Origin of the sequence: Streptomyces sp. NBC_00358 (genome assembly GCF_036099295.1) — a bacterium.
In the GTDB taxonomy this organism is placed as follows: Bacteria; Actinomycetota; Actinomycetes; order Streptomycetales; family Streptomycetaceae; genus Streptomyces.
Genome location: NZ_CP107976.1, coordinates 5,511,609 through 5,742,294 on the forward strand (window position 1 = coordinate 5,511,609; position 230,686 = coordinate 5,742,294).

General features: G+C 71.2%; 174 protein-coding genes, 1 tRNA gene, 3 rRNA genes, 1 other RNA gene, 2 pseudogenes and 1 riboswitch (2 of these 182 only partly in view). Of the genes and pseudogenes, 108 read left to right on the forward strand and 73 right to left on the reverse strand.

Annotated elements, in window-relative coordinates:
• Positions 1-388, reverse strand: the 5' portion of a protein-coding gene (locus OHT01_RS23535) for a YwqJ-related putative deaminase (RefSeq protein ID WP_328555104.1). 125 nt of this gene lie to the left of the window's left edge; 388 of the gene's 513 nt are visible here — the first part of the coding sequence; it begins with the start codon at positions 386-388; the stop codon falls past the left edge of the window.
• 220 nt (positions 389-608) lie between these two features.
• Here OHT01_RS23535 and OHT01_RS23540 point away from each other — a divergent pair, with 220 nt between their 5' ends.
• From OHT01_RS23540 to OHT01_RS23550, 3 genes are all read left to right on the forward strand, one after another.
• Entirely contained in the window at positions 609-1,619 is a 1,011-nt protein-coding gene (locus OHT01_RS23540) for an SMI1/KNR4 family protein (protein WP_328555105.1), read from the forward strand.
• A 7-nt stretch (positions 1,620-1,626) separates the two neighbouring features.
• Positions 1,627-4,542 carry an SUKH-4 family immunity protein gene (locus OHT01_RS23545; RefSeq protein WP_328555106.1) on the forward strand — a complete coding sequence of 972 codons (2,916 nt, stop codon included), beginning with the start codon at positions 1,627-1,629 and terminating at the stop codon, positions 4,540-4,542.
• A 317-nt stretch (positions 4,543-4,859) separates the two neighbouring features.
• Complete coding sequence (locus OHT01_RS23550) at positions 4,860-5,747, forward strand: cellulose-binding protein (protein WP_328555107.1); 888 nt, start codon at positions 4,860-4,862, stop codon at positions 5,745-5,747.
• A 144-nt stretch (positions 5,748-5,891) separates the two neighbouring features.
• On the opposite strand, the gene OHT01_RS23555 is transcribed toward OHT01_RS23550, so the two are convergent.
• Both OHT01_RS23555 and OHT01_RS23560 read right to left on the reverse strand, forming a co-directional pair.
• The gene (locus OHT01_RS23555; protein WP_328555108.1) at positions 5,892-7,526 is read right to left on the reverse strand and encodes a sodium/solute symporter; all 1,635 of its coding nucleotides are present in this window, start codon (positions 7,524-7,526) and stop codon (positions 5,892-5,894) included.
• The gene (locus OHT01_RS23560; RefSeq protein ID WP_328558232.1) at positions 7,523-7,900 is read right to left on the reverse strand and encodes a DUF485 domain-containing protein; all 378 of its coding nucleotides are present in this window, start codon (positions 7,898-7,900) and stop codon (positions 7,523-7,525) included. Before OHT01_RS23560 ends, OHT01_RS23555 begins: the two co-directional genes overlap by 4 nt.
• 972 nt (positions 7,901-8,872) lie before the next feature.
• Between OHT01_RS23560 and OHT01_RS23565 the strand changes: the two genes are divergently transcribed.
• The 3 genes from OHT01_RS23565 to mfd all read left to right on the forward strand — a co-directional run bounded on the left by OHT01_RS23565 (position 8,873) and on the right by mfd (position 16,223).
• Positions 8,873-9,661 carry an ABC transporter ATP-binding protein gene (locus tag OHT01_RS23565; RefSeq protein WP_328555109.1) on the forward strand — a complete coding sequence of 263 codons (789 nt, stop codon included), beginning with the start codon at positions 8,873-8,875 and terminating at the stop codon, positions 9,659-9,661.
• A complete protein-coding gene (locus OHT01_RS23570) occupies positions 9,658-12,222 on the forward strand; it encodes an ABC transporter permease (protein WP_328555110.1) in 2,565 nt (854 codons plus the stop codon). The genes OHT01_RS23565 and OHT01_RS23570 overlap by 4 nt, the downstream gene beginning before the upstream one ends.
• A 449-nt stretch (positions 12,223-12,671) precedes the next feature.
• Positions 12,672-16,223: a transcription-repair coupling factor gene (gene mfd / locus OHT01_RS23575; protein WP_328555111.1), complete on the forward strand. Its 3,552-nt coding sequence runs from the start codon at positions 12,672-12,674 to the stop codon at positions 16,221-16,223.
• 33 nt (positions 16,224-16,256) lie between these two features.
• On the opposite strand, the gene OHT01_RS23580 is transcribed toward mfd, so the two are convergent.
• Complete coding sequence (locus tag OHT01_RS23580; RefSeq protein ID WP_328555112.1) at positions 16,257-16,847, reverse strand: TetR/AcrR family transcriptional regulator; 591 nt, start codon at positions 16,845-16,847, stop codon at positions 16,257-16,259.
• Between the two features lie 171 nt (positions 16,848-17,018).
• Between OHT01_RS23580 and OHT01_RS23585 the strand changes: the two genes are divergently transcribed.
• On the forward strand, positions 17,019-17,915 hold the full coding sequence (locus OHT01_RS23585) for an SCO6745 family protein (RefSeq protein WP_328555113.1): 897 nt from the start codon (positions 17,019-17,021) through the stop codon (positions 17,913-17,915).
• 146 nt (positions 17,916-18,061) lie between these two features.
• On the opposite strand, the gene OHT01_RS23590 is transcribed toward OHT01_RS23585, so the two are convergent.
• Positions 18,062-18,253: an antitoxin gene (locus OHT01_RS23590; RefSeq protein WP_328555114.1), complete on the reverse strand. Its 192-nt coding sequence runs from the start codon at positions 18,251-18,253 to the stop codon at positions 18,062-18,064.
• Positions 18,254-18,414: 161 nt separating this feature from the next.
• On the opposite strand from OHT01_RS23590, the gene OHT01_RS23595 reads away from it, so the two are divergent.
• Positions 18,415-19,146 (forward strand): HNH endonuclease family protein, encoded by a 732-nt coding sequence (locus tag OHT01_RS23595; RefSeq protein WP_328555115.1) that lies wholly within the window; start codon positions 18,415-18,417, stop codon positions 19,144-19,146.
• 168 nt (positions 19,147-19,314) lie between these two features.
• Here OHT01_RS23595 and OHT01_RS23600 read toward each other — a convergent pair whose 3' ends face one another.
• Positions 19,315-19,524: a DUF397 domain-containing protein gene (locus tag OHT01_RS23600; protein ID WP_328555116.1), complete on the reverse strand. Its 210-nt coding sequence runs from the start codon at positions 19,522-19,524 to the stop codon at positions 19,315-19,317.
• 11 nt (positions 19,525-19,535) lie between these two features.
• The gene (locus OHT01_RS23605; protein WP_328555117.1) at positions 19,536-20,390 is read right to left on the reverse strand and encodes a helix-turn-helix domain-containing protein; all 855 of its coding nucleotides are present in this window, start codon (positions 20,388-20,390) and stop codon (positions 19,536-19,538) included.
• A 267-nt stretch (positions 20,391-20,657) separates the two neighbouring features.
• On the opposite strand from OHT01_RS23605, the gene OHT01_RS23610 reads away from it, so the two are divergent.
• Positions 20,658-21,149, forward strand: a complete 492-nt coding sequence (locus OHT01_RS23610) for an ATP-binding protein (RefSeq protein ID WP_328555118.1) — start codon at positions 20,658-20,660, stop codon at positions 21,147-21,149.
• A gap of 55 nt (positions 21,150-21,204) precedes the next feature.
• On the opposite strand, the gene OHT01_RS23615 is transcribed toward OHT01_RS23610, so the two are convergent.
• From OHT01_RS23615 to OHT01_RS23625, 3 genes are all read right to left on the reverse strand, one after another.
• Complete coding sequence (locus OHT01_RS23615; RefSeq protein ID WP_328555119.1) at positions 21,205-21,567, reverse strand: hypothetical protein; 363 nt, start codon at positions 21,565-21,567, stop codon at positions 21,205-21,207.
• 86 nt (positions 21,568-21,653) lie between these two features.
• A complete protein-coding gene (locus tag OHT01_RS23620; protein ID WP_328555120.1) occupies positions 21,654-22,370 on the reverse strand; it encodes a hypothetical protein in 717 nt (238 codons plus the stop codon).
• 199 nt (positions 22,371-22,569) lie between these two features.
• Positions 22,570-22,773, reverse strand: a complete 204-nt coding sequence (locus OHT01_RS23625; protein ID WP_328555121.1) for a hypothetical protein — start codon at positions 22,771-22,773, stop codon at positions 22,570-22,572.
• A gap of 191 nt (positions 22,774-22,964) precedes the next feature.
• Here OHT01_RS23625 and OHT01_RS23630 point away from each other — a divergent pair, with 191 nt between their 5' ends.
• The 6 genes from OHT01_RS23630 (at position 22,965) to OHT01_RS23655 (ending at position 30,626) form a co-directional block, all read left to right on the forward strand.
• Positions 22,965-25,187: an N-6 DNA methylase gene (locus tag OHT01_RS23630; protein WP_328555122.1), complete on the forward strand. Its 2,223-nt coding sequence runs from the start codon at positions 22,965-22,967 to the stop codon at positions 25,185-25,187.
• A gap of 246 nt (positions 25,188-25,433) precedes the next feature.
• A complete protein-coding gene (locus tag OHT01_RS23635; RefSeq protein ID WP_328555123.1) occupies positions 25,434-25,973 on the forward strand; it encodes a hypothetical protein in 540 nt (179 codons plus the stop codon).
• Positions 25,974-26,035: 62 nt separating this feature from the next.
• Positions 26,036-27,493, forward strand: a complete 1,458-nt coding sequence (locus OHT01_RS23640) for a protein kinase domain-containing protein (protein WP_443043545.1) — start codon at positions 26,036-26,038, stop codon at positions 27,491-27,493.
• A 176-nt stretch (positions 27,494-27,669) separates the two neighbouring features.
• Positions 27,670-28,497 carry a glycoside hydrolase domain-containing protein gene (locus OHT01_RS23645; protein ID WP_328555124.1) on the forward strand — a complete coding sequence of 276 codons (828 nt, stop codon included), beginning with the start codon at positions 27,670-27,672 and terminating at the stop codon, positions 28,495-28,497.
• A gap of 234 nt (positions 28,498-28,731) precedes the next feature.
• A complete protein-coding gene (locus OHT01_RS23650; RefSeq protein WP_328555125.1) occupies positions 28,732-29,394 on the forward strand; it encodes a SurA N-terminal domain-containing protein in 663 nt (220 codons plus the stop codon).
• A gap of 164 nt (positions 29,395-29,558) precedes the next feature.
• The gene (locus tag OHT01_RS23655; protein WP_328558234.1) at positions 29,559-30,626 is read left to right on the forward strand and encodes a nucleoside triphosphate pyrophosphohydrolase; all 1,068 of its coding nucleotides are present in this window, start codon (positions 29,559-29,561) and stop codon (positions 30,624-30,626) included.
• A 162-nt stretch (positions 30,627-30,788) separates the two neighbouring features.
• Here the strand turns inward: OHT01_RS23655 and OHT01_RS23660 are convergent, their stop codons facing one another.
• Positions 30,789-32,000, reverse strand: a complete 1,212-nt coding sequence (locus OHT01_RS23660; RefSeq protein WP_328555126.1) for a globin domain-containing protein — start codon at positions 31,998-32,000, stop codon at positions 30,789-30,791.
• 212 nt (positions 32,001-32,212) lie between these two features.
• On the opposite strand from OHT01_RS23660, the gene OHT01_RS23665 reads away from it, so the two are divergent.
• The 9 genes from OHT01_RS23665 (at position 32,213) to OHT01_RS23705 (ending at position 43,116) form a co-directional block, all read left to right on the forward strand.
• Positions 32,213-33,484 (forward strand): cytochrome P450 family protein, encoded by a 1,272-nt coding sequence (locus tag OHT01_RS23665; protein ID WP_328555127.1) that lies wholly within the window; start codon positions 32,213-32,215, stop codon positions 33,482-33,484.
• A 314-nt stretch (positions 33,485-33,798) separates the two neighbouring features.
• A complete protein-coding gene (locus tag OHT01_RS23670; RefSeq protein ID WP_328555128.1) occupies positions 33,799-34,668 on the forward strand; it encodes a transglycosylase family protein in 870 nt (289 codons plus the stop codon).
• Between the two features lie 183 nt (positions 34,669-34,851).
• A riboswitch (cyclic di-AMP (ydaO/yuaA leader) is annotated at positions 34,852-35,044 on the forward strand.
• A gap of 4 nt (positions 35,045-35,048) precedes the next feature.
• Positions 35,049-35,747 (forward strand): transglycosylase family protein, encoded by a 699-nt coding sequence (locus tag OHT01_RS23675; RefSeq protein ID WP_328555129.1) that lies wholly within the window; start codon positions 35,049-35,051, stop codon positions 35,745-35,747.
• Between the two features lie 345 nt (positions 35,748-36,092).
• Complete coding sequence (gene eno / locus OHT01_RS23680; protein WP_328555130.1) at positions 36,093-37,379, forward strand: phosphopyruvate hydratase; 1,287 nt, start codon at positions 36,093-36,095, stop codon at positions 37,377-37,379.
• A 119-nt stretch (positions 37,380-37,498) separates the two neighbouring features.
• Entirely contained in the window at positions 37,499-37,975 is a 477-nt protein-coding gene (locus OHT01_RS23685) for an FtsB family cell division protein (protein ID WP_328555131.1), read from the forward strand.
• A gap of 39 nt (positions 37,976-38,014) precedes the next feature.
• Entirely contained in the window at positions 38,015-38,638 is a 624-nt protein-coding gene (locus tag OHT01_RS23690; RefSeq protein WP_328555132.1) for a DUF501 domain-containing protein, read from the forward strand.
• Positions 38,635-39,606 (forward strand): Ppx/GppA phosphatase family protein, encoded by a 972-nt coding sequence (locus OHT01_RS23695; protein ID WP_328555133.1) that lies wholly within the window; start codon positions 38,635-38,637, stop codon positions 39,604-39,606. Before OHT01_RS23690 ends, OHT01_RS23695 begins: the two co-directional genes overlap by 4 nt.
• Positions 39,607-40,195: 589 nt before the next feature.
• Positions 40,196-41,590 (forward strand): NAD(P)/FAD-dependent oxidoreductase, encoded by a 1,395-nt coding sequence (locus tag OHT01_RS23700; protein ID WP_328555134.1) that lies wholly within the window; start codon positions 40,196-40,198, stop codon positions 41,588-41,590.
• 236 nt (positions 41,591-41,826) lie between these two features.
• Entirely contained in the window at positions 41,827-43,116 is a 1,290-nt protein-coding gene (locus tag OHT01_RS23705; RefSeq protein WP_328555135.1) for a cyclopropane-fatty-acyl-phospholipid synthase family protein, read from the forward strand.
• A 109-nt stretch (positions 43,117-43,225) separates the two neighbouring features.
• Here OHT01_RS23705 and OHT01_RS23710 read toward each other — a convergent pair whose 3' ends face one another.
• Both OHT01_RS23710 and OHT01_RS23715 read right to left on the reverse strand, forming a co-directional pair.
• The gene (locus OHT01_RS23710; RefSeq protein WP_328555136.1) at positions 43,226-45,766 is read right to left on the reverse strand and encodes an ABC transporter permease; all 2,541 of its coding nucleotides are present in this window, start codon (positions 45,764-45,766) and stop codon (positions 43,226-43,228) included.
• Between the two features lie 323 nt (positions 45,767-46,089).
• A pseudogene (locus OHT01_RS23715) lies at positions 46,090-46,857 on the reverse strand (ABC transporter ATP-binding protein); the annotation flags it as partial.
• Positions 46,858-47,364: 507 nt separating this feature from the next.
• Between OHT01_RS23715 and OHT01_RS23720 the strand changes: the two are divergent.
• From OHT01_RS23720 to OHT01_RS23730, 3 genes are all read left to right on the forward strand, one after another.
• Positions 47,365-47,447: transfer RNA gene (locus OHT01_RS23720), tRNA-Leu, on the forward strand.
• A gap of 214 nt (positions 47,448-47,661) precedes the next feature.
• Positions 47,662-48,891, forward strand: a complete 1,230-nt coding sequence (locus OHT01_RS23725; protein ID WP_328555137.1) for a 4-hydroxybenzoate 3-monooxygenase — start codon at positions 47,662-47,664, stop codon at positions 48,889-48,891.
• Positions 48,892-49,069: 178 nt separating this feature from the next.
• On the forward strand, positions 49,070-49,966 hold the full coding sequence (locus OHT01_RS23730) for a Bax inhibitor-1/YccA family protein (protein WP_328555138.1): 897 nt from the start codon (positions 49,070-49,072) through the stop codon (positions 49,964-49,966).
• Positions 49,967-50,072: 106 nt separating this feature from the next.
• Here OHT01_RS23730 and OHT01_RS23735 read toward each other — a convergent pair whose 3' ends face one another.
• Positions 50,073-50,303: a DUF4287 domain-containing protein gene (locus OHT01_RS23735; RefSeq protein WP_103550712.1), complete on the reverse strand. Its 231-nt coding sequence runs from the start codon at positions 50,301-50,303 to the stop codon at positions 50,073-50,075.
• A gap of 104 nt (positions 50,304-50,407) precedes the next feature.
• Between OHT01_RS23735 and OHT01_RS23740 the strand changes: the two genes are divergently transcribed.
• Positions 50,408-50,719: a hypothetical protein gene (locus tag OHT01_RS23740; RefSeq protein ID WP_328555139.1), complete on the forward strand. Its 312-nt coding sequence runs from the start codon at positions 50,408-50,410 to the stop codon at positions 50,717-50,719.
• Between the two features lie 133 nt (positions 50,720-50,852).
• On the opposite strand, the gene OHT01_RS23745 is transcribed toward OHT01_RS23740, so the two are convergent.
• From OHT01_RS23745 to OHT01_RS23755, 3 genes are all read right to left on the reverse strand, one after another.
• Positions 50,853-51,650, reverse strand: coding sequence for a hypothetical protein (locus tag OHT01_RS23745; protein ID WP_328555140.1), 798 nt, complete (start codon positions 51,648-51,650; stop codon positions 50,853-50,855).
• A 292-nt stretch (positions 51,651-51,942) separates the two neighbouring features.
• On the reverse strand, positions 51,943-53,163 hold the full coding sequence (locus OHT01_RS23750; RefSeq protein ID WP_328555141.1) for an acetyl-CoA C-acetyltransferase: 1,221 nt from the start codon (positions 53,161-53,163) through the stop codon (positions 51,943-51,945).
• 819 nt (positions 53,164-53,982) lie between these two features.
• Complete coding sequence (locus OHT01_RS23755) at positions 53,983-55,011, reverse strand: SGNH/GDSL hydrolase family protein (protein WP_328555142.1); 1,029 nt, start codon at positions 55,009-55,011, stop codon at positions 53,983-53,985.
• Positions 55,012-55,155: 144 nt separating this feature from the next.
• Between OHT01_RS23755 and OHT01_RS23760 the strand changes: the two genes are divergently transcribed.
• Positions 55,156-56,550 (forward strand): cystathionine beta-synthase, encoded by a 1,395-nt coding sequence (locus tag OHT01_RS23760; protein ID WP_328555143.1) that lies wholly within the window; start codon positions 55,156-55,158, stop codon positions 56,548-56,550.
• Between the two features lie 510 nt (positions 56,551-57,060).
• Here OHT01_RS23760 and OHT01_RS23765 read toward each other — a convergent pair.
• Positions 57,061-57,498 carry a hypothetical protein gene (locus OHT01_RS23765; RefSeq protein ID WP_328555144.1) on the reverse strand — a complete coding sequence of 146 codons (438 nt, stop codon included), beginning with the start codon at positions 57,496-57,498 and terminating at the stop codon, positions 57,061-57,063.
• A gap of 242 nt (positions 57,499-57,740) precedes the next feature.
• On the opposite strand from OHT01_RS23765, the gene OHT01_RS23770 reads away from it, so the two are divergent.
• Together OHT01_RS23770 and OHT01_RS23775 are read left to right on the forward strand one after the other, a co-directional pair.
• Positions 57,741-58,667, forward strand: coding sequence for a MurR/RpiR family transcriptional regulator (locus OHT01_RS23770; RefSeq protein WP_328555145.1), 927 nt, complete (start codon positions 57,741-57,743; stop codon positions 58,665-58,667).
• A gap of 196 nt (positions 58,668-58,863) precedes the next feature.
• Positions 58,864-59,433 (forward strand): hypothetical protein, encoded by a 570-nt coding sequence (locus tag OHT01_RS23775; RefSeq protein WP_328555146.1) that lies wholly within the window; start codon positions 58,864-58,866, stop codon positions 59,431-59,433.
• 26 nt (positions 59,434-59,459) lie between these two features.
• Here OHT01_RS23775 and OHT01_RS23780 read toward each other — a convergent pair whose 3' ends face one another.
• From OHT01_RS23780 to OHT01_RS23800, 5 genes are all read right to left on the reverse strand, one after another.
• The gene (locus OHT01_RS23780; RefSeq protein ID WP_261704015.1) at positions 59,460-59,834 is read right to left on the reverse strand and encodes a hypothetical protein; all 375 of its coding nucleotides are present in this window, start codon (positions 59,832-59,834) and stop codon (positions 59,460-59,462) included.
• Positions 59,835-59,848: 14 nt separating this feature from the next.
• Complete coding sequence (locus tag OHT01_RS23785; RefSeq protein WP_328555147.1) at positions 59,849-60,367, reverse strand: roadblock/LC7 domain-containing protein; 519 nt, start codon at positions 60,365-60,367, stop codon at positions 59,849-59,851.
• Positions 60,368-60,431: 64 nt separating this feature from the next.
• Entirely contained in the window at positions 60,432-61,247 is an 816-nt protein-coding gene (locus OHT01_RS23790; RefSeq protein WP_405916907.1) for a hypothetical protein, read from the reverse strand.
• Positions 61,244-61,651, reverse strand: coding sequence for a hypothetical protein (locus OHT01_RS23795; RefSeq protein WP_261704018.1), 408 nt, complete (start codon positions 61,649-61,651; stop codon positions 61,244-61,246). The genes OHT01_RS23790 and OHT01_RS23795 overlap by 4 nt, the downstream gene beginning before the upstream one ends.
• A 389-nt stretch (positions 61,652-62,040) precedes the next feature.
• Positions 62,041-63,345 (reverse strand): diaminopimelate decarboxylase, encoded by a 1,305-nt coding sequence (locus OHT01_RS23800; protein ID WP_328558236.1) that lies wholly within the window; start codon positions 63,343-63,345, stop codon positions 62,041-62,043.
• A 581-nt stretch (positions 63,346-63,926) separates the two neighbouring features.
• Between OHT01_RS23800 and hutU the strand changes: the two genes are divergently transcribed.
• The 4 genes from hutU (at position 63,927) to hutI (ending at position 69,422) form a co-directional block, all read left to right on the forward strand.
• A complete protein-coding gene (gene hutU / locus OHT01_RS23805) occupies positions 63,927-65,600 on the forward strand; it encodes a urocanate hydratase (RefSeq protein ID WP_328555148.1) in 1,674 nt (557 codons plus the stop codon).
• Positions 65,597-66,820: an allantoate amidohydrolase gene (locus OHT01_RS23810; RefSeq protein WP_328555149.1), complete on the forward strand. Its 1,224-nt coding sequence runs from the start codon at positions 65,597-65,599 to the stop codon at positions 66,818-66,820. Before hutU ends, OHT01_RS23810 begins: the two co-directional genes overlap by 4 nt.
• Positions 66,817-68,175 (forward strand): formimidoylglutamate deiminase, encoded by a 1,359-nt coding sequence (locus OHT01_RS23815; protein WP_328555150.1) that lies wholly within the window; start codon positions 66,817-66,819, stop codon positions 68,173-68,175. The genes OHT01_RS23810 and OHT01_RS23815 overlap by 4 nt, the downstream gene beginning before the upstream one ends.
• Before the next feature lie 71 nt (positions 68,176-68,246).
• Positions 68,247-69,422 (forward strand): imidazolonepropionase, encoded by a 1,176-nt coding sequence (hutI, locus tag OHT01_RS23820; protein ID WP_328555151.1) that lies wholly within the window; start codon positions 68,247-68,249, stop codon positions 69,420-69,422.
• An 82-nt stretch (positions 69,423-69,504) separates the two neighbouring features.
• Here the strand turns inward: hutI and OHT01_RS23825 are convergent, their stop codons facing one another.
• Positions 69,505-71,082 (reverse strand): ricin-type beta-trefoil lectin domain protein, encoded by a 1,578-nt coding sequence (locus OHT01_RS23825; protein WP_328555152.1) that lies wholly within the window; start codon positions 71,080-71,082, stop codon positions 69,505-69,507.
• A gap of 323 nt (positions 71,083-71,405) precedes the next feature.
• A complete protein-coding gene (locus OHT01_RS23830) occupies positions 71,406-72,335 on the reverse strand; it encodes an RNA polymerase sigma factor SigF (RefSeq protein WP_328555153.1) in 930 nt (309 codons plus the stop codon).
• A gap of 238 nt (positions 72,336-72,573) precedes the next feature.
• Between OHT01_RS23830 and OHT01_RS23835 the strand changes: the two genes are divergently transcribed.
• The 6 genes from OHT01_RS23835 to OHT01_RS23860 all read left to right on the forward strand — a co-directional run bounded on the left by OHT01_RS23835 (position 72,574) and on the right by OHT01_RS23860 (position 78,828).
• Positions 72,574-72,942: an STAS domain-containing protein gene (locus OHT01_RS23835; RefSeq protein ID WP_326787354.1), complete on the forward strand. Its 369-nt coding sequence runs from the start codon at positions 72,574-72,576 to the stop codon at positions 72,940-72,942.
• Between the two features lie 276 nt (positions 72,943-73,218).
• Positions 73,219-73,779, forward strand: coding sequence for an ATP-binding protein (locus OHT01_RS23840; protein ID WP_328555154.1), 561 nt, complete (start codon positions 73,219-73,221; stop codon positions 73,777-73,779).
• 854 nt (positions 73,780-74,633) lie between these two features.
• Positions 74,634-75,371 carry an LPXTG cell wall anchor domain-containing protein gene (locus tag OHT01_RS23845; RefSeq protein ID WP_328555155.1) on the forward strand — a complete coding sequence of 246 codons (738 nt, stop codon included), beginning with the start codon at positions 74,634-74,636 and terminating at the stop codon, positions 75,369-75,371.
• A 30-nt stretch (positions 75,372-75,401) separates the two neighbouring features.
• Entirely contained in the window at positions 75,402-76,382 is a 981-nt protein-coding gene (locus OHT01_RS23850; RefSeq protein ID WP_328555156.1) for a COG1470 family protein, read from the forward strand.
• Positions 76,383-76,399: 17 nt separating this feature from the next.
• Positions 76,400-77,497, forward strand: a complete 1,098-nt coding sequence (locus tag OHT01_RS23855; protein ID WP_443043546.1) for a hypothetical protein — start codon at positions 76,400-76,402, stop codon at positions 77,495-77,497.
• A gap of 62 nt (positions 77,498-77,559) precedes the next feature.
• On the forward strand, positions 77,560-78,828 hold the full coding sequence (locus OHT01_RS23860; protein ID WP_328558238.1) for a hypothetical protein: 1,269 nt from the start codon (positions 77,560-77,562) through the stop codon (positions 78,826-78,828).
• 114 nt (positions 78,829-78,942) lie between these two features.
• On the opposite strand, the gene OHT01_RS23865 is transcribed toward OHT01_RS23860, so the two are convergent.
• Entirely contained in the window at positions 78,943-80,439 is a 1,497-nt protein-coding gene (locus OHT01_RS23865) for an oligopeptide:H+ symporter (protein ID WP_328555157.1), read from the reverse strand.
• A 525-nt stretch (positions 80,440-80,964) separates the two neighbouring features.
• On the opposite strand from OHT01_RS23865, the gene OHT01_RS23870 reads away from it, so the two are divergent.
• Both OHT01_RS23870 and OHT01_RS23875 read left to right on the forward strand, forming a co-directional pair.
• Positions 80,965-81,642 (forward strand): response regulator transcription factor, encoded by a 678-nt coding sequence (locus tag OHT01_RS23870; RefSeq protein ID WP_018566970.1) that lies wholly within the window; start codon positions 80,965-80,967, stop codon positions 81,640-81,642.
• A gap of 265 nt (positions 81,643-81,907) precedes the next feature.
• Positions 81,908-83,191, forward strand: coding sequence for an ATP-binding protein (locus OHT01_RS23875; protein WP_328555158.1), 1,284 nt, complete (start codon positions 81,908-81,910; stop codon positions 83,189-83,191).
• Between the two features lie 125 nt (positions 83,192-83,316).
• Here OHT01_RS23875 and OHT01_RS23880 read toward each other — a convergent pair whose 3' ends face one another.
• A complete protein-coding gene (locus OHT01_RS23880) occupies positions 83,317-83,862 on the reverse strand; it encodes a GtrA family protein (protein WP_328555159.1) in 546 nt (181 codons plus the stop codon).
• A gap of 197 nt (positions 83,863-84,059) precedes the next feature.
• On the opposite strand from OHT01_RS23880, the gene OHT01_RS23885 reads away from it, so the two are divergent.
• Genes OHT01_RS23885 through OHT01_RS23895 form a run of 3 tightly spaced genes read left to right on the forward strand, consistent with a single transcriptional unit; the run spans position 84,060 to position 86,940 of the window.
• A complete protein-coding gene (locus OHT01_RS23885) occupies positions 84,060-85,220 on the forward strand; it encodes a 5-(carboxyamino)imidazole ribonucleotide synthase (RefSeq protein ID WP_405916916.1) in 1,161 nt (386 codons plus the stop codon).
• The gene (gene purE / locus OHT01_RS23890) at positions 85,217-85,741 is read left to right on the forward strand and encodes a 5-(carboxyamino)imidazole ribonucleotide mutase (RefSeq protein WP_328555160.1); all 525 of its coding nucleotides are present in this window, start codon (positions 85,217-85,219) and stop codon (positions 85,739-85,741) included. Before OHT01_RS23885 ends, purE begins: the two co-directional genes overlap by 4 nt.
• Positions 85,742-85,746: 5 nt before the next feature.
• Positions 85,747-86,940, forward strand: coding sequence for a dipeptidase (locus OHT01_RS23895; RefSeq protein WP_328555161.1), 1,194 nt, complete (start codon positions 85,747-85,749; stop codon positions 86,938-86,940).
• Positions 86,941-86,967: 27 nt separating this feature from the next.
• Here OHT01_RS23895 and OHT01_RS23900 read toward each other — a convergent pair whose 3' ends face one another.
• Positions 86,968-87,327 carry a VOC family protein gene (locus tag OHT01_RS23900; protein ID WP_328555162.1) on the reverse strand — a complete coding sequence of 120 codons (360 nt, stop codon included), beginning with the start codon at positions 87,325-87,327 and terminating at the stop codon, positions 86,968-86,970.
• 96 nt (positions 87,328-87,423) lie between these two features.
• Here OHT01_RS23900 and OHT01_RS23905 point away from each other — a divergent pair, with 96 nt between their 5' ends.
• Positions 87,424-88,005 carry a CGNR zinc finger domain-containing protein gene (locus tag OHT01_RS23905; RefSeq protein WP_328555163.1) on the forward strand — a complete coding sequence of 194 codons (582 nt, stop codon included), beginning with the start codon at positions 87,424-87,426 and terminating at the stop codon, positions 88,003-88,005.
• A gap of 247 nt (positions 88,006-88,252) precedes the next feature.
• On the opposite strand, the gene OHT01_RS23910 is transcribed toward OHT01_RS23905, so the two are convergent.
• On the reverse strand, positions 88,253-89,596 hold the full coding sequence (locus tag OHT01_RS23910) for a UDP-glucose dehydrogenase family protein (protein WP_328555164.1): 1,344 nt from the start codon (positions 89,594-89,596) through the stop codon (positions 88,253-88,255).
• A 188-nt stretch (positions 89,597-89,784) separates the two neighbouring features.
• Here OHT01_RS23910 and OHT01_RS23915 point away from each other — a divergent pair, with 188 nt between their 5' ends.
• From OHT01_RS23915 to OHT01_RS23940, 6 genes are all read left to right on the forward strand, one after another.
• Positions 89,785-90,942, forward strand: coding sequence for an acyl-CoA dehydrogenase family protein (locus OHT01_RS23915; RefSeq protein WP_328555165.1), 1,158 nt, complete (start codon positions 89,785-89,787; stop codon positions 90,940-90,942).
• A 711-nt stretch (positions 90,943-91,653) separates the two neighbouring features.
• Positions 91,654-93,012 carry a methyl-accepting chemotaxis protein gene (locus OHT01_RS23920; protein WP_328555166.1) on the forward strand — a complete coding sequence of 453 codons (1,359 nt, stop codon included), beginning with the start codon at positions 91,654-91,656 and terminating at the stop codon, positions 93,010-93,012.
• On the forward strand, positions 93,009-93,476 hold the full coding sequence (locus OHT01_RS23925) for a hypothetical protein (protein ID WP_328555167.1): 468 nt from the start codon (positions 93,009-93,011) through the stop codon (positions 93,474-93,476). Before OHT01_RS23920 ends, OHT01_RS23925 begins: the two co-directional genes overlap by 4 nt.
• Positions 93,477-93,493: 17 nt before the next feature.
• On the forward strand, positions 93,494-94,159 hold the full coding sequence (locus OHT01_RS23930) for a vWA domain-containing protein (protein ID WP_328555168.1): 666 nt from the start codon (positions 93,494-93,496) through the stop codon (positions 94,157-94,159).
• Between the two features lie 10 nt (positions 94,160-94,169).
• Entirely contained in the window at positions 94,170-95,567 is a 1,398-nt protein-coding gene (locus OHT01_RS23935) for a protein phosphatase 2C domain-containing protein (RefSeq protein WP_328555169.1), read from the forward strand.
• Positions 95,564-96,511, forward strand: coding sequence for a hypothetical protein (locus OHT01_RS23940; RefSeq protein ID WP_328555170.1), 948 nt, complete (start codon positions 95,564-95,566; stop codon positions 96,509-96,511). Before OHT01_RS23935 ends, OHT01_RS23940 begins: the two co-directional genes overlap by 4 nt.
• A 159-nt stretch (positions 96,512-96,670) precedes the next feature.
• Here OHT01_RS23940 and OHT01_RS23945 read toward each other — a convergent pair whose 3' ends face one another.
• Complete coding sequence (locus OHT01_RS23945; RefSeq protein ID WP_328555171.1) at positions 96,671-97,966, reverse strand: LCP family protein; 1,296 nt, start codon at positions 97,964-97,966, stop codon at positions 96,671-96,673.
• A 119-nt stretch (positions 97,967-98,085) separates the two neighbouring features.
• Between OHT01_RS23945 and OHT01_RS23950 the strand changes: the two genes are divergently transcribed.
• Positions 98,086-98,634 (forward strand): acyl-CoA thioesterase, encoded by a 549-nt coding sequence (locus OHT01_RS23950; protein ID WP_328555172.1) that lies wholly within the window; start codon positions 98,086-98,088, stop codon positions 98,632-98,634.
• A 111-nt stretch (positions 98,635-98,745) separates the two neighbouring features.
• Here the strand turns inward: OHT01_RS23950 and OHT01_RS23955 are convergent, their stop codons facing one another.
• Positions 98,746-100,248, reverse strand: coding sequence for an LCP family protein (locus tag OHT01_RS23955; protein WP_443043429.1), 1,503 nt, complete (start codon positions 100,246-100,248; stop codon positions 98,746-98,748).
• A 176-nt stretch (positions 100,249-100,424) separates the two neighbouring features.
• Between OHT01_RS23955 and OHT01_RS23960 the strand changes: the two genes are divergently transcribed.
• Complete coding sequence (locus OHT01_RS23960) at positions 100,425-101,456, forward strand: glycosyltransferase family 2 protein (RefSeq protein WP_328555174.1); 1,032 nt, start codon at positions 100,425-100,427, stop codon at positions 101,454-101,456.
• A gap of 68 nt (positions 101,457-101,524) precedes the next feature.
• On the opposite strand, the gene OHT01_RS23965 is transcribed toward OHT01_RS23960, so the two are convergent.
• From OHT01_RS23965 to OHT01_RS23980, 4 genes are all read right to left on the reverse strand, one after another.
• The gene (locus OHT01_RS23965) at positions 101,525-103,267 is read right to left on the reverse strand and encodes an LCP family protein (RefSeq protein ID WP_328555175.1); all 1,743 of its coding nucleotides are present in this window, start codon (positions 103,265-103,267) and stop codon (positions 101,525-101,527) included.
• Between the two features lie 121 nt (positions 103,268-103,388).
• Complete coding sequence (locus OHT01_RS23970; protein WP_328555176.1) at positions 103,389-105,161, reverse strand: LCP family protein; 1,773 nt, start codon at positions 105,159-105,161, stop codon at positions 103,389-103,391.
• A gap of 248 nt (positions 105,162-105,409) precedes the next feature.
• Positions 105,410-106,684, reverse strand: a complete 1,275-nt coding sequence (locus tag OHT01_RS23975; protein ID WP_328555177.1) for an LCP family protein — start codon at positions 106,682-106,684, stop codon at positions 105,410-105,412.
• A 158-nt stretch (positions 106,685-106,842) separates the two neighbouring features.
• On the reverse strand, positions 106,843-107,598 hold the full coding sequence (locus OHT01_RS23980; protein ID WP_328555178.1) for a TIGR03089 family protein: 756 nt from the start codon (positions 107,596-107,598) through the stop codon (positions 106,843-106,845).
• Positions 107,599-107,727: 129 nt separating this feature from the next.
• Between OHT01_RS23980 and OHT01_RS23985 the strand changes: the two genes are divergently transcribed.
• Positions 107,728-109,131, forward strand: a complete 1,404-nt coding sequence (locus OHT01_RS23985) for a peptidoglycan recognition protein family protein (protein WP_328555179.1) — start codon at positions 107,728-107,730, stop codon at positions 109,129-109,131.
• Between the two features lie 185 nt (positions 109,132-109,316).
• A complete protein-coding gene (locus OHT01_RS23990; RefSeq protein ID WP_328555180.1) occupies positions 109,317-110,399 on the forward strand; it encodes an NDP-sugar synthase in 1,083 nt (360 codons plus the stop codon).
• 361 nt (positions 110,400-110,760) lie between these two features.
• Here OHT01_RS23990 and OHT01_RS23995 read toward each other — a convergent pair whose 3' ends face one another.
• The 4 genes from OHT01_RS23995 to OHT01_RS24010 all read right to left on the reverse strand — a co-directional run bounded on the left by OHT01_RS23995 (position 110,761) and on the right by OHT01_RS24010 (position 114,984).
• Complete coding sequence (locus tag OHT01_RS23995) at positions 110,761-111,786, reverse strand: DNA-3-methyladenine glycosylase family protein (protein ID WP_328555181.1); 1,026 nt, start codon at positions 111,784-111,786, stop codon at positions 110,761-110,763.
• A gap of 254 nt (positions 111,787-112,040) precedes the next feature.
• Positions 112,041-113,429, reverse strand: a complete 1,389-nt coding sequence (locus OHT01_RS24000) for a coenzyme F420-0:L-glutamate ligase (RefSeq protein WP_328555182.1) — start codon at positions 113,427-113,429, stop codon at positions 112,041-112,043.
• On the reverse strand, positions 113,426-114,409 hold the full coding sequence (gene cofD, locus OHT01_RS24005; protein ID WP_328555183.1) for a 2-phospho-L-lactate transferase: 984 nt from the start codon (positions 114,407-114,409) through the stop codon (positions 113,426-113,428). The genes OHT01_RS24000 and cofD overlap by 4 nt, the downstream gene beginning before the upstream one ends.
• A gap of 86 nt (positions 114,410-114,495) precedes the next feature.
• Positions 114,496-114,984, reverse strand: a complete 489-nt coding sequence (locus OHT01_RS24010) for a cysteine dioxygenase (protein WP_328555184.1) — start codon at positions 114,982-114,984, stop codon at positions 114,496-114,498.
• A 730-nt stretch (positions 114,985-115,714) separates the two neighbouring features.
• Between OHT01_RS24010 and OHT01_RS24015 the strand changes: the two genes are divergently transcribed.
• The 3 genes from OHT01_RS24015 (at position 115,715) to OHT01_RS24025 (ending at position 121,428) form a co-directional block, all read left to right on the forward strand.
• Entirely contained in the window at positions 115,715-115,978 is a 264-nt protein-coding gene (locus OHT01_RS24015; RefSeq protein ID WP_003975777.1) for a WhiB family transcriptional regulator, read from the forward strand.
• Between the two features lie 231 nt (positions 115,979-116,209).
• Positions 116,210-119,932 (forward strand): glycosyltransferase family 2 protein, encoded by a 3,723-nt coding sequence (locus OHT01_RS24020; RefSeq protein ID WP_328555185.1) that lies wholly within the window; start codon positions 116,210-116,212, stop codon positions 119,930-119,932.
• The gene (locus OHT01_RS24025; RefSeq protein ID WP_328555186.1) at positions 119,929-121,428 is read left to right on the forward strand and encodes a DUF5719 family protein; all 1,500 of its coding nucleotides are present in this window, start codon (positions 119,929-119,931) and stop codon (positions 121,426-121,428) included. Before OHT01_RS24020 ends, OHT01_RS24025 begins: the two co-directional genes overlap by 4 nt.
• Before the next feature lie 90 nt (positions 121,429-121,518).
• Here the strand turns inward: OHT01_RS24025 and OHT01_RS24030 are convergent, their stop codons facing one another.
• Positions 121,519-121,968, reverse strand: a complete 450-nt coding sequence (locus tag OHT01_RS24030) for a metallopeptidase family protein (protein ID WP_328558240.1) — start codon at positions 121,966-121,968, stop codon at positions 121,519-121,521.
• A gap of 260 nt (positions 121,969-122,228) precedes the next feature.
• Here OHT01_RS24030 and OHT01_RS24035 point away from each other — a divergent pair, with 260 nt between their 5' ends.
• The 9 genes and pseudogenes from OHT01_RS24035 (at position 122,229) to OHT01_RS24075 (ending at position 132,529) form a co-directional block, all read left to right on the forward strand.
• Positions 122,229-122,705: a DUF3499 domain-containing protein gene (locus tag OHT01_RS24035; RefSeq protein WP_328555187.1), complete on the forward strand. Its 477-nt coding sequence runs from the start codon at positions 122,229-122,231 to the stop codon at positions 122,703-122,705.
• 58 nt (positions 122,706-122,763) lie between these two features.
• Positions 122,764-123,884, forward strand: a pseudogene (locus tag OHT01_RS24040) (L-lactate permease).
• A gap of 275 nt (positions 123,885-124,159) precedes the next feature.
• Positions 124,160-125,521 (forward strand): phosphomannomutase/phosphoglucomutase, encoded by a 1,362-nt coding sequence (locus OHT01_RS24045; protein WP_328555188.1) that lies wholly within the window; start codon positions 124,160-124,162, stop codon positions 125,519-125,521.
• 295 nt (positions 125,522-125,816) lie between these two features.
• Complete coding sequence (locus OHT01_RS24050) at positions 125,817-125,987, forward strand: Trm112 family protein (RefSeq protein WP_078943765.1); 171 nt, start codon at positions 125,817-125,819, stop codon at positions 125,985-125,987.
• A gap of 313 nt (positions 125,988-126,300) precedes the next feature.
• Positions 126,301-127,428 carry an SIS domain-containing protein gene (locus OHT01_RS24055; protein ID WP_328555189.1) on the forward strand — a complete coding sequence of 376 codons (1,128 nt, stop codon included), beginning with the start codon at positions 126,301-126,303 and terminating at the stop codon, positions 127,426-127,428.
• A gap of 127 nt (positions 127,429-127,555) precedes the next feature.
• On the forward strand, positions 127,556-128,707 hold the full coding sequence (gene manA / locus OHT01_RS24060; protein WP_328558241.1) for a mannose-6-phosphate isomerase, class I: 1,152 nt from the start codon (positions 127,556-127,558) through the stop codon (positions 128,705-128,707).
• 144 nt (positions 128,708-128,851) lie between these two features.
• Entirely contained in the window at positions 128,852-129,832 is a 981-nt protein-coding gene (locus OHT01_RS24065) for a cation diffusion facilitator family transporter (RefSeq protein ID WP_328555190.1), read from the forward strand.
• Positions 129,833-130,314: 482 nt separating this feature from the next.
• A complete protein-coding gene (gene ahcY / locus OHT01_RS24070) occupies positions 130,315-131,772 on the forward strand; it encodes an adenosylhomocysteinase (protein ID WP_328555191.1) in 1,458 nt (485 codons plus the stop codon).
• A gap of 100 nt (positions 131,773-131,872) precedes the next feature.
• Positions 131,873-132,529, forward strand: a complete 657-nt coding sequence (locus OHT01_RS24075) for a hypothetical protein (RefSeq protein WP_328555192.1) — start codon at positions 131,873-131,875, stop codon at positions 132,527-132,529.
• Positions 132,530-132,585: 56 nt separating this feature from the next.
• On the opposite strand, the gene OHT01_RS24080 is transcribed toward OHT01_RS24075, so the two are convergent.
• The gene (locus tag OHT01_RS24080) at positions 132,586-133,524 is read right to left on the reverse strand and encodes an RDD family protein (RefSeq protein WP_328555193.1); all 939 of its coding nucleotides are present in this window, start codon (positions 133,522-133,524) and stop codon (positions 132,586-132,588) included.
• Between the two features lie 130 nt (positions 133,525-133,654).
• Here OHT01_RS24080 and OHT01_RS24085 point away from each other — a divergent pair, with 130 nt between their 5' ends.
• The 4 genes from OHT01_RS24085 (at position 133,655) to rrf (ending at position 140,497) form a co-directional block, all read left to right on the forward strand.
• A complete protein-coding gene (locus OHT01_RS24085; RefSeq protein ID WP_328555194.1) occupies positions 133,655-134,662 on the forward strand; it encodes a stage II sporulation protein M in 1,008 nt (335 codons plus the stop codon).
• Positions 134,663-135,335: 673 nt separating this feature from the next.
• Positions 135,336-136,861 (forward strand): 16S ribosomal RNA (locus OHT01_RS24090).
• A gap of 310 nt (positions 136,862-137,171) precedes the next feature.
• Positions 137,172-140,294, forward strand: a 23S ribosomal RNA gene (locus OHT01_RS24095).
• 86 nt (positions 140,295-140,380) lie between these two features.
• A 5S ribosomal RNA gene (rrf, locus tag OHT01_RS24100) occupies positions 140,381-140,497 on the forward strand.
• Together the 16S, 23S and 5S rRNA genes form the textbook arrangement of a ribosomal RNA operon.
• 154 nt (positions 140,498-140,651) lie before the next feature.
• On the opposite strand, the gene OHT01_RS24105 is transcribed toward rrf, so the two are convergent.
• From OHT01_RS24105 to OHT01_RS24125, 5 genes are read right to left on the reverse strand one after another with little or no spacing between them, the layout of a single operon-like run.
• Positions 140,652-141,962 (reverse strand): DUF58 domain-containing protein, encoded by a 1,311-nt coding sequence (locus OHT01_RS24105; RefSeq protein WP_328555195.1) that lies wholly within the window; start codon positions 141,960-141,962, stop codon positions 140,652-140,654.
• On the reverse strand, positions 141,962-142,960 hold the full coding sequence (locus OHT01_RS24110; RefSeq protein ID WP_328558242.1) for an AAA family ATPase: 999 nt from the start codon (positions 142,958-142,960) through the stop codon (positions 141,962-141,964). The genes OHT01_RS24105 and OHT01_RS24110 overlap by 1 nt, the downstream gene beginning before the upstream one ends.
• The gene (locus OHT01_RS24115; protein ID WP_328555196.1) at positions 142,960-144,162 is read right to left on the reverse strand and encodes a DUF4350 domain-containing protein; all 1,203 of its coding nucleotides are present in this window, start codon (positions 144,160-144,162) and stop codon (positions 142,960-142,962) included. Before OHT01_RS24115 ends, OHT01_RS24110 begins: the two co-directional genes overlap by 1 nt.
• The gene (locus tag OHT01_RS24120) at positions 144,159-144,917 is read right to left on the reverse strand and encodes a DUF4129 domain-containing protein (RefSeq protein ID WP_443043430.1); all 759 of its coding nucleotides are present in this window, start codon (positions 144,915-144,917) and stop codon (positions 144,159-144,161) included. The genes OHT01_RS24115 and OHT01_RS24120 overlap by 4 nt, the downstream gene beginning before the upstream one ends.
• Positions 144,918-144,921: 4 nt before the next feature.
• Positions 144,922-146,226: a glycerophosphoryl diester phosphodiesterase membrane domain-containing protein gene (locus tag OHT01_RS24125; RefSeq protein WP_328555198.1), complete on the reverse strand. Its 1,305-nt coding sequence runs from the start codon at positions 146,224-146,226 to the stop codon at positions 144,922-144,924.
• 141 nt (positions 146,227-146,367) lie between these two features.
• Between OHT01_RS24125 and mtnA the strand changes: the two genes are divergently transcribed.
• The 7 genes from mtnA (at position 146,368) to OHT01_RS24160 (ending at position 155,187) form a co-directional block, all read left to right on the forward strand.
• The gene (gene mtnA / locus OHT01_RS24130; RefSeq protein WP_328555199.1) at positions 146,368-147,513 is read left to right on the forward strand and encodes an S-methyl-5-thioribose-1-phosphate isomerase; all 1,146 of its coding nucleotides are present in this window, start codon (positions 146,368-146,370) and stop codon (positions 147,511-147,513) included.
• An 8-nt stretch (positions 147,514-147,521) separates the two neighbouring features.
• On the forward strand, positions 147,522-148,211 hold the full coding sequence (gene mtrA, locus OHT01_RS24135) for a two-component system response regulator MtrA (protein ID WP_192582811.1): 690 nt from the start codon (positions 147,522-147,524) through the stop codon (positions 148,209-148,211).
• A gap of 1 nt (position 148,212) precedes the next feature.
• Positions 148,213-150,297 (forward strand): MtrAB system histidine kinase MtrB, encoded by a 2,085-nt coding sequence (mtrB, locus tag OHT01_RS24140; RefSeq protein ID WP_328555200.1) that lies wholly within the window; start codon positions 148,213-148,215, stop codon positions 150,295-150,297.
• Complete coding sequence (locus OHT01_RS24145) at positions 150,287-152,131, forward strand: LpqB family beta-propeller domain-containing protein (RefSeq protein WP_405916935.1); 1,845 nt, start codon at positions 150,287-150,289, stop codon at positions 152,129-152,131. The genes mtrB and OHT01_RS24145 overlap by 11 nt, the downstream gene beginning before the upstream one ends.
• Positions 152,132-152,300: 169 nt before the next feature.
• Complete coding sequence (locus OHT01_RS24150) at positions 152,301-153,227, forward strand: ComF family protein (RefSeq protein WP_328555202.1); 927 nt, start codon at positions 152,301-152,303, stop codon at positions 153,225-153,227.
• Between the two features lie 315 nt (positions 153,228-153,542).
• Positions 153,543-154,235: a ribosome hibernation-promoting factor, HPF/YfiA family gene (gene hpf, locus OHT01_RS24155; protein WP_389068194.1), complete on the forward strand. Its 693-nt coding sequence runs from the start codon at positions 153,543-153,545 to the stop codon at positions 154,233-154,235.
• Between the two features lie 205 nt (positions 154,236-154,440).
• Positions 154,441-155,187: a response regulator transcription factor gene (locus tag OHT01_RS24160; RefSeq protein WP_328555204.1), complete on the forward strand. Its 747-nt coding sequence runs from the start codon at positions 154,441-154,443 to the stop codon at positions 155,185-155,187.
• A gap of 77 nt (positions 155,188-155,264) precedes the next feature.
• Here OHT01_RS24160 and OHT01_RS24165 read toward each other — a convergent pair whose 3' ends face one another.
• Together OHT01_RS24165 and OHT01_RS24170 are read right to left on the reverse strand one after the other, a co-directional pair.
• On the reverse strand, positions 155,265-156,518 hold the full coding sequence (locus tag OHT01_RS24165) for a winged helix-turn-helix domain-containing protein (protein WP_328555205.1): 1,254 nt from the start codon (positions 156,516-156,518) through the stop codon (positions 155,265-155,267).
• 136 nt (positions 156,519-156,654) lie between these two features.
• The gene (locus OHT01_RS24170; protein ID WP_328555206.1) at positions 156,655-157,221 is read right to left on the reverse strand and encodes a GNAT family N-acetyltransferase; all 567 of its coding nucleotides are present in this window, start codon (positions 157,219-157,221) and stop codon (positions 156,655-156,657) included.
• A 244-nt stretch (positions 157,222-157,465) separates the two neighbouring features.
• Between OHT01_RS24170 and secA the strand changes: the two genes are divergently transcribed.
• Positions 157,466-160,309 carry a preprotein translocase subunit SecA gene (gene secA, locus OHT01_RS24175; RefSeq protein ID WP_328555207.1) on the forward strand — a complete coding sequence of 948 codons (2,844 nt, stop codon included), beginning with the start codon at positions 157,466-157,468 and terminating at the stop codon, positions 160,307-160,309.
• Between the two features lie 139 nt (positions 160,310-160,448).
• Here the strand turns inward: secA and OHT01_RS24180 are convergent, their stop codons facing one another.
• Positions 160,449-161,123 carry an Rv3235 family protein gene (locus tag OHT01_RS24180; RefSeq protein WP_328555208.1) on the reverse strand — a complete coding sequence of 225 codons (675 nt, stop codon included), beginning with the start codon at positions 161,121-161,123 and terminating at the stop codon, positions 160,449-160,451.
• 346 nt (positions 161,124-161,469) lie between these two features.
• Here OHT01_RS24180 and OHT01_RS24185 point away from each other — a divergent pair, with 346 nt between their 5' ends.
• Positions 161,470-161,985: a DUF6912 family protein gene (locus OHT01_RS24185; protein ID WP_328555209.1), complete on the forward strand. Its 516-nt coding sequence runs from the start codon at positions 161,470-161,472 to the stop codon at positions 161,983-161,985.
• 74 nt (positions 161,986-162,059) lie between these two features.
• Complete coding sequence (locus OHT01_RS24190; RefSeq protein WP_328555210.1) at positions 162,060-162,725, forward strand: HAD family hydrolase; 666 nt, start codon at positions 162,060-162,062, stop codon at positions 162,723-162,725.
• 120 nt (positions 162,726-162,845) lie between these two features.
• Here the strand turns inward: OHT01_RS24190 and OHT01_RS24195 are convergent, their stop codons facing one another.
• Positions 162,846-163,412: a DJ-1/PfpI family protein gene (locus OHT01_RS24195; RefSeq protein WP_328555211.1), complete on the reverse strand. Its 567-nt coding sequence runs from the start codon at positions 163,410-163,412 to the stop codon at positions 162,846-162,848.
• Positions 163,413-164,045: 633 nt separating this feature from the next.
• Between OHT01_RS24195 and OHT01_RS24200 the strand changes: the two genes are divergently transcribed.
• From OHT01_RS24200 to OHT01_RS24215, 4 genes are all read left to right on the forward strand, one after another.
• Positions 164,046-168,983 carry an NAD-glutamate dehydrogenase gene (locus tag OHT01_RS24200; protein ID WP_328555212.1) on the forward strand — a complete coding sequence of 1,646 codons (4,938 nt, stop codon included), beginning with the start codon at positions 164,046-164,048 and terminating at the stop codon, positions 168,981-168,983.
• A gap of 272 nt (positions 168,984-169,255) precedes the next feature.
• Entirely contained in the window at positions 169,256-169,717 is a 462-nt protein-coding gene (locus tag OHT01_RS24205; protein WP_328555213.1) for a GtrA family protein, read from the forward strand.
• Positions 169,718-169,754: 37 nt separating this feature from the next.
• On the forward strand, positions 169,755-172,685 hold the full coding sequence (locus OHT01_RS24210; protein ID WP_328555214.1) for a bifunctional glycosyltransferase/CDP-glycerol:glycerophosphate glycerophosphotransferase: 2,931 nt from the start codon (positions 169,755-169,757) through the stop codon (positions 172,683-172,685).
• A complete protein-coding gene (locus tag OHT01_RS24215; protein ID WP_328555215.1) occupies positions 172,682-173,833 on the forward strand; it encodes a glycosyltransferase in 1,152 nt (383 codons plus the stop codon). The genes OHT01_RS24210 and OHT01_RS24215 overlap by 4 nt, the downstream gene beginning before the upstream one ends.
• 155 nt (positions 173,834-173,988) lie before the next feature.
• Here the strand turns inward: OHT01_RS24215 and OHT01_RS24220 are convergent, their stop codons facing one another.
• On the reverse strand, positions 173,989-174,807 hold the full coding sequence (locus OHT01_RS24220; RefSeq protein WP_405918507.1) for an ABC transporter ATP-binding protein: 819 nt from the start codon (positions 174,805-174,807) through the stop codon (positions 173,989-173,991).
• 16 nt (positions 174,808-174,823) lie between these two features.
• Complete coding sequence (locus OHT01_RS24225; RefSeq protein ID WP_328555216.1) at positions 174,824-175,744, reverse strand: ABC transporter permease; 921 nt, start codon at positions 175,742-175,744, stop codon at positions 174,824-174,826.
• A gap of 173 nt (positions 175,745-175,917) precedes the next feature.
• Here OHT01_RS24225 and OHT01_RS24230 point away from each other — a divergent pair, with 173 nt between their 5' ends.
• Positions 175,918-176,574 (forward strand): TetR/AcrR family transcriptional regulator, encoded by a 657-nt coding sequence (locus tag OHT01_RS24230; RefSeq protein ID WP_405916942.1) that lies wholly within the window; start codon positions 175,918-175,920, stop codon positions 176,572-176,574.
• Positions 176,575-176,595: 21 nt separating this feature from the next.
• Here OHT01_RS24230 and OHT01_RS24235 read toward each other — a convergent pair whose 3' ends face one another.
• From OHT01_RS24235 to OHT01_RS24250, 4 genes are all read right to left on the reverse strand, one after another.
• Complete coding sequence (locus tag OHT01_RS24235; RefSeq protein ID WP_328555218.1) at positions 176,596-177,555, reverse strand: ADP-ribosylglycohydrolase family protein; 960 nt, start codon at positions 177,553-177,555, stop codon at positions 176,596-176,598.
• Between the two features lie 133 nt (positions 177,556-177,688).
• Positions 177,689-178,669, reverse strand: coding sequence for a UDP-glucose 4-epimerase GalE (gene galE / locus OHT01_RS24240; protein WP_328555219.1), 981 nt, complete (start codon positions 178,667-178,669; stop codon positions 177,689-177,691).
• 171 nt (positions 178,670-178,840) lie between these two features.
• Positions 178,841-180,436 (reverse strand): glycosyltransferase family 2 protein, encoded by a 1,596-nt coding sequence (locus OHT01_RS24245; RefSeq protein ID WP_328555220.1) that lies wholly within the window; start codon positions 180,434-180,436, stop codon positions 178,841-178,843.
• A 55-nt stretch (positions 180,437-180,491) separates the two neighbouring features.
• A complete protein-coding gene (locus tag OHT01_RS24250) occupies positions 180,492-181,760 on the reverse strand; it encodes a glycosyltransferase 87 family protein (protein WP_328555221.1) in 1,269 nt (422 codons plus the stop codon).
• A 93-nt stretch (positions 181,761-181,853) separates the two neighbouring features.
• Between OHT01_RS24250 and OHT01_RS24255 the strand changes: the two genes are divergently transcribed.
• Positions 181,854-183,443 carry a glycosyltransferase family 39 protein gene (locus tag OHT01_RS24255; protein WP_328555222.1) on the forward strand — a complete coding sequence of 530 codons (1,590 nt, stop codon included), beginning with the start codon at positions 181,854-181,856 and terminating at the stop codon, positions 183,441-183,443.
• Here OHT01_RS24255 and OHT01_RS24260 read toward each other — a convergent pair.
• Positions 183,337-183,834, reverse strand: coding sequence for a MarR family winged helix-turn-helix transcriptional regulator (locus OHT01_RS24260; RefSeq protein WP_328555223.1), 498 nt, complete (start codon positions 183,832-183,834; stop codon positions 183,337-183,339). The two genes, OHT01_RS24255 and OHT01_RS24260, sit on opposite strands and share 107 nt — an antisense overlap.
• A gap of 125 nt (positions 183,835-183,959) precedes the next feature.
• Here OHT01_RS24260 and OHT01_RS24265 point away from each other — a divergent pair, with 125 nt between their 5' ends.
• Positions 183,960-184,373, forward strand: a complete 414-nt coding sequence (locus OHT01_RS24265) for an organic hydroperoxide resistance protein (RefSeq protein WP_328451845.1) — start codon at positions 183,960-183,962, stop codon at positions 184,371-184,373.
• Between the two features lie 13 nt (positions 184,374-184,386).
• Here OHT01_RS24265 and OHT01_RS24270 read toward each other — a convergent pair whose 3' ends face one another.
• The 9 genes from OHT01_RS24270 to OHT01_RS24310 all read right to left on the reverse strand — a co-directional run bounded on the left by OHT01_RS24270 (position 184,387) and on the right by OHT01_RS24310 (position 203,014).
• Complete coding sequence (locus tag OHT01_RS24270) at positions 184,387-186,102, reverse strand: hypothetical protein (RefSeq protein ID WP_328555224.1); 1,716 nt, start codon at positions 186,100-186,102, stop codon at positions 184,387-184,389.
• A gap of 84 nt (positions 186,103-186,186) precedes the next feature.
• Positions 186,187-187,701 (reverse strand): ArnT family glycosyltransferase, encoded by a 1,515-nt coding sequence (locus OHT01_RS24275; protein ID WP_328555225.1) that lies wholly within the window; start codon positions 187,699-187,701, stop codon positions 186,187-186,189.
• Between the two features lie 20 nt (positions 187,702-187,721).
• Entirely contained in the window at positions 187,722-189,932 is a 2,211-nt protein-coding gene (locus tag OHT01_RS24280; protein ID WP_328555226.1) for a bifunctional glycosyltransferase/CDP-glycerol:glycerophosphate glycerophosphotransferase, read from the reverse strand.
• A gap of 1 nt (position 189,933) precedes the next feature.
• A complete protein-coding gene (locus tag OHT01_RS24285; protein ID WP_328555227.1) occupies positions 189,934-192,093 on the reverse strand; it encodes a CDP-glycerol glycerophosphotransferase family protein in 2,160 nt (719 codons plus the stop codon).
• 123 nt (positions 192,094-192,216) lie between these two features.
• Complete coding sequence (locus OHT01_RS24290) at positions 192,217-194,523, reverse strand: bifunctional glycosyltransferase/CDP-glycerol:glycerophosphate glycerophosphotransferase (protein ID WP_328555228.1); 2,307 nt, start codon at positions 194,521-194,523, stop codon at positions 192,217-192,219.
• Between the two features lie 151 nt (positions 194,524-194,674).
• Positions 194,675-195,586 carry a carbohydrate ABC transporter permease gene (locus tag OHT01_RS24295; RefSeq protein ID WP_328555229.1) on the reverse strand — a complete coding sequence of 304 codons (912 nt, stop codon included), beginning with the start codon at positions 195,584-195,586 and terminating at the stop codon, positions 194,675-194,677.
• A gap of 180 nt (positions 195,587-195,766) precedes the next feature.
• The gene (locus OHT01_RS24300; protein WP_328555230.1) at positions 195,767-197,107 is read right to left on the reverse strand and encodes a carbohydrate ABC transporter permease; all 1,341 of its coding nucleotides are present in this window, start codon (positions 197,105-197,107) and stop codon (positions 195,767-195,769) included.
• A 7-nt stretch (positions 197,108-197,114) separates the two neighbouring features.
• Positions 197,115-198,524, reverse strand: a complete 1,410-nt coding sequence (locus OHT01_RS24305) for an ABC transporter substrate-binding protein (RefSeq protein WP_328555231.1) — start codon at positions 198,522-198,524, stop codon at positions 197,115-197,117.
• A 461-nt stretch (positions 198,525-198,985) separates the two neighbouring features.
• Positions 198,986-203,014 carry an FHA domain-containing protein gene (locus OHT01_RS24310; protein WP_328555232.1) on the reverse strand — a complete coding sequence of 1,343 codons (4,029 nt, stop codon included), beginning with the start codon at positions 203,012-203,014 and terminating at the stop codon, positions 198,986-198,988.
• 491 nt (positions 203,015-203,505) lie between these two features.
• Here OHT01_RS24310 and OHT01_RS24315 point away from each other — a divergent pair, with 491 nt between their 5' ends.
• The 4 genes from OHT01_RS24315 to OHT01_RS24330 all read left to right on the forward strand — a co-directional run bounded on the left by OHT01_RS24315 (position 203,506) and on the right by OHT01_RS24330 (position 208,640).
• Positions 203,506-205,191 (forward strand): serine/threonine-protein kinase, encoded by a 1,686-nt coding sequence (locus tag OHT01_RS24315; protein ID WP_328555233.1) that lies wholly within the window; start codon positions 203,506-203,508, stop codon positions 205,189-205,191.
• Positions 205,192-205,296: 105 nt separating this feature from the next.
• Positions 205,297-206,541 (forward strand): serine/threonine-protein kinase, encoded by a 1,245-nt coding sequence (locus OHT01_RS24320; protein WP_328555234.1) that lies wholly within the window; start codon positions 205,297-205,299, stop codon positions 206,539-206,541.
• Positions 206,542-206,620: 79 nt separating this feature from the next.
• Positions 206,621-207,727: a peptide chain release factor 2 gene (gene prfB, locus OHT01_RS24325; protein ID WP_328555235.1), complete on the forward strand. Its 1,107-nt coding sequence runs from the start codon at positions 206,621-206,623 to the stop codon at positions 207,725-207,727.
• 337 nt (positions 207,728-208,064) lie between these two features.
• Positions 208,065-208,640: a hypothetical protein gene (locus tag OHT01_RS24330; RefSeq protein WP_328555236.1), complete on the forward strand. Its 576-nt coding sequence runs from the start codon at positions 208,065-208,067 to the stop codon at positions 208,638-208,640.
• A 116-nt stretch (positions 208,641-208,756) separates the two neighbouring features.
• Here OHT01_RS24330 and OHT01_RS24335 read toward each other — a convergent pair whose 3' ends face one another.
• Entirely contained in the window at positions 208,757-208,948 is a 192-nt protein-coding gene (locus OHT01_RS24335; protein WP_328555237.1) for a hypothetical protein, read from the reverse strand.
• 301 nt (positions 208,949-209,249) lie between these two features.
• Between OHT01_RS24335 and ftsE the strand changes: the two genes are divergently transcribed.
• The 5 genes from ftsE (at position 209,250) to ssrA (ending at position 213,297) form a co-directional block, all read left to right on the forward strand.
• Positions 209,250-209,939, forward strand: coding sequence for a cell division ATP-binding protein FtsE (gene ftsE / locus OHT01_RS24340; RefSeq protein ID WP_328555238.1), 690 nt, complete (start codon positions 209,250-209,252; stop codon positions 209,937-209,939).
• Positions 209,940-209,972: 33 nt separating this feature from the next.
• Entirely contained in the window at positions 209,973-210,893 is a 921-nt protein-coding gene (ftsX, locus tag OHT01_RS24345; RefSeq protein WP_328555239.1) for a permease-like cell division protein FtsX, read from the forward strand.
• A gap of 67 nt (positions 210,894-210,960) precedes the next feature.
• Positions 210,961-212,127, forward strand: a complete 1,167-nt coding sequence (locus OHT01_RS24350; protein WP_328555240.1) for a S41 family peptidase — start codon at positions 210,961-210,963, stop codon at positions 212,125-212,127.
• A gap of 93 nt (positions 212,128-212,220) precedes the next feature.
• A complete protein-coding gene (gene smpB, locus OHT01_RS24355; protein WP_328558244.1) occupies positions 212,221-212,754 on the forward strand; it encodes an SsrA-binding protein SmpB in 534 nt (177 codons plus the stop codon).
• Between the two features lie 154 nt (positions 212,755-212,908).
• Positions 212,909-213,297: a transfer-messenger RNA gene (gene ssrA / locus OHT01_RS24360) on the forward strand.
• Between the two features lie 72 nt (positions 213,298-213,369).
• Here ssrA and OHT01_RS24365 read toward each other — a convergent pair.
• From OHT01_RS24365 to OHT01_RS24390, 6 genes are all read right to left on the reverse strand, one after another.
• Positions 213,370-214,383, reverse strand: coding sequence for a LacI family DNA-binding transcriptional regulator (locus OHT01_RS24365; RefSeq protein WP_328555241.1), 1,014 nt, complete (start codon positions 214,381-214,383; stop codon positions 213,370-213,372).
• Positions 214,383-216,638 carry an alpha-xylosidase gene (yicI, locus tag OHT01_RS24370; RefSeq protein WP_328555242.1) on the reverse strand — a complete coding sequence of 752 codons (2,256 nt, stop codon included), beginning with the start codon at positions 216,636-216,638 and terminating at the stop codon, positions 214,383-214,385. Before yicI ends, OHT01_RS24365 begins: the two co-directional genes overlap by 1 nt.
• A gap of 12 nt (positions 216,639-216,650) precedes the next feature.
• Positions 216,651-217,472 carry a carbohydrate ABC transporter permease gene (locus tag OHT01_RS24375; protein WP_328555243.1) on the reverse strand — a complete coding sequence of 274 codons (822 nt, stop codon included), beginning with the start codon at positions 217,470-217,472 and terminating at the stop codon, positions 216,651-216,653.
• Entirely contained in the window at positions 217,469-218,437 is a 969-nt protein-coding gene (locus OHT01_RS24380) for a carbohydrate ABC transporter permease (protein WP_328555244.1), read from the reverse strand. The genes OHT01_RS24375 and OHT01_RS24380 overlap by 4 nt, the downstream gene beginning before the upstream one ends.
• Entirely contained in the window at positions 218,434-219,729 is a 1,296-nt protein-coding gene (locus OHT01_RS24385; protein WP_328555245.1) for an extracellular solute-binding protein, read from the reverse strand. The genes OHT01_RS24380 and OHT01_RS24385 overlap by 4 nt, the downstream gene beginning before the upstream one ends.
• Positions 219,730-219,966: 237 nt before the next feature.
• Positions 219,967-221,244: an MFS transporter gene (locus OHT01_RS24390; RefSeq protein ID WP_328555246.1), complete on the reverse strand. Its 1,278-nt coding sequence runs from the start codon at positions 221,242-221,244 to the stop codon at positions 219,967-219,969.
• 83 nt (positions 221,245-221,327) lie between these two features.
• Here OHT01_RS24390 and OHT01_RS24395 point away from each other — a divergent pair, with 83 nt between their 5' ends.
• The 9 genes from OHT01_RS24395 to OHT01_RS24435 form a co-directional block, all read left to right on the forward strand.
• Positions 221,328-222,320 (forward strand): LysR family transcriptional regulator, encoded by a 993-nt coding sequence (locus tag OHT01_RS24395; protein ID WP_328555247.1) that lies wholly within the window; start codon positions 221,328-221,330, stop codon positions 222,318-222,320.
• Positions 222,321-222,631: 311 nt separating this feature from the next.
• Positions 222,632-223,627, forward strand: coding sequence for a hypothetical protein (locus tag OHT01_RS24400; RefSeq protein WP_328555248.1), 996 nt, complete (start codon positions 222,632-222,634; stop codon positions 223,625-223,627).
• Positions 223,628-223,739: 112 nt separating this feature from the next.
• Positions 223,740-225,971 carry a glycosyltransferase gene (locus tag OHT01_RS24405; protein WP_443043431.1) on the forward strand — a complete coding sequence of 744 codons (2,232 nt, stop codon included), beginning with the start codon at positions 223,740-223,742 and terminating at the stop codon, positions 225,969-225,971.
• Positions 225,968-227,398: an acyltransferase family protein gene (locus OHT01_RS24410; RefSeq protein WP_328555249.1), complete on the forward strand. Its 1,431-nt coding sequence runs from the start codon at positions 225,968-225,970 to the stop codon at positions 227,396-227,398. Before OHT01_RS24405 ends, OHT01_RS24410 begins: the two co-directional genes overlap by 4 nt.
• A 314-nt stretch (positions 227,399-227,712) precedes the next feature.
• Positions 227,713-228,054, forward strand: coding sequence for a hypothetical protein (locus tag OHT01_RS24415; protein WP_328555250.1), 342 nt, complete (start codon positions 227,713-227,715; stop codon positions 228,052-228,054).
• 44 nt (positions 228,055-228,098) lie between these two features.
• The gene (locus OHT01_RS24420; protein ID WP_328555251.1) at positions 228,099-228,416 is read left to right on the forward strand and encodes a hypothetical protein; all 318 of its coding nucleotides are present in this window, start codon (positions 228,099-228,101) and stop codon (positions 228,414-228,416) included.
• On the forward strand, positions 228,413-229,753 hold the full coding sequence (locus tag OHT01_RS24425) for a hypothetical protein (RefSeq protein WP_328555252.1): 1,341 nt from the start codon (positions 228,413-228,415) through the stop codon (positions 229,751-229,753). Before OHT01_RS24420 ends, OHT01_RS24425 begins: the two co-directional genes overlap by 4 nt.
• Before the next feature lie 93 nt (positions 229,754-229,846).
• Entirely contained in the window at positions 229,847-230,461 is a 615-nt protein-coding gene (locus OHT01_RS24430; RefSeq protein ID WP_328555253.1) for a hypothetical protein, read from the forward strand.
• A gap of 32 nt (positions 230,462-230,493) precedes the next feature.
• Positions 230,494-230,686 carry the 5' portion of a hypothetical protein gene (locus OHT01_RS24435; RefSeq protein WP_328555254.1) on the forward strand. Its footprint extends 494 nt past the window's final position, so 193 of the gene's 687 nt are visible here — the first part of the coding sequence; its start codon is at positions 230,494-230,496; its stop codon lies off the right edge, out of view.

The following is a 230,686-nucleotide window of genomic DNA, read 5'->3' on the forward strand; positions in this document are numbered from 1 at the left end:
CGGTGAGCTTGGCCCCCTTGAGGGCTTTGCGGGCCTCGCCGTTGGTCATCGGCTTGCGGATGGCGCGCCTGCTGCGCTCGGCGTCGGCCGCGGCGATGTGACGGGAGATCAGGATGGCCTCGGCGCAGCGGCCGGTGAAGCGGTCGCGTTGTGCGTGCGTGAGGGTGTCGAGGAAGTCCTGGACCAGTGGGTGAAGAGCGGGTGGCTGGTCGCCGCGGGCGGCGGTGCCGGTGAGGGTGGCGCCGCGGACGGAGAGGGCGGCGGCGACGGTGGGGAGTATGCCGTCGCGGCGGTGCAGCAGGATGGGGGCGTGGAGCGCCTCGGTGCTGCTCCAGCCGACCCGGGGGTCCCCGGACGTGCCCGTATGCGTCGCGTTCATGATCGTCATTCCCTCCCGTGCATCCCCCGGTGCGGAGACAGACTGCCAAATGCCGTGGCGAGAGCGGTAGCTGGGGCGGTGCGACACGCCAGGTCTTCGCCTCAGGGTCACGGCGGGGTGACGGCTGGTCACGGAACCGGAGGCCCGGTGACCGGTGTCGTACAACCGAATAGGCTGTCGACATCCGCGCTCCATCCAGCTACTGAGAACGCCGCAGGGGGCAACCGCCATGACGACAGGTCGGCTCGGGCAGCGAGCCGCTCCGCCGAACGCGGCCTACGCCGGGCAAGTTGTGCACTTCCCGGATCCGGTCCGGGCCGCACGCCACCCCAGAGGTGTGCGGATCGACGAGCGCGGCTATCCCGACTTCTCGATCTACGCGCGTGCCGCGGCGGAGATCGCCGAGCCCCCGGAGGGCTTCGGCGTCGACGAGTTGAGGCTGACGGACTACGTCTCCGCGAACGCCGCTCTCGCCGCGTCCGGGCACGATCTGTGGGACACGATTCCGCCGGTGGCGACGCCGCACGGCTGGACGTGGCATCACGTGGCGGGCACCCGGCGACTGGAGTTGGTCCCGGTCGAGGTGAAGGCCCTGCTGCGGCATCACGGCGGTGTCGCGACCACGGCTGTCGATCACTCCAAGCGGGGGACGCGGCCGTTGCAGGAGACGCGGCCCGCGCACTTCGGGCTGCCGAAGTCGTCGGTGGCGGTGACCGAGCAGCAGGTGCTGGGGGTCGAGGAGGATCTCGGCTACCGGCTGCCCGGTGCCTACCGGTCGTTCCTGAAGGCCGCGGGCGGATGCGCGCCGGTCGGCGCGGCGCTCGACGCCGAGCTCGGACTGCTGGTGGACCAGCCGTTCTTCACCGTGCGCGACGAGGCCGCGGTCAATGACCTGGTGTACGTCAACAAGTGTCTGCGCGACCATCTGACCAAGGACTACCTGGGCGTCGGGTTCGTGCAGGGCGGTCTGCTGGCGGTGAAGGTGAAGGGCGACCGGATCGGTTCGGTCTGGTTCTGCGCCTTCGACGATGCCCGTGACCAGGACGCCTGGCCGCCGGCCGAGCGGGTGGAGCGGCTGCTGCTGCCGTGCGGTGACGACTTCGACCAGTTCCTGTCCCGGCTGGCCGGCGATCCGCCGGAACTGGAGACGGTGGCGAATCTGATGGTGGACGGCGGTTTCGCGTACGCCGTGCCCGTTTCGGCGTCGTCGGCGTCCTCGGTTTCTTCGGTGGGGGAGTGAGGTTGCGATGGTGACCTTTGCGCAGGCGCAGGAGCGCGCCGAGGAGTGGATCAACGGGGATGTGCCCGGGTACCAGCACCGTGAGGTGCGGGTGCGCGAGTTCGAACTCGGTTTTGTCGTATGGGCCGAGGATCGTGCCGAGGGGCCGCGTTCCGACGGTGGCGCGCAGCGGCTCGTCATCGCGCGGGACAGCGGGGAGGCCACGCTGTGGCCCGCGCTGCCGGTGGGTGAGGTCATCCGGCGGTACGAGGAGGAGTACGGGGTGCCCGACGGGTCCCCGGAACCGGCGCCGGCGCCCGCGGCCCGGGTCGATCTGAATCAGACGTCGTTCCTGCTCAGCCCCCCGGAGTGGCTGCAGGAGGCGGCGGACAGGATGGGCATTCCGGACCGGCGCACGGGGGCGGGATCGTCCGCCTCCGACGGCGCGGGGTCGCGTGCGGTCGCGGCCTCCGGGTCGGACGGGTCCGTGAACGGGGCTCTCGGAGGCGGGAGTTCGCCTTCGGATGCACCGGGAGACTCCGGGGCGCACGGACTGCCGTCCGCGCCGGGCGGGCAGGCCGCTTTCCCGGCCGGGGCGCCGGGTTCGCCGTCCTCGGCCTATTCCGCTCCTCCCACCACGCCGGGTGTGCCGTCGGCTCCCGGTGGGGTCACGCAGTGGCCTGCCGCCGCGACCGACGACGAGGTTCCCGGTCCGCGGGACGCGAGGCCCGACGTTCCCGCCGACGCGACCCCGTGGGCGGGGACGGACACCAACGCCGATCCCGGGGACGACCGTTCCGTGCCGCTGCCGGCGACCGTGTTCGCGCCGCCGCTGGCCGATGTCGACGACTCCCGCACGCCGCCGCCCGCCGCTGCGGACGCCATGACCGCGATGATGTCCGGGGGCAGCCAACTCCCGCGTACGACCATGTCACCCGTGGCCGACGCCCCGAACCCCCCTGCGCCGGCCGGTTCTTCACCTGGCCAGGGGCTGCCCGGCGGTCCGCCGCCCTCGCAGGGACCCGGTGCTCGGCAGGGCACCCCGCCGCCCGGCGTTTCCGCGTACGGCTATCCGCAGGGTCCGGGAGCGGGTCCTGCCGCGCCCCCGCCCGGTGCGCCGGTCTCCGGCGGTCCGCAGGGGATGCCGCCGGGCGCGCCCGCGTACGGCTTCCCCCAGGGGCCGGGCACACCGCCGCCCGGCGCCCCGCCCGCTCCGGGTGCCGTCGGTTCGCCGCCGCCCGCCGCGCCGTCGCGGCCGTTGCCCCCGAACGCCGGTGACATCGCGGACGCCGCGACCAGCAAGGCGCAGGCGCCGCCCCGTGGGGCGCGCGGGGGCGGGGCGAGCGCTCCGCATCCGCCGAGCGCCCCCGGGGCGCCGGGCGCGCGCCCGGGCAGCGCGCCTCCGCCGCCCGGTCCGGGCGCGCCCGCGGGCGGGTATGTGCCGACGCAGCTTGTCTCCCAGCTCGGGCCGGACGGGCCCGAGGGAGCCCCGGGGGCGCCCCAGCCGCCCGGCGCCACGCCTCCGGGCGGTGGAGTCCATCACGCCGCGACGATGCTCGCGGGGCCCGCGGTGGGCGGCCCCGGCGCGCCGCAGCCGCCGGGTGCCCCCGGCACGCCCTGGCAGCAGGGCCCTCCCGGTGGGCCGAACCCGCCGGGCGCCACGCCTCCGGGCGGAGCGCACCATGCCGCGACGATGCTGGCCGGGCCTCCGGCGGGTGGACCGGGCGCGCCGCAGCCGCCGGGTGCCCCGGGTGTGCCGCAGCCTCCCGGGGGGACGCCCCCCGGCGAGGTGCACCACGCCGCGACCATGTTCGCGGGGGCTCCCGTCGGCGGTCCCGGCGCTCCGCAGCCTCCGCAGGCCCCCGGTATGCCGCCGGGTGCCCCTCAGCCGCTGCCCGGACAGCAGCCCATGCCCGGAGGGCCCGTGCCGGGGCAGCAGCCGCCGGCGTACGGGTATCCGCAGGCGGGGCAGCCGACCGTCGGGCCCGGCTATCAGGCCGTACTGCGGTACCGGGCGCACGACGGGTCGGAGCAGCAGCTGATCCGGCGGTCCGCGCCCGGTACCCCGCATCCGGAGTGGCAGATCCTGCACGAACTGCGCGCGATGAACGTGCCGCCGCAGCAAGTGCTCGAACTGCACACGGAGTTGGAGTCCTGTGAGCTGCCGGGCGCGTACTGCGCGCGGATGATCAGGGAGACCTTCCCGCAGGCGCGGATCACGAGCATCGCGCCGTACGGTACGGACCACGCGAGCCGGCAACAGGGGATGCACCAACTCCTGGCACATCAAGGTGAGTTGCATCAGGTCGCGGACGGGCCGGCGCGTCCGGCGCCGGTACGGGTTCCGATTCCGCCGGTGCAGCCCGCGCCGCCGATCCCGCCGGAGGCGATCGGGCAGGAGCTGGCGGCGGCGTTCGGGCCGGGGATGTTCCGGTTCGACCACGCGGCCGTGTCCCGGCAGGGTGTGCCGCCCATCGTGGCGCACACCCTGGTCGTGGCCGGGCTGCCGGTCGACATGGGGCCGTTCTTCTGGGCGCAGGCCCAGCCGGGCCGTCCGGTGCCGACGCTCGCCGAACTGGCTCAGGAGCGCGGGGTGGCGGCGTCCCAGGACGCGGGCTCGTACCTCGTCATGGGCAGCGACTTCGGCAAGGCGATCTGCGTCCAGTACGGCACGGCGAACATCGTCGCCGTGCCGGTGGAGGCCGGTCCCGGAGGTGCGCCGGTGCCGCCGCAGTTCGTGAACACCGGTCTGCCCGAGTTCGCGCGCTGCCTGGCCCTGCTCGGCCGGATGTGGCGGCTGCGGTTCGGTCTCAACCAGGAGCAGGCGGGCCGCTGGACCGTCGACTTCCAGGCGCAGCTCGCCTCGCTCGACCCGGCGGCACTCGCCTCCCCGGAGAGCTGGTGGTCGGTCCTGCTGGAGGAGATGTGGGACGGACTGCTCTAGCGGTGGGACGACTGCGGAACGGATGAGGCGCTCGACCCGTGTGACGGGTCGGGCGCCTCGTCCGTGCGGGTGGTCCGTGCGGGCCGCGCCCCGGGGGAGGGCGTCGGCGGTTGGGACCGTACGAAGGGTCGGAGCGTTCCTCTCCGGGCGCCGTTCCGGCGTCGCGCTCCGGGCCCCTGACCTCAAATGACTCGCGTGTGATCGGTCCGCGGCCGCTTGGACGGGCGGAGTGTCGCGTTATGAACACTTCCGTGCGATCCATCAAGATGTGCGCGAAATCGTCTTTTCGTGTGTGTCGGCCGGAGAGGGGTCCAAGGATGAGCAGCGCACCGATGTCGCCGCACGGCTTCGTGGCTGTACGGGGACGCGGCTACCGTCCCGAACAGGTCGACGGGTACGCCGCGGCGCTCTCCCGGGACCGGGACGCCGCGTGGGAGCGGGCCGCCCGCCTCACCGTGCTGGCGAAGGACATGGAGGCCGAGGCCGAGCGGTTGCGGGAGGCCGTGACACGGCTCGCCCCGCAGACGTACGAGGAGCTCGGCGAGCGGGCGCGGCGGATCTTCCAGCTCGGCGAGGAGGAGGCCGAGGCGCTGCGGGCGGACGCGCGGCGCGAAGGCCGGTCGGAGGTCGAGGAGGCCGAGGCGGCGGGACGCGAGGTGCGGGAGGCCGCGCAGGCGTACGCCGACGAGCTGCGCGGCGAGGCGGAGGAGTGGGCTCTGCAGCGGCTGCTCGGCGCGCGGGCCGAGGCCGACGAGGTACGTGTCTCCGCGCGGCGGGACGTCAAGGAGAACCGGGGGCAGGTACTGGCCGTGCTGCGTGAGGTGCGCGGGCGGACGGAGGTCCTGGCGAGCGAGCAGGAAGCCGAGCACACGGAACGGTGGGCCGAGTTCGAGCGGGTCGCCGCCGAGCGCCGAGCCGCGCTGGAGGCGCACCACCTCGAACGCGCGGCGCGCGCCGAGGAGTCGCTGGCCCTGGCCACGCGGGCCCTCGCCGAGGTGAAGGAGTCGGACCGGCACCGGCAGGAGGACGCGGCGGCGCGGGCCGCCGAACTGCTCGCCGAGGCCCGGCTCCTGGAGGAGCGGATCGCCCGGGAGACCGAGCGGGTGCTGCGTGAGCACGGGGAGCGCTGGGACGACGTACGGGCCCACATGGACCACGTACGGAGCAGCCTCACGTCCCTCACGGGGCATGCCCCGGCGGAGTAGCCCCGCTCCGCGGACCCGCAACCCCCCGCTCCGCGGACCCGCAACCCCCCGCTCCGCGGCCGGTTTCCCACCCGCCAGCCCGTCTCGCCCAGTCAAGAGGGCACCCCCTCGCACCCCCTCGCGCCCGTGCCCCCTCAAGCCCCTTCACCGCCCCCTCCGTATCGCCCCCGCCAGAATCCACCCCTCCACCGCCTCGTACTGACGCCGCTGCTCCTCCGCCTTGCGGCGGCCCGAGGCGACCGTTCCGAGCCACCCGTAGGCGAACCCCAGCGGGATCGACACGATGCCGGTCGTGGTGAACGGGAACCAGTTGAGGTCGGCGTCCGGGAACGCGGCGGTGGGGGAGCCGGAGACGAGGTTGGTGCCGGGCATCAGCGCGAGGACGGTGAGGGTGCCGCCGATGAGGGTGGCGAGGAGGCCGGTGCGCGTGTACCGGCGCCAGAAGAGGCTGTAGACCAGCGCGGGCGCGATGGCGGAGGCGCCGATGCAGAAGGACAGGGTGACCAGCGGCTGAAGGCTGCGGTGCTGGGCGAGGGTGGCGAGCAGGATGGCCGGTGCCCCCACCGTGAGTGCCGAGACACGGGCGAGCAGCATCTCGCGGCGCGGGGAGAGTTCGTCGTCGTGACGGCGGCCCCGGAAGAGCCGGCTGTGCGCGAACACGTCGTGGGCGAGGGAGTTGGCGCAGGCCAGGATCATCCCGGCGACGGACGCGAGCAGGGTCAGGAAGATCGCTGTCGTCACGGTGGTGAACAGGAGGGTCTCGGCGGTGGACACCGACGTGCCGAACACGGCCCTGGAGCCCAGCAGATAGGCGGTGTTGCCCTGCGGATCGGCCGCCGCGATCGAGGCGCGGCCGATCATGGCCGTGGCGCCGAAGCCGATGACGCTGACGATCAGCACGAACAGGGCCACGCACGGCACCGCCCAGGACAGCGACCGGCGCACCTGACGGGCGCTGTCGGCGGTGTACATGCGCATGGTGATGTGGGGAAGGCAGGCACCGCCGAGGACGACCGTCAGCTCCGAGGTGATCATGTCCACCCGGGGGCTGGCGCCGCCCGCGAACTGCAGGCCGGAGCGCAGGAAGGCGTCGCCCACGCCACTGTTCCCGGCGGCGGCGGCCAGCAGCGTGCCGGGGTCCCAGTCGAAGCGCCGCAGGACGAGTACGGCGACCACCGTGCCCGAGCCGAGCAGCATCACGATCTTCAGGATCTGGATGAGGGCGGTGCCCTTCATGCCGCCGATCGCCGCGTAGCTGATCATCAGGATGCCGAGGCCGACGACGCAGCCGGTCTTGAGGGAGTCGTTGGAGAAGCCGAGGATGAACGCCAGCAGGTCGCCCGCGCCCGCCAGTTGGACCAGCATCAGCGGCAGCAGCGCCACGATGGTCACCGCGCAGGCCGTGTTGCGGACGGCCCGGCCCGGCGTCCGGCGCGCGAGCGCGTCGCCCATGGTGAACCGGCCCGCGTTGCGCAGCGGTTCGGCCAGCAGGAACATCAGCAGCATCAGGGACAGGGCCGTGCTCAGGGCGAGGACGACTCCGTCGTAGCCGGCCAGCGCGATGACGCCACCGGTGCCGAGCACGGACGCCGCGGAGATGTAGTCCCCGGCGATGGCGAGGCCGTTGCGCATCGGCGAGAGCGATCCGTAGCCGGTGTAGAACTCGTCCAGGTCGTCGCGGTCCGGGCCGGTCATCACGCACAGCAGCAGGGTGACCGTGGCGACGGCCGTGAACGCCACCAGTGACATCGCCTGCGCGGAACTGGTGAACCCCGTCATCGTGCCGCCTCCCGCTTCGCGTCCAGTTCGCTCTGCTTGCGGAGCCGGTCCGCGATGGGGTCGACCCGCCGGCGCGCGGAGTGCTCGTACAGCCCGATGGCCAGGCAGGTGACGGGGACCTGGAGCAGGCCGAGCAGCAGGCCGGTCGACAGTCCGCCGGACACCGTGCTCGACATCAGGGACGGCGCGAAGGCCGACAGGATGAGGAAGAGGGTGAAGTAGCCGAGCGCGGTGAGGGTCGCGACGCGCCGCTGCCGGCGGTAGGCGCCGCGCAGCAGCCGGATGTCGCTGTGCTGCCCGAGCGGCTGGTGGCGCGGCCTCCGCGGCCGCGGGGGCTCGGCGGGCCGGGGCTGTGGTTGCCAGGGGTAGGTCAGCCGGGCGGGAGCCGGTTCGGGGCCGGGGCCGGGGTCCGGCGGTGGATACCCGGAGTACGGGGACCGCTGGGGGTACGGGGGCTGCTCGTCGTACGGCGGGTACTCCGGGTACCGCGGGTTCGGCGGGTACGGCTGATACAGCGGGTTCCGTGGTGGCTGGGGAGACGGGCGCTGCCGTTGGTGCGGGCGCTGCTGAGGTGGCCTTGGGTGCTCGGGGGACGAGAACGCGTCGGGCATCCCGGTTCTCCTTGCGTGGCTCGGGTCCGGTGCGGGACCGCAGGGAGCTGGGGGGTGGGCAGCGCACGCTACTCGTACGTACGAGGCGGGCGCGACCGTTTCACCGAACTGGGCGGTCGGTACGCGCTTACTTCAACTACCCCGGGTGTTACCCGCGTTCACCTGTGGATTTTCCCTGGAGGCGCCTTGGAGCTCCCCTGGAGTTCACGTGTGGGAAGCGAGTGCCCGGAGTGACCGGTGGGGCGGACGATCGTGCCGTGCCGGTCCGGCGGTCGCCTTCGGCGGGATCGCTTCCCCCTGCATCCGTCTGCCGGTCCCGGCTTCCCGCTTGAGCCTCACGCCGGGGGAGGGTGGAGGCTGAGTGCGCCCGGGGGTGGAGCCGACCCCGAGAGGGGGTCCTCCCGAGGGGGGAGGACCCCTAGGGGGATCTCCGTACCAGGGATCGGGGAGGGTTCGTCCCGCCGGAGGACGAGACGGGGCCGAGGTCGTCCTTAACCTGGCTTTACGCCGTCGGGAGCGCGTCCGGTCGTACGGACCGCACCCACGGGGGTGGGGTTTTCCCCAGCAGAAGACGGGGCCGTGCACCAGCGCGTCCGACCCCCTCCCGGCACCAGACTTGCGGACGTGGCCCAGCGCACCGTGTCCGAACGGCGCGTTCCTCGCGGCCCGCCGCACCCGCTCGCAGACTTTCGCAGCTCAGCAGTTTCCCCTGCTGGCCGACTTAGGAGACATACCGTGACATCGGCTGTAAGCATTCCCAGGCACGAGGGCACTGGAGGGCGTACGGCCGTCGCCGCGCGGGCACGGCAGGTCGTCAAGGCGTACGGGTCCGGGGAGACCCGCGTCGTCGCCCTCGACCAGGTCGACGTGGACATCGCGCGGGGCCGGTTCACCGCGATCATGGGCCCCTCGGGGTCCGGCAAATCCACCCTGATGCACTGCCTCGCCGGGCTCGACACCGTGACCTCCGGCCAGATCTTCCTCGACGAGACCGAGATCACCGGGCTCAAGGACAAGAAGCTGACGCAACTGCGCCGGGACCGGATCGGCTTCATCTTCCAGGCCTTCAACCTGCTGCCGACGCTGAACGCCCTGGAGAACATCACGCTCCCGATGGACATCGCGGGCCGCAAGCCCGACAAGCGCTGGCTGGACCAGGTCGTGGAGACCGTCGGGCTCGCCGACCGGCTCAAGCACCGCCCCAACCAGCTCTCCGGCGGCCAGCAGCAGCGGGTCGCGGTGGCACGGGCGCTGGCGGCCCGGCCCGAGATCATCTTCGGCGACGAGCCGACCGGGAACCTCGACTCCCGTGCCGGCGCCGAGGTGCTGGGCTTCCTGCGGCGCTCGGTGGACGACCTGGGCCAGACCATCGTGATGGTCACGCACGACCCGGTGGCGGCCTCGTACGCGGACCGCGTGCTGTATCTCGCCGACGGCCGGATCGTCGACGAGATGCACCAGCCGACGGCCGACCAGGTCCTGGACCGCATGAAGGACTTCGACTCCCGCGGGCGGACGTCATGACCGTCCTCAAGACCTCGATGCGCAACTTCTTCGCGCACAAGGGGCGCATGGCGCTGTCCGCCGTGGCGGTCCTGCTGTCGGTGGCCTTCGTCTGCGGCACGCTCGTGTTCACCGACACGATGAACACGACGTTCGACAAACTCTTCGCGGCCACCTCCTCGGACGTGACGGTGCTGCCGAAGGCCGCCAAGAACGACGACACCCCGCAGAACGGCAAGCCCGAGTCGGTGCCGGCCTCCGTGCTGGCGAGCACGAAGCGGGCGGACGGCGTCAAGTCCGCCGAGGGTGCGGTCAGTTCCCTGAACGTGACCGTCGTCGACAGCCACAACGACAACATGGGCTCCACCACCGGAGCCCCGACCATCGCCGGCAACTGGACGCGCAACGACCTCCGTTCCACGGAGATCACCTCCGGCCGCGCCCCGCGCGGACCCACCGAGGTGATGGTCGACGTCGACACCGCCCACAAGCACCACCTCACGATGGGCGACGAGCTGCGCACCATCGCGGTCACCGGTGACTTCAAGGCGCGGATCGTCGGGATCGCCACCTTCAAGGTCACCAACCCCGGTGCCGCCGTCGTCTGGTTCGACACCGCCACCGCCCAGCGCGAACTGCTCGGCTCCACCGGCCGGTTCACCCAGATCAACGTCACCGCCGCGCCGGGCGTCTCCGACGCGCACCTCAAGCGGAACGTCTCCGCCGCGCTCCACGGGTCGTACAAGATCCAGACGCAGAAGGAGAACTCCGACGAGAACCGCCAGGGCGTCGGCCAGTTCATGAACGTCATCAAGTACGCCATGCTCGGCTTCGCCGGGATCGCGTTCCTGGTCGGCATCTTCCTGATCATCAACACCTTCTCGATGCTGGTCGCCCAGCGGACCCGCGAGATCGGCCTGATGCGCGCCATCGGCTCCTCCCGCAAGCAGGTCAACCGCTCGGTGCTGGTCGAGGCGCTGCTCCTCGGCGTCGTCGGCTCGGTCCTCGGCGTCGCCTCGGGTGTCGGCCTCGCGGTCGGCCTGATGAAGCTCATGTCGTCCATGGGCATGGACCTCTCCACCCGTGACCTGACCGTCAAGGCGGCCACCCCGGTCATCGGCATGGTCCTCGGCGTCGTCGTCACCGTCCTGGCCGCCTATCTGCCGGCCCGGCGAGCCGGGAAGGTCTCCCCGATGGCCGCCCTGCGTGACGCCGGGACCCCGGCGGACGGCAAGGCGGGTCTCGTCCGCGGTCTGATCGGTCTGGCCCTGACGGGCGCCGGAGCGTTCGCGCTCTACTCGGCGGCCACCGCCGACAAGGCCAGTGACGGCTCGCTGGTCCTGGGCGCGGGGATCGTCCTCACCCTGATCGGCTTCGTGATCGTCGGCCCGCTGCTGGCGGGCGGTGTGGTCCGGGTGATCAGCGCCGTGCTGCTGCGGATGTTCGGACCCGTCGGCCGGCTCGCCGAACGCAACGCGCTGCGCAACCCGCGCCGCACCGGCGCCACCGGCGCGGCCCTGATGATCGGCCTGGCGCTGGTCGCCTGCCTGTCGGTGGTCGGCTCCTCCATGGTGGCCTCGGCGACCGACGAGCTCGACAAGTCGGTCGGCGCGGACTTCATCGTCCAGGGCCAGCAGCGGATCGTCCCGCAGGCCGAGCAGGCCATGGAGAAGACCCCGGGCCTGGCGCACGTCACCCGCTACAAGGACATCGAGGCGACGGTGACCTCGCCGGACGGCAAGGCCGACGACTCCGGGATCACCGCGGCCGACCCGTCCTACGCCCAGGACCTGCGGCGCAAGACGACCGCCGGTGACCTGTCGGCGGCCTACGGCAAGAACGCCATGTCGGTGGGCTCGAAGTACGCCGAGAAGCACGGTGTGCGGGTCGGCGACACCCTGAGCGTCGCCTTCAAGGGCGGTGCCACGGCGAAGCTCAAGGTCGCGGCCATCACGGACGACGACGTCGCCATCGACCACGAGGTCCGCTACACCTCCATCGAGACGATGGAGAGGTACCTGCCCGCGAGCAGGATCCCGCCGAACGAGATCATGTTCGCCAAGGCCGAGCCCGGCCACGAGAAGCAGGCGTACGCGGCCCTGAAGAAGTCCCTGCATCCGTACCCGCAGTACCAGGTCCGCGACCAGACGGACTACAAGCAGGAACTGAAGGACCAGGTCGGCCAGCTCCTGAACATGGTCTACGGCCTGCTGGGTCTGGCGATCGTGGTGGCCATCCTCGGTGTGGTGAACACCCTGGCCCTGTCGGTCGTCGAGCGCACCCGAGAGATCGGCCTGATGCGTGCCATCGGACTCTCCCGCCGCCAGTTGCGCCGCATGATCCGCCTGGAGTCGGTCGTCATCGCCCTCTTCGGCGCTCTGCTCGGCCTGGGGCTCGGGATGAGCTGGGGGGCCACCGCCCAGAAGCTCCTCGCCCTGGAGGGCCTGAAGGTTCTGGAGATCCCCTGGCCGACCATCATCGGGGTCTTCATCGGCTCGGCCTTCGTGGGCCTGTTCGCCGCCCTGATCCCGGCGTTCCGGGCGGGCCGGATGAACGTACTGAACGCGATCGCCACCGACTAGCCGTCGGCGGACGGTCGAACGGGCCACCGCGTACGGGGGTTGCGGTGGAAGGGACGGGCCCGGTCCGAGGAGAGCCACTCTCCTCGGACCGGGCCCGCGGTGTGCCCGATGGCCCGTTCGGGAGTGCGCACCTGGCCCCCCGTTCGGGGGAGGACAGTGCGTGGTGACAGCGCGTGGTTCCGGCTTCGGTGGTCGGCGGAGGGCGGGCGGCGGGGCGAGCCGGGTCCGGCCGGCGAGGGGCGTGGGTCGGGAGTCCTGGACCCGGGGTGCCGGGCCCGGGGCAGGGGGCCTGGGCCCGGCACCGGGTGCGCGGCCGGTCACGGGGCGGGGGCGCGGGCCCCGGTGGACGGTCACGCGCGAGCGGGCGCGGAGTCGTAGGCTGGATGCCCCCGGCCCGTCCCACGTGTCGGGCGTCTCGCGTTGCCCTCTCCCCGGGATGGAAGCCCTTCATGAGCCTGCACGGTCTGCTCGACGCCGTCGTCAAGGACGCCGCCCTCGCGGAGGCGGTGAAGGCCGCCGGCGACGGCAACCGGATGCACGTCGACCTGGTCGGCCCACCGGCGGCGCGCCCGTTCGCCGTCGCCGCGCTCGCCCGCGAGACCGGCCGAACCGTGCTTGCCGTGACGGCCACGGGCCGGGAGGCCGAGGACCTGGCCGCCGCCCTGCGCACCCTGCTCCCGCCGGACGGCGTGGCGGAGTACCCGTCGTGGGAGACGCTGCCGCACGAGCGGCTCTCGCCCAGGTCGGACACCGTCGGCCGGCGTCTCGCCGTCCTGCGGCGCCTTTCCCACCCGCGTCCCGACGACCCCGAGACCGGCCCGGTGTCCGTCGTCGTGGCTCCCATCCGCTCGGTCCTCCAGCCGCAGGTCAAGGGCCTGGGCGACCTGGAGCCGGTCGTCCTGCGCACCGGCAGCACCGCCGACCTGGGCGACACGGTCGCGGCGCTCGCGGCAGCCGCGTACTCCCGCGTCGAACTCGTCGAGAAGCGCGGCGAGTTCGCCGTCCGCGGCGGCATCCTGGACGTCTTCCCGCCCACCGAGGAGCACCCGCTGCGGGTGGAGTTCTGGGGCGACGACATCGAGGAGATCCGCTACTTCAAGATCGCGGACCAGCGTTCCCTGGAGGTCGCCGAACACGGCCTGTGGGCCCCGCCCTGCCGCGAACTGCTGCTCACCGAGGACGTGCGGGCGAGGGCCGCGGCCCTCGCCGAGGCTCACCCGGAGCTCGGAGAACTCCTCGGCAAGATCGCCGAGGGCATCGCCGTGGAGGGCATGGAATCGCTCGCCCCGGTCCTCGTCGACGACATGGAGCTGCTGCTCGACGTCCTGCCCGAGGGCGCGATGACCGTCGTGTGCGACCCGGAGCGGGTACGGACCAGGGCCTCCGACCTGGTCGCGACCTCGCAGGAGTTCCTCCAGGCGTCCTGGGCGGCGACGGCCGGGGGCGGCGAGGCGCCCATCGACGTCGGCGCGGCCTCCCTGTGGTCCATCGCGGACGTACGGGACCGGGCGCGCGAGCTGGACATGATGTGGTGGTCGGTGTCGCCGTTCGCCGCCGACGGGGAACTCACGGACGCCTTCGCCGGCGGGGTGGGGGACACCCTCAAGCTGGGCATGCACGCCCCGGAGAGCTACCGCGGCGACACCGCCCGCGCGCTCGCCGACACCAAGGGGTGGCTGGCCGAGGGCCGGCGCACGGTCTACGTCACGGAGGCGCACGGTCCGGCGGCACGCACCGTCGAGGTGCTGGGCGGAGAGGGCATCGCCGCCCGCCTGGACATCGACCTCACCGAGATCGGCCCCTCCGTCGTACACGTGGCGTGCGGCTCCATCGACTACGGCTTCGTCGACCCGGTGCTCGGACTCGCCGTCCTGACGGAGACCGACCTCTCCGGCCAGAAGGCGGCGGGCAAGGACGGCGCCCGGATGCCGGCCCGCCGCCGCAAGACGATCGACCCGCTGACCCTGGAGACCGGCGACTACATCGTGCACGAACAGCACGGTGTCGGCCGCTACATCGAGATGGTGCAGCGCACGGTCCAGACCGCGACCCGCGAGTACCTGGTCGTCGAGTACGCCCCCGCCAAGCGCGGCCAGCCCGGTGACCGTCTCTACATCCCCACCGACCAGCTGGAGCAGATCACCAAGTACGTCGGCGGTGAGGCCCCGACGATGCACCGCCTGGGCGGCGCCGACTGGACGAAGACCAAGGCACGCGCCAAGAAGGCGGTCAAGGAGATCGCCGCGGACCTGATCAAGCTGTACTCGGCGCGGATGGCGGCCCCGGGCCACGCCTTCGGCGCCGACACGCCCTGGCAGCGCGAGCTGGAGGACGCGTTCCCCTACGCGGAGACGCCCGACCAGCTCACGACGATCGCCGAGGTCAAGGAGGACATGGAGAAGACGGTCCCGATGGACCGTCTGATCTGCGGCGACGTCGGCTACGGCAAGACGGAGATCGCGGTCCGCGCCGCGTTCAAGGCGGTGCAGGACGGCAAGCAGGTGGCGGTCCTCGTCCCCACGACCCTGCTGGTGCAGCAGCACTTCGGCACGTTCTCCGAGCGCTACTCGCAGTTCCCGGTCAACGTCCGCGCCCTGTCCCGCTTCCAGACGGACACCGAGGCCAAGGCGGTCCTGGAGGGGCTGCGCGAGGGCTCGGTGGACCTCGTCATCGGCACCCACCGCCTGTTCTCCTCCGAGACCAAGTTCAAGGACCTGGGCCTGGTCATCGTCGACGAGGAGCAGCGCTTCGGCGTCGAGCACAAGGAGCAGCTCAAGAAGCTCCGCGCCAACGTCGACGTCCTCACGATGTCCGCCACCCCCATCCCCCGTACGCTCGAAATGGCGGTGACGGGCATCCGTGAGATGTCGACGATCACCACCCCGCCGGAGGAGCGGCACCCGGTGCTGACTTTCGTCGGCCCGTACGAGGAGAAGCAGATCGGCGCGGCGATCCGCCGTGAACTGCTGCGCGAGGGCCAGGTCTTCTACATCCACAACCGGGTCGAGTCCATCGACCGGGCGGCCGCCCGCCTCAGGGAGATCGTCCCGGAGGCGCGGATCGCCACGGCCCACGGCCAGATGGGGGAGCAGGCGCTGGAGCAGGTGGTCGTCGACTTCTGGGAGAAGAGGTTCGACGTGCTGGTCTCGACGACGATCGTCGAGTCGGGCATCGACATCTCGAACGCCAACACGCTGATCGTGGAGCGCGGCGACAACTTCGGCCTGTCGCAGCTCCACCAGCTCCGCGGCCGGGTCGGCCGCGGCCGGGAACGCGGCTACGCCTACTTCCTGTACCCGCCGGAGAAGCCCCTCACGGAGACGGCCCACGAGCGGCTCGCGACGATCGCCCAGCACACCGAGATGGGCGCGGGCATGTACGTGGCGATGAAGGACCTGGAGATCCGCGGCGCGGGCAACCTGCTCGGCGGCGAGCAGTCGGGCCACATCGCCGGCGTCGGCTTCGACCTGTACGTACGCATGGTGGGTGAGGCGGTCGCGGACTACCGCGCCTCCCTGGAGGGCGGCGTGGAGGAGGAGCCGCCGCTGGAGGTCAAGATCGAGCTTCCGGTCGACGCGCACGTCCCGCACGAGTACGCGCCGGGCGAGCGGCTGCGCCTCCAGGCGTACCGGTCCATCGCCTCCGCGAACACGGAGGAGGACGTCAAGGCCGTACGCGAGGAACTCGTCGACCGGTACGGCAAGTTGCCCGAGCCGGTCGAGAACCTGCTCCTGGTGGCGGGTCTGCGGATGCTGGCGCGGGCCTGCGGGGTCGGCGAGATCGTCCTCCAGGGCAACAACATCCGCTTCGCGCCGGTGGAGTTGAGGGAGTCCCAGGAGCTGCGCCTGAAGCGGCTCTACCCGGGAACCGTCATCAAGCCGACCGCCCACCAGGTCCTCGTCCCGCGCCCGAAGACCGCGAAGGTCGGCGGAAAGCCCCTGGTGGGGCGGGAGTTGCTCGGCTGGACCGGGGAGTTCCTGGCTTCGATCCTGGGGTCGTAGCGGTTCCTTCCCGTGTCGGGGGCCCGGTCCTGATCAAGGCCGCTGGGGGCGGAACAGCATGTCCGTCAGGGCGTGGAAGACCTCTTCGGGGTCCTCCTCGCCCACCTGGCCGTCCAGGTTGTGGCTGATCAGGAGTGTGGCGAAGCCGTGGGCCAGGGACCAGGCCGCGATACCGGCGAGCCGGGTGTCGGGGCCGCGGCCTTCCGAGGGGAGCGCGGAGACGGCGGCGCGCAGCCGTACGCCGGCGAGCGTCCGGGCCGTCGTGAGCTCCAGGTCGTTCTCGCGGAGCAGCTCCGGGGCGAACATGACCTGGAAGTGGGCGGGGTACTCCCGCGCGAAACGTACGTAGCGCACGCCCGCGTCGCGCAGGTCGGCCGCGTCGTCGAGCGCCGTCGCCAGGAGCCCGAAGCCCTCCGCCGCGATGGCCGTGAGCAGGCCGACGCGGTCCTTGAAGTGGTGGGCCGGGGCGGCGTGCGAGACGCCCGCGCGGCGGGCCAGATCACGCAGGCTCAGCGCGGAGGGTCCCTCGTCGGCGATGACGTCGAGAGCGGCGCCGAGGATGGCGCGGCGCAGGTCCCCGTGGTGGTAAGGCCGCTCGGAGCCGCTGGTCTTCGCGAGATGCATGACAGCAGCGTACGCCGAATCTAGTCGTTGACAAGTTCCGGCGGCTCGGGCAATCTTGGCAGTGTCAAGTTGTGAGCGTGTCGACACATGACGAGGGTGAGGGGTGGAGTCATGTCCGGGAGCGTGAGCGGGGCGAGTGGGACCGGCGGGGCGGGGACCGCGGAGGAAGGGATGCCCGGAGAGGCGGCGCCGACAGCAGGGGCGGACGTCGATCTCGGCCGGGTGCGCCAGCTCTGGCATCTGCTGGAGCCGCTGCATGCCGTGCTGTACTACGCGCCCGAGGCATTCGAGGAGGCGTCGGCGCTCGGATACGGGACCGAGGAGCGCTGGCCCAGCTACTTCCCCTACCGTGCGGCGCCGTTGGGGGCCGTCGGCAGTCGGCGAGTGGCCTCCGCCTTCTACAGCTTCAGCCCGCGCATGGTGCACGAGCACGTCGACTCGGCCTGGCGGACGGCGAGTCCGGAGCGGGTGCTCGCGGCGCGGGACCGGTCCGTCGACCGGGCGTACCGCGCGATATTCGCCGACCGTGTCACCGCTCCCGAACTCGCCGAGGCCGCCGCGCTGGCCCGCCTCGCCGCCGAGGCGGCGAACACCGAGGGGCGCCAGCTCGCCGCTGCCAACGCCGAGTTGGCCTGGCCGGAGGCCCCGCACCTCCAGCTCTGGCATGCGGCGACGATCCTGCGCGAACACCGGGGCGACGGCCACCTCGCGGCGCTGCTCGTCGCGGGCCTGGATCCGGCCGAGTCACTGGTTTCGTTCGCGGCGACAGGCGCGGCCTCGGTGGAGCGCTTCGAGAGCCGTGGCTGGAGCCCCGAGGAGTGGGCCGCGGCGCGGGACCGCCTGGCGGCACGGGGCCTGGTGGGCGAGGACGGCGTGGCCACGGACGCCGGCCGTGAGTTGCGCCGCCAGGTCGAGCGGCACACCGACCGCCTCGCCGCCGCCCCCTGGCAGTCACTCGGCGCGGACGCCGTCACCCGCCTCGCGGACCTGCTCGGCGAGTTCTGGGTCGCGGTGCTGAGCTCGGGGCTGCTGCCGTCGGAGACGACACTGGGCATCGGAAAGGTCTGACGCCCGAGCGGGTGGGGCGGGCCCGAGCGGGTGCGGCAGGCGCACCTCCACGGCCACTGCCCCACCCGGCGGTATGCCGCGATGGGGCTGGAGGGGGAAACGGTTCTCGGATCGCCGCGGCTACGACTGTGCCGGCACCGCTGCGGCTACGACTGCTCCGGCCGGTCGCGGTTGCGGTCCATCCCCATCGCGCCTTCGGCCTTCTGCTGTGCGTCGTCGACCTTGTCCGTGTATTTGTCGCCGGTCTTCTTGTTGGCCTGCTTCTCCGCGGCATCGGACATCTGTCCTGCCTTCTCCTGTGCCGCGTGACTGCTCTTGAACCTGTCGAAGATGCCCATCCAGAGCTCCTTCCGGAGGTGACTCACGACCGACGATACGCCCGGCGTGCGCCTATTGCCCATCGATGCCTGGTATGGCCGAGGAATGGCGGCCGTTACCTTGGGCAGACGGGAATCACGTCCGATCTGGGCGGACCCGGGGAGGCGAAGGGGAGGGCGCTGTGCTGCGTCTGAGGGGTGGGGCGGCGGCTGCCGCGTTGGCGGTGCTCGTCATGGGTGCCGGAGTCAGTGGCTGCAAGAAGGACGCCATGGGCTCGGCGGGACCGCAGGAGACGGCGGCGGGCGGCGGTGGCGCCGCCTACGCCGCGGTGGACTCGCTGGCCGTCAAGGGGCGCGCGCCCAAGACCGGTTACAGCAGGGAGCGGTTCGGTACGGCCTGGGCCGACACCGACGCGAACTCGTGTGACACCCGTGACGACATCCTCAAGCGGGACCTCAAAGAGGTGAGGTTCAGCGACGGCAAGTGCAAGGTGTCCCGCGGAGTCCTCGAACCCGATCCGTACGGCGGCAAGGACGTCACCTTCGTCCGCGGGCGCAGTCTGGTCGACATCGACCACCTGGTCGCGCTCTCGGACGCCTGGCAGACGGGCGCCAAGTACTGGGACGCCAGCAAGCGGATAGCGCTCGCCAACGACCCGCTCAACCTCCGTGCCGTCGGCGCGAGCGCCAACCGCAGCAAGGGCGACGGCGACACCGCGACCTGGCTCCCGCCCGACAAGACGTACCGCTGCACGTACGTCGCCGCGCAGGTGGCGGTGAAGAAGAAGTACGGACTGTGGGTCACCAGCGCCGAGAAGGCGGCCATGAAGAAGGTGCTGGCCGGCTGCTCCGGCCAGAAGCTGCCGACGGGCGGCAATCCGACGGAGGCACCGAAGCGGTTCCACGCGAACTGACCGCCGCCGGTCGCGCAGACGGCGGCTGAGCCGCGGCCGGAGCGGAAGTGGTCCCGGTCGAGAAGGGGGCGAGCCGCGGGCCCGCCCCCTTCGGCGTGGTCAGGCCGACGGGTTGACGGGCGCGAGGTGGCCCGGCGCGTCGCCGACGGGCGCGCAGGCCCAGGCCCCTCAACCGATCAAGCGCGCCCGACCGTGCCGATCACCTCTGACGGTCAGGGCGGCTATCAGGGTGGCGAGTTGGCGCGGTCCGGTGGTGAGGAGGGTCTCCGGGGAGTCGCTCTCCCGGAGAAGGATCGTTCCGGTGGGGGTGGCGGCGACGTAGACGCAGGAGGACGACTCCTGGCTGTACGTGGACTTCTGCCAGTTCAGTTCGGGCATCGAAGGCTCCTTCAGACGGCTTTGGCGAGCTGGGCGATGAAGTCGCGGGACTTCGTCTGGGGGAGCGCGGCTTGCCGCATGCGGTCCAGGACCAGGTGGTAGCGCTCCAACTTGGCTGGCGCATCGATGAGTTCGGCGGCGTGGTCGGTGTCCAACTGGACGGTGTCGAGCTGATGGACCGGGCCGTGGAAGTAGTCGATTCCCTGGCCGGACGTGTGGAACGGGCCGCTGGCGAAGGGGATGACGGCGATCGTGACGTGGTCGAGTTCGCTCATGGCGTTCAGATGGTGGAGCTGGGCTCGGACCGTGGTGCGATCGCCGAACCGCATGTGCAGGGCGGCTTCGTGGATGATCGCGGTGTACGGCTGGGGTTCCTCGCGGTGCAGCAGGGCCTGGCGCTTGATGCGGTGCGAGACGCGGTGCTCGATCTCGTGGGGCTTCAGCGGCGGAACGGTATGGCTGAACAGGACGCGAGCGTGGTCCGTGGTTTGAAGCAGGCCGGGGATGTTGATGACATTCGCCACGCGGAGTGCGACAGCGTGGTGCTCGACCTCGGTGAGGTCCAGCATGCGCGGCGAGAGGATCTCGCGGTACTCCTCCCACCAGTTGCGCCGTCGCTCACCTGTCATGGCCGCGAGTGCGTCGATCAGCGGTTCGTCGGTGCAGTCGTAGTGGCGGGCCAGGGCGCGCACGCGGTCGGCGCTGACCCCGTAGCGACCCGCCTCGATGTTGCTCACGCGTGACTGTGTGGCTCCGACCCGCACGGCGGCCTCCGTCGCGGACAGGTCCGCGCGCTCGCGCAGTCGTCGCAGTTCGGCACCCAGCCGTCGGCGTCGCGCGGTGGGCAGAGGGCTCGGCTGCGGCATGAGCGGCGACTTCCCGTTCGTACGTATGGCGCGTGGGTCACCCACACGAAGGCATTAGGGACTACATTCCATGCGATTCGTGGAATGTAGTCCATGAATCGCTCTACGGTGAGTCCCGAGTCGCTCAACTCGCCCCGCCCGTAAGCCGGAAGCGCACCGCGCCACCATGTACGCCCAGGTGCCCACGTGTACGTGCCCCCCGCGACATGCCACCGCCCGGCAGGGCCGGAAGAGCGAACCCAAGTACCCCCACCGCAGGAGGCGTTCATGGTCACCGTATCCCCGGAGAAGTCCGATGCGTCCCCGTCTTGGGCGTACGCCCTCCAGTTGCCGCACGATCCGCTCGCGCCGCGCGTCGCCCGGGTCACGCTCAGGGCCGTGCTGAACGGTCACGGGATGGCGCGCATCGCCGATACGGCGGAGTTGCTGGCCTCGGAGCTTGTCACGAATGCCTACCGGCACTCCGGCGGGCCCGCGATGCTGCGGCTCCGGGCTCTCGGGGGCGGCCGTCTGCAGGTCAGCGTCTGGGATGCCGACCCGCACATCCCGCCCCCGTTCGACAAGCCGCACGGCACGCTGCGTCCCGTGCCGGCCGAGGCGGACGGCGGGCGGGGGCTGTTCCTCGTATGCCATTTCGCCGACGCCTGGGGCGGATATGCGCTCGGCGACGATCTGTTCGGCAGGAGCGGGAAGTTGCTGTGGTGCGAGGTGGGGCCGCCGCCGTGGACGGTGGCGGCCCCGGAGGGTGTCGGCGCGTGACCGGCAGGGTCCCGGCGGACAGGAGGCCGCCGGCGCGTGTGCGAGGTACCGGGTGTCAGCGCATGTACGGGTTGCCGGGGGCCTGGGCGGGCCAGGGGGCAGGGACCGGGCCGGCCATGACGTTCCGCGGCGCGCGCTTGTCGAACAGCGGGCCTGCCAGCAGCCACACGGCGATGGCCAGGGTGGAGAGGGCGACCAGGGCCAAGGCCGCGTCTCCCTTGTCGTGCGGGACGTTCGCCAGCGACACCGACCCCACCTCGTACAGCGCGAACGAGACGAAGGCGCCCCAGTCGGACCCTCGCCCCCGGCGGATCGCCACGTACAGGAACGGCAGCCACACCAGCAGGCCGAACGAACCGACCGCCACGACCGACCACACCAGCCGCTGGAACCAGCCGGCTTCCAAGCGCTTGTCCATCACACCCCCGAAGACCCTGTGCCTCCCGGGAAGACTCCCGGGCTCCCGAGAAACCTCTCGGGGGCGTCATGCTCCCATCCGACGGGTCACGCGTGCGCGTGTTCCCCCTTCAGGGACGTCACGATCCGGTCGGCCAGCTTCTTCCCCGTGGCCGCGCCGTTGTCCTTCCCGTCCGTGGACATCACCGTGACGAGGTCCGTACCGGAGCGCACGGCGATGAGGGTCGAGCCGTTCTGCCAGGCGCTGTCGGTCAGGGTGATGGTGTAGGCGGCGTCGCCGAGGCCGGAGGTGTCCGCACCGGTGACCTTGACCTTGGTGTGCGTGTCCGAGTCGGGGTAGGTCGCGCACGAGGCGACGGCCTTCTTCAGGTTCGCCAGCACCGTCTCAGCGGTCGTGCCGCGGTAGGTGTCGATCTCCTGGGCGATGTCCTCGGACGTGTTCTTGCTGACGTAGTCGTTCTGGGCGAAGGAGACACCCGTGTCGCCGGTGATCGAGATCCAGCCGGTGCCGCCGAGGAGCACGCAGTCGGGCTTCGCCGCGGGCGAGGAGCTCGGCGCGATGTACGTGGTGCCGGAGTCCCGCGCGCCCTTCGGGTCCACCGCGAAACCGGCGGCGAAGAACGACGCGGGCGCCAGCGCCTTCTTGAGCTGCGCGCCGGTCAGCAGACCGGCGTTGGGGTCCTTGGGCTTGTCCGCCGTGGCGGACGAGGACGAGGTGCCGCTCGCGGAGGAACAGGCCGTCAGGGCCAGCGGGAGCACGGCGGCGGCGAGCAGCGCCTTGGCGGCACGGGAGGGATGACGCATCGGGATGTGTCCTTCGAGAGTGAGGTCGGAACGGGCCGAGCGCCCGTGGGCAGGGCTCTCGGTTGCGGGACTCTGAACGCGCACAGGCCGGACAGAGTCGAAGCGGTGCGGTGCGGTGCGGGGTGGTGTTGTGCGATGCGGTGCGTGCAAGCGGTGTTCGGTACGTATGGCGGGGCGGGGCGGGGTGTGCGGCGGCAGGTCAGTGAGTCTTTTCGTCCGCACCGGGCGAACCGGTGTGCTGCCGGGCGCCGGGCTGTGGAGTCGCGGACACCGAGCCCTTGTCGGCGCCGCCCGTGCGGCCGAGTCCGTGGCCGTGGCCGTGGCCGCCGGCGTGTGCCGAGACGACACCGATGACGACGAGGCCCACGGTGGCACTCAGCGCGGCCCTGCCCTTCATGCCCACGGCGGTTTCCTCCCCCGGCGGACGCCTTGGTGGCAGCCGCTCGTTCGCTGGGTCAATAAGACCAGAGCCTGTGAATCGAGTCAACACGGTTCACGAGATCTCTTGTGTGCACAGTGTGAACGGGTAGATCTTGCCTGCGTCGGTATGCTCGACACACAGAGGGACGAGTCGGGACGAGAGGAGCGGTGCGAGTGCAGGACAACGCGACCGAGGTGACCGCCGCCGGAATCGCACGGCTGGCCGGCGTCGGCCGCGCGGCCGTGAGCAACTGGCGCCGTCGCCACGCCGACTTTCCCAAGCCCGTCGGCGGTACGGAGGCCAGCCCGTCGTTCGCGCTCGCCGAGGTCGAGGCCTGGCTGCGCCATCAGGGCAAACTCGCCGAAGTGCCTTTGCGGGAACGGGTATGGCAGCAACTCGCCGGTCACCCCGAGGGCCCGGCCGCCGCACTCGCCCACGTCGGCTGCGTGCTGCTGCTCATCCATGACCGGCCGACGGTCTGGCTGGAGGTGGGCGCCGGTTCCGACGAGCGTCTCGCCGCACTGCTGCCGGCCGCGCTGGAGCAGGTGACCGTCCCGCGGTTCGGCCGGGTGCAAGCCGAACGTGGCGTTCACGCCGAGGTGAGTGCGGAGCCGTCGTCGGCTGTGAATCGACCGGTAACTGTGAACACTCCAGACGTGGTTTCAGGAGGATCGGCAGCCCCGCGCACCCTGAACACCCCGAACGAGCCGAACACCCCGAATGCCCCACGCACCCCACACCTCCCAAATGCCCCTTCCGTCCCCGCCGCTCTCGCGGTGCCCCTCCCCACCGGCCCCGAGCTGCTCCCCTCCGTCCCTCTCCTGCGCGGCGCGGCCGAGCTCGCCGCCGAACTGGGCGCCCGCCAGACCTTCGAGTTCCTGCTCGGGCGGCACCTCGACGCCAACTCGCGCCAGTTCACGCCCACCCCCACCGAGCTCGCCCGCCTCATGGCCGACCTCGCCGGCCCCACCCGCACCGTCCTCGACCCGGCCTGCGGCACCGGCGCCCTGCTGCGCGCCCTCGACACCCGCCCCGGCATGGAGTTCCACGCCCAGGACAGCGCCCCCGAACTCGCCGTGCTCACCGCGCTCCGGCTCGCCCTGCACGGGCGGGCCACCGTGCGGGCGGCCGTCGGCGACAGCCTGCGCGCCGACGCGTTCCCGCGGCTGCGCGCCGACACGGTCCTGTGCCACCCCCCGTTCAACGAGCGCAACTGGGGTCACGACGAACTGGCCTACGACCCGCGCTGGGAGTACGGCTTCCCGGCGCGCGCCGAGTCCGAGCTGGCCTGGGTGCAGCACGCGCTGGCCCGGCTGCGGGACGGCGGCACCGCCGTCCTGCTCATGCCGCCCGCCACCGCTTCCCGCCGTTCCGGGCGCCGTATCCGCGCCGACCTGCTGCGCCGCGGCGCGCTGCGGGCCGTCGTCGCCCTGCCGGTCGGCGCGGCACCTCCGTACAACATCCCCCTGCACCTGTGGGTGCTGCGCCGGCCCGAGAAGGCGCCCGGCCGGCCCGAGGTGCTGCTCGCCGACGCCGGGCAGTTCGCCGGCGAGGGGCGTGGCGGTCCCGACTGGCAGGCCGTCAGAGACGTCGTACTCGACACCTGGTGGGCCCACGACCGGGACGGCACGCTCCCGGAGCGGCCCGGTCTGGCGCGTTCCGTTCCCGTCATCGAACTCCTCGACGACGACGTCGACCTCGCCCCGGCCCGCCATCTCCCGCCCCCGGCGGCGGCCGACGGTGCCGAGCAGCTCGCGGCCGTGCGCGAGTGCCTCGACGAGACGCTGCGCCTGACCACGGGTCTCACCCCGTCCCCCGCGACGACGGAGCGGCCCGTCCGCTGGCCGCTCACCACCGTCGGCGAACTCGCCCGCGGGAGCGCCCTGGTGATGCGTGCGGGCGGAAACGGCGGTCACGCGCGCGTGCCCGTCCTCACCGACCACGACGTGCTCGCCGGCACCGGCCCCTCGGGGACGCTGCCCGAGACGGACGAGGAAGCCGTGTTGACGGAGGCGGGCGACGTGGTCGTGCCGGTGCTCGGCGGCGGATCGGTGGTACGCGTGGTCGACGGCGCGTCGGTGGGCGCCGTCCTCGGGCGCAACCTCGTGCTCCTGCGCCCCGATCCCGCGGCACTCGACCCGTGGTTCCTCGCCGGGTTCCTGCGGGGCACCGCCAACAACCGCCAGGCCAGCAGTTACGCGTCCACCGCCACCCGGCTCGACGTGCGCCGCCTGCAACTGCCCCGGCTCCCGCTGGACGAACAGCGGCGCTACGGCGCCCGGTTCCGTGCGCTCGACGAGTTCGAGCGGGCGCTCAGGCACGCGGGCCGGCTGGGGGACCAGCTCGTACGCGGCATGTACGACGGGCTGACGGACGGGACGGTACCCCCGGGCTGAGGCCCCGCGCGCTCCGCCCGCCGCCCCGGGCCGCGCGCTCCGGCTCCTCCAGGACCAGGCTGCCCGCCCCGACGCCACCTGCGGCGTCGTACGAGGTGATCAGTTCGACAACGTCTCGGTACAACCCTGGACCGGTCGTCCGTGTCGGCCTATACGCTCGAACTCCTATCGAACCCAGGCCCGGGAGCAGTCATGTACGGCCACGGCGGGACGCCACCCATCCGCGGCACGGTAACCGTCATCGCGTTGCGTGTTCTGTTCTCCGTCGCCGGGCTCCTGTCGTGCGGTCTGTTCGCCTGTCTTCCGCTGTTCCAAGTGGCGCTCCGGCGCGGGCGGTGGTTCGACTGGGCGGCGGCCTGGGTGACGCTGCCCGTGTCCATCGGCCTGCTCGGGATCGTCGGTACGCTGCCGGAGAGCGACCCCTGGGACGATGTCGCGCTGATCGGGTCAATGGTCCTCAGCGCCAGCTGTGTCGCGTACTACCTGGTCAGCGACATCCGCTTCCACCGTGCGTGGCGGCGGTCCACGCGCCACGCGCCGTTCCACGTGCAGACCGCCCACGGGCCGTACGGCTTTCCGCAGCCCGCGCCGCCCGCCCCGCCGTACCCGGGTGTCCTCAATCCGCAGCCGCAGCCGTACCTGCCGAACGCGCCGATGCCCCAGCCCCCGTCGCGGCGAGCCGCACCCGCCCGTATCGACCAGGTGCGCGCCGAGCTCGACGAACTCAGCGACTATCTGCGCAAGCACGAGGACCCGCGGTACGGCGGACACGAGGGCGGACGGTGACGGCGGCCGGACGCGTCGTCGCCGGCCGGTACGAACTGGCCACGCTCATCGGGCAGGGAGGCATGGGCCAGGTCTGGACGGCCTACGACCAACGGCTCGACCGGCGCGTCGCGGTGAAGCTGCTGCGCGCCGACAAGGTCGTCGGCCAGGAGGCCGACGAACTGCGCCGCCGCTTCGCGCGCGAGTGCCGGGTGACCGCCCAGGTCGACCACCCCGGCCTGGTCACCGTGCACGACGCGGGCAGCGAGGGCGAGGAGCTGTTCCTCGTCATGCAGTACGTCGACGGCGCCGACCTCTCCGATCACCTCGCCGAGCACGACCCCTACCCGTGGCAGTGGGCGGTCGCGGTCGCCGCGCAACTGTGCGCGGTGTTGAGCGCCGTGCACGCCGTGCCGATCGTCCACCGTGACCTCAAGCCGCGCAATGTGATGGTGAAGCAGGACGGCACGGTGACCGTCCTCGACCTCGGCGTCGCCTCCGTCATGGACACCGACACCACCCGCCTCACGCACACCGGCTCCCCCATCGGCTCGCCCGCCTACATGGCGCCCGAGCAGGCGATGGGCGGCGCGGTCGGCCCGTACACCGACCTGTACGCGCTCGGTGTGCTGATACACGAACTCCTCAGCGGCGACGTGCCGTTCACGGGCTCGACGGCGCTCGGGGTGCTGCACCGGCACCTGTACGAGCCGCCGCCGCCCGTGCGCGGGCTGCGCCCCGAGGTCCCGGAGGCGCTGGAGAACCTGGTTCTGCGCCTGCTCGCGAAGGACCCGCAGCACCGGCCCGCCTCCGCGCAGGAGGTGTACGAGCAACTGGCGCTGCTCCTGCCCGCGCGCGGAACCCCCACCGGGGCGCCGCTCGACCCGACGCGCCCCTTCCTGCGCCCGCACGCCCCCTGGCCGGACCGTGCGCGCACGCCCGCACCCCGGCCCGCACCCGTCGTGCGGGACGCCGACAAGCCCGATGTCGCCGGCGCCGTCGACGAGGTGAAGCGCCTTCTGGGCGAGGGCCGCATCACCCAGGCCGTCGACGTCCTCGGCGCGATCCTGCCCACCGCCGCACAGCAGCACGGCGAGCACTCCCCGGTCGTACGCACCCTGCGCAAGCAGTACGCGGCCACGCTCATGGACGACGGCCAGTACCGGCGCGCGCTGCCCGAACTGCGCCGCCTCGCCGACGAACGCGCCGCCGAGGCAGGCCGGGCCGATCCCCAGTCCCTGCGCTACCGCTACGAATCCGCCCAGTGCCTGGAGCAGTTGGGCGAACCGGCGGCGGCGCTCGCCGAGTACCGCGCGCTGCTGCCGTACTACGAGAACCAGTACGCGGTCGACGACCCGGAACTCGCCTTCGACGTCCGTCGCCGCATCGGGCACCTGCTGCTGGCGCTCGGCGACCGCGGCGCCGCCGGCGGCACACTGGCCCGGCTGCTGCACGACGTGGAGCGGCTGCACGGCCCCGGACACCCCCTCGCGGCCGAGATCCGGGGGGCACTGCAATGGCTGGGGCAGGTGCGCGGCTAGATTTTGCCGGGCCCTGAGAGGATCTTGAGACTTTCCAGGGGCTCTCTTTCCCGAACGGGCATGCGCGTCCGGTTAAGTTGCGCTCTCCTTCGTGCCGCGCGCGTCTCCTTGTGCGCCGCGTGCGCTGTCATCGCACAACCGGCCGGTACCACCGGCACAACCAGGGGTGGGTTCAGATGTCCGACCATCGTCAGTCGCGGAAGCGCCGGTACATCACGTGGGGGGCGGCCGGTGTCGCCGTCGTCGCCGGCGCCGGTATCGCCGCGCAGACCTCCATGGCGGCAACCACCTGGCCCGCCCAGAAGACCTTCACGGGCCGCGCCTTCGACACCTGCGCAGCGCCCTCGCTGACCGCGATGAAGGCCTGGCACACCGGCTTCTACGGAGCGGCGGCCGTGTACATCGGCGGCGAGAACCGCGGATGCGGCCAGCCCAACCTCACCGCGTCCTGGGTGAAGTCGGTCAGCACCCTGGGCTGGAAGCTCATCCCGCTGTACGTGGGCGCCCAGCCGTCCTGTCAGACCGGGAGCAGCCCCGAGAAGCTCACCGCCTCGACCGCCGCCTCCATGGGCGCGACCGACGGCGCTGACGCGGTCGCCAAGGCCACCGCCCTCGGGATGAAGGCCGGCAGCCCGGTCTACCTCGACATGGAGTCGTACGACATCACGAACAAGGCCTGCAACGACGCCGTGCTGACGTATGTGCGCGCCTTCGACAAGACCCTGCACGCCAAGACGTTCCGCACCGGGTACTACGGCTTCACCAGTTCGAGCGCCAAGGCCGTCGCGACCGCGACCGACAAGACGGATCTGCCGGGCAACCTCTGGTACGCGCTGTGGGACAAGACGAACACCACGACCACCGACTGGCCTTGGGGCGCGACCCAGTTCACCGACCACAGCCGCGCGCACCAGTACATGGTCAACAGCAAGGAGACCCACGGCGGCGTCACGTTCACCGTGGACCGCGACGCCTGGGACGCGCCGGTCGCCATCACCGGCTGACGTACGGACGGGTCCTGGAGAGGACGGCCGCGCTCCCGGTCGGCCGGTCGACCGGGAGCGCGTGGTCACCCGTAAGAGCGGACCGGGGGCGTTCCGCGAGGCGGGGATCGCACGACGGTGCCTGAAGTCGTGGTGAATCGTTGGTCGAATGGCTGGCCGAGAGGCGGGCCACTGCCTACCATCGATCACCGCAAGACTTTGTGCACCGTCGCACAATCTCCTCGGGAGGCTTCCTTGCACCGCCGCCGTCGCACCGCGCTCGTCCTCTCCGCAGCGATCGTCGCCGCGGCCCCACTGCTCACCGGCTGTGGCAGCGATGCCCATCCGGGCGCGGCGGCTGTCGTCGACGGGCAGCGGATCACCGTCGCGCAACTGGAGGGCCGGGTGAACGAGGTGCGCTCGGCGCAGCGGGCCGCCAGCAAGGACGACGCCCAGTACGAGCAGGTCATCGCCAACAGCGGCACCCTCACCCGCGACACCCTGCACGGCATGGTCCTGGACCGCGTGCTGGACCGTGCGGCGAAGAACGCCGGTGTGACCGTGACCCGCAAGGACTCCCAGCAGATGCGGGCGGCCCTCGAACAGCAGGCGGGCGGCTCGAAGGCCCTGGAGACGGCCTGGCTGTCCAACTACGGTGTGGCGCCCAAGCGTCTCGACGACAGCCTGCGCACCGAGATCGAGGCCCGGAAGCTCGCCGCCGCTCTCGGTGTCGACATGAACACCACCGACGGCAAGGCCACCTTCTGGAAGGCCATGTCCGTCGCCTCCAAGCAGCTCCATGTCGACCTGAACCCGCGCTACGGCGCCTGGGACGTCCAGAAGAGCAGCCGCGTCGACGCCAAGACGCCGTGGCTGCGGGAGGTCTCGTCGGCGGGGACCCAGCAGCAGCCCGCGTAACCGCCGCTCGACGGCGTCCCCCGGACCCTGTGGACAACTCGGGGGGTGTCGGCGGTGTGGGTTACGTTCGAGGGGTGAACGCAATCAGTGAACCGACGGGGGCCGCTCAGGCCGGTGAGCCGACCGCTGCCCTTGGGATCGTCGCCCATGGGACCGCAGCCGAGGTGACCGCCGCCGGCGCGGCCACCGTCGGGGCGACCGCCGCCGACCCCGGCCGTGTCGTCCTGCTCACCACCAGCCACCGGGTCGCGCCCGGTCTGCTGTCCTGGCCGGCCTGGCAGGCGCTGCACGGCGCCGACCGGGTGCTGTGCGCGGACGCCGGGCACCCGCAGCTGCCGTATCTGCGCGAGGCCGGCGTCACCGTGGACCTGGAGTCCCCGACCGCGGAGGACGTGGTCGACGCGTGTGCCGGCGGCCGCTCGCTGGTTGTCGTCGCCACCGGTGAGGGCGAGTCCCGGCTCACCGACGGTCTGGCCCGGCTGGCCGGCTCCGGCCGCATACGGATGCCGGACCTGGAACTGCTCCCCGCCTCGTACGACCTGCCGGGCGCCCGGCTGCTCGACCTCGTCCAGGTGATGGACCGCATCCGCGTCGAGTGCCCCTGGTCGTCGCAGCAGACACACAAGGGCCTGGCGAAGTACGGCATCGAGGAGGCGTACGAGCTCGTCGAGGCCATCGAGGAAGGCGACCGGGACGAACTGCGCGAAGAGCTCGGTGACGTCCTGCTCCAGGTCGTGTTCCACGCGCGGATGGCAGAGGACCACGAGGAGGCCCCCTTCTCGATCGACGACGTGGCCGGCGGCATCGTCGCCAAGCTGATCCACCGGCACCCCCATGTCTTCGGCGACGAGAAGGCCACGACGCCCGAGGAGGTCCGGGAGCACTGGCTGCGGACCAAGGCCGAGGAGAAGCGGCGCACCTCCGTCACCGAGGGCGTCCCGCTCGGCCAGCCGGGCCTGGCGCTGTCGGCCAAGTTGTCGTCCCGGGCGCGTACGGCGGGACTTGACGTTCCGCTGCCCGCGGGAGAGGGCGTGGGGTACGAGCTGCTGGCGATGGCCGTCCGCGCCGAGGCCGAGGGCGTGGACCCGGAGGCGGCGCTGCGCGCGGCGGCACGGACCTACCGGGACGCGATCCGCGGGGCGGAGGGCGTGGAGACGGACGGGGACGAGGACGCCGACGAGTACGGCGCCGGGGACGACGAGGACCACACCGGGGACGACGGAGGACGGTAGCGGGTCGGCGGCCGCGTCGGCGGCCAGAACGACAGCGAGGGCGGGAAAGAGGGCGGGAAAGAGGACGACAGCGAGGGGCGGGAAAGAGGGGGGAGGGAGAAGCAGGCGGAAAGGGCGAAGGGGAGAGGGGGAGAAGGGGCCGGGTAGGGGGTGGGGGCCGGTTCAGGGTCCCGGAGCGCGGCCTGCCGGGTTGTGCCAGGCCGGCGGGGGGCGGTCGAGCAGCCACTCCGCCGCGCCCACCGGGCGCGGACGGCTCTCTCCGGTCGGCGGCAGCGGGTCGTGGAAGACGCGGTCGGCCGGTGTCCCGAGGGCGGGGAGGGCCGCGCCGACCTCCTCGACGAGATCGGGCGGACCGGCGACATAGACGTCGTGCCGGGACCAGCCGGCCCGGTTGCCCAGCGCGGTGAGCAGCCGTTCGGTCGCCTGGGCCTTGGGGCGGCCCGGCGCGGGGGTGATGACGGTGACGGCGAGCTCGGGGAGCCGGGCCCGCAGGCGTTCGAGGGCGGGCCGGTCGTAGAGGTGCGCGATGTCGCGGGCGACGAGGAACAGCCGGGCCTCGTGGGCGGTGTCGAGCTGTTCCAGCAGGGCCTTCACCGGTGCCCAGCCGGTGCCGGCCGCGATGAGGGTGAGGGGCCGGCCGGGCGGCGTCCGCAGTGTGAGTCTGCCGCCGGGCGCGCCCAGCCGCAGGACATCGCCCACCCGGGTCCGCCGGACGAGGGCGGTGGAGAGCAGGCCGTCCTCGACGCGGCTGATGTGCAGGTCGAGGGTGCGGTCGGCGCGGGGCGCGTTGGCGAGGGAGTAGGGGCGCCAGACGCACGGCAGATGGGGCACGCTGACGCTGACGTACTGACCGGGGGAGTGGGTGAGCCGTTGCCGCGGCCGCAGGGTGAGGACGACGAGATCGTCGCCGTGCCGGGTGCGGGAGACGACCTCCGCGTCCCACCACGGGGGTTCGCCGTGATGCCGGGCCTCCCCGGCGCCCTGCATCATGAGCTGCGCGATCGAACCGTACGCCTCGGCCCAGGCCTTCTCGGCCTCGGTGCTCCAGGCCGAGCCCGCGACGACCGCGAACGCGGCGATCAGGCTCGCTCCGACGGCTGCGTAGTGCTCCGGCCGGGTCAGGTACTTGCGGTGGTCGCGGCCGAGATCCCGCAGATACCGCGGCAGGTCCGGATCCTCCAGCCCGTCCATGACGAAGGTGAGCGCCGCGAAGAGCCGGTCCCGCTGCCGTTCCATGTCCTGCGGGAGGTCCGCCGGGAACAGCGCGCGGAGCTCCGGGTGGTGGCGGAAGAGATGCGAGTAGAAGTACTTGACCGCGAACTCGGCCCGTCGTTCCACGACCGCGAAGCTGGATCTGAGTATTTCGGGGTCCACCGCGTGAATGTAGGGAGGTGCCGAGAGGCGGAGTCAAACAGCAAGCCATGTCGGGACAGCCCGGGGTGAAGCGGGCGTGGACGGCCCCCGTCCCCGTCTCCGTCTCCCCCGTCTTCGTCCCCGTCGCCGTCACGCGCCCCGGGTCGCCGCCGGTGTGCCGTCCGGTCGCCGGTCGGCCGGGCGTCGCCGCCCCCTGCGGATACGGTCGGGGAGTGACCGAGCACGAAACCCCTGCCAGCCCCGCCCCCGAACTCTTCACCTGGGAGTTCGCCACCGACCCCTACCCGGCCTACGCCTGGCTCAGGGAGCACGCGCCGGTGCACCGCACCCGGCTGCCCAGCGGGGTGGAGGCCTGGCTCGTCACGCGGTACGCCGACGCCAAGCAGACGCTCGCCGACCAGCGGCTGTCCAAGAATCCCGCGCATCACGACGAACCCGCGCACGCGAAGGGCAGGACCGGGATCCCCGGGGAGCGCAAGGCCGAGCTGATGACGCATCTGCTGAACATCGACCCGCCGGACCACACCCGGCTGCGGCGGCTCGTCAGCAAGGCCTTCACACCCCGGCGCGTCGCCGAGTTCGCCCCACGGGTGCAGGAGTTGACGGACCGGCTCATCGACGACTTCGCGGCCAGGGGATCGGCGGACCTCATCCACGAGTTCGCCTTCCCGCTCCCCATCTACGCCATCTGCGACCTGCTCGGCGTCCCGCGCGAGGACCAGGACGACTTCCGGGACTGGGCGGGAATGATGATCCGGCACGGAGGCGGGCCGAGGGGTGGGGTGGCCCGGTCCGTGAAGAAGATGCGCGGCTATCTCGCCGAACTCATCCACCGCAAGCGGGAGGCGCTGACGCCGGAGCCCGCACCGGGCGAGGACCTCATCTCCGCCCTCATCCGCGCCTCGGACCACGGCGAGCACCTCACCGAGAACGAGGCCGCCGCCATGGCCTTCATCCTGCTCTTCGCCGGGTTCGAGACCACCGTCAATCTCATCGGGAACGGGATGCACGCCCTCCTCACCCACCCCGGGGAGCGGGCTCGCCTCCAGGCCTCCCTCGCGGCCGGGGAGAGCGGGCTGCTGGAGACGGGCGTCGAGGAACTCCTGCGCTACGACGGGCCCGTGGAGCTGGCCACCTGGCGGTTCGCGACCGAGGACGTGCGGATCGGCGGGCAGGACATCGCGGCCGGCGACCCCGTGCTCGTGGTCCTCGCCGCCGCGGACCGTGACCCCGAGCGCTTCGAACAGCCGGACACGCTCGACCTCGCGCGACGTGACCTTCAGCACTTGGGTTACGGCCACGGCATCCACTACTGCCTGGGCGCGCCGCTCGCCCGGCTGGAGGGCCAGACCGCGCTCGGCACACTCCTCGGCCGCCTTCCCGACCTCCAACTCGCTGGAGAATCGGCCGATTTGCGCTGGCGTGGTGGGCTCATTATGCGTGGATTGCGCACGCTTCCTGTGGAGTTCACCCCGGTCAAATAGTCCTTGATCGGTTCATCGGCGACCCTTCGGAATCCCGTCGAGGGGGTTCTTCCGCATACCGGAAAGAGCGCCCTTCCGGCTACCGGAACGTGACGGTCCGTCAAATCTGTGATCTTCACGTGATCTGTACTGCATCGACTTGTAACCAGCGTTCGAGTGCGGCTACCTTCACCCATCAACGCGGCACCTGCGCTTCTTACTTCGCAGGAGCCGCGGTGCTCCCCCGCTGTCACGCGAAAGGCTTCCGCATGCTCTCCGGGAACGGCCGTCACCGTCGCCCTCGTCAGGCCCCAGCCCTCATCGTCGCCGCGGGCGTGACCGGATCGGCCATCGTCATCCCGTTGCTCGCCGCGGCGAGTGCGAACGCGGCCGACGGGACCGTCTGGGACCAGGTGGCGCAGTGCGAGAGCGGTGGCGCGTGGAGCGCCGACCAGGGCAACGGGTACTACGGCGGTCTTCAGCTCGACCAGGAGGACTGGGAGGCGCACGGCGGTCTCGCCTACGCGTCGAGGCCTGACCAGGCCAGTCGCTCGCAGCAGATAGCCGTCGCCGAGAAGCTGCTCGACGAGCAGGGCGTCGCGGCCTGGCCCAGCTGTGGACCGCTCTCCGGCCTCAGCAAGAACTCGGCCGGGGTCCAGGTCGACACGGGCGTGGCCGGCGACTCGGCGAGTGCCGGGAGTGATGCCGGTTCAACCGGCTCATCCGGTTTGTCCACTTCGTCCGACCTGCTTGGTTCGATCGACGGTGACTCCTCGGGCGCGACCGACGGTGCCGCGAAGTCCAGTGCCTCGCCGAGTCCCAGCGCCTCGGCCAAGACGGCCGACAAGAGTGACGAGTCGGGCAAGTCCGGACGGAAGGACGCTTCTTCGGGCGCCTCCGTCGCCGCGAGCACCGGCACCGGGCGGCACCGCGGCACGGATGCCTCGGAGGGTGCGACCGCCGGTCCCACCGACAGCGCGACCGGACGGCACGCCTCCGGCGTCTCCAGCGTTTCGAGCGACATCACCGACAACTCGTACGCCAGAAAGAACATCTGGAATGTTTCCGACGTCCTCGGCCTTGAGGACGGGTCGGGCTACCTGGCCGCCGCGGCCGCCGCGGCCACCGATGCCGCGGACACCGGTCCCGGCCTCGTCGTCCCAGGTCGGAGCATTGCCGTCACCGCCGAAACGGTGCAGAACTAGCGGGAGTTCGCGTCACGGTTCGCTGTGGAATGTCCGGTTTGGTGCGAGTGAGACATGAGTCTCAGAAGCCCTGATCGTCTTTGAATTTCCGCCGATCGACTGCTTACGGTCGTGACTGCTCGCCACAGCGGGCTCCGACGGTCGCAACGCCGAATCCTGCCAACGGCCGTACGGGAACAGTCGTCGCGTCATGCGCCGTAGGCAGGAGCGGGGGACCCAGGTAGGCGCCGGGCCCGGGAGTCGAGAGACACCTGGGAACGGCTTGGGGTTAAGTCGCGTGCCGGACGTCCTGGAGACAGGGCCGAAGGTGCGCGGCCGGGCAACTCAACCGGCCCGAACCCGACAGCTCACCTCGCAGGCGTCGGTGAGGGGATCACTCCATGCTGTTTTCCAGCAAGGGCAAGCACCGCCGTCCGAACAAGGCCACCCGCGTCGCCGCGCTCGCCGGTGTCACCGGTGTCGCCATCGCCGCCCCGCTGATGGCGGCAGGCAACGCATCCGCCGCCACCGCCTCCGAGTGGGACGCCGTCGCCCAGTGCGAGGCCGGCGGCAACTGGTCGATCAACACCGGCAACGGCTACTACGGCGGCCTGCAGTTCTCTTCCTCCACCTGGGCCGCGTACGGCGGCACCGCCTACGCCTCGACCGCCGACCAGGCCTCGAAGTCGCAGCAGATCGCCATCGGTGAGAAGGTCCTCGCCGCGCAGGGCAAGGGTGCCTGGCCGACCTGCGGCACCGGCCTGTCCAGCGCCGCCTACAGCGGTGGCGCCACGACCCCGTCGACCTCCTCCTCGTCCTCGTCGTCGAGCGGCGCGCAGAGCACCACCACCCGTACGACGGAGCAGCCCGCCTCGCGTTCCGCGGAGCGCCCCGCCGCCCAGAAGACCGTCACCACCCCGACCGGCAAGAAGGTCAAGAAGGGTGACGGCGAGTACAAGGTCGTCAAGGGCGACACCCTCAGCTCGATCGCCGAGAAGAAGCACGTCAAGGGCGGCTGGCAGAAGCTGTTCAAGCTGAACAAGGACATCGTCGCCGACGCCGACTTCATCTACCCGGGCCAGCAGCTGCACCTCGGCTGAGTCCGGCGGCGCGCCGGCTGACGTGGTCACCTTCGGCGGAGGGTGACCGTGATCCCCGGACGTGCGCGGCCCGGCCCCGCTGAAAGACAGCTCCCTCGTAGGCCGGGCCTCCGCTCCGGAGGCCCGCCGAGGTCCCCGTCCCCACGGGCTCCCCGCTCCGGTGCGTGTTCCCCCGCACGCGCCGGAGCGGGGTTTTTTCCTTCTTTTTTGTTCCGTTCAGGAACAATAGGTAGTCTCACTTCTGCTCAAGGGGTGGTCGATCGGCTGGCCGATCCCCTCGGGCCGGATAGGCTCATCCCGCGGGGCTGCCAAGCCCCGCATACCCGCGTCACATCCCAGAAGGAGATGCTCGTGCCGTCCATCGACGTCGTCGTAGCCCGGGAAATCCTGGACTCCCGAGGCAACCCCACGGTCGAGGTCGAGGTCGGCCTCGACGACGGCAGCACGGGTCGTGCCGCCGTTCCGTCCGGCGCCTCCACCGGAGCCTTCGAGGCCATCGAGCTCCGTGACGGTGACCCCAACCGCTACCAGGGCAAGGGTGTCGAGAAGGCCGTCCTGGCCGTCATCGAGCAGATCGGCCCGGAGCTCGTCGGCTACGACGCCACCGAGCAGCGCCTGATCGACCAGGCGATGTTCGACCTGGACGCCACCGACAACAAGGGCTCGCTCGGCGCCAACGCCATCCTCGGCGTCTCGCTCGCCGTCGCGCACGCCGCTTCCGAGGCGTCCGACCTGCCGCTCTTCCGCTACCTGGGCGGCCCGAACGCGCACCTGCTGCCCGTTCCGATGATGAACATCCTGAACGGCGGGTCGCACGCCGACTCGAACGTGGACATCCAGGAGTTCATGATCGCCCCGATCGGCGCGGAGTCCTTCTCCGAGGCCCTGCGCTGGGGCACCGAGGTCTACCACACCCTCAAGTCCGTCCTGAAGTCCAAGGGCCTGTCCACCGGCCTCGGCGACGAGGGCGGCTTCGCCCCGAACCTGGACTCCAACCGCGCCGCGCTCGACCTCATCATCGAGGCCATCAAGCAGGCCGGTTACGTCCCCGGCGAGCAGGTCGCGCTCGCTCTCGACGTCGCCGCGTCCGAGTTCTACAAGGACGGCAAGTACGAGTTCGAGGGCAAGTCCCGCTCGGCCGCCGAGATGACCGAGTACTACGAGGAGCTCGTGGCGGCCTACCCGCTCGTCTCCATCGAGGACCCGCTCTTCGAGGACGACTGGGCCGGCTGGAAGGTCCTCACCGACAAGCTGGGCGAGAAGGTCCAGATCGTCGGCGACGACCTGTTCGTCACCAACCCGGAGCGCCTGGCCCGCGGCATCGAGGAGGGCACCGCCAACGCGCTGCTCGTCAAGGTGAACCAGATCGGTTCGCTGACCGAGACCCTGGACGCCGTCGAGCTCGCCCAGCGCAGCGGTTACAAGTGCATGATGTCCCACCGCTCCGGCGAGACCGAGGACGTCACGATCGCCGACCTCGCCGTCGCCACCAACTGCGGCCAGATCAAGACCGGCGCCCCGGCCCGCTCCGAGCGCGTCGCCAAGTACAACCAGCTGCTGCGTATCGAGGAGATCCTCGACGACGCCGCGGTGTACGCCGGCCGCTCGGCGTTCCCCCGCTTCAAGGACTGACCCCGCAAGGCTCGGCAAGCGTCGTCCCTACGTCCCCGCACCCGGTCCCGTACCGTGTGCGGGGACGTACGCGCGTGAGGGGCCCGTACCGGCGGGCCAGTACTGGGGAGGCGGGACTCATGGCAGTGAAGGACCGGGACCGGTTCTCCACCTCGACCAGGCTGAAGCTGCTCGGCGAGCAGACGGCGGCCCGGGTCTACCGCTCCCAGACCAAGCGGCAGGCGCGCCGCTCCCGGCTGACCGGCCGGGCCGCGCTGCTCGCCCTGGTCCTGTGCTCCCTGATCGTCGCCCTCGCGTACCCGATGCGGCAGTACGTCTCCCAGCGCGCCCAGGTCGCCGACCTGGAGCGGCAGCAGGAGCAGGCCCGGCAGCGGGTCGAGCAGTTGCGCGACCTCAAGGCGCGCTGGCAGGACGACGCGTACGCGAAGCAGCAGATCCGGCAGCGGCTGCACTATGTGATGCCGGGTGAGACCGGCTACATCGTGATCGACCCGGACGCGGCGAAGCAGGCCCGGGCGAACCGGGGCACCGCCGACCGCCCCTGGTACACCAATGTCTGGGACGGCGTGGACAAGTCCGACGCCGCCGACCAGTGACGACCCATGAACTGACCAGAAAGACACGTGACGCACGGCATGGAAACGCCACCTCCCACCACCCCGCGCACCGAGCCCACCGACGCCGACGTCGAGGCCTTCAAGCAGCAGCTCGGCCGGCCGCCGCGCGGACTGCGCGCGATCGTGCACCGCTGCCCCTGCGGTCAGCCCGACGTGGTGGAGACGGCGCCCCGCCTCCCCGACGGGACGCCGTTCCCGACCACGTACTACCTGACGTGCCCGCGGGCCGCGTCCGCGATCGGGACGCTGGAGGCCAACGGGGTCATGAAGGAGATGACCGACCGGCTGGCCACCGATCCCGAGCTGGCCGCGGCCTACCGCGCCGCCCACGAGGACTACATCGCGCGACGGGACGCCATCGAGGTGCTGGCGGGCTTCCCGAGCGCGGGCGGCATGCCTGACCGGGTGAAGTGCCTGCACGTCCTGGTCGCCCACTCGCTGGCCGCCGGGCCGGGCGTCAACCCGCTCGGTGACGAGGCCATCGCGATGCTTCCGGAGTGGTGGCGCAAGGGGGCGTGCGTGACGCTCCCCGCGGAGGACGGACCGACGGGCCGGGCCAAGGGCTCCGGGGAGCCCGGGGAAGCCGGTGCCGCCGACGCTGGCGACTCCGTGCCGGACGGCGAGCGCGGAGAGAGCCGGTGACCCGCGTCGCCGCCGTCGACTGCGGTACGAACTCCATCCGGCTCCTGGTGGCCGACGCCGACCCGGCGACGGGCGAACTCGCCGACCTGGACCGGCGGATGACCATCGTCCGGCTGGGCCAGGGCGTCGACCGCACCGGCCGGCTCGCCCCCGAGGCGCTGGAGCGGACCTTCGCCGCCTGCCGCGCCTACGCGGCCGCCATCAAGGAGCACGGCGCCGAGCGGCTCCGCTTCGTCGCCACCTCCGCCTCCCGGGACGCCGAGAACCGGGACGAGTTCGTACGCGGGGTGCTGGACATCCTCGGCGTCGAGCCGGAGGTCATCACCGGGGACCAGGAGGCGGAGTTCTCCTTCACCGGCGCGACCAGGGAACTGGCCGGGCGCGACGACCTCGCCACGCCCTACCTGGTGGTGGACATCGGCGGCGGTTCGACCGAGTTCGTCGTCGGGGCCGACCGGGTGCGCGCGGCACGCTCCGTGGACATCGGCTGCGTACGCATGACGGAACGTCACCTCGTGCGCGACGGCGCGGTGACCGACCCGCCCACCGCGGAGCAGGTCGCGGCCATGCGCGCCGACATCGAGGCCGCCCTCGACCTCGCCGAGGAGACGGTCCCGCTGCGCGAGGCGCGCACCCTGGTGGGGCTGGCCGGTTCGGTCACCACGGTCGCCGCGATCGCGCTGGGACTCGACGAGTACGACTCCGCGAAGATCCACCACTCCCGGGTCTCCGTCGCCCGCGTCCGCGAGATCACCGAGTGGCTGCTGCGCTCCACCCACGCCGAGCGCGCGGCGATCGGCTCGATGCACCCGGGCCGGGTCGACGTGATCGGGGCGGGCGCCCTCGTGCTGCTCTCGATCATGGAGCGGACCGGGGCGGCGGAGGTCGTGGTGAGCGAGCACGACATCCTCGACGGCATCGCCTTCAAGGTGGCGGAGGACGCCGAAGCGGGCAGGCAGGGCGACTGACACGCGCTGACGCGTCGAGAACGGACGTGGGGCGGCCCCGGTACCTCTTTTCCCGAGGGACCGGGGCCGTCGGCCTTCCGGGACGCACAGGGGGTCGTGGGGAGCTCCGGACGCGGTGTCCGGCGGTGTTTCGGCAGCGTCGCGCAGGCGTGGTCCCGGTCTCGTTTACTACTGATCAGTAGCCTCGGCTGAGCGTGTCGGATAACGTATGAGCGGGTCTGGAGGGGTCCCGGAACCCCTCCGGCGAGACCCCGTCGAGAAAGTTCGTGAAGTTCTTCACAAGGAAAAAGACCTTGCTGAGCGAGGAAGGGGCCACTTGGGCCCTTCCATGGGGCTCAGTCGGTCCGGCAGGATGCTCGAAGGAGCGTTGCCGCCGTGTTTCCGGGTGGTGAAACGGGGGTGTGGTCCGCTCGGCCGAATGGGTTGGAGTGCAGCTCACGCGGTGTTGACAACGGTACGAACCGTACGGTGGTTCCCCTCGGCCGCCATGACCTCGATCACGTGGGCGGCGGAGTGTAGCAGAGCCCCTGCCCAAGCTTGTGAAGGGGCGCACGAGCGACCCCCCTGAAGCGGGTGGATACTCGATGGCATGAGCACCACGGAGCGTCCCAGGATCCTCGTAGTAGGCGGTGGGTACGTAGGCCTGTACGCAGCTCGGCGCATCCTCAAGCAGATGCGCTACGGAGAGGCGACCGTCACGGTCGTCGATCCCCGGTCGTACATGACCTACCAGCCCTTCCTCCCCGAAGCCGCCGCCGGCAGCATCTCCCCGCGGCATGTCGTCGTCCCGCTGCGACGCGTACTGCCCAAGGCGGAGGTCCTCACCGGCCGGGTCACCACCATCGACCAGGACCGCAAGGTCGCCACGATCGCCCCCCTCGTGGGCGAGGCGTACGAGCTGCCTTTCGACTACCTCGTCATCGCGATGGGCGCGGTCTCCCGCACCTTCCCGATCCCCGGCCTCGCCGAGCAGGGCATCGGCATGAAGGGCATCGAGGAGGCCATCGGCCTGCGCAACCACGTCCTTGAGCAGCTCGACAAGGCTGACTCCACCACGGACGAGGACGTCCGCCGCAAGGCGCTGACCTTCGTCTTCGTGGGCGGCGGTTTCGCCGGCGCCGAGACCATCGGCGAGGTCGAGGACATGGCCCGCGACGCGGCCAAGTACTACAGCAGCGTGTCCCGCGAGGACATGCGCTTCGTCCTCGTCGACGCCGCGGACAAGATCCTGCCCGAGGTCGGCCCCAAGCTCGGCCAGTACGGCAAGGAGCACCTGGAGAGCCGCGGTGTGGAGATCTACCTCTCCACCTCGATGGACTCCTGCGTCGACGGCCACGTGGTGCTGAAGAACGGCCTCGAGGTCGACTCCAACACGATCGTCTGGACGGCCGGCGTCAAGCCGAACCCCGTTCTCTCCCGCTTCGGTCTGCCGCTCGGCCCGCGTGGCCACGTGGACACCCAGACCACCCTCCAGGTGCAGGGCACGGACTACATCTGGGCCGCGGGCGACAACGCCCAGGTGCCGGACGTCGCCGCCCGCAAGGCCGGTGTCGAGAACGCCTGGTGCCCGCCGAACGCGCAGCACGCGCTTCGTCAGGCCAAGATCCTCGGCGACAACGTGATCTCCGGTATGCGCGGCTTCCCGCAGAAGGAGTACTCGCACTCCAACAAGGGCGCGGTGGCCGGTCTCGGTCTCCACAAGGGCGTCGCGATGATCGTCCTGGGCAAGACGAAGATCAAGCTCAAGGGCCGTCTCGCCTGGTACATGCACCGTGGCTACCACGGTCTGGCCATGCCGACCTGGAACCGCAAGATCCGCGTCTTCGCGGACTGGACGCTCGCGATGTTCCTCAAGCGCGAGGTCGTCTCCCTCGGCGCCATGGAGACTCCTCGCGAGGAGTTCTACGAGGCCGCCAAGCCGGCTCCGGCCGCGGCCGCCCCGGCGCCCGCCGCCAAGACCGAGGAGAAGGCCAAGGCCTCCTGACCTCCGGTCACCGAACGCCCCGAAGGGGCCGCCCGCCATCCGTGGTGCGGGCGGCCCCTTCGGCGTTCCCCGGAAGCCCGACGCGGCGCGTGGACGCGGGGCGGTGGCACCGCCCAAAGCGTGGTGCGTACACGCATTTTGCGAATCTGTAACGCGGAAGGGGGACTGCGCGCGGAGCGGGTAGGTGTTTACGTGGTGTCGGAGCGTTCGGGAGTGTTGTCTCGGAGGTGTACGCCATGCAGGACGCCGCGCCGCGGCTGAAGAGCCTTGTCGAACAATTGCTGGGAGCCCCGCTCCCGTTGCGCATCCGCGCCTGGGACGGTTCGGAAGCAGGTCCGCCCGGCGCTCCGGCGCTCGTGGTCCGCAACCGGCGGGCGGTGCGCCGCCTGCTCTGGAAACCGGGCGAGTTGGGTCTCGCCCGCGCCTGGGTCTCCGGCGACCTGGGCGTCGAGGGGGACCTGTACAGCGCCCTGAACCTGATCTCCGGGCTCGTCTGGGAGCGCGGCGAGGACGCGCGCGGGCTCGTGGAGGCGCTGCGCGACCCCGAGGTACGCGCGGCGGTGCGCGGGCTGGTGAAGCTGGCCGGGCCGCCGCTGCCGCCGGCCCCGCCGGTCGAGGAGGTGCGCAGGCGCCGCCACCTGCACACCAAGCGCAGCGACCGACGAGCCATCAGCCACCACTACGACGTCGGCAACGACTTCTACGAGATCGTCCTCGGCCCCTCCATGGTCTACTCGTGCGCCTACTGGGAAGAGGGCGGCACCCTGGAGGAGGCCCAGCGCGACAAGCTCGAACTCGTCGCCGGGAAACTGGACCTGAAGCCCGGTCGGCGGCTCCTCGACGTCGGCTGCGGCTGGGGTTCGATGGCCATCCACGCAGCCCGCGACCACGGTGCGACCGTGGTCGGGGTGACGCTGTCGCAGGAACAGGCCGCGTACGCCCGTAAGCGGGTCGCGGACGAGGGTCTGACCGACAGGGTGGAGATCCGGGTGCAGGACTACCGGGACGTCGCCGACGGGCCCTACGACGCGATCTCCTCCATCGGGATGGCCGAACACGTCGGCGCCGAGCGCTACCTGGAGTACGCCGAGGTGCTGAATCGTCTCCTCAGGCCCGGCGGACGGCTCCTCAACCACCAGATCGCCCGACGGCCGCAGCGCGACGAATCGACGTACTCCGTCGACGAGTTCATCGACGCCTACGTCTTCCCCGACGGTGAGCTCGCGCCCCTCGGGACGACCGTGGCACAGCTCGAACGGGCCGGGTTCGAGGTGCGCGACGTCGAGGTCATCCGCGAGCACTACGCGCTCACCCTGCGCCGCTGGGTCGCCAACCTGGAGGCCGGGTGGTCCCGCGCCGTCCGGCTCACCAGCCCCGGCCGGGCCCGCGTGTGGCGCCTGTACATGGCCGCCAGCGCGGTCGCCTTCGAACGCAACCAGATCGGCGTCAACCAGGTCCTGGCGGTGAAGACCCCGGACGCCACCGGCACGTCCGGGATGCCGCTACGGGCGAGAACCTGGAACTGACGCGTGGCGGATCGGGCCGAACGCGCGGGGAGGGGGTCCGTTCCGGCCGGAACGGACCCCCTCCCCGCGTGTCTCCCGGGCCTGCCGCCCCGGCCCACCGTCCGTCCCGCTACTCGGACTTGATCGCCGTCAGCATGTCCAGACGGGCCGCCCGGCGGGCCGGCCACAGTGCCGCGAGGACGCCGACCGTCCCCGCGAGGAGGAGGAAGACCGCCATCCGGCCCCAGGGCAGGACCAGTTCGTACGTCGACATCCTGCTGCCCAGCAACTGCCCGGCGGCCCAGCCGAAGAACACGCCGAGGCCGACGCCGAGGACGCCGCCGAAGAGCGAGATGACCAGGGACTCCAGACGGACCATCCGCTTGATGCCCTTGCGGTCCAGGCCGATCGCGCGGAGCATCCCGATCTCCTGCGAGCGCTCGAACACCGACATCGCGAGGGTGTTGATGACACCGAGGACGGCGACGATCACCGCCATCGCCAGCAGGCCGTAGAGCATGTTGAGCATCAGCGTGAACATCTTCGCGATGTCGTTGGAGATGTCCTGCCTGTCCTGGACCTTGACGGCGGGGTTGTCGCCGAGGGCCTTCTCCAGCCTGTCCTTGGTCGCGGCCGACGCCCCGCCCGCCGTCTTCACCATGACCTGCATGTCGGCGGCGTCGCGCTGGTGCGGGGAGAGGGTGGCGTTGTCGAGGATGATGCCCCGGATCACCTCGTTGGCCTCGTACACCCCGGCGACGGTCAGGCTCTCCTTCCTGCCGTCCTCGTAGGAGACCCGGAAGTCCGAACCTGCCTTCCAGCCATGGGCCTTGGCGATGTCCGAGTCGACCGTGACCCGGGTGCCGCCGACCCGGAACGAGCCGTCGGTGACGGCGAGGTCGGTGAGTTCGCCGATGGTCGCGCCGTTGACGCCGGTCAGGAACTCGGTCTGCCGGTCGATGCGGGAGGGCGCGTTGCGCAGCGAGCTGATGGCGGTGACCCCGTCGACCGCCGCGAGCTTCTTCTCGACGTCCGGGGAGAGGGAGTTGCCGTTCGCCATCGACACGACGTAGTCCGCCTTGATCGCCGAACTGGCCATCTTGTCGATCGACTTCTGCAGGCTGCCCGCCATCACCGTCATGCCGGTGATGAGGGTGAGGCCGATCATCAGCGCCGAGGCGGTGGCGGCCGTACGGCGCGGATTGCGCACCGAGTTCTGCCGGGCCAGCTTGCCGGAGATGCCGAAGACCCGCAGGACCGGAGCCGCCGCGGCGATCATCGGGCGGGACAGCAGCGGGGTGAGGACGAAGACGCCGATGATGAGGAGCACCGCGCCGAGACCCATCGGGGCCTGGCCGTCCGAGCCGTCCAGCGTCGTCGCGTAGAGGACCACGGCGACGCCCGCGGCCGAGAACAGGGCGCCGGTCGAGTTCCGCAGGACCAGGGACTTCGTCGTCGCCTTCGCGTGGACGCTGCTCATCGCGGCCACCGGCGGGATCTTCGCGGCGCGGCGGCCCGGCAGCCACGCCGCGAGCATGGTGATGAGGACGCCGACGAGCAGCGCCGTGGCGACCGTGCCGGGCGAGACGACCAGCGGGCCGTCCGGCACCGTGGCGCCGAGCGTGCCCATCAGGGAGCGCATCGAGGCGCCGATGCCGATGCCCGCGGCGAGCCCGCCGACGGCGGCGACCGCGCCGACCACGAACGCCTCGATCAGCACCGACCGGGTGACCTGGCGGCGGGAGGCGCCGACGGCGCGCAGCAGCGCGAGTTCCTTGGTGCGCTGGGCGACCAGCATGGTGAAGGTGTTGGCGATGATGAACGTGCCGACGAACAGCGCGATCCCGGCGAAGACCAGCAGGCCCGTCTTCATCCCGCTCATCGCCGAGGAGATCTGCTCCGCCTGGTCGGCGGCGAGCTTCCGTCCGGTCGTGGTGGAGGCGACGTCCTTCGGTACGACGGCGTCGAGCGCGTCGCGCAGCGCGGTCTGGCTGGTGCCCGGCGCGGCCTTCACGTCGATCTCGTCGTAGGAGCCGGCCGAGTGGAACAGCTTCTGCGCGGTCGCCGTGTCGAACAGGGCGAGGCTGCCGCCGGCGGCCACGTTGCCGTCGTCGGTGGTGAAGACGCCGGTCACGACGGGCTTGAGGACGGGGCCGTCGACCGACAGCCGTATGGTGTCGCCGACCTTGTAGCCGGCCCGCTTCGCGGTCTCCGCGTCGATCGCGACCTCGCCCGTGCCGTGCGGGGCGTGCCCGGCCGTCAGCGGGTAGCGGGGGTCCTTCCCGCCGTCCTTCCCGGTCCAGTAGTTGCCGCCCTGCGACTGGAATCCGCCGCCGATCAGCTTGCCGTCCTTGTCGGCGATGGCGGTGAAGCCGTTGACGACACCGATCACGGAGGCGGCTCCCGGCACCCCGGCCGCCTTGTCGAGAAGCGGCCGGGTCAGCTTGTGCGTCGTGCCGAGGGTGTCGCCGGTGTCGGCCGCGCTCTCCGGGTGGATGGCGACGTCGACCTGGTCGAACCCCTTGGCGGAGCTCTTCTGGTAGGCGTCGGAGATGGTGTTGGTGAAGACCAGGGTCCCCGACACGAACGCGACGCCGAGGAGGACGGCGAGCACGGTCATCAGGAGCCTGGCCTTGTGCGCGAACACGTTGCGCAAGGCTGTACGGAACATGGGTCTTCTCAGTCCAGGGGTCGCGGGAAGGAGCAGGAAGGAGCAGGAGAGCGCAGGAGGGCGCGCGGCAGGCGCGCGAACAGCGCGCGGTATCGCGGGTGGGCGCACGGGGTGTTCTGAGGAGTGTGCGGAAGGCACGGACGGCGTGGACCGCGCGGACGGCGTGCAGGTGGCGGGCGGCCACCCGGGGGCGCGGGGCGCGGGGTGAGCGGCCCGGCGGTGCGTCAGCTGATGCGGTCCTTGGCCTGGTCCTGCTCCTGGCCCTTGGCCTGGCTCTGGTCCTTGGCCTGGCCCTGGTCCTGGTCCTTGACCTCGGACTCGGGGGTCCGGGACTTTCCTCCGGGGAGATTGCGCATACGGTCCAGCACGGAGTCGGCGGTCGGCTCGTGCACCTCGTCCACGATCTGCCCGTCGACGAGGAAGACGACCCGGTCCGCGTAGGCGGCGGCCACCGGGTCGTGCGTCACCATCACCACGGTCTGGCCCAGCTCCCGTACGGAGTTGCGCAGGAAGCCGAGGACCTCCGCGCCCGCGCGGGAGTCGAGGTTCCCGGTCGGCTCGTCGCCGAAGATGATCTCGGGGCGGGAGGCGAGGGCACGGGCGACGGCGACGCGCTGCTGCTGGCCGCCGGAGAGCTGGGACGGGCGGTGGCCCAGACGGTCGGCGAGGCCGATCATCTTGATCACCGTGTCCAGCCACTCCTTGTCGGGCTTGCGGCCCGCGATGTCCATCGGGAGGGTGATGTTCTCCAGGGCCGTCAGCGTCGGCAGCAGGTTGAACGCCTGGAAGATGAAGCCGATCTTGTCCCGGCGCAGCTTGGTGAGCTGCTTGTCCTTCAGGGAGCCGAGTTCGGTGCCGCCGATGCGCACCGAGCCGGAGGAGAAGCTGTCCAGCCCCGCCACGCAGTGCATCAGCGTGGACTTGCCGGACCCCGAGGGGCCCATGATCGCGGTGAACTCGGCCTGCCGGAAGTCGACGCTGACCCGGTCGAGGGCGATCACCTGGGTCTCGCCCTGCCCGTAGACCTTCGACAGTTCCGTGGCGCGGGCAGCGACCGCGGTGCTTGTGCCGGCGAGGGGAGTGGTGGTCACGGGAGGGTGCTCCTGTCGGACGACGACGTTGATGGGGATGTGTCCATCGTCCGTGCGGATTCGCGGGAAGGAGTCACCCGCTGCTCCGGTTCCGGGGGCAGCCTGCGGTCGGACGGGGAGCGGTCGCGTCATACCTGGGGATGACGGAGCTTCCCTGAGGGCCCTCCGGGCCGGGTGTCGCGAAGACCTCCGGGGATTCCTCGGAGGGGGCGCCTCGGAGGGGGTGTCGCGGAGGTCCAAGGACCGCGCGTGGCGCGGCCGTTCTCCCGGGAGGCGGCCGGGGACCTCGGGAACGCCCGTCCCGACCTTGTTCGGACGGTGAAATTCCGTCAATTCGTGTACGCGGGCCCTGCGCGTCCGAAAGGCTGTTGGCAAGTGCTGACGGCCTGTACCGCGTGCTGATGCACCCTCAGGCGCCAATAAAATAAGACAACATCGGTCCGCACGCCCGCTGTTCGGGGGACGCGCCCCGATAGGCTCGGAACCTCGATGCGGAGCCCATGGTCTGCCCGGATGGTGGAATGCAGACACGGCGAGCTTAAACCTCGCTGCCCCTCGCGGGCGTACCGGTTCAAGTCCGGTTCCGGGCACTTCCCGCACTTGCGACGCAGGACGCGGGCCACAGTCGGATCCCTCCGAGCGTGGCCCGCCGGCTGCCGTTCCGGTCGCTTTCGCACCCCCGCCCCGGCGGCGACGGGGTGCCCCCGGTCGTTGACAGTCGTTCCCCGGCGGCGGAGACTCACGCCGGTGAGGTGGTGAAGGAAAGTTCACTTCGCGAACATCGAGGAAGGTGTGGGCATGTCGATGCGGACCACTGTGGGGATCGTCGGGGCCGGGCCGGCCGGGTTGTTGCTGGCGAGGCTGCTGCACCGGGCCGGGATCGAGTCGGTCGTCCTGGAGAGCCGCGACCGGGCGTACGTCGAGCAGCGGCAGCGGGCCGGGATCCTGGAGCAGGGGACCGTGGACGTGCTGCGGGCCGCCGGGGCCGGGGAGCGGATGGACCGGGAGGGGCTGCCGCACGACGGGATCGAGCTGCGGTACCGGGGGGAGCGGCACCGGATCGACTTCCCGGGGCTCACCGGCGGGCGCGCCGTGATGGTGTACGCGCAGACCGAGGTGTGCAAGGACCTCATCGCGCTGCAACTGGAGGACGGCGGGCCGCTGCTCTTCGAGGCCGAGGCGCTGGCCGTCGAGGGGGCCGAGGACGACCGGGCCCGCGTACGGTTCCGGCACGAGGGGCGCGAGGACGTACTGGAATGCGACTACGTCGTCGGCTGCGACGGCTTCTGGGGCGTCGCCCGCAAGGCCGTGCCCGACGCGCTCTCCCGCACCTTCGAGCGCTCGTACCCCTTCGGCTGGCTCGGCATCCTCGCCGACGTGCCGCCCTCGCACGACGAACTCGTCTACGCCCGCCACGAGCGCGGCTTCGCCCTGCTCAGCATGCGTTCGCCCACCGTCTCCCGCCTCTACCTCCAGGTGCCCGAGGGCACGGACGCCGGCGCGTGGAGCGACGAACGGATCTGGGACGAGCTGGACCGGCGTCTGGAGACCGCCGACGACTGGCGGCTGCGACGCGGTCCCATCACCTCCAAGTCCGTCACGCCCATGAGGAGTTACGTCCACGAGCCGATGCGGCACGGCCGGCTCTTCCTCGCCGGGGACGCCGCCCACATCGTGCCGCCGACCGGCGCCAAGGGCCTCAACCTCGCCGTCGGCGACGTCGTCACCTTCGCCCGCGCCCTGATCCACCTCAGGGACACCGGATCGGCCGAGCGGCTCGACGCCTACTCCGAGACCTGTCTGCGCCGCGTCTGGCAGGCCGAACGGTTCTCGTACGACATGACGTCCCTGCTGCACCGCGACCCCGCCGCGACCCCCTTCGAGGACCGCGTCCAGCTCGCCCGCCTGGAGCGGATCACGAGCTCACGCGCCGCCGCGGCGGACCTCGCGGAGGGTTACACGGGCTTCCCTCTCGGTGAACGGGAGCGGGCGGGAGCGGCGCCGCGGGAACAAGACGGGATCAAGGTCGCTTGAGAGGGCACCGGCGCTCCGCGAGGCCGGTGTCACGGCTTAGTACCAGTGCGGGCGTGGCGGGGGGCACACGCGTACGGTGGCACAACGAGGGAAAGATCCTCCCCAAGCACGAGGGTCATTCCTTTGCCTACCCATTACCCTTGAGCCAAGGCCACGAGGGTGGCCATGGAGGAGCGAAATGAGGAGCAGTAACCCGGTCTTCTCGCGACGGGGGTTCAGCCGCGACAACGGCTACGCGGGCTTCAACGCGGCGCCGCAGGCCGGGGGACCCGCTGTCGGCACGCAGGGGAACCCGTACGCCCAGCAGGGCGGCAACCCCTACGCGCAGAACCCGTACGCGCAGAACCCCTACGCACAGCAGGGCCTTCAGCAGGGCGCTCCGCCGCAGGCCCCGGTCACCACCGGCCGGATGACGATGGACGACGTCGTCATGCGTTCGGCCATGACGCTCGGCACCGTCGTCGTCGGCGCCGTCCTGGCCTGGGCGCTGCTGCCGGTCTCCGCCACGAGCTACGGCCTGGCCATCGGCTCCGCGCTGGTCGCCTTCGTGCTCGCGATGGTGCAGTCCTTCAAGCGCACCGCCTCGCCCGCGCTGATCATCGGGTACGCCGCCTTCGAAGGCGTCTTCCTCGGGGTCGTCAGCGAGATGTACAACTCGCAGTGGCACGGCGCCCCGTTCCAGGCGGTGCTCGGGACCATGGCGGTCACCGGCGCCACCCTGCTCGTCTACAAGGCGGGCTGGATCCGGGTGACCGCGCGGTACGCGCGCATCGGTATGACCATCGCCATCGCCTTCGTCGCCGTCATGGCGGTGAACCTGCTGCTGGTCGTCTTCGGGGTCGCCCCGGACGGCGGACTGCGCAGCAGCGGCCCGCTCGGCGCGATCGTCGGCATCCTGGCGATCCTGATCGGCGCGTTCTTCCTGACCCTCGACTTCAAGCAGATCGAGGACGGCATCACCTACGGCGCGCCGAAGGAAGAGGCATGGCTGGCCGCGTTCGGCCTGACCGTGACCCTCGTGTGGATCTACCTGGAGATGCTGCGACTGGTCGCCATCTTCAGCGGCCGCGACTAGCGGCACCGACGGCCTGACCGGCCGTCATGTGTGACCTGAAGGGCCCGCGAACCACCGGTTCGCGGGCCCTTCGTCGTCGGCTGTCTGTCGTGTCGGTGGTGCGCGCTCACAGCAGTTTGCGCGCGGCCCTCCTCAGGTCGTACTCATGGATGATCGCTTTGGCGTGGCCGTACGCGAGGTCGTGCTCGGCGCGGAGCCAGCTGACCTTCTCCTCGAAGCGGAAGAGGGCGGGGCCTTCGTCGACGGTGCGAAGCCAGTCGGAGATCTCACGACCGGTGCAATGAGGGATGCGGGCGAGCAGGTTGCGATGGGTCTCCTCGGAGAAGACTTGGGACATCGGCGCCTCCGAACGCAAAGGGGATGTAAGCCGGTCCTTCACGCCACCGTGCCTGAGGGTTGGGTTGTTGGCAACAGTCCCACCGCTGCGCGTAGTCTCGCGGCGTGCTGGATACGACGCCGTTGACCCGTGCCGTGGACCATTTCGCCGACCGGTTGCGGGCCGCGCCGCAGAGCCGCCTGCAACGAGGTGCGGCAGCCGAGGCACTGGGGCTGGCCAGGGAGTTCGCGCTGCGCACCCAGCGCGTCGAGGACCCGTCGGGGGAGCCCCGGGAGATGCCCGACGCCGGGATGTTCGCCGCCGCCGACCAAATCACGGTCGCCGCGCACGACTTCGCCCTCGTACTGAAGAACGAGGAGGAACTGGCGGAAGCGGTCACGCTCGTGGCGGAGGCACAGAAACGCGCCGGGGTCTGATCGGCCGACCGGCTCCTGCGCGGTCGCCCGGTTCCGCGGTGCGGCGCGGCCCCCGCCTCGGAGGAGGGGGCGGCCGCGGTGAGGCCGTGCGGTTCGCGGACGCGCCGCGCGGGTCAGCGCGACGGCGTGCGGGTCACAGCGACGCTATGACGCGGTCCGCCAGGATGTAGACGTTCTCCTCGCCGAAGGCGAACGTCAGGGCGTACGCGCCCGAGACGCCGGAGCCGCCGAGCAGGACCGGAGTCTGGCCGGCCTCCAGCGCCTTGGCGAGCCGCAGCGCGGTCTCGCGGTGGCCCGGGGTCATGCACAGGGTCGTACCGTCGGCGAAGACGTAGACGTCGAGGGTGCCGAGCGGGCCGGGGCGGACGTCCGCCAGCTCCGTACGGGACTCGGCGAGCTCCTCCAGGCAGGCCACCGTGCGTTCGTGGTCGTTGACCACGGGTGACTGGACGGGGACGAAGTCCGGGTGCGAGGGGTGGCGGCGGCGGGCCGCGGCGAGTTCGGGGGAGTCGCCGGCGGTACCGGTCTGAAGGAACTCCTCCAGGTCCGGTCCTGCCTCGGCGACCGGCTCCAGGTGGTCGAGGCCCACGAAGTCCGAGTGGCGCGGCAGGAACAGTTCGCTGTCCGGCAGGCCGAGCAGCGACGGCGCGTCGGAGGCGTCACGCGCCTCCTGCGCGGCCCAGAAGGCCCGCGCCTCGGCGAGTTCCCGCTCCCGCTCCTCGGCGAGCGCCTCGGCCACGGCCGTGCGTATCTCGTCCGCGTCGGCGGATCCACGCGCCGCGGGTACGAGACCCCGCAGGGCATCGGCCCGGCTCTGGGCGAGTTCACTGTGCAGGGCTGCGATCTGCCGACGCAGACCCTGCAGGGTGTGCAGAACGGCGACGCCCACGGCCGCGGTGGCGGCGGTGGTGAGCAGCAAAGCAATCGGCATGGCGCTCACTGACGTACTCCCGGTTCAAAGTCGGCCCCCGACTTCCTACATCAGCTTGAAGGGCGAACCACCAAACTGTCAGTGCGTAACGTCACGAATAGGACAGGACTTTGGGCCTCGGGTTTAACTGTCCAACCACTCTGACCTGCTGGAATGTCCCCGCGGAGGGACATAGGTCACATCTTGGAGGGGATTGGATCACAAATCGGCCCAGAGGCCCGGTGGTTACGGGCTTCTGGGCCGATTCGTTCACTCTGGGTTCAACTCCCGTTACGGGAACGGGTCGTCGATGTCAGCTCAGGCGCTCGATGACCATGGCCATTCCCTGGCCGCCGCCGACGCACATGGTCTCCAGCCCGAACTGCTTGTCGTGGAACTGGAGGCTGTTGATGAGCGTGCCGGTGATGCGGGCGCCGGTCATGCCGAAGGGGTGGCCGACGGCGATGGCGCCGCCGTTCACGTTCAGCTTGTCCAGCGGGATGTTCAGGTCGCGGTAGCTCGGGATCACCTGGGCGGCGAAGGCCTCGTTGATCTCGAACAGGTCGATGTCGTCGACGGTGAGACCGGCGCGGCTGAGCGCCTGCTTGCTGGCCTCCACCGGGCCGAGGCCCATGATCTCGGGGGAGAGGCCGGTGACGCCGGTGGAGACGATGCGGGCGAGCGGGGTCAGGCCGAGCTCGCGGGCCTTCGTGTCGGACATGATCACGAGGGCGGCGGCGCCGTCGTTCAGCGGGCAGCAGTTGGCCGCGGTGACCATGCCGTCGGGGCGGAAGACCGGCTTGAGGCCCTGGACGCCCTCCAGCGTCACACCCGCGCGCGGGCCGTCGTCCGTGCTGACGACCGTTCCGTCCGGGGTCGTGATCGGGGTGATCTCGCGCTCCCAGAAGCCGTTCTTGACGGCTTCCTCGGCGAGGTTCTGCGAGCGCACGCCGAACTCGTCCATGTCCTGGCGGGTGACGCCCTTGAGGCGGGCCAGGTTCTCGGCGGTCTGGCCCATCGCGATGTACGCGTCCGGGACCAGGCTGTCCTCGCGCGGGTCGTGCCAGCTCGAACCCTCCGACTGCGCGACTTCGAGCGTGCGGGCCTCGGCGTCGGCGAAGAGGGGGTTGTGCGTGTCGGGCATGCCGTCGGAGGTGCCCTTGACGGACCGCGACACCATCTCGACGCCGGCCGAGATGAAGACGTCGCCCTCGCCCGCCTTGATGGCGTGCAGGGCCATGCGGGAGGTCTGAAGGGAGGAGGAACAGTAGCGGGTGATGGTGCAGCCCGGGAGGTGGTCCATCCCCATCTGCACGGCCACGATGCGGCCGAGGTTGTGGCCCTGCTCGCCGCCGGGGAGGCCGCAGCCGAGCATCAGGTCGTCGATGAGCTTCGGGTCCAGCTCGGGGACCTTGGCGAGGGCGGCCTGGATGATCGTGGCGGTCAGGTCGTCGGGGCGCACGTCCTTCAGGGAGCCCTTGAAGGCGCGGCCGATCGGGGAGCGGGTGGCTGAGACGATCACGGCTTCGGGCATCACGGCTCCATTGGCGTACGGGAAGTGTGCAGGGCTGATTGGGAAGTTACCCGCACGTACCGTCGAGGTCACCGGTCTGGGTGTGTGACACCGGCCGCACTTTTCTAAGCGCTTGCTTTTCTCTGGCGGGGGCGCCTTTTGGGGGTGGTCCGTTGCGCGGGGCCCGGTGAGGGGGCGGGCCCCCTCTGACCTCCCCTTTCCTGGGGCTCTGCCCCAGACCCCGCTCCTCAAACGCCGGAGCGGCTGAATCCGGGCTCCGCCCCACCCCCGCTCGTCGAGCGGCGGAGGCCCTGAATCCGGGTCCTGCCCCGCCCCCGCCCCTCAAGCGCCGGAGGGGCTGAATCCGGGCTTCGCCCCACCCTCGCTCGTCCGCTCGTCGAGTGGCGGAAGGGCTGAATCCGGGTCCTGCCCCCCGCCCCCGCTCGTCGAGTGGCGGAGGCGCTGAATTCGGGTCCTGCCCCCGCCCCCGCTCCTCCAAGCGCCGGAGGGGCTGAATCCGGGCTTCGCCCTTGCCCCGCGCCTCAAGCGCCGGAGGGGCTGGTTCTTCGCCGGCCGGGGCTGGATTTCGGTCCCGCTTCTCGGGCGCCCGCTTCTCTGATGCCGGCCGAGGTGACGGGGTCAGGGGCGCGGGGAACTGCGCGACCAGCCCCCACGCACCCGCGGCCGGGAACGCGCCCTCCCGTCCCGGGACCGTCCCCGGAGCCCGGAGCCCGGAGCTCAGGGGGCGCAACACGGCGCTCGGAGCGCGGTGCCCAGAGCCCGGGGGGCGGAGCCCGGAGCTCCGGGGATGGTCCCGGGGCGGGCCGGGACGGGTCGGGGTCAGGGGGACGGGGTTGGGGCCGGGTCTGTGGCGGGGAGGCGGTGGCGGCGGCGGCGTTTGAGGAGGGCCCAGGGGCCGCGAGGGCCGGTGGGCATGGCGGCCGCGACCTCCGTGCCGGGCTCGGACGCGGCCTCCGCGGCCGCACGGGCGACCGGCAGGAAACCCTCGTGCCGCGAGACGTCCGGACGCTCCTCCTCGGCCGGCCAGAGGCCCAGCGCCGCACAGACCGTGGGCAGGAGCGCCATGGCGGCCGTGGCGTACCCCTCCGCCGAGGGATGGTAGTGATCGGGGCCGAACAGCTCGCGCGGGTTCGCCTCGAACTCGGGGCCCAGCAGGTCGCCCAGCGACACCGTGCGGCCGCCCTGCTCCACCGTCCCGATCGTCTGGGCGGCGGCCAGCTGGCGGGAGGCGCGCCGGGCCAGCCAGCGCAGCGGCTGCTGGACCTGCTCGACCGTGCCCAGGTCGGGACACGTGCCGACGACCACCTCCGCGCCGGCGGTGCGCAGCCGCCGTACCGCCGCCGACAGGTGCCGTACGGAACGTGTCGGCGGCATCCGGTGCGTCACGTCGTTCGCGCCGATCATGATCACGCAGATGTCGGGCAGTCGGGCGGTGTCCGTGAGGGCGAGCGCGACCTGGCGGTCCAGGTCGTCCGACTGGGCGCCCGGCAGGGCCACATTGCACAGCTCCACCGGCCGCTCGGCCACCGCCGCGAGCCCGGAGGACAGCAGCGCGCCCGGCGTCTGTCGGGCCCGCCGCACCCCCTGTCCCGCCGCCGTCGAGTCGCCGAGCATCGTCAGGCGCAGCGGGGGTTCGTCAGCGGGGGCACCGGTGTAGTCGTACCCGTAGAGACCGTCCGCGCGCGGGGCGTAGGGAGCGTGCCCGTTGCCCACATGCCGCTTCGCGAGCTGCACCTCGGCCAGCACCAGGCCGACGGCCGCCGCACCCACCAGTCCGACCCCGCCCCCGCCGTACGCCGCGCCCGCAGCGATCCGCCGGGCCACCCGCGCCCTCGACATGCTCGACATCCGTCGCCGCCACCTCCTTGTAGCCGTACAACCACTGCTTGCCCCGAAGAGCGGGTGGGCCAATCTCAACGGCGCGTGAACGAGCGTTCAGGGCCGTAGGCTGACGGGACCATTCCTGTTGAAAACGCAGCTCCGGAGACAACGGTGCAATTCCACGACTCGATGATCAGTCTCGTCGGCAACACCCCGCTGGTGAGGCTCAACAACGTGACCGCGGGCATCCAGGCGACCGTCCTGGCGAAGGTCGAGTACTTCAACCCCGGCGGATCCGTGAAGGACCGCATTGCCATGCGCATGATCGAGGCCGCGGAGGAGAGCGGCGACCTCAAGCCCGGCGGCACGATCGTCGAGCCGACCAGTGGGAACACCGGTGTGGGGCTCGCCATCGTGGCGCAGCAGAAGGGGTACCACTGCATCTTCGTGTGCCCCGACAAGGTCTCCACGGACAAGATCAACGTGATGCGCGCGTACGGGGCCGAGGTCGTGGTCTGCCCCACCGCCGTCGACCCGGAGCACCCGGACTCGTACTACAACGTCTCCGACCGGCTGGTCCGGGAGACCCCGGGGGCCTGGAAGCCCGACCAGTACTCGAACCCGAACAACCCCCTGTCGCACTATCACTCGACCGGCCCCGAGCTGTGGGAGCAGACGGAGGGGAAGATCACCCACTTCGTCGCGGGTGTGGGCACCGGCGGCACGATCTCCGGTACCGGCCGGTATCTGAAGGACGCCAGCGACGGCAAGGTGCAGGTCGTCGGCGCCGACCCCGAGGGGTCCGTGTACTCCGGCGGCTCGGGCCGCCCGTACCTGGTCGAGGGCGTCGGTGAGGACTTCTGGCCGACCGCGTACGACCGTACGGTCGCGGACGAGATCGTCGCCGTGTCCGACAAGGACTCCTTCCAGATGACGCGCCGCCTGGCCAAGGAGGAGGGCCTGCTCGTCGGCGGCTCCTGCGGCATGGCCGTGGTCGCCGCGCTGCGGGTCGCCGAGCGCCTCGGCCCCGACGACGTCGTGGTCGTACTGCTCCCCGACAGCGGGCGCGGCTACCTCAGCAAGATCTTCAACGACGAGTGGATGGCCGACTACGGCTTCCTGGAGGACGCCGGTCCGAGCGCCCGGGTCGCCGACGTGCTGAACGACAAGGCGGGGGCCACGATCCCCTCGCTCGTCCACATGCACCCGGAGGAGACCGTCGGCGAGGCGATCGAGGTGCTGCGCGAGTACGGCGTCTCGCAGATGCCGATCGTCAAGCCGGGCGCCGGTCACCCGGACGTGATGGCCGCCGAGGTCATCGGGTCGGTCGTGGAGCGCGAGCTGCTCGACGCGCTGTTCACCAAGCGGGCCTCCCTGGAGGACCCGCTGGAGAAGCACATGTCGTCGCCGCTGCCGCAGGTCGGTTCCGGTGAGCCGGTCGCCGACCTGATGTCCGTGCTCGGTCGTGCCGACGCCGCGATCGTGCTCGTCGAGGGCAAGCCCACCGGTGTCGTCAGCCGGCAGGACCTCCTCTCCTTCCTGGCCAAGGGCGGCATCAGGGCGTAGTCGGCGGGACCGCGCGGGTGGCGCACGGACGGCGGTCGAGGGCGGTGCCGGGCGCATGACGTCCGGTTCTTCCGGCCCGGAGCGGGAAATTTGTTCGAAGTGTCGGGTCCGTGTGGATCTTCGAGCACCGGCCGGGGCGAACTTCGCGGAAGTGGTACGAGCGCGTCACGTCCGCGCAGCACTCGCTTAACACGGGTCCGGCACATTAGTGGGTGTCGGCAGGGCGGGAGCGGCTCCCCGCCCCGGCCGACGACAGAACGGCGCCAAGGACCTCCGGAGCGGCTCCCGGACCTCCATGGACGCCTGGACGCGCAAGCCCGGTCCTGACCCGGCCCGCGTCGCTCGCGGGGACCGCCGTCGTCCCGCCCCCCTTCACCGGGGGTGCGGCGGTCCCCGCGCAACACGTCGAAGGGCCCGGCACGTGTCTCACGTGCCGGGCCCTTTCGTGTGCCCGTACGGTCCGGGACGGCTTCTCCTCGCCGTCCCGGTCCTCCAGGATCCTCCGGGCCGCTAGTCCTCCCAGTCCGATTCCGGGCGGCTCTTGCGGCGGCCGAAGAAGTTCGGTGAGAGGCGCGCCGCCTGGACCACGTTCACGCCCACGATGCCGCCCCAGGCGACGAGCAGTCCGGGCAGGTGCGCGATTCCGCCGCCGATCGCGGACAGCGGGACCGCGAGGACGAGCGAGACGATCCCGAAGCCGAACCGTTCGCCCCACGAGTCGGACGACTGGGGCGAACGCGTGCCGCGCGCCACCACCATCTGCTGTTCGGCCAGCCGGCGCCGCACCCGGCGGTCGACCGAGCCGTCGAGGCGCTGCTCGACCTTCTCCAGGAACGAGTCGACCAGCGCGGACTCGTACTCGTCGCCGAGCTCCCTGCGCGCGTGCAGGGTGGCGTTGAGTTCCTTCTTCAGTTCCGCGTCGTCGTGGCGGGCTTCGCTACCGGTCATGCCTTTCACGGTAGGCAGCGGAGGCCCGCGGGGCACTGGGGATAGCCCCCCTGTTGGCGCTGGGCCGAACCCCCGGCGGGCGCCCCTTGCCGGTCTGCATATCGTCATGCAGAGTTCTGGTTACCTGAATAGACCTGAGGAGACCGAAGAGGCCACCTGAGGAGAAGGGTGTGCGCGTGGCGTCGTCCCGGCACCGATGCGATGAAGGCGGTCGAGGAGTCCTGGTGGAGGGGGAGCACGTCATGAGCGCGGGCAGCGACAAGAACGGGGACGTGAACGGGGACGGGGGCGAAAAGGTGGACGGGGGCGTCGGGGCGGAGAGCGACACGGGTGCGAGCGACAGTCCCGCCGGGCGGCTCCAGGCCCTGTTCGAGGGGCGCCGGCTCACGCCGACCCAGCGGCGCATCGCCCACAGCATGGTGCGCCGCGCCGCCGACGTGCCGTTCCTGTCCAGCGTCGAACTCGCCGAACTCGCCGGCGTCAGCCAGCCCTCCGTCACCCGCTTCGCGGTCGCCCTCGGTTTCGACGGCTACCCGGCGCTGCGCAAGCACCTGCGCGAGGTCGCGCCCGCCGAACCGGCCGCCGACACCGCCTCGTACAACGAGTACCAGCAGGCCGTCGAGGCCGAGATCGAGAACCTGCGCCACCTCGCCGCGGTGCTCGCCGATCCGCGCCCGGTCGCGCGGGCGGGCCGCCTGCTGGCCGCCTCCCGGCCGCTGCCCGTCCTCGGGCTGCGCGCCGCCGCCTCCCAGGCCTACGGCTTCGCCTACTTCGCCGCCAAGGTGCACCCCGACGTGCGGCTGCTGCACGAGGGCGGCACGATGCTCCAGGACCGCGTCGACGCGGCCGTCCGGGCCGGGGCCACGGCCCTGCTGTGCTTCGCGCTGCCTCGCCACCCGCGCGAGGTCGTCGACGCCCTCGGCTACGCGAAGGAGGCCGGGCTGACCGTCGTCACGGTCGCGGACTCCGCGTTCGCGCCGGTGGCGAAGGTGTCCGACCTGCTGCTCCCCGCCGCCGTCGGCACCGGCCTCGCCTTCGACACGGCCTGCGCTCCGATGCTGCTGGGCCGCGTTCTGCTGGAGGCCATGTGCGACGACCTGCCGGACGCGCAGGCGCGACTGGAGCAGTTCGACGCGCGGGCCGCCGTACGGGGACTGTTCGTCGAGTAGGCACCGGGGCACGAGCCCGGCACGAACCCGGCACGAACCCGGCACGGGCCCGGCACGGGCCCGGGTGTGCGGATCCGGGCGTTTCTCAGACTCGTCTCACCTTCCGTGGCTAGCCTGCGCGCCCAGAGACACACGGGCGCGGCGGCGGTCGGCGCCGCACCCGTGGGCGTGCAGGCGCTGAGACGGGAGGCGGATCGTGGCGCGCGGAGGACAGGGGTTGGCCCGGATGGCCGTCGTGGTGCGGGCGGGAGCCGCACCGCTGTGGTGGTGCGGAGTGGCGGCTGCCGGAATCGGGGCGATGATCCCCGGACTGACCGGACGCAGGATCGGCGTGACGGCGGGTGCCGCGCTGTTTCTCGTCGCGGTGGTCGTGGTGGCGTACTGGCGCAGGAAGCGGTACGCCGCCCTGGTCCGGTCCGCCGCCCGTGCCGGTAAGCACGATGTGCTCCAGGACCGTGCCGTGACGCTTCGCAACTGGCGCCGGGGGCACCGCTGGTGGCTCCTGCTCGCCTTCGCGGCAGCGCTGGGCAGTTCGTTCGCGGTGCCCGTCGCGGGCGGCATGCTGCTCGCCGGCGCGGGTGCCGGACTGTGGCTGAAGGCCGGCCGGCTCGGGCGTCTGGAACGTGCCGAACAGGCGCTGATCTGGGTGCGGGTCGACTGGCTCGGCCCGCGCGCCGGGGCCCCCGTGGGCAAGCCGGTCCGGGCCGTCCGGGCCACCGGAGTGGCGGCGGGCGACGCCGCGCCCGGTGGGGCGCGGCGTCGCTGACCCGAACGGGCTTCGCCTGGCGGGTACTAGACCTCGAGATCGGTCTCGATCCGCTTGAGCTGGTGCCTGGCCATCGCCAGGTTGGCCCGCTTCTGGTCGAGGACCAGGTACAGGAACAGACCGTTCCCGCCGCGGCCCTTCATCAGCCGGATCAGGTGGTACTGGTCGGACAGTGTGATCAGGATGTCCTCGATGTCGCCCTTCAGGCCCAGGTGTTCCATCGTGCGCAGCTTGGCGCGGACGACGTCGGTGTTGCCGGCGGCCGCGACCGTGAGGTCGAAGCTCTTGCTGCCACCGATGGTGCCCAGCGCCATGCCGCTGGTGTAGTCGACGAGGGCGGCGCCGGTCGCGCCCTCGATGGACGCCAGTGCCTCTTTGAGGGCGGTCTCGGTGTTCGTCATGATGTGGTGCTCCTTCAACTCTCTGATGTTCTCGGGTGGTTGGTCGCAGGGGTAGAAGTGGGGCGCGTGGCGGTGGTGCCGCGCGCCGTGCGTGTACGCGGAGTGCCCGACGGGGTCTTCGCGGAGGTCTTGGCCGGGTCGGGGAGCGGCTCGCCGCGCGCCGTGGCGGCGTCGACGAGTTCGCCGATCCGGGTGCTGGAACGGCGCCCCTCCAGGTGCAGCCGGCCGACGTTGACGCGGTCCTGGGCGAGCAGCGTCAGCACGGCGGAGCCGCCGGCCGCGTAGGTCGCGACATAGCCGTGCACGCCGCGTACCAGCAGCTCACGCAGGTCGCCGTGCCCGGTGCTCTCGGCCATCCGAATGGCGACACCCAGTGCGGCCGCGGTGAGCGCCGCCAGGCCGTCCGGCTCCACACCGGGCGTGTCGTGGGCGAGGACGAGACCGTCGGCGCTGGCCGCGAGCGCTCCGGTCAACTGGGGCACCCGGGCCCTCAACCGATGGAGTTCGTCCAGGACTTCGGGCTCCGCCGCCATCAGCAGTCTCCTCTCGGCACGCTGTCGTAGCGCGCGGATCACAAGGCCTCCCGCGGGTTGGGACTCACAAGGCCTCCAGCGCGTCTCTGAGCCGTCGCAGCAACGCGACGTCGGGATCGGTGGAGGTCTGGGTGAGCACGCTGGGCGCGGGGAGCGGCTTCGGTACGGGAGCGGCTGTCACGAGTCCGGCGGCGGCGAGCCGGCGCAGGTCGACGAGCGTGTGGAAGGCGGGCCGCCCCAGCGCGAGGGACACGTCCGCCGCCGTGCGGACGCCGTCCACCCGGCCGAGGACGGCCTCCTGGCGGAGCGGCACCGCCGGCCCCGCGGTGAGCAGGGCGCGCCGGATCGGCGCGGTGTCGGTCGCCGGGTCGGGCCATATGCGGTGCAGCAGCTCACGGCGGCGCACCGTCTCGCGTTCCAGGGCGGCCACGGGGACGGGGCGCAGCGGGCCGAACCAGTGCGCGGCGCCGTAGCGGAAGCGGCTCGGAGTGCTGCTCGGCCCGAGCACGAAGTACGCCGCGTCGTACAGGGAACCGAGGTGGCACAGTTCCAGCGCGCCCTCCGCGATCCGTCCGCTGTCGATCAGGAACCGGCCGACCCGGCGGCGCGCCCCGGCCGCGGCGACCGCCTCCTGCCACACCTCGGCGTCCAGTACGCCGCGGACCGAGAACAGCACGTCGAGCCCCGGGGTGGCCGGGCTCTCGGCGTGCACCACCTCGCCGTCGGCGAGGTAGAGGGTGCCGCGCTCGCGGATGAGGACCCCGGTGGCCCGCTCGTCGGCCAGCCGGCTGAGCATCGGCGAGACGCCGCCGGCCGCGGCGCTCGGTGCCCTGTCCCGCACCGGGAGCCGGGGCGGGGGAGGTGTCCTGACCGTGGTCATACGAGCACCAGCCGTCCGGCCATCTCGCCGAGCCGGATGCGGGCCAGGGCGAGATTGCCGTCCGAGCGGCCCAGCCACAGGTGCAGGAACACGCTGCTGTCGAAGGTGGTCCGGACGAACCGCAGGACGTGGTAGCTGTCGCGGTTGCTGATGATCAGGTCCTCGATCGGGGTCTCCTGGTCCGACCACTCGGACCAGTCGGAGCCGTCCTTCGGGGCGAACGAGCGGTTCTCCGCGGCGAGCCGGGCCAGCTCGGCTGCCTCCGCCGCGGTCGTCTCGTGGTCGTCGCCCGGCGCGTCGCCGACCGTGCCCAGGGCCAGGCCGCTGGTCCAGTCGACCACCGAGGCACCCCGCGCACCGGGCAGTGTCATGGCTTCCAGTAGGCACTCGTCGATTCCGGGCACCGTGTCTCCCCTCCCGCCAAGGGTTCGGCCGAGTGACGCCGAAGTTACGCACTGTGCGCACGGGTGGGGAGTGATCGGGCATTTTCCTGTGGAACATGCCCACGATGACTAAGGTGGGTCAACTGACCACATTCTCCGGCGTGCTGAAACCACCTGTGGCCGGTTTGTGCTGCCCTCGGGGGCGATGCGAGGGGCGCTCGTGAGTGCGATCGGGCGCACGGGAAATCGAATGCGCCCCGACATGTGCCGATCGTGCTCCGGCGCCCTCCGGAGCGCTGCTGCTGACACTCCGGCGGACCCGCCCCTCAAGGCGTGTCGGACATGTCTGTCGAGGCGTGCCGCGGCGGTCCCCGGTGGCTGCCCGGCCTTTCCCGGTGGGCGGGCGGTGGCTACAGCGCGGTGAGCGACGGGCCGTGCGCGCCGCCCGACTCCGCGACGATCTCGTCGAGGGTCTGCGGCTCCCGGACCACCGCGAACCGCACTCCTCCCACGTCCTCGCCGTCCGGCGCGAAGCCGTAGACGCCGGGACGGGCAAGGGAGTTGTACGCGTAGTGGTGGGCGAAATAGTAGGCACCGGTGTCCAGTGCGGCCACGTGGTCGCCCTGTTCGAGCAGCGGCAGCGCGCGGCCCCGTGCGAGCAGGTCGCCCGCGAAGCAGGCGGGGCCCGCGACATCCTGGACGACGTCCGGCCCGGTCTTCGGGCGGCCCTTCGCGTCGTACGCGGCGATCCGCAGCGGCCAGGCCCCCGGCGCGTACACCGTGCGGGTCGCCACCTGCACCCCGGCGTGGGTGACCGCGACCGCCCGGCCCCCGGCGGACTTCGTGTACTCCACCCGTGCCAGCACGGTCCCGTGCTTGGCCAGCAGCGATCGCCCGAACTCGGTGACCAGCCCGTACCGTCCGTCGAACAGTCCCGGCACCACCCCGGCGAGCAGTCGCGCGTACTGCGCGTATGTCGGTGCCGTCTCGTCGGAGCCGAAGTTGACCGGAAGGCCGCCGCCGATGTCGATCGTGTCGACCTGGTGCCGCCCGACATGCCGGTTGATCTCCTCCGCCAGCGCGTACGTCTCCGCCACGCCCCGCGCCATCAGGGAGAGCGGCATGCCCTGCGAGCCCGAGTGCGCGTGCAGCCGGGTCAGCCACGGGCGGTCGGCGTACGCCCCCACGATCCACGCGCGGGCACCCTCGTCGCGCAGCGCGACCCCGAACTTGGAGGTCGCCGTGGCCGTGGAGAGCGCGTCGATCGAACCACCGCCGACCTGCGGGTTGACCCGCAGTCCGATGGGGGAGCCGGTGGCCGTCGAGCGCACCACGGCGTCGATGCGGTCCAGTTCCTGCGGGCTGTCCGCGTTGACCGCGACGCCCAGCGCCAGCGCCTCGCGCAGTTCGGCGAGGGTCTTGGCCGGTGAGTCGAGCACGGTCCGGGCGGGCGGGATTCCCGCCGTCCGGGCGAGCGCGAGCTCTCCGGGGCTCGCCACCTCCGCGCCGATGCCCTGCCCGTGCAGCAGCCGCAGCACGGGTACGAGAGGCGTCGCCTTCACCGCGAAGGCGTGCAGCACGGGTGTGCCGGGGGTGGTCACCGCGGCGAAGGCGGCCTGGAGCGCGGCGGCCGAGGCCCGGATGCCGGGGACGTCGAGGAGCGCGACGATCGGGCGCTCCGGTGCGAGGAGGCCCTGTTCCACGGCGGCACGCACGGCGTCGTCCCGCCGGGAGACCCGCCCGGAGTCCGACTCGCCTGCCGGCCCGTAGTCGGGCCGGGCCCTGCCCCTGCCCCGGCCCTGGTTCGCCGCCCGCTCCCCGTCCGCCCTCTGGTCCAGGTCCCGATCCACCGTCCGGTCCAGGTCCCGATCCGCCGGCCGGTCCCGATCCCGGCTCGTCGTCCGGCGCCCGTCCCCGTTCGCCGTCAAGCCGGCCTTCGCCGTAGCCCCGCCGCCGCTCGCCGTCCGGCCCCCGGCCGTAGCCCCGTCCCCGCCGGCCGTCCCGTCCTCGTTCGCCGTCCGGTGCGTGCCCGCCGCTCCACCCCCGTCCGTCCGTTCGTCCTCAGGTGTCGTCGCGTCGCCGCCGCCCGAAGGCGGCCTCGAAGCCCCTGCCGAAGACATCGCAGCCCCACTCGCCCCGTCGCCCGCCTGATCCCCTGCCCTGTCCATGTCTGCGCCCATACGTCCCAGCCAAACATCCGTGAGGAGCGCGCGCGGGGCCGTGCAGCTATTGACTAGTTCTATTCAAAGGTTCAGGATGTGAATATCTATAGCAACAGTTCGCTGGGAGGCAGACCATGTCAGGACCCCGCCCCGTCCGAGCGCCGCGCGGTACGGAACTGAGCGCCCTGGGATGGCAGCAGGAAGCCGCCCTGCGGATGCTGCAGAACAACCTCGACCCCGAGGTGGCCGAGCACCCCGACAAGCTCGTCGTCTACGGCGGCACCGGCAAGGCCGCCCGTGACTGGCGCTCCTTCGACGCCATGGTCCGCACGCTCCGGACGCTGAAGCAGGACGAGACGATGCTCGTCCAGTCCGGCCGCCCCGTCGGCGTCATGCAGACCCACGAGTGGGCCCCGCGCGTCCTCATCGCCAACTCCAACCTGGTCGGCGACTGGGCCAACTGGGAGGAGTTCCGGCGCCTGGAGCAGCTCGGCCTCACCATGTACGGCCAGATGACCGCCGGTTCCTGGATCTACATCGGCACCCAGGGCATCCTCCAGGGCACCTACGAGACCTTCTCCGCCGTCGCCGCGAAGAAGTTCAACGGCACCCTCGCCGGCACCATCACGCTGACCGCCGGTCTCGGCGGCATGGGCGGCGCCCAGCCGCTCGCCGTGACGATGAACGACGGCGTCGCGATCTGTATCGACGTCGACCCGCGCGCCATCGAGCGCCGCATCGAGCACCGCTACCTGGACGTGCGCGCCGACTCCCTGGAGCACGCGCTCCAGCTCGCCGTCGAGGCCCGCGACCAGCGCAAGCCGCTCTCCATCGGCCTGCTCGGCAACGCCGCAGACCTGCTGCCGCGGATGCTCGCCGAGGGCGCCCCCATCGACATCGTGACCGACCAGACCTCGGCCCACGACCCGCTCGCCTACCTCCCCGTGGGCATGGACTTCGACGACATGGCCGACGCGGCCGCCAAGGACCCGGCGGGCTTCACCACCCGCGCCCGCGAGTCCATGGCCAAGCACGTCGAGGCCATGGTCGGCTTCATGGACGCCGGCGCCGAGGTCTTCGACTACGGCAACTCCATCCGCGGCGAGGCCCAGCTCGCCGGCTACGACCGCGCCTTCGCGTTCCCCGGCTTCGTCCCCGCCTACATCCGCCCGCTCTTCTCCGAGGGCAAGGGCCCCTTCCGCTGGGCGGCCCTGTCCGGCGAGGCCTCCGACATCCACAAGACGGACAAGGCGATCCTCGACCTCTTCCCGGAGAACGAGTCGCTGCACCGCTGGATCAAGCTGGCCGGCGAGCGCGTCCACTTCCAGGGCCTGCCCGCCCGTATCTGCTGGCTCGGCTACGGCGAGCGCGACAAGGCCGGCGAGCGCTTCAACGACATGGTGGCCTCCGGCGAACTCGCCGCCCCGCTCGCCATCGGCCGCGACCACCTCGACTGCGGCTCCGTCGCCTCCCCGTACCGCGAGACCGAGGCCATGCTCGACGGCTCCGACGCGATCGCCGACTGGCCGCTGCTGAACGCCATGGTGAACGTCGCCTCCGGCGCCTCCTGGGTCTCCATCCACCACGGCGGCGGCGTCGGCATGGGCCGCTCCATCCACGCCGGCCAGGTCTGCGTGGCCGACGGCACCAAGCTCGCCGGCGAGAAGATCCGCCGCGTCCTGACGAACGACCCCGGCATGGGCGTCATCCGCCACGTCGACGCGGGCTACGACATCGCCGAGAACGTCGCCGACGAGCGCGGTGTGCGCATCCCGATGCGCGAAGGCGACGAGGGTGGCACCGCGTGACGTTCCACAGCATGTGGGCGGAGCTGCTGCCGATCGGCCGCAGCTCCGCCTCCGGCGGCTACCGCCGGTTCGCCTGGAGCGGGGCCGACACCGAGTGCCGCGCCTGGTTCCGGGAGCAGGCCGAGTCCCGCGGGCTCACCTACGAGCTCGACCGCAACGGCAACCAGTGGGCCTGGCTCGGTGACCCCGCCGACGGTGACGCCGTGGTCACCGGCTCGCACCTCGACTCCGTGCCCGACGGCGGCGCTTTCGACGGACCTCTCGGTGTCGTCTCCTCCTTCGCCGCGCTCGACGAACTCCGCGCCCGCGGAGCCGAGTTCACCAAGCCCCTCGCCATCGTCAACTTCGGCGACGAGGAGGGCGCCCGGTTCGGACTCGCCTGCGTCGGCTCCCGGCTGGCCGCCGGCCGGCTCACCGTCGAGCAGGCGCACCGGCTCACCGACGCCGACGGCATCACCCTGCCGCAGGCCATGGAGCGCGCCGGGTACGACGCCGGCACCATCGGCCCCGACCCCGAACGGCTCGGCCGGATCGGCGCCTTCGTCGAACTGCACGTCGAGCAGGGCCGCGCCCTCGACATCGGCGGCGACCAGGTCGGCATCGCCAGCGCGATCTGGCCGCACGGCCGCTGGCGCTTCGACTTCCGGGGCGAGGCCAACCACGCCGGCACGACCCGTCTCGTGGACCGCCACGACCCGATGCTCTCCTACGCCGAGACCGTCCTCGCCGCCCGCCGCGAGGCCCGGCTCGCGGGCGCCGTCGCCACCTTCGGCAAGATCGCCGTCGAGCCCAACGGCGTGAACGCCATCCCCTCCCTCGTGCGCGGCTGGCTCGACTCCCGCGCCGCCGACCAGGCGACCCTCGACACGGTCGTCACCGGCATCGAGAAGGCGGCCCGCGAGTACGCGGACGCGCAGGGCGTCGAACTCGACGTCGTCCGCGAGTCGTTCACCCCCGTCGTCGAGTTCGAGCACGCCCTGCGCGACGAACTCGCCCGCATCCTGGGCAAGGAGCGGGACGCCGTGCTCAGCGTCCCCGTTCTGGGGACGGGAGCCGGACACGACGCCGGAATCCTCTCCGGCACCGTCCCGACCGCCATGCTGTTCGTACGCAACCCCACGGGTGTCTCGCACTCCCCGGCCGAGTACGCCGCCGAGGACGACTGCCTGGCCGGGGTGACCGCACTCGCCGACGTACTCGAAGGGCTGGCCTGCAGGTGACGCAGACGTACTGGCTGGAACACGCCTGGCTCGACACCAACGTCGAACCGGGCGTCGCCGTGACCGTGTCGGCCGGCGGCTCCGAAGCCGGGGCGTCCGGCCGCGTCACCGACGTCCGCACCGGCGTCGACACCCCGCCGCCGGGCGCCGAGATCCTGCGCGGACTCACCCTCCCCGGCCTCGCCAACGCCCACTCGCACGCCTTCCACCGCGCCCTGCGCGGCACCGTCCAGGTGGGCTCCGGCACCTTCTGGACCTGGCGCGAGCTCATGTACTCCTTCGCGGACCGGCTGACCCCGGAGACCTACCACGCGCTGGCCCGCGCGGTGTACGCGGAGATGGCGCTCGCCGGAGTCACCGCCGTCGGCGAGTTCCACTACGTGCACCACGCCCACGACGGCACCCCCTACGCCGACCCCAACGCCATGGGCGAGGCCCTCATGGCCGCCGCCTCCGACGCGGGCATCCGCATCACCCTGCTCGACACGGCCTACCTCTCCTCCGGCTTCGGGCAGCCGCCCAACGCGCACCAGCGGCGCTTCTCCGACGGCACCGCCGACGCCTGGGCGGAACGCTGTTCACTTCTCAAGGACCGGGATCACGCACGGATCGGCGCGGCGATCCACTCCGTACGGGCCGTACCCGCCGGACAGCTCGCCACCGTGGCGCGCTGGGCCGAGGAGCGGCGCGCCCCGCTCCATGTGCACCTGTCCGAGCAGACCGCGGAGAACGAGGCCTGCCTCGCCGCCCACGGCCGCACGCCCACCCGGCTGCTCGCCGACCACGGCGTCCTCGGACCGCGCACCACCGGCGTCCACAACACGCACCTCACCGACGAGGACATCGCCCTGCTCGGCGGCTCCGGCACCGGCACCTGCATGTGCCCGACCACCGAACGCGACCTCGCCGACGGCATCGGCCCCGCCGTCGCCCTCCAGCGCGCGGGCTCGCCCCTGTCGCTCGGCTCCGACAGCCACGCCGTCATCGACCTCCTCGAAGAGGCCCGCGCGATGGAGCTCAACGAGCGGCTGCGCACCCGCACCCGCGGTCACTGGACGGCCGCCGCCCTGCTGCGCGCCGCCTCCGCCGACGGCCACGCGGCCCTCGGCTGGGACGACGCGGGCAGCATCGAGACGGGCGCGCTCGCCGACTTCACGACGATCGCCCTCGACTCGGTCAGAACAGCGGGACCGGTGCCGCGCCTCGGCGCCGAGACCGCCGTATTCGCGGCCACGGCGGCCGATGTCCGGCACACGGTCGTGGCGGGACGGCACGTCGTACGCGACGGCGCGCACACCCTCGTACCCGATGTGCCGGCAGCCCTCGCGGACGCCGTCCAGGCACTGCGCTCCTGACACCCGGACACGGGCGCGACCTCGCGCGCCCCACGCCCATCACCAGCAGTCCCGCCACCCATGAGGACGCCATGAGCAGCACGACCGTCATCACGAACATCGCCAGTCTGGTCACCAACGATCCCTCCCAAGGCGACGGAACCCCGCTCGGTCTGATCCAGGACGCGGCGCTCGTCATCGACGGCGACCGCGTCGCGTGGACCGGTGAATCAAGCAAAGCACCCGCCACTGACAACCGGGTCGACGCCGGTGGCCGCGCGGTGATCCCGGGCTTCGTCGACTCCCACTCGCACCTGGTCTTCGCCGGGGACCGCACCCAGGAGTTCAACGCCCGGATGTCCGGCCGCGCGTACAGCGCGGGGGGCATCCGCACCACCGTCGCCGCCACCCGCGCCGCCTCCGACGAGGAGCTGGAGCGCAACCTCACGCGCTATCTGCGCGAAGCCCTCCGCCAGGGCACCACGACCTTCGAGACCAAGTCGGGCTACGGCCTGACCGTCGAGGACGAGGCCCGCGCGCTGCGCATCGCCGCCTCGCACACCGACGAGGTCACGTACCTCGGCGCGCACATCGTCTCCCCGGACTACGCCGACGACCCGGCCGGCTATGTCGCCCTGGTGACCGGAGAGATGCTCGACGCCTGTGCCCCGTACGCCCGTTGGGTGGACGTCTTCTGCGAGAAGGGCGCCTTCGACGGCGACCAGGCGCGGGCGATCCTCACGGCCGGCAAGGCGAAGGGCCTGCACCCGCGCGTTCACGCCAACCAGCTCTCGTACGGCCCTGGCGTCCAGCTCGCCGTCGAGCTGGACGCGGCGAGCGCCGACCACTGCACCCACCTGACGGACGCGGACGTCGACGCCCTGGCGAGCGGCGACACCGTGGCGACCCTGCTCCCCGGCGCCGAGTTCTCCACCCGCGCCGAGTGGCCGGACGCCCGGCGGCTCATCGACGCGGGCGTCACGGTCGCGCTGTCCACCGACTGCAATCCCGGCTCGTCCTTCACGTCGTCCGTGCCCTTCTGCGTCGCGCTCGCGGTGCGGGACATGCGGATGACCCCGGACGAGGCCGTGTGGTCGGCGACCGCGGGCGGCGCGAAGGCCCTGCGCCGGGACGACGTCGGCCGTCTCGCGCCCGGCGCGTACGCGGACCTGGCCCTGCTCGACGCCCCCAGCCACGTCCACCTCGCCTACCGTCCGGGCGTCCCGCTGGTCACCGGCGTCTGGCGGCGCGGCGTCCGCGAGGTCTGAGAACCCGGCGGTCGGCGGGCCCACCGGCGGGGGTCCGGGACCGGCGGGTCCGAAGGGCTGACCGGTGGGGTCGCAGGGGTCCTCAGCGGGCGCCCGCGCGCCAGCGCTGGCCCGTGCCCCCGTTCAGCGGAACCAGGGACAGCCCCTCGTCGCCGTCAGGCGTGAGAGCCGTCTCGATGGCCACGGCCGGGCGGACGACGCCGTCCCCGTCGACGGTGAACCGCAGGTTGTCGCCGTGGTCGCCGTCGAGCGAGGAGCACTCCCAGATGCCCACGCCCTTGTCGACCGAACCCCGGCTGTCCAGGCAGAAGCCGTCGTCGGCGGCCGAGCGGAGGGAACCGCTGCCGGTGTCGACGCGCCAGCGCTGGGTGGCGGCGGAGGTGCAGGGTGCCGTGATGACGTCCGTGCCCTTCTCCAGGTCGCCGTCGCGGATGTCCAGACACAGGCCCGAGGCGACGTTCACCACCTGGGCGTAGCCGCTGCCCGGCGGGCGGAACGCGACGGTCGGGGCCGGCTTCGGGCTCGGTGACTCCGGCGGCGCCGAACGGCGGCCCGGGGAGGGCGACGAGGTCGCCGGGGGCGAGCCCGAGGGGGAGGGCGTGCGGGCCGGCGGATCGACCGGGACCGTCGCCGTCACGGTCACCGGCGGCGGCTCCGACGGCGTGGACACCGAGCCCGCCGTGTCCGTGGCCGGCGGGCCGCCCGAGGACAGCAGCAGGAACAGGACCGGCGCCAGGGCCACGCCGAGCGCCGCCGCCGAGGTCAGGACGAACCGCCGGGACGGCGGCCAGGCCGGCCCCGACGCCCTTGAACCGGCGGGGAGTTCGGGCGCGGCGGGCTCCGCCCCGGACACGTCGTTCGTGACGTACGCCGTACCCGCCCACGGCAGCAGGCCCTCGGCCAGGGCGGAGCGCGGATGGTCGCGCAGGGCGGTCAGTTCCTCGTACGCGGTCGAGCAGTGCGCGCAGCGCGCCATGTGGGTGTGCAGGTCGGTGCTGGAGCGGGGGTTGTCGGGCCGCACCGACTCCTCGATGAGCCGGCGGAAGTCTCCGCAGCGCGGATCGTCGGAGGCGGCCAGGCGATGCCTGAGACAGGCCTGGCCCAGGGACTGGAGCGCCTGGTCCGTGCCGTAGGCGACGTCCTCGGGGGTGAGGCCGAGCAGGACCGCCGTCCGTTCCGCGGACTCGCGCTCCACGACCGCGTACCAGACGAGGCCCTGGGCGCGGGTGGGGAGGGACCGGAAGGCCGGGAGCAGGGACGGGACCGGGCCGTCGGGGCCCGCCGTGCTGAGGACGAGGAGCAGACCGGGGTCGATGCCCGCGGCCCGCTGGTCCCGGGCCCATGAGGCGGCCGTCCGCCCCGCCAGCAGCAGGAGGTGGTGCCGCCACGGGACGTTCGGGTCGATGCCGCGCGCCGTCTCGCGGGCCGCGAGGGTGAAGGTCTGCGCGGCGAGCTGACCGGCCCCGGACTCACCGGTCGTGCACAGCCGGGCGTAGCCGAGGACCGAGGCGCGGTGACGTCGGCGGAGTTCCTGGAGGGCCGTGTACGCGGTCGAGGTGCCGGCGCGCAGCAGCTCCGTCAGCCGCGCGTCGGCCGCCCCGGCGGGCAGCCCGTCGTCCTCGGCCCCGGTGTCTCCGCCGGCCGGGTCGTCCTGCGCCATGTTCGTCCGCCTCCCCGCACCTGGTGCGCACTCGTCCTGTGCTGACGTACCAGCCAGTTTGGGATGCCCATAGTGGCGGGGGTGGTCCTTCGGGGAAAGAGTTGAAGCGGGGATTTCCGCCCGAGGCTACGACGAACTTTCCTGTGTGGCACAGAAGTTGTTTGTACGGCGCGGAGGCTTTGGAGGCCGGGCCGGTCGCCGCGGGGAGGGACCGGGCGGTCGCCGGAGGAGGAACGGGGCGGGCGGCCCCGGAAACGGAGCGGTCCGGCGCCCGCGGGCGCCGGACCGCTCCGATGCGCGGCCTCGTGGGCCGCGAAGCCCTGTCATTCCTCGACGGTCAAGCCCTTCCGGAGTCGCACGAGGGTGCGCGACAGCAACCGGGAGACATGCATCTGGGAGATGCCCAGTTCGTCACCGATCTCGGACTGGGTCATGTTCGCCACGAACCGCAGCGAGAGGATCTGCCGGTCGCGCTGGGGGAGTTCGGCGATCAGCGGCTTGAGCGACTCCACGTACTCGATGCCTTCGAGGCCGTTGTCCTCGTAGCCGATGCGGTCCGCGAGCGCGCCCTCGGAGTCGTCCTCCTCGGGCTGGGCGTCCAGCGAACTGGCCGTGTAGGCGTTGGACGCGGCCATGCCCTCGACGACCTCGTCGTTGCTGATGCCGAGGCGCTCCGCCAGCTCGCCCACGGTCGGGGCGCGGTCGAGGCGCTGGGCCAGTTCGTCGCCGGCCTTGGCCAGGTCGAGGCGCAGTTCCTGGAGCCGGCGGGGTACCCGCACCGACCAGGAGGTGTCGCGGAAGAAGCGCTTGATCTCGCCGATGATGGTCGGCATCGCGAAGGTGGGGAACTCGACGCCGCGGCTCAGCTCGAACCGGTCGATCGCCTTGATCAGGCCGATGGTGCCGACCTGGATGATGTCCTCCATCGGCTCGCTGCGGGAGCGGAAGCGGGAGGCGGCGAACTTCACCAGCGCGAGGTTGAGTTCGACGAGTGTGTTGCGGACGTACGCGTGGTCGTGCGTGCCCTCTTCGAGGGACTCCAGCCGCGCGAAGAGCGTCTTGGACAGAGCCCGTGCGTCCACCGGCCCCACCTCGTCGTACGGGGGGATCTCCGGAAGTCCGGCGAGTCCGGTGAGTCCGTCGACTCCGTCGGTTCCGGTTCCGTCGACGTGCTCCGGGGATTCCGGAGACGGTGTCGACGTCGCCGTCCGGGTCTGCGATGCGTCGAGCCGGGGTGACATGGTGTCCTCCATCGTTCTCGGCATATGGCCGCCGATGCCGATACGTGCACTGCGGTGTGCGGCGCCTCCAAAGCCGGCCGGGTCGGATAGCTGTCTCTACTAGCCCTACCCGGTTTCCCGAACCCACCGCAAGTGTCCTCTGCGGTGAAATGTCCACTTCGTGGGGGTTGTTCGGGTGTCGGGTGCCGTGGAGAAGGCGTAGTGTTCGAGTGCGTACATCAGCAGGAGCGACGCTCGGGAGAGAGACGGCATGGACCGCGGGACGGTCGGCAGCGCACAGTCTGGCCGGCTTCTTGTCGAGGTGCGGGAAGAGGGCACAAGTGCCGTCGTGACCCCCGCGGGTGAGCTCGATCACCACACGGCCGATTTGTTGCGTGAGCCACTTGAGGGGTGCCTCGAAAAGGGGTACGCACGACTGGTGATCGACTGCTCGCGGCTGGAGTTCTGCGACTCCACCGGGCTCAATGTGCTGCTCGGTGCCCGGCTGAAGGCCGAGGCCGCGGGGGGCGGGGTCCATTTGGCCGCGATGCAGCCGGTGGTGGCCCGGGTCTTCGAGATCACCGGGGCGGAGGCCGTCTTCACCGTCCACGACACGCTTGAGGCGGCCCTGTCCGGCTGATCCGGCAGGCCTGCGACCATGGCACCGTTATGCCCCGGATGCCCCTGTGTGATCGACGCGTTACTCGCGTCACAGTTTCCGTGCCGAATAAGTGGGTGTTCGGACGGTTCCGTCGGGCAGGAGACATCCTGGACGGGTCGGCGGCGCACGGGTCGGCGGCCGGCGCGGTGGAAGTCGTCGATCCACAAACGGCGAAAGTCGTTGATCCATCCGTACTGAGTACTGCGTACTGAGTCTTGAAATCGTGAACCGGTGAATCGGTGAGGTGAAGCGCTGATGAGCACCACCCGGCCTTGCTCGCCGGGCGACCGCGGCCCGGAGTCGGGCGACGGCGGCGCTTCCGCGGTGTCCGCGCCCGGCGTGACGTCCGTGGACGGCGCGGCGCCCGTCGGCGGCTCCCCGGCCGACGCGCCCCCCGTGCCCGTCGGCCGCCAGGCCCGCAGGCTGAACCTCGACGGCGAGAGCGGCGTCGTGCCGCTGGCCCGCGACTTCGCCCGGCAGGCGCTGTACGCGTGGGGCTGGCTGCCCGCGCCGAGCGCCGACCGGCGGGCGGCCGCCGAGGACGTCCTGCTGGTCGTCTCCGAGCTGGTCACCAACGCCTGCCTGCACGCCGAGGGCCCGGACGAGCTGCGGATCTCCTGCGACAACAAGGTGCTGCGCATCGAGGTCTCCGACCGGGGGGCCGGTCAGCCCGCCCCGCGGACCCCGCACCGCGCCGGTCGTCCCGGCGGCCACGGCATGTTCATCGTGCAGCGGCTCTGCCTGGACTGGGGGGTCGTACGCACTCCCGGAGTCGCGGGCAAGACGGTGTGGGCGGAACTCGGAGCCCCGGCGTAGCCGGCCCGGCGCACTTGCCCCGGCCGGCTCGCCGCCGTCCCGGACCGTCCGCCCGAGCTCGCTTTCGGACCGCCGTCCCGGACCGTCCGCCCGAGCTCGCTTTCGGACCGCCGTCCCGGACCGTCCGCCCGAGCTCGCTTTCGGGCGCCCGTCCTGGGTCGCCCGCCCGAGCTTCGTTTCGGACGGCCGCCCCGGCCTAGCCTGCCCGCCCGAGCCCACGCTCGTACGGCCGCCCCGGAGCGCCGGCCTGGGTGCGGCGGCTCGCGGGTCGTTCGCCTGGGCCGACTTTCGTGCGGCTGCCCCGGAGCGTCGGTCTGGGTGCGGCGGCTCGCGGGTCGTTCGCCTGGGCCGACTTTCGTGCGGCTGCCCCGGAGCGTCGGTCTGGGTGCGGCGGCTCGCGGGTCGTCCGCCTGAGCCGACTTTCGTACGGCCGCCCCGGAGCGCCGGCCTGGGCGCGGCAGCCTCCGGACCGTCTGCCCGGGCCCACTTTCGTACGGCTGCCCCGGAGCGTCGGTCTGGGCGCGGCAGCCCCGGGGCGCCCGCCTGGGCCGACTTTCGGACGGCCGACCCGGTCGTCCGCCCGGATCGCTCTCCAGCCCGTCTTCGTGAACTGTCCAGCGCCTTCCCCCGGTCGGTTCGTCCCCGGGGTGTTCTCGCGGGCCGCGGTCGTGAACCGGCAGGCCCGTGCCCGCCTTTGGTTACCCGGGGTTCGAACCCCGCTCCGTACGGCACCCGGTGCGCGCGGGATCCCCACGGATCCGGCGCGCACTTTGTCTTCCCTCCACAAGTCCCCGGGCGTACCTTGACGGCCGATCTGATGTTCCGTCAGAAAATCGCCGAGGACGCCGTCAGGAATGAGGGGCAGGCCCGTGTCGTACCGGACGTACCAGAAACGAACCGCCGCGCTCGCGTTCGCCGCGGCCCTGGCCGGCTCGGCGGTGCTGATGGCCGCCCCCCTGGCCCAGGCCGACGTGGTGGACGTCAACTACCAGTGCAAGACGCCGATCGGTGACAAGAGCGCCGTCTCGCCCATCGACATCAAGGGTGTCAAAAGCGGCAGCGCCTACAAGCTCACCATGTCCTGGCAGAAGGGTGTCTCCTCCAGCCCGGTCGAACTCGGCAAGGGCGCGATGACACCGAGCGCCGTCATCAAGCTGGGCGGCGCGGACAGCGGCACGGTGGCGGTCAGCGGACCGGCCAACGCGGCCGCCATCCCCGCCAACACCCCCATCAAGATCAGCGACTTGAGCGGAACCTACACGCCCAAGAAGTCCGGCAAGGTCACCTTCACCGCGGGCGTCCTCACCATCAAGGCCCTCGGGACCACGACCACGTGCACGCCCTCGAACAGTCCCAAGCCCTCGCTGACCCTCGACGTCACGGCGGCCGGCGGTTCGGGCTCCTCGACCTCGGGTTCCTCGGGTTCCTCGGGCTCATCGGGTTCCAGCGGGACCGACTCCGGCGGATCCCTTCCGCAGACCGGCCCCGAGGACTCCGTGGTGGCCCTCGGCACCCTCGGCGGCACGGTGCTGCTCGCGGGCGCGGCGGGCGTGCTGTGGCTGACCCGCAGGCATCAGGCGGTCCGCCGCTGACCGTCCCGCACCACGACCTGGAGCCGCCGCATGCCGTACGCACTCCCCGCTGCCCGCGTGCTGGGCCTGACCCTGGCGCTCATGAGCGCGGCACCGACGGCCCTGGCCGCCGAGGGCTGGTCCGTCGTGCCGGCCTCCGGCGGGGCGGCCGACGGGCGGCCCTCCGTCTACGCGGAGGGCGCGCCCGGCACGGTCCTCCAGGACGCGGTCTCCGTGCTCAACCCGGGCGGGCGGCCTCTCACCGTCGAGCTGCGCGGCGCCGACGCGGACGACACCGCCGGCGGCGCCTTCACCGGGCGCGAACGGCCGACGGACACGGGCGCGTGGATCGCCTTCGCCGGTCGCGCGGACGGCCGCCGGACCGCGGTGCGGACGCTGTCCGTACGGGTGCCCGCGCACACCCGCGCGGACGTGCCGTTCACGATCGGGGTCCCGGCCGGTGCGGCGCCCGGTGACCATCCCGGTGCGATCGTGGCGGGCGGCGGCGGCCGCACCTCGGCGCTGCGAGTCCAACTCCGCGTGGCGGGACCGACGTTGTCGGCGCTGACCGTCGAGCACGTCCGGGTGGGCGGCGGACGGATCTCGTACGAACTGGTCAACCGAGGGACCACGGTCCTCGCCCCGCGGCTCGCCGTGCACGCCGACGGCGTCCTCGGCACCCTGCTCGACCGCGCCCCGCGCACCCTGCCCGTCGAACTCCTGCCGGGCCGCCGCGTCACGCTCCACGAACCCTGGACCGGCCCTCCGGCGCTCGACGCGGCCGAGGTGCGGCTGACGGTGACGGCGGCGGGCGGGGTGCGCTCCACGGCGACGGCGTCGGTCCGGTTCGTGCCGTGGGAGGTGCCGGCCGGGGCCGGGGGCGTCCTGGCGGCGGTGGGCGCCTTCGTCGTCGTACGGCGTCGGGGGCGGCCCGGGGGGTGGCGGCCATGGCGTCGGCGGCGCCGCGCGGTTGACGACGCAGCGAGCGAACAGCCCTGCACGGAAGTCGAGTTGACGGGAGCGGTGGCGTGAGCGGCCTGGGCGGCAAGATGCGGACGGCGGCGCTGGGGGCGGTGCTGGCACTCGTCCTGGTCCCCCTGGCCGGGGCGGTCTCGGCCCTCCCGGCGGCCGCCGCCGGAAAACCGAGCGTGTCCTTGTCCAGGTCAGAGGCGGGGACCGGCGGTTCGGTCACCGTGACCGGCAGCGGCTGGCGGCCGGGGGCGCTGTTGATGATGCTGATCTGCGGCCGGTCCGTGCCCTCGCGCGGGGTGATCGGCGGCACCAACTCCTGTGCCAACGCCGACGGACGGGCCGTCACCACCGACGCCAAGGGCGGCTTCGGCAAGAAGCTGCCGGTCGCCGAGCCGCCCGTGCCGTGCCCCTGTGTGGTGCATGTCGCCACCGTCACGGGTGAGAAGGCCGAGGCGGACGCCATCTTCATGGTGGCCGGCCACTCGGTCGAGCCGCTGCCGAAGGAGGAGGGCGGCGGCCGGCTCTCGGTGCTCACCGACACCCGGCTCGACGGATCGAGCGGTCTGCTGACGTGGTTCGGCTCGCCTCCCTCGCGCACCCTCGTCTTCACGGTCGGCAATGTCGGCACCGCCCCGGTGAAGAACCCGGTCTTCCAGGTCGGCACCTCCCACGGGGTGTTCGCCCCGCAGTGGGAGGAACAGCAGTGGCGCGGCACCGTCGAGCCCGGCCGCAAGGCGCGGATCGACCTGCCGGTCGAACTGTCGGCCGGCGCGCACGGCGACTACACGATCTCGCTGAAGTACGGCGGGAAGGTGCTCGCCGAGCAGCCGTGGGGCGTGGGCCGCCCGTGGGGCGTCACCGTCTTCTGGATCCTGCTCTGCGTGGTCGTCCCGGCCGCGGTGTTCCGGGCCGGCATGGCCGTGGTGGACCGGGTGCGCCCGCGCAGGTCCACCGGGCGCGCGGGCCGGCACCGGGGTCTGCGGCTGGGCGAGCTCACCCTGCGCCTGCCCAAGGCGGGACCCGCCCCCCGGACACCGGTGGACGCCTCGGTGCCGCCGGTACCGGCCCTTCCGTGGTTCACCCCGGACAACGATCCGGGCACCGCGACGAACGGTCAGCTCTCCGCACCGCACGAGAACGGTCCGACGACGCAGACGAGAAAGGGACATACGTGAGTACGCAACGGAGAGGTGTACCGGCCGCCGGACGCAGAGCGGGCGCGGCCGGGGTCGCGCTGATGCTCGGCGGTGCGGGCATCCTGCTGGGGGTGGCCGCCGCTCCGGCGCAGGCCGCCGAGGTGTCGTACAAGACCGAATGCATTCCGCCCGCGATCTCCGGGCTGCCCGCCGTGGAGGGCACCACGAAGGTGGAGATCACGGCGCCCGCCGAGGCGAAGGTGGGCGACGAGGTCACCATCACCTGGAAGTTCACCCAGGCCGCCTCGAAGAATCCCGATGTCCTCGACCTCGACGCGAACACCGTCAAGCCCACCGGGACGCTGAAGGCGGGCGGAGCGCAGACGGCGGACATCGCGATGGAGGGGCCGCGGACGAACCCCGCGATCCCCAAGAACAGCGACATGAAGCTGTCCGACATGACGGGCAAGCTGAAACTGACGGCGGCGGGCGACGTCACGCTCACCCCGGACGCGTACAACATCAATGTCAGCAAGCCGATCTCCACCGACACCAAGTGCACGCCCAAGGAGACGGTGAACTCCTCCGCGACGATCAAGGTGACGAGCGGCGGCGGGACGGGCGGCACGCCGACGCCCACGCCCACGCCGACTCCCACTCCGACCCCGAGCGGGTCGGTCACCCCGTCGCCGAGCGGCAGCGGGACCGGCGGAGGAAGTGACACCGGCGGATCCGGCAGCGGGCAGACCGACTTCACGGGCAAGGAGGTCTCCGTTCCCTACGCGTGCAAGACGCCCATCGGAGACAAGAGCGCCACCTCTCCCGTGCAGATCAACGCCAAGAAGAACGGCGGGAGTTACGACCTCACCGTGCAGTTCAAGAAGTCCGTGATGGACAGCCCGGCCGACATCCCCGCCGACTCCGTCAAGCCGTCGATGGAGGTGGCCCTCGGAGGCGCCGACAAGGGCACCGTGCATGTCGAGGGCCCGGCCAACTCGGCGGCGATCAAGTCCGGCGACCCGATCGAGGTCCCCGACCTGACGGGCACCTACAAGCCGGGCGCGACCGGTACGTCGACCCTGTCCCCGGGCGTGCTGACGGTGATGGCCCTGGGGACGACGACGACCTGCACCCCCACCAAGTCGGAGGTCTCCCTGACCCTGGACACCTCGGAGCAGGCGAGCGGCGCCTCGGGCGGCGGGTCCACCTCGTCCGGTTCGGGTTCCGCCGGTACGTCGGCCGGCGGCGGCCTGGCGGAGACGGGCTCCGACAGCCACAGCGTGCTCAAGGCGCTCGGACTGGTGGCGGGCACGGTCATCCTGCTGGGCGGCGCGGTCTTCACCTTCATGCCGGGACGCAGGACGCGCTGATCCCCGGCGGCCGCGGAGACGGCGAGGGGCCGGCCGCGGCGACGGCGAGGGAAACGGCGAGGGGCCGCCGCACCGAACGGTGCGGCGGCCCCTCGCGGTGTCGTGGGTCCGACGTCAGTGGACGTCGCCCATGAGCGCCTTGACCTTCTTGCGGTACATCCACACCGCGGCACCGGCGATCACGGCGAGCGTGGCCTCCAGCGCGACGATGCCCGTCTTGTTGAGGTCGACGTTGGCGATGGAGAGCAGACCGGTCGTGGCGTCACCGGCGGTGACGGCCAGGAACCAGACACCCATCATCTGGGAGGCGTACCTCGCCGGAGCCATCTTCGTGGTGACGGAGAGGCCGACCGGGGAGAGCAGCAGTTCACCGACGGTCTGCACGAAGTAGATCGCCACCAGCCACATCGCGGCCGCCTTGTGACCGCCCTCGGCGATCGTCAGCGGGGCCAGGAAGAGGAAGAACGACGCGCCGATCAGGATCAGACCCGAGGCGAACTTCGTCGCCGTGCTCGGCTCCTTGCCGCGCTTGTTCAGCCACAGCCACGCCCAGGCGAAGACCGGGGCGAGCGCCATGATCATGACCGGGTTGACGGACTGGTACCAGGAGACCGGGAACTCCCAGCCGAAGATCGTGTTCTTCGCGGACTCGTCGGCGAAGATCGACATCGTCGAGCCGCCCTGGTCGTAGATCATCCAGAAGACGGCCGCGGCGACGAAGAACCAGATGTACGCGGACATCTTCGACTGGTCGGCACGGTCCAGGGACTTGTCCCGCTTGATGCGCCCGATGACCATGACCGGGATGGCCAGACCGGCGATCGTGATCGGGACCAGCAGCCAGTTCAGCGTGTAGTGGCCCGAGAAGCCGACGATCGAGTAGAAGACGACGGCGACAGCGGCCCACAGGGCGGACTTGCGCAGCGTCGCGGACTTCTCCTGGGCCGTCAGAGGCGTGGGGACCTCGTGCGAGCGGGCGCTGAGGTGACGGCCGCCGAGCAGGTACTGGGCGAGGCCCAGCGCCATGCCGAGCGCGGCGAGGGCGAAGCCCAGGTGCCAGTTCACGTTCTCACCGACGGTGCCGATGATCAGCGGGGCGGCGAAGGCGCCGAGGTTGATGCCGACGTAGAACAGCGTGAAGCCACCGTCACGGCGCGCGTCGTCCGGGCCCTCGTAGAGGTGGCCGACCATCGTGGAGATGTTGGCCTTCAGCAGACCGGAACCGATCGCCACGAGGCCGAGGCCGCCGTAGAAGGTGCCGGAGGAGGGCAGAGCCAGCGTGAGGTGACCCAGCATGATGATCACACCCGCGACGGCGACCGTCTTGCGGGGGCCGAGGACGCGGTCGGCGAACCAGCCGCCCGGCAGGGCGAGCAGGTACACCAGGGAGAGGTACACGGAGTAGATCGCGGTCGCGGTGGCCGCGCTGAGGTGCAGACCGCCCGGTGCCACCAGGTACAGCGGGAGCAGGGCCTTCATGCCGTAGTAGGAGAAACGCTCCCACATCTCGGTCATGAAGAGAGTGGCCAGTCCGCGGGGGTGGCCGAAGAAGGTCTTCTCGGAACCGGGGATTCCCGGAGTCACCGAGTCCTTCGTCAGGCTGGACGCCATGGTCGATCCTTGCTGGTCGGGACGCGCTGTTGGGGGTCCCCCGCTCACGTGGAACCGAGAGGTCGGGGGAGTTACGCGCCCAGTGGGGGACGGCCGGCACCGGCGGGAGTTCGGCGTCCGTCCCCACGCCCACGGGGAGTCCGCTCCGGACTGCGAAGCGGCGGACGGCGACCACCGGGATCCACGCCCATGACGCATCAGTGCGCCCGGGCCCGGCCACAGGTCTTTCCTTCAAGGCTGGCTGACACCAGCCCGCACACAGAAGGGACCTTTTAGCATCAAGTGCACGCCAAAGGTCCCGATGTAGTGCTTGAGGCGTCTGGTCACCATACGACATCGCAATGCGGCATATGGAAGGACTTGAGACATGGATCACAGGGGATCATGGAACCGCAGGCGATCATTCGAAGGTGTTCTTCAGGATCGCATCCCATACCCGCAGGTAAGAAACACCCGGATGGACGGTGTGAATCACGGAGGCGGATCGCTGCCCGGGCGTAGTCCGCGGCGGACTACCATCACCCCATGACCCGTGTACTGCTCGCCGAGGACGACGCGTCCATCTCGGAGCCGCTGGCCCGTGCCCTGCGCCGGGAGGGTTACGAGGTCGAAGTGCGCGAGGACGGACCCACCGCGCTCGACGCCGGAATGCAGGGCGGCGTCGACCTGGTCGTCCTGGACCTCGGACTGCCCGGTATGGACGGCCTGGAAGTCGCGCGCCGGCTCCGCGCCGAGGGCCACACCGTGCCCATCCTCATCCTGACCGCGCGCGCCGACGAGGTGGACACCGTCGTCGGTCTCGACGCGGGCGCGGACGACTACGTCACCAAGCCTTTCCGGCTCGCGGAACTCCTCGCCCGGGTACGGGCGCTGCTCCGGCGCGGCGCGGCCGAGCCCCAGCAGCCCCCCGCCACGCACGGTGTGCGCATCGACGTCGAGTCGCACCGCGCCTGGATGGGCGACGAGGAACTCCAGCTCACGGCCAAGGAGTTCGACCTCCTGCGGGTCCTGGTCCGGGACGCCGGCCGGGTGGTCACCCGCGACCAGCTCATGCGCGAGGTCTGGGACACCACCTGGTGGTCCTCCACCAAGACCCTCGACATGCACATCTCCTGGCTGCGCAAGAAGCTCGGCGACGACGCGGCCAACCCCCGCTACATCGCGACGGTACGAGGCGTCGGCTTCCGCTTCGAGAAGAGCTGAGGCTCCGCCGGACCGGGCGGGCCTTCCGGAACCCCGGGCCCGGCCGCGACGGTGAACCCGGCCCGCCGCCCCGCGTGCGGGGCGCGAACGCCAAGGCCGCGGCTCCGGACCGGAGCCGCGGGCGCGGGACGCGTGGAGGACGGTCCGGGGACGGCGTGGCGGGTGGCAACGGGGAAAACCGGGGCCCCCGGCCCGGCGCCCCGCCCGGGCCCGAGCGGCGAACGTGCACACTGGTCCCGGTACAGCCATCTGCCCGGAGGGCCCCGTGCGTCGCCGTCTGATCCAGTCCACCCTCGCCGTCGTGCTCGTGGTGATCGCCGTCTTCGGTGTCTCCCTCGTCATCGTCGAGACCCGCACGATCGGCAACAGCGCCCAGGAGCGCGTGGACTCCGAGGCGCTGCGCCTGGCCAGCATCGTGGACAGCCGCGTCCTCGGCGACGAGAACATCACCGACGAGACGTTCAGGAACCAGGTCACCGACCGGCGCTACGCCGTGATCAGGATTCCGGGCCGCGACCCCATCGAGGTCGGCACCGAGCCCACCGGCAACGTCATCCAGTACACCGCCAAGGGCGAGTCGGGCGAGACGGTCACCGTCCAGGAGCCCCGCTCCGCCGTGACCAAGGAAGTCGGCCGTACGCTCCTGGTCATCGGCGCCGTCGCGCTGCTGGCGATCATCGCCGCCGTCCTGCTCGCCGTACGCCAGGCGAACCGCCTCGCCTCCCCGCTCACCGACCTCGCCGAGACGGCGGAACGGCTGGGCTCCGGCGACCCGCGCCCGCGCCACAAGCGGTACGGCGTCCCCGAGCTGGACCGGGTCGCCGACGTCCTGGACGGCAGCGCCGAGCGCATCGCGCGGATGCTGACCGCCGAGCGCCGCCTCGCCGCGGATGCCTCACACCAGTTGCGGACGCCCCTGACGGCGCTCTCCATGCGCCTGGAGGAGATCACCCTCACCGACGACCCCGACACGGTGAAGGAGGAGGCCACGATCGCGCTGACACAGGTGGAACGCCTCACGGACGTGGTCGAGCGGCTGCTCACCAACGCCCGCGACCCGCGTACCGGCTCCGCCGTCTCCTTCGACCTCGACGAGGTCATCAAGCAGCAGCTGGAGGAATGGCGCCCGGCCTACCGCAGCGCGGGCCGGGCGATCGTCAGCTCGGGGAAGCGCCATCTGCAGGCGGTGGGCACCCCGGGCGCGGTCGCCCAGGTGCTCGCGGCGCTGATCGAGAACTCCCTCATGCACGGTGGCGGCACGGTCGCGCTGCGCACCCGCGTCACCGGCAACCAGGCCGTCATCGAGGTCACCGACGAGGGTCCCGGCGTTCCCACCGACCTGGGCGCCCGCATCTTCGAGCGCACCATCAGCGGCCGCAACTCCACCGGCATCGGCCTGGCCGTCGCCCGCGACCTCGCGGAGGCCGACGGCGGCCGCCTGGAGATGCTGCAGGCCCAGCCCCCGGTCTTCGGCCTGTTCCTGTCCCGTACCCCGCTGAAGCGCTCGCCCCGGCTCCCGGAGGACGACGAGGAGCGGACGGTCAGGTAGGGGAGGAGCGGACGGCCGGGCAGGGAGGGGCCGCGCGTTCGGCTCGCACGAGCCTCGGTCGTCCGGTTCGCGCGGGCCGACGGGCGTCACCCGCGCGGGTCACGCGCCCCGCGGCCGTCGCGCGTTCAGTTCACGCGGGCCCGTTGCCGTCGCGCCTCGGGCTCGGGGTCCTCGTCCAGGAACGATTCGGCGCTGGCCACCGTCTCCCGGGCCGGGAGCGCCCGGAACACCCAGGTGCGGTAGGACCAGAAGCGGAACAGCGTCGCGATGCCGATGCCGAGGAACTTGAAGACGTTGCTCTGCAGCGGGCTGTCCCAGCCGAAGCTGTACGTCGCCACGTACAGCACGCCGTTCTCGATGACCAGGCCCACCACGCTGAACAGCAGGAAGAGCGTCAGCTCCTTGGTGCGGCCACCCCTGTCGCGGTCCCGGTAGGTGAAGTACCGGAACCCGACGTAGTTGAAGACGATCGACACGACCGTGGCGATGACACTGGCCCGCACGACCTGCAGGCCAGTGAGGTGGCGTACGAGGTTGAACACGAGCAGGTTGACGAGCAGCCCCGCACCGCCCACCGCGCCGAACTTTGCGACCTCGCGAAAGAGCAGGTCGAACCGGCGCCGCACCGCGCTGCGAGGCCCCACTCGAGGCCCCGATGAAGCACTGCCCATGGTGTCGCCAGCCCCTGTCGGTGGGTGTGTCGTCGGCCGTGTCGACGGATTACGCCAACCAGCCCATGCTAACCAGCGCCTCCGCACGGTGCCTGTGCATGGGCTCACAGGTAAGAAAAGACGCGGTCACCAGCAGGGAAAATCGGGCGTATCGCCGCGGAAACCGGCCATCGTGGCGCGGCCGATACTCTTGGAGCGTGACGTTCCCGGTAGTCGGCATGGTCGGCGGGGGTCAGCTCGCTCGTATGACACACGAGGCGGGCATCCCGCTCGGCATCAAGTTCAAGCTTCTCAGTGACACTCCTCAGGAGTCCGCGGCGCAGGTCGTCGGTGATGTCGTCGTCGGCGACTACCGCGACCTCGACACGCTGCGTGACTTCGCGCGGGGCTGTGACGTGATCACTTTCGATCACGAGCACGTCCCGACCGAGCACCTGCGGGCCCTGGAGGCGGACGGCATCCCCGTCCGGCCGGGCCCCGACGCGCTCGTGCACGCCCAGGACAAGGGCGTGATGCGCGCGAAGCTCGACGAGATCGGTGTGCCGTGCCCACGGCACCGCATCGTGACCGACGTCGACGACGTCGCCGCGTTCGCGGCGGAGGGCCTCGCCGAAGGGGCCGACGGCGACGGCTTCCCGGTCATCCTGAAGACCGTCCGCGGCGGCTACGACGGCAAGGGCGTCTGGTTCGTGCGCTCCCTGGAGGAGGCCGCCGACCCGTTCCGCGCGGGCGTTCCCGTCCTCGCCGAGGAGAAGGTCGACTTCGCGCGCGAGCTCGCGGCGAACGTCGTCCGCTCCCCGCACGGACAGGCGGTCGCGTACCCCGTCGTCGAGTCCCAGCAGGTCGGCGGTGTCTGCGACACCGTGATCGCCCCGGCGCCCGGCATCGCCGAGGAGCTGGCCCTGGAGGCACAGGAACTGGCCCTGCGCATCGCCAAGGAACTCGGCGTCGTCGGCCACCTGGCCGTCGAGCTCTTCGAGACCCGCGACGGACGCATCCTCGTCAACGAACTGGCCATGCGCCCGCACAACTCGGGCCACTGGACCCAGGACGGCGCGATCACCTCCCAGTTCGCCAACCACGTGCGCGCGGTCCTCGACCTCCCGCTCGGCGACCCGCGTCCGCGCGCCCGGTGGACGGTCATGGCGAACGTTCTCGGCGGCGACTACCCCGACATGTACTCCGCGTACCTGCACTGCATGGCCCGCGACCCGCAACTGAAGATCCACATGTACGGCAAGGACGTGAAGCCCGGCCGTAAGGTCGGCCACGTCAACACCTATGGCGACGACCTGGACGACGTCCTCGATCGCGCCCGGCACGCAGCCGGCTACCTGAGAGGCACGATCACCGAATGAGCCCCGTTGTAGGCATCGTCATGGGTTCGGACTCCGACTGGCCGGTCATGGAGGCCGCGGCCCAGGCGCTGGACGAGTTCGAGATCCCCTACGAGGTGGATGTCGTCTCCGCGCACCGCATGCCGCACGAGATGATCGCGTACGGCGAGCAGGCCGCGGAGCGCGGGCTCAAGGCGATCATCGCGGGCGCCGGCGGCGCCGCCCACCTGCCGGGGATGCTGGCGTCCGTCACCCCGCTGCCCGTCATCGGCGTACCCGTCCCGCTCAAGTACCTCGACGGCATGGACTCGCTGCTCTCCATCGTGCAGATGCCGGCCGGGGTCCCCGTCGCGACCGTCTCCGTCGGCGGCGCCCGCAACGCCGGTCTGCTGGCCGCCCGGATCCTCGCCACCCACGACGAGGAACTCCTCGGCCGGATGCGGGAGTTCCAGCAGGAGCTGAACGACCAGGCCACCGAGAAGGGCAAGCGGCTGCGCGCCAAGGTCGAGGGTGCCGCCGGCGGCTTCGGCTTCGGGAAGTGACGCGGATGTCCTCGTCCTCCCTGCCCTCGATCGACCGTGCCCGCGCCCTGCTCGACGAGTTCCCCGTCGTCGACGGGCACAACGACCTGCCGTACGCCCTGCGCGAGCAGGTCCGCTACGACCTCGGTGCCCGTGACATCGCCACCGACCAGAGCGCCCACCTGCACACGGACCTGGCGCGGCTGCGGGCCGGCGGCGTCGGCGCGCAGTACTGGTCGGTGTACGTCCGCTCGGACCTGCCGGGCGCGCTCACCGCGACGCTCGAACAGATCGACTGCGTACGGCAGTTGATCGACCGCTACCCGGCGGACCTGCGGGCCGCGCTGACCGCCGCCGACATGGAGTCGGCGCGCGCCGAGGGCCGTATCGCCTCCCTCATGGGCGCGGAGGGCGGTCACTCGATCGACAACTCCCTCGCCGCCCTGCGCGGGCTGTACGCGCTCGGCGTCCGCTACATGACGCTCACCCACAACGACAACATCGCGTGGGCGGACTCGGCGACCGACGTTCCCGTCGTGGGCGGCCTGTCCGCGTTCGGCCGTGAGGTCGTACGGGAGATGAACCGCGAGGGCATGCTCGTCGACCTCTCGCACGTGGCCGCCACGACCATGCGCGACGCGCTCGACACCTCCGCCGCGCCGGTGATCTTCTCCCACTCCTCGGCGCGCGCGGTGTGCGACCACCCGCGCAACATCCCGGACGACGTGCTGGAGCGGCTGCCCGCCAACGGGGGAGTGGCGATGGTGACGTTCGTGCCGAAGTTCGTCCTCCAGGCGGCGGTCGACTGGACGGCCGCGGCCGACGACAACATGCGCGCGAACGGCTTCCACCACCTCGACACCACCGCCGAGGGCATGAAGGTCCACCGTGCCTTCGAGGAGGACAACCCGCGCCCGATCGCCACGGTGTCGACGGTCGCGGACCACCTCGATCACATGCGCGAGGTCGCCGGAATCGACCACCTCGGCATCGGCGGCGACTACGACGGCACGGCGTTCACCCCGGACGGTCTTGACGACGTCTCCGGCTATCCGAACCTGATCGCCGAGCTCCTCGACCGCGGCTGGTCGTCCACCGACGTGGCCAAGCTGACCTGGCAGAACGCCGTGCGCGTGCTGGGTGCGGCGGAGGACGTGGCCCGCGACCTCCGTGCCCGCCGGGCCCCGTCGAACGCGACGCTGGAACAACTGGACTGCTGAGGAGCCGGGCGGGACGGCCGGACGCGTTCAGCAGGCGCAGAGGCAGAACGGGTGTCCGGCCGGGTCGGCGTACACCCGGAACGAGCGCGACCTGTCCTCCGTGTCCAGCGGGATCGCGCCGAGTTCCAGCACGCCCTTCTCCGCCACGTCCAGGTCCTCGACCTTCAGGTCCAGATGCAGTTGCTGCGAGCCGTCGGGCGAGGGCCAGCGCGGCGGTACGTACCCGGACGCGGCCTGGAACGCCAGTTTGCGGCCGCCGGGCAGGTCCAGGTCGACCCAGTCGGCCTCCTCCGTGATGGTGCCGCCGAGCACCCCCGCGTAGAACTCGGCGAGAGCGCGCGGGTCGGGACAGTCCAGGACGACGACATCGAGTGCGGCGAGAGCCATGACTTCCTCCGTGAGAGTTCCTGACTGGTTACTGGTACAGCGACTCAAGAGGTAACGGTTACCTCATACTCCCGCACAAGAGGTAACGTCGCAAGCATGAATGACCGAGCGCCCGCACCCGGCGGTCTGGCCCTGGTCCAGGCCCTGGTGAACACCCTGGACATCGAGTCGGGCGCCGACTCCCTGGACACGCCCGAGGGGCTGGCGCGCCTCGGCCTGACGGCGGGCGAGGCGGAGGGCGCGCGCGAGCTGCGCGAGTCGCTGCGGGCGGTGTGCCTCGCGCACGCGGGCCATCCGGCACACCGGAGGGTGACTCCGCTCGGAGAACTCCTCGCCCGTGCGCCCCTGCGGGTGACGGTCGACGAGGACGGCGGCTCCGCGCACCTGGTCCCCGCCACCGAGGTGCCCGCTCCGGCCTCCTCCGCGGCTTCTCGGGGCTCCTCCGCGGCGTCTGCGGACTCCGCGGCCGCCGCGGACTCTCCCGCCCCCCTGGCCTTCCGCGTCGCCGCGGCCATCGCCGAGGCACTGGTGGCGGGCACCTGGCCACGGCTGAAGGCCTGCGAGGCCCCGACCTGCCATTGGGTGTACTACGACCGCTCACCGGCCGGCCGCGGCCGCTGGTGCTCGATGTCGGTGTGCGGAGCGCGCGCCAAGATGCGCCGCTACCGCGCCAAGTGACCGGGTTCCGCCGAGGACGCACTCCGCCCCGCCGGACGGAGTGCGGCGGGGCGGAGTGCGGCGGTCACCGGTCATCGCACAGCGAAGTGGTGCAGAATGCAACCGACGCCGGTCCGGCCGACTGAGCCTCGGCCGGACCGGCGTCGTCCGCGACAGGCCTCGGCCGACGCCCCGACGGGCGTCCCCGGTGGCGGGCGTCAGCCCGTGCCGAGTCTCCGTCGTGGTGGATGCCGGCCGGTGGTGGTCGTCAGGCGGTGGGCCGTCCCATCGCGCGGTACGTCCAGCCGGCCCGGCGCCAGGTCTCCGGGTCCAGCGCGTTGCGCCCGTCCAGCAGCACGCGGGAGGTGGCCGCCTCGCCCAGCACAGCCGGGTCCAGCTCGCGGAACTCGCGCCACTCCGTCAGGTGCAGGACGACATGGGCGCCCCGTACCGCCTCCACGGCGGAGTCGGCGTACCCGAGCGTCGGGAAGAGCCGCTTGGCGTTCGCCATGCCCTTCGGGTCGTAGACCGTGACCTGGCCGCCCTGGAGGTGGATCTGCCCGGCGACGTTCAGTGCCGGGGAGTCGCGCACGTCGTCGGAGTCGGGCTTGAAGGTCGCGCCGAGCACGGCGACCCGCTTGCCCAGGAACGAACCGCCGCCGAGCGCCTCACGGGCCATCTCCACCATCTGGCCGCGGCGCCGCATGTTGATGGTGTCGACCTCGCGCAGGAAGGTCAGCGCCTGGTCCGCGCCGAGCTCACCGGCGCGTGCCATGAACGCGCGGATGTCCTTGGGCAGGCAGCCGCCGCCGAAGCCGATACCGGCCCGCAGGAACTTCTTCCCGATCCGCTCGTCGTGCCCTATGGCCTCGGCCAGCTTGGCCACGTCGCCGCCGGCCGCCTCGCAGACCTCGGCCATCGCGTTGATGAAGGAGATCTTGGTGGCGAGGAAGGAGTTCGCGGAGGTCTTCACCAGCTCGGCGGTCGGGAAGTCGGTCACGACGAACGGCGAGCCCTCGGAGACCGGGGTCAGATACACCTCGCGCAGCAGCTTCTCGGAGCGCTCGCTGCGCACGCCCACCACGATCCGGTCGGGGTGCAGCGTGTCGTTCACGGCGAAGCCCTCGCGCAGGAACTCCGGGTTCCAGGCCAGCTCCGCGTCCTCGCCGGCGGGCGCGAGCTCGACGAGCCGGGCGGCCAGCCGCTCCGCCGAGCCGACCGGCACGGTGGACTTGCCGACGACGAGGGCGGGACCGCTCAGGTGCGGCGCCAGCGACTCGAAGGCCGCGTCGACGTACGACATGTCGCAGGCGTACTCGCCGTGCTTCTGGGGCGTGTTCACGCAGATGAAGTGGACGTCGCCGAAGGCCCCGAGCTCGGCCCAGTCCATGGTGAAGCGGAGCCGGCCCGTGGAGCCCTCGATCCCGGCCACGTGCTTGCGCAGCAGCTCCTCCAGGCCGGGCTCGAACATGGGGACCTCGCCCCGCTGGAGCATCTCGATCTTCTCCGGCACCACGTCGAGCCCGAGGACCTCGAAGCCGAGCTCGGCCATGGCCGCGGCATGGGTGGCGCCGAGGTAGCCGGTGCCGATCACGGTGATCTTGAGGGCCATGGATGCTCCTGAGGTGTGCGGCGTCGGTGCGCGCCCGAGCATAGTCGGGGCGTGAGGGAGCGCTTTCACGGGCACTTTTCCCTCTGTCGCCAAGCTCACGTATCCCTCCTGCGGGCGGGACTCTAAAATTGTGTTACTTAACGGTAGTTAGCGCAGCCAGCACAGCATCCCTTGGAGCGTGAGAGACCTTGGCCGGATCGGCTGATTTCGACCTGTACCGCCCGTCCGAGGAGCACGACATGCTCCGGGACGCGATCCGTTCGCTGGCCGAGGCGAAGATCGCGCCGTACGCAGCAGCGGTGGACGAGGAAGCCCGCTTCCCGCAGGAGGCGCTGGACGCCCTGGTCGCCAACGACCTGCACGCGGTCCACGTACCCGAGGAGTTCGGCGGCGCGGGCGCCGACGCCCTGGCGACGGTCATCGTGATCGAGGAGGTGGCCCGCGTCTGCGTGTCCTCCTCCCTGATCCCCGCGGTGAACAAGCTGGGCTCGCTGCCGGTGATCCTCTCCGGCTCCGAGGACCTGAAGAAGAAGTACCTGGGCCCGCTCGCCAAGGGCGACGGAATGTTCTCGTACTGCCTCTCCGAGCCGGACGCCGGTTCGGACGCGGCCGGCATGAAGACGAAGGCCGTGCGCGACGGCGACTTCTGGGTGCTGAACGGCGTCAAGCGCTGGATCACCAACGCGGGCGTCTCCGAGTACTACACGGTCATGGCCGTGACCGACCCGACGAAGCGCTCCAAGGGCATCAGCGCGTTCGTCGTCGAGAAGTCCGACGAGGGCGTCTCCTTCGGTGCTCCTGAGCGCAAGCTCGGCATCAAGGGCAGTCCGACCCGCGAGGTCTACCTCGACAACGTCCGCATCCCCGCCGACCGCATGATCGGCGAGGAGGGCACCGGCTTCGCGACCGCCATGAAGACGCTGGACCACACCCGCGTCACCATCGCGGCCCAGGCCCTCGGTGTCGCCCAGGGCGCCCTCGACTACGCCAAGGGCTACGTCCAGGAGCGCAAGCAGTTCGGCAAGCCGATCGCCGACTTCCAGGGCATCCAGTTCATGCTCGCCGACATGGCCATGAAGATCGAGGCCGCCCGCCAGCTCACGTACGCGGCCGCCGCCAAGTCGGAGCGTGGCGACAAGGACCTCACGTTCCAGGGCGCCGCCGCCAAGTGCTTCGCCTCGGACGTCGCCATGGAGGTCACCACGGACGCCGTCCAGCTCCTCGGGGGCTACGGCTACACCCGCGACTACCCGGTCGAGCGCATGATGCGCGACGCGAAGATCACCCAGATCTACGAAGGCACGAACCAGGTCCAGCGCATCGTGATGGCGCGCAACCTGCCGTAGTACGCCACCCGTCGGCAGTGGGACAACGGCGGATCGATGGCGGATCGCCGGCGGATCGGCGGCGAAGGTGAGAGGCACAGGGTGTGCCTCTCACCTTCCGTTTTTCCGCCCCGCCCCGCTCTGCCGCCACCGTCCCGCCGCCACCGGCCCGCGCGCGGCCGCGGCGGCGCGGGTCATTCCTTCCGCATCCGTACCCACGAACCCCAGCGGCTGTACGGCCGCGCGCGTGCCGTCCGTGAACGTGGCCATGCAGCCGAGGTCGACGTCGGCCCCGGTCCCCGGCGGCCGGTTGGGATTCACCTGAAGGACACCGCGCCCCGTGACGCGGGCCCGCGGTGCCGACCTGGTCAGCACGGTGTCGGCGTTCCCGGCGGGAAGCCGCCGCGCTTCAGGGGGTGTCGGGGCGGGGGGCTGCGGCCCGGGCCGGGGCGGGGTGCCCGTCGGGGGTCTCAGGCGGATGGTCGCTCGTGGACGTTCGTCGCTGCTCAACTGTTCCCCCCTCGCGCCGCCGTCGGGGAGAGCGGCGGGTGTCGGGAGTTTATGCGCGGAGCGTGGCGGCTGGAGTACTCTCTGTGCCCTCGGTCGCGCGTCTGGTGCGTGTGAACCGGTGGGGGCACGGGGGCACGTGACACGGGCGGGGATCCATGGTTGCGGTCGACGCACCCCCGCGTCCGTCGTGTTGTGGGGGTGGGTATGCCGGCAGGCGCCCTGATGGACCGTCAAGTGATCGCGCAGAGCGTCAAGGACCTCGCGGAGCGGCCTGCGCTCGGAACCCGGAGGGAAGAGCTGACCGCGCTCGCGGTGGCGCTCCGGGACCAGGACGTCACCGCTCTGGACCCCTGGTCCGAACTCGATCTCCTCTCCGCGTACGCCCGTCCGGAGAGTCTCAGGGCGAGTGGCGGCCAGGGCGGGGAGCACACGGTCTGGTCGTACGCGGAAGGCGTGCTGGGCGCACTGGTCTTCGTGCCCCTGATACTCACCTGGTACGGGCTGACCAGGGCGTCGAGCGCGTACGGAGCGCTCACCGGCGCTGATCCGCGGGCCGCCTCCCGGCCCTTCCTGCAGCTTTGGCAGTCCGGTTTCGAGGGGCGGCTCACCGGCGCCTTCAGCTTCGGCCATGTGGCGATGAGTGCCACCGTCGCCATCGCCGTGCTCTTCGCGCTGGTGCTCGTGCACGGCCTGCGGCGGTCCGCCGTCGCCCGCCGCGAGGAGGCCGCCGACCGTGCCGCCGAGGAGCTCATGGCGGTGCTCGTCCCGACGCTGACCCGCGCTCAACTCGTCCTGAACCAGCGGCGGTCGAGTTCTCCCCAGCGCTTCGCCGCCGAACTCACCGGTGCCGCCGCGACCCTCGGCCGGCTCGGCGACGAGGCGGTGCGGGTCCAGAAGGACCTGAGGTCGGCCGCCTCGGCGGTCGGCGACGCGGTGCAGGCCGCCGAACACAGGCTGGCCGCGGTCGACACCGCGGTCAGGCCCCTGGAGGTCGCGGTGGGCCGGGTCGAGGCCGCTGTCAGCGACGGCGGGGCGCAGGTCCGCGAGGCGCTCGCCGGTGTCCGCGAGGCGAGCGGCGAGGTGCGGCTCGCGGTGCAGGGGGCCGGCGACCGCGTCGAGGAATCCGTCACCGTGCTGGCCGCGTCCCAGCGTGCCTACGCCACCGGCATCGAGGTGACCTCGGACGTCTCCGCCCAACTCTTCGGCCGGTTCGGTGAGGTGGCGGAGGGGACGGCCCGAGCGGTCGAGGAGTCCCAGCACGCGGTGCGTGAACTGAACGCCCAGAGCCGAGCGTTGCGGGCGGCGGCCGACGCGTTCGCCCGGCTCGTCGACGAGTTGCGGGCGGACCGTCAGGTGCGCGCCCATCTGACGGACCCGGGGGACCGGACGGGCCGGGCGCACCGGACCGAAGGCGCGGAGTACCCGACCGACCACCGTGGCCGCCCCGCCGACGCGACCGGCATCCCGGCCGACCGGACCGGTGTCTCCGTCGACAAGCCGGGGCGGCCCGGTCCCCGGCCCGCCGACCCCCGCCGCGATCCCCCGCAACTGCCCCCCGCGTCCCTGACCGAGGCCCGATGAAGCCCGCTGGAAGGTTCCAGCCGTTGTACATGGCGGGCTGGCTGTTCGCGGACATGCTGCTCGTTCTCGCCCTGGTGGCCATGGGGGGCCAGGGCGACCCGCAGGCCGCAGCGAAGCAGCCCGCCGCCTCGGCCGCCGGGAGGAAGTCCCGGCACACCGGCCCGCGGGCGGTGGTCCGCACCCCGGTCAAGGTGGCCGTCGACGCGCCCGCCGGCGACGACGCGGGAATCGTACGGGCGTTGCGCGGAGCGACCGCGCGCTACCGGGGCCGGCGCGCCGCCTTCGTGCTGACCTTCGGGCGCCACACCGACCCGGGCGCCGGGGGCCGCTACGCCCACGAGATCAACTCCCTGCTGGGGAAGGCCCGTCCGGACATGTTCCGCGCCGCCACCACCCGCGACTTCTGGAAGGGCGGAGCCTCCGCGGGCCACGCCGACATCGAGATCTACTTCTACACGTACTGACCCGGAGGTACGAGACCTTGCAGATCCTGCCCTTCTACCTGCTCTGCGACGAGTCCGGGTCGATGATCGGTGAGCCGATCGACGCCATCAACGGCGCGCTCCCGGACCTGCACCACGAGATCAGCACCAACCCGACCGTCGCCGACAAGACACGCTTCTGCCTCATCGGCTTCTCCGACACCGCCACCGTGCTGCAACCGCTCGTCGACCTGAGCGACATCGACTCGGTCCCCGCGCTCGCCGCGGGCGGTCTCACCTCGTACGGCGACGCGTTCCGGACCCTGCTGCGCTGCGTCGAGGCCGATGTGGCGGGGCTGAAGGCGGAGGGCCACGAGGTGTACCGGCCCGTGGTCTTCTTCCTGTCCGACGGCATTCCCACCGACCCGGACTGGGACCAGGCGTACAAGGAGGTCACCCAGTCACGGTTCTGCCCGAAGATCATCGCCTTCGGTATCGGCGAGGCGCAGGAGTCGACGATCGCGCGGGTCGCGAACTTCCGGGCGTTCATGCAGAAGGACTCCTCGGTGTCACCGGCCCAGGCGCTGCGTGAGTTCGCCTCCAGCCTCACGAGGTCGATCGTCCGGTCCGCCGGGAGCATCGGCGCGGACGGCGGCAACGGATTCACGCTGGCCGTGGACGACACCGTGCCGGGCTTCTCCCTCGTCTCTCTCGACAAGCTGTGAGGTCGCACCGATGGAGAACGACATGAACGCCGCCGGACGGCCCCGCACCGGCCCGCGGCAGCCCGATCCACAGGCCCCGGACGGCCGGACGCCAGCGGAGCGGCGGACACCGGACGGCGGCCAGGCGCACGAGGACCTGGCGTACCCGGGTCATACGTACCCGGGCCACACCTACCCGGACCGGCAGTACCCGGACCGGCCGGACACGCGCCAACCGGCCGCGCGCCGGCCGGAGTTGCGCTGGCCCGACCCGCAGCAGCCCGACCCGCTGGACGCGACCTGGCAGAGCGTCGACCAGTTCTTCAGCGACCCGCCGGAGCCCGGGACGGCCGCCGGAGTGCCCGAGGCGTCGGCGGGACCACCCGCAGGGCCGACCTGTCCCGCACCGCCCCTGACGTACGGTCCGGTCCGGCAGCAACAGCAACAGCAACAGCAACAACAGAAGCAGCCGCAGCAGCAGCCGTCCGTGTCCGAGGAGCCCGCCGCGCGGGTCGGGGCGGTCCCGGTGCTCGGCGCGCCACCGTACTCCGGGCCGAAGCCCCCGCTGTACGCGCCGGAGCCCCTGGAACTGCCCTCGGTCCGGCAGGATCCGACCGCGGCGCTGACGCCCGACATGGTGGTGGACGGGGCCGGGTACGGCGCCCTGACGGTGCGGGCGGCGTCCGTGCGCGGCGACTCGCACCGCTATCAGGGCGAGCCGCGCCAGGACTCCCTGGCCGTGGTGCGCCTCGGGGAACCCGGCGCGGACGGGCTGCTGCTGCTCGCGGTGGCGGACGGCGTGGGATCGGCGGCCCGTTCGCACGTCGGCTCCCAGGAGGCCTGCCGGCTCGCCGCGATGGAGCTGGACAGCGTGGCCGCGGAGCTCTCCGAGGCCCTGCGCGCCGGTGACAGGACCGGCTTCGCGGCAGTGGTGGACACCGCGGTGGGCCGGGTGGCGACCCTCCTCGCGCACCGCGCCCGCGAGCACGGCGACGACCCGGCCGCGTACGCCACCACCCTGCGCGCCCTGCTCGTCCCGCTCGACCCGCGCGTACGCACCCGCGGCTTCCTGGCCGTCGGCGACGGCGGCACGGCGCTGTTGCGCGCCGGCGGGTGGAACCTGTCCCTCACCGACCCCGAGCACGACGGCGACGGGATGATCGACACCCGTACCGCCGCCCTGCCGCACGGGCACCGCGCCCGCGCCCTGCTCCTGGCCCCCGCGCTGCCCGGCGACGTCCTGGTGCTCTGCACGGACGGCCTGTCCACACCGCTCGCGGGGGACGCCGGGATGAGGGACTTCCTGGGGTCCGGGTGGGGGACGGGGGCCGTCCCGGCACCGGCCGACTTCCTGTGGCAACTGCAGTACCGGGTGAAGTCGTACGACGACGACCGCACCGCCGTCGTCCTGTGGGAGGCCGTGCCGTGAGCACCGACGACGGCTCCGACGTGACGCTCGGCTCGCTCGCCCTCGGCGTGCGCGTCGGCGACGGCGGCCAGGGCGAGGTGTACGACGTCGGTGGTCCCGGCGGACTGCTGTACAAGAGCTACCGCGAGCCGGGAAAGGCCGACGGCGGGGAACTCGCGGCCCTCGTCGCGCTGCGCCAGGGGCTCACCGCGGCCGACCGGGACCGGTTGGACCGGGAGGCGGCGTGGCCGCTGTGCCGGGTCATGGACGGCGGCCGGGCGACGGGCTTCCTGATGCGCCGGGCGCCGGACTCCATGACCTGGCGGACCTCGCGCGGCGAGCCCCGGCTGACCGACCTGTCGTATCTGCTCCGGCCGCCGAGGGCGGCCTGGGGGGCCGTCGCGCAGCCGTCGCCGGCCGAGCGGTACGCGCTGGTGGTCGCCGTCCTCGGGCTCTTCCGGTGGCTGCACGCCTTGGGGCTGGTCGTCGGCGACGTGTCCCACGCGAACGTGCTGTGGACCGTCCGGCCCGGCCCCGCCCCGTATCTCCTGGACTGCGACGGCGTACGCGTGGTCGGGCGGCCCCCGGTCCTGGAGCAGGCGGACACCCCCGACTGGCACGACCCGCTGGCCGCCTCCGGTACCGCCACGGTGGACAGCGACCGCTACAAGGCGGCCCTGGTGGCGGGCCGCGTCCTGAGCCAGGACCCGTACGTGACCCCCGGCAAGCCGCTGCGGCCGCTGTCCGGCGTACTCGACGACCGGCGGGCCGACGCGGTCCGCGTCCTGTGGGAGCAGGCCTCCGGTGCTCGTGGCACCCGCCCCCACCTGGCCCAGTGGTGCACCGCCCTGGCGGGCCGCGACACCATCCGCCTCATCGCCGCGGAACCGGGCCCGAAGCCCGTCGTCGACCGCTCCAAGTTCGACGGCCCGCGCACCCGGGGCCGCATCACCTTGCGCAACTGACCCACCGTCACAGGTAAGTGACGGTGGGTCAGTTAAGGGTGAGGTCACCCGTGGGCCCCTGGCTGTCTGTGCCCGTGTGCCCGTGTGCCGTGCGTCCGTCCGCCGGTTCTCCGGCGGGCGGCGACGGTTCAGTTCACGGGCAGTGGGCGTGCGGGCGGGTCAGTTGCCCGAGACCGTGACCTTCTCGTCGTTCTTGAGCTCGTCCACCAGCGTCTTCATCTTCGCCTTGTCCCAGACGAGGTTGCCGCCGACGGATCCGGAGATCGGCATGTTCATGGACTTGCCGTCGCCGCCGGTGACGCCCTTCATGGCCCAGAACATGTCCGCCAGGTCCCACAGGCTCATGTCCTTGTCGACGACCAGCGAGTCGAGGCCCGCGCCCATCGTCGGGTAGAGCTTGAAGGGGTTCAGGACCGTCGAGGGGGTCGCGACCTGGTGGGCGAGCGCGGACAGGAACTTCTGCTGGTTCTTGGTGCGTTGCAGGTCCGAGGCGGCGAAGGCGTGCCGGGTACGGACGAAGGCGAGGGCCTGCTCGCCGTTCAGCGTCTGCTTGCCCGCCTTGAAGTCGGCGCCGGAGTACTTGTCCTTGAAGCCCTGGTCGAGGGTCATGTCGACCCCGCCGACCGCGTCGACGATGCCCGCGAACCCGGCGAAGCCGATCTCCACGTAGTGGTCGATGTGCAGACCGGTGTTGTACTCGACGGTCCTGACCAGAAGCGTGGGACCGTCGAAGGCGTAGGCCGCGTTCAGCTTGTTCTGGCCCAGCGGGCCCTTGATCTTGCCGGACTCGGAGCCCTGGAACTTCGGGATCGTGACGTTCGAGTCACGCGGCAGCGAGAGCAGCGTCGAGCCGTTGCTCCCGGTGTGCAGGATCATCATCGAGTCGGTGCGCTTGCCCTCGGCGGAGCCGGTGTGCAGCTTCTTCTTGTCCGCGGACGTCAGACCGGCGCGGCTGTCGGAACCGACGATCAGATAGTTGGTGCCCTGGCCGGTCTCCGGCCGGTCTATGACCTTGGAGAGATCCACGTCACGGTGGAGCTTGGAGTCCGCCCAGAAGTAGGTGCCGACGGAGACCACGACCAGCGCGGTGACCAGCGTGATCGCGGTCCACTTGATCCGGCGCCGCCAGTTCGGCGCGGAGCGCCGCGGGTACGCGTCCCCGCCGCCGGGGCCCTGCGGACCGCCGGGTCCGTTGGGGTTCCCGTACACATGGCCCGTGTTGTAGCCGGAGTCGTACCCGTTGTCGTACCCCTGGCCGTTGTCGTACCCCTGTCCGTCGACGTACGACGGCTGCCGGGGCACTCCGCCGCCGTACGGCGGCGCGTCCTGGCCCGGAGCGGGTGCGGCCGGCCCACGGCGGACCTGTCGCATGACGCGGGCGCTCTCGGGCTGTGCGCCCGCGCTGCCGCGTCCGTAGCGGTTGCTGCCGTTGTCGTCCCCAGGCCAATCGTTCATGCCGACCAGTGTGCAGCTCTCCACCATGAGTCTTACAAGAGAGCCGGGAGATCTGGGTCACGCCTGTAGCAGAGCTGATGCAAAGCGACGGCGGTACGCCCCGGCATAAGGTGGAGGACATGACAGACCAGGCCTCCAACCCGGAATCCGATATACCGGGCAAGCCGACCGCGGCGTCCCGGACCACCCTCAGCCACATCATGACCCACAACGACACGAACCTACTGGGCTCGGTGCACGGTGGAGTGATCATGAAGCTGGTCGACGACGCGGCGGGCGCGGTGGCCGGGCGGCATTCGGGCGGCCCCGCCGTCACCGCCTCGATGGACGAGATGGCCTTTCTGGAGCCCGTCCGCGTGGGCGACCTGGTCCATGTGAAGGCACAGGTCAACTGGACCGGACGTACCTCGATGGAGGTCGGGGTCCGGGTCCTCGCCGAGCGCTGGAACGAGTCGACGCCGCCCCAGCAGGTCGGCTCCGCGTATCTCGTCTTCGCCGCGGTCGACGCCGACGGCAAGCCCCGCCGGGTCCCGCCGGTCATCGCCGAGACCGAGCGCGACGAGCGCCGCTACCAGGAGGCGCAGATCCGCCGCACCCACCGGCTGGCCCGCCGCCGCGCGATCATGGAACTCCGCGAGAAGCGCGCGGCGGAAGGCCTCGACGACTAGGTCTCGCCGACCGGGCTGCGATGGCCGGACGCCGACGACGGAGCCTCGACGACCGGCGACGACGACCGGGCCGGGCTCGTCGGCCGTTCGCCGACGGACGGGGTCACAGGGTCACGGACAGACCACCTGGTCCCCCGTCACCACCCCGAACTCTCCTTGCGAGGGGTCGTCCGCCCGCACCCGCGTGACCTGCTTGAAGTCCGTGCCGGCGATCACCTTCAGCAGCGGGCCCTGCCCCGGGACCGCGCGCAGCTCGGCGCCGGGCAGCGCGGCAGCCAGGGACTTCGCCGAGCGGTCCCAGCGCGGGTCGTAGGTGACGACGGTGCGCCGCACCGTGCGGTCGGGGGCCGTCGCGGGCCGGCCCGTCGTCCTGAAACCGGTGGCCGCGAGCGCGCCGTCGACCCGCTTGCCGAGGCCCGTCGTGGGGGTCCCGTTCTCGACCTGGACCCGGATCTGCTGCGGGGCCACCGCGACCCGGACGGCCCCCGGCCTCGGCGCCCGGGCCGCCGCGAGCGGCTTGTCGTCGCGCAGCGCCTCGAAGAGCTTCCGCGACTTCGCCTCGTCCCATTTCAGGGTCGAGCCGATGCCCTTGACGGCATAGGCCATCTGTCCGATCGGTACGGTCGTGAACTCGGACGAGGACGGGGAGAAGTTCCGCATCGCCCGGCCCAGATCCAGCAGCTCGTCCGTGCCGAAGCCCTTGTCGGCCCGCACCGAGCCCAGCACCGCCCGCGTCACGTCACGGAACCTGATCGGGTTCAGCAGAACTCCGGACGACGTGGTCTGTCCGACGAGCGCCGCGAGGAAGCGCTGCTGCCGCTTCATCCGGCCGAGGTCCGAGGAGCCGTCGGTGTGCCGGGACCGTACGTACTGAAGGGCCTGCCCGCCGCCCAGCAGATGCGAGCCGGCCGTCAGGTCGAGTCCGGTGTACCTGTCCTTCAGCGGCTGCGCGGTGCAGATGCGGACACCGCCGAGCACGTCCACCGTCTTCATGAAGCTGGTGAAGTCGACCTCCAGGTAGTGGTCGATCTTCACGTGGGTCATGTTCTCGACGGTCCGTACGGTCAGGGTGGGGCCGCCCTCCGCGTACGCCGCGTTCAGTTTGAGGGGGTGGGGGCCGTGCCGTTCGCCGGTGACCGCGTCGGTGTGCGCGGGCGCCTCGGCGTACGAGTCGCGCGGCAGGCTGACGATGCTGGCCCGCTCCCGGTCCTCCGAGATGTGCACGATCATGACGGTGTCGGTGCAGTGGCAGGGCGCGCCGCCCAGCCGGTACTTCCGCCGCTCCGCCTCGGTGATCTTCTCCCGGCCGTCGGTGCCGACCAGCAGCAGATTCATGCCGTGGCCGGCCTCGGGCCGGTTCTTCATGTCCTTGAACGGGTCGACCCGGGTGATGTCCGCGTCCAGGCTGCTCAGCACCGCGTGCCCGATGCCCGCCGAGGCGAGGACCACCACGGAGACGGTGGTCACCGCCCGCATGGCCCAGCGCGGCTTCTTGCGCCGTACGGGGCGTACGGGGCGCCCGGGGCGTCCGTCGGCCCGCCGGGTGGGACGCCGTGCGGGAGAGGGCTGCGGGGGGCGCTGAGGGCGGACGGGGGAGCGGGGCGGCGTGGGCAAGAGGGACACCTCCGCGAGGCTGGACGGGGGAGGGACGCGTTCCGCGGGGCCGACCGGGACCGCGTTCCGCTCGGCGTGGGGATCCGTGAGCACGGTAGGCCCATACGATCTGCGGCCCGGTCCTTACGCCGGGCGGCGCGCGACCGTGTCCCCCGTTCGCGGTAACGTGAGCTCCGATGAGCGAGAAGCCTGACGTGCGGTCCCCCGCCGTTTCTGTGATCATGCCCGTCCTCAACGAGGAGCGGCATCTGCGCGGGGCCGTCCAAGCGATCCTGGCGCAGCGGTACGACGGTGAGATGGAGGTCGTGATCGCCCTCGGTCCCTCTGCGGACCGGACGGACGAGATCGCCGCCGAACTCGTCCGTGAGGACCCGCGGGTGCACACCGTGCCGAACCCGACCGGCCGCACGCCCGCGGCGCTGAACGCCGCGATCAAGGCGTCCCGGCACCCCGTCGTCGTGCGCGTCGACGGGCACGGCATCCTTTCCCCGAACTACATCGCCAACGCCGTACGGCTCCTGGAGGAGACCGGCGCGCAGAACGTCGGCGGCATCATGCACGCCGAGGGCGAGAACGACTGGGAGCACGCCGTCGCCGCCGCCATGACGTCGAAGATCGGCGTGGGCAACGCGGCCTTCCACACCGGCGGTGAGGCGGGCCCGGCCGAGACCGTGTACCTCGGGGTGTTCCGGCGCGAGGCCCTGGAGCAGCAGGGCGGTTACAACGAGGAGTTCATCCGCGCCCAGGACTGGGAGCTGAACTTCCGGATCCGGGAGGCGGGCGGACTCATCTGGTTCTCGCCCGAGCTGAAGGTGTCCTACCGCCCGAGGCCCTCCGTCAAGGCGCTCGCCAAGCAGTACAAGGACTACGGCCGCTGGCGGCACGTCGTGGCGCGCTACCACGAGGGCTCCATCAACCTGCGCTACCTGGCCCCGCCGACCGCCGTCTGCGCGATCGCGGCGGGCCTGGTCGTCGGAGCGGCGCTGACGCCCTGGGGCTTCGTCGTCCCGGCCGGCTATCTCGCGGCGATAGGACTCGGCTCGCTGCCCGCGGGCAAGGGCCTGTCGGCGAAGGCCCGGCTCCAGATCCCCGTCGCCCTCGCGACGATGCACATGTCGTGGGGCTGGGGCTTCCTGATGAGCCCGAAGACGCTGGCAAGGAAGGTCATCGCGTCCCGGCGTCCCGCGGTCCTCAGCGGCTCCAACTGAACCCACCCGTACATGAGTTGGGCCCCTCTCGACTTCGAGAGGGGCCCAACTGCCGTTGGCCGGCGGTCCTACGTCCAGGTGTAGGCCGGGTCGACGTGCATGCAGGCGCCGGTGTCCGAGCCCTTGTCCAGCTTCGCGGACGCGGGTGTCGAGTCGTCGTCCGCGGGGGCCTTGTACGTCGTGCCGTCCCGCCAGTCGGCGCCGACGAACAGCGTGACCCCGGAGACGTCCGCCGACTTCTCCACGGCGTGCGAGGAGATCCCGAGGGCCTTGGCGACCCGCAGGGCGTCACCCTCCAGATCGGCGCTCGGATAGCGGATGACCGTGGTGTCCTCGGCGGTCGCGACGGACGTGTCCGCCTTCGACTGCGTGAAGCCCTTGCCGACGAGGAGTCCGGTCACCGCGCTCGCGCGTCCGGGCACCGGCGCCAGCACGCTGGTACGCGTGCTGTTCCGCACCTGCACCGCGATCTGGTCGTCCGCCGCGGCCGGGTCCGACGACGTCTTCTCCGCGGTCTTCTTCTTGTCCTTGCCGTCCAGCGCGATGTCCTCGCGCAGCAGCCGCCAGACCTTGTCCGCGTCCGTCGCCTTGGGAAGCACCCGGTTGCCGTCGGTGGAGTACACCCACGGCATGGTGGTCATGTTGATGCGGTTGGTCGGGACCTTCTTCAGTTCTTTGCTGAGGTCGTAGAGCTTGGTCACCGTGCCCAGGCCCTGGTCGACGGTGAGCGCCTTGGTGGCCGTCTCCGCGAGGCCGCGCAGCTTGCCCGGGTTGGTCAGCGTGGCGTTCTCACGCAACTGGCGCACCATCGAGTTCATGTACTGGTGCTGGGCCTTGGTCCGGCCGATGTCGCTGCCGTCCTCGAAGCCGTACCGCGTCCGCAGCCACTGGAGGGCCTGCTTGCCCTTGACGGACGTCGTGCCCTTCTCCAGCTTCAGCCCGGAGCCGTGACCGGTGGAGGTGTGCGAGTAGATGTTGGCGTCCACGCAGACGGGGACGCCGCCGATCGCGTCGGCCATGGACACCACACCCGCGAAGTCGACCATGATGAAGTGGTCGATGTGGATGTCGGTCAGCTTCTCCCAGGTGGCGACCGTGCAGCCGGGGCCGCCGCGGCCCAGTGAGTCGTTCGTCATCGTGAGCGACGTGCTCGCGGCGTAGGTCTTCCCGGTGTCCGGGTCGGTGCAGTTGGGTATCCGCAGCAGTGTGTCGCGCGGCATGCTCACGACCGACATGTTGCTGCGGTCCGCCGACAGGTGCAGCAGCATCTGGACGTCCGCGCGGGGCGGTGTGTTGAACGTGTCCTTCGCGCCGCCGAGCTTCTGGTTCGCGGTGGAGTTCCGGGAGTCCGAACCGATCAGGAGAATGTTCAGCGGGGTCTGGCCCGCCGCGTTCGGCTTCGGTTTGGCGGCGCGGTCCTTCGCGTCGCCGATGTTCAGGTCCGCCTGCTTGATGTTGTCGTTCAGATGTCTGTAGTACAGATAACCCGCGCCGGCGGTGCCGAGTATCAGTACCGCCAGCACCATCGCAGACCAGCGCAGTATTCGACGTCTGCGCCGGGGGCGGCCTTCGTTCCCGCGCCGTTTCCCGCCGTCGTCCCCGCCGTGCCGGCCCTGCCCCTGCGGGCTGATCGGCATGGTGTCGTCGGCCCGGAGCATGCCGTCGCCGTCACCCTCGGGCCGGGTGCGGTCGTCGTCCGCCGTACGAACGGGCTCGCCGCCCTCTCCGTACATGCTGTCGTCCCAGCCCAGTTCGCCGGCCTGCGGGACACGCGGTCGTGCTCCCTCCCCGCGCACACTGCTTTGCGCCATCTCTCAGCCTCTCCCCACCCTGCGCCTGACAAACGGGTCCGTCGCACGCCCGGGGCCGGACGCTCTCGCGTCCGGCCGGACGTTCCTCGCGTCCTGTAGGACGCTTGACGGACCCGTTAGGTCACTTGGCGCACACCGTTTTGTCCGCAGTGGACTTCTCCACGTCCGGCGCCTTCGTCGAAGCGGTCAAAGGCACTCCCGCGCCCTTGAAGTCCTTGCCCAGGGTCAGCACGATCGCGGGCAGCCCCTGTGAGTTCTTCTCGCTCTTGCCGGGCTTCAGCGCAGCACCGGAAAGCCCCATCAGATCCGCCAACTTGCGTGCCTGGTCGGCCTGGTCGGGAGAGTACTCCAGCGTTGTCCTGCTGAGTGTTTCCGGAGCGTTGCCCAGCTGACTGGACTTCAGGACGCCCTCAGTATTCTGCAGCCAGTTAAGAGTTTCCTGTGCGGAGCCGGCTTCGGCACCGCCGTTGTAGATGTCGACGCGGACATCGGACGCGGCGGAACGGGAGCCCTTGAGACGGGCGGCCACCGCGGCCTTCTCCTTCTTCTGCTTCGCCTTCACCGCGGTGAAGGAGACGTCGTTCTTGATGGCGTCGAAGACGGCGGGCGCTGTGTTCGGATTGACTATGACCGTCTTGTGGACCACGCCGTCCGCCGGGTTGTCGAGAACCGGAACCGTGGTGAAGGTGATGTTCTTCGTCGGCACCTTCTTCAGCTCCAGCGCCATGTCCTTGAGGGTGTTGACGTGGCCGATGCCGGTGTCCACGGTGAGCGCCTTGGTGGCGGCCTCGGCCAGCTTGAACAGCTTGGTGGGGCTGGTGAGGGTGTCGCTCGAACTCATCTTGCGGATCAGGGAGCCGATGAACTGCTGCTGCACCTTGATGCGGTCGAGGTCGCCCGCGTTGCCGAAGCTGTGCCGGGTGCGGACGAAGGCGAGTGCCTGCTCGCCCTCGATGACGTGCTTGCCGGCGGAGAGCTTGAGGTGCGAGTTGGCGTCGTCGACGTTCTTCGCGAGACAGACCTCGACACCGCCGACCGCGGTGGTCAGCGTCTTGACGGCGTTGAAGTCGGCCATCATGAAGTGGTCGACCGTGATACCGGTGACCGCCTTGACGGTGTCCATCGTGCAGCCCGGGTTGCGGTCGCTCTGGCCGAGACTGGTGTTGAAACGGACGTCGTCCGTGCCGTTGATGATCTCCTCGGTGCCGTCCGGCTTCTTGGTCCGGCACTCGGGGACGTCGACGATGAGGTCGCGCGGGATGCTCAGCGCGGTCGCGTTCGTCCGGTCCTTGGAGACGTGCAGCAGGATGTTCGTGTCGGCGTGCCCGACGCTGTTCTTGTCGCCGTATCCCGAGTTGCCCGCACCGGTGCGCTTGTCGGTGCCGATGATGAGGAGGTTGAAGGCCTCGTCCTTGCTGAAGCCGCTCTTGGCCGAAGTGCCGACGTCCTGCGTCTGGACGTTGCCCGCGAGGTGCTGGAGGTAGGCGTACGCGCCGCCCGCCACGACCACCAGGACCAGCGCCATGCCGCCGCCGGTCCAGAGCAGTATCTTCTTCGCCTTCGACTTCCTGGGCGGCTGGTTGCGCCCGCGCCGCCGCCCCGGAAGGGGCTCCGGCGGCTCGGCGCGCCGGCGGCGCGGCCCCGGCACATCGGTGCCGGGCGCGTCACGGTCCCGTCCCGGCGCTTCGCGGTCCCGTCCCGGTGCCGCGCGATCCCTGCCCGGCGCGCTTCGGGTGCGCGCCGCGGGGGACGGTGTGCCCCTCCGCGGTCGCGGCACTCCCGGCTGCGCTCCGGAAGGGGTCAGTCGCAGTTCGTATTCACCGGTGTTCGGGTTGAGTACCCACTGGTCTGCGGGGTCGATGTCGTCCGCCCGCCCACGGCCTTGCGCGTCCACGGTTGTCTGAATCCTCCGTCGGGGCCACGCGGCGCCCTTTTCCCCCTCGAAAAGGCGCTCGGGTCTCGGTCAAGCAGTGCGCGACCGCCAGGACGGACCTCGTGGTCGGGTGCACCGGATCGCTCACACTATCCGTCCAGTTCAGCGTGGAGCGACGGCCGTGACAAATTCGACGTCCCTACAACCGGGCAATCCGCCCCATTTTCAGAGACTTCTTAGCTCAGCTGTTCCCCGCCTTGGTCCGTGCTTTACCCGCAGGCGTCCTGGGCCGCCGTGTTACCCCGGAAAGTGGGAGTGGGATCGGGGGTCCCGCCGAGGAGAGCCGGTCCTATTACCATCGACATTCCGTCGCCGGACGACTCCTCTTCGTAGCCGCGGACGGAGTTTCCGTACAGACTCGCGGAATGCGGCGATCGGCCCTGGGTGAGCCTCCGGGCCGGTTCCTTCGAGACCGTCACGGGTCTGTCGGCGCGCAGCAGGGCGAAGAGCCGGGCCGCGTCGGGCTCCACGAGCTGATCGCGGTTGGCGTTGAGGACGTACGACGTCCGCGGCACCGTCAGGAACTTCATGCTGTCGGTGGGGATGTCGCGCATTCCGCGCACCAGGTCGTACAGCCCGCGCAGGCTCGCCAGCCCGGGGTCGGTCGTCAGCGACGAGGTGGCCGCGTCGAGCACCGGATACAGCTTCGCCGGGTTGAGCAGCACGTCGTCGCTGCGCACCTTGGTGACCAGCGCGCCGAGGAACTTCTGCTGGCGGTCCATGCGTTCGGTGTCGCTGCCGTTGCCGATGCTCTTGCGGGCGCGGACGTAGCCGAGCGCCTGTTCGCCGTTGAGCACGACCTTGCCGGCGGGCAGCTTCAGCTTCGCCGCCTTGTCGTTGATCGGCTTCTTCAGGCACACCTCGACACCGTCCACGGCGTCGACCATGTCCTTGAAACCATGGAAGTCCACCACCATGTGATGGTCGACGCGGATGTTCGTGAGCTTTTCGACGGTACGGATCGTGCAGGCCGAACCGCCCACCTGGAAGGCGTAGTTGAACATCGCGAACATCGGCTCGGTACGGGTGCCGTCCGGCCGCCGGCAGCCCGGCACGTCCACCATCAGGTCGCGGGGCAGTGACACGGCGGTCGCGCTGTGCCGGTTCGCCGAGAGGTGCAGCAGGATCGTGGTGTCGGACCGCTCCGTCCCGGAGTCGCGGCCGTACTTCTTGTTCCCGGCTCCCGAGCGCGAGTCCGACCCGATCAGCAGGATGTTCTGCGCGTCGCGCACCAGCGCGGTGGGCCGTTCCTTCTCGTACCGGGCGAGCTCGGCGGCCGCGTCGTTGTCCGCGGTGATGTTCCCGTTCAGCTTCTCGTACGCGGCCCAGCCGACGGCCACGGCACCGAGGACCACCACGGCCACCCCGGTCGCCGTGTAGCGCAGCCAGCGCCGCCGCCGGCGTACGGCCCCGTCCCCGGTGGGCGACGCTCCCGGTACCGGCCCCTCGGGGCGCCCGGAGGGAGCGCCTTCGCTGTCGGTCACGTCGGAATCCACCACCCCTCATGCCGTACGAGCGTGTGTGGCTGCTCCTACGACCATGTCCCGAAGTGGCTGGTGAGGGGGCCCGGTGATGGGCCGAACGGGCGACGGGCCCGGGGCGGGACCGCCCGGCCGCCGTGGGGCCGTACGGGTGACGGCCGCTAGCGAGCCGTCGCGGTCACCCGCTCGCTCTCGATCCGCCGGGCGAGCGCGTCGTCGTCCAGCCGGTCGAGATTGCGGCACAGCACCACGGAACCGCCGGCCGCGAGAGGCGCGTACAGGCCCGCGGCCAGGCCCTCCCAGGTGTCGTACGGGCGGGCCGACAGCAGGCGCGAACCGGGTCCCGTCAGATCCAGCCCGGGAGCGTCGGCGCGGGCCTGCTCCACGACCTCCGCACCCGTGTAGGCGGCCCCGGCGACGATCAGCGCCCGTTCCTCCGGATCGACGGGCGCGTACGGCGCGAACCGGTCGCCCTGGCTCGGCACCTCCACGGCGTAGTCGGCGTACCCCGCGGGCGGTGCCGGGAAGCGGCGGCCGAGCGGTGCGAGCGAGAGGGCGATGCGCTCACCCGGGCAGGCGAGCCCGGCCTCGAAGTGCCCGGGACCCGCGACGACGTGGTCGGCGGCGGCCGGGTCGCCCCCGACGTCCGCGACGACGCCCACCGAGGAGCAGGCGAGCAGCCACACCGCCGTCTGCCAGTGCGCGGGCAGCAGCAGCGCGACCCTCTCGCCGGGTTCGGCGGACAGTTCGCCCTGGAGCAGGTTGGCGGTCTTGGCCACCCAATTGGCGAAGGTGGCCACGGACAATTCGACGCGTTCGCCCGTCGCGTCGTCGTAGAAGGTCACCAAAGGGCGCGCCGGGTCCGCGGAGAGCGCGGATCGCAGCAGGTCGGCGGGGGTGCGGTCGGTGGCGTTCACGCGCGCAAGCGTACGCGGGGGCGGCGCGCGGCACGGAGCGAGCGCGCCACCGGTTCGGCCGAGCGCGTTCCGACGGTCCGTCAATTCCGCGATGGACAGATATGTATGACTATGTTCAGGATCAGGAGCATGCGTGGATTCCTTGCTTCCTCGGTCGGCGTCACCTGCGCGGCCGCTCTCGCCCTTCCGCTGGCCCTGCCCGCCCCGGCGCAGGCCGGTCCGTCGGCGGTGACGGCCGAGGCCGCCACCCCCGGCGCCACCCAGTCCCTGCCCCTCGTCCCGCTCACCCGTGAACGGGCCCTTCGCCCGTCGGCACCGGAACAGGGCCTCGCCCGCCGGGACGTACGGCCGTTCTCCCTGGTCGGCGTCGTCTGGGACGACCCGGACGCGGAGTTGGACGGCCGGGTCCAGGTCCGCACCCGGGAGACCGGCACCGGCCACTGGACGGACTGGCAGGACGTCGAGACCCACAACGACGAGCACGCCGCCGACCCGGACACCCCCGAGGCCGCCTCGCGCCGGGTGCGCGGCTCCACCGCCCCGCTGTGGGTGGGCGACTCGGACGGCGTCGAGGTCCGCGTCGCCGCGGACCGGGCGGCGGCGGCCGCGGAAAGCCCGGGAGAGGGCGCGCGGGAGAGTCCGGGGGAGGAACGCGCGACCGCCCCGGTGGCTTCCCCGCTGCCCGGCGGCCTGCGCCTGGAACTGGTGGACCCCGGTGGAGATCCCCCCGGCGCGGACGCACGGACGGCCGGGCGGGCCGGGGGCGCGCCCTCGGGGGTGCGGGCCAAGGGCGTACGCGCGGGGGTCTCGGACGGGGACGCGGTGGCCGGCCCCGAAATGGGCGCCACCGAGATCGCCGCGCTCTCCCGGCAGGAGACCGAGCGCGAGTACTTCCCCGAAGACGTGACGGAGCGGCGCGCGATGCCGTACATCGGCCCTCGCCCCGAGATCATCACGCGGCGCGGCTGGGGCGCGAACGAGAACCTGCGCGAGCGCGGCTTCGTCTACACGAAGTCGGTCAAGGCGGCCTTCGTGCACCACACGGCGTCGGGCAACAAGTACAGCTGCTCGCAGGTCCCTTCGATCATCCGCAGTATCTACCGCTACCACGTGGTGAGCAGCGGGTGGCGTGACATCGGCTACAACTTCCTCGTCGACAAGTGCGGAAACATCTACGAAGGCCGGGCCGGAGGCGTCGCCAAGGCGGTCATGGGCGCCCACACCCGCGGGTTCAACACGAACAGCATGGGCATCGCCGTGATCGGCAGTTTCGGGAAGACGAAGCCGACCGACGCCGCCCTGAAGGCCATCGCCCGGCTCACGGCATGGAAACTCGGCCTCTACGGTGCCAATCCGCGTGGCAAGACATACCTGAAGTCGGCCGGTGGCAATCTCTACCGAAAGGGAAAGAACGTACGACTGAATGTGATCTCCGGCCATCGGGACGGGTTCGCCACGGAGTGTCCCGGACGGCTTCTCTACGGGAAGCTCGGCTCGGCCAGGACGACGGCGGCCCTCTACCAGGGCCGGTAGCCAGGACCCGGAACCGGTCGGGCCGACACGGCTCGGCCCGACCGGTTCGGCCGGGATCACCTGACGTCACGACAAGGCCCGTCGAAGGACACCGCACGGCCATCGAAGGCGCCATCGAACGGTCTGCATACACTGGCCGGCCGAAAGACAGTTCGGCCGGTCCCGGCAGGAAGCAGAGACGACAGGTGACAGAAGCGATCCTCCTGGTCGGCGGCAGAGGCACCCGGCTGCGCCCTCTCACGGTGCACACGCCCAAGCCGATGGTCCCGGCGGCCGGGGTCCCCTTCCTCACGCACCAGCTGGCGCGGGCGCGCGCGGCGGGCGTCGAGCACATCGTGCTGGCGACCTCCTACCTCGCCGAGGTCTTCGAGCCGTACTTCGGTGACGGTTCCTCGCTGGGCCTCCACATCGAGTACGTCACCGAGGACGAGCCGCTCGGCACGGGCGGCGCCATCCGCAACGTGGCGGCCCGGCTGCACTCGGGCCCCGACGACCCGGTCCTGATCTTCAACGGCGACATTCTCACGGGCCTGGACATCCCGGCCCTGGTGGCGACCCACGGGACGACGGGCGCGGACGTCTCCCTGCACCTCACCCGGGTGGAGGACCCGCGCGCCTTCGGCCTCGTCCCCACGGACTCCACCGGCCGCGTCACCGCGTTCCTGGAGAAGCCGCAGACCCCCGAGGAGATCGTCACCGACCAGATCAACGCGGGGGCCTACGTCTTCCGCCGCTCGGTCATCGACACGATCCCCGAGGGCCGCCCGGTCTCGGTCGAGCGCGAGACCTTCCCGGAGCTCCTGGCCACCGGCGCCCACCTCCAGGGCATGGTGGACTCCACCTACTGGCTGGACCTGGGCACCCCGCAGGCCTTCGTCCGCGGCTCCGCGGACCTCGTGCTCGGGCGCGCCCCGTCCCCGGCGGTGCCCGGCCGCTGCGGCGACCGTCTGGTCCTGCCGACGGCCACGGTGGCCCCCGACGCCAAGCTCACCGGCGGCACGGTGGTCGGCGAGGGCGCCCGCATCGGCGAGGGCGCCCGGATCAGCGGCAGCACCGTCCTGGCCGGTGCCGTCGTCGAGCCCGGCGCGGTCGTCACCGACTCCTTCGTCGGCGTCGGCGCCCGCATCGGCGAACGCACCGTCCTCACCGGCGCGGTCATCGGCGACGGCGCGGTCGTCGGCGCCGACAACGAACTCCGCGAGGGGGTCCGGGTCTGGTGCGAAGCCCGCATCCCGGCCGGCGCCCTGCGCTTCTCGTCGGACCAGTAGGAAGACCTGTGCACTGACCCGGGAGGGGCTGGAACACAGTTCCAGCCCCTCCGACGCGCTCTCAGCCCCCACACCCGGCCCGCCAAACGCGGGGCGCAGGCTTCAGCCGCTGTACTCGTCTCGCCCAGCGCGGGGCGCAGGATTCAGCTCCCGCACCGTGCCCGCCCACTGCGGGGCGCGAAATTCAGCCCCTCCGGCGTTTGAGGAGCGGGGTCCGGGGCGGAGCCCCGAGTACGGGAAGGGCAGGGGCGGAGGGGGCGAAAGCCTGCCGGGCGCCGGGCGCCGAGGAGCCACCCCGGGCGCCCGGGGTGGCGGCCGGCAGGCGGAGCGCCGGAGGAGGCGGCGGCGAAGCCGGGTCCGGCTAGAGGCGCCCGATGTCTCCGCGAGGCATCTTCGGCGTACGCCGCGGCGGCGTACGCCCGGCCAGCAGAATCAGCCGAGCGGCCCGATGCCGCTGCCCGGCATAGGGCTCCAGCAACTCCAGCATGACGGAGTCGTCCGCGTCCCGGTCCCCCGCCAGCGCGTACCCGATGATCCCCGGCAGATGAAGGTCCCCCACGGTCACACAGTCCGCGGCGCCGTGACTGCGCTGCACGACCTCCGCCGATGTCCACGGTCCGATCCCGGACACCAGCTCCAACCGCCGCTGCGCGCGTACGGGATCGAGGCCCACGGCCTCCTCCAGCCGCGCGGCGACCCGTACGGCCCGCAGGATCGTGGCGGCCCGCTTGTCGTCGACCCCGGCCCGATGCCACTCCCAGGAGGGGATGAGGGCCCAGGTCCGCGGTGCCGGCATGACGTACATCCGCTCGGGGGCGGGTCCCGGCGCGGGTTCGCCGAACTTCCGGACGAGCAGCCGCCACGCCCGGTACGCCTCGTCCGTGGTGACCTTCTGCTCCAGGACGGACGGGATCAGCGACTCCATCACCAGGCCGGTCCGCACCAGCCGCAGGCCGGGCCGCCGGTGCCGGGCGAGCGCGACCAGCCGATGCCGTGGCGCGAAGGCGCCGGGATCGTCGGCGGCGCCGAGCAGTTCGGGGAGCCGGTCCAGCAGCCACTCGGCCCCCGGCCCCCAGGCCTCGCCCCGGACCACCTCGCCGCGCGGCGCGACCCGCAGTGTCCCGGGCCCGGCGGGCGTACGGCTGGTGCGCCACACGGAGCCGTCGGGTGTCGTCCGGAACGTCGGATCGCCGGGACCGCGTCGGAGCGGCCCGAGTACGAGCCCGAGATCGAGCGGCCCGGCCGGCTTCCAGGTACGGGTGTGTCCGGGCCCGACCGTCTGGCGGGGCACTCCACCCGGCACGCCGCCCGGTGCTTCACCGGGCACCACGACATGCCCGCCGCGCACGGTCGTACGCGTCGGCCGGGGAGCGAATCGTCCAGACACGGTCGAGGTCCTAGAGCTACTCGGGGGTGCCCTACGAGAGTAGGCGCTCAGCCGCCGTCAAAGCCGCCCTCCACGCGGAACCGCGGCAGCGGCCCTTCCTGGCCGGTTCGGCGGACTCCGCCGAACCGCCCCGAGAGGGCGCCCCCGCGGTCTCCGGCGGATCCAGGATCCCGGGTCCCGCGGACCTGGCGGGAGCGGTGCCGCCGCCGGTTCGGCGAACCGCGCCGAACCGGCTGGAGCGGCGCCCCGTCCGATCAGCGGACCTCGACGAAGTCGGCCGCGTCCCGTGCCGGACGGGCCCGCGGTTCCTCCGCCGCGTGCCCGACGGCCACGGCCCCCATCGGGTCCCAGTTCGCCGGCAGCTCCAGCACCTGGCGCACGACGTCACGGCAGAACATCGTCGAGGACACCCACGCGGAGCCCAGCCGCTCCCCGGCCAGCGCGACCAGGAAGTTCTGCACGCCCGCCCCGGTGGCGACCACGAACATCTCGCGCTCGGCGCCGTCGCGTCGTACATCGCCGTAGGTGTGCGACCCGTCCATGACCAGGCACGGCACCACGAGATACGGCGCCCCGCGCAGCACATCGCCCCGCCGGACCCGTTTGGCGACGGACTCCTCGCTCTTCCCGTCGCCGCGCAGATCCGCGATCCACGCGTCCCGCATGGCGTCGAGCAGCCGCGTCCGCGACTCCTCGGACTCCAGAAGCACGAACCGCCACGGCGTGGTGTGGTGCGGCGCGGGAGCGGTCACCGCGGCGGCGACCGCCCGGCGTACGGCACCGGGGTCGACGGGCTCGCCGGTGAAGGTCCGTACGGTACGCCGCTGGGTCACGGCCTCCCGGACGGCCTCGGAGGTGCCCAGCCGGAACATGTCGTCCCGCGCGTCGCGCACCATCGCCCGCGCCCCCGTGCCGTCGCCCTCGGCCACCAGATGCGCGAGCCCGCGCACCACGGCGACGGGCAGTCCCGAGGACTTGCCCTTGACCAGGTCACCGGCGGCGGCGAGCTCGTCGGCGGTGGCGACGACGGTCGCGCTGAGCGGATTGCCGTGCGTGTCGCTGCCGCCCCGCAGATCGTCCAGCACCTGGACGCCGGCGGCGCCGATGGCGACGTCGGTGAGCCCGGTGCGCCAAGGCCGTCCGAAGGTGTCGGTGATCACGACGCCGACGTCGACGCCGAGGGTGTCCCGCAGTCCCTCGCGGACCGCCCTCGCGCTGGCGTCCGGGTCCTCGGGCAGCAACAGCACCGTCCCGGCGGGGGTGTTGGAGGCGTCGACCCCGGCGGCGGCCATCACGAGACCCTGCCGGTTCTCGACGATCCGCAGGGGGCCGCGCCGCGCGACGACCCGGACGGTCTCGGCGTCGATCGCGGCCTCGCGGTCGGCGGCCTCGATCGTCCGGCCCTCGGCCTTGGACACGATCTTGGAGGTGACGAGGAGCACGTCCCCGTCGACCAGGCCGGGCTCGGCCGCCGCGATCAGCTTCGCCAGGTCGTCCCCCCGGCGCACCTCGGGGAGTCCGTCCAGCGCCCAGACCCGGTAGCCCGCGCCTGAGGGCCGTCCCGGGCGTCCGCCACCGGTGTGCCGTCCCGCGTTCTCCGCGTGCTCCGGGTCGCCGGGCACCGCCGTGTCCTGGGTGCTCATGACGTCCGCACCTCCTCGGCCAGCGTCAGCGCCTCGTGTGCCATCCGCGCCGTCGCGTCGAGGTCGGACATCATCAGCGGTACCGCCCGGCAGCGGATGCCGGCCGCCTCGACGCGCTCCACCGCGGAGGCGTCGACCGTGTCGACGAGCCAGCCGTCGAGGAGGCCCGAGCCGTAGTGCTCGGCGACCGCGGCGGCGGTGGACTCGACACCCACCGCGGCCAGCACCTTGTCGGCCATCCCGCGCACCGGCGCGTCACCGACGATGGGGGAGAGGCCGACGACGGGCACGCCCGCCTCGGCGATGGCCTCACGGATGCCCGGCACGGCCAGGATGGTGCCGACCGAGACGACGGGGTTGGACGGCGGGAAGAGGATGACGTCGGCCCCGGCGATGGCTTCGAGGACACCGGGCGCGGGCTTCGCCTGCTCCGCGCCGACCGGCACGATCGCCTCGGCCGGCACGGAGGCCCGCAGCCGTACCCAGTACTCCTGGAAATGGATCACCTTGCGCTCGCCGGCGGCCCCGGCCGGGTCGCCCTCCGGCAGCGTGACGGCGACATGGGTCTCGACACGGTCGTCGGACATGGGGATGAGGCGCACGCCCGGCTTCCACCGGTCGCACAGGGCCTCCGTGACGGCGCTGAGCGGATAGCCCGCGCCCAGCATCTGCGTCCGCACGATGTGCGTCGCGAAGTCGCGGTCGCCGAGCCCGAACCACTCGGGCCCGACCCCGTACGCCGCGAGCTCCTCCTTGAGATGGAAGGTCTCGTCGGCCCGCCCCCAGCCCTGCTCCTCGTTGATGCCGCCGCCGAGCGTGTACATCACCGTGTCGAGGTCCGGGCAGACCTTCAGCCCGAAGAGGTGGATGTCGTCGCCGGTGTTGCCGATGACCGTGATGTCCGCGTCCGGCACGGCCCGCTGGAGACCACGCAGGAACCGGGCACCACCGATACCGCCTGCCAGAACCACAATGCGCATGGGGTTCAGTCTCTCAGGCGGGTACGACAACGCGTCAGCCGGTTACGAGACCCGGCGAGGCCGGTCCGTGCTCCGGGGCGGACGCGTCACACGGTTTCGGCGACCGCGCAACGGGCCGCGTGCATCGGCATGTCGGTAAGACCCGGGTAATAGACGTGCAGACTGACGGCGGGTTCGAGCGAGTCGTTGACGACTTCGTGGACGTACCCGGGCGCGAATACGCGCTGCGCGCCGGAGCCCAGGGCGCGCGTGCCGCGCTCGGTGTGTTCGGTCAGCGCGCCGTCCAGCACGGTCAGTACGCCGGAGGAGCCGCCGTGGTCGTGCGGCCCGCTGCCCTGTCCGGGCACCCAGGACAGCAGCCACACCTCGTACCCGGGCCCCGTGCGCAGCCGGTGGTACCAGCGCGAGCCGGCGTCGTACCGGACGAGGTGCTCCCACTGGGAGGGGTCGGCGGCGATGGAGCGCGCCAGGCCGGCGAACTCGGCCACGGTGGAGGGGTGTTCGCGCGGCGGCTGGAGCAGGTGCGGAACTTCGAGGATGTCGCCGGCGATCTGGAGGTCGCTGTCGCTGTTCATGGATGCGGTGGTTCCTCGGCGGAAGAGTGCTGGGGTGTCGCTGGCCGTTCCGCCCGGGTCACGAGCGGGGATTCCGCCCGGGTCAGGAGCGGGGGAGGAGCCCTGGTGCGGGCGGTGCCCCCGATGCGGGGCGGGGGGTTCGCCTCAGTGGTGGCGAGGCAGCCGGAGCGCGGTGGGGCTCAACAGCTGGGACAGCAACAACAGCTACAGCGCGCGCGGGCAGCACCGTGGGACCCGGCGGTGCGGGTCGAGGTGGGTGCCGAGTTCGCGAGCATGCCCACAAGGACACCGGTTCACACCTCGACTGTCAACTGCATGTCCGGTATGTGGGAGATGTTTCACCACATCCGGTTCATCTGGCAGGCGAAAGGTTTGTTCAGGAGCCTCCCCGGACACATGGCGCACAACCGGGTGAACAAACCTCGCCGCGGCCCCGTGATCTAAATGTGATCAGATTCGCTTCGGGGTCTGCGTCGGAACGAGATCGAACTCCTGGACGTCCTCCCCTGCGAGGAGTGGGCGTCTGACCTGGACCTCTTGGGCCGTCAGGGTTTATGCCGATTTGAACACTTTCCGCATAGCCTTGGTTCCGCAGAGTGAATAAGGGGCCCAATAGCAGATCTCGGCTTGACTGGCCCGGATCGGCACACTTGTAATTTCACTCGTGTCGTTCAGCCGAAATCGGTAACGGCAGCATCACGGGGACGCGAAAGACAGACGAGGGGCGCACATGACCGAGCTGGTGCAGCAACTGCTGGTCGACGACGCGGACGAGGAACTCGGCTGGCAGGAGCGCGCGCTGTGCGCCCAGACCGACCCCGAGTCCTTTTTCCCCGAGAAGGGCGGCTCCACCCGCGAGGCCAAGAAGGTCTGCCTCGCCTGCGAGGTCCGCTCCGAGTGCCTCGAATACGCACTCGCCAACGACGAGCGGTTCGGCATCTGGGGTGGTCTGTCCGAGCGGGAGCGGCGTCGTCTGAAGAAGGCCGCTGTCTGAGAACAGACGTACGCGCAAGCGGACGCGGAACAGTAGTCCGTGCACGTGGGTGCCGCCGACCAAACGGCACACACTCTTACGTAAGGAACGGCCCGTCGCCGGTGGGTTATCCACAGGCGGCGGGCCGCCGTCTTTCTCAGCCGTTAGTGTGGGCCCTCGTCCGAGACGTCCCGCTGTCCCCGCCGGACACAGACGTCCACCGCAGTCCATCGAACCGGGGCCCGTACCTCGATGTCCGTGCACAGCCATTCGGCAGCCCGTAACGACGCCGCTGCCGCCCCTGAGTTCCCGCGCCACGTCGTGACCGCGGTGCTCGTCTCCCATGACGGCGCCCGCTGGCTGCCCGAGGCGCTCGCCGGGCTGCTCGGCCAGGACCGTCCCGTGCAGAACGCGGTCGCGGCCGACACCGGCAGCGCGGACGAATCCGCCCAGCTGCTCACCGAGGCGCTCGGCGCCGACCGCGTGCTGCACCTGGCGCGCCGCACCGGCTTCGGCCAGGCCGTCGAGGAGGTGTCCCGCACCACCGGCGAGCTGACCCCGGACGACCTGCCGTACCTCAAGCGTCCGAGCGGCTGGGACCCCGTCACCCGTAGCTGGCGCGACGACGCCTACGACCTGCCGGACCTCCCGTACGGCGAACCCGAGCAGTGGTTCTGGCTGCTGCACGACGACAGCGCCCCGGAACCCGACGCCCTGGCACAGCTGCTGCGCGTCGTGGAGAACGAGCAGGAGGCCGGCCAGGACGTGGCCATCGTCGGCCCCAAGCTCCGCGGCTGGTACGACCGCAGGCAGCTCCTGGAAGTCGGCGTCACCATCGCCAACTCCGGCCGCCGCTGGACCGGTCTGGACCGCCGTGAGCAGGACCAGGGCCAGCACGACCACGTCCACCCCGTGCTCTCCGTGTCCACCGCCGGAATGCTGATCCGTCGCGATGTCTTCGAGGAGCTCGGCGGCTTCGACCGCCGGCTGCCCCTGATGCGCGACGACGTCGACCTGTGCTGGCGCGCCCAGGCCGCTGGCCACCGGGTCCTCGTCGCCCCGGAAGCCGTCGTACGGCACGCCGAGGCGGCCTCCCGCGAGCGCCGGGCCGTCGACTGCGTGGGCCGCACCTCCGCGTCCCCGCACAAGGTCGACAAAGCGGGCGCCGTCTACACCCTCCTCGTCAACGCCCGCACCGCGCAGCTCCCCTGGATCCTGATCCGGCTCGTCCTCGGCACCCTGCTGCGCACGGTCGCCTACCTCGTGGGCAAGGTCCCCGGACAGGCCGTCGACGAGATCCGCGGCCTCCTGGGCACCCTGCTGCGCCCGGAGCGGATCATCGCCGGCCGGCGCAGGCGCGGTCGCCCACAGGTCGACAAGGGCGAGCTGCGGGCCCTGTTCCCGCCGCCCGGCGCCACCGTGCGGGCCACCTTCGAGCAGGTCGCAGGCAATCTGACCAACGGCTCCGACGCCGACCTCGTCACGGGTGCCGGACGCCACGGAGGCGCCGTCGAGTCCGGACCCGGCGGCGACGACGGCGACTTCCTGGAGATCGAGCAGTTCGCCCGGATCAAGCGCATCGCGCGCAACCCCGGCCCGATGCTGTTCCTGGTGCTCCTGTTCGTCTCGCTCCTCGCCTGCCGCCAACTGCTCGGCGGCGGAGCCCTCTCGGGCGGCGCGCTGCTGCCCGCGCCCGCGGACTCCTCCGAGCTGTGGGCGCGGTACCTCGACGGCTGGCATCCGGTCGGCGCCGGGAACACCCAGTCCGCCCCGCCCTACCTCGCGATCGTCGCGATGCTGGCCTCCGCGCTGCTCGGCTCCACGGGACTCGCGGTCACCGTGCTCCTTGTGGGGTCCGTGCCGCTGGCCGGCTTCGCCGCGTACTTCGCCTCGCGACCGCTCGTCGAGTCGCGCCTGCTGCGCGCCTGGGCCTCCGTCGCCTACGCCTTCCTGCCCGCCGCCACCGGCGCGCTCGCGGGCGGCCGCATCGGCACCGCCGTCCTCGCGATCCTGCTGCCGCTCATCGCGCGGGCGGGCGTCGCGGCGAGCGGTCTCGCCCACGGCTCCCGCGCGCGCGGGAGCTGGCGCGCCACCTGGGCGTACGCCCTGCTGCTGACCTTCACCACGGCGTTCACCCCGATCGTGTGGCCCATCGCGCTGGTCCTGGGCGTAGGCCTCCTCGTCGTGCGCCGCAGGGAGATCCCCGCCTACGGACCGCGCTTCCTGGCCCAGCTCGGCACCCCGCTGCTGGTGCTCGCCCCCTGGTCGCTGAGCCTGCTGCCGTTCGGCTTCTTCGGACAGGCCGGACTGGAGTACGGCGGGGGAGCGGCCTCCCCGTTCGACCTGCTCGGCGCCAGCCCCGGCGGGCCGGGCACCGTCAGCGGACTGATGCTCTTCGGCATCGTGCTCGCGGCGCTGGCCGCCCTGCTGCGCACCGAGCGCCAGGCGGGGATCCGGACCGCCTGGGTCGTCGCCGTCGTGGCCCTCGCCTTCGCGGTCCTCTCCAACCACTCCACCTGGGCCGGTCCCGCGACCCTCGTCTACGGCCTCGCGCTTCTGGCCGCCGCCGCGGTCGGCTCCGACGGGGCACGCGCGCGTGTGGCCGAGCAGAGCTTCGGCTGGCGCCAGCCGGTGGCCGCGCTCATCGCCTTCGCCTGCGCCGCGGGCCCGCTGCTCCTCGCCGCGGGATGGATCATCCGCGGTGCCGACGGACCCGTGGAGCGCCGCGACCCGGTGCAGGTGCCCGCGTTCGTCGCCGAGGAGAGCGGCACCCGTGACCAGGCGCGCACCCTCGTCCTCGACAGCGACTCGGCCGCCAAGGTCGGCTATGTCCTCGTCCGCGGTTCCGGCGCCCGGCTCGGCGACGCCGAACTCGCCTCGGCGGACGGCGAGAACAAGAAGCTCGACAAGGTCGTCGCCAACCTCGTGGCGGGCTCCGGCGCGGACCAGGCCGACGAGCTCGGCGGCTTCGCCGTGCGTTACGTCCTGGTCCGCAAGGGCGCGCCGCGCGACGTGAGCCGCGTCCTGGACGCCACCACGGGCCTGACCCGGCTGAGCCAGCAGGACGGCAGCGCCCTGTGGCGGGTCGACCAGCAGGTCTCGCGTGCCGCGATCGTCCCCGCGTCGGGCGACCCGGAGTCCATCGCGGCCGGGCCGGTCGACGTGCACACCACCATCCCCGCCGGGGCCGACGGCCGCGTGCTGCGTCTGGCCGACAGCGCCGAAGCGGGCTGGACGGCGACCCTGGACGGCAAGCCGCTCACCCGGACCACGGTCGACGGCTGGGCCCAGGGCTTCGAACTGCCCGCCGACGGCGGCAGGCTGGACGTCACCTTCGACGCCCCGCTCAGTCACACCGCCTGGCTGTGGGCGCAGGGAGCGCTCGCCCTCGTCCTCGTGGTGCTCGCCCTCCCGGGGCGGCGCCGGGACGTGGACGACGACCTTCCCGAGGAGGAGGCCGTGCCCGTCCAGGACGTGACGGGCGACGGCCGCCGTGCCCGCCGACTGCGTGCCCAGGCCGAGGCGGAGGCCGAGTCCGAGGCGGAGTCCGGGGCCGAGCAGTCGGACGAGGACTTCGACGGGGCGTACGCCGCGGACGAGGACGAGGAGGTCCAGGCCGCCGCGGTCCCGCAGCAGGGGGCGTACGGCGAATGGGACAGCCCGAGCTACGCGGGCGCCGAGTACGACACCTACGGCGGCGAGCAGTACGAGGGGCAGCAGCAGTACCCGGCGGGCACCTACGAGCAGCCGTACCAGGCCGACCCCTACCAAGGCGGCCAGTACGACCCGTACGCCTACGGGGGCACGGCGGCCTACGACCAGACCTACGGTCAGGCGTACGACGCGAACGGCCAGGCCTTCGACCCCCGGGGCCAGGGCTACGACACGGGCGAGCAGGGATACGACCCCGCTTACGACCCCACGCAGCCCCGGCACGGCACCGACAATGAGCGCCCCGACGGGAGCCGGCAGTGAACCGCACGACCCTGTCCCTGATCGCGGCGGCGACCGCGCTCGCCGCCGTCACCGGATTCGCGACCCTCAGGGCACCCGACAACTCCGGCCCCACCACGGCCGGAACGGCCGCGCGGCTGCCCGTGGAGCGCACCAGCCTGCTCTGCCCACAGCCGAGCACCTCGGACATCGCCGACACCGCGTACACGTCCTTCACGCCCGTCGCGGAGGGTGCGAGCCGCAGCGGCAAGGCCCAACTCCAGGCCGCCACCGAGGAGTCGGCGGACGCCGCCGGCGGCAAGAAGAGCGGCGGCAAGGCCGCCAAGCCCGTCGTCCGGCCCAAGGAGCCGGGCAAGCCCGCGGCCGGTGACACCTCGGGTGCCGACGCACCCGCGCTGGTCGGCCTCGCGTCGGGCAAGTTCGCGCCCGGCTGGACGGTCCAGGAGACCACGGAGGTCGTCGCGGGCAACGGACGCGGCCTGCTCGGCACCAACTGCACCGCTCCCGACACCGAGTTCTGGTTCCCGGGAGCCAGCACCGCCGCGGCGCGCACCGACTATGTGCACCTGACCAACCCGGACGACTCCGCGGCCGTCGTCGACATCGAGCTGTACGGCAAGGACGGCGCCCTCAAGTCCACGGTGGCCGACGGGATCACGGTCCAGCCGCACGCCAGTGAGCCGATCCTGCTGAACACGCTGGCAGGCGATCCGCAGACCGACCTCACCGTGCACGTCACGGTCCGCAGCGGTCGCGTCGGGGCCGCGGTGCAGGCGCTGGACGACAAGTCCGGCGGTGACTGGCTGGCCGCGGCCGGCGATCCCTCGGGCAGCCTCGTCATGCCGGGTGTCCCCAAGGACGCCACCTCCGTGCGCCTGGTCGCCTTCGTGCCCGGCGACACGGACGCCGACCTACAGGTGCGGCTCGCCTCGCCCTCGGGGCTGATCACCCCGGCGGGGAACGAGACGCTGCACGTGAAGGCCGGCATGACCTCCGCCGTCGACCTCGGGGACGTCACCCGGGGCGAAGCGGGCTCCGTGGTGCTCACACCGACCGGCTCGTCCGTGCCCGTCGTCGCCGCGCTGCGGGTGGTGCGCGGCAAGGGCGCCGCCCAGGAGACCGCGTTCATTCCGGCCACGGCCCCGGTCGCCGCGCGCGCGACGGCCGCCGACAACAGTGCCAAGGGGTCCACGCTCGCCGTGACCGCCCCGGCCGGGGAAGCCACGGTCAAGGTCACCGCGTCCGCGGGCAGCGGGGGCGGTACGGCCGTCTCGAAGACGTTCACCATCAAGGGCGGGACCACCGAGAACGTCGCGGCACCCGTCCCGAGCGGGCTCAAGGGCACGTACGCCCTCACCGTCGAGCCGGTCTCCGGAGGCCCGGTCTACGCCTCCAGGATGCTCGCGGCGACACGGGAGGGCGTTTCCGGATTCACCATCCAGACCCTCCCGGACGACCGTGGGACGGTCTCGGTGCCGCAGGCGGACCAGGACCTCTCGGTCCTGCTCAAGCAGTGATCCGGGTCCGGTGACGCACCCGGACCCGAGCGGTCCGGGTGCACGGGACCGGGACCTGGGCCACGCGCCTCGGGTCCGGGCGGTCCGGCGTCAGTCCTCGCCGTAGCGCGGATCGACCGTCTCCGGTGTCAGGCCCAGCAGTTCCGCGACCTGTTCCACGACGACCTCGTGCACCAGGGCCGCGCGCTCGTCGCGCCCCTTGGTGCGGATCTCGACCGGACGCCGGTAGACGACCACGCGCGCGGGAAGCCCCTCGCGCGCCGGGATCGTGCCGCCCAGAGGCACCGCCTCGTCGCTCCACGCCTCGCCCGAGCCTTCCAGGCGAGGGACTTCGAGGACCATGAAGTCGATGTCCGCGAGCTGCGGCCAGCGTCGTTCCAGCCGCTCCACGGAGTCCTGCACCAGGTCCGCGAACACTTCCGCGCGGCTCGCCGCGAGCGGCACCTGGGGTGGCGCCACGGGGCCGCGCATGCCCCTGCCATGGCGGTCACGACGGCGGGGGCCGGCTGCTGCGGCACGGGGCGGTACGGGGTTGTCCATCACTGACGAAGAGTAGTCCCCGCCCGGCCCGGCCGCCCGGCTCCACGCGGACCGCGCCGACGGGCGGGCGCACCGACGGCGAGCGGCGGTCGGATGTTCCGGATGACATCGGATGGCCATTCCAGCCAACCTTGAGCTCGATTCCGTATCGCTCCGAGACCGTCTCTGACATGGCAATTGACATGATTCGCACCAAGTGGTGAACGGATTCAGGTCTGTTCGGTATCCCGGCACCTGATGTCGCCCCAGGTCAGGCTCTGATGCCCGCAAAGCGGTGTGGGCCGTCTCACAGCACGACACGGTGGGGTGACCTGGGGGAGAGTCGTCGCGGCCCGCTCAAGAGTGCGGTACCGTCCCACCTCGTGAGCCTTGTACGTCGCTGTTCGCGCACCGCTTGCGGCCGTCCCGCCGTCGCGACGCTGACGTACGTCTACGCCGACTCGACCGCGGTCCTCGGCCCGCTCGCCACCTACGCCGAACCCCACTGCTACGACCTGTGCGCCGAGCACTCCGAGCGGCTCACCGCGCCGCGCGGCTGGGAGGTCGTCCGGCTCGCCGACTCCTCCGGTCCGGCGCGCCCCAGCGGCGACGACCTGGAGGCGCTGGCGAACGCGGTGCGCGAGGCGGCCCGTCCGCAGAAGCGCGCGGCGGAGGCCGGCGGCAGTGCCCGTTCGGTGGACCCGATGGAGGTCGCGCGCCGCGGCCACCTGCGGATTCTGCGCTCCCCCGACAACTGAGCGGCGTCCCGGGCGCCGGCACCCGCTTCTCGCCGCCCCGCTCGGTCCGTCCGCTCTCGTGGCCGCACTGCCCCTCGTCGTCGTACTCGTCCTGCTCGGCGACGTCCGGCCGAAGGCCCACCTGACGGGCCTGACGGGCCTTCTGGCGGCCTCACCGGTCGCCTGACTCGCGGGACGGCATGCCCGTGGACCAGACGCTCTCCAGCGCCGCTCAGGGCGCCGCGTTCGGCCTCTTCCCCATCCTGTGGATCGTCGTCAACGCCCTGTGGGTGTACCGGATGACCGTCCGTACCCGGCACTTCGACGTCCTGCGCCGCTCGTTCGGGCGGCTGTCGGACGATCCGCGCGTCCAGGCACTCGTGGTCGCGTTCTGCTTCGGCGCGCTGCCCGCGGCCCTCGCCGGTTTCGGCGCACCCGTCGCGATCTGCTCGGTGATGCTGGTCGCGCTCGGCTTCGACCCGGTGCGCGCGGTGGTCGTCGCGCTCGTCGCCAGCACCGCGCCGGTCGCCTCCGGCGCGACGGGAACACCGGTCGCGACCCTCGCCCAAGTCACCGGCCCGCCAATGGACTCCGTCGCCTCCCTGGTGGGCCGGCAGACCCCGCTGCTCGCGCCGGTCGTCCCGCTGGGCCTGGTCGGCCTGGTCGACGGCGGGCGCGGACTGCGGGACACCTGGTTGCCCGCCCCGGCGTGCGGAGTGGCCTTCGCCGCCGTCCAGTTCGCCGCCTCGAACTACGTCTCCGCGCAACTCGCCGACATCGGCGCCGCTTTGGCCAGTGCCGCCGCCCTGGTCGCCGTGCCGCACGCGTGCCCGCCGCCGGGTCCGTACGGGCATCGGTACCGACCGGCGCGCGCAGCGAGGAACCCGACGAGCAGGACCCGCCCCCGAAGTCGTGCGCGCCTGCACCCCCGTACGCCCTGATCGGCGCCCTCCAGGTGAGCGCCGCCCGGGAGTCGGGACTGTCGCCCGAACTCCTGGCCGCCGCCAACAGTTCGGGCGGTGTCCTCGGCAGGATGATCTCGCCACAGAACCTGACCATCGCCTGCGCGGCCTCGGCCTCGCGGGCCGCGAGGGCGACCTGCTGCGCAAGGTGCTGCCCTGGAGCCTCGGCCCGCTCCTGGTCACGTGTCCGATCGTTGCGGGACAGAGCTCGCCGGTCCTCTCCTGGATGCTGCCCTGAACCGGCTGCCGCCCTGAACCGGCCGCGGCTGTAACCCCGAGACGGCGGCGGACATCACCGCGTCGCGCTTCCGGACGGCTCGCCCACCGCGCCGGGACAGCGCCGGACCTGCCCGCGTCCGGTCCCCGACACTGCCCCGAGTCGGGCGGGTTTCCACCCGGTGACAAGGGCTGTTCCGCGTGTCACGGATGCGCTCCACTGGGGCTCGGCACCGCCCGCTGCCAGCCCGGACGGGTAGTTTGGGGTGACCGAAGTGGACTTCTGGAGGGTTGGCCGTGACTGCTGATCTGTCGCAGCTCGTGAAGGCGTATGACGTACGCGGGGTGGTTCCGGACCAGTGGGACGAGCCGTTGGCCGAGCTGTTCGGTGCCGCCTTCGTCCAGGTGACCGGAGCGGACGCCATCGTGATCGGGCACGACATGCGGCCGTCGTCGCCCGGACTGTCCCGCGCCTTCGCACGCGGTGCGGCGGCGCGCGGGGTCGACGTGACCGAGATCGGCCTGTGCTCCACGGACCAGCTGTACTACGCGTCGGGCGCGTTCGGCCTGCCCGGCGCCATGTTCACCGCCTCGCACAACCCGGCCCAGTACAACGGCATCAAGATGTGCCGGGCGGGCGCGGCCCCCGTCGGCCAGGACACCGGACTCTCCGAGATCCGCCAACTCACCGAGTCCTGGCTCGACTCCGGCGCCCCGGCCTCGGACGCCGCACCCGGAACGATCACGCAGCGGGACACGTTGGACGACTACGCGGCGTACCTCCGCTCGCTCGTCGACCTGACCTCGATCCGCCCCCTGAAGGTCGTCGTCGACGCGGGCAACGGCATGGGCGGACACACCGTCCCGACCGTCTTCTCCGGCCTGCCGCTCGACCTCGTCCCGATGTACTTCGAGCTGGACGGCACCTTCCCGAACCACGAGGCCAACCCGCTCGACCCGGCGAACATCGTGGACCTCCAGAAGCGTGTGCGCGAGGAGGGCGCCGACCTCGGCATCGCCTTCGACGGCGACGCCGACCGCTGCTTCGTCGTCGACGAGCGGGGCGAGCCGGTCTCCCCGTCCGCGATCACCGCGCTGGTCGCCGCCCGCGAACTCGCCAAGCACGGTGGCGGCACGGTCATCCACAACCTCATCACCTCCTGGTCGGTCCCGGAGGTCGTCCGCGAGCACGGCGGCACCCCGGTCCGCACCCGCGTCGGCCACTCCTTCATCAAGGCCGAGATGGCCAGTTCCGGCGCGATCTTCGGCGGCGAGCACTCCGCGCACTACTACTTCCGCGACTTCTGGAACGCGGACACCGGCATGCTGGCCGCCCTCCACGTCCTCGCAGCCCTCGGCGGCCAGGACGGCCCGCTCTCCGGGCTCGTCGCCGAGTACGACCGCTACGCGGGCTCCGGCGAGATCAACTCCACCGTCGACGACCAGGCCGCCCGCCTCGCCGCAGTCAGGGCCGCCTACGAGGGCCGCGAGGGTGTCACCATCGACGAGCTCGACGGTCTGACGGTCACAGCCGAGGACGCGTGGTTCAACGTCCGCCCCTCCAACACCGAGCCCCTCCTGCGGCTCAACGCGGAGGCCCGCGACGAGGCGACGATGACGCGGGTGCGGGACGAGGTACTGAAGATCATCAGAGGCTGAGCCCCGCACGGCCGGACCGGAGACCCGATACCGCCGACCTGGAACGGCCCGGCGGTCGGCCGCCGACGGGCCGACCCGCCGACCACCGGCGGGCACGGCACCCCGCGGGCACCGTCCCCCGGCCGACCGGTCGGCCGGGGGAGGGACGCAGTCACGGTGACGGACCCGGAGACGGGCCTCAGCCGCCCGTACAGCCGCTCCGCGCGCCTCACGAAACCGTGGGCGCACCCCGGCATCCGGCTTCCCGCAGCGGTACCCTGACCAGGCCGCATCCACCGTTTCGGAAGGACACCCCATGCCGCTCGAAGCCGGCCTCCTGGAGATCCTCGCCTGCCCGGCCTGCCATGCCCCGCTCAAGGAGCAGGAGACCGAGCTGATCTGCACCGGAGCGGACTGCGGCCTCGCCTACCCGGTCCGCGACGGCATCCCCGTACTCCTGGTCGACGAGGCCCGCCGCCCCGCTTGACCGACGCGGCCGCCCGGCGGACACGCGGCGCCGCGACCTCCGCGCGCGGGGCGCCGGCGGCGCCGTCCCCCGCTCACGGGCGTCCCGACGGCGCGGCAGGCCCGACGGCAGGCCACGACACCCGACGACAAGCGGCAGCGCCGCCGCCCGCACGGACGACGGCGACGCGGCCGTCCCGACCGGCGACCGGCGCACACCCGGCCGGTACCCGGTCCGACCCAGCGCCGCTCGGCCCCTCGCGCGAGCGACCCGTGCAAGCGAGCCCGGCGGCACCCGCGCAAGTGCCCCCCGGCGATCGGAGGCAACCGACCCCATGCTCGACGAATCGCTCCTCGACGATCCCGACGCGCTCACCCGGGCCGACCGGCGGGCCCTGCTCCGCGGCGCCGCCGAGGCGGGCGCCCGGGTACGCACCGCGGTCCGGCACGCCACCGAGGCCGGCATCCCCGAACTCAAGCCGGACGGCCGCCCGCGCGGCGTCCTGATCGCGGGCCCCGGCATGGCCGCCACCGGCGTCGCCGAACTGCTCGGCACCCTCGCCGGAGCGAGCTGCCCCCTCACCCGGCTCACCCCCACCGGCGTCGCTCCCGCCGGGGGAGCCCTGCGCTGGGACCTGCCCGGCTGGGCGGGCCCCGTCGACCTCCTGCTGATCGCCACCCCCGACGGCAGCGAGCCCGGCCTGGAACTGCTCATCGAGCAGGCCTACCGGCGCGGCAGCACCGTCGCCGCCGTGGCCCCCGTCGGCTCCCCCCTCGCCGAATGGGTGGAGGGCAGCCACGGCCTCTTCGTACCGATGGCGACCGCCCCGTACGACCAGGACCAGCCCCTGGCGGCCTCGGCCCCCGGCGTGCTGTGGGCGCTGCTCACCCCGCTGCTCGTCCTCCTCGACCGCACCGGACTGGTCTCGGCCCCGCCGGAAGCCCTGCAGAAGGTCGCCGACCGGCTCGACCGCGTCGCCGAGCGCTGCGGGCCCGCCATCGCGGCCTACAGCAATCCCGCCAAGACACTCGCCGTCGAGCTGGCCGAGGCGCTCCCGGTGATCTGGACCGAGGGCACCTCGGCCGGTCCGGCCGGCCGCCGGTTCACCGCCGCGCTCGCCGAACTCGCCGGCCGCCCCGCGCTCACCGCCGAACTCCCCGAGGCGCTCGCCTCGCACAGCGTGCTGCTCGCGGGCGCCCTCGCCGCCGGCGCGGACCCCGACGACTTCTTCCGGGACCGCGTCGAGGAGGCGCAGGCCCTGCACGCGCGCGTGGTGCTGCTCCGTGACCGTCCGATCGGCGGGATCAGCGCCGCGCCCGCCGCCCGCGAACTGGCCCTCAGCCACGACACCGCGATCAGCGAGCTCGAACCCGAGGAGGGCGGCGAACTGGAAACCCTCGCCGAGCTGATCGCCATCACGGATTTCGCCGCCGTTTACCTGGCGCTCGCTTCGGGGGCCTGATCTTGGGCGGGACCCCGCGGCAGGTGTCCGTCGCGGCCGGACCCCGCGGCCGGCCCTGACGCACGCGTCCCGGACAGCGCCCGCACGGAGCGGGCCCAGCAGCGCACGTATGGAGAACAAGACGCCGATGGACCGCCTCGACAACACCGTCCGCCCCTACGCCTGGGGTTCGACCACCGCCATCCCGGGGCTGCTCGGCGTGGAACCGACCGGCGAACCGCAGGCGGAGATGTGGATGGGCGCCCACCCGGGCGCTCCCTCGCGCACCGGGCGCGGTCCGCTCGACGAGGTCGTCGCCGAGGACCCGGAGAAGGAACTCGGCCGCGCCTCCGTCGCCAAGTTCGGCCCCCGCCTGCCGTTCCTCCTGAAACTCCTCGCCGCCGGAGCTCCCCTCTCCGTCCAGGTGCACCCCGACCTCGAACAGGCCCGGGAGGGTTACGAGGACGAGGAGCGCCGGGGTGTCCCGATCGACGCCCCGCACCGCAACTACAAGGACGCCAACCACAAGCCCGAACTGATCTGCGCCCTCACCGAGTTCGACGGCCTGTGCGGCTTCCGCGCCCCCGAGGAGACCGCCGCACTCCTCGCCGCCCTCGACGTCGACTCCCTCAAGCCGTACGTCGACCTGCTGCGCGCCCACCCCGAGGAGGCGGCGCTGCGCGAGGTCCTCACGGCGGTGCTGAGCGCCGACCCCGACGACATGGCCCGTACGGTCACCGAGACCACCGCGGCCTGCGACCGGCTCGGCGGCGCCTACGCCCCGTACGCCGACCTCGCCCACCACTACCCGGGCGACCCCGGCGTCATCGCCGCGATGCTCCTGAACCATGTCCGACTCCAGCCCGGCGAGGCCCTGTTCCTCGGCGCGGGCATCCCGCACGCGTACCTGAACGGCCTCGGCGTCGAGATCATGGCCAACAGCGACAACGTCCTGCGCTGCGGCCTGACGCCCAAGCACGTCGACGTCCCCGAACTCCTGCGCGTGGTCCGCTTCGAGGCGGCCGACCCCGGCGTCCTGCGCCCGGAGGCGTCCCCCGACGGCGAAGAGGTCTACGCGACCCCCATCGACGAGTTCCGCCTCTCCCGGTACGTCGTCGCCGAGGGCGCCGCCCCGCGCGACCTCACCCGCGAGACCCCGCAGATCCTGCTCTGCACCTCGGGATCCCTGCGCGCCGACGGCATCGACCTGACCCCCGGAGCATCGGTCTTCGTACCGGCCGGCGAAAAGGCCGAAGTGTCCGGTTACGGCACGATCTTCCGTGCGACAGTGGTGGCCTGACGGGACGACCGCACCGACCTGAGGCGCGTCGCCTGCGGACCGGGCTGCAAGAATGGCCCACCGCAAAGGGCGGGCAAAGCCCCGGACCCGGGTACGAGGGTACGAACGGGGTCCGGGCGGCGTACGAAGGGACAGCAGGAGCAGATGAGCGCTTCAGGCGGCACCAAAGCGATCGTGGCGGCACTCGGCGCCAACCTCGCGATCGCGGTATCGAAGTTCGTGGCGTTCGCGTTCAGCGGCTCCTCCTCGATGCTCGCCGAGGGCGTTCACTCGCTCGCCGACTCCGGCAACCAGGCACTGCTCCTGATCGGCGGCAAGAAGGCCCAGCGCGAGGCGACCCCGCAACACCCGTTCGGCTACGGCCGCGAGCGCTACATCTACGCCTTCCTCGTCTCGATCGTCCTGTTCTCGGTCGGCGGCATGTTCGCCGTCTACGAGGGCTACGAGAAGATCAAGCACCCGCACCAGATCGAGCACTGGTACTGGCCGGTGGGCGTCCTCATCTTCGCGATCATCGCCGAGGGCTTCTCCTTCCGTACGGCCATCAAGGAGTCCAACGAGCTGCGCGGCTCGCACTCCTGGTCCCAGTTCATCCGCCGCGCCAAGGCCCCCGAACTGCCGGTCGTCCTCCTGGAGGACTTCGGCGCGCTCATCGGTCTGGTCCTCGCGCTCTGCGGCGTCGGCCTCGCCCTGCTCACCGACAACGGCGTCTGGGACGGCATCGGCACGGTCTGCATCGGTGTCCTGCTCATCCTGATCGCGCTGGTGCTCGCCGCCGAGACCAAGTCGCTCCTGCTCGGCGAGTCCGCCGGGCCCGAGGACACCGAGAAGATCGAGGCGGCGATGGTCGACGGCGACACCGTCACCGGCATCATCCACATGCGCACGCTCCACCTGGGCCCCGAGGAACTGCTGGTCGCCGCGAAGATCGCCGTCCAGCACGACGACACGGCCGCCCAGGTCGCCACCGCGATCGACGCCGCCGAGTCCCGCATCCGCGCCGCCGTCCCGATCGCCCGGGTGATCTACCTGGAGCCGGACATCTACAGCGAGGCCGAGGCGGCCAAGGGCCCGGATCCCAGGGCGACCCCCGGCGGACCGACGCAGTCACCGGCCGACCACTGACACCACCCGCTTCGTACGTCACCGGGGCCCGGCCGAGATCTCGGCCGGGCCCCGGTGACGTACAGCCCACCGTTCGGCTCTGCCGTCCCGTTCCGCTCTCCGACTCGGCCGCCGGCTCCGGCCGTACGACCCTCCCGTCCAGGTCCGGGCCGCCGCCCACGCCGGCAACTCGGGCACCACCCGTTCCGTGAACGGCCTCGCGGGGGCCTCCCGGCCCCGTTCCGACCCGAGGTGGACTGGGGAGGGACAGGCCCACCGGTGTAGCTTGGTGACCGAGCCAGACGTCGCTGCTGATGGCGGTCGGGCGGTCCCACCGCGGACCGGCCGAGGGAGAGAGGGCCTCCGACGGACTGCGCTGCGCGCACCGGGCACAGCTGTGCCCTGACCGCGCACGTCCGTGCCCTGACCGGGCACGCGTTCGTGCCGGCCGCCGCGCAGAACAGCCCTACCCACCTCGCCCCCGATTCCGAGGAGCAGCTCGTATGACGACTGTCGACAACCGACAGGACTTCAAGGTCGCCGACCTCTCCCTGGCCGCCTTCGGCCGCAAGGAGATCACCCTCGCCGAGCACGAGATGCCCGGCCTGATGTCGATCCGCCGGGAGTACGCCGAGGCGCAGCCCCTCGCGGGCGCCCGCGTCACCGGCTCCCTGCACATGACGGTGCAGACCGCCGTCCTCATCGAGACCCTGGTCGCCCTGGGCGCCGAGGTCCGCTGGGCCTCCTGCAACATCTTCTCCACCCAGGACCACGCCGCCGCCGCCATCGCGGTCGGCCCGAACGGCACGCCCGAGAACCCGCAGGGCGTCCCGGTCTTCGCCTGGAAGGGCGAGACCCTGGAGGAGTACTGGTGGTGCACGGAGCAGGCGCTGACCTGGCCGAACACCCCCACCGGCGGCCCGAACATGATCCTGGACGACGGTGGTGACGCCACCATGCTCGTCCACAACGGCGTCGAGTACGAGAAGGACGGCAAGGTCCCCTCGGTCGACACCGCCGAGTCCGACGAGCACCGCGTCGTCCTCGAACTCCTGCACCGCACCATCACGGACGGCTCGCAGAAGTGGACCCAGCTCGCTTCGGAGATCCGCGGCGTGACCGAGGAGACCACGACCGGCGTCCACCGCCTGTACGAGATGTACCGCGAAGGCACCCTGCTGTTCCCGGCGATCAACGTGAACGACGCCGTCACCAAGTCGAAGTTCGACAACAAGTACGGCTGCCGCCACTCCCTGATCGACGGCATCAACCGCGCCACCGACACCCTCATCGGCGGCAAGACCGTCGTCGTCTGCGGCTACGGCGACGTGGGCAAGGGCTGCGCGGAGTCCCTGCGCGGCCAGGGCGCCCGCGTGATCATCACCGAGATCGACCCGATCTGCGCCCTGCAGGCGGCGATGGACGGCTACCAGGTCACGACCCTCGACGAGGTCGTCGACAAGGCCGACATCTTCGTCACCACGACGGGCAACAAGGACATCATCATGGCCGCGGACATGGCCAAGATGAAGCACCAGGCGATCGTCGGCAACATCGGTCACTTCGACAACGAGATCGACATGGCCGGCCTCGCCAAGATCCCCGGCATCGTCAAGGACGAGGTCAAGCCCCAGGTCCACACCTGGAAGTTCCCCGACGGCAAGGTCATCATCGTGCTGTCCGAGGGCCGCCTGCTGAACCTGGGCAACGCGACCGGCCACCCGTCGTTCGTGATGTCCAACTCGTTCGCGGACCAGACCCTGGCCCAGATCGAGCTGTTCACGAAGCCCGAGGAGTACCCGACCGACGTCTACGTGCTTCCCAAGCACCTCGACGAGAAGGTCGCCCGTCTCCACCTCGACGCGCTCGGCGTGAAGCTGACGACGCTCCGCCCCGAGCAGGCCTCGTACATCGGTGTCGAGGTCGACGGCCCGTACAAGTCGGACCACTACCGCTACTGAGCACGCCCGCCGAGCAGCGGTACCACCGCTCGGCGTCCGGATGTCAGCAGGCCCTCGCCGTCCCGGCGGGGGCCTGTCCCCGATGAGGACCTGAACGCCCATGCCCCGCGGCCGTTATTCGCTCCATGACCCGCACGATCACACCCCCCTCGCCGACGAACACTTCCACTGCGCGCCCGGCCCCTCCGGCTGGCGCTATGTCTCCCAGCTCACCACCCCGTCCGGCACCGGGCCCGACGGCCTTCCCCGGCCGGGAAAGGGAACCGTCACCGGCTCGGTCGACCTCGCCCTCGACGAACTCGGCCGCCCCATCCGCCTCGAACTGCACGCGGCGGACTGGCAGGTGCGCGGCGCGGCACTCGACGGCGTGACCTGGGTCCGCACCGACCCCACCGGCACCGAGGCCACCGAAGGCAACGTGCCCGCCCACGCCTTCACCGGGACCTCTCCCGCGTTCCTCGTCGCCACCGCCCGTCTCCTTCGCCTCACCCCTTCCGCCGCCGCCCCTGCGACCCGCGTACGCCTCGTCGCCTTCACCGGTCCGGTCCTCGCCCCGCGCACCCTCGACCAGTCCTGGGCCTTGATCGCAAGCGAAACACACGCCACTGACAACGGCCCGCTGACCGTGGACGAATACCAGGTCACAGCGCTGGACACCGGGGAACAGCACGCCGTGCACATCGCGGGAGACGTGGTCCTCGCGGCCCCCGGCATCGAACTGGAGCACCTCGAATCACCGCCGTCGGTGTTCGCCTGACGGCGGCTCAGCGATGCGGTCCGGTCAGGGAGGGCGCCGAGCCGGTGGCGGGGCGGTTACGCGGGCGGCGCGAAACCGGTGGAGGGGCGCTCCCTCAGGCCGGCCTGCTCCGCCGGACCGACGGGATCGACCTGGGGCGGCGCAGGCCGAGGGGACGCGGGCCCCTGAACCGCGACCGGATACCCGGCGGGGCTCGGCGGGTAGGGGCCGCCGCCGAACCCGGGTGCCGCGGGGAAAACGCCCGGAGCTCCACCGAACGCCCGACGAGCCTCCCGAGTCTGCCGCTCCTGCACCACCGCCGCCAGATACGCGCCCGCCGGCACCCCCTGAGGCGCCGGAGCCCCGGTACGGGCGGCGAGATCCGCGGCGAGCCGTTCCGCCATCGCCCCACCGACCTGCGGATCCAGCTGCTGCATCCGCGTCAGGTACTGGCGGACGGCCAGCCACAGCCCGTCCGGTACGGCGGACAGGTCGAGTTCGGCGAAGCGCCCCGCCAGCCAGGGCGGCGGCGCGGGAACGTACGGCATACGCCCCACCGGAATCCGCTCCCGCACGACAAGCGTCCCCGCGAACACGTCGCCGAGCCGCCGCCCGCGCTCCGACACCAGCGAGGCGACACACGCGACGATGCCGAACGTCATCAGAATCTCGACCACGCCCACGGCCCCGCGCACCAGCGCGTGCCGGAACCGGATCGGTCCGCCGTCGTCCCGGACCACCCGCAGCCCGAACGCCAGCTTCCCCAAAGACCGGCCGTGACTGAGCGTCTCCACCGCGATGGGGCCGCCGACCAGTACAAGAAGGAAACTCGCGATCGAGAGAGCTGTCTGCGCCGCGTCGTCCAAGGCGGCAGTCGAGGCGACCAGACCGATGGTCACGATGATGTAGACCGCCAGCGTCACGACCAGGTCGAGGAGCACGGCAAGAGCCCGGCTCGGCAGTTTCGCGGGGCGCAGCTCCAGCGCCACCGCCTCGCCCGTCACTAGCTCACTCACGTGCGCCGTCCTTCCCCTGACCTGCCCCGAGAACCGCCAGTCTGCCAAGCTGAGGGCACATCGTGCCTCAGTACGACAACCTGACATCCACGATGAGCAGCCGACGAGCATCCGAGGAGCAGGCAAACCGATGGACCTCGATGTCTTCGTCTCCGCCCACCGAGCCGAATGGGACAGACTCGACGCCCTGCTGAGGCGCCGACGCCGGCTCACCGGAGCCGAGGCCGACGAACTCGTCACCCTCTACCAGCGAACCGCCACCCATCTCTCGCTGATCCAGTCCAGTGCGCCGGATCCCCAGCTCACCGGGCGCCTCAGTCAACTCGTGGCACGCGCGCGCAGTGCCGTGACCGGCACCCGCCGGGCCTCCTGGCGCGATGTCACCCGCTTCCTCACGCACGGTTTCCCGGCAGCGGTCTACCGCTCCCGCCACTGGTGGGTGCCCACGGCGCTCCTCTCCACCGCGATAGCCGCCCTCCTCGGGTGGTGGATCGGCACCCATCCAGAGGTGCAGGCCTCCATCGCGGCTCCCAGCGAACTGCGGACCCTCACCCGTCCCGGTGGCGAGTACGAGACCTACTACTCCAGCCATCCCGCGGCCGCCTTCGCCGCCCAGGTGTGGACGAACAACGCCGAAGCCGCGGCGATGTGCCTGGTCCTGGGTGTCTTCCTGGGCATTCCGGTCCTGTGGGTCCTCTTCGAGAACATGCTCAACCTGGGTGCCGGCATCGGCCTGATGTCATCGGCCGGCCGCCTCGACACCTTCCTGGGACTCGTCCTCCCGCACGGCCTGCTGGAACTGACCGCTGTCTTCGTCGCCGCGGGCACGGGACTGCGACTGGGCTGGACCGTGATCGATCCGGGCCCGCGATCCCGTCGCGCAGCCCTCGCCGAAGAGGGCCGCGCCGCGCTGGGCATGGCCATAGGCCTGGCGCTCATCCTCTTCGTCTCGGGGGCCATCGAAGGCTTCGTCACCCCGTCGGGTCTTCCCACCTGGGCCCGAATCGGCATAGGAATCGCGGCTGAACTGGCCTTTCTCGTGTACGTCTATGTCCTCGGCGGTCGCGCGGCACGCTCCGGCGAGACCGGCGACGTCTCAGCATCCGAGCGAAGCGCCACTCTTCCGACGGCCGCCTGATGTGCGTGCACACCCGCTGACCTGCTAGTCTCCTCTTTGCCCCAGAGAACCCATTGACACGGGTCGACGGGGGAGGTAGATTCGAACAGTTGCCTAGAACTGGACACGTCCGGTGGCAGCGGTTAGAGTCTGCTCGCTTCTCAAAGCAATCGACACGTCGATTCAGAAGAAGCCCCTCCTGATGATTCAGAAATGGTTGCCGGTCAATCCGGCCCACAGATTCTGATAAAGTCGGAGCCGCTGGAAAGAGAAACGCGAAAGCGGATTACCTGGAAAGCACCGAGGAAATCAGGCCCGAAAGGATCTGATAGAGTCGGACTCGCCGGAAAGGGAAACGCGGAAGCGGGAACCTGGAAAGCACCGAGGAAATCGGATACGGAAACGGTCTGATAGAGTCGGAAACGCAAGACCGAAGGGAAGCGCCCGGAGGAAAGCCCGAGAGGGTGAGTACAAAGGAAGCGTCCGTTCCTTGAGAACTCAACAGCGTGCCAAAAATCAACGCCAGATTTGTTGATACCCCGTCTCCGGCCGATCGGTCGGGACGAGGTTCCTTTGAAAAAGTCCTGCCGGGCATTGTTCCGGTAGGCGCATCAGCGAGGACGCTGTGAACCGAAGGGATTATTCCTCCCTCCGGTTCCGCTCTCATGATGTTTCACCGGATTACCGGTAAACATTCACGGAGAGTTTGATCCTGGCTCAGGACGAACGCTGGCGGCGTGCTTAACACATGCAAGTCGAACGATGAACCACTTCGGTGGGGATTAGTGGCGAACGGGTGAGTAACACGTGGGCAATCTGCCCTTCACTCTGGGACAAGCCCTGGAAACGGGGTCTAATACCGGATAACACTCCTGCCTGCATGGGCGGGGGTTAAAAGCTCCGGCGGTGAAGGATGAGCCCGCGGCCTATCAGCTTGTTGGTGAGGTAGTGGCTCACCAAGGCGACGACGGGTAGCCGGCCTGAGAGGGCGACCGGCCACACTGGGACTGAGACACGGCCCAGACTCCTACGGGAGGCAGCAGTGGGGAATATTGCACAATGGGCGAAAGCCTGATGCAGCGACGCCGCGTGAGGGATGACGGCCTTCGGGTTGTAAACCTCTTTCAGCAGGGAAGAAGCGAAAGTGACGGTACCTGCAGAAGAAGCGCCGGCTAACTACGTGCCAGCAGCCGCGGTAATACGTAGGGCGCAAGCGTTGTCCGGAATTATTGGGCGTAAAGAGCTCGTAGGCGGCTTGTCACGTCGGGTGTGAAAGCCCGGGGCTTAACCCCGGGTCTGCATTCGATACGGGCTAGCTAGAGTGTGGTAGGGGAGATCGGAATTCCTGGTGTAGCGGTGAAATGCGCAGATATCAGGAGGAACACCGGTGGCGAAGGCGGATCTCTGGGCCATTACTGACGCTGAGGAGCGAAAGCGTGGGGAGCGAACAGGATTAGATACCCTGGTAGTCCACGCCGTAAACGGTGGGAACTAGGTGTTGGCGACATTCCACGTCGTCGGTGCCGCAGCTAACGCATTAAGTTCCCCGCCTGGGGAGTACGGCCGCAAGGCTAAAACTCAAAGGAATTGACGGGGGCCCGCACAAGCAGCGGAGCATGTGGCTTAATTCGACGCAACGCGAAGAACCTTACCAAGGCTTGACATACACCGGAAAGCATTAGAGATAGTGCCCCCCTTGTGGTCGGTGTACAGGTGGTGCATGGCTGTCGTCAGCTCGTGTCGTGAGATGTTGGGTTAAGTCCCGCAACGAGCGCAACCCTTGTTCTGTGTTGCCAGCATGCCCTTCGGGGTGATGGGGACTCACAGGAGACTGCCGGGGTCAACTCGGAGGAAGGTGGGGACGACGTCAAGTCATCATGCCCCTTATGTCTTGGGCTGCACACGTGCTACAATGGCAGGTACAAAGAGCTGCGAAGCCGCGAGGCGGAGCGAATCTCAAAAAGCCTGTCTCAGTTCGGATTGGGGTCTGCAACTCGACCCCATGAAGTCGGAGTTGCTAGTAATCGCAGATCAGCATTGCTGCGGTGAATACGTTCCCGGGCCTTGTACACACCGCCCGTCACGTCACGAAAGTCGGTAACACCCGAAGCCGGTGGCCCAACCCCTTGTGGGAGGGAGCTGTCGAAGGTGGGACTGGCGATTGGGACGAAGTCGTAACAAGGTAGCCGTACCGGAAGGTGCGGCTGGATCACCTCCTTTCTAAGGAGCATCTAGGCCGCCAAGCTTGCTTGGTGGTCCAGGGCCATTACGTCGGCACACGTTCGACGGTGGTTGCTCATGGGTGGAACGTTGATTATTCGGCACTCTTGACTGTCTTCTCCTTCCAGTACTGTCCTTCGGGGCGTGGAAAGAATGAGGGAAGCAGGAAGAGGGTCGGGCACGCTGTTGGGTGTCTGAAGGTACGGCCGGAAGGCTGCCTTCAGTGCCGGCCCCAGTGAACTTGCCTCCGGGCAGGGTGATGGGTGGTTGGTCGTTGTTTGAGAACTGCACAGTGGACGCGAGCATCTGTGGCCAAGTTTTTAAGGGCGCACGGTGGATGCCTTGGCACCAGGAACCGATGAAGGACGTGGGAGGCCACGATAGTCCCCGGGGAGCCGTCAACCAGGCTTTGATCCGGGGGTTTCCGAATGGGGAAACCCGGCAGTCGTCATGGGCTGTCACCCATACCTGAACACATAGGGTATGTGGAGGGAACGCGGGGAAGTGAAACATCTCAGTACCCGCAGGAAGAGAAAACAACCGTGATTCCGGGAGTAGTGGCGAGCGAAACCGGATGAGGCCAAACCTTGTATGTGTGAGACCCGGCAGGGGTTGCATGCAAGGGGTTGTGGGATCTCTCTTTCACAGTCTGCCGGCTGTGAGACGAGTCAGAAACCGTTGATGTAGGCGAAGGACATGCGAAAGGTCCGGCGTAGAGGGTAAGACCCCCGTAGTCGAAACATCAACGGCTCGTTTGAGAGACACCCAAGTAGCACGGGGCCCGAGAAATCCCGTGTGAATCTGGCGGGACCACCCGCTAAGCCTAAATATTCCCTGGTGACCGATAGCGGATAGTACCGTGAGGGAATGGTGAAAAGTACCGCGGGAGCGGAGTGAAATAGTACCTGAAACCGTGTGCCTACAAGCCGTGGGAGCGTCGCGCATTGAGTTTACTCAGTGCGTCGTGACTGCGTGCCTTTTGAAGAATGAGCCTGCGAGTTTGCGGTGCGTTGCGAGGTTAACCCGTGTGGGGAAGCCGTAGCGAAAGCGAGTCCGAATAGGGCGATTCAGTAGCGCGCTCAAGACCCGAAGCGGAGTGATCTAGCCATGGGCAGGTTGAAGCGGCTGTAAGAGGTCGTGGAGGACCGAACCCACCAGGGTTGAAAACCTGGGGGATGACCTGTGGTTAGGGGTGAAAGGCCAATCAAACTCCGTGATAGCTGGTTCTCCCCGAAATGCATTTAGGTGCAGCGTCGTGTGTTTCTTGCCGGAGGTAGAGCACTGGATAGGCGATGGGCCCTACCGGGTTACTGACCTTAGCCAAACTCCGAATGCCGGTAAGTGAGAGCGCGGCAGTGAGACTGTGGGGGATAAGCTCCATGGTCGAGAGGGAAACAGCCCAGAGCATCGACTAAGGCCCCTAAGCGTACGCTAAGTGGGAAAGGATGTGGAGTCGCACAGACAACCAGGAGGTTGGCTTAGAAGCAGCCACCCTTGAAAGAGTGCGTAATAGCTCACTGGTCTAGTGATTCCGCGCCGACAATGTAGCGGGGCTCAAGCGTACCGCCGAAGTCGTGTCATTGCAGCAATAGGGCCAACGCCCGCTGTGATGGGTAGGGGAGCGTCGTGTGCCGGGTGAAGCCGCGCCGGAAGGCAGTGGTGGACGGTTCACGAGTGAGAATGCAGGCATGAGTAGCGATACACACGTGAGAAACGTGTGCGCCGATTGACTAAGGGTTCCTGGGTCAAGCTGATCTGCCCAGGGTAAGTCGGGACCTAAGGCGAGGCCGACAGGCGTAGTCGATGGATAACCGGTTGATATTCCGGTACCCGCTGTGAAGCGTCAAACATTGAACCAGGCGATGCTAAGTCCGTGAAGCCGCCCCGGAGCCTTCGGGCAAGGGGGAGTGGTGGAGCCGACGGTCCAGACCTGTAGTAGGTGAGTGATGGGGTGACGCAGGAAGGTAGTCCATCCCGGGCGGTGGTTGTCCCGGGGTAAGGGTGTAGGCCGTGTGATAGGCAAATCCGTCACACATTAAGGCTGAGACCTGATGCCGAGCCGATTGTGGTGAAGTGGATGATCCTATGCTGTCGAGAAAAGCCTCTAGCGAGTTTCATGGCGGCCCGTACCCTAAACCGACTCAGGTGGTCAGGTAGAGAATACCGAGGCGTTCGGGTGAACTATGGTTAAGGAACTCGGCAAAATGCCCCCGTAACTTCGGGAGAAGGGGGCCATCACTGGTGATCCGATTTACTCGGTGAGCTGGGGGTGGCCGCAGAGACCAGCGAGAAGCGACTGTTTACTAAAAACACAGGTCCGTGCGAAGCCGTAAGGCGATGTATACGGACTGACGCCTGCCCGGTGCTGGAACGTTAAGGGGACCGGTTAGTCACTCTTCGGGGTGGCGAAGCTGAGAACTTAAGCGCCAGTAAACGGCGGTGGTAACTATAACCATCCTAAGGTAGCGAAATTCCTTGTCGGGTAAGTTCCGACCTGCACGAATGGCGTAACGACTTCTCGACTGTCTCAACCATAGGCCCGGTGAAATTGCACTACGAGTAAAGATGCTCGTTTCGCGCAGCAGGACGGAAAGACCCCGGGACCTTTACTACAGTTTGATATTGGTGTTCGGTTCGGCTTGTGTAGGATAGGTGGGAGACTGTGAAGTGCGGGCGCCAGCCCGTGTGGAGTCGCCGTTGAAATACCACTCTGGTCGTGCTGGATGTCTAACCTGGGTCCGTGATCCGGATCAGGGACAGTGTCTGATGGGTAGTTTAACTGGGGCGGTTGCCTCCTAAAGAGTAACGGAGGCGCCCAAAGGTTCCCTCAGCCTGGTTGGCAATCAGGTGTTGAGTGTAAGTGCACAAGGGAGCTTGACTGTGAGACCGACGGGTCGAGCAGGGACGAAAGTCGGGACTAGTGATCCGGCGGTGGCTTGTGGAAGCGCCGTCGCTCAACGGATAAAAGGTACCCCGGGGATAACAGGCTGATCTTCCCCAAGAGTCCATATCGACGGGATGGTTTGGCACCTCGATGTCGGCTCGTCGCATCCTGGGGCTGGAGTCGGTCCCAAGGGTTGGGCTGTTCGCCCATTAAAGCGGTACGCGAGCTGGGTTTAGAACGTCGTGAGACAGTTCGGTCCCTATCCGCTGTGCGCGTAGGAATATTGAGAAGGGCTGTCCCTAGTACGAGAGGACCGGGACGGACGAACCTCTGGTGTGCCAGTTGTCCTGCCAAGGGCATGGCTGGTTGGCTACGTTCGGGAGGGATAACCGCTGAAAGCATCTAAGCGGGAAGCCTGCTTCGAGATGAGTATTCCCACCCCCTTTGAGGGGTTAAGGCTCCCAGTAGACGACTGGGTTGATAGGCCAGATCTGGAAGGCGGGCAACCGCTGGAGGTGACTGGTACTAATAGGCCGAGGGCTTGTCCTCAGTTGCTCGCGTCCACTGTGTTGGTTCTGAAACCACGAACAACCGTCGTAGCTATGCCACGGCTCCGGTTGACAGTTTCATAGTGTTTCGGTGGTCATAGCGTGAGGGAAACGCCCGGTTACATTCCGAACCCGGAAGCTAAGCCTCACAGCGCCGATGGTACTGCAGGGGGGACCCTGTGGGAGAGTAGGACGCCGCCGAACAAATTTTGAAGAAAACCCCCGTACCGGGAAACCGGTCACGGGGGTTTTCTGCGTTTAGGGGTCAGGGCGGACAGAGGTAATGTCCTCAGGCCTTTCACCCGAACTCGCCCAGGGGGCGAGTCAATTCATGCTCCCCGGGTTCTTCCCCCTTCTTCTACAAGCGGCCTGCGGCCTTCAAGGCCAGATAGGCGTCCGCGAGAGCCGGCGCCAGGTCGTCCGGGGTCGCGTCGACGACGGTGACTCCGCGCCGGCGCAACTGCTCTGCCGTGCGGTGACGCCCAGCCTCGGCCTGAGCCGCGGCCGCTGCCTCGTAAACCGAGTCGATGTCTCCGCGGGCCTTCGCCATCCGGGCGATGTGCGGGTCCGCGACCGATGCCAGCAGGACCGTATGGCGCTGAGTGAGGCCGGAGAGTACGGGGAGCAGACCCTCGTCCACGGGGGCCGCGTCGAGGCTGGTCAGGAGCACGATCAAGGATCGCCGCGGGGCCGTACGCAGGGCCGTGGCGGCCAGACCGCGGGCGTCCGTCTCGACGAGCTCGGGCTCCAGGTCGGCCATCGCGTTGACCAGGGACGGAAGGACATCGCCTGCCGCGCGGCCCTGGACGAGGGCCCGCACCCGGCGGTCGTAGGCCAGGAGGTCCACGCGGTCGCCCGCGCGGGAGGCCAGGGCAGCGAGGAGCAGAGCCGCGTCCAGGGAGGCGTCGAGGCGGGGGGTGTCTCCGACACGGCCCGCGGAGGTGCGGCCCGTGTCGAGGACCAGAAGGATGTGACGGTCGCGCTCGGGACGCCAGGTGCGTACGGCGACCGTCGACCTGCGGGCTGTCGCGCGCCAGTCGATGGAACGGGTGTCGTCGCCGGGGACGTACTCGCGCAGGCTGTCGAACTCCGTGCCCTCACCGCGTGTCAGCACGCTGGTGCGGCCGTCGAGTTCGCGGAGCCGGGCCAGTTTGGAAGGCAGATGCTTCCTGCTGGTGAAGGGGGGCAGGACGCGTACGGTCCAGGGGACTTCGTGGCTGCCCTGACGGGAGAACAGGCCGAGGGGGCCGAACGAGCGGATGGTGACGCGGTCGGCCCGGCGGTCGCCGCGGCGCGTGGGGCGCAGACGCGTCGTCAGACGGCGGCGTTCCCCGGCGGGGACGCTCAAGCGGTGACGGGAGGCGTCGACCTCGGTGCCGGGTTCCCAACTGCTGGGCGGCCAGGCGTCGCGGAGGTGTGCGCGCAGGAGGCGGCCGGAGGGGTTGGTGACGGTGAGGGTGACGTCGGCGGACTCGCCGAGGCGTACCGAGGTGTCGCCGGCACGGGTCAGGCCGAGGCGTCGCACGGGGGCCGCGAGGACGGCGTCGCAGGCACAGGCCAGGGCCAGGGGGGCGTTCACGGCGAGGATGCCGGTCCAGCTCGGGCCCCAGATGCCGACGGGGAGCGCGCCGAGGGCCGCGAGGAGAGCGGCGCGTCCGGTGAGTGCCATCAGCGGGGGACGGGGACGTGGGCGAGGATCGCGTTGATGACCGAGTCGGCCGTGACGCCCTCCATCTCGGCCTCGGGGCGGAGTTGGACGCGGTGGCGGAGCGTGGGCAGGGCCAGGGCTTTGACGTCGTCGGGGATGACGTAGTCGCGGCCGGTCAGCCAGGCCCAGGCACGGGCCGTGGCGAGCAGGGCGGTCGCGCCGCGGGGGGAGACGCCGAGGGTGAGCGAAGGCGATTCGCGGGTGGCGCGGCAGAGGTCGACGACGTACCCGGTGATCTCTGGGGAGACCGCTGTCTTGGCGACCGCGGTGCGGGCGGCTTCGAGATCGGCGGGGCCGGCCACGGGTCGCAGGCCGGCCGCGCGCAGGTCGCGCGGGTTGAAGCCGTCGGCATGGCGCGTGAGTACGTCGATCTCGTCCTGGCGGGAGGGCAGAGGGATCGTCAGTTTGAGTAGGAAGCGGTCCAGTTGGGCCTCGGGGAGCGGATACGTTCCCTCGTACTCGACCGGGTTCTGGGTCGCGGCGACCAGGAAGGGCTCGGGGAGCGGCCGGGGCGTGCCGTCGACGGTGACCTGGCGCTCCTCCATCGCCTCCAGCAGCGACGCCTGGGTCTTGGGCGGCGTGCGGTTGATCTCGTCGGCGAGCAGGAGGTTGGTGAAGACCGGGCCGGGCTGGAAGGAGAACTCGGCCGTGCGGGCGTCGTAGACGAGCGAGCCGGTGATGTCGCTCGGCATGAGGTCGGGGGTGAACTGGACACGCTTGGTGTCGAGTTCCAGTGCGGACGCGAGCGCGCGGACGAGCAACGTTTTGGCCACCCCGGGGACTCCTTCGAGGAGAACGTGTCCGCGGCACAGGAGGGCGACGACGAGGCCGGTCACAGCGGGGTCCTGGCCGACCACGGCTTTGGCGATCTCGGTGCGCAGGGCTTCCAGGGAGGAGCGGGCGGTGTCCGCAGCCCCGGAGTACCCGGCGTATCCGGCGTTGTCAGTGGTCGGGTCCATCATGAAATGCGTACCTCTCTTTCGAGGGCGTCGAGTTGGTCGGAGAGGGAGACGAGGGCCGCGTCGTCGCGGGGTGGCGGCCCGAACAGGAGCGGGAGCAGGGCCTGCCCGTCGCCGTCGAGGCGGGCTGACAGGGCGGGGAGCAGGGCTTCGGGCGCGTGCGCCTGGGCCGGGGACACACCGACGAGGGGGGCGAGGCGCGTGCGGGTGGTGGAGCGCAGAGCGGCGGCAGCGCGGTCGCGGGCGTTGACCTTGCGGTAGAGCCGGGCGCGGCCTTCGGTGGTCTCGGAGGCGCGGATCGCGACGGGAAGCCGTTCGGGTACGAGGGGGCCCATGCGGCGTGCCCGCCAGAGCGCGGCCAGGACCGCCGCGATGAAGAGCTGCAGTGTGCCCCAGAGCCAGCCGGAGGGGAGCAGGTCGAGGAAGCTCTGGGTGCCCGTGTCGGTGGCCGAGTCGTCGGAGAGCGAGGGGAGATACCAGACCAGATGGGCGCGGGAGCCGAGGAGTTGGAGAGCGAGCGAGGCGTTGCCCTGCTCGTCGAGGTGGTCGTTGTAGAGGATGTCGGGGGCGCCGAGCACGACGGTGTCGCCGCCCCCGGAGGGTGCCGGTACGCGCAGGAGCGTGGGCAGGCCCTCGCTGGGGTAGCAGGCGTCGGTGCCCGGGTCGCCGGTGGTGTAGCGGATGCCGCCCGTGTCCGCGCTGCCCGCTCGCCGGGCGGCGGGAAGGGCGCAGTCTGGGGAGAGCGTCGAATCGAAGCTGACCGCGGGGTCGGCGGTGACTCCTGGGACGAGGGTGCCGACGGAGGGCGGTCCGGGGGAGATCAGGACCGTACGGCCGTCGGATCGTTCCGTCGCCGTGCGCAGGAGCGTCTGCTGACGCTCGGTCAGCAGGTCGGGGGCGGCGATCAGCAGGGTGGTGTCGGATCCTGCCGAGGCGCGGGCCCTGTCGAGGGTGGTGACCACACGCGTGGAGACCCCCTGCTCTGCGAGGAGTTCGGCGACGGCTCGACTGCCGGAGGGGTCGGCGGAGCGTGGGTCGAGGAGGCCGTGGCGGGCGTCCGAGCGGACCGCGGCTATCACGAGGGCGGCCGCCAGCAGGACGACGAACGCGAGGACGATTCCGCGCGAGCGGGTCCACAGCCGGCGGGCGGTGGGCGAAGTGGAGGTGGAGGCGGGGGCGGACGCGAGGGCGGCCTCGGTCATGAGGCGGCCCCCTGGCGGCTGTCGCTGGTCGTGCTCCGGTCCGTGCTGTGGGTGCTGTCCGTGAGCACGGGCCTGGTGCGCTCCACGTCGCGGTCGAGCTCGGTGAGTCGCTGGTATCCGCGCGGGTCGCCGGCCCGGCCGCCGTACGTGATGTCGTCGAAGTCCCGTGCCGCGGCGCGCAGTCGGTCCGTGTGGGCGGGCAGGGTGCGGCTCGCCTCCGCTGCCGCCTCGTCGGCCGTGCGGCCGGGGCGCGGTTCGAGCAGGGCGCGTTCTTCCAGCGAGCGCACGATGGCGCGCATCCGCTCCTGGACCGCCTGGTTCCAATGGCCCTGGGCGGCATGGCCCTCGGCGGCGGCCCGGTGTTCGGCGGCGGTCCTGGGCCGGTTGTCGAAGACGGGGGCCGACGGGGCGGGGGTGCGGTGGGGAGTGCCCAGGCGCCACCACAGGGCGGCCAGGACCGCGACGACCGCGAGGACGATGACGACGAGCCCGAGCGTCCCGCCGGGTGTCGCGGTGGAGGCTGCGCCGAAGAGCCGGTGGACCCAGTCCCAGAAGGCGTTGAGGGCACGCTGGAGGAGGCCGGGGTCGTTCTCGTGGTACATCCGCTTGGACAGTTCGCGTCGGGCCGCCTCCCGCGCCGGGCCGCGCGGCGTCGTCACCGGAGGTCCGTCGCCGCGCGACAGCGCGAGGACGGCTGTCGCGCCGGTGCGCGGACCCGTGAGCAACGCTGTGAGAACTCCCCCCGCCCCGTTCACCGCATCAGCTCCCCGGTGTGGTGCCGTAGTCCTGGAGGCCGGCGGCGCGGGCCAGGTCGAGGTCGAGGGCCTCGCGGCGGATCCGCTGGTCGATGTACAGGAGCACGGTGACGCCCGCGGTGATCGGGAAGGTGAGCATGGATCCGATCACCGAACCGATACCGCTGACGATGAGGAAGGTCCAGCCGACGTCGCCGCCGGTGCTGTCGAGGAAGCCGGCGAAGCCGTCGCCGCTCAGGGCCGCGGCGATGACGGCGAAGGGGATCAGGATCAGCGACGCCAGGATGTTGGCGATGATCGTGGCGATCAACTGGATGCCGAAGACCCGCCACCAGGAGCCGCGTACGAGTTTCGACGAGCGGCTCATCGACTTCGTGACGCTCTGCTTCTCCAGCATCAGGGCGGGAGAGGCGAGCGAGAAGCGGATCATCAGCCACAGGGCGACGATGCCCCCTGCCAGGCCGCCGAGGGCGGCGAGCGCGGCACCGGCGTCCCCGGAGCCGGTCACCACCACGAGCAGACCGGGCAGTGTGCCGACGCCGATGATCAGGACGGCGATGAGCGGCAGCAGCAGGGTCAGGCCGAGGAGCTTGGGGAGCTGGGGACGGGCGTCCCGCCAGGCCTCGCTCGTGGTCACCGGCTTGCCGAGCACGGCACGGCTGGTCACCGACGTGAGCAGGGCCGTCGCGACGATGGTGGCGAGCAGGGTGATGAGCAGGACGAGACCGGAGCTGAGCAGTGTGCTGCCCAGGGCCCGGCTCAGCTCGCCGACGGTGGCGCTCGGGTCTTTGAGGGCCTCGGTGTCGGCGTTGTTGTCCAGGACGAACCCCTGGAGCAGGATCACGGCGAGCTGCGTGACGACCGCGACGGTCAGCGAGATGCCGAGGACCGTGCGCCAGTAGGTCCGCATCGTCGAGACGGCGCCGTCGAGGATCTCGCCGACACCGAGCGGGCGCAGCGGGATCACGCCGGGCTTGGCGGCGCGCGGCGGCCCGCCCCAGGTGCCGCCCCAGCCGGGGGAACCCCCGTACCCGGGGCCTCCCCATCCGCTCTGCCCACCGCCCTGGCCGCCAGGACGCTGACCGCCCCAGCCCGGAGCGGGCGGAGCGGGCGGCGGGGCCTGGCCGGGGCCCGGTGTGCCGGGCGCGGACCACTGGCCTGGCGGGGGCTGCGCCTTGGACCACTTCGAGGGCTGCTCGGGTTGGTTCGCTCCGCCTTGGTCCGCCGGCTGCGGGGTGCCGGACGAGTCCGGCTTCTCTTCGCCGGAGGGGGCGGATCCGGGCGACGCCCAGCCCGGAGTGTCGTTCATCGTCGCTCCTTCACGGTGCCCGTCCCGCGGTCGCGGCGGCAGGTTGGCAGCCATCGTGTCACGGCGTGCCCCGCGGGGGACCGGCCCCCGTATGGGCTGCACACCTTCAATTGTCCGCCGGGTACGGGGCAGACTGGGCGGATGGCCGATCACTACGCGCAATCCCGCGAGGACAGCGGGCCGACGGAGATACCCGCGATCCGCTGGAACGAGCCGCCCGAAGGTCCTGTGCTGGTCCTTCTCGACCAGACGCGGCTTCCGGCCGAGGAGGTCGAGCTGGTGTGCACCGACGCGCCGGCCCTGGTGGAGGCGATCCGCACGCTCGCCGTGCGCGGGGCGCCGCTGCTCGGGATCGCCGGTGCGTACGGCGTCGCGCTCGCCGCAGTACGCGGCTTCGACGTGGACGAGGCCGCCGAGGCCCTGACCGGTGCCCGGCCGACCGCCGTGAACCTCGCGGTCGGTGTGCGCAGGGCGCTGGCGGCCCACCGGGCGGTGCTCTCCGCGGGCGGCGACGGGGAGGCGGCCGCCGCGGCGGCGCTCGCCGCGGCGCGGGCGCTGCACCGGGAGGACGCCGAGGCCAGCTCCCGCATGGCCCGGCACGGGCTGGCGCTGCTCGGCGAGCTGCTGCCGGGCGGCGGACACCGGGTGCTCACGCACTGCAACACGGGGGCGCTGGTCTCCGGCGGGGAGGGGACGGCGTTCGCCGTGGCGCTCGCGGCACACCGGGCGGGGCAGCTTCGGCGGCTGTGGGTGGACGAGACGCGGCCGCTGCTGCAGGGTGCCCGCCTGACGGCGTACGAGGCGGCCCGCAACGGAATGGCGTACACCTTGCTCACGGACAGCGCGGCGGGCTCGCTGTTCGCGGCGGGCGAGGTGGACGCGGTGCTGATCGGGGCGGACCGCATCGCGGCCGACGGTTCGGTGGCGAACAAGGTGGGGAGCTATCCGCTCGCGGTGCTGGCCAGATACCACCATGTGCCGTTCATCGTGGTGGCGCCGGTGACGACGATCGATCCGGACACGCCCGACGGGACATCCATCGAGGTCGAGCAGCGCGCCGGTCATGAAGTGACGGAGATCACAGCTCCGCAGGTGCCGGTGGCGGGGGTGGAGCCGGGAGGAGGTATACCTGTGGCACCCCTGGGGACCCAGGCGTACAACCCGGCGTTCGACGTGACGCCGCCGGAGTTGATCACGGCGATCGTCACCGAAGAGGGCGTTGTTTCGCCCGTGACGGCTGAGGCTCTCGCCGAGCTGTGTGACTTGTCACGCCAGGTAACGATTTAGTTAATGGGATGATGTCGTTTATGAAGGGACGAGTCCTTGTCGTCGATGACGACACCGCACTGGCCGAGATGCTCGGCATTGTGTTGCGTGGTGAAGGTTTTGAGCCGTCTTTCGTAGCTGACGGCGACAAGGCGCTGGCCGCTTTCCGCGATGCCAAGCCCGACCTGGTACTCCTGGACCTGATGCTGCCCGGACGGGACGGCATCGAGGTATGCCGCCTGATCAGGGCGGAGTCCGGGGTGCCGATCGTGATGCTCACGGCGAAGAGCGACACCGTCGATGTCGTGGTCGGCCTCGAATCGGGCGCCGACGACTACATCGTGAAGCCGTTCAAGCCAAAAGAGCTGGTGGCGCGGATCAGGGCGCGGCTGCGCCGCTCGGAGGAACCGGCACCCGAACAGCTGTCGATCGGCGATCTCGTCATCGACGTCGCCGGTCACTCTGTGAAACGGGAAGGCATGTCGATCGCGCTGACGCCGCTGGAGTTCGACCTGCTGGTCGCTCTGGCGCGCAAGCCGTGGCAGGTGTTCACGCGTGAGGTACTCCTGGAGCAGGTGTGGGGCTACCGGCACGCGGCGGACACCCGTCTGGTCAACGTGCACGTCCAGCGGCTGCGCTCCAAGGTCGAGAAGGACCCGGAGCGCCCGGAGATCGTGGTGACCGTCCGAGGTGTCGGTTACAAGGCAGGGCCGAGCTGACATGTCACGGGACAGTGCCGCTTCGGCGCCCGCTGAGCAGGGGGACCGTTCGGGGCGGCCTGTCGGCCGGAAAATGACGGGCTCCCGCTGGGAACGATTCTTCGAGGGCGGGCTGCTCCAGGGCGGAGTCCAGGGCAGCCCGGTCCTCCGGCTGCTCATACGCTGGGTGCGTCGTCCGCTGCTGCCCGTCATGCGGCTGTGGCGGCGCAACATCCAGCTCAAGATCGTGGCGACGACCCTGCTGATGTCGATGGGCGTCGTCCTGCTGCTCGGCTTCGTCGTGATCGGGCAGGTGCGCAACGGTCTGCTGGACGCCAAGGTGAAGGCCTCGCAGAGCCAGGCCACCGGTGGTTTCTCGGTGGCCAAGCAGAAGGCCGACTCGGCGGCGACGGCGAACGGCGACGACGGTACGGGCGCCGACGGCCGCCCGTCGAAGAACGTCAGCCAGTGGATGACCGACCTCGTCGTGTCCCTGTCCAGCGGTGGGCAGGGCGCTTTCGACGTAGTGACGCTCAACTCCACGGCGTCGGGCGACGGCAACGCCGGCCTCGCGCCCCGGTACTCGGATCAGGTCGACCCGACGGTCAGCGTGCCCGAGGACCTGCGCGCCAGGGTCGACAGGACCACGGCCGCGGCACAGAGCTACACCCGTGTCGTCTACAAGGACGGCCGGGAGTCCCAGCCGGCGCTGGTCATCGGCAAGCAGGTCAACGACCCCAACGGACACACGTACCAGCTCTACTACCTCTTCCCGCTGACGCAGGAGGAGAAGTCGCTGAGCCTGGTCAAGGGGACGCTCGCGACGGCCGGACTGTTCGTCGTGGTGCTCCTCGGGGCCATCGCCTGGCTCGTGGTGCGCCAGGTCGTCACACCGGTACGGATGGCGGCCGGGATCGCCGAGCGGCTCTCCGCCGGACGCCTCCAGGAACGTATGAAGGTCACCGGCGAGGACGACATCGCGCGCCTCGGCGAGGCGTTCAACAAGATGGCGCAGAACCTCCAGCTCAAGATCCAGCAGCTGGAGGACCTCTCACGCATGCAGCGACGGTTCGTGTCCGACGTGTCGCACGAGCTGCGCACACCGCTGACCACCGTGCGGATGGCCGCCGACGTCATCCACGACGCGCGGGTGGACTTCGACCCGGTGACCGCGCGGTCGGCCGAGCTGCTCGCCGACCAGCTGGACCGGTTCGAGACGCTGCTCGCCGACCTGCTGGAGATCAGCCGGTTCGACGCGGGCGCGGCGGCCCTGGAGGCCGACGCGATCGACCTCAGGGAAGTCGTACGACGGGTGGTCGGCGGAGCCGAGCCGCTCGCCGAGCGCAAGGGCACGCACATACGTGTCGTCGGTGACCAGCAGCCGTTGATCGCCGAGGCGGACGCCCGGCGGGTCGAGCGGGTGCTGCGCAACCTCGTCGTCAACGCCGTGGAACACGGTGAGGGCAAGGACGTCGTCGTCAAGCTCGCCGCGGCGGGCGGAGCGGTCGCGATCGCGGTCCGCGACTACGGCGTCGGACTGAAGCCGGGCGAGGCGACCCGGGTGTTCAGCCGCTTCTGGCGGGCCGACCCGGCACGCGCGCGTACGACCGGCGGCACGGGGCTCGGGCTGTCCATCGCCCTGGAGGACGCACGGCTGCACGGCGGCTGGCTGCAGGCCTGGGGCGAGCCCGGCGGCGGTTCGCAGTTCCGGCTGACCCTGCCGCGTACGGCCGACGAGCCGCTCAGGGGGTCACCGATACCCCTGGAGCCCAAGGACTCCCGGCGCAACCGCGGTCTCGACGACGCCGGTCTGCCGCACGGCGGCGCCACGAAGCTGGCCACGGTTCCCGTGCAGCAGCCCGGGGCAGGGACCGGTCCGGTACCACCGCGTGGGGCCATGGCCCCACGGCTGGCCGGGGCCTCGCCCACGGCCGACCCGACGGCGCTGCCGGGCAACGGCGCGCGCGTGGTGCCCCGGCCGGCCGGAGCACTGCGCCGCCAGGAGGAGACATCCGGCACGGGCCGGGAACGGACCGCACAGGAGCGGGGGCGGGACGGCGAGACGCCGGAGGAGCTCGGACATGGGGAGGCATTTCGTGGGCGCTGACCGCGGGGGGAGCGGCGTCCGCGGACGCCGTCCGGTGCGCGTCGTGGTGTATCTGGGCTGTGGAGCCCTGCTGCTTACGGGGTGCGCCTCGATGCCGGACAGCGGGGGTCTGAGCGGGGTGGAGTCCACGCCGCGTCAGGACACGCAGGTTCGCGTCTACGCCATGCCGCCGCACCCCGGTGCCTCGGCGGCGCAGATCGTGCAGGGCTTCCTGGAGGCGCTGACCAGCGACGACGCCAAGTACGAGACGGCCGGCAAGTACCTCACCGACAGCGCGCGCAAGACGTGGGATCCGTACCACTCGACGACGGTCCTCGCGGACGCGCCGGAGCCCGTGGGCATGCCCTCGGGCACCAAGGAGGACGGTCGCGACGCCCTGTTCCGGCTGAACGGCAGCAAGATCGCCACGGTCGACGTCCGGCACGCGTACGGGCCCGACTCCGGCGCGTACAGCGGATCGGTGCACCTGACCAAGCTGAAGAGCACCAAGCAGTGGCGCATCGACGGACTGCCGCAGGGTGTCGTGATGGGCACCTCCGACTTCCAGCGGAACTACGTGTCCGTGAACAAGTACTTCTACGCTTCGAACGGGACCTCCGGGGCCGGCCGGCCGCTGGGGACCGTCGCCGACCCGGTCTATGTGCGCGCGCAGGTGGATCCGATGACCCAGATCGTGCGCGCCCTCCTGAAGGGGCCGACGACCTGGCTGGACCCGGTGGTCAGGTCGAGCTTCCCCTCCGGCACGGAACTGAAGAACAGCGACGTGTCGCTGTCGCCCGACGACCGCAACAGCGTCACGGTGCCGCTCAACGCGAGGGCCGACCGGGTCGGGGGCCCCCAGTGCAGGCAGATGGCGGCCCAGCTCCTCCTCACCCTGCGGGATCTGACCCCCACCGGGGTCGACGAGGTGGAGCTGCAGAGGTCGGACGGCTCGCAGCTGTGCGTGCTGAACAAGGCCGGGGCCGAGGGTGTCGCCTCGCACGGTACGGGCGAGCACCCGGAGTACCAGTACTTCATCGACCACGACCAGCGGCTCGTACGGATGCCCGGCGGCAACCGTGACAAGAAGCCCGAGCCGGTGCCCGGAGCGCTGGGCGAGGGCGGCAAGAAGCTGCGGGCGGCCGCGGTGTCGCGGGACGAGAGCAGCGCGGCCGGGGTGTCGTCCGACGGCCGGAACCTGTACGTCGGGTCGCTGGTGTCGGGCGGTTCGCTCGCCGAGCCGGTGCTGCGCAGCCAGGGCGCGACGGCCGACGACCGGCTGACGACGCCCAGCTGGGACGCGAGAGGGGACCTGTGGGTGGCCGACCGCGACCCGAAGAACCCCCGGCTGCTTCTGCTGCAGAAGGGCGCGGGCGAGCCGATCGCCGTCCAGACGCCGGGACTCGACGGACGTGTCGAGGCGGTGCGGGTGGCCGCGGACGGCGTGCGCATCGCGCTGATCGTCGAGAAGGACGGCAAGAGCTCGCTGCAGATCGGGCGCATCGAGCGTTCCAAGCCCGGGGAGGCCGCCGGCGCGTACGTCTTCGAACCGCGCTCCGTCGCACCCCAGCTGGAGGAGGTCACGGCCATGTCCTGGGCCGGTGACAGCCGCCTCGTCGTGGTCGGCAGCGAGAAGGGCGGCGTGCAGCAGATGCAGTACGTGCAGGTCGACGGTTCCACCCCGATGGGCACCTCGCCCTCCGCGCTGGCCAACGTCAAGGAGATCGCCGCGTCCGAGGACGAGCAGTTGCCGCTGGTGGCGCACTCGGATACGGACGGGATCGTGCGGCTGTCGGCGGGGGAGCAGTGGCAGAAGGTGGTCCAGGACGGGACGGCGCCGGTGTATCCCGGGTAGCGCCGTGTGTTCTCGGCCGTGGGCCCGTCCGGTTTCCGGGCGGGCCCACCGCCGTATCGAGGGCCGTCCGCGTCCTTGCGCGCGGTCCCGCGCGCCTGCCCGGGAGTTGTCCACAGGCGGTTGTCCACAGGGGTGGCCGGTCCGGCCGGGTGTTGGCACAGTGGTGGACATGCGGGGGTGGTGGCGGGACCTCACGGATCTGGTGCTGCCGGCCGAGTGCGGAGGCTGCGGGAGGCCTCGCGCGGTGCTCTGCCCCGAGTGCCGTGCCGCCCTGAGCGGGGCCGCGCCGTGCCGGGTGCGACCGGTGCCCGAACCGGCGGGGCTGCCCGTGGTGCACGCGGCGGCTCCCTATGAGGACGAGGTGCGGGCCGCGCTCCTCGCCCACAAGGAACGGGGTGCGCTGGCACTGGCGGCACCCCTGGGAACGGCCCTCGCGGGGGCTGTACGCGCGGGTCTGGCGTCGGTACGGCGTCCTGGTCCGGGCGGGCGGTTCATGGCTCCGCAGGGGCGGCTGAGGCTCGGGAAGGGGGAAGTGTGGGGCGGGCGGGACGGGTGGGAGAGCGGTGGCGCGGAGGTCCGGGCGGCCGGGACGGGAGACGGGCCCGTCCTGCTCGTGCCGGTGCCGTCGGCGCGGCGGGCGGTTCGGGCGCGCGGGCACGACCCGGCGCGACGCATCGCGCTCGCGGCGGCGGGTGAACTGCGGCGCACGGGAACGCCCGCGCGGGTGCTCGGCGTGCTGCGGCAGCGGCGAGACGTGGCCGACCAGTCGAGGCTGAACTCCCGGCAGCGGCTGGAGAACCTGGCGGACGCCCTGGAGGTCGTCGCCGGGGGCGAGCGGCTGCTGGCAGAGGGAGGCCGGGTCGTGCTGGTGGACGACCTGATGACGACGGGGGCGTCGCTGGCGGAGGCGGCGCGGGCCGTACGGGCAGCTCAGTCGGGTGCCCGGGCGCTGCGATGGACGGGTGAGAGGACGGGGCGGTCGGAGGTGTGCGGGCGAAACGCGGGTAGGGAGCAGGCCGGAGGAAAGAACAGCGACACGGTCTGCTCGGCGGTGGTCGCTGCCTCGCCGGACGCTTTCGAAATAAACCGGAACTGACTGAGAACTTGCATCGTTGCAGGTAATGAGTGGGTCAATTCACCTGAACGGAGGTACGTATCAGTAGAGGGTGACGACATCCGTCCGGGCGAGATATGTTCGGTTGTGAGGCAATGGCGCAGGCCGAACCTCACGCATCCGAGTGCCGAACCGTGGGTTTTCAGCAATCACCCGCATCGGTGGGGTGGAGATCTTGTCCTTGGGGGAGGAGGAGGTGAAAGTCACCGAGTCCGAGGTTCCGGTGCTCACCGGAACCTGGTGCAAAAGGGAGATGCTCCGCCAGTGGAGCGGGGCTATCCGGGAACGGAGTTCTGCGTGGACATCGTCGTCAAGGGCCGCAAGACCGAGGTGCCCGAGCGGTTCCGCAAGCACGTGGCCGAGAAGCTGAAGCTGGAGAAGATCCAGAAGCTCGATGGCAAGGTGATCAGCCTCGACGTCGAGGTGTCCAAGGAGCCCAACCCCCGACAGGCCGACCGCAGTGACCGGGTGGAGATCACGCTCCACTCCCGCGGACCGGTGATCCGGGCGGAGGCAGCGGCAAGCGACGCGTATGCAGCACTCGACCTGGCCGCGGACAAGCTCGAGGCCAGGCTTCGCAAGCAGCACGACAAGCGCTACACCCGCCGCGGCAACGGCAGGATCTCGGCAGCCGAGGTCGCCGACGTCGTCCCGGGTGCCGCGACGCTGAACGGCAACGGCAGCGTCGTCCACGACGATGAGCCGGACGCTGTGCCCACCAAGAAGATCGGCTCTCTCGAGATCATGGGCGAAGGCCCCTGTGTCGTTCGCGAGAAGACCCATGTGGCCGCACCGATGACACTCGACCAGGCGCTCTACGAAATGGAGCTGGTCGGGCACGACTTCTACCTCTTCGTCGACTCCGAGACAAAGGAGCCCAGCGTCGTCTACCGACGTCACGCCTACGACTACGGCGTCATCCACCTCAGCACGGACCCGATGGTCACCCAGGGCGGAGCGGACGCGCCGGGCGGCGCGCTCGGCGGCTGACCATCCCCGGTGACGGCTGAGCCGGTGCCCCTGGAGCGCGAGTGCGCCCCCAGGGGCACCGGTGTGCGACCACTTCACGTCCCGCTCCGTCACCCCGCCGCCGTCCGGACATGGAATCATGGCCGGACCGGCCCAACCGGTGGGCCGTTGCCTTGGGTTGGCGATGGCACGGAAACACAGGCCACGGCCTTCAGGGGGAGGAACGATGGCGGACAGCTTCGGACCGATGCGTGCCGGTGATGCCGACGACCCGGTCGTCGCCACCGGCCTGGACGTGGGCACTTCACGCAAGGAGCCCATCCGGGTCCTTGTCGTGGACGATCACGCCCTCTTCCGCCGCGGTCTGGAGATCGTGCTCGCGGCCGAGGAGGACATCCAGGTCGTCGGTGAGGCGGGGGACGGGGCGGAGGCGGTCGACAAGGCCGCCGACCTGCTGCCCGACATCGTGCTGATGGACGTACGGATGCCCAAGCGCGGCGGTATCGAGGCGTGCACCTCCATCAAGGAGGTGGCTCCCAGCGCGAAGATCATCATGCTGACGATCAGCGACGAGGAGGCCGACCTCTACGACGCGATCAAGGCGGGCGCCACCGGGTACCTCCTCAAGGAGATCTCCACGGACGAGGTGGCCACGGCCATTCGCGCGGTGGCCGACGGGCAGTCGCAGATCAGCCCCTCGATGGCGTCGAAACTCCTCACCGAGTTCAAGTCGATGATCCAGCGGACGGACGAGCGCCGGCTGGTGCCCGCGCCGCGGCTCACGGATCGCGAGCTGGAGGTCCTCAAGCTCGTGGCCACGGGAATGAACAACCGGGACATCGCCAAGGAACTGTTCATCTCCGAGAACACCGTGAAGAACCATGTACGCAACATCCTGGAGAAGCTGCAGCTGCACTCCAGGATGGAGGCGGTGGTCTACGCGATGCGGGAGAAGATCCTAGAGATCCGCTAGGCGTCGCCCGAGGACGACGCCGGGCCTTCCCCCGCGCCCGCACCGCGGCCCATGGCCCCCGAAAACCTCGCCGGGCATCAGCCCAGGATGCGGACGAGCTCCTCGACGAGCGGCTCGCGCAGGTCCGGGGCGTCCACCCGCTCGACCCGTACATCCGTGCAGTCCACCCAGCTCGCGGCCTCCGCCAGGGCCTGAGCCACCGCCGGGACCGCCTTGGCGCCGTCCAGGGTGACCTGCCTGACGACCAGGGTGCGGCCCTCCCGGGCCGGGTCCACCCGGCCGACGAGCCGGCCGCCCGCGAGCACCGGCATCGCGAAGTAACCGTGGATCCGCTTCGGCTTCGGCGTGTACGCCTCCAGGCGGTGGGTGAAATCGAAGATCCGCTCCGTGCGCGCCCGCTCCCAGATGAGGGAGTCGAACGGAGACAGCAGCGTCGTACGGTGGCGGCCGCGCGGGACCGTCTCCAGCGCCACCGGGTCCGCCCAGGCGTCTCCGGCAGGTCTTCCGCCGGGGCTTCTCGCACCGCCCTTCGCGGCCGTGGACCGGCCCCAGCCCTCCACCGTCACCGGTACCAGGCCCGAGTCCGCGATCACCGCGTCGACCTGTTCGAGCTTGAGACGGTGGTAGTCGGCGATGTCCGCGCGGGTGCCGACACCCAGGGACCGGCCGGCGAGACGCACGAGACGGCGCAGGCACTCCGTGTCGTCCAGGTCGTCGTGCAGCAGCGGTTCGGGGACGGCGCGCTCCGCGAGGTCGTAGACCCGCTTCCAGCCGCGCCGCTCCACGCACACCACCTCGCCGTACATCAGCGCGCGTTCGACGGCGACCTTGGTGCCCGACCAGTCCCACCACTCGCTGGTCTTCTTCGCCCCGCCCAGGTCCGTGGCCGTGAGGGGGCCCTCGGCGCGCAACTGCTTGACGACCTGGTCGTAGGCGCCGTCGGGCAGGTCGTGGTTCCAGTGCGGGCGGGCGCGGTAGGCGCGGCGGCGGAACGCGAAGTGGGGCCACTCCTCCACGGGCAGGATGCAGGCCGCGTGGGACCAGTACTCGAAGGCGTGCGGTGCCGGGACCGTGCCTGCGGGCGGTGCGGACGTCCAGTAGGCCTGCTCGACGGTCTTGCGGCCGACGGCACCGAGACGGGCGTACGGAATCAGTTCGTGCGAGCGGGCGAGGACGGAGATGGTGTCGAGCTGGACCGCGCCGAGGTGCCGCAGGACTCCGCGGACACCCGCCCGGTGATCCGGGGCGCCCAGGAAACCCTGCGCCCGCAGGACGATCCGGCGGGCTTCGTCCGCGGAGAGTTCGGTGGTGGGACGCGGGAGACTCGTCATGCCCACACGTTAGGCGGTGCCACTGACAACGGGTCCGGGCAGGGCGACCGCGCCGGCCCGGGGGGCCCGGGTTCGAGAACCGGCGCAGGAACCGGGCGGGACCGGGCGGGACCGGTCGCCGGGAGCGGTCCGGCTCTCACCTGGCCGGCAGGTACGGCGCCGTCGACGGGAGCTCCAGGTCCGAGGGGAGCAGCGAGCCCACCCAGCAGTCCCTGCGGACGCCCTTGTTGTTGATGGCCGAGCGCAGGGTCCCCTCGACGGTGAAACCGGCGCGTTCGGCGACCGCGCGGGAACCGGCGTTGCCGACCTCGGCCCGCCATTCGACGCGGTCGACGGACAGGTCCGTGAAGGCCCAGCGCGAAGTGGCGACGACGGCCTCGGCGATATAGCCGTTGCCGCGGTGCTCCTTCGTCGCCCAGTAGCCGACCTCGCCGACGCCCAGCGAGCGCATCGTGATGGCGACCATGCCCACCAGTTCCCCGGAAGGGAGGAAGACGCCGAAGGCGAAGGCGGAGCCGTCCGCCCAGCCTTCGGGCACTATCTGGTCCGTGAAGCCGGTCGCGTGCTCGCGCAGATAGGGCGACGGGATCGTGGTCCAGCGCTGGATGTCGGGGTCCTGGGCGGCCTCGTAGACGGCGTCGGTGTCGTCCACCCCCACGGCGCGCAGGAGCAGACGGTCGGTGGTGAGCGTGACGGGGTCCATCGGCCGATTCTGCTCGGGCATCCGAAAGGACGCCATTCCTTTGCCCTGAGTGAGCGGTTCGCTACTTTTCGCTGTGCGGATGCGGCACCTTCGGCGACCCCTGCCCGTTGTCCTAGTGGCTGTCACGGGCAGGCCTCCCGGCGTGGTGCGGTCCTCGCTTACGATGGCCGTTGCTCAAGCTGTGATTTGAAACTGTCATTGAAACCGACCGTCCCAGGCCCGACCGGCAAGGAGACAAACCCCCGTGTCCGTCCTCTCAAAGATCATGCGTGCAGGCGAAGGCAAGATCCTGCGCAAACTGCACCGCATCGCGGACCAGGTCAACTCCATCGAAGAGGACTTCGTCAACCTCTCCGACGCCGAGCTGAGGGCCCTCACCGATGAGTACAAGCAGCGGTACGCCGACGGCGAAAGCCTCGACGACCTGCTGCCCGAGGCTTTCGCCACCGTCCGTGAGGCTGCCAAGCGCGCCCTTGGCCAGCGTCACTACGACGTGCAGATGATGGGTGGCGCCGCGCTCCACCTCGGCTATGTCGCGGAGATGAAGACCGGTGAGGGCAAGACGCTCGTCGGCACCCTGCCCGCGTATCTGAACGCCCTCTCCGGAGCCGGCGTCCACCTCATCACGGTCAACGACTACCTGGCCGAGCGCGACTCCGAAATGATGGGCCGCGTCCACAAGTTCCTCGGCCTCGAGGTCGGCTGCATCCTCGCCAACATGACTCCGGCCCAGCGCCGCGAGCAGTACGCGTGCGACATCACCTATGGCACGAACAACGAGTTCGGCTTCGACTACCTGCGCGACAACATGGCGTGGGCCCAGGACGAGCTCGTCCAGCGCGGCCACAACTTCGCCATCGTCGACGAGGTCGACTCCATCCTCGTCGACGAGGCCCGTACGCCGCTGATCATCTCGGGCCCGGCGGACCAGGCCACCAAGTGGTACGGCGACTTCGCGAAGCTGGTCACCCGCCTCAAGAAGGGCGAGCCCGGCAACTCCCTGAAGGGCATCGAGGAGACCGGCGACTACGAGGTCGACGAGAAGAAGCGCACCGTCGCCATCCACGAGCCCGGCGTCGCCAAGGTCGAGGACTGGCTGGGCATCGACAACCTCTACGAGTCGGTGAACACCCCGCTCGTCGGTTACCTGAACAACGCCATCAAGGCGAAGGAACTGTTCAAGAAGGACAAGGACTACGTCGTCATCGACGGCGAAGTCATGATCGTCGATGAGCACACCGGCCGTATCCTCGCCGGCCGCCGCTACAACGAGGGCATGCACCAGGCGATCGAGGCGAAGGAAGGGGTCGACATCAAGGACGAGAACCAGACGCTCGCCACGATCACCCTCCAGAACTTCTTCCGCCTCTACAAGCGCCACGACCACGACGGCAAGGAAATGCCGGGTCTCTCCGGCATGACCGGTACGGCGATGACCGAGGCCGCCGAGTTCCACCAGATCTACAAGCTCGGCGTCGTCCCGATCCCGACCAACCGGCCGATGGTCCGCAAGGACCAGTCCGACCTGATCTACCGCACCGAGGTCGCCAAGTTCGAGGCGGTCGTCGACGACATCGCCGAGAAGCACGAGAAGGGCCAGCCGATCCTGGTCGGCACCACCTCGGTCGAGAAGTCGGAGTACCTCTCGCAGCAGCTCTCCAAGCGCGGTATCCAGCACGAGGTGCTGAACGCGAAGCAGCACGACCGTGAGGCGCCGATCATCGCCCAGGCCGGCCGCAAGGGCGCCGTGACCGTCGCCACCAACATGGCCGGCCGTGGTACCGACATCAAGCTCGGCGGCAACCCCGACGACCTCGCCGAGGCGGAGCTGCGCCAGCGCGGCCTCGACCCCGAGGAGCACATCGAGGAGTGGGCGCACGCCCTGCCGGCAGCCATGGAGCGTGCCGAGAAGGCGGTGAAGGCGGAGTTCGAAGAGGTCAAGGACCTCGGCGGCCTCTACGTGCTCGGCACCGAGCGCCACGAGTCGCGGCGTATCGACAACCAGCTTCGCGGTCGTTCCGGCCGACAGGGCGACCCGGGCGAGTCCCGTTTCTACCTTTCGCTGGGCGACGACCTGATGCGCCTGTTCAAGGCGCAGATGGTCGAGCGCGTCATGTCGATGGCGAACGTGCCGGACGACGTGCCGATCGAGAACAAGATGGTCACGCGCGCGATCGCGTCCGCCCAGTCGCAGGTCGAGCAGCAGAACTTCGAGACCCGCAAGAACGTCCTGAAGTACGACGAGGTGCTCAACCGGCAGCGCGAGGTCATCTACGGCGAGCGCCGTCGCGTCCTGGAGGGCGAGGACCTCGAGGAGCAGATCCAGCACTTCATGAACGACACCATCGACGCCTACATCGGGGCCGAGACCGCCGAGGGCTTCGCCGAGGAGTGGGACCTCGACCGGCTGTGGGGCGCCTTCAAGCAGCTCTACCCGGTGAAGGTCACCGTCGACGAGATGGAGGAGACGGTCGGCGACCGTGCCGGTCTGACCGCCGAGTTCATCTCCGAGTCCATCAAGGACGACATCCACGACCAGTACGCGGCCCGCGAGGAGCAGCTCGGCTCCGAGATCATGCGTGAGCTGGAGCGCCGGGTCGTGCTGTCGGTCCTGGACCGCAAGTGGCGCGAGCACCTCTACGAGATGGACTATCTCCAGGAGGGCATCGGCCTGCGTGCGATGGCCCAGAAGGACCCGCTGGTCGAGTACCAGCGCGAGGGCTTCGACATGTTCGGCGCCATGATGGACGGCATCAAGGAGGAGTCCGTCGGCTACCTGTTCAACCTGGAGGTCCAGGTCGAGCAGCAGGTCGAGGAGGTCCTGGTCGAGGACTCCGCGCCGTCCCTCGCCAAGAAGGAAGCGGTCCCCGCGGGCGGGATGCGACCCGAGATCCGTGCCAAGGGGCTCGACGCCCCGCAGCGGCCGGACCGGCTGCACTTCTCCGCGCCGACCGTGGACGGCGAGGGCGGTGTCATCGAGGGTGACTTCGCCAGCGACGACGAGCCGGTGCGCTCCGAGGCGGACGGCCTCACGCGCGCGGAGCGCCGCAAGCAGGCCAAGGGCGCCTCGCGTCGCCGCAAGAAGTGAGTGAGGGTCGCGGGCGGCGGCCGGTGACTGCCGCCGCGCGCGACCGGTGAATGGGAAGGGCCGGGCACCTGGTGCCCGGCCCTTCCCATTCACCGGGGCCACGAGCCGGAGCCGTTGAACCGTCCAGACGTTCAGACGTTCAGCCGTTCGGGTCGGGCATGCGGGGGCCGCCGAGTTCGATCGCCGTGCACCGCCAGCGGAGGTCGGGGCCCTGTTCCAGCCGGAAGGCCATGGCGCGGAGCTGGTCGCCCGCGCCGATCCGGGCGAAGGCCTCGACGGCGCCGGGGCGGGCGACGTAGTAGCCGATGTCCCGTACGACGGGACGGGCGCCGCGGGTGCGCAGGGGGCCGCGCTCGGCGAGCCAGGCCAGTTCGTCGTAAGCGCGGCCCGCGGTGTGGCGCAGCATGCAGTGGACGGGACGTGCCCCGCTCAGTACGGCCAGCAGACGCTCGGCGAAGACGTCGGTGGGGCGGGGCTGTGGTGCGGGGCGGCGCGGTGCCCCGGCGTCCGCCGGGCTGAGCGGCCGTGCACCGCCCCGCGCCGTCGCCGGAGGCCGATTGCCGCCCGGGACCGCCGGCGGTCGGCCCGGGGCTCGCGTCCCCGCCGGAACCGGGTGGTCCGTGGGCCGCGTGGACGACAGGCCGGTCGGGGTTCCGGCAGGGGGTGAGCCCGCGTCCTGCGGCGGGCCTTCGCGCGGGGGCCTGGCGGGGGTGCCCGGGTTGCGGGGTGGGGTGCCGCCGGGGTGCCGGGTGTCCTGACGGCCGGGCGGACGGCCGCCCGGGTGGCGCCGGGTCCTGGTCATCACCTTGTTCATTCGTCGTCCCCGCTCGTCGTCGGACCGGTTGATACCAGTCGGTAACTTTCGTGTTGGGGATCTTGTACGAGGCGGGAGCGGGCCCGCGCAAGGACGGTCGGCCCGCGTCGCGGCGGCCGGAGAGTTCACCTATCAGGGTGACCGGGAGGGACGGAGCCCTTGGCGGCAAAGGGGTGCACCGGGTGAATCACGGGCCCGGGGTGGACGCCTCGGAGGGTGCGGCCGGGAACTCGAAAGGGGACGCCCGCACGTATCCTGAAGGCCCTCCCCGGAGGCGCGGGACCGCCCTCCCCGGAGTGCCCGGACCGCGTGATCCTCGGAGCCCCGACTACGAAAGCGGCCAGCCATGCGCGTCTACGTCCCCCTGACCCTCTCCGGTCTCGCCGAGGCGTACAAGACGGGAGAGCTGGAGGCGGGACCGTTCGTCGCGTACGCGGTCACGCCCGCCCTGCGCGAGTGGTATCTCTCCGACGACATCGAGGAACTGGAGTACGCGGCGCTGAGCCGTGCCGCGCTGGCCTCATTGCGGCTCCTGGCCGTCGATCCGGGGGCCGTACGGCGCCGGGTCGTCGTCGCGGTCGACGTGCCGGACCGGGCCGCGCTGGCCGACCCCGACCGGGGGCTCGATCCCGCGGCGCTCGGCGAGGTGCGGGTCTCCCTGGACGTGCCGCTGGCCAAGGCGGCCGCCGTCCATGTCGACTCGCCCGACGCCGAGGCGGACGTGACCGCGGCCGCGGCCGCGCTCGGCGCCGCGGACGTCGGGGACGACGACGCCCAGTTCGTGGTCGACGGGGCCGAGGACCACGTGCTGCTGTGGTTCGCCACGCAGGAGATCCCCAGCCTGGTCGGGCTCGGGGAGTAGCCGCCCGCCCGCTGTCGGCCGTCCGTTTCCACCCACGATGAGGCGTTGTCAGTGGGGGCGGGTACGTTCTTGGTATGGGGAAGCAAGGAAGCGCGCACATTGTGTGGGACTGGAACGGCACGCTGTTCCACGACAATGACGCGATCATCGGGGCGACGAACGCGGCCTTCGCCGAACTGGGTCTTGAGCCGATCACGCTGGAGCGGTATCGGGCGATGTACTGCGTGCCCGTGCCCAGGTTCTACGAGCGGCTGATGGGGCGGCTGCCCACGGACACCGAGTGGCGGATCATGGACGACACCTTCCACCGGTACTACGCCGAGCACCGCAGGACGTGCGGCCTCACCGCCGGGGTTCCCGAGCTGCTCGCCGGGTGGGAGGCCGCGGGCCGCAGCCAGTCCCTCCTGAGCATGTACGGGCACGAGGACCTGGTCCCGCTGGTGCGGGGCTTCGGGATCGAGCCGCACTTCGTACGGGTCGACGGACGGACCGGGCCCTCCGGCGGGAGCAAGGCCGAGCACATGGTGCGCCACCTCGGAGCCATCGCGGGGGTCGAGCCGGCCCGTGTGGTGGTCATCGGCGACGCGGTGGACGACGCTACGGCCGCACGGCACGTGGGCGCCGGGGCCGTTCTCTACACCGGGGGTTCGCACAGTCGCGCCAGCCTGGAGGAGGCCGGTGTTCCCGTGGTGGACAGCCTGGAGGAGGCGGTCGAGGAGGCCGGGCGGCTGGCGGCCTGAGGAGAGCGGAACAGGGGCCGGTCCAGGCCCCTCGCCCGTCCGCGCCCCTCACCCCCGTCCAGGCCCCTCACCCCGCCCGCACCGCGAGCCCGTGTGCCCGGCCTCGTACGGTCGTGTCCGTCAGTTCACCGGGGCCTTCGAGCGCAGCACCTTGAGGAACTCGCGCATCCAGGCGGAGTGGTCCGGCCAGGCGCGGGCGGAGACCAGGGTGCCGTCGACGACGGCCTCCGCGTCCTGGAAGGTCGCGCCCGCCGCCTGCATGTCGAGTTCCAGCGCGGGGTACGCCGTGACGCGGCGGCCGCTCAGTCCGTCGACGGCCGCGGTCAGCAGGGGACCGTGGCAGATCTGGGCCACCGGCTTGTCCGCGTCGAAGAAGGACTTGAGGATCTTGCGGAGTTCGAGGTCGTTGCGGAGGTACTCCGGGGCGCGTCCGCCGGGGATGACCAGGGCCGCGTACGCGCCGGGGTCGACCTCCGCGAACGACAGGTCCGCGGGCCAGGTGTAGCCGAGCTTCTCGGTGTAGGTGTCGAAGCCGGGCTCGAAGTCGTGGATCACGAACTGCAGCTTCTTGCGCGCGGGGGCGGCGATATGGACCTCGTACCCCTCCTCGCGCAGGCGCTGGTAGGGGTAGAGGACCTCCAGCGACTCCGCCGCGTCGCCGGTGACTATGAGGATCTTCGCTGCCATGGTGCTGCGCTCCCGTCGGCCGTCCTTGCGCGTTCCGTGGGTCGTGGGCCGTCCCGGTCGACCCGCCTCCGGGGGAGGGACCCGCCAAGGGGCGGAACACCGCCCGTACGACGAAGGTAACGCGCAGTCGGCCCGCACTGCATGACATCGCCCTATTCGTCCCTGTGCATAGTGTCAAAGTTCCACCCCCGGTTTTGTACACATACGGCTCATGACGACTCCCCGGTCGGGGGCGATAGCCTGGTGGCGTGATCAGCGCGATATCTCGCGGGGGCATCGTCGCCCCTGCCCCGCGCCCGGAGCGCACGGACGACATCCGTGACCGGGCGGCAATCGCTGATCTCCATGGGCGGGACGGGATGACGGCGACGGCCGCATGCGCGAGCGGAAACGCGGCGAGCGCCGGCGGCAGCGCACTCCGTCGGCCGTCGGCACCCCGGGAACGGACGTCGACGAGAGCGGCGTCACAGTCTCCGAGGGCGTCGAGAATGGCCGATACCCCCCCGCTCATCTCACCTTGCGGCATAGCGTCGGAGCAGACCGGACACCCCGCGTCACGGCGTTGCGTCGGAAGCGACGAGACCGTACTTCCTTCAACGTCACGCAACGGCGCGCGACAGGAGCCAGAGGACAATGCAGACCAAGCTGGACGAAGCCAAGGCCGAGCTGCTCGAACGGGCCGCCCGGGTAGCTGAGAACAGCCCGGTCGGGGGGCACCTACCGACTGGGACGACGGACGAGGGCACCCCCGACCGGGACACCGTGCTCGCGTTCCTCCAGCGCTACTACCTGCACACGGCCCCGGAGGACCTCAGCGACCGCGACCCGGTCGACGTCTTCGGAGCGGCCTTCTCCCACTACCGACTGGCCGAGAACCGCCCTCAGGGCACGGCCAACGTGCGCGTGCACACCCCCACCGTCGAGGAGAACGGCTGGACCTGCAGCCACTCCGTCGTCGAGGTGGTCACGGACGACATGCCCTTCCTCGTGGACTCGGTGACCAACGAGCTGTCCCGCCAGGGACGCGGCATCCACGTCGTCATCCACCCGCAGTTCGTCCTGCGGCGCAACCTCACCGGCGAGCTCATCGAGGTGCTGCCCACGCGGCCCTCCGCCGAGGAGCTGCCGCACGACGCGCACGTCGAGTCGTGGATCCACGTCGAGATCGACCGGGAGACCGACCGCGCCGATCTGAAGCAGATCACCGCCGACCTGCTGCGCGTCCTGTCCGACGTCCGTGAGGCCGTCGAGGACTGGGAGAAGATGCGCGACGCGGCGCTGCGGATCGCGGAGGAGCTCCCCAAGGAGCCGACCGCCGACGACCTGCGCGACCAGGAGGTCGAGGAGGCCCGTGAGCTGCTGCGCTGGCTCTCCGGCGACCACTTCACCTTCCTCGGGTACCGCGAGTATCAGCTGCGCGAGGACGACTCGCTGGCGGCCGTCCCCGGAACCGGGCTCGGCATCCTGCGCTCCGACCCCCAGCACGGCGAGGACAGCCACCCGGTCAGCCCGTCCTTCGAGCGCCTGCCCGCGGACGCCCGCGCCAAGGCCCGTGAGCACAAGCTGCTGATCCTGACCAAGGCGAACAGCCGGGCCACCGTGCACCGGCCGTCGTACCTGGACTACGTCGGGGTCAAGAAGTTCGACGAGAACGGTGACGTCGTCGGGGAGCGCCGCTTCCTGGGTCTGTTCTCCTCCGCCGCGTACACCGAGTCCGTGCGCCGGGTGCCCGTCGTCCGCCGCAAGGTCGAGGAAGTCCTGCGCGGCGCCGGGTTCTCGCCCAACAGCCACGACGGACGCGACCTCCTCCAGATCATGGAGACGTACCCGCGCGACGAGCTGTTCCAGACGCCCGCCGACGAGCTCCGGGCGATCGTCACGTCCGTCCTGTACCTCCAGGAGCGGCGCCGGCTGCGGCTCTACCTGCGTCAGGACGAGTACGGGCGCTACTACTCGGCCCTCGTCTACCTCCCGCGCGACCGCTACACCACCGGTGTGCGCCTGCGGATCATCGACATCCTCAAGGAAGAGCTCAACGGCACCAGCGTCGACTTCACGGCCTGGAACACCGAGTCGATCCTGTCCCGGCTGCACTTCGTGGTCCGGGTCGAGCCGGGCACCGAGCTCCCGCAGCTCTCCGACTCCGACAAGGACCGCATCGAGGCGCGTCTCGTCGAGGCCGCGCGCTCCTGGGCCGACGGCTTCGCGGAGGCGCTGACCGCCGAGTGCGGCGAGGAGCGCGCCGCCGAGCTGCTGCGCCGGTACGGCAACGCCTTTCCCGAGGGCTACAAGGCCGACCACTCCCCGCGCTCCGCCGTCGCCGACCTGGTGCACCTCCAGGCACTCGGCCAGGAGCCCAGCAAGGACTTCGCGCTCAGCCTGTACGAGCCGGTGGGCGCCGCGCCCGGCGAGCGCCGGTTCAAGATCTACCGCACCGGCGAGCAGGTCTCGCTCTCCGCGGTCCTGCCCGCCCTGAACCGCATGGGCGTCGAGGTCACCGACGAGCGGCCGTACGAACTGCGCTGCTCGGACCGTACGACGGCGTGGATCTACGACTTCGGGCTGCGCCTGCCCAAGTCCCTGAACGGGAACGGCGACTCGCTCGGCGACGACGGCCGTGAGCGGTTCCAGGAGGCCTTCGCCGCCACCTGGACCGGACAGGCCGAGAACGACGGCTTCAACGCCCTCGTGCTGAGCGCCGGGCTGACCTGGCGGCAGTCGATGGTGCTGCGCGCCTACGCGAAGTACCTGCGCCAGGCCGGTTCCACGTTCAGCCAGGACTACATGGAGGACACCCTCCGCGACAACGTCCACACCACCCGGCTGCTGGTCTCGCTGTTCGAGGCGCGGATGTCGCCGGAGCGCCAGCGTGCCGGTGTCGAGCTGACCGACGCCCTGCTGGAGGAACTGGACGCCGCGCTCGACCAGGTCGCCTCGCTGGACGAGGACCGGATCCTGCGGTCCTTCCTCAACCTGATCAAGGCGACCCTGCGCACGAACTTCTTCCAGCACGCGGTCGGCGGCAAGCCGCACGAGTACGTCTCCATGAAGTTCGACCCGACGGCGATCCCGGACCTCCCGGCGCCGCGCCCGGCGTACGAGATCTGGGTGTACTCGCCGCGTGTCGAGGGCGTGCACCTGCGCTTCGGCAAGGTCGCGCGAGGCGGTCTGCGCTGGTCCGACCGGAAGGAGGACTTCCGTACGGAGATCCTCGGCCTGGTGAAGGCGCAGATGGTGAAGAACACCGTCATCGTGCCCGTCGGCGCCAAGGGCGGCTTCGTCGCCAAGCAGCTCCCCGACCCGTCCGTGGACCGCGACGCCTGGCTGGCCGAGGGCATCCGCAGCTACCGGACCTTCATCTCCGCGCTGCTGGACATCACCGACAACATGGTGGCCGGCGAGGTCGTGCCGCCCTCCGACGTCGTCCGGCACGACGGGGACGACACCTACCTGGTGGTCGCCGCGGACAAGGGCACGGCGACGTTCTCGGACATCGCCAACGAGGTCGCCCAGGCGTACGACTTCTGGCTGGGTGACGCGTTCGCCTCCGGCGGCTCCGCCGGATACGACCACAAGAAGATGGGCATCACCGCCCGCGGTGCCTGGGAGTCCGTGAAGCGGCACTTCCGGGAGCTGGCCGTCAACACCCAGACCCAGGACTTCACCGTGGTCGGTGTCGGTGACATGTCCGGCGACGTGTTCGGCAACGGCATGCTGCTCTCCGAGCACATCCGCCTGGTCGCCGCGTTCGACCACCGGCACATCTTCATCGACCCGAACCCGGACGCGGAGACCTCGTACGCCGAGCGCCGCCGCCTCTTCGAGCTGCCGCGCTCCTCGTGGGCCGACTACAACACCGAGCTGATCTCGGCCGGCGGCGGCGTCTTCCCGCGTACCGCCAAGGCCATCCCGGTCAACGCGCACATCCGCGAGGCCCTCGGGCTTGAGTCCGGCGCCGCGAAGATGACGCCGGCCGACCTGATGAAGGCGATCCTCCAGGCGCCCGTCGACCTGCTGTGGAACGGCGGCATCGGCACCTATGTGAAGTCGTCCGCCGAGTCGCACGCGGACGTCGGCGACAAGGCCAACGACGCGATCCGCGTCGACGGCGGCGACCTGCGCGTCAAGGTCGTCGGCGAGGGCGGCAACCTGGGCCTGACCCAGCTCGGCCGGATCGAGTTCGCGCAGCACGGCGGCAAGATCAACACCGATGCCATCGACAACAGCGCGGGCGTGGACACCTCCGACCACGAGGTGAACATCAAGATCCTGCTCAACGCGGTGGTGGGCAACGGCGACCTGACCGTCAAGCAGCGCAACAAGCTGCTCGCCGAGATGACCGACGAGGTCGGCGCCCTGGTGCTGCGCAACAACTACGCGCAGAACACGGCGATCGCCAACGCGCTGGCCCAGTCCCCGAGCATGCTCCACGCCCAGCAGCGGTTCCTGCGCCATCTGGTCCGTGAGGGGCACCTCGACCGGGCCCTGGAGTTCCTGCCCAGCGAGCGGCAGATCCGCGAGCGGCTCAACGCCGGCCAGGGTCTGACCGGTCCGGAGACCGCGGTCCTGCTCGCGTACACGAAGATCACGGTCTCCGTCGAGCTGCTCGCCACCTCGCTGCCCGACGACCCGTATCTGCAGAGCCTGCTGCACGCCTACTTCCCGACGGCCCTGCGCGACAAGTTCCGCGAGCAGATCGAGGGGCACGCGCTGAGCCGCGAGATCGTGACGACCGTCCTGGTCAACGACACGGTCAACACGGGCGGTACGAGCTTCCTGCACCGCCTCCGAGAGGAGACGGGCGCCTCGCTGGAGGAGATCGTCCGGGCGCAGACCGCGGCCCGCGCGATCTTCAACTCCAGTGCCGTGTGGGACGCGGTGGAGGCGCTCGACAACGTCGTGGCCGCCGACGTCCAGACCCGGATCCGGCTGCACTCGCGCCGCCTCGTCGAGCGCGGCACGCGCTGGCTGCTCAACAACCGGCCGCAGCCGCTCCAGCTCGCCGAGACGATCACCTTCTTCAGCGAGGGTGTCGAGCAGGTGTGGTCGGAGCTGCCCAAGCTGCTCCGCGGCACGGACCTGGAGTGGTACCAGCAGATCTACGACGAGCTGTCTGGCGCCGGTGTGCCGGACGAACTCGCCACCCGCGTGGCCGGGTTCTCCTCCGCCTTCCCGGCGCTGGACATCGTCTCGGTGGCCGACCGCATGGGCAGGGACCCGATGGCCGTCGCCGAGGTCTACTACGACCTCGCCGACCGGCTCGGCATCACCAAGCTCATGGACCGCATCATCGAGCTGCCGCGCGCGGACCGCTGGCAGTCCATGGCCCGCGCCTCGATCCGCGAGGACCTGTACGCGGCGCACGCCGCGCTCACCGCCGACGTTCTCGCCGTGGGCAACGGGACCTCCACTCCCGAACAGCGCTTCGAGGCCTGGCAGGAGAAGAACACGGCGATCCTCGGCCGGGCCCGCACCACTCTGGAGGAGATCCAGGGTTCGGACTCGTTCGACCTCGCCAACCTGTCGGTCGCGATGCGGACCATGCGGACGCTGCTGCGCACGCATTCCTAGGTGGTGCTCCCGGGCTTCAGGGCCCGGGAGGCAGGAGAACGGGGGCGCCCCGGGTCATCACGACCCGGGGCGCCCCCGTTTTTCGCACGGCTCTCCGATCTTTCTTGCCCGTCTCTCGCGAAACTCCGGCTCGCGATTTACCTATACCTGGTAAATAGGACATTTAGCTTAGGGTTGGCTCGACCGACGGCCCGACCGGCGGCATATCCGACGGACAGACGCGTGGAGGATCCGGACCCGTGACACTGCACCTCTCCGAGAGGCGGGCCCCCGTGGCGACCCCTCCAGTCGTGGGCCCCCGGAGTGCCCCGGAGACCCCGAAAGTCCGCCGGCTCTTCCTGGAAGTGGCCCGGTTCTCGGTTGTCGGCGGCAGCGGGGTCGCCGTCAACATCGTCTTCTTCAACCTGGCGCTGCACGGTCTGAAGTGGGCTCCGATGGTCGCCACGGTGATCGCCAGCTGTGTCGCCATGGGGACGAACTACCTCGGCTTCCGCTTCTTCGCCTACCGGGACCGGGCCTCGCGCACCCGGCGCCAGATCGCCCTCTTCTTCGCGTTCAGCGGGCTCGGCGTCGTCATGGAGAGCGCGCTGTTCTATCTCGGCTATCACGGCCTGGGGATGAGCGGTCCGCTCGGCGCGAACATCGCCAAGGCGCTGTCGATCGTGCTGGCCTCGGCGTTCCGCTTCGTGGTCTACCGGACCTGGGTGTTCCAACACGCGAAGAACAGCCGCTAGCACCCGATATCGGGTCATGATGTCTACGATTAATAGGATGAATGTGGATCAACGCCGTGAGTTCGCCGAAGACGGGACCGAGCCCGCCGCCTCCCCGGCCGGGTCCTCCGGGACCGGGCCGGAGCGGCCCGCCGTCTCCGTGGTCGTCATCGTCTACAACGACGCCGCCCGGCTGCCCACCGCCGTCCGCTCCGTCCTGGACCAGACACTGCACGACGTAGAGGTCGTCATCGTCGACGACCGGAGCACCGACGGCTCGTACGAGGTGGCGCGCGGACTGGCCGCCGCGCACCCGGACCGCGTCCGCGCCCACCAGTTGCCCGAGAACAGCGGCGGCTGCGGCGCCCCCCGCAACCGCGGCATCACCGAGGCGCGCGGCACCTACCTCCTCTTCCTCGACAGCGACGACGTCCTGGAGCGCAACGCCTGCCGCAACATGCTGGAGGCCGCCGAGGCCACCGGCGCCGACCTGGTCTCCGGCCTGTGTGTGCGCGTGCACGTCGACTCGCGCACCGGCAAGGAGGTCAAGTGGTACCCCTGGCTGTACGAGAGCACCCGCACCCTGGAGTCGATCTCCGAGCTGCCCGACCTACTGGTCTTCGACACCCTGTCGACCAACAAGTGCTACCGCCGGCGGTTCCTGCTCGACGAGGGACTGCGCTTCCCGGTCGGCATCCACTACGAGGACCTGCTCTTCTCCGCCCAGGCGTACGCCACGGCCGCCCGCATCACCCTCATCCCCAACCGGGTCTACGACTGGAGGGTCGCCGACAAGGCGGCGGCGAAGTCCATCAGCAACCGGCGCGACGAGATCGCCAACTTCACCCACCGCATGGAGATCCACCGGCGGGTCGACCGACTCCTCGCGGACCGGGGGCTCCTGGAGCTGAAGTTCGCCAAGGACGTCAAGTTCCTCAAGCACGACCTCGTCCTGCACCTGCGGGAACTGCCCTTCCGGGACGCGGCCTTCCGCGAGGAGTTCGCGGCGATCGCCCGGCAGTACCTGGAGTCGATCGACCGCGCCGCCTTCGACGAGGCCGAGCCCATCCACGCCATCTGCGCCTATCTCCTGCAGGTCAGCGACTGGGACAACCTGCTGCCCGCCGTGGACACGCTCGCCAACCGCGACAAGATCTCCTCGCCGCTCGTCGAGCGCGACGGACGCGTGTACTGGTGCGCCGAACATCTCGACGACCCCTTCGGCCGGCACGTCCTGGACGTCACCGACCTCGGCCACCATGTCAGGCCGGTCGACAAGATGTTCCTGCGCAACGCGCTGACCTCGTACGACAGCACCGGCGGGACCGTCCGGCTGGCCGGGCGCATCACCAACCCGCTCGGTGTGATCCCGCCCGGCGCCCGGCTCACCGGACGGCTGGAGTTCTACGCCCGCCGTCCCGGGGTGCGCTTCCAGACCTTCCGCTTCCCCGTGGCGAACGTGTGGCACGCGGGCGACCATGTCGCCTGGGAGGGTTCCGTAGACCTGGCCGCCGTGCGGCCGCTGGGCATCGTGGACGCGGTGTGGGACGTACGGCTGCACCTCGACGTCGACGGCGTACGCACCACCACCCGGCTCACCGCGGCCGAACCCGAGCTGGCCGCAGGGCAGTTGCCCATCCGGCCCCGGCTCACCAGGTTGGTCGCCGACCGGATCGAACCGGTCGTCTCCTCGCGCGGACACCTCTCCTTCCGGCTGGTCCCCGACAAGAAGGCGAACGTCCTCGTGCAGCGCGGAGTGCACGGCCGGGCCGGCACGCTCGCCAAGACGGGCTACCGCAAGGCGCGCTCCCTGCGCAAGGAGCTCACCTCGGGGGAGACCAAAATCCGCCTGTACCACGAGGTGTTCAGCCGGCTGCCCGTCCGGAAGGGGCTCGTCGTCTTCGAGAGCCACCTGGGCCGCCAGTACAGCGACAGCCCCCGGGCGATCTACGAGGAGATGCGCCGCCAGGGCCTGGAGTTCGAACCGGTCTGGGCGCACACCGGCGATCCGGCCGGCTTCCCGGACGACGCCACGCTCGTACGCCGCTGGTCGCTGCCGTATCTCAGGGCGCTCGCGCAGGCCGAGTACTGGGTCGACAACCAGAGCTACCCGCTGAAGCTGGCCAAGCGGCCGCACACGACGTACATCCAGACCTGGCACGGATCCGCGCTCAAACGGATGGGCTTCGACGAGGCCGAGTGGAAGCTCAAGTCCCGTGAGGAGCAGGCCGAACAGCAGCGCACGCTGGACCGCTTCGACCGGTTCTTGATCCGCTCCGAGCACGATGTGCGCACCCTCGCGCGGGCGTTCCGGCTCCAGGAGCGGACCCTGCTGCGGGTCGGCTATCCGCGCAACGACGCGCTCGTGCGGGCGAGACAGCGGGAGGAGGCCGGGGGACAGCGTGAACGCGGTCCGCTGGCCGCCGAGTTGGGCATCCCCGAGGACAAGCAGATCCTTCTCTACGCCCCGACCTTCCGCAGCCGCGACGGCGGACAGCGGAGGTTCGAGCTGCCCTTCGACGTCGAGCGCTTCGCCGACACCTTCGGCGACCGCTACGTCCTCCTCGTCCGCTCCCACTACCTGAACCACGTCGTGCTCCCGCCCTCCGTGCGCGGTCGTGTCCTCGACGTCACCGCGCACCACGACATGACCCCGCTGCTCGCCCTCGCCGACGGACTGATCACCGACTACTCGTCCGTGATGTTCGACTACGCCCTCCTCGACCGCCCCCTGTTCTTCTTCGCGTACGACTACGACGCGTATGTGCACGAGGACCGAGGCACCTACTTCGACCTGCTGGAGCGGGCCCCGGGACCCGTGGTGCGCACCGAGGACGAACTGCACGCGGTGCTCGGCTCGTTGGAGGAGCAGGCAGTCAAGTACGCGCCCAGACGCGAGCAGTTCACCGCCGACTTCGGCGAATACGACACAGGGACGGCGGCCCGCAGTGTCGTCGACCAGTTCTTCGCTCAATGGAGGCGTGGATGACCGGCCCTGCTCAGCGGGACATCTTCTTCGTCTCCAACAGCGTCGACGAGCTGGGCGGGGTGACCAGTTGGTCGCACCAGATGGCCCGGCTGTTCACCGAGCGCGGTCACCGCGTGCGTGTCGTGGGCATCACCGAGCCCGCCGTTCCCCAGGAACTGGGCGAACTCCCGTACCCCACCACGACGCTGTACGACGTCCACCCGCCCCGGGTCGGATCGGCGCGCGGACTCAAGGGGCGGCTCGACATCGCCGAGCGGAGGCTGCGGGCCGAGCGCGCGGCGGGCATGCGGGAGCGGGCCGCCGAGCTGACCGCGCTGTTCCGGGCCGCGCGGCCCGGCGCCGTCGTGATCGTCACCCAGGTGTGGGCCATGGAATGGGTGGAGCTCGCCGACACCGCGGGCCTGACCGTCATCGGGATGAGCCACGAGTCCTACGAATACTCCCGGACGACCTCGCGCTTCAGGCGGGTCCTGAAGCACTACCGGGACGTCGACCGGATGCTGGCCCTCACCCGCGAGGACGCCGACCTGTGGATCGGGCAGGGCATGAACAACGCGTCCTTCATGCCGAACCCCCTTCCGTTCATGCCCGAGGTGCCCTCGCCGCGCACCGGGAACGTCGTCGTCAGCGTCGGCCGGCTGACCGACCAGAAGGGCATCGACATGCTCCTCGACGCCTGGGCCGAGGCCGCCCCGCGCCATCCCGACTGGAAGCTGCGGATCTACGGCTCGGGCGAGGACGAGGAGATCCTGAGGAAGCAGTGCACGGCCCTCGGGCTCGACGACTCCGTGGACTGGATGGGGCGGACGAGCGATGTGCCCGGAGCGCTGCGCGGCGGCTCGGTCTTCGTGCTGTCCTCGCGGGGCGAGGGCTTCCCGCTCGCCCTCATGGAGGCCATGGCCACCGGCCTGCCGTGTGCCGCCTTCGACTGCGCGCCCGGCGTCCACGAGATCGTCCGGGACGGCGAGGACGGGCTCCTCGCCACCCTCGGCAACACCGGTGAACTGGCCCGCCGGCTGGACACGCTGATGTCCGACAAGGCCCTGCGGGACTCCATGGGCGAGGCGGCGCGCGTGAACGTCCAGCGCTTCACGACGGACGAGGTCGTCCGCAAGTGGGAGGAGCTGTTCGCGTTCCTGGAGCGCTGAGCGGCCGTCGGCGCGCGGAACGACCTGAGGCGGAGCCGTCGCACGGCTCCGCCTCAGTCTTTGCCTGTCTGCCTGTCTGCCTGTCTGCCCGTCGCCTGTCCGGCTGCCGAGCGGCTTGGCTGGACAGGCGCTCACGCGCCTACCGGTTCAGGGTCCTACTTGCCCGTGAACTTCTCGTACTCCTTGAGGACGTCCTCGGTCAGGCCGTCCATGCGCAGCTCGCCGCGCTCCAGCCACAGCACGCGGTCGCAGGTGTCGCGGATCGACTTGTTGTTGTGGCTGACCAGGAAGACCGTTCCCGCGGTCTTGCGCAGCTCGCGGATGCGGGCCTCGGAGCGCTTCTGGAAGGAGCGGTCGCCGGTCGCCAGGGCCTCGTCGATCATCAGGACGTCGTGGTCCTTGGCCGCCGCGATGGAGAAGCGCAGCCGGGCCGCCATGCCGGAGGAGTAGGTCCGCATCGGCAGGGTGATGAAGTCGCCCTTCTCGTTGATGCCCGAGAAGTCGACGATCTCCTGGTAGCGGTCCCTGACCTGCTCGCGGGACATGCCCATGGCGAGACCGCCGAGGTAGACGTTCCGCTCGCCGGTGAGGTCGTTCATCAGGGCCGCGTTCACGCCGAGCAGCGAGGGCTGGCCGTCGGTGTAGATCTTGCCGTTCTCCACCGGGAGCAGGCCCGCGACCGCCTTGAGCAGCGTGGACTTGCCGGAGCCGTTGGTGCCGATCAGGCCGATCGCCTCGCCGCGGTAGGCGGTGAAGGAGACGCACTTGACGGCGTGCACCTTGCGGACGCCCGACGCCTTCTCGGCCTTCTCGCGGCGCATGATGCGGTTGAGGGCGGCCGTGGCGCTGCCGCGCCCGGCACCGGTGCCGTTGACGCGGTACACGATGTCGACGTGGTCCGCGATGACGGTCGGGATGCGCTCGGCGTCGGCCACGGGGGCGGGGCCGGCGCTCTCGGCGTTCTGCGGCTGGATGTCCTGCGCGATGAAGTCAGCCACGGCCGTACGTCTCCTCAGCCTTCCAGAAGTAGATGAAGCCGCCGACGCCGACGACCACCGCCCAGCCCACCGCGAGTGCCCAGACATGGTGCGGGAGCTGGTGCGCGTGGAAGCTGTCGATCAGCGCGTAGCGCATCAGGTCGATGTAGACGGCCGCCGGGTTGCTCTCCAGCGCGACCATCGCCCAGTGCGGCAGATTGCTGTGGCTGAGCACCTTGTCGATGCTCCACATGACGCCCGAGACGTACATCCAGGTACGCAGGATGAACGGCATGAGCTGCGCGATGTCCGGGGTCTTGGCACCCATCCGCGCCATGATCATCGCGACGCCCGCGTTGAACGTGAACTGGAGCACCAGGATGGGCAGCGCGAGCAGCCACGAGGCGCTCATCGGGACGCCGAAGCACAGCAGGATGACGACCAGCGCGGCCATCGAGAACAGGAGCTGCTGGAGCTGCTGGATGGCGTACGACACCGGCAGCGCGGCGCGGGGGAAGTGCAGGGCGCGGACCAGGCCGAGGCTGCCGGAGATCGCCCGGGTGCCCGCCATGATCGAGCTCTGCGTGAAGGTCCAGATGAAGACGCCGGTGACCAGGAACGGGATGTAGTCCGGCACGCCGTGCTTGGTGCCGAGCAGGACACCGAAGATGAAGTAGTAGACAGCCGCGTTCAGCAGCGGAGTCGCCACCTGCCAGACCTGGCCGAGCTTGGCCTGGCTGTACTGCGAGGTGAGCTTGGCCGTGGCGAACGCCGTGATGAAGTGGCGCCGTGCCCACAGCTGGCGGACATACGCGGGCAGGCTCGGGCGCGCGCCGCTGACGGTGAGGCCGTACCGGGCGGCGAGGGCCGCGGCGTCGTCGGCGTGGGAGGCCGGCGACGCTGTCGGGGGCGGTGTGTTGAGAACCTGGCTCACATCCGTTGCTTTCGCTCGGGGGGTGGGGGCGCGCGGTACGTGTCCGCACATGTCCAACAGCGTTTCTTGCCGTTTTCTTGCGTCGGAACGGGACCGTATCGTCGTAACGCGAGACTAGGCCCAGTCGACGTCGGAACGCAACCGTATCGTCGTAACGCCCTATGCTGGTGCGTATGACGACGAACGCCGATACAGCCGCGAGTGCCGCCACGCCCGCGCCTGCCGCCGGGAAGGCCCCGCGTCGCCGGGCTCCCGCCGGTGCGGCCGTCCTGCGGGAGGATGTCACCGAGGCCATCCGCGCCGCCGTCTTCGAGGAACTCGCCTCCGTCGGCTACGCCCGGATGTCCATCGAGGGCATCGCCCGTCGTGCGGGCGTCGGCAAGACCGCGGTGTACCGGCGCTGGCGCTCCAAGCTCCATCTCGTGCTCGACCTGGTCTCGGCGGTCGCGGTGCAGGGTCTTCCCGCTCCGGACACGGGCTCCTTGGAAGGCGACCTGCGGCTCCTGTACGAGGTCACCTCGCGCGCCCTGCGGCACCCGGTCGCCGGCCAGATCATCCCCGACCTGCAGGCCGAGGCGGCCCGCAACCCCGAGATCGCGGACGCCATGCAGCAGGCGCTGCGGGAGGGCCAGCAGTCGGTGTCGAGCGGGATCGTCGCCTCGGCCACCGCACGCGGCGAGATCCGTGAGGGGGCCGACGTCGAACTCGCGCTGGACCTGATGTCCGGGCCGCTGTACTGGCGGGCGGTGGTGGTCCGCGGGCCCAAGGTGCCCAAGGGCTACCTGGCCAGCCTGGCCCGCGCGACGGCCGCGGCGCTGAAGGCACTCTGACCCGGGCGAGGCCCGCCGGACTCAGCGCCCGGGGTCCCCGGCGGAGGGTTCCCCGGCAGGGCCATCCGCGGTCAACCGGCTTGCGAGGTCGGTGAGTTCGGCCGCGCGCAGAACCCGCCCGCCCGAACCCGGCAGGGGCACGTGCAGCGACTCGGTCCACCGCTCGGGCAGGGCGCCCTCCCCGTAGACCGCCCCCGCGAGCGCGCCCGTCACGGCCGCGACGGTGTCCGTGTCGCCGCCCAGGTCGATCGCCGCCCGCACGGCGTCCTCGTAGGAGTCCGTGGTCCGCAGCGCCCACACGGCCGAGCCGAGACAGGGCCACACGGCGCCGTTGAACTCCGTCGCCCTGTCGGGATGCCAGTCGCCGGCGAGGACGGTGGCGTAGCGGGCCCGGTGGCCGGGGTGGACGGCGCCGAGGGTGTCCGGCAGCGCGGTGAGGGGGTCGTGCCCGAGCAGGGCGACGCGGATCAGTTCGTGCAGGATCGCCGTGCCCTCCCAGGCGGCGCGGTCGCCGTGGGTGAGCGCGGCGATGCGGCGGGCGGCGGACATCGTGGCGTCCCGGCCGTACCGGGCGAAGAACACGGCGGAGGTCGACGCCCGCATCAACGAGCCGTTCCCGGCGGCGCGTTGGTTCACCTGGAAGTGCAGGGAGGCGGCCAGGTCCCAGGGGTCCCCGCTCGTCAGGACGGCCTCGGTCTGGAGGCCGATGTCCTTCGGGTCGGCCGCCGCCCACCGTCGGAACCGGTCGAACAGGTCAGGGAGTTCGAGGCGGCCGTGCCGGACGAGTGACTCGCCGACCAGGACGGCCATCTGCGTGTCGTCGGTCGCCTCTCCCGGGTCCCAGCCGCCGCCCCCGCACATCTCCCCGCCCTGTCCGGGGACCGGGAAGCGTCGGGTGAAGGCTCCTTCCGGGCCGAACTCGAAGGGGGCGCCCAGTGCGTCGCCCACCGCGGAGCCGAGGATCGTGCCGGTGGCGGTCATGCGGCGAGGGTAGGCGGGCGGGCGTGCGGGGTGGGTGCGTGGGGTGGGTGCGTGGGGTGTGCGTGCGGGGCGGGGTGCCGGGTGAGGGCATGAGGGCGTGCGGGGAACGGAGTTCAGGGCGGTCGGGTCCGTGTCAGGTCCGGGCGGCGTCCGGGTGGTGGAGTACCCAGCCGGACCAGGCCGAGGTGATCATGTCGTCGACGTCGTAGCGGGCCTTCCAGCCCAGTTCCACGGCGATGCGGTCGGCGCAGGCGACGACGCGGGCCGGGTCGCCGGGGCGGCGCGGGGTGGTGACCGGGGGGCGGTCGTAGCCGGTGACGGCGTTGACGCGGTCGATCATCTCGCGGACCGAGACACCCTCGCCGCGGCCGATGTTGAGGGTCAGGCCGGTGCCCGGGGAGGACTGGAGGGCGCGGGCCGCGGCCACATGCGCCTCGGCGAGGTCGACCACGTGGATGTAGTCGCGGACGCAGGTGCCGTCGGGTGTCGGGTAGTCGTCGCCGAAGATGCGCGGCGGGGCGTTCTCCGTCAGCTTCTCGAAGACCATGGGGACGAGGTTGAAGACGCCCACGTCGGCGAGTTCGGGGGTCGCCGCCCCGGCCACGTTGAAGTAGCGCAGGCAGGCCGTGGACAGGCCCGTGGCCCGGCCGGTCGCGCGCACCATCCACTCGCCCGCCAGCTTCGTCTCGCCGTACGGGCTCATCGGCGCGCACGGGGTCTCCTCGGTCACCAGGTCCACGTCGGGCATCCCGTACACCGCGGCCGAGGACGAGAAGACGAAGGAGGACACGGAGGCCGCGGTCACGGCCTCCAGCAGGACGCGCAGGCCCTCGACGTTCTCCCGGTAGTAGTGCAGGGGCAGGTCCACGGACTCGCCGACCTGCTTCTTCGCCGCCAGATGGACGACACCGGTGACGGAGTGCTCCGCGAGGGTCCGGGCCAGCAGGTCGCCGTCCAGGGTCGAGCCGGCCACCAGCGGAACGTCCGACGGCACCCGCTCCGCGATCCCCGTGGACAGGTCGTCGTACACCACGGCCTGCTCGCCCGCCTCGCGCAGCGCGCGGACGACGTGCGCTCCGATGTAGCCGGCGCCGCCGGTGATCAGCCAGGTCATGTGCGGCCGTTCCCCTCGTGAGTGGGCTGGTGGTGCTGTCGTTGGATCGGTGTGGTGCTGTCGTCGGTCTTTTCAGGTCCGGTCCGGTCTTTTCAGGTCCGGTCCGGGCGGGGCGGGGCGGGGCGCGTGTGCCGTGGTCGCGTTCGTGCCTCGCGTCTCCGCGTCCGCCCATCAGTGAAGCAGGCGACCCAGCCTGCGGGACACCACGTCGGTCATACCTCGCCAACCGGACGCCGTCCGCAGGCCCAGGGCCCCCGCGTGGGTCCGGTAGGGCTGGACGAGGACGACGCCGTGGCGGATGTCCAGAACCGCGCGGCGGCGCAGCAGACCGGGGCCGTCGAGCGCGTGCGCCGACACCTCCCGGCTCGCGCCGTCACGGAAGCGCAGGGTCAGGCGCAGATCCCAGGTGCCCGCGCCCAGCGACGCCAGGTCCACCGGCAGCCCGGCCGACCAGGTGTCGCCGTACCGGTCGGCCACCAGGGGTGCCGTGCCGGACAGGCCCACCCGTCCCTGGTCCCGGTGGACGAACTCCACGTCCACCGAGACGGGACCCGACTCCGCCATCCGTCCGTACAGCTCGTGCAGGCGCAGCCGCAGCCGGGTGCCGCGCGCGCGGGGCCGCAGTTCCGCCTCGACGGCGGCGGGCAGCAGATGGGCCGGGCGGTCCTGGAGGTGGTCCAGGGTGATCCGGGGAAGCCCGGAGGACCAGACGGGGGTGCCGTCGGAGTCGCGGGCGTAGGGCGGGAGCAGCCGGGCCGGACGGGCCGCCAGTTCCTTGAGGCGGGGCAGGTCGCACGGGTCCGGGGAGGAGAGGATCACGCGGGCGACGAGGCGGCCGGGGGCGGCCGGATTGACGGTGAAGTCGGCGGCGTCGAACGTCGACAGGTAGGCGCGCGTGAGGTCCCACCAGGCGCGCCGGTACCCGGGGGTGCGCAGTTCCAGCTCGCGCGTGTACATCCGCAGTTCGTGGTCGAGGAACTTGGCGTGCGCGGCGCGCGCGAGCCGCTTCTCCCCGGCGCTCAGCAGGATGTCGTACGCCGCCTGGTTCGCCTCGGTCCGTGCCCGCCAGTTGTCGACGTCGGCGCGGTCGAGCGAGATGGACAGGCGGTCGGCGGTGCGCCGGACGTGCCAGACGTACACCGTGTCGGGGATCAGCGCCATGCGCGGCGCGGCGGCCAGCACCCGCGCGGTGAACACGAAGTCCTCGTAGGGGTAGTGGCCTTCGGGGAAGCGGATGCCGTGCTCGCGCAGGAAGTCGGCGCGGTACAGCTTGTTGACGCACAGCGTGTCGTGGGCGAGCCGGAGGCGGCGCGAGGGGTGGGGTATCAGGGCGGGCCGGGTGTAGAGCTTGCGTTCCCAGGGGACCTCGCGGCCCGAGGGCAGTTCGCGGCGCACGCACAGCCCGGCCGCGACCTGGACGCCGTGTTCCTCGGCGGCGCCGAGAAGGGCGTCCACCGAGCCGGGCGGCAGGACGTCGTCGCTGTCCAGGAACATCACGTACGGGGCCGTGGCCGCGTCGATGCCGTCGTTGCGCGGACTGCCGCAGCCGCCGCTGTTGACCGGCCGGTGGATCACTCTCAGACGCGGCTCCGCCTCGGCGAGGGTGTCGAGGAGGGCCGCGCTGCCGTCCGTCGAGTGGTCGTCCACGGCGATCACCTCGCGCACGGCAGGGCCCTGCGCCAGGGCCGAGCGCACGGCGTCCGCCACATGGGCGGAGTCGTCGTACCCGATGACGACGACGCTGACCTTCGCATGCTGAGGTTTCATGGGATCCACGAGCCGGAATCGTAAGTATTGAGGGTAATTCTCCGTTAAGAGGCAGTCACTGTCTTGTTCGGAGGGCGGCGGGAATCCGGTGTGGACCGGGTGCGCCCCGGTCCGACGTGCGGCGGTCCGGGGCCGTCGTGGACGGACCGGACCGCCACAGCCGTACGAGTGACACTCCCGCCGCCGTCGCCAGCAGGCCGTTGCGGACGAGCATCAGCAGACAGCCCGTCCAGGTGCCGCGCACCACTTCGCCGTAGAGCCCCGGGTACACCACCGAGCTGACCGCCGTCGCCGCCACGATCAGCGCGGCGACCGGGCGCTGCGTGGTGTGCCGCGAGGTGAGGCAGACGGCGGCGAGGCCCAGCAGCCACACCATGTACTGGGGGCTGATCACCCGGCTCGTCACGGTGAACAGCAGGACGGCCGCGAGGGCAGCGTCGTACGGGGTGGCCGGCGTCCAGTGCCGGGCCCGGACCCGCCACAGCAGCACGAGCCCGAAGGCGGCGACCGTCAGGGCGAGCGAGCCCGCCGCGACCGCGCCGACGTACGGTCCGACGAACTCCATCGCGCCGTACTGGTAGCGGACCGTCCCGGGCCATCCGGCGTGGCGCGCGAAGCCCAGCAGCGTGCCGCCCAGGGACTCGATCTGCACGCCCCGGCCGCTCTGCTGGCGCAGGAAGTCGAACGGGCCGCTGAAGAGGGCGGCGAGGACGGCGAGCAGCGCGGCCGCGCTGACCGCCGCCGAGGTCCAGACCTCCCGGGTGGTGCGGCCGCGCGGGGTGCCGATCAGCGCCAGCGCGGGCCAGACCTTCACCAGGGCCCCCATCGCGGCGAACGCGCCGCACACCCGGGGCGAGCGCGAGAGCGTCAGCAGCGAGACGACGGCGAACGCGGTGACCTGGACGTCGTAACGCGCGAGCGGGACGTGCAGGAGAAGGGGCAGGCCCAGCACCCACAGCCGGGCGCCGCGCAGACTGCGGCCGGGCCGCCGCCCCGCCCATGTGAGAGCGGCGGTGATCACCGCGTCGGCGGCGAGCGTGAGCGTCACGAACGCCGTGAAGTAGGTCAGCGACGGCAGCAGCGCGGGCGCCAGCAGCACCGGTGCGGCGCCCGGCGGGTACTGCCACAGCGGGTCGCCCACCGGGAACGCGCCCCGTGACAGGACGCCGTACCAGCGGAAGTACAGATGACCCACCTCGCGGGACACCCCGCCCCCGCCGAGCGGGGCGAGGTGGTCGTGGGCGAGCAGCCACAGCATCAGGGCGCGGGTGGCGAGCCAGGCGGCGGCGAGGGCAAGCGGGCGGTGGTTCCGGAAGGCGCTCATCAAGCCCGGATCGTAAGCCGCATGGATGGTGCATATGATGTGATACGCCGTCAATACCAGTCAAAAGTTGTTTAATAGCAAAAAATCGCCCCCATGGTGTATGCGTGGGTGAAACGGTCGGCGGCGCGGCGTCCGGAGGCGGTGGCCGTCCTCCTTCCGGTGCTGGTCATGCTGGTGATCGGGCTCTGGGGGCTCGACCGCGGCGGCATGTGGCGCGACGAGGCGGTGACCTTCCAGGTCGCGCGGCGCTCGGTGCCCCAGATCTGGCGTCTGCTGCACACCGTGGACGCCGTGCACGGCCTGTACTACCTCCTCATGCACGCCGTTCTCGCCCCGCACCCCGGCGAGGTCGGGCTGCGTCTGCCCTCCGTCTGCGGAGCCGCCGCCGCCACCGGGCTCGTGGCCGCCCTCGGGGTGCGCCTGTGCCGCCCGCGCGTCGGCCTGTGGGCGGGTCTGCTGTACGCCGTCACGCCCATGACCGGCCACTTCGCCCAGGAGGGCCGCTCCTACGCGCTCGTCGCGGCCGGCGCGGCGGGGGCGACCCTGCTGCTGGTGCGGGCCGCCCGGTCGGCCCGGGCGGGACCCTGGTGCGCGTACGGGGTGACGGTCGCCGCCACCTGCCTGCTGCACGAGATGGCCCTGCTCCTGCTCCTCGCCCATGCCGCGACCCTGGCGCTCGCCCGCGTACCGGCGCGGGTGTGGCGGGCCTGGGGCCTCGCGGCCGCGGCCGTGGCCCTGCTGCTGGCACCCCTGGTCCTGGTCTCCCGGAGCCAGTCCGTGCAGGTCGCCTGGCTGTCACGGACCGGCCTCGGGAGCGCGGAGCGCCTGCTCGCGATGTTCACCGGCCCGGCCCGGCTCGTGATCGTGCCGTACCTGCTCCTCGTCGCCCTCGCGGTCCTTCCGGCGCGGACCCCGCGCGGCACCTTCTCGCTCCCGGCCGTCGCCCTGCCGCTGGTGGCCGTGCCCCCGGCCGTGCTGCTGACCGTGTCGCGCTGGTGGCCGCTCTACGACGAGCGGTACGTCCTGTACGCCCTCGCCGGGGCCCCGCTGCTCGCGGCCGCCGGGGCCGAGCGCCTCGTGGCGCGGCTGCCGCGGCCACTGCCGCACGCGGTGCTCACCGGAGTCCTCGCCGTGACGCTCGTCCTCGCCGTCCAGCTCCCGCTGCTGCGCCAGGACCGGCGCCCCGACCGCCGCCCCGACGACCTGGCCGCCGTCTCCGCCGTCGCCCACCGCGAACTGCGCCCCGGCGACCCGGTGCTGTTCCTGCCCTCGCTCGCGCGGCGTGCGGCACTGGCGTACCCGAAGGGCTTCCGCGGGATCCGCGACATCGCGCTGAGCGTCCCCGCCCCCGCCTCCGGCACGCTGTACGGCCTGGAGGCGGACCCCCGTGAACTGCGCCGCCGGCTGGACCGGCTGGACCATGTGTGGCTGGTCGCGGCGCCCTTCGCGACGGCTCGGGCCTGGTCTCCGGGCAGCCCGACCGAACGGGCCAAACTCGCCGTGATCGACGAGCGGTTCGTGCCCCGCGAGCGGATCGTGCGCAGAGGGGTGACGCTGCGCCTCTACGTGCGTCGGCCTACGTACATCCTGGCGCCTCCGACAGGGCGGCCTCGTCCAGGGCTGCCGTCAGTCGGTCGAGCCGGGCCCGGAGCTCTCGGATCTCCTCCAGGTCCGCCCCGGTAGCGGCCGCGATCCGGCGCGGCACGGACAGCGCGCGCTCCCTGAGCGCGGTCCCCTCCTCGGTCAGCCGTACCCGCACGGACCGCTCGTCCCGCGTGCTGCGCTCCCGCCGTACGAGCCCGGCCGCCTCCAGCCGCTTCAGCAGCGGCGACAGGGTGCCCGAGTCGAGCCGCAGATGCTCGCCGACCTTCTTCACGGGCAGCTCGCCGTGCTCCCACAGCACGAGCATCACCAGGTACTGCGGGTAGGTGAGCCCGAGGTCCTTCAGGAGCACCCGGTAGACCCCTCCGAAGGCGCGTGAGGCGGCGTTCAGCGAGAAGCAGATCTGCTCGTCGAGGCGGAGGAAGTCCGCTGCCGCGGGGGCCTGGGGACTCGGGGCGGGCGTTGCGCTCATGTCCCCAGGATAGCTCTTGCCGGCAATTTAGTTGTGCACAACTGAATTGCGTGCTCTAATTCTGGTCATGGGGTCGCCGGACCGGCGGCCCCGGCCAGGATTTCGACTTGAGAGGGATGGTCCCCATGGACGCGATCTACACCGCTGTCGCCACCGCCACCCACGGGCGCGAGGGCCGCGCCGTCAGCTCCGACGGCACGCTCGACCTCCAGCTGGGCATTCCGGTGGAGATGGGCGGCAGCGGCCAGGGGACCAACCCCGAGCAGCTGTTCGCCGCCGGCTACGCGGCCTGTTTCGCGAGCGCCCTCGGCCTGGTCGGCCGCGCCGCGAAGGTCGATGTCACCCAGGCCGCGGTGACCGGCGAGGTGGGCATCGGCAAGCAGGGCGAGGGCTTCGGCCTGGCCGTCACGCTCCGCGTCGAGCTGCCCGACACCGTGGACGAGGCGACCGGCCGCAAGCTGGTCGAGCAGGCCCACCAGGTCTGCCCCTACTCCAACGCCACCCGCGGCAACATCCCCGTCGAGCTCGTCATCGAGTAGGACGGACCTCCGCTCATCGAGCAGGGCGGACCTCTGCGCCGGTTCTCGCGCCGGCCGTCGCCCCTGGACCCGTCCCGGGGCGGGTGGTGACGTCGGTGCCCGCGCGGGGGCGGGCGCCGCTGCCACCACCCGCCCCCGGGCCGGCCGCCCTGCCGATCCGGGCCAGCACCTCACCGGTCTCCCGGCTCCACGCCACCACCGTCGCCTCCTCGGGCACCTGCCGCCAGCGGGTCAGCAGCAGCCAGCGGACGTGGTACCGGCGGGCGACGGCGGTGCGTTCGGCCCGGGTCGAGGACGGGGCGAGATAGGCGCGGACCGCGCCGAGCCGGCGCAGCCGCTCGGCCTCGTCCAGGGCGGGGTCGGGCCAGGCGGGCGCGGCGAGATCCGGGCCGTAGCCCGCGATCAGATGGACGGAGTAGTACCCGTCCGCGATGACCGCCTCGCCGGGCCGGATGTACCGCGCCGCCCAGTCGTACGTCGGCCAGCGCGGCGGCTGGTCGAAACCGACCGGGTCGAGCGAGCGCGGCACCACCGCCCCGGCCTGCACGGTGAGGAAGCCGGTCAGGGCGCAGGCCGCGGCGGTGCCGCCCAGCAGCCGCCGCCCCGGACCCCACGGTCGCGGCGCCGCCAGCTCCACCCCGAGCGCGAACTGGAGCGGCACCAGAGTGAGCCCGAGGATCCTGCCGTACGTGTAGTGCCCGCTCACCCAGCCGTACGCCACCACCGCGCACTCCAGCGCGAACATCAGCACCAGCGGATCGCGCCACCCGTGCCCCTCGCTCCGCCGGGCGCGCCGGGCCCGCAGCCACAGCGCGGGCACACCGGTCAGCGCCAGCCAGAAGTGTCCGGGCATCCCGTCGTACAGCCGCTCGTGCATGGCGTCCACGCTGCGGTCCCCGGTCAGCGCGAAGACGTCGAAGTACGGCCAGGCGTACGCGACGAGGAGCGCCACCGCGCCCGTCAGCAGCCAGCGGCCCGTCACGCCCCGCCGCCATCCGCGCTGACCGCCCGCCACGAACGCCACCGCGCCGAGCACCGCCGCGATCGACGTGATCGGATGAACGAGCAGGATCAGTCCGTACAGGGCGCCCAGGGCCGCGTACCCCCACCAGCTCCTGAGGCCGCTCGGGCCCACGTAGCGGACCTGGCCGCCGGTGCCCACCGCGCGCGTGCCCGTGAACGCCCAGGCCCAGAAGGCCAGCCCGATGGCGAACGTCGAGGGATAGCCGAGGTCGCCCGTCATCGACATCAGCCCGAGGTAGCCGCTCCACCAGGCCCGGTCGGTGCCCCACAGCAGCACCATCGCGGACAGGCAGAGGACCGGCGCCCAGCGGCGGGGCGTCAGCGCGCGAGTGAAGCGGCCGATGCCGGTCAGCAGCACCAGCAGGTTCACGGGCCCCGACAGCCGTACCACAGCCCAGCCGCCGAGACCGGTCAGCCGGGCGAAGGCGCCCTGCGCCACCGCGTACGGCGAGTAGTACGGGCTGCCGGCGCCCGGCAGGTCCGCCATCGGGTGCCGTGGGTGGAGCAGGTTCGCCCGCAGGCGTTCGACGACCGCCGCGTGCTGTCCCGCGTCGCAGCACAGCGGGATCCGCCAGTAGGCGAGCGTCATCACCAGCCAGAACAGCCCACCGAACAACTGGTACGGCGTCGGACGCCAGGCGGCTCCGCCGCGCAGCGCCGTCGCGCCGCGGACGGCACCCCGCCGAACGGCGACGTCGGCGCTCATCGGGCGGCCGGGGAGACGGGACCGGCGGTTTCAGGCATCTGCCCTATATGCCCGCCATGATCTTCCGGCTAGCCCGCCATCACCTCATCGGGCGACCTCGGCGTCCCGGCGCGCCGGTCCCGGGACCATCCCGCCCAGCGCCCGCGCGCCCGGCCGGACGACCGAGTCGAGGAGCAGCGGAAGGCCCACCGCCGGCAGCAGCCACAGCAGCACGATCAGCCGGTCGCCCCAGACGCTGATGTCCGGGTGCGCGGCCTGGTTGAGCACCCCGGTGCCCGCCGCCGCCAGCAGGAAGACGGCGAAGGCGGGACACCTGCGCAGCGCCCCCCAGCCGGCCGCCAGCACGGCCGCGAGGAACAGCGGCTCCCAGAACTGGCGGCGCAGCCATTCCACCCAGAAGGCGACCTCCAGATGGAGGAACTCCGGCCACGGATGGGCGCGGTCCGGGCGGACGTAATGCGCCGTGAGCAGGTCCTGCACACTCTCCGACTCGGACGGGTAGTGCAGCGCCTTCGCGAGCAGCACGGTGGCGAGCACCGCGCAGCCCGCCACCGCGCCGAGGATCCGCAGCGGCCCGTCCCACCGGCGGCGGCGCGCCAGGAGCACCGCGCAGGCGGCGGTCAGGCACAGCCCGAGGAACAGCGCCTGCGAGTGCTTCACCGTGAAGAGGACCGCCAGGGAACCGCCGGCCAGCCAGATCCCGGCCCGCGCGCGGCCCTCCAGCACCAGCGCGCAGCCCCACAGCGCCGCCAGGGTCACGGCCATCATCAGGCCCTCGGTCATCGGGCGCATCGCCGTCGTCCCGCACGGCAGGACGTAGAAGAGCGCCTGCCCGGTCAGGGCCGCGCCGGTGGAGGTGCGCAGGGTGCGCAGGACGAGGAAGACGAGCACACCCCCGGCCACCGTCACGGCGACGCCCGCCGCCCACAGGCCCCACGTCACCCCCAGCACGGTGACGAACGGCACCAGCAGCACCGGATACCCCGGCCGCACCTCGAAGATCCGCATGAAGCGGGGTGGCATGAACGGCACGATGTGGCCCGCCGTCCGCCCGGCCGCCAGCCGGGCGGACACGCCCCGCCACTCGTCGCGTCGGCACTCCGCGAGGACCCGGCGGGTCGGACTCGCGCGGTGGAAGCGCACCACGTCGACAGCCTGGTTCCGCCGTGCGACGGACGCCTTCCCGGCGCAGACGTAGTCGATCGTCCGCGCGGCGGCCTCCTGCTTGGTCTCACCGCGCAGACTCAGCGCGTACGAGAGGTAGTTCTTGGTGTCGGGGGTGTCCCGGGAGGTGAGGTTGGCGAGCTGGAGGACGGCGAAGACGACGGCGATCAGGATCACCCGGGCGCGCGCGGAGCGCGGCGCCCGCAGGGCCCGCGCCCAGCCCCGGCGCGGCCGCGCGGCCGCACCGCCGCTCGCGGTGCCGCGCTCGGCGCCGCTCACTGTGCCGCTCACCGTGCCGTTCGTGGCGCCGTTCGCCGTGCCGTCCGGGGTGGCGCTCGCCGTGCCGCTTGTGGCGTGGCTCGTCGTGCCGTTCGCGGTGCCGTTCCCGGCACTGTTCGCGGAGTCGGTCACGTCGGTGTCCGCAGGGCCGTTCATGGGGTCGTCCACGGGGCCGCTCACGACGATGTGAGGACGTCGTGGCCCGCCTGCGCGGGCACCGGGACGATCGCGGCCGGCGCCCCGGCCGGCTCGCCGAGCATCAGCGTGCGCACCACCCGTTCGGCGGCCCGCCCGTCGTCGAACTCGCAGAACCGTGACCGGAATCCCGCCCGCAGCCGCGCCGACTCACCGTCCCGCCAGGCACCCGACGCGAACAGCCACACCAACTCCCGCTGAGAGCGCGCCACATGACCCGGAGCGTCGGCCGTGACGTCGAAATAGGCGCCCCGGCTCGCCGCGTACGCGCCCCAGTCGTCGGCGAGGAGCACGATCGGCCGGTCCAGGTTGGCGTAGTCGAACATGAGGGCCGAGTAGTCGGTCACCAGGGCGTCGGAGGCGAGCATCAGATCCTCCACGCGCGGTTCGTCGGTCGCGTCGACCACGACACCGCGCCGGTGGAGTTCGGCCAGCCCCATCCCGCGCGCCGGACCGTCCGCGAGCGAGGGATGCAGCCGTACGACAAGGGTGTGGTCCGCGCCGAGATCGTCAGCGAACCCGGCCAGGTCGAGCCGGTCGACATGGCCGCCGCGGAGATAGTCGCGGCGCGTCGGCGCGTACAGCACCACCCGGTGGCCGGCCGGGATGCCGAGGCGGTCGCGGACCGCCGCCCCGTCGTCGGGCCGGGCGCGTACGAGGACGTCGTTGCGCGGACTGCCGGTGCGCAGCGAGGTGAAGTGGCAGGGGTAGGCGCGGTCCCACACCAGCTCCGAATGCCGGTTGGCCACCAGGCTGTAGTCCCAGCGGTCGGCGCGGCGCAGCATCTGCGGCACGTCGATGCCGTGCCGGGCGCCCGGCTTGTGCAGCAGGTCCGCGGCCATGTACTTCAGCGGGGTGCCCTGGTGGGTGTGGATGTGGACACTGCCCGGTCGCTTGACCAGGGAGCCGGGCCAGTTGACGTTGTTCACGAAGTACGCGGCCCGCGCGGTGACCCGGTGGTAGCGCGGCGAGTCGAGGAGGACGTGCTCGGTCCCCGGCGGCAGCAGCGCGGCCTGCTCCTCGTCGCGTACCACCCACACACCGCGCAGATGCGGGGCGAGTTCACGCGCGGCGGTGTACACCGCCGCGGGATCGCCGAGGACCCCCCGGTGCGAGAACGCCGAGTAGACCGCCAAGTCCGGTTCGATCGGCCTGCGTTCGTGTACCACGGACCAGCCGCGCTTGGCGCGTGCCGCGACCGCCCGGCGCGCCTGCTGTCCGCGCAGGCCGATCTCCCGCCCCGCGCGGCCCGCCTGCCGCCGTACCCGGTAGCGGGTGAAACCGCCTTCCAGGACGCGCAGTTCGCGCGGCACGGGACCGCTACCGTGCTCGCGGAGAAGCGCGGCCGTCAGCCGGAAGAACTCGGCCTTGTCCTCCGGCGGCAGCCGGTCCGGCTTGGAGAGGATGTCGAGACAGTGCTCGCCCATCTTGTGGAGCAGATACGGGCGCCAGCCCGACAGCTCCGGGCGCGAGCCGACGAACGCGAAGACCCGCTCGTACTGGGCGTGGACATCGAAGTGCTTGCGGCTGGTGGTGGACAGGATGTTGCCCTGGCGGCGCTGGCGGTAGGCCAGACAGATCCGGTCCAGCGTCGCGATCCGCTCCGCGCTGAGCATCACCGGGAACGTCCAGGGCGTGTCCTCGTAGTACCCGGGCGGGAAGGCGAAGCCCTCCCGTTCGACGAACGCTCGGCGGTGGACCTTGTTCCACACCACCATCAACAGGTCGAGGATCTCCGGGTGTTCGGCCGCCGAGAAGGTGTCGGAACCGGCCTCCGCGAGGATCCGGGCGAGCACGTTCCGGCGGGTGCCGCCCCACCAGTAGGTCCGCGCGTAGTCGAAGACCAGCACATCCGGGTCGGCGGTCTCCTCCAGCCGGTCGGCGACGGCGCGCAGCGCGCCCGGGGTCAGGGTGTCGTCGCTGTCGAGGAAGAGGAGGTAGTCCCCGGCGGCGAGCGGCATCCCGGCGTTGCGGGCGCGGCCGAGCCCCACGTTCTCCGGCAGGTGCAGCACCCGCAAGCGCGGATCGCGGGCCGCGTACTCGTCGAGGATCGCGCCGCAGCCGTCCGGTGAGCAGTCGTCGACGGCGATGACCTCCAGGTCCGGGTACGACTGCTCCAGGACCGAGTCGAGACACTCGCGCAGAAAGCCCTGCACCTTGAACACGGGGACGATGATGCTGAAGCGGGGCACGTCAGCTCCTTACGAGGGTGGACGCGGCAGGAGCCGGGACGCGTTCGGCGAGCGGCAGGACGGGTGGGAGGGCCTCGGGGGGCTCGCCCAGCAGCACCCTGCGGACGACCCGCTCGGCGGCCCTGCCGTCGTCGAACTGGCAGAAACGCTCACGGAACCTGGCCCGTAGTACGGCGGCGTCCGGATCCGCGTAGGAGCCGTCGGTGAAGAGCGCGGCCAGCTCGCCCGGGGTGCCCGCCACCCGGCCCGGCGGCTCCGCGGGCAGGTCGAAGTAGACGCCCCGCGTCTCCCGGTAGACCTCCCAGTCGTCCGCGTACACGACGATCGGGCGGTCGAGGTTGGCGTAGTCGAACATGATCGACGAGTAGTCCGTGATGAGCGCGTCGGCGGCCAGGCAGACGTCCTCGGAGGACCGGTGCCCGGTCACGTCGATGATCCGGCCGGAGCCGCGCCCGCCGCCCTCGTCGTAGAAGTAGTGGGCGCGCAGCAGCACGACGAACTCCTCGCCGATCGCCTCGCAGAAAGCCGCCAGGTCGAGCCGGGACTCGAAGCCGGTGCTGTAGTCGCGGTGCGTGGGCGCGTACAGCAGCGCCGTCTTCCCCTCGGGCACCCCGAGCCGCTCGCGGACCCGGGCCACGTCCTCGGCGGTCGCCGTGCAGTAGACGTCGTTGCGCGGATAGCCGTACTCCAGCGCCTCGTAGCCGCCGGGGAAGGCCCGCTCCCACATCTGGGTGGAGTGCCGGTTGGAGGAGAGGTTGTAGTCCCAACGGTCCACCCGGGACAGCAGCTTGGTGAAGCTGCCGGTCGCGGCGGCGACCACCGGATACGCCGACTGGTCGACGCCCATCTTCTTCAGCGGTGTGCCGTGCTGGGTCTGGAGGTGCACACTGCCGGGGCGCTTGACGACGCCGTCCGCGAAGTTGGCGTTGTTGACGAGGTACTTGGCGCGGGCCAGCACCTCCCAGCCGCGCCGGCTGCCGATCACCGCGTGCTCGATGTCCTTCGGCAGCGCGTCCACCGCCTCCGGCTCGACCAGGAACACCGAGCGGATGTGCGGGGCGAGTTCGCGCGCCTTGGCGTGGATCGCCGCCGGATTGCAGGCGTAACCCCGGCCCCAGTAGGCGCAGTACACCGCGAGGTTCTCGTCGAGCGGGCGGCGCAACTGGGCCGCGTAGAGCGCGCGGGCGCGCAGTGTCCTCGCGCGGGGCACCCGCCGGACCACCCCGGAGGCGACCCGGTTCGCGCCGCGCAGAGCGCGGAACGCGCTGTACGCGCCGGTCGCGAGCAGCCGGTGCTGCACACCGAGACTGCCCGCGGGCACCCGGAACCCGGCCGGGCGGTGGCGCCGGTAGAGCTTGCCCGCCCGGCGGAAGAAGGCCCGGCGGCGGCGCGCGGGCACCCGGGCGGGATGGGCCGCCGTCTTCAGGACCAGGGCGAAGAGCTGGCCGAACAGGGCCTTCGACCGGGCCGCCGGCAGGGTCTGCTCCGAGGCCCGGACAAGGACCCGTTCCACCTGGTCGAGGAGCTCGAAGTGGTGCTCGCCAGGGGCGTTGAGCCGGCTGCCCTGGCGGCGCAGGTGGTGCCGTACGCAGACCGTGCGCAGCAGGGCCGACCGCTCGGCCGCCACCGTCACCAGCCCGCCCCAGCCCGCGTCCGTGAAATGCCCTTCGGGGAAGGTGAGCCCGTGTTCGGCGAGGAAGCCGCGGCGGTACGCGGCGCTCCACGCCGGAACGTGCACCCCGAGCACCTCCGGGGCCTTGTCGAGCGCGGGCGTGCTCGCCTCGCCCTCCCACCAGTGCACGCGCTGATGGCCGAAGTACAGGACGTCCGCGTCGGCGGGGATTCCCGCGTCCAGGGCACCCAGCGCACCCGGCACCAGATCGTCGTCGCCGTCGAGGAACAGCAGATACGCGCCGGTCGCCGCCGCGATCCCGGCGTTGCGCGCCGCGCTCAGCCCGCCCGAGGGCGGCGAATGGAGCGGGGCCACCCGGGAGTCCCGCGCCGCGTACGCGGCGGCGAGTACCGCGGCCGGGGAGTCCGGATCGTCGCAGACCGGGATCAGTTCGAAGTCGCCGAAGGACTGGTTCAGGACCGAGTCCAGCGCGCGGGCCAGTCGCCCGGCGACTTCGAAGGTGGGCACGATGACGCTGAAGCGGGGCATTCTGCTCTTTCTCTCAAGGGGCGCCGAACGGGGAACTCATCGCCCGGGGCGCCCGGTCGGCCGCCAGGTGGAGGGCCGGGTGGGCGTGGGCCGCGACGGACTGGAGGGCACGCGGACTCCGGTTCAGAGGGTCTCGGTCAGGGGAACGGCGGCACCCGGGGACGGAACGCCCCCGACGGGCGAGGCGGCAGGGGTCTCCGGCGGCGGGGCGGAGCCCGGGACGCGGGAGAGGGCCGCAGCCGCGGACGGGGCGGGGCGGCGCTCGGCGAACGGGACGAACGACGGCAGGCCGGCCGTCTCGCCGAGCACCACATGCCGTACGACCCTCTCGGCGGCGCGCCCGTCGTCGTACGGGCAGAACCGCTCGCGGAACGCGGCCCGCAACTGCGCGGAGCGCGAGCCGCGCCACTGCCCCGTCGCGAAGATGTCGATCAGCTCGTCCTCGGTGCGCGCGACCGTGCCCGGCGGGAAGGCCCGCACGTCGAAGTAGGTTCCGCGGGCCGCCTCGTACGCCTCCCAGTCGTCCGCGTGGACGACGATCGGCCGGTCCAGGCCCGCGTAGTCGAACATCAGGGACGAGTAGTCGGTGACCAGCGCGTCCGAGGCGAGGCACAGCGACTCGACGCTCGGATGCCCGGACACGTCGACGAGCCGGCCGCCCGCCGTGTCCGCGAGCGGTTCCCCGTACAGGTGGTGGGCGCGGGTCAGCAGCACGAAGCGCGGGCCCAGCCGGCGCAGCACCCGCTCCAGGTCCAGGGCTCGGCGTTGGGTGCGCCGGTAGTCGCGGTGCGTCGGCGCGTACAGCACGGCGATCGCGCCCGCGGGGATGCCGAGCGACTCGCGCAGCCGGTGCACGTCCTCCGAAGTCGCCTGCTGGAAGACGTCGTTGCGGGGCAGCCCGTACTCCAGCGTCGTGTACGAGGAGGGGAAGACGCGCTCCCAGACCAGTGTGGAGTGGCGGTTGGCGGACAGGCAGTAGTCCCAGGTGTCGGTACTGCGCAGCAGCTCGGCGAAGTCGGTGCCGCGCGCGGCCGCCGGGCGGTCCTGGAGGTCGAGCCCCATCCGCTTGAGCGGTGTCCCGTGCTGTGTCTGGATCATGATCTGGCCGGGCCGCTTGACCAGCCGCCGGTCGAAGTTGACGTTGTTCACCAGGTACTTGGAGCGGGCGAGCGCCGTCCAGTACCCGGCGCTGCCGGGACTCAGCCGGAGCGTCGGGGCCGGGATCGTGTGCTGGTCCTCGGCGCGCGCGATCCACGCCGTGCGGATGTGCGGCGCGAGACTCCGGAAGGCGGACTCCAGGGCCCCGGGGCTGCAGCCGTGACCCCGCCCCCAGTAGCTGGAGAAGACGGCACGGTCGGCGCGCAGCGGCAGCCGTAGCTGGACACGGTAGTGGAGCTGGAGCGCGGCGCCGCGCACCGAGCGCCGCAGCCCGCCGGCCAGCCGCACGGCTCTCTTCCGGATCCGTGACGCGAAGGAGAGCAGGCGGTACGTGCGATGGGTGCCGAGCCCGACCAGCGCGTGCCGCAGCCGGGTACGCGGGCCGGCCGGCGCACCCGGGACCCGGTAACGGCGGTAGTACGCACGGGCCTTGCGCAGGAACTCGGCCCGCGCGGCACGCGGCAGCCGGCCCCGCTTCACGAACACCGTGGCGAAGTGGTCGACCATGCGCCGGAACAGCAGCGGGCGCCACCGGTCCAGCTCCGGGTGCGCGGCGACATGCGCGAAGACCCGGTCGTACTGCTCGAAGACGTCGAAGTGCTTGCGGCTGCTGGTGCCGAGGATGCTCCCGTGGCGCCGCTGCCGGTAGTGCACACACACCCGGTCGAGGGTGGCGATCGTCCCGGCGGACATCAGCGCCGGATACGTCCAGGGGGTGTCCTCGTAGTACCCGGGCGGGAAGGTGAGGCCCTCGTGCTCGACGAACTCCCGGCGGTACGCCTTGTTCCACACCACCATCAGCAGCCGGAGCAGCCCGGGCCGCTCGTCCAGCCGGAACGGCGCCGGGCCCTCCTCGGTCAACTGCGCCGAGACCTGGTTCCGTACGACCTCGCCCGACCAGTAGGTGCGCGCGTAGTCGTAGACCAGGACGTCGGGTTCGCCGGTCTCCTTCACTCGGTCGGCGATGGTCCGCAGGGCGTCCGGAGTGAGGGTGTCGTCGCTGTCCAGGAAGATCAGGTAGTCGCCGGTGGCGCGTTCGAGACCGGCGTTGCGGGCGCGGCCGAGCCCCACGTTCTCCGGAAGGTGCACGGCGAGCACCCGGCCGTCGCGCGCCGCGAACTCGTCGATGATCTCCCCGCAGGCGTCGGGTGAGCAGTCGTCGACCGCGATGAGTTCCAGGTCCAGGTAGGACTGTTCGAGCACTGATTCAAGGCACTCGTGCAGGTACGCCTGAACCTTGTACGCGGGGACGATGACACTGAACCTGGGCACGGGACATCCATGGGTCGGCGCGGGCATACCTGCCCGGGAACGGCCGAAGGGGTGACTTGGTTACGCCAGATGTGGCATCCGGGGGATGCCGGGTGAACGCCGAGGGGCGGGCCGGTGTCCGGCCCGCCCCTCAAACGCTGCCGGGATCGCCCTACTTGACCGCTCCCGCCATCACTCCGGAGACGAACTGCCGCTGGAACGCGAAGAACACGGCCAGCGGGATCACCATCGAGATGAAGGCTCCCGGCGCCAGTACGTCGATGTTGTTGCCGAACTGGCGTACCTGCGTCTGGAGCGCGACGGTGATGGGCTGGCTCCCCGCGTCGGAGAACACCAGCGCGACCAGCATGTCGTTCCACACCCACAGGAACTGGAAGATCCCCAGCGAGGCGATGGCGGGCCCGCCCAGGGGCATCACCACCCGTGCGAACAGGCGCAGTTCACCCGCTCCGTCCAGCCGGGCCGCCTCCAGGAGCTCCCGCGGGATCTCCGCGAAGAAGTTCCGCAGCAGGAACACCGCGAACGGCAGGCCGTAGCCGACGTGGAAGAGGACCACGCCGGTGATCGACCCGAAGACGCCGATCTTCCCGAAGAGTTCGGCGATCGGGATCAGCGCCACCTGCACCGGAACGACCAGCAGTCCGACCACGCCGAGGAACCACCAGTCCCGGCCCGGGAAGTCCATCCAGGCGAAGGCGTAGCCCGCGAGCGAGCCGATGACCACGACCAGGAGGGTCGCCGGGACGGTGATCAGTACCGTGTTGAGCAGCGAGTTGGTGATGTCGCTGTTCTCCAGGAGCTTCTGGTAGCTGTCCACGGTGAGCTGCGAGGGCGTGCTGAAGACCTTCCACCAGCCGCTCGCGCTCATGTCCTCGGGCCTGCGCAGCGAGGACAGCAGCAGCCCGATCGTCGGCACCAGCCAGAACAGGCCGACGAGCAGCAGGAAGACACGGAGGACGCCGCCGCTGACACGGCTCGCGATCCGCGAACCGAGCGAGGGCTCGGCCCTGTTCACGGCCGCGGCGGGCACGGTCTCCGCCGGCCGTCCGGCATGTGTGGTCATCGCCGCACCTCCCGCCGAAGCCTGCGAACGTTGCTGTGTCTTCCCGGGGGACAACCCCCGGACCCCCGGCCGGAGAAGAGGCTTGGGCTCATCGCCGCACCTCCCGCCGAAGCCTGCGAACGTTGCTGTGTCTTCCCGGGGGACAACCCCCGGACCCCCGGCCGGAAAAGAGGCTTGGGCTCACCGCCGCACCTCCCGCCGAAGCCTGCGAACGTTGAACAGCATCACCGGGATCACCAGCAGGAGCAGGAACACCGCGATGGCGCTCGCGATGCCCGGCTGGTCCTCCGAGAAGCCCTTGCGGTACAGCTCCAGGGCCAGCACGTTCGCGTCGTCCTGGGAGGAACCCGGCGCGATGATGAAGACCAGGTCGAAGACCTTCAGCACATTGATCATCAGCGTCACGGCGACCACCGCGAGCACCGGTGCGAGCAGCGGCACCGTGATCCTGCGGAACACCTGCCACTCGTTCGCCCCGTCGACCCGGGCCGCCTCCAGGAGTTCGCGCGGCACCCCCGCGAGCCCCGCCGCGATCAGCACCATCGCGAAGCCCGCCCACATCCAGACGTACGAGCCGATGATGGCCGGGGTGACCAGCGACGGGCCCAGCCAGTTCAGGCCGTTGTACGGCTCCTTGAAGTTGCCCGCAGGAAGCCGCAGCCGGGCTCCGTCCGCCTTGGCCGAGAGCGTGAACGTGCCGTCGGCACCGGCCTTCGCCGTGTCGACGACCTTGCCGTCCCTGACCGCCTCGATCGTCATCCCGGAGTAGCCCACCTCGCCGGGGTCCACCTGGCCGAGCCGGCCGACGCCCTTGCCGCGGGTGAAGTCCTGCCAGGCCGTCCCGGTGATCCTGCCGGGCTCGGCCGGGGCCCGGACGGCCTTCCCGGTGCCGTCCGGCAGTTGGTCCGGGGCGACACCGACGAGCGGGAGGGTGACGGACTGCCCGGTGTGCACGGCCCCCCGGGTGATGAAGCCGCCCTTCTCGGCCTCCAGCGGTGACCGACGGCCCGGGTGGGCCTTCGGGAACGCCGACGAGGGGGCGAAGGTGTCGTGCACCCCCACCCACACCGCGTTCGCGACGCCCTTGTCGGGGTCCTGGTCGTACACCAGCCGGAAGATGATGCCCGCGGCCAGCATCGAGATCGCCATCGGCATGAAGACGACCAGCTTGAACGCCGTTCCCCAGCGCACCCGTTCGGTGAGCACCGCGAAGACGAGCCCCAGCGCGGTCGCCACCGTCGGGGCGAACACCACCCAGATGATGTTGTTCTTCAGCGCGGTGCGGATGCCGTCGTCGGTGAACAGCGCCTTGTAGTTGTCGAACCCGGCGAACCCGTCGCCCTGTTGGTCGTAGAAGCTGCGGACGACCGAGTACCCGATCGGGTAGACCACGAGCGCGCCGAGGAGCACCAGGGCGGGCAGCAGGAACAGTGCCACCACCGCCTTGCGGGTCCCGGTCACGCTCTTGCGTGTACGGGCCGGGGGCACCGGTGCGGTGCCTCCGGCCGTCGCCGACGTCATGGCCGGATCAGCCCTTGTAGGCGGCTGCGGCGTCCGATTCGAGCTTCGCCTGGGTCCCCGCCACGTTCTTCGGGTTCTTCAGGAAGTCCTGGAGATCCTTCCACTCGCCCTTGCCGGGTGTGCCGCCGAAGGCCTGCGGGGCCTGGTCGGACATGTCGAAGCGGAAGTCGTCGCCGGCCGCTGTCAGCGCCTCGGCCATCTTCCGCTGGACCGTGTTGGGGTAGGCGGACGGATCCACGCCCTTGTTCGGCGACAGATAACCGCCGAGCTTCGCCTGGATGGTCGCCGCGTCCGGAGAGGCCAGGAAGGTGACCAGCGCCTGGGCCGCCTTGGAGTCCTTCAGGATCACGGCGGCGTCACCACCGCTGACCACCGGCGGCTTGTCACCGACCGCCGGGAACGGGAACACCTTCGCGTCCGTGCCGATCTTCGCCTTGGTCTCCGCGATGTTGACGCCCACGAAGTCGCCCTCGAAGACCATGCCCGCCTTCGGCTGGTCGCCGCCGGTGAACGTCTGGGTCACCGAGGCCGGGAACTCCGTCTGGAGCGCGCCGTCCGGTCCGCCCGCGATGAAGTTCTTGTTCCCCCACAGCTGGGCGAGCGTGGTCAGCGCGTCCTTCACGGACGGATCCGTCCACTTGATCTTGTGCTGGGCGAGCTGGTCGTACTTCTCGGGGCCCGCCTGGGAGAGGTAGATGTTCTCGAACCAGTCGGTGAGCGTCCAGCCGTCGGCGCCGCCGATCGAGACGGGGGTGACACCGGAGTCGTAGATCGTCCGCGCGGTGGTCAGGAACTCTTTCCAGGTCCCCGGCTCCTTGGCCCCCGCGTTCTCGAAGACCTTCGCGTTGTACCAGACCAGCGACTTGTTGGCGGCCTTGTAGTAGACGGCGTACTGCTTGCCGTCGACCTTGCCGAGGTCCTGCCAGCCCTGCGCGTAGTTCTTCGTCAACTGCGCCTGCGCGTCGGCGCCGACGGGCTTGGCCCACTTCTTGTCGACGGCCTGCTTCACCGCGCCGACCTGGGGGAGCAGCGCCACGTCCGGTGGCGCGCCGCCCGCGATCTTCGAACCCAAGAAGTTGATGATCGGGTCCTGCGCCGGTACGAAGGTGACCTTCGCGCCCGTGCGCTTCTCGAACTCCGCCAGCACCTTCTTGAAGTTGGCCTGTTCCGCCCCTGTCCACACGGCGGCGACTTCCAGGGTGGTGCCGTCGAGTTTGGGGAGGGTGACGGAGCCCGCGCCGGTGCCGCCGCTCTCCTTGCCGTTTCCGTTTCCCTTGTCCTTGCCGTCGTTGCCGCCGCCACACGCGGTGAGCGTGAGAGCTCCGGCGACCACGGCGGCCGCGGCGGCCTGTGCGGCCCTGCGTGAGCGGTGCGTGGAGCGATCGGACGACCTGCGTACACGTGGATTGCTGCGCATCACTGCCCCGTTCATCGATCTTCGGCGAACGTCACACCAGTGTCCCGTGCGCTCCGGTCTACGCCTGGTCGCTCGGGGGCGGCAAGACCGCCGGGGCGGTCAAGGGGGAGATCGTGATTGGGTCGTGACGTGGTGTCACGGATACGGGACCGCGCCGAAGGGGCGATCCGGCGCGCCCCACGACCCGGTTCGCCCGGCCGTGAGCCGAAGGGCTCCGCGTGGTGAACAGACCCGCGTGGTGAACAGACCCGCGCGGCGAACGGACCCGCGCGGCGAAGGGCTCCGCGCGGCGAAGGGACCCGCGCGGCGAAGGGCTCCGCGCGGCGAAGGGCTCCGCGCGGCGAAGGGCTCCGCGCGGCGAAGGGACCCGCGCGGCGAAGGGACCCGCGCGGCGAAGGGACCCGCGCGGCGAAGGGTCCCGCGCGGCGGAGGGCCGGACGGCTCCTGGAGCGGCGGCGGCCCTAAAGCAGGGACGGCACCTCCACCGCGGAGACGGAACGCGCGGCGCGCTCCAGGGCGCTGGCGAGCAGGGCCAGGTCCGTGGGGCCGTTGCCCAGCTCGCGGACCGGGCGGCGGGCCGGCGGATCGCCCATGCGGTGCCACTCCAGGGGGACGACCGTGGGGCGGAGCGTGGCCGTACGGGGAATGCGCCCCGTGACCCGCCCGCCCTGGAAAGGTGTCTCCCGGCCGTCCGGACGGAGCAGCCGGCCCCGCCCGGGGGCGGGTTCCTCAGGTCCGGGCGACGGCGCGTCGAGGGTGACGCGCAAGGCGGCGGAACGTGCCAGCTCCGACGCTCCCGTACGGCCGCCGACACCGGAGGCCGCCACGAGGTGAACCCCGAGCCGGTCCCCTTCCCGGGCGACGGCTTCCAGCGCCCGGACGACCGAACCGGCCGCCGGCCGCCCCGGCGACCCGAGCGGCGGTGACAGCAGCGCGTCCAGGTCGTCGACGACCACGACCAGGCGGGCCAGCGGCGGTCCCGGTTCGGTCCGCTGCCGTGCGGCGGCGGGCCGCAGCCGCAGTGTCGAGCTGGGCGGGGTGTCGAGGTCCGCGGCGCCCAGGGACGAGGTCCCGTTGGAGGAGGGCCCGGGCGAGCGCTGGGCCACGATCCGGCCGGGCACCGTCCGCCCGGCGTGCCACTCCGCGAAGCCGAGCCGGCCCAGCAGCTCGGACCGCCGCTTCAGCTCCGCGCTCAGCGACTGGGCGAACTCCCGCATCCGCACAGGGTCGTTGGCGGTGAGATGTGTGGTGACATGCGGCAGGTCCGTGCAGACCTGAAGTCCTTCCCCGCCGTTGCCCGCGCCATGGCCTCCCGTGCCGTCGCGGCCGTCCAGCAGCACGATCCCGAGCCGGTCGGGCCGTTCGGCGGCGGCGAGGGAGGCGGCGACCGAGCGCAGCAGTTCCGTACGGCCACTGCCCGGGGGGCCCTCGATCAGCAGATGCGGACCTTCGACGGGCAGGTCGACGGCGACGGGTCCGCGCGGGCCCGCGCCGAGCACCGCCCGCGCCCGTCCGCCGAACGCCTCGCTGTCGTCCGCGGCGTCCGCCCAACGCGCCATCAGGGAGGCGGGGGTGGCCCGCGCCAGCCCCAGTTCGTCGAGCAGCCGGGCTATCTGGGGCAGGGGCGCGGACACGCGCGCGTGCCGGTCCCCGGGCGTTCCGTCCGTCCGCAGCGGTGCGAGGGACCGGGCGAACCGCTCGGCCCAGGCGACGGACACGGCGTCCACCGCGGCGACGGTGCCGTGCCCCACGGGGCCGCGCGGGAGCTGTCCGGGGGTCCCGGAGGGCGTACGGCCCGTGCGCGGGGCGGCCTCGGCGCGTCCGGCGCTGTCACCGGGGCCGGTTCGCCGTCCGGCTCCGGGGTGCGGGATGCCTGTGTGGGTGGATCCGTCGTGCCGGTGACCCGGATACGACGGAGCGGCGGGCGAGGCCGCGTCGCGTGCGGGCCCGGAACGCGGTGATCCGGGGTGGGCGGACCCGGCGAAACCCGGTCCGGCGGTGTCGGATCCGTCGTGCCGCGAGCCGGTGTGGGAGGCCCCGGTCCGGGACCCGCCCTCGGGCGCCCGCTCGCCCGTACCGCCCGGCGCCACGCGCAGCAACCGCAGCGCCGTCGCGACGTCCCCGCTGAGCAGGGCCACCGCCCCGCACTCGCGGAACGCGGGCGAGGCCTCGCAGGCCGCTTCGTAGGTCTCCGTCACGGGTGAGGCGGGCGACGCCGCAGCGGTCTCGGCGAGGCACACCAGGTGGATTCCGGCCCGTGAGCCCTCGTGCGCGAGCCGCATCACGGCCTCCCGCACGTCCGGGCCCCCCGGGTCCCCGTCCACGACGACCACCGTGAACGGACCCTCGTAGTCGCCGTGGCCGTCGTCCGGGTCCTCGGGCCGCGCCCAGGAGGGCCGCCGCACCGGGCCGCGCGGACCGCCGTCGGCCGGGCCGCCGCGTTCGCCGTCGTCGTACGTGCCGGACCGGGCCGCCGGGACCTTCGCGCCGGCGCTCCCCGTCAGGGGGCCCCGGGCGCCGGGTGCGCCCTCCGCCTCCGCGAGGCGGTCCTCCAGGCGGCGCAGCAGTTCGTCGGTGCGCTCCGCCGCCTGCTCACGGTCGTAGGCGAGAAGGAGACGGCAGTCCTGGCCGTGGGTGGGGCGCAGATGGGGGAGCCAGCCGAGCCAGGACCACTCGGCGCTGCGCTCCTCCACCGTGCGCGCCCGGTCCGTGCTGATGAGGACGATCTCCAGGGTGTCGGGGGAGTGCAGCGTGGCGAGCTGTGCGACGACCGCGCGGGCCAGCCCCGCCAGACGCGCCCGCGGCCCGGCCAGGCCCAGTGAGCCGACCTCGCGCAGCCCGGCGGTCACCGGCACCGCGGGAAGCAGGCCCGAGCCGTCCGGCGCCGTCCGGTCCGCCGTGCCCAGCCGCACCGTCAGTGCCTCGGGGTGTCCGGGGCCCCGCTCCCACAGCCGGGGACCCGGCCCCAGCGCGGTGAGCAGCAGCGTCGCCGGGTCGGGCCAGCTCTCCGGCGAGCGCCGCACGGCGGGAACGAGCTCCTCCACCGCGACGGCTCCGTCGTCGTACGCCTCCTGCGTGGTCCCGGCCGGTTCTCCGCGGCCGCCGGCCAGACGCCGGGCCCACGCGCCGATGCCGCCCCGCCTGCGGGTCCCCGGCGGAAGGTCCGTGCCCCGTGTGGGGGTGCCTTTGCGCGCGCTCGGGACGCCCGGCGCGGGTGCGCCGCCGGACGCGTCCGTGGCCTCGGTCCCGAACCCGGAGGTCCCCGCGGTCGCGTCCCGCGTCTCCGCCCGCCAGCCGGAGGCTTCCTCGGGCCCGCCGGGGCGCCCGTCGCCGCGCGGGAAGGGTCCGGGGCCGGAACCGCGGCCCTCCGCCGTCATGCCCCGCGGCCCGCTCTCGATCCGGGGTGCCCCGCCCTGCTCCGGCACGGCGGGGGGCACCGCCCGTCCGTGTCCCTGCGCCTCGGGGGCGCCGCCGGAGGCCCCCCGCTCCGCGGTCCCGTAGGCGTGGTGTGTCTCGCCCACGGGCGGCAGGGCACCTCCCTGGACGAGGGAGGCGCTGTCCCCGCGCGCGTGGGGCACGGCACCACGCGGCTGCGGCGCGCCCGGAGGCGAACCGGGCCGCGAACCCGAAGGGGAGTTCGGCGCCGAGGCGGCGGACGGTTTCCGCCCCGGGACCGCACCGCCCCGGGCGAGGTCGGCGGGAAAGCCGTCCGGAGTCGCGGACTCCGTGTCCGGCCGGGCGGCGGGGATGCCGGCGCCCGCCCGCTCGCGGGGCCAGGAGCCCCGGGTGGGACCGTCCTCGGCGGACCGGACCCGCACCCTTATATGGCCCTCGCCGTCCGGCGCGGTCTCCACGGAGCCGGCGCCTCCCGGCGGGGCGAGCCGCAGGGCCGACTCGCCGACGCGCAGCAGGGCGCCCTCGGTCAGGGCGACGGGGCGGCCGCCGACGCGGGAGCCGTCCAGTGTCGTGCCGTTCGTCGAGCCGATGTCGGCGACCGAGACGCGGCCCTCCGGGGTGACGGTGACCGCGCAGTGCAGGCGGGACACGTCCGGGTCGTCCAGCGGCACATCGGCGTCCGCCGAGCGGCCGATGTGGATCTGGCCGCCGTGCAGCAGGTGGACACCGCCGGCGTCGGGTCCCGCGACCACGTGGAGCTGGGCGGAGACGTCGTCCAGGTCGGGACCGGGCTCGGCGGGCGTGCCCAGGCACAGCACGGCCCCGTCGGTCAGCGGCGGCTCACCGAGCGTGCAGCGCTGGGCGTCGAGCCGCTCCGCGCCCGCGTAGAGCACGATCTGGCCCCCGCCGGACTCGCGGCCCCGCTCACCGGGGGACGTCCCCGCGCTTCCCCCGACCGCCGCGGCCAGCCCCGACGCGACCGCGGCCAGCGCCGTCCCGGCGGGCGCGGTGACCAGCACATCGCAGGCCGTGGCTCGCCCCCGCGGCTCCGATGGCGGGCCCAGCGGGTCTACGACGGTCAGCCGGATCTGCATCGCCGTCAGGGGTCCCTTCCGCACAGGTGCCCGCGACGAGGACGAGACTGCGCTGCGGTCCCCCACCGCAGATCTCCCCCACCGCACACGGGCACGTCGGCCAGTACTGGAGGCATCCTCGCACCTGCCACTGACAACACGCCCGCCCCCCACCCGTAAGTGATCTTGATTGGTCGGCTCTGCCCGTAAAAGTGCCTGACCAGTGCCCGCCCGGTGTTCGCTTGAGATCGGTCACGCCCGGCCCCGGCAACCAACCGACCGGAGTGAGCGTCTTTCCGTCGAACATGAATGAGCGCCTTCCCGTCGAACGGGTACGGGGACGCGTACGTAAGCGCTTATGCGGACCACAGGTGCGCATGGGACCTATGGGGAAGCACACGAGCGGGACAGCCCGATGCCGGGGACAGCGGCACTACAGTGGGTCGGAAACACCTGTACCACGGTGATCACGGTGGACGGACCAGGCAAGCAAGCAACAGGGAGCGCATGACGTGCGGCCGGTAGGGAGCAAGTACCTCCTTGAGGAGCCGCTGGGGCGCGGCGCCACAGGCACGGTCTGGCGAGCCCGCCAGCGGGAGACCGCGGGCGCCGAGGCGGCCGTCGCCGGGCAGCCCGGCGAGACCGTGGCGATCAAGGTCCTCAAGGAAGAGCTCGCCAGCGACGCGGACATCGTGATGCGGTTCCTCCGGGAGCGGTCGGTGCTGCTGCGCCTGACCCACCCGAACATCGTGCGGGTGCGCGACCTCGTCGTCGAGGGCGATCTCCTCGCCCTCGTCATGGACCTGGTCGACGGCCCCGACCTGCACCGCTACCTGCGCGAGAACGGTCCGCTCTCACCCGTCGCCGCCTCCCTCCTGACCGCCCAGGTCGCCGACGCCCTCGCCGCCAGCCACGCCGACGGCGTCGTGCACCGCGACCTGAAGCCCGCGAACGTCCTGCTCAAGCAGGACGCCGCCGGGATGCACCCGATGCTGACCGACTTCGGCATCGCGCGGCTCGCCGATTCCCCCGGCCTCACCCGCACCCACGAATTCGTCGGCACGCCCGCGTATGTGGCCCCGGAGTCCGCCGAGGGCCGCCCGCAGACGTCCGCCGTCGACATCTACGGCGCCGGCATCCTGATGTACGAGCTGGTCACCGGCCGTCCCCCGTTCGGCGGCGGGTCCGCCCTCGAAGTGCTGCACCAGCACCTGAGCGCCGAACCGCGCCGTCCCTCTACCGTCCCCGACCCGCTGTGGACGGTCATAGAGCGCTGCCTGCGCAAGAACCCGGACGAACGGCCCAGCGCCGAGAACCTCGCGCGCGCCCTGCGCGCGGTCGCCGCGGGCGTCGGGGTGCACGCCACCCCCGCGCAGATCGCCGCGGCCGACGGCGTGGGCGCCCTGCTCGCCCCGGACCCGGCCCCGGCGCCGGTCCCGGACATGGCGGGCGCGGCCGACCCCACGCAGGTGCTGCCGCAGGGCGCCGGCTCGTACGACCCGTACGGCGCGACCAGCGTGCTGCCGCACACCTCCGGCGCGGCCGACCCGACCGCCGTGCTGCCGCCGGTGCCTCAGCACCAGCCGGGCGGACCGGGCGGACAGCCGGGCCAGGGCGAGGACCCGCACCCCTGGCAGAACCAGCTCCGCGCGGCCCGTGACCGCAACGAACAGACGCAGGTCCAGTACCTCGACCCGAACGAGGACCCGCTGCGCCGCCGCCCCCAGCGGCAGGTCGCCCGACCGCAGCAGCAGCCCCAGCAGCAGCGCCCGCAGCGCGGCCAGCAGCCGCCGCCCGGTTACGGATATCCGCAGCAGCAGCAGCAGCAACAGCAACAACAGCAGCAGTACGGGCAGCAGCAGCCGCAGCGCTACGCCCCCGAGCCGCAGCGGCAGCAGCAGCAGCCGCAGCGGTACGCGCCGGAGCCACAGCGGCCCCAGCAGCCCGCGCAGCGCCAGCCGCGCGAGCCCCGGCAGCGCAGCTCCAACCCCATGAAGATCCCGGGTCTTGGCTGCCTCAAGGGGTGCCTGTTCACGATCATCATCCTGTTCGTCGCCGGCTGGCTGGTCTGGGAATTCAGTCCTCTCCAGCACTGGATCGGCTCCACCAGGAGTTTCTGGGGCGAGGTGACCCACACGTACCACCAGGTCAGCGGTTGGGTCGGAGATCTCGGCTCGAAGAACCCCTCAGGCAACTGACTCTGGGGATTTGTCGACACCTGACGGGTGATTTCGGTCTCGGGAGTGAAGGTTGGCTCCGCGGGCGCGTACTTTAAGCGGCAACACGCGTCTGTAGGAGCAGTCTTGGCACGCAAGATCGGCAGCAGGTACACCGCGCACCAGATCCTGGGGCGGGGGAGCGCCGGCACGGTGTGGCTGGGCGAGGGACCCGAGGGGCCCGTCGCCATCAAGCTGCTGCGCGAGGACCTCGCGTCCGACCAGGAGCTGGTGGGGCGTTTCGTGCAGGAGCGCACCGCACTGCTCGGTCTCGACGATCCCCACGTGGTGGCGGTCCGCGACCTGGTGGTCGACGGCAACGACCTCGCCCTCGTCATGGACCTCGTACGGGGCACCGACCTGCGCACCCGGCTCGACCGGGAGCGGCGGCTCGCCCCCGAGGCCGCGGTCGCGATCGTCGCGGACGTCGCGGACGGGCTCGCCGCCGCGCACGCCGCCGGGGTCGTCCACCGCGATGTGAAGCCCGAGAACGTCCTGCTCGACATGCAGGGCCCGCTCGGCCCGGGCGGCTCCCACCCGGCCCTGCTGACCGACTTCGGTGTGGCCAAACTCATCGACTCGCCGCGCCGGACCCGGGTCACGAAGATCATCGGAACCCCGGACTACCTGGCGCCCGAGATCATCGAGGGCCTGCCGCCGCGCGCCGCCGTCGACATCTACGCCCTGGCCACCGTGCTCTACGAACTGCTCGCCGGGTTCACGCCCTTCGGAGGCGGCCACCCCGGCGCGGTCCTGCGCCGTCATGTCACGGAGACCGTGGTCCCGCTCCCGGGCATCCCGGACGAGCTGTGGCAGCTCATGCTGCAGTGCCTGGCCAAGGCGCCCGCGTCCCGGCTGCGGGCCTCCGAGCTGGGGGCGCGGCTGCGGGAGCAGTTGCCGCTGCTGGCCGGGATGCCGCCGCTGGACGTGGACTCGCCGGACGCGGAGGCGGCGGACGAGGACGAGGACTACGAGGAGAGCGCGGAGCCGGCCGCGCCCGCGGAGGCGCGCGTACGGCGCGGGGCGGTCCCCCTCGTTCCCGGGGCGGCGCCCGACTCGAACCGCGACACGCACACCTCGATGCGGGTACCCGCGCCGGACGAGCTGGCCGGCGGGGCCCGGGGGACGGCCAGGGTGCCCCGTGCCGCGGGCGCGCCCCGTCCCGGGTCCGCCCGGCACCGGGCCTCCGCCCGCCGGCGGCGCATCACCCTGGGGGTGGCGGCGGCCGTCCTGGTCGCCGCGGTGGGCGTCGGGACCTGGCTCGCCACCTCCGGCGACGGTGCCGACGCGACCCCCCAGGACACGAAGAACTCGGCCCCGGCCTCCCCGTGACCCCCCGGGTACGGGGGGTCACGGGGCCCCTCGGGGGCGAGGGGCGAGCCCCGGTTGTCGTAACCGTTACGCTGGAGGCGTGGCAGTCGTCGATGTATCCGAAGAGCTCAAGTCCCTCTCCTCGACCATGGAGTCGATCGAGGCCGTCCTGGACCTCGACAAGCTGAGGGCAGATGTCGCCGTGCTCGAGGAGCAGGCGGCCGCGCCGTCCCTGTGGGACGACCCTGACGAGGCGCAGAAGATCACCAGCAAGCTGAGCCACCTCCAGGCGGAGGTCAGGAAGGCCGAGGCGCTCCGCGGGCGCATCGACGATCTGAGCGTGCTCTTCGAGATGGCCGAGGAGGAGGACGACCCGGACACCCGCGCCGAGGCCGACACCGAGCTCGTCGCCGTCAAGAAGGCGCTGGACGAGATGGAGGTCCGCACGCTCCTGTCCGGCGAGTACGACTCCCGTGAGGCCGTCGTCACCATCCGTGCCGAGGCCGGCGGCGTCGACGCCTCCGACTTCGCCGAGAAGCTCCAGCGCATGTACCTGCGCTGGGCCGAGCGCCACGGCTACAAGACGGAGCTCTACGAGACCTCGTACGCGGAGGAGGCGGGCATCAAGTCCACCACCTTCGCGGTCAAGGTGCCGTACGCGTACGGCACGCTCTCCGTGGAGCAGGGCACGCACCGGCTGGTGCGCATCTCGCCGTTCGACAACCAGGGGCGCCGCCAGACCTCGTTCGCCGGTGTCGAGATCCTGCCGGTCGTCGAGCAGACCGACCACATCGAGATCGACGAGTCCGAGCTGCGGATCGACGTGTACCGCTCGTCCGGTCCCGGCGGCCAGGGCGTCAACACCACCGACTCCGCGGTGCGCCTGACCCACCTCGCCACCGGCATCGTGGTCTCGTGCCAGAACGAGCGGTCGCAGATCCAGAACAAGGCCTCGGCGATGAACGTTCTGCAGGCCAAGCTCCTGGAGCGGCGCCGGCAGGAGGAGCAGGCCGCGATGGACGCCCTCAAGGGCGACGGCGGCAACTCCTGGGGAAACCAGATGCGTTCGTACGTTCTTCACCCGTACCAGATGGTCAAGGACCTGCGCACGGAGTACGAAGTCGGCAACCCCGAGGCCGTGTTCGGCGGCGAGATCGACGGCTTCCTGGAGGCCGGAATTCGCTGGCGCAAGCAGCAGGAGAAGTAGGAACGCGCGAGGCGCGGTCCGGGCGGACGTTCTCCGCCCCTCCCGAACCTCTTTGTCGACAAGGCAACTGCCGTCCACCGGACGGCAGTTGCCTTTGTTTTGAGGGGTTGTCTGGGTTTTACGTCACAGTCAGATGTCCGCACGCCAGGCAAACAATGCGGTTCCGGACATCGCGTACGCAACGACCTTGACGTTGCTTTGAAAACTGGGAAGGGTGACGTGTGGCATGCGTATCACCGGGGCGCATGTGAACCGGGGGGCCGACCGAAAACCTCCTGTGACGCCGTGGCTCCGGGCGCTGCTCCATTGACGATCAGCTACTGGGGGTAGCAGGCAGATGACCAAGAAGACGCGGATTCTCGCGGCACGAATAGCAGCCGGCGTGGTGATCGCCGCCGGTGCCTCACTGACCGCCGCGGGTGTCGCCTCGGCGACCGCCGCCGACGACCCGACCCCGACCCCGACCATCACGGGTATCCCTGAGTCGCCGGTGCCCCCGACGTCGCAGCCTCCCACCGAGGAGCCTCCGACGTCGCAGCCTCCCACCGAGGAGCCCCCGACGTCGCAGCCTCCCACCGAGGAGCCTCCGACGTCGCAGGCCCCGACCACCACCGCGCCCACCGGGAACCCGACCGAGACGCCCGGTTCCGGCTCGTCCTCCGCGCCCGCGGGCGGCAGCGGCGGCAACGAGAACGACCCCAACGGCGGGTCCTCCACCCAGGAGGAGGGCTCCTCGGCCCTCACCGACACCGGCTCGGACACCAAGGCCCAGGGCAAGGACGGCGCGCTGGCCGAGACGGGTGCCGGTCAGACCGCGTTCCTGCTCGTCGGTGCCGCCACGATGATCGCCGGTGGTATCGGCTTCCGTCTGGTGCCGCGCCTCGCCGCCGGCCGCGGCGGTGCCGCGGCCTGACGCCGCGCGCGTGACGAAGGGCCCGGAGCAGCCCGCTCCGGGCCCTTCTCGTGTCAGGGGCCCCTCTTCGTGTCAGGGGCGGCCGGCGGGGCCGCTCGGCGCCGTCGGGGCGGCTCTCACACCGTCTGGTGGGCCACCAGCGCCAGCGCCGCGATCAGTACCGCGAGCAGGGCGATCAGTGCCATGGGGTTCAGTCCCGCGAAGGGGCTCTCCTGCTGGAGCCGCTCCCGGTTCGCACGGCAGACGGGGCAGCGGCCCTCGCTGACGGGCGACGCGCAGTTAGCGCATACCAATCGGTCGTACGTCATGCGCCGACCCTCCTTGCGACGTCTCCGCGCACGCACCGTTCTCGCGTGCACATCGCTCTCTTAACGCTTCGGCGAACGCAACCGTTCCCCTACCACTGTGCCAGGTTCCGCGGATTTCGGCGCGGCTCGCCTTATCCTGCCCCGCCCGGAGAGCCGTCAGCCGCTCGGATCCGGTGTGAATCGCGCCTCAGATCCATGACAAATCGTGCAAGCCGCGCGCAACCCCGTACGCCGACTGCGCTCGCACACCCGGTTCGCGTATGGTCACGCACACCTACCCCCGGCGACCCGTGGTGCACCCGTGATCCGATTCGACAATGTCTCCAAGGTCTACCCCAAGCAGACCCGCCCCGCTCTCAGGGATGTCTCCCTGGAGGTCGAGCGCGGAGAATTCGTGTTCCTCGTGGGGTCCTCCGGCTCCGGAAAGTCCACCTTCCTGCGGCTGATCCTCCGCGAGGAGCGCACCAGCCAAGGCCAGGTGCACGTCCTGGGCAAGGACCTCGCGCGCCTCTCCAACTGGAAGGTGCCGCAGATGCGCCGCCAGCTGGGGACCGTGTTCCAGGACTTCCGTCTGCTGCCGAACAAGACGGTCGCCGAGAACGTGGCCTTCGCCCAGGAGGTCATCGGCAAGTCCCGCGGTGAGATCCGCAAGTCCGTGCCCCAGGTGCTCGACCTCGTCGGGCTGGGCGGCAAGGAGGACCGGATGCCCGGTGAGCTGTCCGGTGGTGAGCAGCAGCGTGTGGCCATCGCGAGAGCCTTCGTGAACCGGCCCAAGCTCCTCATCGCCGACGAACCGACGGGTAACCTCGACCCACAGACCTCCGTGGGCATCATGAAACTGCTCGACCGGATCAACCGGACGGGCACCACGGTCCTGATGGCGACGCACGACCAGAACATCGTGGACCAGATGCGCAAGCGCGTCATCGAGCTGGAGCAGGGCCGTCTCGTCCGCGACCAGGCACGCGGCGTCTACGGCTACCAGCACTGATCATCGTCCACGGAAAGGTCTGAGGAAGACGCCATGCGCGCGCAGTTCGTTCTGTCGGAGATCGGTGTCGGTCTCCGCCGCAACCTGACCATGACCTTCGCGGTCGTCGTCTCGGTCGCCCTCTCGCTCGCCCTGTTCGGCGGCTCGCTCCTGATGAGCGACCAGGTGAACACCATGAAGGGCTACTGGTACGACAAGGTCAACGTCTCGATCTTCCTCTGCAACAAGAGCGACGCCGAGTCCGACCCGCACTGCGCCAAGGGCGCGGTGACCAGTGACCAGAAGAAGCAGATCGTCTCCGACCTGGGCAAGATGTCCACGGTCGTCCAGAAGGTCACCTACGAGTCCTCGGACCAGGCGTACAAGCACTACAAGGAGCAGTTCGGCGACTCCCCGCTGGCCAGCTCCCTCACGCCGGACCAGATGCAGGAGTCGTACCGCATCAAACTGAAGGACCCGGAGAAGTACCAGGTCATCGCCACCGCCTTCGACGGCCGTGAAGGCGTGCAGTCCGTGCAGGACCAGAAGGGCATCCTGGACAACCTGTTCGGGCTCCTGAACGGCATGAACTGGGCCGCCCGCGCGGTCATGGCGATGATGCTCGTCGTCGCGCTGATGCTGATCGTCAACACGGTGCGCGTCTCGGCCTTCAGCCGGCGGCGTGAGACCGGCATCATGCGCCTCGTCGGCGCCTCCGGGTTCTACATCCAGGCGCCGTTCATCGCGGAGGCCTCGGTCGCCGGACTCATCGGCGGCGGTGTGGCCTGCGGATTCCTGCTGATCGCCCGGTACTTCATCATCGACCACGGTCTGGCGCTGTCCCAGAAGCTGAACCTGATCAACTTCATCGGCTGGGACGCCGTGTTGACCAAGCTCCCGCTCATCCTCGCGACGAGCCTGCTGATGCCCGCCGTGGCCGCGTTCTTCGCGTTGCGCAAGTACCTGAAGGTGTGACGCATACCAAGAGGGCCGTACCGTCAACCGGCGGTGCGGCCCTTCGCGTTGTCCTAGACTCACCGGCATGTCAGGCCGTGACCTGTTCTGCGAGCCCCGCCGCATCCGCCGCGGGGCGGCTCTGACATTGGTGTTCGCGAGTGTCCTGGTCGCCGGAGCGGCGACCGGATCGTTCTCCGACTCCGCCCGCAAGACCACGGACCGGACGCCCCGTTCGGCGGCGGCGCGCCACCACGACGAGGTCGCCGAGGCGGCCGCCGAGGCGATGGCCGACGGCAAGTCCCCCATGGAGGCCGCCGAACGCGCCGTCAGCCGCAGCGGAGACCGCTGGGGCGCCGTCTACTCCCAGGGCGAGTACGAGGAGTTCGAGCAGGCCCTCGACGGCCAGTACACCGGCGTCGGCCTGTGGGCCCGCCGTGAGCGCGACGGACGGATCGAGGTCACCCACGTCCGGGCCGGCTCGCCCGCCGCCGCGGCGGGCATCCGCAAGGGCGACCGGCTGCGCACCGTCGACGGCGCGAAGGTGGACGGCCGGCCGGTCACCGAGGTCGTCTCGTTACTGCGGGGCGACGCCGACGACGCGGACGCCGGCACGAAGGTCTCCCTCGGCCTGGAGCGCGGTACGCAGTCGTGGAGCCGGACCCTGCGCCGCGCCAGGCTCTCCACGGACTCCGTGACCGTCAGCGGGCTTCCCGGCGATGTCACCCTGATCAAGGTCGACGCCTTCACCAAGGGCGTGGGCGACGCCGTACGGGCCGCCGTCGGCCGGGCGCCCCGTCGCGCCGGGATCGTCCTCGACCTGCGCGGCAACTCCGGCGGCCTGGTAGTCGAGGCCGTCACCACCGCCTCCGTCTTCCTCGACGGCGGCCTCGTCGCCACGTACGACGTGGACGGCGCGCAGCGCGTCCTGCACGCGGACCCCGGCGGCGACACCACCAGACCGCTGGTCGCGCTCGTCGACGGCGGCACGATGAGCGCGGCCGAACTGCTCACCGGGGCCCTCCAGGACCGCGGGCGAGCGGTCGTCGTGGGGACCAGGACCTTCGGAAAGGGCTCGGTGCAGATGCCGAGCCGGCTGCCCGACGGCTCCGTCGCCGAGCTGACCGTCGGGCACTACCGCACCCCCGCGGGGCGCTCCGTCGACGGCCGGGGCATCACCCCCGACCTGGAGGCGGACCAGGGAGCGCTGAAGCGGGCCGAGACCGTGCTGAGCGGCCTCGGAGACCCTTCCTGAGCCCTGTCGTGCCGCCCGGACCGCGGGCCCGGTAATCGGCTTTCCCCCGAGCCCCCCTGTAGTGCGAAAATGGCCAGCACTATGAGCAAGGGAATGTACGTACCGAAGGAGTCCCAGCCCAAGCAGGGCGGCCAGGGCTCCGGCAAGGCCAAGGACGGCAAGCGCAAGATCGTCGCGCAGAACAAGAAGGCGCGGCACGACTACGCGATCGTCGACACCTACGAGGCCGGGCTCGTCCTGACCGGCACCGAGGTGAAGTCGCTGCGCCAGGGGCGCGCCTCGCTGACCGACGGCTTCGTCCAGATCGACGGGAACGAGGCGTGGCTGCACAACGCCCACATCCCGGAGTACAGCCAGGGCACCTGGACGAACCACACCGTGCGCCGCAAGCGCAAGCTCCTCCTGCACCGCGAGGAGATCGACAAGCTGGAGGCGAAGACCCAGGAGACGGGTCACACGATCGTGCCGCTCGCCCTGTACTTCAAGGACGGCCGGGCGAAGGCGGAGATCGCGCTCGCCCGCGGCAAGAAGGAGTACGACAAGCGGCAGACCCTGCGCGAGAAGCAGGACCGGCGCGAGTCGGACCGCGCGATCTCGGCGGCCAAGCGGAAGCAGCGCGGCGAGTAGTCCGCCCGGCTGCCGGGCGGGCCGCGACGCGGGCGGGGCGGCTCCACCGGAATAGGCTGGCACCGTAGTGCGTCGGTCACGTACGATGGCACTTGCACCTCACAGCGGGTGCGGGGTTCCTCCCCGGAGGGGCCGAGCTTTGAAAAATCAACATGGGGATGATCGGTTTCGACAGCGGCTGTTGAAGCAGGGGAAGCGTGCCGAGGAAGCGGCAATGATCTCGTTAACCATATGTCGCAAAAAATAATCGCCAATTCCAAGAGCGATTCCCAGTCCTTCGCCCTCGCTGCCTAATAAGCAGTGAGTGAAGGACCCTTAATGGGTGTCAGCCCGGGAGTGTTCCCGACCCGGATCCTGGCATAATCTAGGGGACTAAACCATCGAGCCCGGTCACGGGGTTCGCTGGGAAATCAAACAGTGACTGAGCCCGTCGGCGACTTGTTCGCGTGATTGCCGGGGCTGAGAAAATCACAGCGAACTGCGCACGGAGAAGCCCTGATTTTGCACCGTTGGACGCGGGTTCGATTCCCGCCATCTCCACTCATCCCATGTGGGCACAGGCCCCGTCGCTTTCGAGCGGCGGGGCCTGTGTCATGCCCGGAGTGCCATGGCGCCTCACGCGTTCAGCGTGCGCGGCGCCGTACTCGCGCGTTCCGTCATCCGGGGAGTCAGCAGGGTCGCCTCGGACGCGGGCTTGCCGTTCAGCCGGTTCATCAGCAACTCCACCGCCCGCGCCCCGACTTCCGCCGAGGGGATGGCGATGGACGTCACCGGGACACGCAGGCTCCCGGCGAGTTCGTCCGGGCAGATGGCGGTGACGGACAGATCGGCCGGGACCCGCAGGCCGAGCTGTTCGAAGGCGTCGATCAACGGCTCCAGGACCGGCTCGTTGTGGACCACGACCCCGGTCAACGCGGGCTGTTCGCGCAGCAGTTGCTCGGCGACCCGGCGGGCGGCGGCCGGCGATGCCTCGCAGGGGTGGACGGACGAGGCGAGCCCGTTCCGGTCGGCGGCGGCCGTGAACCCCTGCACCACCCGCTGCGCGAACGCCGTGCCCCGCACGTACACCTCCGGCGGTGACCCGACGAGCGCGACGACCCGGTGCCCGAGTCCCGCGAGCCGCTCCACGCACAGCTCACCGGCCGCCTTGAAGTCCAGGTCGATGCAGGTGAGCCCGTCGGCGGCGGCCGGGAAGCCGATGAGTACCGACGGCCGTTCCAGCGCCCGCAGCAACGGCAGCCGGGGATCGTGGAGCTGGACGTCCATCACGATCAGCGCGTCCACCAGCGCGGTGTCCGCGACCCGGCGCAGACCGTCCTCGCCCTCCTCCTGGGTGAGCAGCAGGACGTCGTGGTCGTGCAGCCGGGCCGCCGTCACCACCGACACCGCGAACTGCATCACCACCGGCACATGGATGCCCGCCCGCAGCGGGACGACCAGGGCGAGGACGTTCGACCGGCTGCTCGCGAGAGCCCTGGCCCCGGCGTGCGGGCGGTAGCCGAGGCGGCGGATGCTCTCCGCGACGCGCTGCCGGGTCTCCTCGGAGATCGGCCGCTTGCCGCTCAGCGCGTAGGAGACGGTACTGGGGGAGACCCCGGCGTGCCGGGCCACATCGGTGATCTTGACCATCACTCGGACCCCAGTTCCAGGGAGAGGAAGCCCGTCCCGGCACGGGCCCGTACCTCGCGGCCGTCCGCGGCCATCCCCCACGGCGCGCGGGGATCGCCGCAGGACGCGCGCAGGGTGTCCCCCTCGCGTACGACGGTGAAGGTGACACCGCCGACCGGCACCGTCACCCGGGCGCCCCGCTTCAGGCCGTACGCGCGCAGGGTGACCCCGTCGGCGTGGTCGTAGTCGGGGCGGTCGTCCACCGCCCCCACCGCGATCACCGCGCCCGGCCGCACGAGCAGCGGCACGCTTCTGAAGCCGTGCCGCTCGCGCACCCAGCGCGGTCCCGTCACCGGCGGCCCGCCGAGATAGGGGGTCCAGGCGCCCTCGGGCACGTAGTAGGAGACGTCCCCCTCGTCGCTGAACACGGGCGCGACCAGCAGATCCGGGCCGAGCATGTACTGACGCTCCAGATGCGCGCACCCCGGATCGTCCGGGAACTCCAGGACCATCGCCCGCATCATCGGCACCCCCTCCGTGTGGGCGGTGCGGGCGGCCTCGTACAGGTACGGCATGAGGCGGAGCTTCAGCCGGGTGAACAGCCGCAGGACGTCCACGGCCTCCTCGTCGAACAGCCAGGGCACGCGGTACGAGGACGAGCCGTGCAGCCTGCTGTGCGAGGACAGCAGTCCGAAGGCGATCCACCGCTTGAACAGCGCCGGCGTCGGTGTCCCCTCGAAGCCGCCGATGTCATGGCTCCAGAATCCGAACCCCGACATGCCGAGGCTGAGCCCGCCGCGCAGCGACTCGGCCATCGACGCGTACGTCGCCTCGCAGTCGCCGCCCCAGTGCACCGGGAACTGCTGGCTGCCGGCCGTCGCCGAGCGGGCGAAGACGACGGCCTCGTGTTCCCCCCGGTGTTTGCGCAGCACATCGAACACGGTCTGGTTGTAGAGGTACGTGTAGTAGTTGTGCATCCGCTCCGGGTCGGCGCCGTCGGAGTAGGCCACGTCCACCGGGACCCGTTCGCCGAAGTCGGTCTTGAAACAGTCGACGCCCTGTTCGAGCAGTGCCTCCAGCTTCGACGCGTACCAGTCCCGGGCGTCCGCGCTGGTGAAGTCGACCAGCGCCATGCCCGGCTGCCAGAGGTCCCACTGCCAGACACTTCCGTCGGGCCGCCTGAGCAGATGCCCGAGGGCCCGTCCCTCCGCGAACAGCGGTGAGCGCTGCGCGATGTACGGGTTGATCCAGACGCAGATCCGCAGTCCCTTGTCCTTCAGCCGGGCCAGCATCCCCTCGGGGTCGGGGAACACCCGCGGATCCCACCGGAAGTCGCACCAGTTGAACTCGCGCATCCAGAAGCAGTCGAAGTGGAAGACGGACAGCGGGAGTTCACGGTCCCGCATGCCGTCGATGAAGGAGGTGACGGTGTCCTCGTCGTAGGAGGTGGTGAAGGACGTCGACAGCCACAGGCCGAAGGACCACGCGGGCGGCAGGGCCGGACGTCCGGTGAGCGCCGTGTACGTGCGCAGGATGTCCTTCGGGGTCGGGCCGTGGATGACGTAGTACGTCAACTGCTGCGTCTCGGCGCTGAACTGGACCCGGGAGACCGCCTCCGAGCCGACCTCGAAGGAGACCCGGCCCGGGTGGTCGACGAAGACGCCGTAGCCCGCGTCCGTCAGATAGAACGGCACGTTCTTGTAGGCCTGTTCGGTGGCGGTGCCGCCGTCCGCGTTCCACATGTCCACGACCTGGCCGTTCTTGACGAGCGGCCCGAACCGCTCGCCGAGGCCGAAGACCTGGGTGCCGACGCCGAGGTTCAGCTGCTCGCGCAGGTAGTGGGCGCCGTCCGCGTCCCGCACGATGCCCATGCCCTTGGGGCCGCTGCTGGTGAGGACCCGGCCGTGCGCGAGGAAGTCGACGTGCCAGGGGGTGGTGCGGGCGACCCGGACGGACAGGGCGCCCGAGGTCAGGGTCGCGTGGTCGTCGTCGTACTCCACGTGCGGTGTGAACCCGGTTCCCCGCACCTCGAACCGGGGCCCCCGCGGCTCCTCGCCCTGGAAGTGGGTGAACGTGACGCCGATGACGTCGGGCATCGGCGCATGGGCGCTGATCGTCACGACCGGTCCCTTCAGCAGGTCGCCGCGGTGCCGGATGGGCTGCGTCGGCGCGTGGATCTCCAGGCCGCCGGGGCCCGAGGTCACGTCGAGGACCTCGACCGGATGGGCCGCGGTGACACCCTCGCGCAGCAGCCAGTAGCCGTCCGTGAACTTCACTGTCGTCCCCCTCTACTTGACTGCGCCGACGGCGATACCGCGGGTCAGGGTCCGCTGGAAGAGCAGGAAGAAGACGATGGCGGGCAGCACACCGAGCAGGGCGGCGGCGTTCGTCATCGTGGCGTCCATCAGACGCTGGCCCTGGAGGACACCGAGGGCCACCGACACCGTCTGGTTGTCGTTGGAGATCAGCATGACCAGCGGCAGCAGGAACTCGTTCCACGTCCAGATGAAGAAGAAGACGAGGAGCACGCCGATCGTGGGGCGGCTGACCGGGACGACGATCCGCCACAGCACCTGCCACTGGTTCGCCCCGTCGATCCGCGCCGCCTCGATGATCTCGCGCGGGAACCGCCCGAGGACGGCGGAGAGGAGATAGGTGCCGAACGCCGCCTGGATCACCGTGAACACGATGATCACGCTGAGTCTGGTGTCGTAGAGGCCGGCCTGCTTGCTCAGGTAGTAGACCGGGTAGACCAGTGCCTCCTGCGGCAGCGTGTTGGCGAGGACGAAGAAGGCGAGCACCCAGGTGCGGCCCCTGATCCGGCCGATGCCGATCGCGTACGCGTTCAGGACCGACAGGACGGCGGCCCCGACCGCCACCGAGCCGGAGATCAGCACCGAGTTGAGGAGCTTTTGCCCGAAGTCGACGCGCTGCCAGAAGTCCTCGATGCCGTTGAGATAGAGGCCGTGCGGGAGGCTGAGCGGTCCGTGCGCGGAGTACTCGGCGGGCGACTTGACCGCGTTGACCGCGACGACGGCGAAGGGCAGCACCATGAACAGGGCGCCGATGACGAGGGCCACGAGAACCGGGTAGCGACGGAGGGCTGTCATGCGCGGACCCCTTCCTCGGCGTCCTCGGCGCGGGTCTGGAACCTCAGCCCGATCACTGCCAGGACCAGGATGATCACGGTCAGGACGGTGGAGATCGCGGCGCCGTAGCCGACCTGGGTCTTCTCGAAGAAGGTCGTGAAGGAGAAGTACGACGGCACGTCGGTCGCGCCGCCCGGACCGCCCTTCGTCAGGACGTACACCGCCCCGAACACCTTCAGCGCGGCGATCGTGCACCACAGGAGGACGACCGAGATCTCCGGTCGGATCTGCGGGAGCGTGATGTGCCAGAACCGCCGCCACCAGCCCGCTCCGTCCAGCTCGGCGGCCTCGTAGAGCTGCGGGTCCACCCGTTGCAGCCCCGCCATGAAGACGACGAGCGGGAAGCCGAGCTGCACCCACACCATCACGCCCATGACGCTGTAGAGCGCGAGATCGGGGTCGCCCAGCCAGTCCTGCTGCCAGGAGCCGAGGCCTACGGCCTTCAGCAGTTCGTTCAGCGAGCCGTTGTCGGGCGCGAGGATCCAGCTCCAGACGATGCCGGCGACGGCGATCGGCAGGACCTGGGGCAGATAGAAGCAGGCGCGGAGCACGGCCGCCGTCCGCGTCCCGAAGTGCTTGGCGACGAAGTCGAACAGGGCGGCGGCCAGGACCAGTCCGAGGGCGGTCGGTACGACGGCCATCGCGAGGACCATGAACAGGCTGTGCCGGAAGGACGCCCAGAACTCGGAATCGTCCATCAGCGCGCGGTAGTTGGCGAGGCCGGACCAGGTGGGACTGCCGATCCCCTGCCAGTCGGTGAAGCTCACACCGGTGTTCATCAGGAAGGGGACGACGACGACCACGAGGAAGGCGGCGAACCCGGGCAACAGGAACAGGGCGTAGGAGGTGCGGGGACGGCGCGGGCGCGTCGCGGCGCCGTGGTGGCCGCGGGCGACCCGGCCGCCCCGCTCGACGGTGACCGTCATGTCTTCGGTACGCCCTGGTCGTACGCCTTCTGCAGCGCGGACAGGTAGGCGTCCGGACTCTCGCTCCCGGTGATCAGCTTCTGGGTCTCGGAGACGAGGACGTCGTAGAAGCCGGCGACGGGCCAGTCCGGGTAGAAGGCGAGACCGTCCTTCCCGGAGAGGGTGTTGAAGTCGCCGATCAGGGTCTTGGCCTGCGGGTCGGTGATGGCGGCGGGATCGGCGGCCACCGGGACGCCGCCCTTGTTGCCCAGCAGGTTCTGGATCTTCTTCGACAGCGTGATGTCGATGAAGTCGTAGGCGAGGTCCTTGTTCTTCGCGCCCTTGGGGACGACCCAGATGTTGCCGCCCGAACCGAGGGTGAGGTTGCTGTCGGGCCACAGGAAGGTGCCCCAGTCGAACTTGTTCTCCGTCTTGAAGCGGCCGTACCACCAGCTGCCGGAGAACAGGATCGGGCTCTTGCCCTGGATGAACGAGACGCCCGCGTCCTCGGCCTTGAGCCCGCTGGACTTCTTGCCGATGTAGCCCTTCTTCACCCAGTCGGCGAACGTGGTCGCGGCGTACGTCCAGGCCGCGTCGTGGAAGTCCGTCCTGCCCTTGTACAGCTCGTAGCTGTCGACCCAGGACCGGTCGGCCTTGGACAGGGCGAGTTGGTAGAGGTACTGCTGGGCCATGTACTCGGCACCCGCGTTGGCGAGCGGGGTGATGCCCTTCGCGACGAACTTGTCCATCGCGGAGGTGAGTTCGGCGAGCGTGGTGGGCTGGGCGATGCCGTACTTCTTGAAGAGGTCCTTGTTGTAGAACACCATCGTGTACTCGGCGTAGTCGGGTACGCCGTACCACTTGCCGGAGCCCATGACCCCGCCCGTGTCGTACTGGCTGATGGTCCGCACCCCGCCGCTGATCTTCTTGTCCCAGCCGCGCTTGGCCGCTTCGGCGCTGAGATCGGTGAGGAGCCCCTGCTTCGACAGGAGTCCGGCGGTCGCGTTGCCCTTGTTGTACTCCATGATGTCGGGGGCGTCGTTCGAGTTGAGGACCATGGGCGCGGTCTTCTGGATCTGCTCGAAGCCCTTCTCCTCGAACTTCACCTTCACGCCCGGGTGTTGCGCTTCGAATTCCTTGATGGCCTCCTTCCAGGCCACCCCCATCGCGCTGTCCGGCCCTTCGTAGTGCCACAGTTTCAGCGTCTTGCCATCGGAGGAGCCACTGTCCGAGCCGCCGCAGGACGTCGCCAGCAGGGCACCCGCCAAGGCCACCGCCACTGCCGCCGCCGCACGCCTTCGTTTGGTCAACATCCACTGCCTCCAGAGGAGTTGGATGGGTAACGGGTCGTCACACATCGATCGTCGAACCGATTCGATGCATGCCGTCGAAGCGCTTCGACGGGGGAAGGTATGTGGGGTCCGTGGACCCGTCAATGGGGTGCGCCGGAATTGGGGCACGGGTTCGACGGGTCGGACGGTGGTGCCGGTGGGGTGGGGCGGCCGGGGCGGCGGTGGTGCCGGGCGGAGGGGAGCGCCCGCCCGGTCGGTCTACGGGGCCACGGGGGTGTTCGCCGACCGGAGTTCACCGGGGTGTGCCGGGTGCCGGACCGGCCGGGCCCGCGCGGCCGACGCGGCGATCACGAACGCGACGGTCGCCGCCGCGACCGGCACCGTGTAGCCGTCGGCGGGTGACAGGTGCTCCACCACCCATCCGCCGGCCGCCGAACCGCCGGCTATCCCGCCCAGCAGGCCGGTCACCGCGAGGGTCATGCCCTCGTTCAGCCGCCCCTCGGGCGTGCGCCGCTGGACCAGCGTCATGCCGGTGACCATGGTGGGCGCGGTCGCCATCCCGGCCACGAGCAGCGCACCCGCCAGCACCGGCAGTGAACCGGTGATCCGGACGGCGAGGAGGGGCAGCGTCAACAGGACCGCCATGGCCCCCACGCACAGCGGATACCGGCGCGCGGAGAACCCGTCCGCTCCGGGCGGGTCCGACCGCTCGGGCGCGCCTCGTTTCGCGGCGCCGTACGCCAGGCCCGCCACGCACGACCCCGCCGCCTGGAGGGCGAGTACCGCGCCCGCGGCGGACCGGTGTCCCTGCTGGTCCGCGAACGCGATCGTCGCCACCTCCATCGCCCCGAAGACCACACCGGTGGCGAGGAAGGAGAGGAGCAGCGGAGGCATTCCGGGCGCCAGCGCGGGCGAGGCGGAGGTCGTACGCGGCCGGGGCGGCGGCTGGGTCGAACGCTGCGCGGCGAACAGCAGGACACCCGTCATCAGCAGCGCGGACCCCACGAGCATGCCCGCCTCGGGGGAGAACGTCCCGCACAGGAAGGCCGCGAGCACCGGGCCCAGCATGAAGCACAGCTCGTCCGCGGCCTGTTCGAGGGAGTTCGCGGTGTGCAGCGCGGCCGCGTCCCCCTGGAGGAGGTGGGCCCAGCGGGCGCGGGACATCCCGCCCGTGTTGGGGGTCGTCGCGGTGGCCGCGTACGCGGCGAACAGCGTCCAGTCGGGAGCGCCGAGGCGCACGCACACCACCAGCCCGATCCCGCCGAGCAGCGCGAAGGCCGTGGCGGGCACGGCCACCCGGGCCTGCCCGTGCCGGTCGACGAGCCGCGCCGTCCAGGGAGCGACCGCCGCCGTCGCCACGAGACCGGTCGCGGTGACGGCGCCGGCGAGCGCGTACGAGCCCCGCGAACTCGCGATCATGATGACCGCGCTGACGCTGAACATCCCCATGGGCAGCCGCGCGACGAGGTTGCCGAGGGTGAAGGCACGGGTGCCGGGAAGCGCGAAGAGGCGGCGGTACGGGGTGAACGGCGACATGACCGAACAGTCGCCCGGCACCCCGGGAACGGTCCAACACTTACTCCTTCGCGATTGACGCACCTGGGTTGTAGGTTCGCGTGATGCCTGGTCAACCCCCCTTTCCCGGACACCTGGACCCCCGGTTGCTGCGCGCGTTCGTCGCCGTCGCCGAGGAGTTGCACTTCACCCGTGCCGCCGCCCGGATGTATGTCGCCCAGCAGTCCCTGAGCCGTGACATCCGGCGGCTGGAGCGTGAACTCGGGACGGAGCTGTTCGTCCGGACGACGCGGCTGGTGACGCCGACGCTCGACGCCGAGCGGCTGCTGCCGTACGCGCGCCGCGTACTGGAGGCGCACGACGCGCTGCTGGACGCCTTCGTGCGACGCGGCGGCGAGGAGAGGCCGCTGCTCGTCGACGTCAATTCCCCAGGCCTGGTCTCCAGCCGCATCCTCGACCGGGCCCGCGAACTCGCCCCCGGCAGCGAACTGATGGCTCGCTACGAAAGCGGACTCACGGGCGCCGTGGCGGAGTTGCTCGCCGGCCGGCTCGACGCCTCGTTCGGCAGGTTCGCGGGACTAGACCCGACCGTGCGGGTGCGGCTGGAGCAACGGATCGTGCGCTACGAACCGATGGCCGTAGTCCTGCCCGAGGACCATCGGCTCGCCGCGCTGGACGCGGTGCCGCTGGCCGCGCTCGCGGGCGAGACCGTGTACGCGGGAGCGGGAAACCCCCGGACGCTGGAGTGGACCGACCTGGCACATCACCTCTTCGAGGGACGAGGGATCCAACTCGCGTCACCCGCACCGGTGGCTGTCGGAGCCGAGGAATTCCAGCGGATCATGATGAAGACGCGGACTCCGGTGCTCGCGGTGGCTGAGTTTCCGGCCATGCCGGGAACGGTGGCGCGGCCCCTGATCGACCCTGTTCCGCTGTCACCGGTGTCACTCGTGTGGCGCAAGGGACTTGTTCATCCGGGGATTAGTGCGCTCGTACGAGCTGCAACCGAACTTGCGAGCGAAGAGAACTGGCTCTTGACCCCCCAGGACGGGTGGATTCCAGCCACCGACACCCACATTCTCACCGGGGGTACATGAGACGTAACCACACGAGTCCCACCCATGCGCTACATTCTTCGTCCGGGCGCGGTGTGATATTGGGGGGCGCTCAGACCGGGTGGGGGCCCGGTCCGGACGACATAGAGACTATTTGCCCGGAGTCGTCGCGCACCCGTGAGCAGTCCCGTGGGGGGATGCACGTGCGCGTAGAGAACTGGCGGAAAGACGCCCAACCGGCTGGACGCGATGTCGATCAGCAAGACGGACGCCCCGCCGATCCGTCACCCGGGCGAGATGCCGAGAAGTTGACCGCCTGGCCGGAGGCCGGCAGAGCAACTTCGTGGCCGAATATGGGAGTTGGCATCAGTCCTGAGCGTGGGGAACGCGCCGATCGAGCAGTCGGCGGACGTTCCGAGCGAATCCCGGAGCCGGAGACCGAACTGCTCGTCGGTCACGCCTCGGAGCCCGACCTGTTAACCGGTCGCGCGTCCGATGCCTTCGCCGGCCGTTGGTCCGAAGCGGGATCGGCGTCCGAGCGTGAGTCCGGCGCGTGGCTGAGCGCCGAGCGCTCGGCGAAGGCCGGACCAGCGGCCGCCCGTACCACGGGGACACGTCCCTTCTTCAGCGACGGTCCGGCGACCGACCTGCTCGCCGATCCGGCGAACGACCCGGGCCCGCACGAAATCACGATCCAACTCGACGGCACGAGCCGCGAATTGGACGACCTGCTGGTCCAACAGGCCAAGGACGGCACGAACACCATGGTGACCCCGGTGACTTCGGCGAGTCCGGAGACCTCGGACGGACCCGTCTTCGTCGACGCGTCCGGCCGCCGCAGCCGCCGCTTCCGCCGGCTCGGCATGCTCGTCGCCGTGGCCTGCGCGGTCTACGCCGTCGTGATCGTCGCCACCCTTCTGTCGGGCAACTCGAACGCGCCCTGGCTCCCGGTGCCCGGTCAGGAGGAGGACCAGCCCGCGGGCCGGGTCGACACCTCGCCGCTGCCCACCAAGTCGGTGAACCCGGCCGGCAGGGGCAACGCCGTCGTGCCCGGCGTGCCGCCGGCGGCCACCGACGGCACGACGCCCTCACCCGGCACGACCACCTCACCCGGCACCTCGGCCAAGGCCACCGCCCCGAGCGCGTCGAGCGACCCCAAGCCCAGCAAGTCGGCGACCAAGAAGCCGAAGCCCGGTGCCGTCACCACCAAGGACCCGGACCCCGACCCGTCCCCTTCGACGGACGGCCCGCCCACTCCGTCCGCCCCGGCGACCACTCCGAGCACACCCGCTCCCACCGAATCCACAGCAGGCGGAGGCTCCACCGGAGCGGGGGAAGGCACCCCGTGAGCGGCCCTCTCCGGCGCGTACCCGCCGGGCAGAACCATGGGAAGTCCAGGCAGCCGAACCACTTCGGTTCCCCGTACTCCCTCTCCCTCTCGTCCCCGGAGAACCTCTTCTGATGTCCCGCACCAGCCGTCATGGTCCGGCGCCCGGCGCGCCGGGCCGTGACCCCGGTACCACCCCGAAGCGCGACCGCAACGCCCGGCGCCGGCGCCTGCCGATGCGCTTCCTGCTCCCCACGACGATCCTGCTCGCCATGATGGCGATGCTGATGCTGCGTGGTTACGTGCACAGCGAGATCCTCGCCGACCACCGCATCCAGCCCGAGGCGGCAACCGGCAAGGTGCCGGAGAAGATCCTCGACGGCGGCCCGGTCATCGACACCCGCAGCGGCCGCACGACCAGCCTGAGCCTTCCGGACCACCGACTCGTCCTCACCTTCGACGACGGCCCGGACCCCACCTGGACCCCCAAGGTCCTGGACGTCCTCAAGGCGCACCACGCCCACGCGGTCTTCTTCGTCACCGGGACCATGGCCTCGCGCTATCCGGACCTCGTCGCGCGCATGGTGAGGGAGGGCCACGAGGTCGGCGTGCACACCTTCAACCACCCCGACCTGTCGTACCAGTCCAAGAGCCGTATCGACTGGGAGCTGTCCCAGAGCCAGTTGGCGCTGGAGGGCGCGGCGGGCATCCGCACCTCCCTCTTCCGCCCCCCGTACTCCTCGTTCGCCGACGCCATGGACAACAAGTCCTGGCCGGTGACGCAGTACGTCGGCACCCGCGGCTACATCACCGTCGTCAACAACACCGACAGCGAGGACTGGCAGAAGCCGGGCGTCGACGAGATCATCCGCCGGGCCACGCCCAAGGGCGGCAAGGGTGCCATCGTCCTGATGCACGACTCGGGCGGCGACCGCCACCAGACCGTGCAGGCGCTGGACAAGTTCATCCCCGAACTCCAGGCCAAGGGCTACGACTTCGAGAACCTCACCCACGCGCTCAACGCGCCGAGCGCGCTCACCCCGGTCACCGGCCTCGACCTGTGGAAGGGCAAGGTCTGGATCTTCCTCGTCCAGGCCGCGGAGAAGACCACCGACGTCCTGGTCGTCTGCATCGCGATCGTCGGCGTGCTGGTCTTCACCCGCTTCGGCCTGATGCTCCTGCTCTCCGCCGCGCACGCCCGCCGGGTTCGCCGCAAGGGATTCCGCTGGGGCCGGGCACCGATCACCGAACCGGTGTCGGTGCTCGTCCCGGCGTACAACGAGGCCAAGTGCATCGTGAACACCGTCAACTCCCTCATGGCGAGCGAACACCCCATCGAGATCATCGTCATCGACGACGGATCGAGCGACGACACCGCGCGCATCGTCGAGGACCTGGACCTGCCGAACGTACGCGTCGTGCGCCAGCAGAACGCCGGCAAGCCCGCAGCCCTCAACAGAGGCCTGGCGAACGCCAGTCACGACATCATCGTGATGATGGACGGCGACACCGTCTTCGAACCCGCGACCGTCCGTGAACTCGTCCAGCCCTTCGCCGACCGGCAGGTCGGCGCGGTCGCGGGCAACGCCAAGGTCGGCAACCGCGACACCATGATCGGCGCCTGGCAGCACATCGAGTACGTGATGGGCTTCAACCTGGACCGCCGGATGTACGACATCCTGCGCTGCATGCCGACGATCCCGGGCGCGGTGGGAGCCTTCCGCCGCTCGGCCCTGGAGCGCGTCGGCGGCATGAGCGACGACACGCTCGCCGAGGACACCGACATCACGATGGCGCTCCACCGTGACGGCTGGCGCGTCGTCTACGCCGAGAAGGCGCGGGCCTGGACGGAGGCCCCGGAGTCCGTACAGCAGCTCTGGTCCCAGCGCTACCGCTGGTCGTACGGCACCATGCAGGCGATCTGGAAGCACCGCGGAGCCCTGGTCGAACGGGGCCCGTCGGGCCGCTTCGGGCGGGTCGGCCTGCCGCTCGTGTCCCTCTTCATGGTCCTGGCCCCGCTCCTCGCGCCCCTGATCGACGTCTTCCTGCTGTACGGCGTCGTCTTCGGCCCGACCCAGAAGACGATCATCGCTTGGCTCGGCGTCCTCGCCATCCAAGTGGTGTGCGCGGCCTACGCGTTCCGCCTGGACAAGGAACGCATGACCCATCTGATCTCCCTCCCCCTCCAGCAGATCCTCTACCGGCAGCTGATGTACGTCGTCCTGCTGCAGTCCTGGATCACCGCCCTCACCGGCGGCCGGCTGCGCTGGCAGAAGCTGCGCCGCACGGGCGTCGTGGGCACGCCGGGATCGGTCCAGCAGCCGAGGGCGGCACACAGCGGCAACGAACGGAGGCCGGTCGGATGACCACGCACGAGTACCCGGTGGGGGCGACTCCGCCGCTGGGCACCCCGAAGGCGGCTGTCCCGCAGCCGCGTCCGTACCTGGGAACAGCGTCGGACGACTGGCCGCACCCGCGGCCGGAGGCGGGCCCCGACGCGGCGCCGCGCCTTGATCCGGCCTCCGCACCGCAGACGTCACAGCAGACGTCACAGCAGACGTCACAGCAGACGGCACCCGCGCCGGATTCCGCGGGGCGGTCCGCTCCGCGCCGCCCGAGCGGCCGTGACCGCTACCTCGACCTGCTCCGCTCCATAGCCCTGGTCCGCGTGGTCGTGTACCACCTGTTCGGCTGGGCATGGCTGTCGGTCCTCTTCCCGTCCATGGGCGTGATGTTCGCGCTGGCGGGCTCCCTGATGGCACGCTCGCTGAGCCGGCCCCCGGTGAGCGTGATCCGGGGACGGCTGAGGCGACTGCTGCCCCCGCTGTGGGCCTTCAGCGCGGTGGCGCTGACCATGATGTTCGCCGGCGGCTGGAACCCCATGAAGGATCCGGACCTCGGCGGCGGTACGTGGGGCCTGGTCGACGTCTTCACCTACATCGTGCCGGTCGGTGCGCCTCCGTACCCCGCGCACCTCGGCTCCGAGTCGGGCCTGCTGGAGAGCGACTGGGCGGTCCAGGGCGCGGGCGTGCTCTGGTACCTGCGCGCCTACCTGTGGTTCGTGGTCGCGTCGCCTCTGCTGCTGTGGGCGTTCCGCCGTGTGCCGTGGGCGACCCTGCTGGCTCCCCTCGCCCTGACGGCGGTGGTCGGCACCGGGCTGGTCACCATCCCCGGCGAAACGGGCAACGCCATCACCGACTTCGCCGTCTTCGGCGGCTGCTGGGTCCTCGGCTTCGCCCACCACGAGGGGATGCTGGCGAAGGTCCCGCGCTACCTCGCCGTCTCGGGCTCGGCCCTGGTGATGGCCTTCGCCCTGTGGTGGGCCTCGGGTCATCTGGGCCCCGACGGCTGGGACTTGAACGACATCCCGCTGGCCGACGCGATGTGGTCCTTCGGTTTCGTGGTGATCCTGCTCCAGTACAGCCCGTCCTGGCAGCAACTGCCGGGCCGCCTCGCCAAGTGGGACAAGCTGGTCACGCTGTCCAACAACCGCGCGGTCACGATCTACCTGTGGCACAACATGCTCATCATGGCCACGGTCCCGATCATCGACCAGGCGTACAACCTCCCCTTCATGCAGGGCGACAGCGCCGTGTCGGCCCTCGACGCGTCGTACACGTTCTGGATGTTCGTCCTCGTGTGGCCGCTGATCGGCCTGGCCATCATGGCCTTCGGCTGGATCGAGGACATCGCCGCGAAGCGAAGCCCCCGACTCTGGCCGAACGGCTCCAAGGGCTCCAACGGCCGCAAGTCCAAGGGCCGCGCGGGGCGGGGGCGCCGGGGCAAGGACTGAGAGAGCGGCGAGCGACGGGGGCACCCTTGGGGCGGGGTGTCCCCGTCCTGGGCTTTCCGGGCGGGGTGCCCGCGTCCGATCCGGGCCGGGCGTCCGCATCCGAGTCCGAGTCCGAGTCCGATCCCAGCGGGGGCGTCCGCGTCCGCTCCGCCCGTCACTCAATCGAAGGTTCTCGGCGGCCGGTTGGCCACCTTATGAACCGCTATATCCAACTCCTGTCGCCCGCCTGGTGCCATCCTTTCTGGTGTCGTCGCGCGGTCCGCCGATAGCGCGTCGCTGCTCTTCCGCACCCCACGCCGCACAGGAGTCCCCCCGTGAACCCCCGCCCGCCCGCAGAAGCCGCCGCAGAAGCCGTCGCCGGAGCGACAGCCGCACGGCTTCCGGCCGCGTACGGAGGCGGTGACACCGAGCCGAAGGCCGACCACAAGATCGCGGGGACGATCCCGTGGGTACGACATGTCCGGTGGTCGCGCACGCGTGAGATATCCGCCGATCGCATCGGTGAGGCGTACGCGAAGGGCGAGGCGAAGGTGACGTCTCCCCGCGGGGTGAAGGTGACGCCTCCCCGCGAGGTGAAGTACCCGCGTTCTCCCGACGGTGCCTTCGGGATAGGTCAGGGCGCCGTCGTGCAAGAGATCCACTCCGTCAACCGCTGAGCCCGGCCTCCGGACTCGCTGAGAATCCGGAAGAGGCAGAGGGCGTGGCGGAGCGGCTGGCCGTCGACGGCGATGAGCTGTCGCACTTCATGAAGATACTCAGGAAATCGAGCAGCTCGTTGAAAGGCCTGCGCAGGGCGTTGGAGGACGCCACGGTCACCGGTCTCGGCACGGACGATCTCGACTGTGCCTGCGAGGACTTCCAGGACAACTGGAAGTACGGAGCCGACCAGATCGGCGAGCAGACCGAGGACCTGGCCAAGATCATCGGAAAGAGCAGGGACAGCTACCGCGAGGTGGACAAGGCCCTGGAACAAGCCCTGGACAAGGCCCGGAGCGGCAAGAGCGGCGGTACGAGGTGACGTACGAACCCGAGGACACGGGAGCGGCGCTCGACCCCCGGTCCCTCGCCGACCGCGACAAGCCCCAGGGTCTCAAGTCGGCCCCGCGCATCCCCCACCCCGACTACCCGCATCTCGGGTTCGATCCGGTGCCGGGCAGCACGGAGACGGTGAGCGGCCTGCACAGGAAGCTCGCGGGGTGCGCGAAGGTTCTCGACGAGACGCACGAGCTCGTCACCAAGCTGATGGACGGCAGCTATTGGAAGGGCGACGCGGCCGTCGCGTTCCGCGAACAACTGGACGGCGGTCCACTCCCCCTGAACCTGAGGAACGCCGCGCGCTCCATCCGCAAGGCCGCCGGACAACTCGGCCGCTGGGAAGGCGAACTCGACGACTTCCAGCGGCGGGCGAAGCGCCTCGAACAGGACGCGAAGGACGCGCAGGCCGCGGTGGACCGGGCGAAGGGGCATGCCGCGCAGGCGGGCGACAGCCCTGACCTGGACAAGAAGGGCACCCGGCACGACGAGGCGCGGAAGGCACTGACCCAGGCGAAGACGGCAGCGGACGACGCCGAGGACGCTCTCCGCAGGATCCGCGGCAAGGCACGCGAACTCGCGGAGGAACACGAACACCGGGCCCAGCATCGAGCAGGCAGAATCCGCGACGCCACGAAGAGGCTGACCCCACACGAGCCGGGCTGGCTCGACTCGACACTCGACTGGGTCACGGACAATCTGCCGGACATCTTGAGCACGGTGGGTGCCGTGATCGGGCTGGTTGCGTTGTTCGTGGTGTCGGGTGGGACGGCGGCAGCTGTTCTGTTGCTTGCGACCTCCGCGTTGAGCGGAACGGCATTGGGGATGCGGGTGTTCGGAGATCCAACGCTGCGTGAATCGCTATGGGACGGATTCACCAAGGGTGAGTTGGATACCGATTTCTGGAGCAATGTCGTCACCGTCGGTGGCGACGCGCTAGGTGTGCTCCCGGGGGTCGGAGCTGTCGGGAAGGGAGCCGGCCTGGCTATGCGCGCGACCGGTGAGGCGGGCGAGGCGTTGACGTTCGGCCAGCGGGCGGCTCGATTCGGCAGCGAGACCATGGACCACGCGAAGTCCATTACAGACCTGGACAATGCGCTGATCGGCTATACCCTCCGAGGCGCTCGAGCTGCACAGATTGCCAAGGCGGTCGAGGTCACCTCGGCCTCGATCGGCGTCGGCACGGCAGGGTTCGGATTGGTCATGACCGCTGTAGACACCGATGACGACGGAATCAAGGACGGCTCCGTGGCAGGTATTGATGGAGCACGGCTGGGCCTCGATGCCGGCGGACTTGTCAGCCTTGCCCGCCACGTCTTCTGAGCCGGAACTGAAGGAGGGGCTCGAGCTATGAATCCAACGAAGCACCCCACTGCTTGGGACCACCCGCCGACCAGGCGGGCCTGGATTCTGCACATGATCGCGATTGCGGGGCGCCTGGTCGGCTGGCTGGCAGTCTGGATTGGGAGCCTCTTCCTGATTGTGGCAACACCACGTTGGATCGGTTGGTTGTTCCTCCTGCTTCTCATCTATGCAACCTTCAGAGCCGTCCTCCAACTCGCCTACATCCGACCCTCCATCTACATCCAGCGCGTCCTCTGGCACTACCCCTGGCAACTTCTCAGCGATGTTCCCCGCGGCCGGAACAAGCATCCCGGGGTTCAAGAGGACGAGATGTGGCTGGAGTTGCCCAATCCTGAGGAGCCGGCGGAGCAGATCCCCCTCCTTTTCCTTTCCGGGATGCGGACCTTCTGGTGGATGCGACGCTTCGGCACCGCCCGTACGAAACCGGAGCTGAAGGCAGAGATCGAGCCGCTCTGGTTCGCCGGTGATCCCCGTTTCATCGCCGTCATCGCGGCCGACGGTCGCAAGGGCGAGGCTCCCAAGAGGCTGCATCTGCTCTATCAGCTCACGGCCACGGGCCGCCGGGGCATCGAGCCGACCGACTGGAACGCAAGCCCGGACGCCGTCGAACGCGCACGCCGTTCCGGTGCTCACGTTCCCGACGTGGCGCGCTCGCGTACGTCATGACGACTCCCGGTGGCGTATCCCGGCAGGACACGATGGCCACCGCGCCTCGGTTCACCGTCGCCGACTCGGCCGAAGACCCCGAAGCCGATGTGTGGTTCGCGGAACCCGCAGGCTTCACCGCGGTGCCCCTCGGCGCGCTGATCCCTTCACCGGACTCCCAAGGTGCCGATGATCTGCGTACCGCTCTTGCGCCGTTTCTCCAGGCGGCTCCCGACGAGCCGGCCC

Coding starts and splice junctions, on each gene's coding strand:
- OHT01_RS24200 (WP_328555212.1), top strand. CDS start 164,046: ATGCAGACCAAGCTGGACGAAGCCAAGGCCGAGCTGCTCGAACGGGCC.
- OHT01_RS24430 (WP_328555253.1), top strand. CDS start 229,847: ATGATCGCGATTGCGGGGCGCCTGGTCGGCTGGCTGGCAGTCTGGATT.
- OHT01_RS24380 (WP_328555244.1), bottom strand. CDS start 218,437: ATGACGGTCACCGTCGAGCGGGGCGGCCGGGTCGCCCGCGGCCACCAC.
- OHT01_RS23830 (WP_328555153.1), bottom strand. CDS start 72,335: ATGGAGGACACCATGTCACCCCGGCTCGACGCATCGCAGACCCGGACG.
- OHT01_RS23730 (WP_328555138.1), top strand. CDS start 49,070: ATGAGGAGCAGTAACCCGGTCTTCTCGCGACGGGGGTTCAGCCGCGAC.
- OHT01_RS24020 (WP_328555185.1), top strand. CDS start 116,210: ATGTCCGTGCACAGCCATTCGGCAGCCCGTAACGACGCCGCTGCCGCC.
- OHT01_RS24150 (WP_328555202.1), top strand. CDS start 152,301: ATGCGGGGGTGGTGGCGGGACCTCACGGATCTGGTGCTGCCGGCCGAG.
- OHT01_RS24295 (WP_328555229.1), bottom strand. CDS start 195,586: ATGACCACACATGCCGGACGGCCGGCGGAGACCGTGCCCGCCGCGGCC.
- OHT01_RS23920 (WP_328555166.1), top strand. CDS start 91,654: ATGGACCGTCAAGTGATCGCGCAGAGCGTCAAGGACCTCGCGGAGCGG.
- OHT01_RS23780 (WP_261704015.1), bottom strand. CDS start 59,834: ATGACGAACACCGAGACCGCCCTCAAAGAGGCACTGGCGTCCATCGAG.
- OHT01_RS24055 (WP_328555189.1), top strand. CDS start 126,301: ATGCTCGACGAATCGCTCCTCGACGATCCCGACGCGCTCACCCGGGCC.
- mtnA (WP_328555199.1), top strand. CDS start 146,368: ATGGCCGATCACTACGCGCAATCCCGCGAGGACAGCGGGCCGACGGAG.
- ahcY (WP_328555191.1), top strand. CDS start 130,315: ATGACGACTGTCGACAACCGACAGGACTTCAAGGTCGCCGACCTCTCC.
- OHT01_RS24170 (WP_328555206.1), bottom strand. CDS start 157,221: ATGGACCCCGTCACGCTCACCACCGACCGTCTGCTCCTGCGCGCCGTG.
- OHT01_RS24030 (WP_328558240.1), bottom strand. CDS start 121,968: ATGGACAACCCCGTACCGCCCCGTGCCGCAGCAGCCGGCCCCCGCCGT.
- OHT01_RS24310 (WP_328555232.1), bottom strand. CDS start 203,014: ATGCAGATCCGGCTGACCGTCGTAGACCCGCTGGGCCCGCCATCGGAG.
- OHT01_RS23965 (WP_328555175.1), bottom strand. CDS start 103,267: ATGGCGCAAAGCAGTGTGCGCGGGGAGGGAGCACGACCGCGTGTCCCG.
- OHT01_RS24000 (WP_328555182.1), bottom strand. CDS start 113,429: ATGAGCACCCAGGACACGGCGGTGCCCGGCGACCCGGAGCACGCGGAG.
- OHT01_RS24115 (WP_328555196.1), bottom strand. CDS start 144,162: ATGACCGAGGCCGCCCTCGCGTCCGCCCCCGCCTCCACCTCCACTTCG.
- OHT01_RS24390 (WP_328555246.1), bottom strand. CDS start 221,244: ATGTCGCCGTTCACCCCGTACCGCCGCCTCTTCGCGCTTCCCGGCACC.
- OHT01_RS23950 (WP_328555172.1), top strand. CDS start 98,086: ATGACAGACCAGGCCTCCAACCCGGAATCCGATATACCGGGCAAGCCG.
- OHT01_RS24350 (WP_328555240.1), top strand. CDS start 210,961: ATGTCAGGCCGTGACCTGTTCTGCGAGCCCCGCCGCATCCGCCGCGGG.
- OHT01_RS23540 (WP_328555105.1), top strand. CDS start 609: ATGACGACAGGTCGGCTCGGGCAGCGAGCCGCTCCGCCGAACGCGGCC.
- OHT01_RS23985 (WP_328555179.1), top strand. CDS start 107,728: ATGCGTGGATTCCTTGCTTCCTCGGTCGGCGTCACCTGCGCGGCCGCT.
- OHT01_RS24165 (WP_328555205.1), bottom strand. CDS start 156,518: ATGACGAGTCTCCCGCGTCCCACCACCGAACTCTCCGCGGACGAAGCC.
- OHT01_RS23785 (WP_328555147.1), bottom strand. CDS start 60,367: ATGGCGGCGGAGCCCGAAGTCCTGGACGAACTCCATCGGTTGAGGGCC.
- OHT01_RS23550 (WP_328555107.1), top strand. CDS start 4,860: ATGAGCAGCGCACCGATGTCGCCGCACGGCTTCGTGGCTGTACGGGGA.
- OHT01_RS23855 (WP_443043546.1), top strand. CDS start 76,400: ATGCGGACGGCGGCGCTGGGGGCGGTGCTGGCACTCGTCCTGGTCCCC.
- OHT01_RS24215 (WP_328555215.1), top strand. CDS start 172,682: ATGACCGGCCCTGCTCAGCGGGACATCTTCTTCGTCTCCAACAGCGTC.
- OHT01_RS23645 (WP_328555124.1), top strand. CDS start 27,670: ATGTCCGACCATCGTCAGTCGCGGAAGCGCCGGTACATCACGTGGGGG.
- OHT01_RS23935 (WP_328555169.1), top strand. CDS start 94,170: ATGGAGAACGACATGAACGCCGCCGGACGGCCCCGCACCGGCCCGCGG.
- OHT01_RS23570 (WP_328555110.1), top strand. CDS start 9,658: ATGACCGTCCTCAAGACCTCGATGCGCAACTTCTTCGCGCACAAGGGG.
- OHT01_RS24275 (WP_328555225.1), bottom strand. CDS start 187,701: ATGAACGGCCCTGCGGACACCGACGTGACCGACTCCGCGAACAGTGCC.
- OHT01_RS23545 (WP_328555106.1), top strand. CDS start 1,627: ATGGTGACCTTTGCGCAGGCGCAGGAGCGCGCCGAGGAGTGGATCAAC.
- OHT01_RS23850 (WP_328555156.1), top strand. CDS start 75,402: ATGCCGTACGCACTCCCCGCTGCCCGCGTGCTGGGCCTGACCCTGGCG.
- OHT01_RS24180 (WP_328555208.1), bottom strand. CDS start 161,123: ATGAACAAGGTGATGACCAGGACCCGGCGCCACCCGGGCGGCCGTCCG.
- OHT01_RS23910 (WP_328555164.1), bottom strand. CDS start 89,596: ATGGCCCTCAAGATCACCGTGATCGGCACCGGCTACCTCGGCGCCACC.
- OHT01_RS23860 (WP_328558238.1), top strand. CDS start 77,560: ATGCTCGGCGGTGCGGGCATCCTGCTGGGGGTGGCCGCCGCTCCGGCG.
- OHT01_RS24395 (WP_328555247.1), top strand. CDS start 221,328: ATGCCTGGTCAACCCCCCTTTCCCGGACACCTGGACCCCCGGTTGCTG.
- cofD (WP_328555183.1), bottom strand. CDS start 114,409: ATGCGCATTGTGGTTCTGGCAGGCGGTATCGGTGGTGCCCGGTTCCTG.
- OHT01_RS23700 (WP_328555134.1), top strand. CDS start 40,196: ATGAGCACCACGGAGCGTCCCAGGATCCTCGTAGTAGGCGGTGGGTAC.
- OHT01_RS23865 (WP_328555157.1), bottom strand. CDS start 80,439: ATGGCGTCCAGCCTGACGAAGGACTCGGTGACTCCGGGAATCCCCGGT.
- OHT01_RS23710 (WP_328555136.1), bottom strand. CDS start 45,766: ATGTTCCGTACAGCCTTGCGCAACGTGTTCGCGCACAAGGCCAGGCTC.
- galE (WP_328555219.1), bottom strand. CDS start 178,669: ATGACCTGGCTGATCACCGGCGGCGCCGGCTACATCGGAGCGCACGTC.
- OHT01_RS23725 (WP_328555137.1), top strand. CDS start 47,662: ATGCGGACCACTGTGGGGATCGTCGGGGCCGGGCCGGCCGGGTTGTTG.
- OHT01_RS24235 (WP_328555218.1), bottom strand. CDS start 177,555: ATGACCGCCACCGGCACGATCCTCGGCTCCGCGGTGGGCGACGCACTG.
- OHT01_RS24075 (WP_328555192.1), top strand. CDS start 131,873: ATGCCCCGCGGCCGTTATTCGCTCCATGACCCGCACGATCACACCCCC.
- OHT01_RS23610 (WP_328555118.1), top strand. CDS start 20,658: ATGGTCACCGTATCCCCGGAGAAGTCCGATGCGTCCCCGTCTTGGGCG.
- OHT01_RS23755 (WP_328555142.1), bottom strand. CDS start 55,011: ATGTCGAGCATGTCGAGGGCGCGGGTGGCCCGGCGGATCGCTGCGGGC.
- OHT01_RS24270 (WP_328555224.1), bottom strand. CDS start 186,102: ATGAGCGCCGACGTCGCCGTTCGGCGGGGTGCCGTCCGCGGCGCGACG.
- OHT01_RS24365 (WP_328555241.1), bottom strand. CDS start 214,383: ATGGTCAAGATCACCGATGTGGCCCGGCACGCCGGGGTCTCCCCCAGT.
- OHT01_RS24410 (WP_328555249.1), top strand. CDS start 225,968: ATGACCACGCACGAGTACCCGGTGGGGGCGACTCCGCCGCTGGGCACC.
- OHT01_RS23765 (WP_328555144.1), bottom strand. CDS start 57,498: ATGACCGGTAGCGAAGCCCGCCACGACGACGCGGAACTGAAGAAGGAA.
- manA (WP_328558241.1), top strand. CDS start 127,556: ATGGACCGCCTCGACAACACCGTCCGCCCCTACGCCTGGGGTTCGACC.
- OHT01_RS23580 (WP_328555112.1), bottom strand. CDS start 16,847: ATGCATCTCGCGAAGACCAGCGGCTCCGAGCGGCCTTACCACCACGGG.
- OHT01_RS24265 (WP_328451845.1), top strand. CDS start 183,960: ATGGACGCGATCTACACCGCTGTCGCCACCGCCACCCACGGGCGCGAG.
- OHT01_RS24250 (WP_328555221.1), bottom strand. CDS start 181,760: ATGAGCGCCTTCCGGAACCACCGCCCGCTTGCCCTCGCCGCCGCCTGG.
- hutI (WP_328555151.1), top strand. CDS start 68,247: ATGAGCAGCACGACCGTCATCACGAACATCGCCAGTCTGGTCACCAAC.
- OHT01_RS23880 (WP_328555159.1), bottom strand. CDS start 83,862: ATGGGCAGTGCTTCATCGGGGCCTCGAGTGGGGCCTCGCAGCGCGGTG.
- OHT01_RS23845 (WP_328555155.1), top strand. CDS start 74,634: ATGAGGGGCAGGCCCGTGTCGTACCGGACGTACCAGAAACGAACCGCC.
- OHT01_RS24405 (WP_443043431.1), top strand. CDS start 223,740: ATGTCCCGCACCAGCCGTCATGGTCCGGCGCCCGGCGCGCCGGGCCGT.
- OHT01_RS24065 (WP_328555190.1), top strand. CDS start 128,852: ATGAGCGCTTCAGGCGGCACCAAAGCGATCGTGGCGGCACTCGGCGCC.
- OHT01_RS24335 (WP_328555237.1), bottom strand. CDS start 208,948: ATGACGTACGACCGATTGGTATGCGCTAACTGCGCGTCGCCCGTCAGC.
- mtrB (WP_328555200.1), top strand. CDS start 148,213: ATGTCACGGGACAGTGCCGCTTCGGCGCCCGCTGAGCAGGGGGACCGT.
- OHT01_RS24300 (WP_328555230.1), bottom strand. CDS start 197,107: ATGACGTCGGCGACGGCCGGAGGCACCGCACCGGTGCCCCCGGCCCGT.
- OHT01_RS24185 (WP_328555209.1), top strand. CDS start 161,470: ATGCGCGTCTACGTCCCCCTGACCCTCTCCGGTCTCGCCGAGGCGTAC.
- OHT01_RS24105 (WP_328555195.1), bottom strand. CDS start 141,962: ATGGCACTCACCGGACGCGCCGCTCTCCTCGCGGCCCTCGGCGCGCTC.
- OHT01_RS23605 (WP_328555117.1), bottom strand. CDS start 20,390: ATGCCGCAGCCGAGCCCTCTGCCCACCGCGCGACGCCGACGGCTGGGT.
- OHT01_RS23870 (WP_018566970.1), top strand. CDS start 80,965: ATGACCCGTGTACTGCTCGCCGAGGACGACGCGTCCATCTCGGAGCCG.
- mfd (WP_328555111.1), top strand. CDS start 12,672: ATGAGCCTGCACGGTCTGCTCGACGCCGTCGTCAAGGACGCCGCCCTC.
- OHT01_RS23590 (WP_328555114.1), bottom strand. CDS start 18,253: ATGGGCATCTTCGACAGGTTCAAGAGCAGTCACGCGGCACAGGAGAAG.
- hutU (WP_328555148.1), top strand. CDS start 63,927: ATGTCAGGACCCCGCCCCGTCCGAGCGCCGCGCGGTACGGAACTGAGC.
- OHT01_RS23615 (WP_328555119.1), bottom strand. CDS start 21,567: ATGGACAAGCGCTTGGAAGCCGGCTGGTTCCAGCGGCTGGTGTGGTCG.
- OHT01_RS24245 (WP_328555220.1), bottom strand. CDS start 180,436: ATGAAACCTCAGCATGCGAAGGTCAGCGTCGTCGTCATCGGGTACGAC.
- OHT01_RS24160 (WP_328555204.1), top strand. CDS start 154,441: ATGGCGGACAGCTTCGGACCGATGCGTGCCGGTGATGCCGACGACCCG.
- OHT01_RS23825 (WP_328555152.1), bottom strand. CDS start 71,082: ATGGCGCAGGACGACCCGGCCGGCGGAGACACCGGGGCCGAGGACGAC.
- OHT01_RS23705 (WP_328555135.1), top strand. CDS start 41,827: ATGCAGGACGCCGCGCCGCGGCTGAAGAGCCTTGTCGAACAATTGCTG.
- OHT01_RS23675 (WP_328555129.1), top strand. CDS start 35,049: ATGCTGTTTTCCAGCAAGGGCAAGCACCGCCGTCCGAACAAGGCCACC.
- OHT01_RS23790 (WP_405916907.1), bottom strand. CDS start 61,247: ATGACCACGGTCAGGACACCTCCCCCGCCCCGGCTCCCGGTGCGGGAC.
- OHT01_RS24260 (WP_328555223.1), bottom strand. CDS start 183,834: ATGAGCGCAACGCCCGCCCCGAGTCCCCAGGCCCCCGCGGCAGCGGAC.
- OHT01_RS23555 (WP_328555108.1), bottom strand. CDS start 7,526: ATGACGGGGTTCACCAGTTCCGCGCAGGCGATGTCACTGGTGGCGTTC.
- OHT01_RS23900 (WP_328555162.1), bottom strand. CDS start 87,327: ATGGCTCTCGCCGCACTCGATGTCGTCGTCCTGGACTGTCCCGACCCG.
- OHT01_RS23905 (WP_328555163.1), top strand. CDS start 87,424: ATGAATGACCGAGCGCCCGCACCCGGCGGTCTGGCCCTGGTCCAGGCC.
- OHT01_RS24330 (WP_328555236.1), top strand. CDS start 208,065: ATGACCAAGAAGACGCGGATTCTCGCGGCACGAATAGCAGCCGGCGTG.
- OHT01_RS24050 (WP_078943765.1), top strand. CDS start 125,817: ATGCCGCTCGAAGCCGGCCTCCTGGAGATCCTCGCCTGCCCGGCCTGC.
- purE (WP_328555160.1), top strand. CDS start 85,217: ATGAGCCCCGTTGTAGGCATCGTCATGGGTTCGGACTCCGACTGGCCG.
- OHT01_RS23895 (WP_328555161.1), top strand. CDS start 85,747: ATGTCCTCGTCCTCCCTGCCCTCGATCGACCGTGCCCGCGCCCTGCTC.
- OHT01_RS24385 (WP_328555245.1), bottom strand. CDS start 219,729: ATGTTGACCAAACGAAGGCGTGCGGCGGCGGCAGTGGCGGTGGCCTTG.
- OHT01_RS24015 (WP_003975777.1), top strand. CDS start 115,715: ATGACCGAGCTGGTGCAGCAACTGCTGGTCGACGACGCGGACGAGGAA.
- OHT01_RS24190 (WP_328555210.1), top strand. CDS start 162,060: ATGGGGAAGCAAGGAAGCGCGCACATTGTGTGGGACTGGAACGGCACG.
- mtrA (WP_192582811.1), top strand. CDS start 147,522: ATGATGTCGTTTATGAAGGGACGAGTCCTTGTCGTCGATGACGACACC.
- OHT01_RS24125 (WP_328555198.1), bottom strand. CDS start 146,226: ATGAACGACACTCCGGGCTGGGCGTCGCCCGGATCCGCCCCCTCCGGC.
- OHT01_RS24230 (WP_405916942.1), top strand. CDS start 175,918: ATGACGACGAACGCCGATACAGCCGCGAGTGCCGCCACGCCCGCGCCT.
- OHT01_RS24285 (WP_328555227.1), bottom strand. CDS start 192,093: ATGCCCCGCTTCAGCGTCATCGTGCCCACCTTCGAAGTCGCCGGGCGA.
- OHT01_RS23600 (WP_328555116.1), bottom strand. CDS start 19,524: ATGCCCGAACTGAACTGGCAGAAGTCCACGTACAGCCAGGAGTCGTCC.
- OHT01_RS24110 (WP_328558242.1), bottom strand. CDS start 142,960: ATGGACCCGACCACTGACAACGCCGGATACGCCGGGTACTCCGGGGCT.
- OHT01_RS24010 (WP_328555184.1), bottom strand. CDS start 114,984: ATGAACAGCGACAGCGACCTCCAGATCGCCGGCGACATCCTCGAAGTT.
- OHT01_RS24085 (WP_328555194.1), top strand. CDS start 133,655: ATGGACCTCGATGTCTTCGTCTCCGCCCACCGAGCCGAATGGGACAGA.
- OHT01_RS24375 (WP_328555243.1), bottom strand. CDS start 217,472: ATGACAGCCCTCCGTCGCTACCCGGTTCTCGTGGCCCTCGTCATCGGC.
- OHT01_RS24195 (WP_328555211.1), bottom strand. CDS start 163,412: ATGGCAGCGAAGATCCTCATAGTCACCGGCGACGCGGCGGAGTCGCTG.
- OHT01_RS23925 (WP_328555167.1), top strand. CDS start 93,009: ATGAAGCCCGCTGGAAGGTTCCAGCCGTTGTACATGGCGGGCTGGCTG.
- OHT01_RS23640 (WP_443043545.1), top strand. CDS start 26,036: ATGGGCCAGGTCTGGACGGCCTACGACCAACGGCTCGACCGGCGCGTC.
- OHT01_RS24305 (WP_328555231.1), bottom strand. CDS start 198,524: ATGCGCAGCAATCCACGTGTACGCAGGTCGTCCGATCGCTCCACGCAC.
- ftsX (WP_328555239.1), top strand. CDS start 209,973: ATGCGCGCGCAGTTCGTTCTGTCGGAGATCGGTGTCGGTCTCCGCCGC.
- OHT01_RS23585 (WP_328555113.1), top strand. CDS start 17,019: ATGCCCGGAGAGGCGGCGCCGACAGCAGGGGCGGACGTCGATCTCGGC.
- OHT01_RS24255 (WP_328555222.1), top strand. CDS start 181,854: ATGGTGTATGCGTGGGTGAAACGGTCGGCGGCGCGGCGTCCGGAGGCG.
- OHT01_RS24210 (WP_328555214.1), top strand. CDS start 169,755: ATGAATGTGGATCAACGCCGTGAGTTCGCCGAAGACGGGACCGAGCCC.
- OHT01_RS24400 (WP_328555248.1), top strand. CDS start 222,632: ATGGGAGTTGGCATCAGTCCTGAGCGTGGGGAACGCGCCGATCGAGCA.
- eno (WP_328555130.1), top strand. CDS start 36,093: ATGCTCGTGCCGTCCATCGACGTCGTCGTAGCCCGGGAAATCCTGGAC.
- OHT01_RS24035 (WP_328555187.1), top strand. CDS start 122,229: ATGCCCGCAAAGCGGTGTGGGCCGTCTCACAGCACGACACGGTGGGGT.
- OHT01_RS23835 (WP_326787354.1), top strand. CDS start 72,574: ATGGACCGCGGGACGGTCGGCAGCGCACAGTCTGGCCGGCTTCTTGTC.
- OHT01_RS23620 (WP_328555120.1), bottom strand. CDS start 22,370: ATGCGTCATCCCTCCCGTGCCGCCAAGGCGCTGCTCGCCGCCGCCGTG.
- OHT01_RS23745 (WP_328555140.1), bottom strand. CDS start 51,650: ATGCCGATTGCTTTGCTGCTCACCACCGCCGCCACCGCGGCCGTGGGC.
- OHT01_RS23770 (WP_328555145.1), top strand. CDS start 57,741: ATGAGCGCGGGCAGCGACAAGAACGGGGACGTGAACGGGGACGGGGGC.
- smpB (WP_328558244.1), top strand. CDS start 212,221: ATGTACGTACCGAAGGAGTCCCAGCCCAAGCAGGGCGGCCAGGGCTCC.
- OHT01_RS23960 (WP_328555174.1), top strand. CDS start 100,425: ATGAGCGAGAAGCCTGACGTGCGGTCCCCCGCCGTTTCTGTGATCATG.
- OHT01_RS23735 (WP_103550712.1), bottom strand. CDS start 50,303: ATGTCCCAAGTCTTCTCCGAGGAGACCCATCGCAACCTGCTCGCCCGC.
- OHT01_RS23750 (WP_328555141.1), bottom strand. CDS start 53,163: ATGCCCGAAGCCGTGATCGTCTCAGCCACCCGCTCCCCGATCGGCCGC.
- OHT01_RS23685 (WP_328555131.1), top strand. CDS start 37,499: ATGGCAGTGAAGGACCGGGACCGGTTCTCCACCTCGACCAGGCTGAAG.
- OHT01_RS23945 (WP_328555171.1), bottom strand. CDS start 97,966: ATGAACGATTGGCCTGGGGACGACAACGGCAGCAACCGCTACGGACGC.
- OHT01_RS23690 (WP_328555132.1), top strand. CDS start 38,015: ATGGAAACGCCACCTCCCACCACCCCGCGCACCGAGCCCACCGACGCC.
- OHT01_RS23840 (WP_328555154.1), top strand. CDS start 73,219: ATGAGCACCACCCGGCCTTGCTCGCCGGGCGACCGCGGCCCGGAGTCG.